We start from the raw sequence: 229,308 nt of genomic DNA, 5'->3' as shown, positions 1-229,308 counted from the left end.
GGGTATCCCTCACTCACTTTCATGCAATCGGAGGCCGCGGTGCGCGATCTTTATCCTCATCGTCGTCTGGTGATCACCATCACCGTGCTGTACCTATCGCAGGGCATTCCCATCGGCATCGCAATGGATGCGATGCCAACCCTGCTGCGGCACGACGGGGCGCCGCTCCATGCGCTCGCGTTCCTGCCGCTCGTCGGCTTGCCGTGGGTCGTCAAGTTTCTGTGGGCGCCGTTCGTCGACAATCACTGGTCGGCGCGCATCGGACCGCGCCGCAGCTGGATGCTGCCGATGCAGGCCATCGTCGTGCTGTGCCTGCTCGGCCTCGCCTGGGTGCGGATGTCGGTCGCGACGGCGGGGCTCGCGGTGGGGCTGCTGGCGCTCGCCTCGCTCGCCAGCGCGACGCAGGACATCGCGAACGACGGCATGGCGGCCGAGCATTTCCGTGGTGCCGCGCTGGCCAGGATCAACGCGATCCAGGTGGGGGGCGTGATGATCGGCTTTTTCGCCGGGGGCGCCGGTACGCTGATCCTGAGCGGGCTGGCGGGGCAGCGCATCGCGTTCCTGTTGCTGGCCTGCGTGCCGCTCGCGAGCCTCGCATGCGTGATCGGCCTGCTGCCGGGCGGCACCGCCAGACTGCCCGATGGGATGGCGGAGAAATCCCATGCGAGCCTGCTGCGTTTCGCGAAGCGTCCGTTTTCGTTGTCGTTGCTGCTGCTCGCGCTGCTGTCGGCCATGACCGCGGTGTCCGGCTTCGGGCTCTCGAAACTGTTTCTCAACGACGCGGGCTGGTCGCTCGATGCGATCGGCCGGCTCGGCATGGCGGGTGGCGTGGTGACGGTCGTGCTTGGCTGCGGTGGCGGCGCGTGGCTGGTCCGAGGTGTGGGGCAATGGCGCGCGTTCATGGTCGGCGTCAGTCTGGCCGGCGTGGGCGCGCTGCTGTGGGGCATGCAGGCCGGCGGCTGGCTGCCGGCCACGGTGCCGCTGGCCTGGGCCTGCACCTTGCTCGGTTCGCTCGCCACGGGCATCACGTCGGTGGCGATCATGACCGCCGGCATGAGCTTTGCCGGCCATGGTGATCAGGCCGGGACCGACGTCACGGCGGTGCAGAGCACGCGCGATCTCGGCGAGATGATGGCTTCGTCGATGATGCTGACGCTGACGGCGAACCTCGGTTATGGCGGGGGATTTCTCGCGGGAGCCATCCTGGCGGCGGTGTCGTGCGGGGTGGCGGCGCGCTTGCGGTGCCGCGAGTCGGCAATGCGTGCGCGGGAGAGCGAAGCGGCGGCCTGACGTTTGGCGGGCGGGGGGCGGCAAGTGGCAGGCATCAAGCAGCCGATTCCGCCCGGTGGCGCCGCTCGCTCAGGTCCACAGAAACACGGTGCATCCAGCCGTCACCGCCCCGGTCGTGATCGCATAAAGCCTCCAGCGCAGCGGCGTCGACAGGAAGCCGCGCAGGCTGCGCCCCGCAAGCGCCCAAGGGCCGTTGGCGAGCAGGCACAGCGGCGGCACCAGCAGCAGCACGGCCGCGGGCAGCCACGGGTGGCTGCGCGCCGGCACCAGCACCAGCGAGGCGAGCGCGATGGTGGCCGTCACGGCTTTCGGGTTCGCGAACTGGAACAGCACGGCGGCCATGAAGCGCATCGGCCGCGTGTCGTCCGATGGGCCGGTGCCGAGGCTCGCGCGGGCCATCCGCCAGCCGATTCGCAGCAGCCACACCGAACCGGCCAGCTTCAGCAGCAGCACGCCGCGCGGCCATGCGTCGATGACGGGCGCGAGCGCCAGGATGCCGATCGCGCTCAGCAGCAGCGTGCCGGTCAGGATGCCGAGCAGTTGCGGCAGGGTCCGCGCGAGGCCGAAACGGGCGCCCGAGTACATCAGCATCATGTTGTTCGGCCCAGGCGTCGCCCACATGGTCAGCGCGACGACGACGAACGGAAGCAGCGGGGCGAGGCGGGTCGACATCATCGGAGGTTCCTTCAGGACGGCAGTGGCTATTGAATGGTTTTGCAGTCTACGGAGCAGACAGCCTTTTCAATAGCGAGGATTTCTCGCAGAATGCCGTTAGAAAAATTCACACCCTTGACGTCCGTTCCCCGCCCCGTCCCCGATCATGCGCCGCCTGCCTCCGCTCAATGCCCTGCGTGTCTTCGATGCGGCCGCCCGCCGGTCGAGCTTTTCCGCGGCGGCCGACGAACTGTGCGTGACGCACGGCGCCGTCAGCCACCAGATCCGCGTGCTCGAGGACTGGTTCGGCAAGCCGCTGTTCGTGCGCCACGCGGCCGGCGTGCGGCTGACCGCGGCGGGCGAGAGCCTGCATGACGCGGCCGGCCATGCGCTCGGCACGCTCGAGAGCCGCTGCGCCGAGATCGCCGGGCGCGCCGCGTTCGCCGAAATCGTGCTCGGCGCGCCGGGCAGCTTTCTGGCGAACTGGCTGATTCCGCGTTTCGAGCGCTTCGAGGCCGCGTATCCGGAGATCCGCGTGCGGCTGCAGACCAGCGCGGCGCTCGCGGACCTGCAATCGCAGGCGGTGGACGCGCTGATCGTCAGCGGCCGCGACTGGCCGCGCCAGTTCGAGGTGACGGAGCTGTTCGAGGAGCGGATCGGTCCGGTATGCGCGCCGGACTGGCCGCATCGTCTCGACGCGCCGCGCCGGCTGGTGGGGCAGGCGCTGCTGCACACACGCTCGCATCCGCAGGCGTGGCGCGAGTGGGCCGCGGCGCAGGGGCTCGACGCGGCCGGCTTCGACGGCGGCCGCCAGTTCGATCATCTGTCGCTGATGCTGGAGGCGGCCGCCGCGAGGCTCGGCGTGGCCGTGGCGCCGGCGCTGCTGGTGGAACGCGAGCTCGCGGGCGGCCGGCTCGTCGCGCCGCTCGGCTTCGTGGCCTGCGGCGGCGCGTTCGCGTTTTGCACGCTGCGCGGCCGGCAGGCGGGGGGCCTGGCCACGCTGCGCGACTGGCTGAAACAGGAAGCGCAGGACGCGCAAGCGGCGCGAGCCGCCGAAGCGAAACCACGGCGATCGCGAGCGCCCCGGGCGCGGGCACCGCAACGCTAACGCGGCGATCGCGTCGCGAGGTTCGTCGCCTCACCCGGCATGCGGGCGAGGCTACCGCGAGGCCGCTGTCGAACGTGTCGAGGCGGCCGTTGCATTCGCAGGCGCCGAACACCGTGCGGGGGCGCCGGGCGGTTCGTGTTCATCGTCCGGCATCCGGCGGTCTCGCGCTCCGCATGAGGGACTCGACGTCGCGCATGACGCGTCACGGGTTCGCCGCGACCCGGCCCGAGCCGAATCAGCCCGCTATCGCGCCGACCCGTCGTCGCAACGGGGCCGCCATCGCAACCATGCGGCCATGCGGCTCCCGACCAACGTCGCCCCCGGGCCAGACCATCATCCCAGCAACCGATACAAACCCTCCGCCGCGGCCCGCGCAACCGCACCCAGCCGCGCCTCATCCATCCCTTCCCGAGCGCAGCCTGACAACCCCGACATCACGACCGAAACATAGTCGGTAGCGACGCCCGCCAGCTCCGGATGCGTCGCCGCGACGAACGCGCGAACCTGCGCGCGCCGCGATTCCGCCACCTCGCGCGCGAGCGCCGCGCTCTCGCTCGTCTCGCCGCCGCGCGCGGCTTCCAGCACGAGGCAGCCGATGCGCTCGGGATCGCGCGCGTAAGTCCGTGCCGCGCGCTCGATCAGGTCCACCAGCGCCTCGGCGGCCGGCCGGCCGGGCCTCAGGATCTCGGCCAGCGTCAGCTCGGTGCGCGCGTAGCGCTCCAGCACCCGCCGGAAGAACGCGGCCTTGCTGCCGAACGCCGTGTAGAAGCTCGGCGGCTTGATGCCGAGCGCATCGGTCAGCGCGCTGAGGCCCACCGCCTCGTAGCCGGCCGCATGGAACATGCGCTGGCCGACCACCAGCGCCGCTTCGGGGTCGAATCCTCTCGGCCGTCCACGCCCGGACCGGGCCTTCTCATTTAAATTAGTGACCATTACAAAAATTCCTTGCCATGTCGTAGCCATGAAATTTATAGTGGCCACTAATTTAATTCAAGGAGTTCGACGTGACATCGAAAGACGAATCGAAAGACCAGGCCGCCTGGCGCGGCAAGACGGTGATGGTGGTGGGCGGCAGCCGCGGCATCGGCGCGGCGATCGTGGCCTGGTTCGCGGCGGCGGGCGCGGCCGTGTCGTTCAGCTACGCGGGCTCGCGGGAGGCGGCCGAGGCGCTGGCCGCGAGCACCGGCGCGCGGGCGCTGCGCGCCGACGCGGCCGATCGCGGCGCGCTGCTCGCGGCGGTGCGCGAGGCCGGCCCGCTCGACGTGTTCGTCTACAACGCGGGGCTGCTGCTGAGCGGCGATCCGCTCACGCTCGACGCCGACGCGGTGGACCGCCTGATCGACGTGAACCTGCGCGGCGCTTACCACGCCTGCGTGGAGGCGGCGCGGCGCATGCCCGACGGCGGCCGCATCATCGCGATCGGCTCGGTCCATGGCGACTCCATGCCGTTCGAGGGGATCACCGCCTACGGCATGAGCAAGTCGGCGCTGCAGGGCATGGCGCGCGGGCTCGCGCGCGATTTCGGCGCGCGCGGCATCACCGTCAACGTGGTGCAGCCCGGTCCGACCGATACCGACATGAATCCGGCCGACGGGCCGCTCGCCGGGCAGATGCACGGCCAGATGGCGATCCGCCGCCACGGCACGGCGCACGAGGTGGCGAGCCTGGTCGGCTATCTGGCCTCGCCGCCGGCGCGCGGCATCACGGGCGCGATGCATACCATCGACGGCGGCTTCGGCGCGTGATGGAGACAGCCCCCGCCATGGCCCACGACGCCGCCGTCACGATCCACGTGACCTATCACGGCGAGGCCGGCGCGCGTTTCGACCGCGCCTACTACGTCGATCATCATCTGCCGCTCGTGATGCGGCACTGGCAGCCCCACGGCCTGCTCGGCATCGCGGCGTTCTTCCCGGCGCAGGCGCAGGACGGCACGCTCGCGATCTGCGAATGCCGTTTCCGCGACGAGGCGGCGCTGCGGGCCGCGTTGGCCTCGCCGGGCACGCCGGCGGTGATGGCCGATCTGCCGAATTTCACCGATCTCGCGCCGCGCCGCTCGCGCGCGGCGCCGCTTGCGGAGGACCTGGAATGAACGATCGATTCACGCCCTGGGCGGCGGTGCCGCCCCGTACCGTTCGGCGCGGCCATTTCTGGGTGCCGGGCGAGCGCGTCGAGGCCGCCGGACGCACCGTGCAACGCGGGCCGATGTATGTGGAGTGGGAGGCGCCGCCGACGGTCACACGCCGCTGGCCGGTCGTGCTGATGCATGGCGGCGGCTTCCAGGGCACCGAATGGTTCGACACGCCGGACGGCCGGCCCGGCTGGGCGCAGCGCCTCGTGGAGGCCGGCTACGCGGTGTTCGTGGTGGACCGGCCCGGGCACGGGCGCTCGCCGTACCACGTCGATACGCTGGGGGCCATGGGGCCGCCGTTCTCGTATGAGGGCGGCCGCGGGATCTATTTCCCCGGCGACGACGCGCGCCACACGCAATGGCCGTTCGCGGCCGACGACGCGGCCGCGATGGACGCGTTCATCGCCGGCTACGGGCCGCTGCCGGCCGATCTCGAGGCATCGCAGACGATGGACGCCGATCGCACCGCGGCGCTGCTCGCGCGCATCGGCCCCGCGATCCTGATCACGCATTCGGCGTCGGGGCCGGACGGCTGGCTGGTGGCGGACCGCTGCCCCGGCCTCGTCGAGGCGATCGCGGCGATCGAGCCGATGGGGCCGCCGTTCGCGACGATCCCGAACATCGGCCCGATGCGCTGGGGGCCGGCCGCCGCGCCGCTGCGCTTCGCGCCGCCGGTGAGCGATCCGGAGCAATTGCGCGCGGCGCGGCCGGGCGACTTCCGGCTGCCGTCGCTGGTGGGGCTGCCGATCCTGATCGTCACCGCCGAGGCGTCGGCGTTCGCCGCCGCGAGCCCGCCCACCGCCGCGTTTCTCGACGGCTGCGGGGCGTCCACCGAACTGCTGCGTCTGCCCGATCACGGCGTGCGCGGCAACGGGCACGGGCTGATCTACGAGCAGAACTCGGACGATGCGCTCGCGGTGGTGCTGGCGTGGCTGGTGCGGCGCACGGAAGGCGCCGGCGCCACCGAGGAGGCGGACGAGACGGCAGCGGCCGATGCCGGGACCGCCAATGCAAAAGGAGGGGTGCGATGAGGATCGGCGTGATCGGCCTGGGCGCGATGGGGCGCGCGATGGCGCGCAATCTGGCTCGAGCGGGCCATGAGGTGACGGCCTGGAACCGCTCGGGCGGCGAGGTGGAGGGGGTGACGCGCGTGGCGACGCCGGCCGGGGCGTTCGGCAGCGACGTCGTGCTGACCATGCTCTCCGACGACGAGGCGATCCGCCGGAACGTACTTGTGCCCGAGGTGCTGGCCGCCGCGCGGCCGGGGCTCGTCCATGTGGTCAGTTCGACGATCTCGGTGGCATTCGCGCGCGAGCTGGCCGGATGGCACGAGACGGCCGGCCTCGGCTACGTGTCGGCGCCGGTGCTCGGGCGGCCCGACGTGGCGGCCCGCGGCGAGCTGAACGTGCTGGTGGGCGGCCGGCCCGAGGCGGTCGAGGTGGTGCGGCCGCTGCTGGAGGTGATCGGCGGACGCCTCTGGGACATGGGCGCCGATGCACCCACCGCGAACGCGGCCAAGATCGCCTGCAACATGATGATCACGATGGCGATCGAGGCGATGGCCGAGGCCGTGGTGCTGACCGACGCGAACGGCCTGCCGCGCGAGCGCTTCTTCGAGTTGATCCTCGGCACGCTGTTCGGCAGCCGCTCCTACCAGGTCTATTCGGCCAACATCGCGGCACGGCGCTACGCGCCCGGTTTCAAGGCCTCGCTCGGGCTGAAGGACCTGCGGCTCGCCTCGGAAGCGGCCGACGCGGCCGGCCGCGCGCTGCCGATGCTGGCGGCCGTGCATGCCCGGATGGCCGAGACGGTGGCGGCGGGCCTCGGCGACCGCGACTGGTCGGTGATGGCGGAAGTGACGGCGGGCAGCCCCGGCACGCTGCCGATCGATTGAGGGCGCGGCGGCGAGCCCGCCTTGGCGGACCGGGCGTCCGCCGTCCGCCAAGGCGGGCCGTCCCGGCCGCCGGCACCGGGACGCCGGATTTGCCTGATTGATGTCGCGCTCCGTGCCGCGCCCGACGGCGCGGTCCCATGACCCGCACGACCGCGCTCCCGAGGCGGCCGGCGGCATGAGTCACTGCCGCGCGTTCGTCCCCACGCTCATGGCCTCCCTCGGGCCGCCGAGGCGCCCGTCATCAGTAGGCCGAACGAACCGCGCCGGACCGATGCGCCTTCCCGGGCAACCTTGCCCGACGCCCGAAACCCTCCCTTTCCGCTTATGAAGCCGCCTTCCAGGCGGCATTCCGCCTGCCTTGTCAATTCAGCAAACGTTGAGTTTTTTTCACAACACTGCGGCGATTTGTTGCGGCGTAACAGAATGAATTGCTACAATTGATAACTATTCGCATTCTCATTCGTAAATATTCAACAACCACAGGGGTAGGTAGTGATGAAGGGTTACGGGGCAGGTAAGGGCGGCGTCACGGTGGATCGCGGTACGCAAGCGAAGCGGTTCCGGCTGACGGCCACGTCGTGGTCAGTTCGGCGGCTGATGATGGGAGCGGTAACATTCTCGGCCGCACCGGCGCTCGGCTGGGCCCAGACGGCGACGGCACCGGCGGTCGCGGTTGCCGCGTCGGCCGGCCAGGATCAAACCCGGGCTGCCGATGCCGGCAAGACGAACAGCGCAAACAAGGCGAACGACACGGCCAGCACCAGCCGCGCGCCGGCGCGCTCGGCCGCCTTGCCGACCATCGCGGTGCAGGCGAAGGCGCTGCCCGGCGACAAGCCGGCCGCCTACGCCGGCGGCCAGCTGGCGAAGGCCGGCAGCCTCGGCGTGCTCGGCACGGCGAACGTGATGGATACCCCGTTCACCACCACGAACTACACCGAACAGTTCATGGAGGACACGCAGGCGCGCACGCTGTCCGACGTGGTGATCAACAACGCCTCGGTGCGCACGCTGAGCACGGCCGGCGGCTTCCAGGACACGTTCCAGATCCGCGGCTTCCCGGTGGCGGCGGCCGACGTCGCGCTGAACGGCCTGTACGGCATGGTGTCGTCGAGCCACATGCCGGTGAACCTGCTCGAATCGGTCGACGTGCTGCAAGGCCCGGGCGCGCTGATGTACGGCGTGGGGCCGTCCGGCAGCATCGGCGGCGCGATCAACATCGTGCCGAAGCATGCCGACGACAAGCCGCTCACGCGCCTGACGGCCACCTACCAGTCGCGCGCGCAGTTCGGCGTGGAGGCCGACGTCGGCCGGCGCTTCGGCGACGAGGACCAGTGGGGGATTCGCGTCAACGGCCTGTTCAAGGACGGCCAGGCCTCGATCGCGCACGGCAACCAGCTGCAGGGCAACGGCTCGGTCGGCATCGACTATCGCGGCCGCAAGCTGCGCTGGTCGTTCGACTCCTACGACATCGCCGAGAACACCGACGAGTTTCGCTCGCAGATCGGCGCGGGCAGCGTGAGCGCGATCCCGGCGCTGCCGTCCGCGTATGCGAGCTTCTATCCGGGCGCCAAGTACAAGATCCGCGACGCGGCCACCACCACGCGCGCCGAATACGACATCAACCAGTACGTGACGGTGTACGGCGCGGCCGGCATCCACTACGGCACCTCGATCGAGTCGTTCCCGACGCTGGCCTCGCCGCTGACGGCGGCCGGTACGTTCTCGGTGCGCAACGGCTACTACGACGCCTACAACCGGACCAAGACGGTCGATACCGGCGCGCGTTTCCACTTCGACACGTTCGGCGTCAAGCACACGCTGGTGGCCGGCGTGACGACGCTCAACGAGGAGATCGGCTACGACTACGCGCTGTCGCCGGCCGCCACCGCAGCGGTCTCGAGCCTCTACAATCCGGCGCCGCTGCCGCCGATGCCGGCGCGCACGCCCTGGGGCCGCTCCAGCGAGGTGCGCCTGAACAGCGAGCAGGTGATCGACACCATGTCGCTGTTCCACGACCGGCTGCTGCTGACGGGCGGCTTCCGCCACCAGACCATCGCCGTCGACGCCTATTCGCCCACCACCGGCGCGCAGACCAGCTCCTACGACAAGCAGGGCATCTCGCCGCTGGCAGGCATCGTGGTCAAGCCGCTCTCGAACGTGTCGGTGTACGGCAACTTCACCTCGGGCCTGGCGCAAGGGCCGACCGCGCCGATGACGGCCGTCAACGGCGGCCAGGTGTTCGAGCCGTACAAGTCGAACCAGTACGAAGCGGGCGTGAAGGTGGACTGGGGCCGCGTGATGACCTCGGCCGCGGTGTTCCAGATCTCGCAGCCGAACGGCGTGACCGGCGCCGACAACGTCTATCGCCTGAGCGGCACCACGCGCGTGCGCGGGCTCGAGCTGAACGCCTACGGCGAGGTGGTGCGCGGGCTGCGCCTGATGGCGAGCGCGACGTTCTACGACGCGAAGCTGCAGGGCACCGCGGGCGGCACGACCGACGGCAACCAGCCGGCCGGGATTCCGAAATACGCGTTCAACCTCGGCGCCGACTGGGACCTGCCGTGGGTGCCGGGCCTCGGTGTGAACGGGCGCATGATCGTGACCGGCGCCGAGAACTACAACGCGGCCAACACGCTGCACCTGCCGTCGTGGACCCGCTACGACGCGGGGCTGCGCTATCGCACGCGGATCGCCGGCAAGAGCGTGGTGTTCCGCGCCAACCTCGAGAACGTGTTCGGCAAGCGCTACTGGGTCATGCAGAACACCTACCTGATGGACGCGGCGCCGCGCACGGTGCTGCTCTCCGCGCAGATCGACTTCTGACGCGCGGGCGAGCCGCGGCCGTGAGGCAGCGGGTGCCTCACGCCGGCTGCGGCGCCACCACGACCGGGACGGATCGGCAACGACGTCCCGGTTTTTTGCGTTGACGGCGCGCGAACGGCGCGCCGCCGCCAGGCAGCGACCGCGGCTTCACCTGAACGCCCGGGCTGGCCCGGGCATCACGCTCACGGCGCGTTGCGCTTCGCGTCCAGTCCTTGCAGCAGCGCCGCGTGGAAGCGCTCCGGGTCCTGCATCTGCGGAGCATGGCCGGCATCGGGAAACTCGACGAGCGTCACGTCCGGGATCGCCGCGGCCGTGGCGCGCGCGAGCTGGCGGTAGTTGCCGAGCGTCGGGCGGATCGCGGCGGGCGCGTATTCCTTGCCGATCGCCGTGGTGTCCTTGTCGCCGATCATCAGCAGCGTCGGCACCTTCAGCTGCGGCAGCTCGTAGACCACCGGCTGCGTCAGGATCATGTCGTAGAGCAGCGCGGAATCCCACGCCACCTGCTCGCGGCCCGGGCCGCGATACATGCCGGCCAGCATCTGCACGGCCGGCTCGTAGTCGGCGCGCCACTGGCCCGCGAAATACGTGCTGCGCTCGTAGTTGCGGATCCGCTCGGCAGTGGTGCCGAGCTCGCGCTCGTACCACTGGTCGACCGACACGGGCGGCACGCCCTTGGCGCGCCAGTCCTCCAGGCCGATCGGATCGACCAGCACCAGCCGGTCGGTCTCGTGCGGATATTGCAGCGCGTAGCGGATGCCGAGCATGCCGCCCGTGGAGTGGCCGATGATGGTGGCGTGCTCGATGCCGAGCGAATGCAGCAGGTCGTTGGTGTTGCGCGCGAGCTGCTGGAACGTGAACTGGTAGCGCTCGGGCTTGCTCGACTTGCAGAAGCCGATCTGGTCCACCGCGATCACGCGGTAGCCGGCCTTCGACAGCACGCGCGCGGTGGGCGCCCAGGTGGCCGAGCAATAGTTCTTGCCGTGCAGCAGCACGGCCGTCCTGCCGTTCGCGGCGGCCGGGTCGGGGGCGATGTCGAGGTAGGCCATCTGCAGCTCCTGCCGCTGCGAATGGAAGGTGAAGCGCGACACCGGCCACGGATAGTCGAAGCCTTGCAGCTCGGGGCCGTAGGCCGGGCCGTCCGCGGTGGCGGCGGCGGACGCGCCTTGCGCGCCGGCGGCGCCGGGCAGCGCCAGCGAGGCCGTCAGGAGGCAGGCAGCGGCGGCGGACACGAATCGTGAATAGCGTTTCATCGGGGAATCGGAGTCGGGAAAAGGTGGCAATCGGTCGACGGCAGTCGGCCGGATCGCGATCGCACGGGCATGACGCGATGCCGGCGCGGCCGCGACTTCCCCGGCATTGTGCCCAGATTCCGTCGATCCCGACGCGTCGCGCGCGGCCGGCACGAGCGCCGCCGGCGGCAAGATGAGGGCGCGAGCCCGGCGCGGCCGGGCTTCCGGCCGGTTGGCCGCGCTTGCCCGGCATAGCTGCTATGCGCACCGCGCCGCGAGGGGGGCGCGGCCATCGCGGCGCACAGGGCGCGGGCCGGCTGTCGACGAGGCACCAGGCGAGCGGCGCGGCGCCGAAGGCAGCGCGCGCGACCCCGCCGATCGGCCGGCGATCGGCCGGCGATCGCGAGGCGGCCGGCGCGGCCCGCCGGCCACTCGCCCGATCCGGCCCGAGCGCGTCCGCCGCGACGCGGTATTCGTCAATCGATAAATAAGATCATTACAAATAATGGAAAATGGATTGAATATTATTCGTGATTGAATGGGCGGAAAATGCAATGCGAATCGGCATGGTTGGTTGTACGCGCGACCAACTCCACAGTGCGGCCTGCCTATATTGAAGCGATTATGTGGTGCACCCGCCCGGCACTCGCGCCTGTATGCCGGATATCACATTCCCGGTTATTGACCCGGGCGAATACGACACTGTACGATCTGCGTGGAAGTTTGGAACCCGCCATTTATGGTAGGTATGGCACGCGGGCACTCGACCTATAATCATTCAGGCAAACGACATGAGTGCCCTGGCGTTACCGGAGCCCGGCCCGGCATCAATTGAAAAACCGCGCGGCCGGCACGATCCGGAAATGGCACAACCCACCCGTCACATGATACCCGGCATCGGCAAAACCGAAGCGTGGTAGCGGTTTTTGTCGTTTGCGGCGCCATCGTTTGCGTTGCATTCCTGAACATCCGGATGTATGAGTATTTACCCTGAAACCGATACCACGGGAGTTTCCTGCATGGATGAACGGCCGTTCAATTACCAGGACCGCCTATCAGTGCCGCTGAGGTCCGCCGGAATTGCCGCCCCGGCCGGCGGCGCCGATTCGGCGGGACCGCGATCGGAGCGTGCCGGCCCCCTGGGAAAGCACAAAGAAATGCTGAGAAAATTGCGTTGTTATTTTCGGAAAACTGTTATGTGATGACTGTAAAACATCTGTATGCTGGCTGTTCATGTGAACGCTGCGAAAAAGTAATTTGAAGCAATCAGTGCGCTCGCGTTCAATGTGACGGCGCTGATGCGAGTTCCGCTAAATCAGCAATTCAATCGCTTGGAAATTCCTCCGCTGTACAACCCACAATATACCTTCCGATATTCGAAGAGGGCAGGAGTCACCATGACGCTCATGAGAGAGGGCGTCGTCAATATCACGCAATTGCGCTTGCGCGCCGGAGATCGGCATCGATCGGCGGCGCACTCTTCCGTATCAAAATAGCCGGACTGACGCGGCACGCGGAATCATCCAACCCGGTTGACCGACGCCTCGGGCATTGTCCGCGGTGCGTGGCGGCCGGCACGGAAATTCCACGAGGAGGCGAAATGTACGATTGGGCTGGGGAACTCTTGTCCGGACTCGAGGGCGCGAGTTCGGAACGAGAGATTTCGATATTGATCGAGGACGCGGCGAATCACCTCGGTTACGAATTCTGCGCATACGGCTTGCGGATTCCATGGCCGGTTTCGCGGCCGAAAATCTACTTGCTCAGCAACTATCCCGAGGCCTGGAAGCAGCGCTACATGGAAGCGGGCTACATCGACATCGATCCGACCATGAAGCACATGCGCCGCTTCCAGACGCCGGTGGTCTGGACCGACGCGTTCTTTTCCCGCACGCCCGAGCTGTGGCGCGACGCGCAGGCACACGGCCTGCGCCACGGCTGGTCGCAGTCCACGTTCGACAGCTGCGGGGTGTCGGGCATGCTGACGCTGGCGCGTTCGGAGGGCCCGGTCACGCCGGTCGAACTCGAGCACAACGAATTCCGGATGCGCTGGCTGGTCAGCACCACGCATCTGGCGATGACGCGCGTGCTGATGCCCAAGCTGATGCCCGACACCGAGCGCGGCCTGACCGACCGCGAGGTCGAGGTGCTGAAGTGGGCGGCCGACGGCAAGACCTCGGGCGAGATCTCGACGATCCTGCGCATCTCGGTCGATACCGTCAATTTCCACGTGAAGAACGCCGTCGCGAAGCTCAAGACGGTCAACAAGACCTCCGCGGTGGTGCGTGCCGCGATGCTCGGCCTGCTGAGCTGAACCCGCGTGCCTCGCGGCATCGCCGCCGGGCCGAAACATCACGTCCACGCGGGGCTTTCCGCCATAACAATGAATCGGACTCCGAAGTTTGGTAGTTGTCACGCAACGTAGCAAACGCTGAAATCAGATATCGGCGATCGCGTGACGGCTACCGGCGGAAAGCCCGCTACTCCCCGCGTCGAGCGCCGCGTTTCATCCAGTCGATACGAACCCAGCACCTGGCGGGTACCCGTCGCGAGCCGCGACGCGCCCGCCATCCGATCACGTTTCTTTGGCCGAAGAGAGGTAGGGACGATGGACCCCAGAGCACACACGCCGACGCAAGACCACGCATCGCACAGCCTGTACGGTTTCGACATGACCGAGTACCTGCGTGGCGAGTCGTATGCGGGCCGCACCGCCTACGACGTCGCGGTGTCCGCCGCGACGCACGGCGGCATCTATCCGCTCGACCAGGCGCGCCTCGCGCTCGGCGTCCAGGAGCGCGCGGCGCTGGCGGTGCTCGAACGGCACCCCGAGCTGCGCGTCCAGGCGAGCGCGCCGACGCCGGCCGACACCACGCTGCTGCTCTACGCCAACTCGCTGGGCCGCCTGCACATCCGCCCCGCGGTCGAGCCGAAGATCGCCTACGACGAGGCGGACAGCTGGGTCGAGCTCGGCTTCGTCGACGCGGGCGCGGCCGTGCTGGCCGCGATCGAGGCCGAGGCCGAGGCCTGGCGCGCCACCGAGCGCGAAAGCATGAAGGAGGTGCGCGCCGCGCTCGATCGCGTCCACGCCGAGGGGCAGCTGCCGCGCGTGCTCGACGAGGTGATCGACCACGTCGAGCACGTCGAATCGGTCTGCTTCTACGTGGGCGACCGCTTCTTCGCGCTGATCGACCGCTACGTCAACCTGATCGACAGCAAGAGTGGCGGCGGCTTCCTGAGCGCGCTGCGCAAGCGCGACTACGCCGACTGGAGCGACGACGAACGGCTGGTGGTGGCGGCGCTCCACGCGCTGTTCCTGTCGGGCCGCTCGGTGCGCTTCGAGGAATTCAACGGCGCGATGCTGAGCGCGCGCGACGTGGTGGGCCGCCTGAACCAGCTGTCGGACAGCTACACGAAGGCGGGCTGCGAAGTGACGGTGCCGGCCGAACTCGACCTGTTCGAGCGCGCCGCGCTGATCCGCGAGCAGACGCTCTGCGCGATCGGCAAGCCGTGGCTGCGCTATCGCTGGATCTACGGCCTGAACTTCCAGAAGACCGAGCGGATTCTCGATTCGACGGTCTCGACCGAGGCGGCCGACCAGTGGTATCGCGAGTTCGGCGACGACTTCCGCGGCCTGGTCTCGCCGCACGGCGAATTCCAGCCGCCCGAGTACGTGGCGATGGCGCTGCTCGCCAACGCGGCGATCGCGCGCGACGTGGCCGGCATCGGCTGCGACGCGGGCAGCGCGGCCGTCACCAGCTGGACCGAGTACCTGATCGAGAAGACGGTGGCCTCGGCGGTGCTGGCCACGCGTTCTGACTACGGCATGTCGAGCTCGCTGCGCGACATCGGCCAGCTGGTCAGCTACGACGAGCCCACGCTGATCGACACGATCCACGCGCTGACGCCGGCCAGCTTCTTCACGGCCTACGTCTCGCACCGCACGATCGAGCGCTACGGCGACGCCGAGAGCACGGCGATCGCGAGCTCGGTGCAAAAGCGCATGCAGTTCAACCGCTGGCACTTCATCCCCGGCAACCTCGACCGGCCGCTGGTGCGCCAGTCGCGCCACTGGTACTACCCGCCGCTCGTGCCCGACATCTCGGCGCACTCGGACATGCACCGCGCCGCGCACAACCGCGCGCGCGTGAAGTTCTCGATCCGCGTGCCGGGGCCGGACATGTCGCGCCCGCCGCTGAACATCGCCGGGCGCCGCTATCGCGGCTTCTACGACGTGCGCGTGGTGCGCGCCGACGGCGCCGAATACGGCACCGAGGACATGCTGCGCATCCGGCGCCGCACGCTCTGGCTCGAGGCGCTCTACACGGCGCTCGCGAACTACCTGATGACGCCCGACGCGAAGCGGCTGACGATCCAGGGCTTCGTGGCCGGCACCTACCGCAACCTCGCCGCCGACCGCCTGCCCGAGCCGGCGGTGGCGCGCGCGGCCACGCTCACGGAGGGCTCGGTCTGATGACTCGCCCGCCATCGGTGATCAACGCGGTGGCCGCGAACGGCGGCAAGCACGACACGCGGCGCGTGACGTTCTTCCAGCAGGGCGGCCGCATCGCGCTCACGCACGCGCAGCTCGACGCGCTGGCCGCGCGGCTCGCGCTGCGCCTGCGCGAGGCGGGCCTCAAGCGCGGCGCGCGGATCGGCATCGTCGCGCGCAACGGGCTGGCCTGGGTGCTGCTCGACCTGGCCGCGCTGAAGGCCGGCTACGTGACGGCCGGCTTCGAGTTCGGCAAGTTCGAGGCCAACCGCGAGCTGGTCGAGCGCTATGCGCTCGACGCGATCCTGGCCGACGGCGTCGCGCCGTTCGCCGCGCGCGGCGTCCACGACCTGCGCGAGCTGGTCGAGGCCGTGGTGGCGGAGGCCGGCGACGGCAGCGCGGTCGATCCGGTCGCGCCGGCGTTCGACACGGCCGTCTATGCCGACGACGACGTCACCACCATCAAGTTCACCTCGGGCAGCTCGGGCGAGCCGAAGGGGCTGGCCGCGCGCGCCGGCAGCATCGACGCCTCGCTCGCGGCGGTCCAGCAGATCTACGCGCACGGCCCCGACGACGACGTGCTGGTGTTCCTGCCGCTGTCGCTGCTGCAGCAGCGCTACTGGATCTATTCGGCGCTGGTGTTCGGCCACGACACCACCGTCACGCGCTTCGAGTACGCGCTCGAGATCGCGCGCCAGCAGCCGCCCACCGTGGTGATGGGCGTGCCGGGCTTCTACGACGGCGTGAAGAAGCGCATCGAGCGGCTCACGCCGGCCGGCGACACCGATCTGGCCGCGCGGCGCCTGCGCATCGACGCGCTGCTCGGCGGCCGGATCCGCTACCTGTGGACCGGCTCGGCGCCCGCGAACCCGGAGACGCTGCGCTTCTTCGAGGAAGCCGGCGTGCCGATCTTCGAGGGCTACGGCATGAACGAGACCTGCATCGTCAGCAAGAACCATCCGGGCCACGCGCGCACCGGCAGCGTCGGGCGTCTCTTGCCCGGCAAGCGCGCGCGCATCGACGAGCACGGCGTGCTGGTGGTGGGCGCCGAGCAGCCGGTGAACACGCGCTACCTCTACAGCGCGCCGGGCGCGAGCGAAAAGATCTTCCTGCCGACGGGCGAGGTGAGGACCGGCGACCTCGCGCGCATCGACGAGGACGGCTTCCTCTACATCCTCGGCCGCGCCGACGACCTGATCGTGCTGGCCAACGGCAAGAACGTCCACGTGCGCAGCCTGGAGGAGCGCGTGAAGGCGCACCAGGGCGTGGAGGAGTGCGTGCTGTTCGGCTCGGGCAAGCCGTTCCTGGTGGCGGTGGTGTCGCCGCAGGACGCGCGCGCCGACCACGCCGCGATTCGCGCCCACCTGAGCGAGCTGAACGCGAGCCTCGCGCCCGACGAGCGGATCGTGCGCGCGTTCATCACGCCCGAGCCGTTTCGCGGCGAGACGCGCTTCGTCACCTCGCAGTTCAAGCCGAAGCGCAACGAGATCTTCAACGCGTTCCGGCAGGAAATCGACCAACTCTATGGAGCTTCAGCGTGAGCGAAATTGAAACGATCGTCCGGCGCCACCTCGCCGAAACGGCGGGCAAGGATGCCGCCGCCGCCGCGGCGCTGCCGCTCGACGCGGACCTCGTCTACGACCTCGGCCTGACCTCGCTGGACCTGATCGTGCTGATGAGCACGGTCTGCGAAAGCGCGGGCGTGCCGCTGACCGAATTCACCGAGGACGACCTGGCCGCGCTGCGCAGCGCGCGCGACATCGTCAGCCTGCTGTCCTCGAAAGCCGTGACCTGAGCCCGACGGAGACGCTATGACCTGGAACATCCCCGCGATATTGAACACGACGCTCGAAAACGAATTCGTCACGCTGCGCCGCATCGGGCTCGACGACAAGGACGGCTTCGCGCGCATCGCCTACGACCCGGAGAGCTGGACCTACATGGTGTCGGTGGTCCACGACGAGCCGAGCCTGGTGGCGTTCCTCGAACGCGCGATCGCCGATTCGCTGGCCGGCACGCGCGTGGTGTTCGCGATCATCGACCGCAAGAGCGGCCAGTTCGCCGGCACCAGCGCGTTCGGCAACCTGGCCGCCGCCGACCGGCGCCTCGAGATCGGCTGGTCGTGGCTCGGCAAGCCGTATCGCGGCACCGCCGTGAACCGCGCGGCCAAGGGCCTGCTGCTCGACTATGCGTTCGGCGAACTCGGCTGCGAGCGCGTCGAGTTCAAGACCGACGTGCTCAACGAGCGCGCGCGGGCCGGCCTGCGCGGCATCGGCGCGACCGAGGAAGGCGTGCTGCGCAGCTTCAACTTCATGCCGAGCGGCCGGCGCCGCGACGCGATCTATTACTCGATCCTCAAATCGGAGTGGCCCGATGTCCGCGCAACCCGCTTTCGCTGATCCGGCGGCGACGTCGCCCTCGCTGCCCGCCTCGCCGTTCCTGATCGACGCGGACGTCGACGCCTCGCGCCGCCTGCGCCTCGCCGGCTCGCGCCGCGAGATCGGCCGCCAGCACGGCGCGGCGCTGCGCGAGCCGATCGCGCGCTTTCTCGGCGATCGCGTCACGCGGCTCGAACCGCTCGTCTCGGCGCGCCGCCTGCACGAGTTCGCGCCGCTGATCGCGGGCCACACGCGCGAGATCGAGCGCGTGCTGCCCGAACTGGCCGAGGAGATCCACGGTCTCGCCGAGGGTGCCGACATCGCCACCGAGGACGCGTTCCTGCTGCAGCTGCGCCGCGAGCTGTCCGGCTTCCAGCGGATCCCGGCGCGCGGCGACTGCACCACGTTCGGCCGGCATGCCGGCGGCGAATCGATCGTCGCGCAGACCATCGACCTGAACGGCGACATGGCCGGCGAGCTGAGCGTGCTCGAGATCGACGGCGGGCCGGCCGGCGACGGGCAGCGCGCGGCGCGGCCGGCCAGCGTGGCGCTGCTCAGCTTCACGGGCCTGACCGGCTATCTCGGCATCAACGACCGCGGCCTCGCGATCGGCCTGAGCCTCGTGCTGGGCGGCCTCTGGCGGCCCGGCATCCCCGGCTACCTGGCGATCCGCCATCTGCTCGACCGCTGCGCGAGCGTGGACGAATGCCTCGACACGCTGCGCGCGCTGCCGCTCGCGAGTTCGCGCGCGCTGACGATCGCCGACGCGGCGCGCGTGGTGACGGTGGAGTACACGCCCGACGCGCTGGTGGTGATGGAAGGCGCGCAGCACGCGCACACGAACCACTTCCAGCACCCCGAGCTGGCCGCCGACGACGCGCTCAATCCGTTCGCGCGCACCTCGTCGCTGCGCCGGCTCGAAGCCTGCCGCGAACTGCTGGCGGACCTGCCGGCCGGGGCCGATGCACGCGCCTGCCTGGACGGCCTCGGGCGCGCGCCGATCGAGGTGCTGCCCAGCGGCGACGTGCGCCGCGAATGCACGGTGGCCTCGGTGGCGATGTTCCCGGGCCGCCGCGCGCTGCACGTGCGCGGGCGGCCCGCCGCGGCGGACGCGGCGCGGGCCTGAGCCCGCGCAGAGCCGCAACGGCCCCCACGAGCCACAACGGATCCAGCAACGCACCGAACGCCTCACCCAACGAAACCCTATCGTCCCCAGGAGAAATTCGATGACCTATGTCGTGACCGAAAACTGTATCGAGTGCAAGCACACCGATTGCGTCGACGTCTGTCCCGTCGACTGCTTTCACGAAGGCGAGAACTTCCTCGCGATCGATCCCGACGAATGCATCGACTGCGGTGTCTGCGAGCCCGAATGCCCGGTGGACGCGATCCGCCAGGACAGCGCGCTCGCGCCCGAGCAGCGCATCTTCCTCGACCTGAACCGCGAGCTGGCCCAGAGCTGGCCCAGCATCACCAGCACGCGCGCCGCGCTGCCGGACGCCGCGCGCTGGAAGGACGTCGAGGGCAAGCTCGAGCACCTGAAGCGCGACGTGATCGCGTAAGGCGAGGGAGCCGGTCATGTCGAATTCCTCCACCCTCGCGCCGGGCGCCGCCGCCAGCGCCGCCCCGGTCCGGCCGCATCGCCGCATGCTGCCGCTGCTGTTGATCGGGCAGGGCATGGCGGCGATGGATACCTCGATCGTCAACGTCGCGGCGCCCGCGCTGCGCAGTGATCTCGGCATCTCCGGCGCGCTGCTGCAGCTCGTGGTGGCCGGCTACATCCTCGCCTACGCGGTGTTCCTGATCACCGGCGCGCGCCTCGGCGACGATCACGGCTACCGGCGCCTGTTCATGCACGGCCTCGCGATCTTCACGATCTCGTCGCTGGCCTGCGGCCTCGCGCCCGACACCTGGCTGCTGATCGTCGGGCGGCTCGCGCAGGGCGTGGGCGCGGCGATGCTGGTGCCGCAGGTGATGTCGCTGATCCAGCGCAGCTACGAGGGCCGCGAGCGGGCGCGCGCGATCGGCTACTACTCGATGATCCTCGGGCTCGGCTCCACGGCGGGCCAGGCGCTCGGCGGCCTGATCATCACCGCGAACCTGGGCGGCCTGTCGTGGCGCCCGGCGTTCCTGCTCAACGTGCCGATCGGCATCGCGCTGCTGGTGTACGCGCCCTCGGTGCTGCCGAACCTGGCCGGCGCGCAGCGGCGCCGGCTCGACCTGCCCGGCGTGGCGCTGCTGACGGTGGCGATGCTGCTGGTGGTGGTGCCGCTCACGTTCGGCCATGACGCCGGCTGGGCCGCCTGGGTGTGGGTTGCGCTGGCGGCCGGGGTGGCCGGGCTGGCCGCGTTCCTGCGCTTCGAACACGGCCTCGCGCGGCGCGGCGCGGCCCCGCTGCTGGACCTCGACGCGCTGCTCGCGCCCGGCATCCGCCCGGGCCTCGCGGTGGTGTCGATCGGCTTCATCGGCTACGGCGGCTGGCTGTTCGCCTGCGCGCTCTACCTGCAGACCGGGCTCGGCTACTCGCCGATGATTTCCGGCTTCGTGTTCGCCGCCTACGCGTTCGGCTTCGGCATCTCGAACGTGAGCTGGTCGAAGCTGCCGGCGCGGCTGCTGCGCTTCACGCCCGCCGCGGCGCTGGCGGTGATGGTGCTGGCCAACGCCGCGTTCGGCAGCGGCGCGCGCGAGTTCGGCTGGCTCGCCGCGCTGATGGTGCCGCTGCTGTTCCTGGCCGGCGCGAGCCACGGCCTCACGTTCGGCACCACCGTCAGCCAGATGACGCAGCGCACCGCGGCGCGCCATGCGCCCGCGCTGAGCGGCCTCGTCTCCACCTCGGTGCAGCTGTCGATCGTGATCGGCGTGGCCGCGCTCGGCTCGGTCTACCTGGCGCTCGCGCGGCCCGGCGACGTGCCGCGTTCGGCGCAGGCGATCTCGAGCGTCACGTTCACGATCGCGGTGCTGGCGCTGGTGGCGATCGCCTGTTCGCTGCGGCTCGCGACGATGCGCTCCCCCGCGCCCGCCGCGCGGCCGGCCGGCGACGCGCCGCGGCCGAACTGAGCGCGAGGCCCGTCGCGCGATGCGCTTGCCGATGCAACCCGACATGCCGATGGTCATGAGGACCATCACGACCACTCCGATCATCACGAGGATTCCGACTTGAACGCCCATTCGTCCACCACGCACCCGGCGTCGCCCGAGCGGTTCGCCGAGGCGCGCGCCGAGGCCCTCGCCACGTTGCGCGCGATGCTCGCCGCGATGCTGCAGGTCGAGCCCGACGCGCTCGGGCTGGAACAGCCGATCGTCGAGACCGGCCTGACCTCGGTCGAGCTGATCGACCTGATCGTGCGCTGCCAGGCGCGCTATGCGATCGACCTGCCGGCCGGCTCGCTGGCGCGGCTGACGCTGGCCTCGCTGGCCGATGCCGTGGTCGCCGCCGCGCAGCGGGAGGCCGCCGCATGAGCCAGCCGATCGCGATTACCGGCATCGGCCTGATGTCGCCGGCCGGCTCGACGCCCGCCGCACTGTGGGACGCGCTGGTCGGGCGCGCCGAGCTGCGCGGCCCTTGGCCGAAGCGCTCGCTCGCGGCCTATCCGGCCGACAACTGCGTGGCGATTCCCGAGGCCCAGTGGCGCGCGCTCGATGCGTCGAGCGGCGGCGTCGAGAACCGCGCCGTGGCGCTGGCGCGCTTCGCCGTCGAACGCTGCCTGGAGGATGCGGGGCTGGCCCATCACGGGCTGGCCCATCAGGGGCAGGCCGGCATGCGGATCGGCTGCGTGCTCGGCACCACCACGGCCGGCGTCGAGGTGGCCGAGAACGCGCTGCTGGGCCGCCACGGCGGCGAGGCGGCCGGCGTGGCCGAGTTCGACGCCAGCCGGCTGCTGCCCGGCGACGCCGCGTGCTGGCAGGGGCCGCTCGCGGTGCTGTCCACGGCCTGCTCGTCGGGGCTGCTCGCGCCGTCGCTCGCGATCGACACGCTGCTGGCCGGCGAGGCCGACGCGATGGTGGCGGGCGGCGTGGACGTGCTGCTCGAATACACGGTCTGCGGCTTCAACGGCCTGCGCGTGGCCACCCAGGAGCCGTGCCGGCCGTTCGACGCGAGCCGGCAGGGCGTGGTGCTCTCCGAAGGCGTGGCCTGTGTCTGCCTGGAGCGGCTCGACGCGGCGCTGGCGCGGCGCGCCACGATCCACGCGGTGGTGACGGCGCGCGCGGCCGGCTGCGACGCGGCCCATGCCACCGCGCCCGACATCGAGGGCGTGGCGCGCACGCTGATCGCGGCGCTGGCCGCGCCGACCGAGCCCGGTGCGCCCGGCGCTCGCCCGACGCGGCCGGCCGGCGTGTTCGCGCACGGCACCGGCACGCCGACCAATGACATCGCCGAGATCACCGCGCTGCGCGCCGCCTTCGCGGCCGCGTTCGGCAGCGACGCGCTGCCGCCCGTCACCTCGATCAAGTCCACGCTCGGCCATCCGCAGGCGGCGGCCGGCGCGTTCTCGCTGGTGGCCGCGTGCCTCGCGCTGCGGCACCGGCAGCTGCCGCCCACCGCGAACCTGCAGACGCGCGACGCCGCGCTCGGCGACACGCCGATCGTCGACGGCGCGGGCTGGCCGCTCGACGGCGCGAGCGTGCTGGTGGACGCGTTCGGCTTCGGCGGCAACAACTGCGTGATGGTGCTGACCGATCCGGCCGCGCTGCGCGACATCGAGGAGGTGCCGGCATGACGCCCCCTTCGATTGCCGCGCTGCGCATCGTGGCCGCCGCCGGTGCCGCGCCCGACGCGCCCGGCACGCCGGCCGACCCCTGGCTGCACGCCGAGCGCCGCTCGCGCAAGGTCGGCCCGCTGCCGGTGAAGGCGCGCCTCGCGCTGGCCGCCTTCGAACGGCTGCGCGCCGCGCTCGGCGACGACGATCGCCGGTTCGCCGCGCCGCGCGCGGGCGTGAGCCTCGGCACGCTGTTCGGCTCGATCGAGGTGGCCGAGCAGTGCCTGACCGCCGTTCACGAGCATGGCTTCGAGCGCGTCACGCCGTCGTGGTACGCCACCGGCCTGCCGAACGCCACGGCCGCGATCGTCGCCTCGCTCGGCGAGCTGCAGGGCCCGAACCTCAGTTTCCTCGGCTATCAGGCCGGGCTCGACGCGATCGTCGGCGCGGGCCGCCAGATCGTGGCGGGCCATGCCGACGCGATGTGCGCGGGCGGCTTCGACCTGCCGAGCGAGCGCTACGTGGCGCGCGCCCTGGCGCAGGCGCCGTTCGCGCAAGCCGCCGCGATCCATGCCGGTGCGGGCCTCGTCTGGCTCGCGGCCGGCGCGCCGCGAGCGGGCGACGCGGGGCAGTTGCTCGGCTGGTCGCAGCGGCTGTTCGACGCCGCCGCCTTCGAGGCCGCGCGCGGCGATGGCTTCCGGCCGCTGGTGGCCGCCGCGCGCGCGATGGCCGGGCACGCCGCCGCCGGCCTCGAACCTGAACTGCATCTGGTCGCCCCGGGGCTGCCCGGTGCGATCGACCGGCTCGCGGCCGGCGCGCCGCTGGCGCTGGCCGAGGGCCTGGCCGACGGGCTCGCCGGCAGCTGGCGGCCCGGGCTGCACGCGCTCGTCGTCAAGGGGCTCGGCCCGGTGGCGACCTGCGTGCTGGTCGGCAAGCCGGGCGGCGCCGGCCATTCATCCCACCATCCGGAGGCCGCGTGACGAACGTGACCCGCAACGAGAACCTGAACAAAGAACGTGCGAATGAGCACAACAACGCGCACCTCAACGGCAGCGAGATTGGCGACGAGGTGATCGACCTCATCGAGGCGACCCATCGGCGGGCGGCGCCGAACCCGTTCGCGAGCCGGCTGCCGGCCGCCGTGCGCGGCTTCGCGGTGCTGGCCGCGCTCGACAAGTTGCGCGCGCACGCGGTCACGGCCAGCGACGGCACGCCGCTCGCGGCCTACGAGGCCGGCGAACGCGGCCGGCCCACCGTACTCGTCTTCAACGCGCTCGGCGTGTCGGTGGCGTTCGTCGCGCCGCTCGTCGCGCGGCTCGCCGTGGATTACCACGTGGTCGGCTGGGAGGCGCGCGGGCTGCCGGCGGCGCCCGGCGACGAGGCCGCGGTCGCGGATCTCTCGCTCGCCCGTCATGCGCGCGACGCGGCCGAGGTGCTGGCCGCGCTCGGCGCAAGCCACGGCACGCAGGAAGACAAAGCAGACAGACATGAAGGAGACGACGCGGCCGCGCCGCACGCATTCGCGCTGGTGGCCTACTGCGCCGGCTCGAACGTCGCCGCGCAGGCGCTTTCCGAGGGCCTCGTCACGACCGGCCGGCTGGTGCTGCTGAGCCCGTCGATCGAGCTGCCCGGCGTGGCCGAGAAGACGCCGTACCAGGCCAGCGTGCTGCCGCTCTGGGACCGCATCGCGGGCGGCGCGCACGGCCAGGCCGCGCTGGTGCGCGTGCTGCTCGGGCAGGCGCGCCGCGACGACGACGGCACGCCCGACGCCCAGCTCGCGATCCTCAACGCGCTGCCGTTCGTGGACGACGCCTCGATCGTGCGCTACGCGCGCCTGCAGCACGGCTGCCGGCGCGACGACTGGGCCGCGCGGCTGGCCGGCTTCGCGCTGCCCGCGCTGGTGCTGCACGGCGAGAGCGACGAGGTGATCCACACGGCCACCTCGCGCGCGGTGGCGCAGGCGCTCGGCGCGGCGCTGCAGACCGTCGAGGCGACGGGGCATTTCGGTGTGCATACGAGCCGTGATCTGCATGAGCGGATCGCGGCGTTTCTGAAGGACGCTGGCGAGGCCGGCGGAAAACGCCACTTGGGCAAGGAGTGATGGGCGATGGAGATGCATCTGGACGTACTGGAGGAGGCGAAGGCCGGGCTGGTGGCCCGCATTCGCGACCATTCGTTTCTCGCGCGCTGCCGCTCGGGCGACGTGCCGCTCGACGAGCTGAAGCTGTTCCTGGTGCAGCAGGGGCTCTACAGCAGCTATTTCACGCGCTATCTGTGCGCGCTGATGGCGAACCTGCCGGACAACGCCGACGTGCAGAAGCTGGCCGGCAACCTCTGCGAGGAACTGGGCCTGACCGATGACAGCGAGACGCCGCACAGTCTCGTCTATCGCGCCATGCTCGAACACTTCGGCCTGTCGCTGAACGGCGCGCGGCCGCTGATCGGCACGCGCCGGCTGATCGACACGATGTTCGACCACTGCCGCCATCCCGACCCGGCGCGCGGCCTGGCCGCGCTGTGCCTCGGCGCCGAGGCGCTGGTGCCGGTGGTCTACGCCGACATCATCAAGGGCTTCGAGGCGCACGGCGTGGCGGCCGGCGCGCTGGCATTCTTCCACATCCACGTGGAATGCGACGACGGCCACGCCGAGACCATGCGCGACATCCTGGTGGAGATCGCGCAGCGCGACGACGAGCGGATCCAGACCATGCTGAGCGCGGGCGAGGCGCTGGTGGACGCGCGCCTCGCGTTCTTCGACGCGATCGAGGCCGGCGCCGGGCGGCAGCGCGGCGCGCACGCGCGACCGCTCGAAACGGTGCAGTGATGCGTGCGATCCGGCCGCGGCGCGCCTCCGGTTCGCGCCGCGGCCGGCCCCCCACCGAGCAACGGCCGGCCGCATCGCAGCCGCCGGGAGACTGACAGCAACATGTACACGACACTCGATCAAGACGCGAGCTTCACCGCCAAGGTGGTGGAACGGCTCGCCGCGAGCTGGGACCACCGCGTGGCGGTCCGGCAACCGCGGCTGGACCTGACGCAATACTGCGACGACTCGATCCCCGAGTTCCCGATCTCGATGGTGCCGTTCTGGGACGACGAGGATTTCGCGCCGCTGCCGCACGCCGACAAGCTGCGCTTCCTCGGCGCGGCCTGGGTCGCCTACAACGAGAAGGCGATGTACCTGGAGGACGAGATCGTGCAGCCGCTCTGCAGCCTGCTGCTCAAGCGGCGCCTGCCCGGCACCGGCGACGCGCGGCTCAAGCAGGCGCTCGCGCAGATCCAGGTGGACGAGCAGTTCCACATCCTGATGTGCCTGGAAGTCTGCCACTGCGCGCGCGAGCGGCACCGGCTCGGCGACCTGGAGGTGCCCGAGCCGATGGTGGGCACCGCGCAGCGCGCGCGCCTCGCCGCCGCGCGCGACGAGCGCGAGGCCGCGATCGTGCGGCTCGCCTATGCCTCGGTCGCGGAGATGTCGATCAACGCCTACCTGACGCAGGTCTCCACCGACCTGTCGATCCAGCCGCTGAACCGCATCAACACCGACCTGCACCGGCGCGACGAGGCCGCCCACGGCACCGGCTTCCACGAGATCGTCGGCTCGGTCTATCGCGCGCTCGACGCGCCGGGGCAGGCCGCGTTCGCCGCCGAGATCGCCGCCGCGCTCGACGTGTTCACGACGCCGGACACCACCGCCTGGCACGCGATCCTCGCGCACCTGGCGGTGCCGCATCGCGAGCGGATCCTGGCGCGCCTCGACGCGCGCAACGAGGGCGTGCGGCTGTCGCGCGATTACGCGACGCTGCGCAGCCTGTTCGACGAACTCGGCATCGCGGGCCTCGCCTGAACGCCACCCACCATTCCTGTACGGGAGCAGCATGAAGATTTTCGATCCGGCGATCCTGAACCTGCCGTTCTACGACGACGCCCACCGCCGGCTGGCCGCCGACCTCGAAGCCTGGGTCGAGGCCCACGAGTGGCTGCCGCGCGAATACGAGCGGCTCGAGGCCGCCGAGCGCGGCCGGCTCTACACGCGCCTGCTCGGCCAGGACGGCTGGCTGCGCCATGCCGTCGATCCGGCGCCGGGCCGCGAGCGGCCCGACGTGCGCGCGCTGTGCCTCGTGCGCGAGGCGTTCGCCTATCTCGACGACCTGGTCGACTTCGCGTTCTCGATCCAGGGGCTCGCGGCCGCGCCGATCGCCTGGTACGGCTCCGAGGCGCAGCGCGCGGCCTGGCTGCCGGGGCTGCGCGACGGCACCACGATCGGCTCGCTCGCGCTGTCCGAACCCGAGGCCGGCTCGAACCTCGCGGCGGTGGCGGTGGAGGCCGGGCGCACCGCGCAAGGTTATGCGGTGGACGGCCTGAAGACCTGGGTGTCGAACGGCAACATCGCCGATCACCACTCGGTGCTGCTGCGCACCGGCGAAGGCCCGGGCGGCCTCGGCCTGAGCTTCCTGTCGGTGCCGGCCGCCACCGCCGGCGTGGCGCCCGCCGGCATTGAGCTGCTCGCGCCGCGCGCGTTCGCCTCGCTCGCGTTCGAGCAGGCCGCGCTGCCCGCCGACGCGCTGATCGGCAAGGCCGGGATGGGCTTCCGCTACGCGATGGAGATCCTCAACATCTATCGCGCCAGCGTCGGCGCCGCCGCGCTCGGCTTCGCGCGGCGCGCGCTGGCCGCGTCGCTGGACTGGTCGCGCGAGCGCCCGGTGGCGGGCGGCAAGCTGCTGCAGCAGCAGTTCACGATCGACAAGATCGCCAGCATGGTGGCGTTCGCCGACAGCACCGCGCTGCTGGTCGCACGCACCGCCTGGGAGTTCGACACCGGCGCGGTGGCCGAGGTGGCCGCGCACGCCAGCATCACCAAGCTGCTCGCCACCGACGGCCTCGCGCGCGTGGCCGACGACGCGGTGCAGCTGTTCGGCGCGGCCGGGCTGGTGGCCGGCTCGCTGCCCGAGGGGCTGTTCCGGCAGGCGCGCGCGCTGCGCATCTACGAGGGCACCTCGGAGATCCAGAAGATCGTGATCGCGGGCAGCGTCTCGCGCCGTCGCGCATGAGCGCGCCGGCGGGGCGCGCGGTGCTGGTGACGGGCGGCACGCGCGGCATCGGTCTCGCGATCGTGCGGCGCCTCGCGGCGGCCGGCTGGCGCGTGGCGGCCTCGTACCGCCACGATGCGGCCGCCGCCGATGCGCTCGGACGCGAGCTGGGCGAGGCCGGCGTGACGGCCGCCGTGCTGCGCGCCGACGTGACCGACCCGCACGCGGCGCGCGCGCTGGCCGAGGAGGCCGCGCGGCGCCTCGGCGGGCTCGACGCGCTCGTCAACAACGCCGGCATCGTCGACGACGGCGCGTTCGTCACGCTCGAGGCCGAGCGCTACCTGAACGTGCTGCGCACCAACCTGCTCGGCGCGATCCGCGTGACCGGCGCGGCGCTGCCGCACCTGCTGCGCGGCCGCGCGCCGGCGGTGGTCAATCTCGCCTCGCTCGGCGGCGTGGCGGGCAAGGAAGGGCAGGTGGCCTACGCGGCCAGCAAGGGCGGGCTGATCGGCTTCACGCACTGGCTCGCGCGACGCTACGCGGCCGAGGGGCTCACCGCCAACGCGGTGGCGCCCGGCTTCATCGACACCGAGATGATCGCCGGGCTCACGCCGGCGATGACGGCGCACATCGTCGGCGGCAGCGCGGCGCGCCGCGTCGGGCAGGCCGACGAGGTGGCGCGCGCAGTGGCGTTCCTGCTCGAACCGGGCTACCTGCACGGCACCACGCTGCGGCTCGACGGCGGCTTCAACCGCTGAGGGCGCCGGCGGCGCGGACCCGGCCGTCGTTGCCGACGCGCGGCCGGCTCGCCACCAATACGCAATCGACAAGTCACATCCGATATGCAACTTCTTCACGGAGCCCAAGGATGCAACCCGATCCCGACGACGACACCACGCTGCTCTACGACGTCGGCTACGCCGACACCGACGCGGGCGGCATCGTCTATCACGCGCGCTACATCGAGATGGCCGAGCGCGCGCGCAACCGGCTGATGTATGCGGCCGGCTATTCGTTCGCGCGGCTCGCCGCCGACGGCCTGCTGTTCATCGTGCGCCGCGTCGAGGCCGTCTATCACGCGCCGGCCTGGCTCGAGGACCGCCTCGCGCTGCGCTCGCGGATCGGCGGCATGACAGCCTCGCGCTCGGTGTGGGTGACCGAAGTCACGCGCGGCGCCGACGCGATCGCGCGCATCAGCATCGAGATGGTGGCCGTGGAGCGCGCCACGCGCCGCGCGGTGCGGCACCCGCAGGCACTGGTCGACGCGCTCGCGCCGCATCTGCCGGCCGGCGAGACGGCGGGGGTGTTCGCATGACGCCCGCCCGCTCCCCGGCGGCGGCCGCCGCCGATGCGTTCGCGGCGCGTGACGCCGGCGGCACGCTGGACGCCGGCACCGCGCTCGGCCCCGACGCGGTGACGCGGCTGCTCGCGCACCGCGCGCCGTTCCTGTTCGTGCGCCACGCGCAGGTGGCCGCCGACGGCCTCGCGATTCGCGGCTTCCAGCATTTCGCGCCCGACGAGCCGTGGTTCGCCGGCCATTTCCCCGATGCGCCGATCGTGCCCGGCGTGCTGCTGGTGGAGTTCGTCGCGCAGACCGCGAACCTGCTGGTCGGCCACCGCCGCGACGGCGAGGCGCGCTGCCACCTGGTGGGCGTGCGCAACGCGCGCTTCCTGCAGCCGGTGCTGCCCGGACAGGCGCTCGAAGCCTGCGTGACGCTGCCGGCCGGCAGCGCCGCGCCGCGCGCCGGCGCGGTGGCCAATTTCGAGGCGGTGGTGTTGCGCGGCACCGAGCGCTGCATGAGCGCGACCGTCACGCTGTACCTCACGCAGTAGCCGCGCGGCGCGCCGCCGGATCCTCAACCCAGACGGAGACAAGCATGAGCGACGTAACGACGAAGCACGAGATCATCGACGTGATCAGGACCGAACTGCTGCCCGCGCTCGAATCGGTGGCCGGCGTGGACCCGGCCGAGATCGGCGCCGACACGCGCCTGCTCGGCGAGGGGCTGGCGCTCGATTCGCTCGACGTGCTGGACCTGCAGGTGGCGCTCGAAGGCCGCTTCCGGGTCAGCCTGCCGGTGCTGAACCGCGCGCTGATCGAGGCCTCGGGCAACAGCGTGGGCGGGCTCGCCGCGCTGGTGATCGAGCATCGGTCGCAGGCCACCGCATGAGCGCGCGCGCGCTCGTGATCGACGCGCACGGCGCCATCGAGCAGGCGCTGTGCTCGCGGCTCGCGGCGGCCGGCACGCGGGTGCTCGCGCATCGGCGTGAGGCCGTGGACGCGGTCGCGGTCGCGGCGGCCGGCGCCGATGACGCGGTGACGTTCCAGGACGGCGGCCCCGGCGTGACGAACGTCTCGGCCGCGCATCCCGCCGAGCACCTGGCCGCGTGGGACGCGAGTCACGGGCCGTTCGACACGATCGTGTTCGGCCGGCCGCGCGACGCGTCGGCCGGCCCCGGCGCGGCCGGTCCGGTCGAGGCGGCCGAGGCTGCCTCCGAGTTCGACAGCTTCGAAGCCTTCGACGCGTTCGCCGGGCGGCTCGAAACGCGCCTCGGCGATTTCCTCGCCACGCTGCAGGCGGCCGCGACGCTGCTGCGCCGCGGCGGCAACGCGCAGATCTGGGCGCTCACGCAGGAAGACAGCATGGGCTATTACCTCGCCACCACGCCCGGCGCGCTGCCGGTGGACGTGCGTGCGCGCCACGCGGCCGTCAAGAGCCTCGGCAAGGAGATGCTGCGGCTCGGCGTGAAGGTCAACGCCGCGCATCTGCAGCCGGCCGCCGAGGAGGCCGCCGACGCCTCGGCGTGGAGCGACGCGCGCGACGGCCTGAAGGCGTTCGCGCTGCGCTTCAAGCCCAACGGCGCCGGCGCGGTGGCGAACGCGCTCGCGGCCTGGATCGCCCGCGACGACCTGCCGGTCGCGGGCATGGTGGTACCGATCGGCATCGGCTTTCCGGAGAACAACCTGTGACCCTCAACGAAACCCTGATCGATTCCTCGCGCGCGCGCCGCCATGACGACGCCGCGCAGGTGCTGGCCCGCCTGCGCGGCGGCCAGGCCCATCCGGCCGCCGGCCGCGAGTTCGTGCTGCGGCTGTCGTGCCCCGACAGCCGCGGCGTGGTGTATGCCGTCTCGCGCGCGCTCTACGAGGCCGGCTGCAACATCGTCGACACGCAGCAGTTCAGCGACTTCGATGCACGCGCCGCATCTTCCGCGTCGGCCGCGCCCGCCCCGGCGACGGCCGACGGCGCCGCCGCGCAGGGCCGTTTCTTCATGCGCGTCCACCTCGACGCGCCCGGCACGGCGACCGGCCCCGACGCGATCGCGCGGCTGCTCGACCCGCTGCGCCGCGACTACGACATGCAGATCGAGGTCCACGACGCCGGCTGGCGGCCGCGCGCCGCGATCCTGGTGAGCCGCGAGGGCCATTGCCTGAACGACCTGATCTTCCGCCAGAGCGTGGGGCAACTGCCGGTGGAGATCGCCGCCGTGGTGTCGAACCACGAGGACCTGCGCGAGATGGCCGAGCGCTCGGGCCTCGCGTTCCATCACCTGCCGCTCGACGCGGCCGCGGGCGGCAAGCCGGCCCAGGAAGCGCGCGTGCTCGCGCTGCTGGAGCGCGAGCGCGTGGAGCTGGTGGTGCTCGCGCGCTACATGCAGATCCTCTCGCCCGAGCTGTGCGCGAGCCTGCGCGGGCGCGCGATCAACATCCACCACAGCTTCCTGCCCAGCTTCAAGGGCGCCCAGCCTTACCGCCAGGCGCACGCGCGCGGCGTCAAGCTGATCGGCGCGACGGCCCACTACGTGACCTCCGATCTCGACGAAGGGCCGATCATCGAGCAGGACGTCGAGCGCGTCGACCATGCGGCCGGCCCGCGCGAGCTGGCCGCGATCGGCCGCGACATCGAATGCGTGGTGCTCGCGCGCGCGCTCAAGTGGCACTGCGAGCACCGCGTGCTGATGAACGGCGCGCGCACCGTCGTGTTCCGCTGAACGCCGCCCCCTTTTCCCGGATCTCCCGCAACCCGCCTTCGAACCCACCATGTCCGCCTATACCGAACAGACCGTCCTCAGCGTCCATCACTGGAACGACACCTTGTTCAGCTTCCGCGCCGAGCGGCCCGCCGGGCTGCGCTTCTCCAGCGGCCACTTCGTCATGATCGGCTGCGAGATCGACGGCAAGCCGCTCACGCGCGCCTACAGCATCGCCAGCGCCGCGCATGCCGACCATCTCGAGTTCTTCAGCATCAAGGTGCCGAACGGCCCGCTCACCTCGCACCTGCAGTACCTGAAGCCCGGCGACAAGCTGCTGGTGTCGCGCAAGCCGGTCGGCACGCTGGTGCTCGACGACCTGCTGCCGGGCCGGCGGCTCTACCTGTTCGGCTCCGGCACCGGGCTCGCGCCGTTCATGAGCGTGATCCAGGACCCCGAGGTGTACGAGCGCTTCGAGCAGGTGGTGCTGGTGCATGGCGTGCGCTACGTGAGCGAGCTGGCCTATGCCGACTTCATCCGCGAGGAGCTGCCCGGCAGCGAGTTCCTCGGCGAGATGCTGCGCGACAAGCTGGTCTATTACCCGACCGTCACGCGCGAGCCGTTCCACCATCGCGGCCGCATCACCGACCTGATCGAGAGCGGCAAGCTGTTCGAGGATCTCGGCGTGCCGCCGCTGTCGCGCGAGCACGACCGCGCGATGCTGTGCGGCAGCCCCTCGCTGTTGAACGATCTGTGCGCGCTGCTCGATGCGCGCGGCCTGCGCGTCTCGCCGCATCAGGGCGAGCCGGGCGACTATGTGATCGAGCGCGCGTTCGTCGAGAAATAACGGTGCAGGGCCGGCGCAATCGTGCGCGCGAGCGGCACGACGCGCAGGCCGGCCGGCATCAGCACGCCGGGCGGCACGTCGCCGGCGCCCGGCGCCGTGGCGGAGCCGGAAGCACCGGCCGAGGCGGCCGGCATGAAGCGATGGCGCGCGAACGTCTCGCGATGCTCGATCGCGTCGGGCAGCGGCGTGTGCCGGATCGTCTGGCAGCCGAGCGAGGCCGCGAACGCGACGCTGCGCGCGAGCAGCGCGTCGAGCGCCGAGGCGGCATGCGCGGCGCTCACGTGCAGGCGCCGGATCTCGGCGGGGCGCGCCGGCGTGTCGTGCGCGACCAGCGCCGCGCAGCCCACCGGCCGGCCGTCCAGCTCGGCCAGGAACACGGCCCCGTGCGGCGCCGCGTAAGGCCCCGGCAGCGAGGTCAGCTCGGCGCCGAGCCGCAGCATCTTCACGCCCAGCCGCATCAACACCTTCTCGTAGTCGAGCAGCAGGTCCTGCACGCATTCCTCGTCGTCGGGAAAGCTGGCCGCGCGCGCGACGCAGATGGTCGGCGCGCGCAGCGGGCGCGCCGCCTGCCGGGGGGCGCGCGTGAGCGGTGCGTCGGCGCCGGCCGCGAAACCGGCCAGGCGTTCGCTGGCAAGAGGCAAGGTACCCATGATGGAATCCCTCATCCGCACATCGAGAATCCGGACAGCAGCGCGAGCATGGTGGACGGCGTCAGCCAGGCGGCGAACGTGACGGCCAGCAGCGCGAGTCCGGCCAGCCCCAGCAGCACGCGGCGCCAGCCCGGCCACGCGAGGCGGCCGGCGCGGCGCGCGGCCGGCGGTACCGGCCACCCGGCGCGCCGTCGCTGCGCGCCGGGTGGCGCGTGCGTGCCGTGGCGCGGGTTCATGCCGGCTGCGCGGCCGGCGCCGCCGAGAGGCGCGGCACGCTGCTGTCGTTGATCGGCAGATGCACGAGGCCCGCCACCACGCCGAGCGCCATCGAGCCGTACCAGAGCGGCAGGTACGAATGCACGGCGTCGTAGACGAGGCTGCCGATCCAGACGCCGAAGAAGCTGCCGAGCTGGTGGCCGAAGAACACGAAGCCGAACAGCGTCGCGATGTAGCGCACGCCGAACACCTGCGAGACCACGCCGCTCGTGAGCGGCACCGTGCCGAGCCAGATCAGGCCGGTGACGAACGAGAACACGTAGAGGCTCACCGGCGTGAGCGGCAGCAGCACGAACAGCGCCATCGCGATCACGCGCGTGAAGTAGATGCCGGCCAGCAGGTACTTGCGGCGCCAGAAGCCGCCCGCATAGCCGCACAGGAAGGTGCCGACCGTGTTGGCTAGCGCGATGATGGCCAGCGAGATGCTGGCCTGGCGCGCGCTCATGCCATGGTCGAGCAGGTAGGCCGGCATGTGCGCGGCCACGAACGCGAGCTGGAAGCCGCAGGCGAAGAAGCCGATGTTGAGCAGCCAGAAGCCGCGATGCGTGAGCGCTTCGTGGACCGCGGCGCGGATCGTCTGGTGCTGGCCGCCCTCGGCGCCGCGTTCGAGCGGCCGGTCGCGCAGCCAGGCCGCGAGCGGCGCGGTGGTCAGCATCACCGCGGCCAGCACGAAGATCGCGCGCACCCAGCCGAACGAATCGATCACGCCCTGCGCGAGCGGTACCATCACGAACTGGCCGAGCCCGCCGATCGTGCCCGAGATGCCGAGCGCCCAGCTGCGGTGCTCGGGCGGGAACAGCCGCGAGAGCGCGCCGTACACGGCGCCGAACGCGGTGCCCGACAGCGCGATGCCGACCATCACGCCGGTGCCGAGCGTGTAGACGCCGGTGGAGCCCGCCAGCGCCATCACCACGAGGCCCAGCGCGTAGAGCACGCTGCCCGCGAAGATCACGCGCGCCGAGCCGTAGCGGTCGGCGATCATGCCCGTGAACGGTTGCGAGATGCCCCAGATCAGGTTCTGCAGCGCGAACGCGAGGCCGAACGCCTCGCGGGACCAGCCGTGATCGAGCGTGACCGGCACCAGGAACAGGCCCTGCACGCTGCGCACGCCGAGCGCGCCGCCCATCACCACGCCGCCCGCGATCACCAGCAGCCAGCGATAGCGCCAGGCATCCTCCGAACGAATCTGCATTACGTCTCCCTGATGTCTTGCCGATGAGGTCGCGCGCGTGCCTCGTGAGCGCGGCGCGTGGTGCGGCCCGCGCCGGTGGCGGGCGGGCGAACGCACAGTCATTTAAGCGTAGTGCATGGCGTCGCATCAAGTGAGATCGCGGTGCGCTTCGCATTCGCCGGATGCATGAAAGAGGGCCGGGACGGGGGGCTCCGGCGCGTGGCTTGCGCAGCATGCATGGTGGACGATGAGGGGCGGGTGCAATCGTGGCTCAATGCGCCCCGGCGTCGTCGAAGCTGAGCTTGCGCGCGATCGTGAGCCCGGCCGGCGTGCTGAAATCGAGCCGCACCAGCCACACACCCGGCATTTCGAGCGCGAGGCGGGCGCGGTAGACGCCCGGCGCCGCGTCGGGCACGGCCGCCACCGGCGTCACGTTGTGCGCCATCGGCATCGACGGCATGTCGGCGCTCACAGTGAAATGCGCGTCACGCAGCGGCGCGCCGCCGGGCGTGGCGAGGCGGATCGTGCAGTCGTAGGCGCCGTCGCCGCCGGCACGCGCGCAGCCGATGCGCGCCGCGGGCGGCGCCGTGGCCGCGTTCGCGAACAGCGGTGCGATCACGAGTGCAATCGCCATGATTGATTCGAACAGCGTAACGAGCAGACGGCGCGCACGCGCGCGGCGGGACGATTTCATGCCTTCTCCGTATCGATGGGGGTGGGGGTCGAAGCCGCCTGCGTGGCGGAATGTGAAGCGGGATGTGAAATCGGATGTGAAGCCGGACACGGGATCGAACCTGCAACGGGTCGGATCGAAGCGGGCGGCACCGGCGCGGCCGGCACGCGCCGCGGCCTCGGCCAGCGCGCGCCGAGCCGCGCCACCAGCGCCTCGTCGATGAGCCCGCGCGGGCGCACCACCAGCACGCCGGCCACGAGAGCGCCGAACGCGATCATCCGGTAGCCGTGGAAGAAGCGCGTGCCCTCCAGCAGGCCGAGGTCGAGCGCGACCCCGAGCAGTGGCCCGAACGGCGAGCCGAGGCCGCCGATCAGCGCATACGACAGGCCGTGGATGCCGATCATCACGTCGAAGTTGTCGGGTTCGATGTAGGTGCTGCAATGCGCGTAGAGCGCGCCGCCGAGCGCGGCGACGGCGCCCGCCAGCGTGGCGGCGGCGAGCTTGGCGCGCCGCGCGTCGATGCCGAGCGCGGCGGCCAGCGCCGGATCCTCGCCCACCATGCGCCAGGCGCGGCCGCGGCGCGTGCGTTCGAACCCGGCCAGCGCGACCAGTACCAGCGCGAGCGTGACCCAGACGATCAGTGCCACCTGCGCCGGCGTCATGCCGTGCTCGAACACGTAGCGGATGCCGGCAAAGCCCTCGTCGCCGCCCGGGCCGATCGGCTCGCCGTCCGGCCCCGGCCGTTGCACGCGGATCAGCAGCAGCACCTGGCGGATCGTCTCGGCGGCGGCCAGCATCGCCAGCGAGAAGCGCAGCCCCGACAGCCGCAGCGTGGCCGCGCGCAGCAGCCAGCCGGCCAGCGCGCCGGCCGCCGCGGCCACCGCGAGCGCCGCGCCGAGCGGCCAGTCGCCCAGCACCGTGGCCGACGCGCCCACGTAGGCGCCGATCGCGAACAGCGCCTGCTGGCCGAACGAGAAATCGCCGGCGATCGCCAGCACGTAGGCCGATAGCGCGAGGAACGACAGCAGGCCGAGATTGGTGATCAGTGTCATGGGCGGGCCGCTCCGTCGGCCGGCCCGGCGCGGTCCGAGCGGTCCGAGCGGCCTGCGCGCTGGCCGCGACCGCGCACCCGCGCGAGCGGCAGCAGCGAGGCGAGGCCGCCCGGCCATGCGCATAGCGCCACGAACAGCAGCAGGTCGCCGCCGAGGTCGCGCGCCTGCGCGCCGAACAGTGCCTGCAAGGCCGCCTCGATCAGCCCCAGCGCGAGGCCGCCCGCCACCGCGCCCGGCAGCGAGCCGAAGCCGCCCAGCACGGCCGCCGCGAGCCCCTTGAGCGTGGCCCACATCGCGAACATCGCGCTGACCTGGCCATGGATGCCGGCGATCAGGCAGCCGGCCAGCGCGCCGAGCGCGGCTGACAGCACCACCACGCGCGCCGAGACGCGCCGCACGTCCACGCCTGAGAGCGTCGCGGCGGTGCGGTCGTCGACGATCGCGCGCACCGCGAGCCCGAAGCGCGTGTGGCCGATCAGGCGCCGGCAGCCGAACGTGACGAGCGCCGCGCAGCCAAGCGCCACCACGTGCTCGGCGCGCAGCGGCAGCGCCTGCCAGCTGGCAGGCAGGCTCGCGAACGGCGAGGGCCACGGGTTGGCGTGCGCGCTGAGCAGGTGCGCGCCGGCTTCCTCGATCTGCATCCAGACCGCGAAGCTCGCCGCCATCGCGGTGACGCCCGAGCCGTCGCGATGCGGCGCGAAGCAGAGCAGGTCGACATAGCGGTTCGCGAGGATCGTCACGGCCGCGGCGACCAGCGGCGCGACCAGGAACGCCGCCACCGGCGGCAGCGCGGCGGTGGCGCGGATCGCCACGTAGAGGCCGAACATCACCGTCGCGCCGTAGGCGAGGTTGACGCGCCCGAGCACCCCGAACACCAGCGTGAAGCCGCTGGCCAGCAGGGCGTAGGCGGCGCCGAGCGCGAGCGCGTCGAACAGCAGCGCGAGCATCTCAGGCCCGCGCGCCCGGGCGGATGCCCGGGGCGTTCGTTTCGTTCGGGGGAACCGAAGGCACTGATGGCACCGACGGCGCGGAGCCACCGAGCCAGGCACGCTGCACGGCCGGGTCGGCCAGCACGCGCGAGGGCGTGCCTTCGGTCAGCACGCGGCCGTTCTCGAGCACCACGATGCGCTCGGCCAGCGCCGCGACGAAGCCGATCCGGTGCTCGACCACCACGATCGCCACGCCGCGCGCGCGCAGTTCGGCGAGCCGCGTGCGCAGCTCGGCGATCTCGGCCTCGTCGAGGCCCGAGGCCGGCTCGTCGACCAGCAGCACGCGCGGCCGGGTGGTCAGCGCGCGCGCCAGTTCGAGGCGGCGCCGCTCCGAGAACGTCAGCGTGGCGGCCAGCGCGCGGCGCCGGTGCGCGAGCCCGGCGAACGCGAGCGCGGCGTCGGCGGCCTCGCGGCCCTCGGCGGCGAGGTTGGCCTCGACCGTGAGGCGCGTGAACACGCGCGGCTGCTGCCAGGTCCAGGCGATGCCGTGCGCCACGCGCCGCCAGGCCGGCTCGCGCGTGACGTCGGCGCCGTCGACGCGGATCGACCCGGCGCTCGGCCGCAGCGTGCCCGCCACGATGCCGAGCGTGGTGCTCTTGCCCGAACCGTTCGGCCCGATCAGGCCGAGCGTCTCGCCGGCATGGATCGTCAGGTCGAGGCCGGCGAGCGCGTCGAGCGCGCCGTAGCGCCGGCCCACGCCGCGCAGTTCCACCAGCGGCTGCGTCACGGCTGGCGCGCGGCCGGGCCATTGCTGGCCACTTCGTTGTGCGCGGCGGGCCGCTCGATCACCTTCCAGACGTTGTTGTGCGCCTGCACCAGCACGAACGGCTTGACTGATTCGCGCTCGGCGGTGCGGCCCACCGGGCCGAGCAGGCCGTCGGCGGTGTGGATGTCGGTCAGGCCCTCGCGCAGCTTCTCGCGATCGGCCTGCACGCTGTCCGGCTTGGCCAGCACGCCCTGCGTCTCGATCGCCGTCTTGATCATGTAGAGGATCTCGTAGGCCGCCATGCTGTGCAGGTCCGCGTAGCCGCCGTAGCCGGCCGTCTCCTTCGCGGCGCGTTCGGCGCGCGCATTGATCGGCGCGAAGCTGGTCGGGATCACCAGGCCCTCGGCGGCCGGGCCGCAGATCTTCAGCAGTTCCGGCGTCGAGCTGCTGGTCAGGCCCACCAGCACCTTCGGGTGGACGTCCTGGCGCGCCAGTTCCTTCAGCACGCCGCAGGCCGAGTACGGGTGCGCCGAGATCACCACCACGTCGGCGTTCTTCTGCTTGATGTCGCGCACCTGATCGGCGAAGTTGGTGTCGTCGAGCAGCCAGCGCGTCTCGCCGAGCACCTCGAAGCCGGCCGCCTGCGCGCGCGGCTTCATCACCTGATACCAGGTCTGGTTCGAATGCACGAAGTTCTGCTCGACGCCGCCGTAGAGCGTGTGGACGTCCGGATGCTCGCGGCGCACCCAGTTGAACACGTCGGTGTACATCGCGTTCTCGTCGGGGATGTTGCGGAACGACCAGTCCGAGGTCTTGGCCAGGCCGATCTTCATCGCCACGTCGGTGAACACCGGTAACTGCAGGCCCGAGTCGGTCGCGTCGCCGGCCTTCTTCTGCAGCGAGCCGAACACCGCCTGCACCACCGGCGAGCAGGTGGTGCCCACCGCGATCAGCGCGTCGGTCTGCGCGAGCCGGCGCACCACGTCCACGCCTTCGGTGGGCGTGCAGTTGTCGTCGTGATAGCTGATTTCGATCTTGCCGCGCGTGCCGTCGCCGAGCTTCACGCCGCCCGCGTCGTTGATCTCCTTGGCCGCCGCGCGCAGCGCCGCCTCGCTGTTGGCGCCGAACGGGCGCAGCACGCCCGACTCCGCGCCGAAGCCGTCGATCCTCACCACCCGCTGCGCGTCCGCGGCACCGGCCGCCGTGCTCGCGGCGCCGGCGAGCGCCGAGAAGACGAGTGCCAGGGCAAGCGCTACCTTCGTATTCTTCATCGTGACATTCCTCCAGGGAGCGGCCCCGGCGCGCGCGGCACGATGCCGGCACCGTGCGGGACCGTCGTTGAGATGTTCACGATTTCACTAGCTGGTCGGCGTGGCGACAACTACCAGCTTTGGTAGAGCGGGGATGGGGGGCAAGCTGGACCTTGGGCTTGCGCGGGGTGCTGGACGTGCCCCCCCGATCTGTTGAAGCAGTGACCGGGGCGGGTTGGAGGGATGGATCTATGCAGGGCAGCGAATTCGACGGATTGCGCGGCGTGATCCGGTGCCATCACTCCCTTCGTTTCATCTCGCTGGGCGTATAGCCGAAGTAGCGCTTGAACGCGCTCGCGAACTGGCTGTGGTGGCTGTATCCGCATTCGAGCGCGACTGCCGATACTTTCGCGACGTCGGTGCGCAGTAGCTCGTGTGCCCGCTCCATGCGCACGCCGGTGAGATAGGCGTGCGGCGGGCGCCCGAATGTATTCTTGAACTTTCTCAGGAAGTGGTAGCGGCTCAGATGAAAACGCCTGGCCAGCTCTTCAAGCCGGATCGCGCTGGTGGCATTGGCTCGGAGATAGTCGACGATGCGCCGTGACTGATCCGTCGAGAAGCAGCCCCGACTATCCCGTGTTTCGAAGCCTGTCGTCGCGTAGAGGCGCACGGCGTTCAGCAATATCCAGCCCAACAGCGCGTCGATGCCAGGCAACAGCACCGGATCGGACCAGTCGGCATGCGCGATGCTTTGCGCAGCGGAGCTGATGATTGGGCAGTAATCCTGAAGAACTTCGCGGAATGTGCGATTGCTCGCGATACTTCCAGGCGAATCCTGCGTGTTGGCAGGCAGACTCGATTGGCCGAAATCGATGTGCAGCAGGTGAAGCGGCGCCGAAATCGACCATCGCGAAATTGCGCGTCCCGCGGGAAACAGGCAGATGGCACCGTCGAACCCGTGGCGGGCAGGTTTGCCGTCCTGTACATGGCAGCATTGACGGCCGCCGCTCAGGCTGATGCTCAATACATTTTCGGAGAACGTCTGATATTCGAGTAACGCATCGCCGCTGCGCCACTCCGAGATCGAGATACCACAAGCCATGTTTGCGGCCCGGATCAATTCCGCACCGGCTAAACGCAGGCAGTCGTCGGCCGTGCGTATGTGTCTGGATGGCATCTATTTGATTATCCGTGTCGAATTGACCGGATGCTCCAGGAGGTCGTCCACGCAAGTCATTGGCTACGCAAGCTCCAGCCGGCACGATCTGGCTATTCATTCACGCGGATCGGGTGGACTGTACGGCCGCGCCGCCCGCGATCTTATGCCTGTGGGTATGGCCATGCAAGGCGGTTGCGATAAAACGAAGCAGCGTCATGCCAATGCCTATCCTGCCATGCCAGGGGCAAAAATTTGACAGAAGTACGCAATTCTTGAGAAGAGGGATGGCTGGGTGGTCGGTATTATTTTGATTGTAGAAAATTTTCAATGGAGTGCTGAGATTGATTCGATAAAAAATAACGCTTCAGCAACAGATTTCTGAAAAATAAAAAATATCACGCATTTGAGTCCGGCATGTCCGCATGCCGAAATCGAAGCATTAAAAAACGAAGGGATCAGTCATGTACGCCGCGACCGCCGAAGGCAAAGTTGAATCGTTGAAGAGCAGCGGGCAATATCGAGAGTTCCAGACGGTCGACCGAATCAGGGGGCGCTATCCACTGGCCCACGTGGGAAATAACCTCCGGAAAGAGGATGTCGTGTGGTGTTCCAATGATTACTTGGGCATGTCCCAGCATCCGGCGCTCACGCAGGCAATGCACGATGCCATCGACAGCCATGGTTGCGGTTCCGGCGGGTCGCGCAATATCGGCGGCAGCCACTCCTATTATTTACGGCTTGAGGCATCGATCGCGCAGTGGCACGGCAAGCAATCTGCGCTCGTGTTCCCAACCGGCTACAGCTCTAACGACGCGACCTTGCAATGTTTGCTGCGGCTTTTCGAGAACTGCGTGGTGTTCTCGGATGAGCGGAATCATGCGTCAATTATTAACGGCATTCGCAACGCGACAGCCAGGCGCAAGATCTTCCGCCACAGCGACACTGAACACCTCGAATCGCTTCTGGCTGCCGAGTCGGCAAGCTGTCCCAAGATCATCGTGTTCGAATCGGTGTACTCGATGGACGGCGATATCGCACCGGTTGAATCGATCGTGGCGCTCGCAAAGCGATACAACGCACTGACGTTTCTCGATGAAGTCCATGCGATTGGTATGTACGGGCCGCGGGGCGCGGGGATCGCCGCGTCGCTCGGAATCGCGGATCAGATCGACATCGTGCAGGGGACGATGGCGAAAGCCGTCGGCGTGATTGGTGGCTACGTCGCTGGGTCGTCCTGTCTCGTCGATGCCGTCCGGTCATTCGCTTCCGGTTTCATCTTTACGACATCGCTGCCACCCGCCATCGTGGCTGCTTGCCTGGCGAGTATCGAGCATCTCAAAGTCTCCGACTTCGAGCGCGGCCAACTTCACCTGAAAACAACAGAATTGCGGAGAGCGTTGCAGAGCCGCGATATTCCGGTCATGGCGTGTAGCGACACTCATATCCTGCCAGTCCTCGTGGGGGATGCCGTGAAGTGTCGGGCTGCGGCGCATCGCCTGCTCGACCGGCATGACATCTATCTGCAGGCTATCAATTCCCCCACTGTTCCTGTCGCAACCGAACGCTTTAGAGTCAATGTCACGCCGAACCACTCAAGGCAGCAGATTCTTCATCTGGCCGATGCTTTACACGAAGTGTTCGAGTCGTTCGCGATTCCATTTGCGTCCGAGATCGTTCCGGGCGAGGTGGCGTCATGAGTACCCAAAGCTTTCCTGTCGCCAGTTCGTTCAACACCACATCGGCTGAGCTAGCCGATATCGACGCCTTGGTGAGCCTCCGTAAAGTCTTGCTGAGCCAAGGCAGCACTCACTATGCCGCAACCTCAATCGATGCGGATCAGGCTTGGCAGACAAGCTATCGCGCGTGGCTGGAACATCATCTTCAATTGCGTTCTCCCCACATACGCGTGGCCGTGACGCGTGATCCGGGGCGCCGGGTCGTGGCATGCGCAACCGGAATCATCGATGACCGTGCTCCCGTGATCGGAAGCCTGAATGGCCGCTTCGGCTGGGTGCAGTCGGTGGTGGTGGCGCGCGAATTGCGGCAGCGTGGGTTGGCACGGCAAACCATGGAATATCTGCTTTGCTGGTTTGCCAGACGACACGTCCATCGAGTCGCATTGCAGACAACACCGGCGGCGCTTGGCCTGTATCGACAGCTTGGGTTCGAGCCGTCCGGCGAAGATTTGCTGATTCGATCATCGAACTAGGGCGCTGCGTCATCCATGAACCTACTCATCATTGGACTCGGCTACGCAGGCACGCGCTTTCTCAATGCATTTCTCTCCGTCGACAGTCTGACTATCGAGGGAGGGTTGCGTCCGGCATACGTCGGACGACGCGCGGGAAAACGCGATATTCCTTATTTTTCCGACGTGCCGTCGGCGTTGGCGCAATGGCGTCCTGAAATCGTAGTCGTCGCCGTGACGGATGGCGAGCATGCGGGTGTGCTGGCGCAACTGGCCGGCTACCCTGGCTTTGTCATATGCGAGAAGCCACTGGCGAATTCGGGCGACGATCTCTCGAGCACCACTCGCGCGCTCGATCGTGTATCGGGCTTTTGCCTGAATCTGGTGGAACGCTATTCCGAGGCAGCGCAATTTCTGAAGCAGTACGTCCACGATCATCGTCTCTCGCTGATCCGTAGTCATTTCATCTGGGGCAAGGACCGAATTCACGATCATCGGCCGACGTGCGGTGTGCCGAGCGAAATCATCCACGCACTGGACCTGGTGAACTGGATTGCGGCGCCGGAAAAACAGCTCGTTCTTGAAGATGCGATAGGCACGACGTCGAATTTTTCGGTGTCAGGTGACGCGGTGCTCGATAGCGTTGCCATTGTCGCGAGGCTGGGCACTTCGGTCGTCAGCGGTTACAGCAGCTTCGTCAACATCACGCGACAGCGCACGCTCGATTTTGCCCTGGGTTCGCCGGACGGAAAGTTGATATATGCGCAACTGATCTTCGATACGCCGAGTTGGGATATCGATCATCTTCGAATCTGGGAACGCACGCACGCGGAGGATCGCGTCCTCGCGGCGTTCACGACGTCGTTTCCCGATTCGCCACCAAGTTTGCTGACCATCCAGAAGCTGCGGAGGTTGGTGCTCGACGTGCTCGGTTTTGCGGGACATGGCATCTGCCCGCGGCAAGCTTTTGCCGATCTGTCGTCTGCCGTGGCAATTCAAGTGCTGTTGAACCAGATCGAGCACACCGCGCGCACCACCGGACCAGTGAAATACGTCCTCACGGCGGCTCGTCCGATAGTCGCCAGCGATGGGGATCTGGAGCGCCTCGGCTAGGCGCATGGCACAACAACGAAGCCACAGCCCGGAGCGTATCGACCAATGAGCGCCATCTTCATCCTCGCCGCCGGCATGTTCGCGCTGGGCCTCGACGCCTATGTCGTCGCCGGGTTGCTGCCCGGCATCACCAGCGCCTTTGGCATCGACGCCGCCGAAGCGGGACAGGCCGTCAGCGTCTTCACGTTCTGTTACGCCGCCGCCGCGCCGATGTTCGCGACGCTGCTGGCGGGCAAGCCGGTGCGCCGCGTGCTGGTGACGGCGCTGGCCATCTTCGCGGCCGCCAATGCCGCGAGCGCGTTATCAAGCAGCTTCGCGATGCTGCTCGCGGCACGCGCGGTGGCCGGGCTCGGCGCGGGGCTTTTTTCGCCCGTGGCGGTGGCCGCGGCCGCCGCGCTGGTGCCGCCGGAGCGCAAGGGCCGCGCGCTCGGTCTGACGCTGGGCGGGATGAGTACCGGCACCGTGGTGGGCGTTCCGATCGGCTTGTGGATCAGCGCGCAGGCGGGATGGCGCGCCACGCTCTGGCTGGTGACCGGGGTCGGCCTGATCGCGCTGCTGGGCGTGTTGCGCAAGCTGCCGAACCTGCCGGTGGCACCGCCGCCGTCGCTTGCCGAGCGGCTCGCCATGCTCACGCATCGACGGGTCGCCGCCATCGCGGGCATTTCGTTCCTGACCGCCGTCGCGAGCCTCGGCCTCTACACCTATGTCTCGCCGATGCTCGCGGCGCTGACAGGGACGACCCACATCACGCCGTTTCTCTGGTTCTGGGGCCTGGGCGGACTCGTCGGCAGCTTCTGCATCGGCCCGCTCATCGATGGAACGCGCCGCCCGGCATGCCTGCTCGCGATCATCCTCGCGCTGCTGACGCTGGCCTTGGCCAGCATCCCGACGCTGGCAGCTTGGGGCGCGCTGGCCTTCGTGCCGTTCCTGATCTGGGGCGCGGCGGGCTGGTCGTCACTTGCACCGCAGCAGCACATGTTGCTTGAACTGCAACCGCAACACGGCGCCGTGGCGGTGGCGGTCAACAGTTCCTGCAACTATCTCGGCAGCGCGGCCGGAACCGTGCTCGGCGGCGTGCTGATCACGCTCGGCGCCAATCCGGCCGCCTTGCCTTATGACGCGGCGGCCGTGTCCGGTGTGGCGCTGCTCGCGCATCTGTTCAAGCAGATGGCCATGCGGCGGCGCCGCACGGCGTCGTAGCCTCGATGCGCGAGCCCGCGATTCGCCGGGTTTGCCGTCGTGGATCTGCCACGCGGTTGCGGCTTTGCCCGTTGATCCATCATCCAGCTGCGGGGCACGACTTCCGCTCGGGTTTCAACCGCCCAAATCCATCTCCCCACCCGGACGCGTCGCCGCGAGAATCCAGTCGATCACCGCGCGCACGTCCTCGCGCGGCGCCAGCTCGGCCTGATGGAGCCAGTAGGCGTGACCGCTCGCGCGCGGCGCGGCGGCGTCGCCGATCGCCACCAGCCGGCCGTCGGCGAGCAGCGGCTCGACCAGCGCGATACGGCCGAGCGCGATGCCGCGCCCGGACAGCGCGGCCTGGATCACCTGGTCGTACTGGTTGAAGCGCAGCATGCCGCGCGCATGCGCGGTGTCGAGGCCGAGCGCGCCGAGGTGGTCGGCCCATTGCAGCAGCGGGCGGCGCGCGCCGTCGAATTCGAGCAGCACGTGGCGCGCCAGCGTGTCGGCGTCGAGCGTCGTGACGCCGAGCGAGGGCGGCGCGACCGGCACGATGGTCTCGTCGAACAGCCGCACCGAGGTGGCCGGCGCATGATCGGCCGCCGCGTAGCGGATCGCCAGGTCGATGCCCTCGGCGCGCAGGTCGAGCAGCTTGTCGGTGGCCGCCACGCGCAGATCGACGCCGGGGTGGATGCGCTGCAGCTCGCCGAGCCGCGGCAGCAGCCACAGGCTCGCCACGCCGATGCTGGCCGTGATCGTCACGGGCTGGCGCACCTTCGGATGGGTCAGCGCCTCGATGGTGTCCTGCAGCTGGCGCACCGCGCCGTCGGCTGCGCGAAACAGCCGCTCGCCCTCGGGCGTAAACGAGATCGAACGATAGCCGCGATGGAACAGGCGGATCCCGAGCGCTTCCTCCAGCGCGTTGACCTGCCGGCTCACGGCCGATTGCGTGAGACACAGATCCTGGGCGGCGAGCGTGATGCTCATGCGGCGGCCGACGGCCACGTAGCCGCGCATCAAATCGAGCGAAGGGAGTTTGATGAGCTGGGCTGTCATGCGTGTGCCTCATCCGAGTGATGCGAGAAGATTGATTGAGTTATCCGGGGTGGTCAAGTGCAATAACGGTCAGGAAGCCTGCCCCGATTGATCGGAATAGGCTCGACATGCACCAGGTGCATGTGATGGAAACAACCGCCCCGATTGGACATATGCACGACATGGATACCTCCCCTGCAGGCCCCGAAGCGGTCACCATCACCGCCGCCGACGGTTATCCGATCCACGGTTTCGTCTGGCGCCATGCGGCGGCGCCGGACCCGATCGCGCCGCGCCCGGTGGTGATCGTCAACGCGGCCACCTCGGTGCGCTGCCGCTACTACTTTCGTTTCGCGGCCTGGCTGTTCAGCCACGATTGCGACGCCGTGGTGTACGACTATCGCGGCATCGGCGAATCGCGCCCGCGCGCGCTGCACCAGCTCGACGCGAGCTGGCTCGACTGGGGCGAGCGCGATACCGAGGCGGTGCTCGGCTACGTGGCGGCCGCGTTTCCGGACCAGCCGATCGACGTGGTGGCGCACAGCATCGGCGGCTTCGCGCTCGGGCTCGCGCCGTCGAACCATCTGGTGCGCCGCGTCTTCACGATGGGCGCGCAGTATGCGCACTGGCGCGATTACGCGCCGCGCAGCATGGTGTCGATGCTCTGGAAATGGCATGTGGTGATGCCGCTGCTGACCGCGCTGTGCGGCTATTTCCCGGCGCGCCGGCTCGGCTGGATGGAGGACACGCCGCGCGGCGTGGCGCTGTCGTGGAGCCGCAGTCGCGGCGCGTTCGAGGAAACCTACCGGCACGCGCCGATCCGGCGCAGCGACGCCGAGCGCGGCGCGCTGGTGCGGCGCTTCGCGGCGCTGCGCGCGCCGATTCTGGCGGTCAGCGTCAGCGACGACCCGTTCGGCACGATCGCGGCGATCGAGCGGCTGCTGCGGTATTTCACGCATAGCCGCGTTACGCATCTGCGGCTGACGCCGGCGCTGGCCGGTGAGACCGCGATCGGCCATTTCGCGTTCTTTCACAGCCGCTTCGAGGCGAAGCTCTGGCCGCTCGTGCTCGAATGGCTCAAGTGCGGCCGGCTCGCGGCCGAGGTGCCGGGGCGCATCGTGTCCGAGCGCGAGGCGGCCGGGGTGGGCGACGAGGACGGGCCGGCCACGGCCAAGCATGAGGTGGTGTTGTTGTAGGGGGGCGTTGGTGTTCGGGGTGGTGTGGTTGTGCCGGGCGGTTCGATGTGAGAGGCGGGATCGTGCCGATGGCGGCGGTCCGGCTTCGCGTTTCCTTCAATTCGTGCGAGCGGTGGCGCCGTGATACCTCCGCCCCGTCCGGGCATCCCGTCCGCCCACTTGCGCTGCCTCGCGGCAACGGAAATAATCGCGAGGCGCCGCGCCCTGGGGCGTTGTCGAACCAGCCCCTGGCGAAGCCCGCGCACCGCGGAGCCGATGAATCGAAGACTACGAATCGATGCGCCCGCGTTGCCGGGCCGCGATCCATCAAGCTCGTCTGAATGCCACGGCCTTCAACTCCAGTGGTACCGGTGCATCAGGTAGTGGCTGATATCCCGGCGCGTTTCCTGTACCGACATGTACCCCATTGACGGCAGCCATTCCGTCTTGAAGCTGCGGAACAGCCTTTTCATCGGGGAGTCGACGCTCCCAACAATTTCCTCGACGGCTCATGCTCTGCCGTATCCGATAGCGCCAGAGACGCTGACGGAATTTCCGACTTGGCATATTGGCCGCCTTGATACGAGTGAAACAGCGAGCCTTGCGGTCGACCTCGCTGCTCATAGACGCGGTAGCCTTTTCCCTGACGTTGCTACTGGAACGCCAAACCTGCTCGCTGCTTCGTGCTGCCCAACGGATTCAGCAAGCCTGACAACCTCGATCTTGAACGCTTCCGTGTATTGCCGTTTCGGTACTGACTTTTCTGACATGCAACCCTCAGTACATACAGGAAATTAACGAACTTTCTGCTGTACGCGAAATCTAGGCGGGGGTCAGTGATGTGCAGTCTCGGACGATTGGTCGAGTGTGCGCATTAACGTGACGAACGCGAGCGCATAAAGCATGGCCGCGATGAAGAACGGCAGCCCGAGATAGTGAGCCGGCGCGGTGCTGCTCTGCACGTAATGCAGCATCGCCGCCCCGAACAAAGGCGCGATGGTGGCCGCGAGCTCCATCAGGCACACCATCGCACCAAGATACTCGCCCTGCCGGCTCGGTCCCGCCTCGATCGACACCAGCGCCCGCATCGCCGGATCGTTGATCAGGGCCAGGGAGTGCATCACGATCGCGATCGCCATCATCGTGACCGAGGCGGCGAAGCCGTATGCGATGTAGGCAGCGATGAACAGCAGGTACCCGAGCAGCGCCGTTCGCCGCTCGCCGCAGCGGGCCACCACGTGACGCATCACGAAGGTCTGGGTGAGCGTGATGCCGAGCCCGAGCGCGCCGAGCGCGATGCCGTTCTCGCGAGAGCCCCAGCCGAAGCGCAACTCGTTGCTGAGCACGAAGCAGGCAAGGAAGATCCCGTAGGCCGTCATGCCGAAGCAGGCGGCGATCACGATGCGTCTGAGCGTTGCGTTGTTCCGCAGCAAGCGCATGCTGCCGAGCGGGTTGGCCCGGGATACCGAGAACGGCACACGCAGCTCGGGCGGATGGCTTTCGGGCAACCACAGCAAGGCGCTCAGCACGTTGACGGCCGCCAACACGCTGGTGACGACGAAGGGCACGCTAGCGCCGAAGGTGCCGAGCAGGCCGCCGCAAGCGGGGCCGGCCACCAGCCCGAGCCCGACCATGCCGCCCATCAGCCCGAAACGGGCCGCGCGTCGCTCGGGCGTGGTGATGTCGGCCAGGTAGGCGGTGGCCACCGACGCGCTGGCGGCGGTCGCGCCGGCGCACAGGCGGCCGGCCAGCAGCCAGCCGAAGCCCGCTGCGAACGCCAGCATCAGGTTGCTCGCGAGCGCGCCGCCCAGCGCAATCATCATGACGGGGCGCCTGCCCCATGCATCGCTGGCAGCACCGAGCAGGGGCGCGAACACGAACTGCATCAGCGAATAGCAGGCCACCAGCACGCCGAGAAACAGCGTGCCGGCCTCGCGCCCGCCCATCACGGCCGATACCTGGTCGGGCAGCACGGGGATCGCGATCCCGAAACCGAGTGCATCGAGCGCCAGCGTGATCATGATCACCGAGACCCGGGCCGTCTCGCGCGCGCCTTGCGCCGGCTTGCCGGCGAGTCGGCCCGGCCCGGCCGGGATGGTGCAATCCTCGACCGTCATCGCGCACCTCCCGCGTCGAGCGCCGCGCGCAGCGGCGAGGCGACGGCGCCGACCCATTGCTCCATCAGGCAGGAGAAATGGTCGCCCGGCACCGTGACGGCACGCACCGGCTGCGTCGTGAAGTGCTCCCAGCCCCAGCCTTCGGTGTCGCGTATCTCGGGCAGGTTCATGCCTTCCGGCATCGGCTCGGCCGCCTTGAACAGCAGCACCGGCAGCGACAGCGGCAGCTTCGGCGGGTCGTACTTCGGCCCGAGGTCGGCGGCCGCGCGATACACGTTGAAGAGGCCGCGGATCGCCCCGCCGTCCGTCTGCGCGTGGATGACACCATGCTGCTCGAGGCGCGCCTCGATCTCGGCGAGCTGCTGTTCGAGCGTGAGCTCGCGCAACTGCTCGGCGCTCGCGCCGGCCAGGATTTCCGGCTTGCCGGTGTAGTACGCGAAGATGCTGAGGATCACCTCGGTCACCACGCAATCGTCGATGCGCGTGGTGGTGGTGTAGGGCGGCGCGGCGGAATCGAACAGCGCGAGCAAGCCGACCTGGTCGCCGGCGGCCAGCAACTGGCATGCCATTTCGTAGGCGACCTTGCCGCCGAGCGAGTGGCCGCCGATGTGATACGGCCCGTTCGCCTGGATCGACTTCATGCAGGCAATGTAGTGCGCCGCCATCTGTTCGACCGAGCCGTGAGGCTCGGCGACGCCATCGAGTCCCAGGCATTGCAGCCCGATGAACGGCCGATCCTTGCCGAGTGCCTCGCTGAGCGGCAGCAGCTGGGTGACGTTGCCGCCCATGCCGGGCACGCAGAAGAACGGCAGCTTCGAGCCGGCGCGATTCAGCGGCACGATGCAGTAGCGGATCGCCGGATCATCCGAGCGGGCCGGTCCCCCCGCGTTGCGCGGCTTGTCTTGCCCGGTCTCGATCGACGCGGCAATTCGAGCGACGGTCGGCATGTCGAGGAACTCGGCGAGCGTCAGGCAGTGATCGTAGCGTTCGCGGACTCGCGAGATCAACTGGGTGGCGAGCAAGGAGTGGCCGCCGAGCTCGAAGAAATCGTCGTCGGCCGTGAGCGCGTCGACGCCGAGCATGTCGCGCCAGAGCCGCGAGACAAACGCCTCGACCGTCTCGACACCGTCGTCCTGGCGGCTTTCGCCCGCGCGCGCGCCGCTGTCCGCATGGCGCTGGCCCAACTCGCGCTCGAACAGGCGCTCGATCGACCCATACTTGCTGACCGTGACCTGCGCCTCGCCGCTGGCGGCGGCCAGCGCGAAGAGCGCACGCCCCTCCTGGTTGGACAGCCCGCGGATCGGGGCCGCCGTGCCCTTGCCGGTCTTCGCGGCCCGCGCGGCGTAGGCGAGCGCCATGCCGGTCTCGGCCCAGGCATCCCAGTTCACCGACACGGCCCGGAAGCCGCGCCGGCGCAGGTGGCGAGCGCTGGCGTCGAGGCTGGCATTGGCCGCGCTGTAATCGGCCTGGCCCAGGCCACCGAGCACCGAGGCCAGCGAGGAGCACAACAGCACGAAATCAGGCGTGCTATCGCCGAGTTGCGCGACCAGGTGCCGGGTGCCGTCGACCTTGGGGCCGAGCACGCGGCGCCATGCTTGCGGCGTGCCGCTTCCGAGCAGGCCGCTGGCTTCCAGGCCGGCTGCATGGGCAATCCCGTTGATCTCGCCGAAACGGGCCCGCGCCGCGGAGAATGCCTGCGCGCTCTGCTGCGCGTCGCCGATGTCGGCCTGCAGCACCAGCACCTCGGCGCCGGCCTGTTCGAGCGCGGCCACGCGCTGGCGCCGCGCATCCGCTCGGGTGTCGGTGGCGTGGCGGCCATCGAGGCCCGAGCGGCTGACGAGGGCGAGCTTCACCTCCCGTGCCGCGGTGGCGAGATGGCAGGCAATCTCGTAGCCGATGCCGTCGAGGCCGCCGGTGACCAGATAGGTGCCGCCGTCGCGCACCGCCAGGCTTTCGCCGTCGCTCTCGATCGGCACGTAGCGCACCGTCTGACGCTGGCCGGCCGCGAATGCGAGGGTGGTCGCCGCGGCCTGCTCGCGCGGCGCGGTGGCATGCGCGAGTTCGTCGGCCAGGGCCGTCAGCGTGGCGTCGCTGTCGTCGTCCCGATCCAGATGGCGCACCAGCAGCTTTGGGAATTCCCAGTTGACCGCCTGCAACAGCCCGGCCATGGTGGCGGCGCCGTCGTCGGCTAGCTCCGCCGTGCGCCAGCCGCGCGTGACGAGCGTCAGCGTCGCCGCGAGGTGGTGCGCACCGAGTGCCTGGACCAGCAGCGCCAGCCGTTCGAAGGCGTCGAGCGGATCGGCGGCCGACCAGCCGTAGACGATCTGCGACGGCGCGATCGACGCTGCGCCGAGCCACTCGACCAGACGCCGGTAGTCGTCGGCCGCGTCGGCGCGCAAGGTAAGGCAGGCGGCATCGACGTGCTCGAAGCGCTCGGCCGGCACGATCGTGACACTGCCTGCCGGCGCGCGGGCCGCGAGCCGCCCGGCCGCGGCCGTATCGTCGGCGAACACCAGCCACGGTGCATCGAGCCGCGCGCGCCCGGCGGGCGCCGCCTCGTCGCGCCAGCGCGGTACGCGGCACCAGTCCGCGAGATCGCGGCCGCGGCGCGCGTCGGGGCCGCCGCGCAGCCGGCGCAGGCTGTAGCCGCGGACTTCGGCCAGCACGACGGGGGCGCCTTGATCGCCGTCGGCCGAGAAGATCGTCACGTCGTAGCGGCCCGGCTCGGTTTCGACCACGAAGCTGTAGCACTCGGCGGTGAGCGGCGCGTAGCACTTCAGTTCGCCATAGTGGAACGGGATCGCGCCGGCATCGGGTCGCGTGCAGACGTTCAGGAACGCGGTGGCGAGGTCGAGCAGCGCCGGATGCAGGGCATGCTCGTGCAGGTCGCCGGCAAACGCCGGGTCCAGCTGCAGCCGCGCCAGGCCGTGCTTCAGGCCCTGCCGCTCGCCGAGCCAGACCGCCTGCGCCGAGTGCCAGCGCGGGCCGTATTCGGCGAAGGCGGTTGCGAAGTGCTCGCGGGCCGCGTCGAGCGCGCTCATCGCATGGCGCTCACGCAGGCCGGCGGGGCTCTCGAGCGCGGCGGCAGGCGCCGCCGAGGCGGCCACCGTGCCGGTGGCGTGCGGCAGCCATTCGTCGCCGTCGCCGCCCTCGTCGGGCTGGCGGCTTTCGAGCGTGAACTCGAGCATCGCGCCGCGCGTGGCAAAGCGCACGCGCGCCTCGCGGCACCCGCCGCGAGGCAGCACCAGGGCGGCAGGGAAATAAATGTCCGACAGCGTGAGTTCGGCCGCGCCGCGCCAGGCGGCGAACGCGCGCCGGACCAGTTCGAGGCAGCCGGTTCCCGGCAGCACCGCGTCGCCCTCGAAGATCCGGTGTTCGTCGAGGAACCAGAGCCGCTCGTGCAGCTCGCAGGTCATCACGCTGCCGCCGTTCGGCCCGTCGCCGCGCGTGAAGACCAGCGCGCCGTCGCGCGCCGCGGCATACATCGAGCCGCCCGTCGGACGGTCGAGCCAGTGCCGCGTGCGTTCGAAGGGGTAGGTGGGCAACGCGGTGCGCTTCGGCTGGTGGCCGTCATGCAGGCGTGCCCAGTCGATCGACACGCCCTGGGTCCAGAGCGTGCCGAGACTCTTCAGGAGGACTTCGTGGTCCGTCCTGCGTTCCTGGGGGTGAGGCAAGCTGGTGAGCAGACGCGCCGGCTCGAGGTCGGTGCGCCGCCGCAGCAGCGAGGTCAGCGCGCGTCCGGGGCCGACCTCGATGAGGATCGGCTCGCGCAGGGTCGACAGCAGGGTCTCGACGCCGCGGTGGAACTGCACTGGCTGGCGCGCGTGGTCGCCCCAGTAGCCGGCGTCGGCGCGGTCCGTCTCGTCGAACCAGCGGCCGCTGCGGTTCGAGATCAAGCGGATGCCGTTGCCCTTGGCGAGTGACGGGCTGGCCAGGTTGATCGGCGTGATCGCCTGCTCCATCGACGCGCTGTGGAACGCGTGCGAGGTGGCGAGGCGGCGGCAGGCCAGGCCGGTGCGCGCGCAACTGGCCTCGGCGGCCGCGATCGCGGCCTCGGGACCGGCCAGCACGTAGTATTCGACGCCGTTGACCGCGGCGATCTCGCAACCCGTCGCGAGCAGGTCGCCCAGCGCGGACTCGGGCGCTTCGACGGCCAGCATGGCGCCGGCCGGCTGGCGCTGCATCACGGCCGCGCGGCGCGCGACCAGGGCCAGCGCGTCGTCGAGATCGAGCATTTCCGCCACGCAGGCGCCCACCAGTTCGCCCAGGCTGTGGCCGATCACGGCCTTCGGCACCACGCCGTATTCGCGCAGTTGGCAGGCCATCGCGTAACTGAGCGCGAACAGGGCGGGCTGGGTGTAGCGCGTTTCGTTCAATTCGCGGCGCAGCACGGCGTCGTCGGCCGGGCCGAGCACGAAATCGCGGAGGTCGCGTTCGAGATGGCGCGCCAAGCCGTCCGCGCAGCGATCGAACGCATCGCGGAACGCGCCGCCGGCGCGATAGAGATCGGCGCCCATGCCGAGGTACTGGCTGCCCTGTCCGGGAAACAGGAACACCACCGGCGGATTGGCGCGACTCTGCGCTGCCGTGTTGCGCACCGCGAGCCGCAACGGCTCGACCAACCGGCCGTTGCCGTCGCTCAAGGCGAAGGCGCGATGTCGGTGGGCACTGCGCCCGGTCTGCATCGTATAGGCGACATCGCGCGCCGTCGCGCGGTGGCCGCTCGCCTCGGACGTGCTCGCCAGGAACTCGGCGAGCTGCTCGGCTTGCCGCGCGAGCGCCGCCGGGGTTCGGGCCGACAGCGGCACCAGTTGCGGGCCGCCGGCGTCGGGATGCCGGCGCGTGTCGCCGACCAGCGGCGCTTCCTCGACGATCAGATGCGCGTTGGTGCCGCCCACGCCGAACGCGCTGATCCCGGCGCGTCGCGGGCGATCCGCGCGGCGAGGCCAGGCGCGGGTTTGCGTCACCACCGAGAAGGGCGTGCGCTCGAAGCGGATTTCAGGGTTAGGCGTGCTGCAATTGATGCTCGGCGGCAGCGTGCCGTTCTCGAGCGACAGCACGATCTTGATCAGGCCGGCCATGCCCGCGGCGGCGTCCAGATGGCCGATATTGCCCTTCACCGAGCCGAGCGCGCATGAACCCGCAGGCAGCGGCCCGTCGACGGCCAGCTCGGTGTAGGCGTCGGTCAGCGCGCGCACCTCGATCGGATCGCCGAGCCGCGTGCCGGTGCCGTGCGCCTCGACATAGTCGATCGCGTCCGGCGCGACGCGCGCGGCACGCAGCGCGTCGCGAATCGCGGCGGCCTGGCCGGCCACGCTCGGTGCCGTGTAGCTGACCTTGTCGGCACCGTCGTTGTTGATCGCCGAGCCGCGGATCACCGCGTGGATCGTGTCGCCGTCGCGCCGCGCGGCAGTCAGCGATTTCAGCAGGACCAGGCCGCCGCCGCTGCCGTTGGTGGTGCCGCCGGCGCTGGCGTCGAACGGACGGCAGTGGCCGTCCGACGACATGATGCCGCCTTCGGCATGCAGGTAGCCGATCGCATCGGGATCGAGCGAGACCGCGCCGGCCAGCGCCATTTCGGTCTCGCCGTTGCGGATGCTCGCGCAGGCCTGGTGAATGGCGACCAGCGACGAGGAGCAGGCGGTGCTGATGCTCAGGGCCGGCCCGCGCAGATTCAGCTTGTAGGCGGTGCGGGTGGCCAGGAAATCCTTGTCGTTGCCGAACTGCAGGTGGCTCGAATCGAGGTCGAGCCGGCCGAGGTTGGGCACCACGTTCTGCATCAGGTAGTGGCTGAAGCTGCAGCTCGCGAATACGCCGACCGGACGCGAGGTGGCGTTATTGCCGTAGCCGGAGCGTTCGAGCACCTCGTGCGCCATTTCGAGGAACAGCCGCTGCTGCGGGTCCATCATCTGCGCCTCGCGCGGCGACAGGCCGAAATAGGCGGCGTCGAAATCGGGCGCCCCTTCGAGCGGCGAGACATGCCGCACGAAATTTGGATTGCGCAGCAGCACCGGGTCGACGCCCAGGGCGAGACATTCCGCCTCGCTCAGAAAGCGCCCGCCCTCGTAACCGTCCAGCAGACCGCGCCAGAACGACGGCAGGTCCGGCGCACCGGGGAAGCGGCCGGCCATGCCGATGATCGCGATGGCGCCGTGATCGACCTCGGGCGCGGCTGCGGATGTCGCCGTGAGTTCGTCCGGCAGGTCGTCGAGCAGCGCCTCGGGCGGCAGCAGCGTGTCGATCTGCGCGGCGAGCGTCGCGATGGTCGGATAGGCGAAGATGTCGGTCAGCGTGACGGCAGAGCCGAACGTCTGGACCAGTTGGCCGTGCAGGGCCACCGCGCGCAAGGAGTGGCCGCCGGCGTCGAAGAAGTTCTCGTCGTGCTCGATCGCGTCGCGCTCGAGCAGTTCGCACCACAGCGCGGCAATGCGTTCGGCGGTCGGCACGCGCGGCTCGCGCCGCGCGCCAGCGGCGCGAGCCGACGAGGCGGCAGGCGCGGCCAAGACAGAGGTGTCGGCATCATGCGACGGCCGCAGCGCGGCCAGCGCCTTCATGTCGATCTTGCCGGTGCGGCCGAGCGGCATGGCGTCGAGGAAGGTGAGGCTGGACGGCACCATCGCGGGCGGCACCTTGGCGCGCAGCGCCGCCAGCAGTTCGGCCTTGGTGCAGCTTGCGACCACGTAGGCCACCAGTTCCTTCTGGCCGTGCTGGTCGACGCGGGCCAGTGCCGCGGCCTGGCGAACGCGGGGGATCGCACTCAGCGCGTCGGCCACGGCGTCGAGTTCGATCCGGTTGCCGCGAATCTTGACCTGCCGGTCGGCGCGCCCCACGAATTCGACTCGCCCGTTGGCGATGCGGCGCACGGTGTCGCCGGTGCGGTAGAGGCGCGCGCCGGGCGCGCCGAACGGATCGGCGACGAAGGTCTGCGCGGTGCGGCCCGGCAGTCCGAGGTAGCCGAGGCCGATGCTGTCGCCGCCAAGGTACAGTTCACCGGCGTCGCCGGGCGCGACCTCGGTCAGCGTTTCATCGAGCACGTGGAAACGCAGCCCGTCGAGCGGCGCGAGCACCATGGCTGCGTTTTCCTCCCAATATTCGCACATCGACACGCAGATCGCGCATTCGGTCGGCCCATAACAATTCACCATCCGGCGCCCCGGCGCCCAGCGCCGCGCGGTCTCGGCCGGTGTCGCCTCGCCGGCCATCACGATGACTTCCAGTTCGGGCAGCGGTGCCTGGGGCATCAGGCCGAGCGCCGAAGGCACGATCGCGAGATGCGTGATGCGTTCGCGCGTGAGCCACTCGACCATCGCCGGCCCGGGCAGCAGTTGCATGCGCGAGCCGAACACCACCGTGCCGCCGGCCATCAGCGCGGGCAGCACCTCGGCCAGCACGCCATCGAAGCTCGGCGCGAAGAACTGCGCGACGCGCGACGCCGGCGTGGTGCGCATGGCCTTGCGGATGCCCACCGAGGTCGCGACGAGGTTGCGGTGCGAAAGCACGGCGCCCTTCGGCACGCCGGTCGAGCCGGAGGTGTAGATCACGCAGGCGCAGTCGTCGGGGCGCGGCGCACGCAGGCGCGGCACGCCCGCTTGCACGGTGGTGTCGAGCCGGTCCAGGTCGATCACCGGCAGCCCGAGGGTGGCCGCCATGTCGGCGAGTTCGCCGCGGCTGACGACGGCCGCCAGCGAGGCGTCGGTCACGACATGCTGGTTCCAGCCGCGATCGAGCTGGGCCGGGTCCATCGGCACGAAGGCGGCGCCGGCGCGCAGGATGCCGAGCATCGCGGTGACCATGTGCGGGTGGCTGCCTGTGAAGATGCCGACCCGCGCGCCGGCCGCGATGCCGAGCCCGTCGAGCCGCTGCGCCAGCGCGGCGGCCAGCGCGTCCATGCCGCGATAGCGGATCGCCGTGCCGTCGCGTTCGAGCGCGACGCGCTCGCCATGCTCGGCGATGGCGGGTTCGAGCAGGCTCAGCAGGGTGAGCGCGTGGTCGACCGGGCGCAGCGGGGCGGGCAGCGTGTCGGTGTCGATCGCGAGCCTGTCCCAGTGCATGTCGGGATCGCCGACCACGGCCTGCGCGAGTGCCGCGAAGTGCGCGCCGATGCGAGCCAGCTCGTCGGCATCGCATCCCGGATGGCGCGACAGCAGGCGGCACTGCACCGTGCCGCCGAGTTTCTCGACCGACATGTCGAGGTCGAGCTTGGCGTTGTCGGTGTCGATCGCGACACGGCTGACCCGCAAGGCGGTCAGCCTCGGCGCGGGTGCATCGTCCAGGTCGCAGGTGAAGCTGGTCTGGAAGATCGGGTTGCGGCCCGGGGTGCGCGGCGGGTTCAAAACCTGCACCAGCGTCTCGAACGGCAGCTCGGCATGAGCCAGCACGTCGAGGCTGAGCTGGCGAACACGCTGCAGCAGCACGCGGAAGTTGGGCACCTCATCGAAGCGCACACGCAGCGGCAAGGTGTTGACGAAGAAGCCCATCACGTGTTCGAGCGCCTCGTCATGGCGCGTCGAGACCGGAATGCCTGTCACCACGTCGGCCTGCCCGCTTTCGCGGCGCAGCAGCAGCACGTACAGCGCCGTGTAGACCACGAACGGCGTGCAGCCGGCCTCGCGCGCCAGGGCTTCGATCGCCGCGACCAGGTCGCGGCCGAGCGAGAATCGCGCCGTGCTCGACGCGGCGCGGCCCGCCTGCGCGGCCGCCGTGACGGCGGGCGTCGTCCGGCCGAGCGTGAGCGGCGCGGGCAAGGCCGCCAGCCGTTCGCGCCAGAACGCGATCTGCCGGGCATGGGCGCTGCCGCCGACGAAGGCGCGCTCGCGCGCCACGTGGGCCGCGTGGCTGGCGCTCAAGGGGGCGAGCGCCGGCGCGCGGCCGGCCGCATGCGCGTTGTAGCAGGATTCGAGATCCCGCCAGAACACGGCGAGCGACTGGCCATCGACGGCGATGTGATGGAAATTCACGCATAGCACGTGACGGCGCGCCCCCAGCTCGAACAGCGTGGCGCGAAACACCGGCCCGGCCGCGAGATCGAACGGGCGCGCGGCCTCGGCGTGAAGCAGGCCGGTCAGTGCGTCGGGATCGATGCCGAACGCCTCGATCGTGTCGATCGTGGCCGGCATCTGCGCGTGCAGCACCAGCGACGGTTCGTAGTCGACGCCGCCGTTGGCGTTCGGCAGGTTGCGCACCGACGACGAATAAGTGCTGCGCAGGATCGGATGGCGCGCCACCACGTCCCGCAGCGCGGCGCTCAGTGCCGCTCGGTTCAGCTCGCCTTCGAGCTGCAGGGCGTCCGGCAGGTTGTAGTCGCTGGCGCCCTGGCGGCTCATCGCCACGAACCACAGGCTGCGCTGGGCGAACGACAGCAGGCTGGGATCGGCGTTCGCCGCGAGATCCGCGGCGGGAGCGGCGCCCTGGGCGACGTCCGGCGCGGCTTCGAACTTCGCCGCCAGCATCTCGTCGATCGCGAGCGACGCCAGCTCGGCGATGGTCGACCGCTCGAACACCACGCTCATGTTCCAGCCGGTGCCGAACGCGCGGTTGATCTGCGAGACGAGCTTGGCGGCCGCCAGCGAGTGGCCGCCGCAATGAAAGAAGTTGTCATGCACGCCGAGCGGCACGTCGCCGAGCACCGCCTGCCAGAGCGCCAGCATGCGCGTCTCGCCCGCATTGCGCGGGGCGGCCCGTTCGGCCTGGGCGATCGAGAAATCGGGAATCGGCAGGCGCTTACGGTCGATCTTGCCGCTCGGCGTGAGCGGCAGTTCGGGCAGCCGTTCGAGCGCCACCGGCACCATGTGCGCCGGCAGGCGAGCGCGCAGATAGTCCAGCAGGGCGACGGCCGATGTCGACGACACCGCGTAGGCGATCAAGACCCGATCGTCGGAATTGGTGCCGTGCGCGATCACGGCGCTTTGCTCGACGTCGGGATGCTCGGCCAGTACGCCCTCGATCTCGCCGAGCTCGACCCGCAAACCGCGGATCTTGACCTGATTGTCGCGACGGCCCAGGAACTCGATGGTGCCGTCGGCCAGCAGGCGGCAGACGTCGCCGCTCCGGTAGATCCGCATGCTGCCCGGGCCGCTGCCCGGCACGAAGCGGCCCGCCTCGTCGAAGCCGCCCTCGATGAATTTTTCGGCGTTCAACTCCGGGCGATTCAGATAACCGTTGGCCACCGGCGTGCCGGCGATCAGCAACTCGCCCGGCAGACCGACCGGCACCAGCTGCAGCAGCGAATCGGCGACATACAGCTCGCAGCTGGACAGGGGACGGCCGATCGGCACCACGCTCGATGGCGCGAGCGCGTGCTCGGCCGGGTCGAACACCGAGCTGTCGATCGCGGCTTCGGTCACGCCATAGGAGCCGAGCACGCGCGCGTGCGGAGCGCACAAGGCCTGGGCTGCCTGCAGTTCGTGGCCGAACCAGACATCGGCGCCGCACACCAGGGTGTCGAAGCTGTCGAGCCGCTTGCCGGCCTCGTTGCAATGACGGATCAGCTGGCGCAGCACGACCGGCGGGAAATCGGCGAAGGTCACGCCTTCGGCCTCGATCAGGCGGTGCAGGGTAGCGGCTTCGAGCAGCCACTCGCGCGGGCACATGACGAGGCGCCCGCCGACGGCGAGCGCGCGGGCCACGTCGCCGACATACAGGTCGAAGGTCGGCCCCGGCAATTGCAGCGATACCAGCTGGCCGCGCTCGCCGAAGCGATAGGCGTCGCACCAGCCGAAAAACGAGGCGTGCAGGCTGCCGTGGCTGACTTCCACGCCCTTGGGCTTGCCGGTCGAGCCGGAGGTATAGATTACGTAGGCCGGGTCGTGCGGCTCGATCCGCACCGGCTCGAACACCGGCAGCGGGCCGGCATCGTCTTCGTCGATCAGCAGCACGGGCGGGACCGGCTGGCCGGCCAGTGCCGGCGCGTCGGCGCGTCGGCTGACGATCAGGGCCGGCTGGCTGTCCGCGAGCTTGTCGGCCGCGCGCTGGTCCGACGGCGCGAGCGGCAGGAATACCGCGCCCGCGCGCTCGACCGCGAGGTAGGCGATCACGTTGTCGGGCGAGTAGGACACGAAGGTCGCGACCCGCTGGCCGGGCGTGACGCCTGCCGCGCAGATGCGCGTGGCGAGCCGTTCGATGCGCGCGTCGAGTTCCCGGTAGCTGAGCCGCTCGTCGACATGCACCAGCGCCACCACCTCGGGCGTGGCGCGCGCCTGGTCGCGAATGCGCTGCGGCAGCGAGACGAAGGGCACGTCGCCGAGCGGGCGCGCCGGCCTGGCGTGGCGGCGAACCTCGGCAAGCTCGTCGGCCGACAACAGCGAGGATTGCGCGATCGGCGCCTCGGGCGCATGCAGCACGCTCGCCAGCAGTCGTTCGAAATGGCCGACGAAGCGTTCGGCGGTGCCCGCGTCGAACAAATCGGTATCGTATTCGAGCACGCCCGCGAAGCCGGTCGCGCGCTCCTCCAGCTCGAGATTGAGGTCGTATTTCGAGGTGCCGGTATCGAGCAGGCTTGCCTCGACCTCGAGGTCGTCGAGCGCGAACGCGTGCAGCGAGCCGCCGACCATGTCGAACATCACCTGGAACAGCGGCGCATGAGCGAGCGAGCGCGTCGGCCGGGCGCCATCGACGATTTCGTCGAACGACAGGTTGGCATGGTCGAAGGCGTCGAGCACGGTGTCGCGCGTCTGGGCCAGCAGCGCGCTGAAGGTGGTCGCCGGTTCGAAGTTCAGGCGCAGCGGCAACAGGTTGGAGTAGAACCCGATGCGCTCCTGGCCGAGTTTGCTGAAGCGGTTCGCGAACGGGCTGCCGATCACGATGTCGCCGGCTGACGAGTAACGGTGGAGCAGGGCGCCGAACGCCGCGAGGCCTGCCATATAGGGCGTGACGCCGGCCTTGCGGGCCAGCTTGCGAAACGGCTCGGTGAGGGCGGGATCGAGCGTGAAGCTCAGGCGCGCGCCCAGGTTGCGCGCCACGCGCGGGCGTGGCCGGTCGGTCGGAATCGCGTGCAGGGCGGGCGCATCGTCCAGGCGGGTCCGCCAGTATTCGCGTTGGAAGGCGATCTCCTCCTCGTCGGGGGTCTCGTCTTCGAGCTGGTAGTCGAGCTGCGCGAGTGCCGGCGGCTGGCCGCGACGGTAGGCGTTGTAGGCGCCGGCCAGGTCGTCGAGAAAGATCTTCAGCGACCAGCTGTCGAACACGACATGATGCACGTTCATCAGCAGCACGTGATGGGCCTCGTCGACCCGTATCAGCAGCGAGCGCATCGGCGCCTCGGTGCGCAGATCGAAGGCATGCTTGGATTCGCGCTCGATCTGCTGGTCGAGCGCCTGCGCGACGCCCTCCGGCGGCAAGGCGGCGAGATCCAGCCGGCGCAGGGCAGAGGGGGCGTGGCCGGTCTCGATCACGAGCTGGTCGCCCTCGCCGCGAAAGCGGGCACGAAGCGGGGGATGGCGCTGCGCCAGCGTCATCAAGGCGCGTTCCAGCGCGTCGGCATCGAGCCGGCCGTTCAGGCGGATGACGAACGGCACGTTGTAGGTGGCGGAAGCGATGTCGTTGCCGGCCACCAGCCACAGACGCCGTTGCGCGTCGGTCGGCTCCAGGCGGTTGGCATGGGCTGCGTCATCAAGGGCGGTGGCGAAATGATGCTCTTCGAGGTTCATGAGAGTCTGGCGTGTCGGTCGACGAAAAACGGAGCCGTTTGCTGGCAGGCACCTGGCGCGGAATGGAAATCTTGCAGAACTACGAAATAGGCGTGAAATCGACGAGCAGGATGGTGCGCATGCCCGGCAGCGCAGGGTCTTTGCATGAAACCGGGGTGACGTGGTGGCTGACCGCCTCGTCGTCGATCACGTAGCTGTCCAGTGCCTCGTGCAGCGTGAAGACCTGCAGCTGGTCGTCCGGCACGGCTTCGACGCGCCAACCCGAGAATTTGGGCGGTGCGATGTAGTTGACGCCGCCCTTGGCATTGTGGCGGCGGATCAGATGCGCGGCCGTGTAGGGCTGGCCGTCGCGATGCAAGCAGTCGGGGGTGATGCGCGCGGGTTCGGCGCCGACCGCCGTCATGCAGATCATGTGCAGGCCGCACAGCAGCGTTTCGTGCCGTTCCGGCAGCGGCGTCAGGTCGAGGTCATGCCAGATCAGCCGGTTGATCAGGCCGGTCGCGAGCACCTCCGCGCCCAGGCGGCGGAAACGGCGTACCACGCCACCGTATTCGGGCTGGTAGATCTCATCCTGCTGGTATTCGATCTCGATGCCGCCGTCCTCGGTGCGATGTCCGGGCCGCCAGGCGATCCGACGGCTCGCCAGATCGACGATGCCCTCGCAGTAGGCGCGGCGACGCCCGTCGCCGCCGAAGCGGTCGAGCGGCAATGATTCGGCATAGCGCGCAAGAAAATCGAGTTCGCCGCGCTCATCCGCCGTCAATGCGAAATCGCCGGCATCGAAACGCGCCCAGCCAAGTTCGCGCAATCGATTCCGAATTTCAATTCTCCCGAGATTCTCAATATTGAGATTTTTATGTGAAGTGATAATTGCTTGAGAAACATTTTCCATAAAATTTTAACTTCCAAAATAACAATAAGAGATTCGGCAGATTTCCGTTGGAGGCGCATTGAATCATGGTGTCAAAGTGAAGTCTGTAACTGATTTTCGGGACATTAATGAAAAATGGATTTTGTAATTTATATGTATGCGAATCATAAAAACAACATTGCCCCAGAAATGCGGGGCAGACAATTCGAGTCGATATGAAGTCAAATTCGAACCAATTCGATTTACGTCTTTTTTAAAAAAAGGAAATGCGCGATGCCGAATCCGTTTGATGATGACACTGCCGAATTCACGGTTCTGCGCAATGCCGAAGGCCAGCATTCGCTCTGGCCTGCGTTCGCCGCGCAACCGGCTGGCTGGGACCGGCGGCACGGGCCGGCTTCGCGCGCCGACTGCTTGCGTTTCGTCGAGACGCATTGGACCGATATCCTGCCCTTGAGTGGGCAACGTGATGCCGCCGCCATGACCGCGCGTGGTGACAACCCGCGGAGCCGCTGACCGTGCGCGACGATCTCTCCGTGTTCCCGGGCGTCGCGACGCCGGCGCTCGCCGTTGCCGATCCGCTTGGGTTCTGGCGCGATACGCTGGCCGGCCTGCCGCCCTGTCTGGCGCTGCCGATGGACCGCTCGCGCAGCGCGGCGAGCACGGTGTCCGGGCAGCTACGGTTTCATGTGGACGAAGTGCGCCATGCGAAGCTTTCGAGCTTGGCGCGAAGCTGCGACGTGACACGGTTCGACGTGATGCATGTCGTCATGGCGATCGTGCTGGGCGGGCTCGCCGCCGAGGCCGATCTGGCGATCGGCACGTGCGCGAGCGGTTCGCGCGGCCTCGTCGAGCCGAACCTCGTCGCGCTGCGCGTGGACCTGGCCGGCAATCCGACCGCCATCGATCTGATCCAGCGCACCGCTGCCGCCAATCACCGGGCGCTCGCGCATGCCGATATCCGCTTCGAGCAAGTAGTGGAAGCCTCGGGCGTTGAACCTGCCGGCCACCATCCGTTATTCCAGGTCATGCTGGTCATGTCGGACGATCCGACGTCGGAGCAGACGGCCTGGATCGAGCAGGGCGGCGACATCGCATTCGCACTTCACGACACACACGGCTCCCTGGCCGGCACCATCGCGTATGCGGCCCAACTCTACGATCGCGCCACGATCGAGACGCTCGGCGAACGCTTGATTGGCGTGCTCGACGCGATCACGGCGAATCCCGTGGTTCGACTTTCCGATTTACCGCTGCTCACGCCCGCGGAACACGAACGCCTGCGCGTCTGGGCGAACCCGGTGCTCGATCTCGAGGCCGCGACGCTGCCCGGGCTGTTCGAGGCACGGGTCGCGCTCATGCCCGCGGCGCCGGCCGTCAGCTTCGAAGACGAAACGATCGACTATGCGCAATTGAACGCGCGCGCTAACCGGCTCGCCCATTACTTGATCGCGCAGGGCATCGGCCCGGGCGACATCGCCGCGCTCGCCTTGCCGCGCTCGATCGCGATGATCGTCGCGATCCTTGCCGTCACCAAGACGGGCGCGGCATACCTGCCGCTCGATCCGGACTATCCCGCCGAGCGCCTGCAATACATGGTGGACGATGCGCGGCCCAGGGCCGTGGTCACGCTGTCCGGGGTCGCCGTCGCGGAGGCGGCACGCGCCATCCGGATCGCACTCGACGACCCGGCCACGGCAGCCGAGCTCGCGAGCATGTCGGCCGACAATCCTGGCGCCTCCCGGCCCGACATCGGCCCGGTACCGAACCACACCGCCTATGTGATCTACACCTCGGGATCCACCGGCAAGCCCAAGGGCGTGATGGTCTCGCATCGCAACGTCACGAGACTGTTCGCGGCGACGAGCGCCGAGTTCGGCTTCGGCGCCGATGATGTCTGGACGATGTTCCACTCCTACGCGTTCGACTTTTCCGTCTGGGAGATCTGGGGAGCGCTGCTGCACGGCGGGCGCCTCGTGGTCGTGCCTTATCTGCTTAGCCGTTCGCCCTCGGCCTTCCTGCAGTTGCTCGCGCAGGAGCGCGTCAGCGTGCTGAACCAGACGCCGTCCGCGTTTTACCAACTGGCCGAGGAAATGCGTGCGCAGGGCGTCGCTGCACCGCCCGCGCTGCGCTACGTGGTGTTCGGCGGCGAGGCGCTCGAGACGGCCTTGCTGCGCGACTGGTACGAACGCCATGCCGACGGTGGCCCGCGGCTCGTCAACATGTACGGCATCACGGAAACGACCGTGCATGTGACCTACGTCGCGCTCGACGCCGGCCAACTCGACGCGGCCGGCAACAGCCCGGTGGGGCGGCCGATCGCCGACCTCAATGTGCATCTGCTCGACGCATACCTGAATCCGGTGCCACCCGGCACGATCGGCGAGCTGTATGTGTCCGGCGCCGGGCTCGCGCATGGTTACCTGAATCGCCCGGGCATGAGCGCCAGACGCTTCATTGCCTGCCCGTTCGGGCCGCCTGGCAGCCGCATGTATCGCAGCGGCGATCTTGCGCGCTGGCGCGCCGACGGCACGCTCGACTACCTCGGGCGCGCTGACGACCAGGTCAAGATTCGCGGTTTCCGCATCGAACTGGGTGAAATCGAGGCGGCGCTGGCCGGTGCGCCGGGTGTCGCCCATGCTCGCGTCACGGTGCATCAGAGCAGCGATGGCGACCGGCGCCTGGTCGCTTACGTGGTGCCGAAGGACGCAGCGGTGCTCGACACGGCTTCAGTCGCTCGCCATGCTGCCGACGTGTTGCCGGTGTTCATGCTGCCGGCGGCGGTGATCGGACTCGAGCGCCTGCCTTTGACCGCCAATGGCAAGCTCGACCGCGCTCGTCTTCCGAAGCCCGAGTTCGACGCCGGCGGCAACCCGACGCGCGAGCCGAGCGGTGAAGCGGAACTGGCGATCGCCGCGCTGTTCTGCAAGGTGCTGGAGCTGCCGCGGGTCGGTGCCGACGTGAGTTTCTTCGAAATCGGCGGCCACTCCTTGCTCGCGATGAAACTCGTCAGCCAGGTCCGAACGACCTTGCGCAAGCGGATTTCGATGCGCGACGTATTCGACAAGCCGACGGTTGCGCTGCTCGCGCCGCTGATCTTTTCGTCCGGTGAGCCGGGACGGGACAAGGCGGTGGGGCGCTGATGCAGACTGCTTATGATGTTCGCCATCCGGACGTCGGCGTTACCGGGCTCTGCCTCGATGATCTGTTCGATATCGAAGATGCGCTCGGGGGGGATGCGACCACTGCGGTGGAGACCCCGAATGGTCTGCTCGCAGCCTTGCGCGCGATCGCGCCGAGCGTCGAGTCGGTCACGCCGCTTGCGCCTTCGCAACGCGACTTGTATCTGCATGCCTGTCGCGATCCGGATAACCTGACCTACATACTGGCTTATGCCCTTGCCTTGCGTGCCGATGTCGATGTCGATGTCGGCGCCTGGCGCGCGGCACTGCGCGCGGCGGAACGGCGTGCCCCGACTTTCCGCAGTCGGTATGTCGAAGTCCGGCAGGCGCTGCTCCAGATCGTCGATACCAAGGCAGTCGCGCCGCTCGAGGTGATTCGCGTGGCCGATGCGGCCGAGGCGGCAACGGCGATCGAAGCCGCGCGCAGCCGGCCGTTCGAGTTGTTCGACGGGGCGGTTCGACATCTACTGCTGCTCGGCGACGGGTTCGCGACGGCCGTGTTGGTGGCGCACCATATTGCGATCGACACCATGTCGGCGGCGCTGTTCTTCGGCGAGGTGTTCGCGGCCTCGGGCGCCGCCGAGGCCAGCGGGGCAGGGAGCACCGGCGCCGGTATCGACGAACGCTTCACCGAGTGGGCCGGGCGGGCGGCGGCGACGGTCGACAGCGCAGCCGCGATAGCCGCGTGTCGCGGTGCCTTTGCCGGCGCGCGCGCGCTGCTGCCGGTTGCGCTTGCGGGAGACGAAACGCGCAACCATGTGCGGCTCGATACCGGAAGCGTCCGCGTCCTGGCGCGCTGGTGCGCGCAAAACAAGCTGCAGTTGGCGGCGGCCCTGAAATATGCGGCAGCCCGGGTGCTGGCGGAGCAGTTCTCGCCGGGCGCGGATTTTGTGGTGTACGACGTGATCAGCGATCGCTCATTGCGGCATATGACCAGCATTGGCTGCCATTACCGCATGTTGCCCCTGGTCTTGACCCGCGAGATGCTGGCCGGCACCGATCCACGCTCGGACGCCGCCTCGTTTCAACGGTATCTGCGTGACGAAACGGCTCGATTGCCGGTCTCGATGCTGGCCGTGTCGACCTTGTCCGGCGAGCGCGGCGCGCCGGTATTTTTCAACTATTTCGACTACGCCGCCATGGCGCCGCTGCTCGAGTTGCCGGATACCGCGCATCCCGGCATGCGGCCTGCCCGCTTCGATGTGTACGACCGCATCGATGACGGCGAAACACATCTGTTGTTCTATCGCGAACACGACGGCTTCGGAATCACCGTGCGCAGCCGGCATCCCGCGATGGCCGGCCGGGCGATGGCCGAGGCGATCGCGGCACGAGTCATGAGCTGGGCCGGCGGCGCACCCGCCTGAGACGGCCCGTTCGATCGAACTTCATAGGAATGCTATCGATGAAAGAAGCACTGAAACAGTACCTGCAGACGAACTTTCTTTTCGAGTTCGATGAGCAGATCACCGAAGACAGCGATCTGTTCGAGGCCGGAATTCTCGATTCGTTCGGCTACATCCATCTGATCAGCCACCTCGAACGCGAGTACGGCGTGCGCTTCGACGAGGGCGAGAGCGGGATTCGCCATGCGGTATCGCTGGCCCAACTGGTGACGCGCGTCGAGTCGAAACGCAGCGAGCCGGTGCAAAGGGAGTCGTGACATGTGTGGAATCGTCGGGTTTTATCGCAGCGAGCTGTCTCCCGCCCACTATCCCCGGATCGTGCGCGACATGCTCGGGCAGATCCAGCATCGCGGCCCGGATGAGGCCGGTTACTTCGTCGACGATCTGCTGACGATGGGCACCACACGGCTGAGCATCATCGACCTGAAGTCGGGCACACAGCCTATCGGTAGTCCGGACCATCGTTACTGGCTCTGCTACAACGGCGAGCTGTACAACTACCGCGAGCTCCGCGACGAGCTGCACGCCGACGGCTTTTCGTTTCACACCGATTCGGATACCGAGGTCGTGCTCAACGCCTGGATCGCCTGGGGGCCGCGCTGCTTGCAGCGGTTCAATGGTGCATTCGCGTTCTCGATCTACGACAGCGCGAGCGGGCGCCTTCATCTGGTGCGCGACCGTTATGGCAAGCGCCCGCTGTTCGTTGCCCGGCACGGTAGCGCCGTGTTGTTCGCATCGGAGATGAAGGCGTTTCTCGCTTATCCCGAGTTTCGTTTTCAGTTCGATCGCGAGCAGCTCGCGTCGATCTTTGCCACCTGGACACCGTTGCCGGGGCAGAGCGCTTATGCCGGCATCGAGCAGCTGCCGATGGGCGAGTATCTGGTGCTCGACGGCCACAAGATGGAGTCGGTGCGCTGGGCCGAGCTCGACCTCGATGGCAGGTCGCCGCCCGCCACGCAGGACGAGGCCATCGAGCGGATCCGCGCGGAACTCGACCGCGCGGTGGACCTGCGGCTACGCAGCGATGTCGAGGTCGGTGTATATGCCAGCGGCGGTCTCGATTCGTCGATCATCGCCCATATCGCGGCCGGCAAGACCACGCGCAAGCTGCGCACGTTCTCGGTGCAGTTCGAGGATGCGCAATTCGACGAATCGGCGGAGCAGCAGGCCCTGAGCGCTCATCTCGGCACGGAGCATACGGCCGTGCATATCCGGGATATCGACCTGGTCGACGCGTTCGGCGACGCGCTGCGCCACGCCGAGGTGCCGGCATTCCGCACCGCGTTCGTGCCGATGTATCTGCTGTCGCGCCGGGTGCGCGAAGCCGGCATCAAGGTGGTGCTCAGCGGCGAGGGCGCCGACGAAGCCTTCCTGGGTTACGGAATCTTCAAGGACACGCAGCTGCTTTCCAGATGGCACGAACTTGACGATGCCACCCGCATGCGCCGCATGGCCCAGCTTTATCCGTACCTCAGCCATTTCAGCGGAGACGACGGGCATCGCCGCATGATCGGGCTCTACCAGCAGTTTACGGAGGAAAGGCTGCCGGGGCTGTTCTCGCACCAGATGCGCTACCAGAATGGCCGCTTTGCCGCGCGCCTGCTCAAGGGGCCAAGCGAGCCGTTCGCGGCGCTGACATCGCTGGTGGCCGGCGAGCCGCGTTATGCGCGGCTGTCGCCGGTGCAGAAGGCCCAGTGGCTCGAATTCCGCACCTTGTTATCGGGCTATCTGCTGTCCACCCAGGGCGATCGCATGGCGCTCGCACATGGAGTGGAAAATCGCTGCCCGTTCCTCGATCCGGCCGTGGTGGAACTGGCGGCTTCGATCAACCTTCGCTTCGATGACGGCTTCGACGAGAAACGGCTGCTCAAGCTCGCCTACGCCAAGGTGCTGCCGCCCAGCATCGTCAACAAGGGCAAATTTCCCTACCGCGCGCCGGACAGCGCCGCCTTCGTGCGTTCGAGGCCGGATTATCGAGACCTGTTCTCCGACCACGACGCGATCCAGGAAATCGGTGTGCTGGATCCGCGCTTCGTTGATGGTCTGGTCGGAAGGATCTTCGACAGCGCGCCCGAGCAGATCGGCACCAAGGAGAATCAGGCCTTTGTGTTGCTTGCCTCGACGCTCTGGTTGCATCGGTGGTTCGTGCGCGGCGAGGCACGAGTCAAGCAATGGCGCGAAATTCCGGTGCATGAGGTCGACAGGCGCAGCATGATGGTGGATTGAGAATACTGTCGGCGTCGGCCGGATGACAGCGCCGACGCCGCCTGGAAAGAGGAAGGTGTTGCTTGATCTGCTGCCGTTCTAATTTGACATAATATGAATTATCGATAATCTAAATGCCTGAAACGCCACTTGGGTTGACCGAGCGACACGTGTCGCGCTTCGAGGCGACTGGCGCAGCCGGACTGGTTTCGGCCAAGCGTAGCAGGCCGAGCAACTCAGATGAGAGTTTGCCTACGCCGCGTTGATGAACATTTCAATCTTGCATACATAACCGCTCTTGAGGCAAAGCCTTGCCGCTTTCCCGAACGATAATCCACAGTCGCTTTACGTCAGGATGGCTCGCCTGCTCCAAAGTTGACTGGGCGCCGGGTAACTGCTGACTGTACCGAGCGTGCAAACGAGAGGTCCCGAGGAGTTCGCGGAGCACATCGTCGGGCGGAGCCAGAATTCCGGCCAGATGCGGTAACCGCGCTGCAATGGCCAAACCCTCCGGATCATAGTCGGGAGCCGACCAGACGGGTCGCGCGAAGTCTTCAATAAACCGCATCGCAGCGCCTACCGAGGTACTCGCTGTTCCGCCGCGCCACAGAATCAACGGGTTCGCAGAGACACGTGTCATGTCTAACTGCAAATCGTCAACCCGCTCGAACACCTCCCAGTTCTCCACGACGATAACGGCATCATGTCGAAGTGTCCGAACCGCTTCGGCGCACCGCCACTCCAGGTTCGAACACAATGGTAGATAGATTGGCGCGTCGCCTATGAGCAGCGGTTTTCCGCTCAGCGCCTTGAAGGCTATCCGTTGGGCACGAACCGCTTCGCCTGCCCACTTCTCATCTGGGCCAATCGCAAGAGACTCAGCTCGTCCGAGGTCCGACCAGGCGTCGATCGGCGTCTCAGGGTCAATGTTGTCGGTTTTCAACCAGGCTCGTATCCGGTCCTTATGTTTTTCATTGAATAGAATACGGCTGCCCTTGGGTACGCCAATACCGCTGGCGGTGACGAACTGGAGCAGCGCCGTCGACTTCGTAAAATAGGTTTCCCCGGAGGGGCTTTGCACTATCCGTAGCAGAATCCGGGCGAGCCTCTTGTTAATCATGCTGACACGGTCCTCGATACGACTATATCTTTGAGAGAAATCACGCCAGAAAGGCGTTCTACCTGTCTTGTGATGTGCTCAAAACGGAGTGCGGTATGCCGCTCCAGCCCCTTCTCTTCTTCGTGCAACAAGCAGAGCAACCAGATGTCATCGTCGAGCGTTGCCACGTCAACGTATCGCCCCTTCCATTCAAGCGCTGACAACGGCGCTGCGCTCACGTGTTCAAGCATCGACGCCACCGCTTCCTCCCAAGGCTGCGGCGCGGTCCCGTTGCCATCCGAATCCACAGGCGAATCTGGCAACAGGCTTCCCGCGCGCGCTACATTCGCGCTCGGCGACTTCAGAGCCGGAATCGACCGGGCAATATCCAGCAGAGTTTCTTCATGCACAGCGTTGTCCACGCTCGCGTGAGCGGTCATGGAAAAACCGGCTGCCTTTCTTGTCCATGCTGGCCCGTCCGACGTGTCGTAAATATCAACAGGCACATAAGACGGTGTCCGCCTGAGAAACAACTCGAACGAACGCATGCGCTGCGCAACCAGTTCGATCTGCCGCGTCCGGAACAGGTAATCACGCAAAATCGCCGTAATATCCAGTAACTGCGCTCTCCACTCCGCAAGATGATCCCCAATCTGCGAGTGATACGATTCCAATAGTCGTTCGCCTTCGGGCGTGGACTCGAGTGACTGGATCATGTCGCCGGATTGGATCGCGCTCAGCGCCTGGCTGATGCGCTCGACACGGTCTAGATAAAACTCGTTCTGTCGGCGCTTTTCCGCGTAGCTGCTAACGTTTGCAAACTTGTTGTCAGCCTGTATGCGTAACGATTGAAGTGCGCCTGTAACACTGTCCGCGAGTTCAAACACCGCCCGGTCGAATTCGTCGATGTACCGGTCGGCATCATCGATTCGCCCATCAAACATGGCGTTCGCCACCAGATTCGCGATATCGGGCAAGCGTTGCGCAAGCTCTGAAACGTTCGCCCCCGCAACCGAGTAGAGTCGTTCGACTTGCAACACCTCATCGAGGTGCTTCGAGAGAGACGATGCGAGGCGATACGTGCCTTCCTTGTACGGTACGAGCACTCGAGCCTGATTAAGCTCAAAAATGCCACGACCGCCATCCCGGGCGTCGGACGCGTCGATCGACCCATGATGATAGGCCAATGCAATCAGTTCTTTATGCTTGGACAGCTTGGTGAGGTATGCGGCGACGAGGTCGGATTTTTCGGCCATATGTATTTAGAAGAGTGGTGCCGTCGTTTCTGGTTCGTCCTCGATGTCCTCCGGGATATTGTCCGTGGCCATCAGGAACTGTACGATTTCCGTGAGGTATTCAATCTTGCCCGTTACCTGATAAATCTCGCGCTCCGCGTTAGAAACAATCAGATACCCAAGGTCCACGAGCAGTGTGAGCTGCCGGTCCAGACTGCTCTTCATCTTGCCGTCAGTAGCGCCTCCACGCCCGACCATCCCCAACGCCTGAAACTCCGCACGCAGCCCTGGATTGCCGTCGATCGCAGCCATCAGAGCGTGTGCTTCAATCTTGTCTCCGCGCGAATAGAAGACTTCCTGGCCAGTGGCACGCATCGATTTCACAAAAAATTCGACAAGAAACCGGATTTTTTGTTTAATCTGCGTGAACTCTTCCTTGATCGCACGCTTTTCGTCCTGATTGATTCGGTCGTAGACCGTATACCATGCTCCTCCCTGTTCGGTCGTCGCAAGTGTGCGCCCGATGCGCGCGAGATAAGCGTTAACATCCTTCTGATGGGCCTCGACACTCAGGAAACGGTACGCGTCCGTATACCGAACTTCGCAAACGAATTCGCCCTTGAGCAGCAGAGTCATCGCGACATCAAACATTGCTGACCTCCTCGTTCTCGTCAGCGACCACGCGGGGCGCGGCCGGCATAATTGTCGACGGGTCGTAGATGCGCCTGTCGCTACTAATTGACCGGCGATTACGGAACAGAGCGAGAACATCCGGTTTTGGATCTGGGCACGCGGTCACCAGCGTGATGTTGTTCTTGGTCAAGATTTCGACGAGAAGTATCACGTTACCAGTGTCGAGCGCACCGATTTCGTCGAGCGCCCAAACAACATTGACAGGCGTATTGCCTCGAACGCGATTGATAAACGCGATGAAGATAAGGACCATCGCGATATAGGACAAACCGTTAGAAGAAATCCTTTCCAGGTCTTCAGCTTTCTTGAACGGACGACGATTGCCGTTTTCGATAACTTCGCCCTGAATACGGACGAGGTTCGTCAATTCCGCCTGAATGCTCTCTCGGATTTGCCAATGATTCAGAAGCTCACGGAGTGCAAACCCGAACTCGGCAGGAGGCAAATCGGTGAGGTCACCCTCCATCCATTCGCGACGCGACTCGGCGACTTTCTCGATCGTGCCCCAGTATTCCAGCTCTCGAATCGAGGAAACGATTTCAACGGTCAACCCACCGATAGCGCGGAAACCCTGATTGGCGTTCAAATTCTCTTGCAGTTCACGATTGAACTGCTGTACCTTTCGATGGAACGTATTCATACGGTCACGGAAGTCACCCACCGCTTCGGCAATGGTGCGCGCGTCAACACGGAGCAGGTTCCGGTAATGCTCGTGCTCGCTCGAATACCAGGCCTTGAAGGCCGGCACCCATTCGCGCGCCTGGTCTGCCCTGTCCGGGCCGATAATCTGTCTCTGAGTCTCATAGTACTGGTCGGCCGGCGAATGCCTGCTCGCCGTGAACACGCGCTTGATCGCGCCGATTTCCTGCTGCAGACGGTTATCCTCGGATTTGCGAGCACGCTCCTGCATTAACACTTGGCCAACGAGCGTGATGACCTGCCAGGCGGGGTCGTATGACGGAATTGCGTTCGTCTCAACAGTGTATTGAGAGAGTGACGCACGCTGTCGACCTACCTGAGCGCGCTTTTCCGCGAGGCCGCTCAGCTGCTTTCCGAGTTCATTGATAAGACCTTTCCGCTTGTTCGTGTCTTCCTGCCACGCCTTTTCGCAAGCTTGCAATTCGCCGCTGCGGACGGATTTCTTCTGTTGCTCCCGTATAAGATTGCCCTCATGGACGGGCTTTCGGCTCCAATCTGCGTCGAGCCAGCGACGCCAGTCGACGACCAGATTGCGTGAATCAGCGATCGTCTTGAGTTGAGCCGTCACTCCGTCAATCTGTTGCTCAAGGCTTGTCAATGCAACTGTATCCACGCCGCTCGCCTTGAGCTTGGCCTTACGTTCTTCGTCAATCTGTGAATTCGCGGTCTCATACCGCTTTTTCTCGTCGCTTTCGGCGCTGTCGATTTCTTTAAGCCGGTCGCTCAGCCCCTGCCGAAGTTCGTTGGCTCGCTGCTGATGCTGCACTACGAGCGCTGCAATGTCCCGTACAAGCCGCTCACGATGCTCCGCCAGTCGCTGTTCCGCCGCTTTCAGATTTGCCCGCGCGTCAACGAGCGCCTGTTGAGCCAGATTCCTCTCCGAGTCACGGCAGCGTTGAACCTCGAGACGTGCACCTTTCAACTGCTGTTCAGCCGATGATTTGGCCGTATTCGCCATTGCCGTGTCAGCGGACCTGCGGGCGACCGCGTCCTCCGCCGATTTCCGCTCAGCACCTGTCTGCGCTAGCAGTGCGTCCTGTTCCTCGATTCTAAGCGCTAGACGTTTCAACTCTTCGCGCGTTGCCTCGATTTCCCGTTGAATCGCGAGCTCATCAGCAATGAGCGGGGTATTCAGCAAATCCAGGTCGACCTGGAGTCCGTAGACGCTATCCTGAAGGGCGCCGATAACAGGTGACAGGTCGGTGCGCGTCAAAATGTCTTCACGCAGCACCCTTGCGATGTCCTGAGTCCAGTCGGGCCGCTTGTTGCGTAACATGTAGAGCACACTGTTTTCATCAGGAGACGCTTGCGTCAGCAAATCATCGAGCGCCTCATTCTCGCTTGCAGTTTGGGCATGAAGTTGCCGCAAGCTGCTTTCCGTCTGTGAGAATGCTGCGCGCTTACTCTCATAGATCTTTTTAGCATCGATTTCGCGCTCCATCGCCTCAAGGAGCCGCGCATGCGCCTCGTCGACCTTCGCCTGCTGCTGTTCGGCGATTTCAACGAGTTCAGGCGCGGGCTGAGGATTGCTTACGCGAACGGTTGCTTCGCCGACCAGTTTGCTGGCAAGACCGATAGCAGCCTGGATTTCCTTTTCACCCTCAAGTGAATTCTGGCGCACACCGTCTTCCTGCTCCTTACTTTCGCCGTGCAGCGCTTCAAATCGTGACTGGTTTGTCGCTCTTGCTGCCGATCTCTGACGTTCAAACGCAAACTGGCGGTCCTTGTGCTGCAAGGTCAAGTCATCGATCATCTTCCGATAGGCGTCTTCGATGTTCGACAACTCGCTCAGCAATACGGCTTTGCGGGAGACGAGCTGAGTCTTCGTCTGCTCAATCTCGGTCTCGCGATCAAGCAAGGCAGCTTTGGCCTGGACGTCCTGATCGTGATAACTTTTGCGTTGTGTTTCGAGGAACGCCAGCGTTGTGGTGATGTCCTTAATCGCGCGTTCGGCCTTCTCTATCTGCTCCACAATGCCGCGACGGCAGTCCAGATAATTCTGCTCGGCTTCGTCAAGCCCCGTCTTGACCAGGTCTTGCTCGCGCTGCCTTTCCCGCTGTTCTTGCTCGAACTGGCGGTCGATCGAAAGAAATCGGCCATGAATGTTCCGAAGTTCCTGCTCCGCTGCAAGAACCGCATCATAGGAATGTTGGACCGGGTCCATCCGAGGCGCCTCAGCCATCACAGCAGCATAGCTATCGAATGCATCAGGCCACGCTTCAATCTTCTTGCGTTCGGCACCAAGCGCAATCTTGCCAGTGGCATCAGTGACCGTGGCAACAATCATGCGTTGAAGGTCAACGAAGTTCGACTTCCGCATAAACATACCGAACACGATACGCTCGATGTGCAGTAGCGGATGTGTACCGGGGCCGTAGGCGTATTCCAAGATGTCTCGGCGATGTTGCTTCAAATCCGAGCCGTGGGCTCGCTTCGCCTGGATGATTGCACGATACTGGTCGAGCGGCATCTTCCGCGTGCAGGTCGCTCCGAGCAGCTTCAAACGTTCGAATAGGTTAGCGCTTGCGACAAGCGTCGTTTCATCATCGTGTACGAACCACTCGCGCCGAAAGGCGCCTCGCACAAATCGATATTCCACACCTTCGCCGGAAGCGTCCGCACACAGGACGGAACAGCATGCGACGCCGTCCCGTCGATATTCAAAGATGATGTACGACGTCGAACGCGGCAGGTAGTAGCGTGCGAAGTTCCCTTGGTTGCTCACCGGCTTCACGATTCTATCGGGGCGCTCGCCGTAGAATGCTGGAATCAGTTGCAGAAGCGACGTCTTGCCCCGGCCGTTCGGGCTTACGATTGCCGTCCCCCCTTCAACAGGTAACTCTGCAATCCGGCCAGCAGAGTATGAGTCGATCAGAAGGACCCGCTGCAGCGCGTAACGCGGCCTGACATCGTTTTCTTGTGAAACCAGTGCGTCTCTCACGTGTAGCTCTCCCCTGAACACCCGCTAATGTGCTTAACCATAACATTGCTTTACGCTATATGTAGCTTAAAGCAACATGTAGCGCAGAGTAATGCTCAGTGTTAGCATTGTCAATACTGGACATAATCACAGGGGTCATCTTTGACTAGACCCGCCACTCAACTCGCACCTCGGAAAATCCCGGGTTAGGACCTGTCACGTGCCACAGATCGAAGATCGAGCGCTCTCAATAACCGACGTAGACTACTTGCCACCGACAGTCTTGCAGCGTCTAATGCATCTGGAGCGATGCCTGTTCTGGCGAGGGGAGCTGCAACGGGCGGACCTGATTGAGGCGTTTGGAATTAACCCTATTCAGGCCGCCAAGGATTTCCGCATCTACATGGAGCGGTTTCCGGACAATATGGAATACAACAAGTCGCGCAGACGCTACCTGCCGCTGCCTGACTTTGCCCCGAAGTTGATTGAACCCAAGACGCTGGACGAATTCATAAATATGGATTCCCCCCTCGTCCCGGTCGCAACCTGGCCTCTCCCTAACCGTCGCGCAACTCCACTGGTACTGCAGACAATGGTGGCAGCTGTCCGGGAGCGGCAAAGGATTGAGGTGCAATATCAGTCTATGAGCGGAGAGAAGCCAACGTGGAGGTGGCTGTCACCTCACGCTTTCGCCTCGGACGGAGAGCGGTGGCATGTTCGCGCTTACTGCCACACCCGTAATGAATTTCTGGACTTCGTGCTGGGCCGAATATTGGCAACACGACACATCAAGAGCTCCGATATTGACCCGTCCGAGGATGAGGACTGGACAACTATCGTGAATGTCCGAGTATCACCCAATCCCGACCTCACTACTGAGAAACGCCAGGCAATCGCGCTGGAATATGATTTACCAGCGAAGAGTCTCGAAGCTACGCTGGAGCTGCGAAAGGCTATGCTGTTTTATGTAAAGGCAAAGTTTGACTCCGATGCCAAAGACGTGCCCGCTGCGCGCCAACTCTCCGTTGACCCGATTAATTAGGTTGATTCTGTCCTTTGATGGCGTGCCCGAAATCAGCTTCCTCGACGCAACGTGGTATCTAGGATGCCAACTTCCCATACCCGGCCAAGCCTCTCATCTACGGTCCTACGAATTTCGAGGCTCGCGCTGCAGCAACAGCGGATTTCGGCAGTCGAACAATGTGCCAATGCGCTGTCACCCAGCTACGCTGGCGACTTTGCATGAGATCCGAGGTGGACTGCCCAGAGGACACTAGACACCCCTGCCCCTCACGCCACGGCTTGTTCAAAGGCCTCGGGACTCAGGCCGCCGAGATGGCTATGGCGGCGGGTTCGATTGTAGAAGACCTTGATGTAGTCGAAGACGTCGGCACGCGCTATATCGCGAGTTTTATAGATGCGTTTGCGGATCCGCTCTTTCTTCAGTCTGCTAAAAAAGGATTCCGCCACGGCGTTGTCCCAGCAATTGCCGCGTCGACTCATAGAGGGCTCGAACTGGTGTGCCTGACAGAAACGACGCCATTCATCACTGCCGCGCGGAGATCGCGGCGGCCGGCGTGACGGAGCGCACGTTCTTCCGGCACTTCCCGGACAAGCGCGAGGTGTTGTTCGGCGGCGAGGCAGCGCTGATCGAGCTGCTGGTCGGCGCGGTCAGGGATGCGCCGCGCGAACTCGGGCCGTGGGATACGCTGTTTGCCGCGTTTTCATCGGCCGAGCCGCTGTTCATCGAGAATCGCGACATGTTCGAGCCGCTGCGCCGCATCGTGGCCGGCAGTCCGGCGCTGCAGGAGCGGCATCTGGCCAAGACCCGCGCGATGACGCTGGCGCTGGCCGCGGCGCTCGTCGAGCGCGGCGTACCCGAGCGGCGGGCGAGCCTGGCCGCGCAAATGGGGATCACCGCCGTGGGGCACGCGGTGGAAGCGTGGCACGACGCGCATGCCGGCACGCCGAACGAGCATCTCGTGCAGGCGTTTCGCGATATCCGCGAGTTGTCGGGCGGCTGACGCCGCCCTTCCCTTGCCGCCGGCTTCAGCGATCCGCCGCGGCCGCCCCGACGCCGGCCCCGCCCGAAAGCCCCTCAAACGACCGGCGTAATCAGCGGCGCGCCGGCAAAATGCGCGGCGAGATTGTCACGCACCAGCGAGCCCATCGCCTGGCGCGTCTCGACGGTGCCGCTCGCGTGGTGCGGCTGCAGCAGCACGTTCGGCAGCACGAGGAAGCGCGCGTCGATGTGCGGCTCGTTCCAGAACACGTCGAGCGCGGCGCCGGCGATCGCGCCGCGTTCCAGCGCGTCGAGCAGCGCCGGTTCGTCGACGGTGCTGCCGCGCGAGACGTTGACGAGGTAGCCGCGCGGGCCGAGCGCGTCGAGCACGGCCGCATCGACCAGATGGCGCGTGGCCGGCCCGCCCGCCAGCGTCACGATCAGCAGATCGCACCATCCGGCCAGCTCGGTCAGGCTGCCGAAGAAGCGATGCGGGCTGTCGGCGCGCGGCGCGACGTCGAAGTAGCCGAGTTCGACGTCGAAGCCGGACAGCCGCCGCGCCAGCGTCGAGCCGATCCGGCCGAAGCCGACCACGCCCACGCGCTTGCCGTACAGGCGCGTGACGAGCGGCATCTCGCCGTTGCGCCAGGCGCCCGAGCGGACGTGGGTCTCGCCGGTGCCGATCCGGCGCAGCATCGCCAGCGCGAGCCCGACGCCGAGATCGGCAACATCGCCGGTCAGCACGTCGGGAGTATTGGTCACGCGAATCCCGCGCTCGCGCGCGGCGCCAAGATCGATCGCGTCGGTGCCGACGCCATAGCACGCGATGATCTCGAGCTTCGGCAGCGCGCCGATCAGCGCGGCATCGGCGCCGAGATCGCCGCGCGTCGCGATCGCGCGCACCTCGGTGCCTGGCCCGGCCAGGAATGCCGCGCGGTCGGCGGCCTCCCAGAGCCGATGGACCTCATAGCCGTCCGCCAGCCAGGCGTCGTCCCACGGCTGGTAGGGGCCGGTCATCAGCAGTGCGGGTGGTCGGGTCGAATCGTGCGCCATCGGTGCGGGCTCCTTGCTGTGAAAGTCAATGAACTGAATAAAGTACGAAAGCGTGCGGCCCCGTCATGCATGCCGCGCGAGCCGTTCGGCGGCCGGCTCGGACGCCGCCTGGGTGGCGTCGAGCGGATCGTCGAGATCGCGATTCAGCGTTTCAGGCATCCGGAACGTGGTACGCAAGGTGATCAGCGTGAGCACCGCCAGATAGGCCGCGATCGGCACCCAGGCCTGCACGCCGGCCGCGCGGTCGCCGCCGTGCAGCACGATCACGGCCGCGATGATCATCGCGCCGACCAGCGGCGCGATGCCGCCCGCCAGCACGGCCGACACCTCGCGCGAGAACGACACGCCCATGTAGCGATGGCGCGCGCCGAACAGCTCGGGCAGCAGCGCGGCCTGCGCGCCGAGCATCCCCCAGTTCGCGAAGCCCTGCGCCACCGAGATCGCGATCACGCTGGCGACCACGTTGCCCTGGCTGAAGATCCACCACACCGGAAAGGCGAGCGCGAGCTGCAGCCACGCGAACAGGCGATACACGCGCACGCGGCCGTAGCGGTCGCTCAGCCATCCCGCCAGCGGCACGGTGCAGGAGCCCACGGTCGCCGCGCACACCAGCGCGAACGCGCCGATCGGCCCTTTCATCCCGATCACGCCGGCCAGATAGCTGACGGCGAGCGCCTGATAGATCGACGAGCCGCCGTTCTCGGCCATCCGCAGGCCGATGCCGATCCGCAGCGCGGGCCGCGAATGCTGCCAGGCGCTCTTGAGCGGGTTGGCCGCCAGTTGCGCGCGCTTTTCGAGCCGCACGAAGGTCGGCGACTCGTGCAGGCGAATCCGCATGTACAGCCCCACCGCGACGATCACGGCGCTGAACAGGAACGGCACGCGCCAGCTCCAGCCGTCCGTGACGTGGTCGAGATTCGCGAGCAGTCCGAAATAGACGGCCGCGGCCAGCACCGTGCCGAGCTGGATGCCGAGGAACGGCAGCGACGCATAGAGGCCGCGCTTGCCGGGCGGCGCGTATTCGGTCATCAGCACCGCCGCGCCGGCCTGCTCGGCCCCGGCGCCGAGCCCCTGCAGGATGCGCAGCAGCACCAGCAGCGCGGGCGCCCAGTAGCCGGCCGTCTCGAAGGTCGGCAGCACGCCGATCAGCGTGCTCGCGACACCCATCAGCAACACCGTCGCGGTCAGCACGAACTTGCGGCCGAGCCGGTCGCCGAGCACACCGAACACGCATCCACCGAGCGGGCGCACCGCGAAGCCGACGAAGTAGGTGCCGAAACTCGCGATCAGCCGCATCTGCGTGGTTTGCGAGGGGAAGAACAGCGGGCCGAACACGAGGGCCGAGGCGAGCGTGTACAAGGCGAAATCGTAGTATTCGAGCGCGCTGCCGAGCGAGCAGGTCCAGGCCGCGCGGTTCAGCTGCCGGGTGTCGACGCCGCGGCGTGCGCCGGCCTCTGCATCGTGCCGCGCGGGCGGCGGGGGAATGCGATCCATCGTGACTGTCTCCTGTCTCCTGCTTCCGTTCCTCAACCCGTTCGCGCGGCGCGCGGCGGGACGTCGGCCCGCTCATGCGGCGGGTGCTTTCGGGAATGCGAGGGCCGGGCACGGATCACGCCGCGGAGCTTGTCGCGGCGGGTCTGGTGGCGTCGGCTGTCGGTATGTTGGGGCGCCTGTCACGGGCCGCGCCAATAGTCTTTTTTGATTCGGTGATCACGACGGCTGATTACCGTGCGTGTCGGTGGCGATTGCGTGCGGATCGCGATGCAGTGGGAACGGGGGCGAGTCGATCCGCACCCGGCCGCGCGGCAATGGAGGGGATGACGGGGGATTGAACGGGAACGGCCGGCTTACCGGCCATCGCGCTATTGCAGCGAATCGCAGGCGCCGGCGGTTTGTTCGACGTAGTGCTGCACGTTCTGAAGCATCGCGTCGCACACCGGGATCAGTTGCGCCTGCTGCTTGCGAATCGGATTGAATTCCCCTTTCGAGCCGCCGTTCTTGCGCAAAACGACCGCCGCATACTCGGTGGCGAAGGCGGGACAGGATTTGGTCAGACGTTGCCAGTCCGCGCCGGGTCCCGTACCCACCACGTCACTGGTGGCGTCCGGGCATTTCGCGTTCTGGCTCTTATGGATCGAGCAGGACAGATTGCCTTTGAACTGATCCAGCATGCAGCCGTCCGCACTCGCCTGGTATTTCTGAAACAGCGCCTCGAGCGAGGGATCGGCTCGCCGCGCGCCGTAGGAGGTTTGAAACAGCCCGGCTTCGGCGCTGTCGGGATCGTTGAAGCACTGGCTCACGTCCCGCCCTTCGCAATACTTTCCCGAACTCTCGCGCATGCCCAGGCCGAGCAGCAGCAGATAGGTGTGCCGCAAGGTGTTCACGCCCGACTGGTCGTTGCGCATGCCGAGTTGCTTGAAGACGGCGTCGTAGGCGGTCAGTCCGTCGATTTTCTTTTGCTGGGGCGAAGCGGCACTGGACGCGACCACGACATCGGGGTTCGCCGGATGACAGACTGAACGCGCGAAGACCAGCGACAGGCCGACGACATAGGACTTCGGAGCGAGCCCGCGATTACGCCAGTCGATGCTTCGGCAGGACGACGCGGAGACGATTTTCGTGATCGCTGCGATGGAATCCGCCGACGCGGCCGGCGCGCTGGCCTGGGCGCTCGCGGCGGCCGAATGGATCTGAAGAAAAGCGGCGCCAAGCGCGGTGACGGCGAGGCCATTGACTCGTTTCACGTTCCACCCCCTGTTCGCTCGTTTCTTTTTTCGACGGCCTGGATGCGTTTGCTGGATGAAATCTAGCAGAAATGATCGGGAAAGCAACGCCGTTCACGCACCGCGATACGATTCCGGCGCCCATCCCTCCTCATCGGTGAATCCGCGCCACACTGACGAGGCTCGACAGCAGCGCCACCGCCGCCGCCAGCCCGAACGCCAGCCGCGTAAACGCGGCGCCTGGCACGCCGGCCCCCGCTCCCGCAGTTGCCACCAGCGCCAGCACGACCGCCACCAGTGCCGCGCCGAGCGACTGCCCCATGGTCTTCGCGGTCGACAGCACGCCCGACGCGATCGACGAGCGCGTCTTCGGGACATTGCCGAGCATCTCGCTGTTGTTCGGCGGCAGGAACAGGCCATAGCCGATCCCGCACAGGCAGACGCGCCACAGGATCGTGCCGATCGAGGCCGGCGACGGCATGCAGGCGATCAGCGCGAGCCCGGTGGCCATCACGATCACGCCCGCCGACGACAGCAGCGTGCCGTTCACGCGCCCCGCTAGCTTGCCGGCCAGCGGCGCGACCACCACCACCGCGAGCGGCCACGGCGTGAAGATGAACGCCGACTCCAGCACGCCGTAGCCATAGCCGTGCTGCAGCAGGAACGGCAGCGCCACCATCGCGAGCCCTTGCGCGGTGAACATGCAGACCGAGGCCAGCACCGCCATCGAGAAGCGCCGCGAGCGGAAGATGTCGAGCGGCACCAGCGGAACCACCGCCCGCGTCTGCCAGTAGACGAAGCCGGCCGCCAGCACGCCGCTCGCGACGAACACGGCGGCAAGCATGCCGGCCGGCCAGCGGCCGATCTGGTCGACGCCCGTCACCAGGGCGCACATCGCGAGGCCCGACAGGAGCGCGCCGAACAGGTCGAAGCCCGGCGTCATGCCGGTATCGCGCGGCAGCGATCGATACGCGTGGAAAAACGCCAGCAGCCCGAGCGGCAGGTTGATCAGGAACAGCCACGGCCAGGAGAGGAACGACACCAGCACGCCACCCACCACCGGGCCGACCGCCATGCCGAACGACACCACCAGCGCGTTCCAGCCGAGCACCGTGCTGAGCGAACGCGGCGGGAAGATGGTGCGATACAGGCCGAGCCCGATCGTCACCATCGCGGCGTAGCCGATGCCCTGCAGCACGCGCATCGCGACCAGCAGGCCGAGCGAACCGGAGACGGCGCAGCCGAGCGAGGCCAGCGTGAACAGCGCGAGCCCGGCGCCGTAGATGAAGCGCTGCCCCAGCACGCGCCCGAGCGCCGCGAAGATCAGCATGAACACGGCGCTCGCCACCTGGTAGCCGTTGGCGACCCAGATCACCGAAACGGATTCCACGTGCAGCGCGTTCGCGACGGTGGGCAGCGCGACGTTGACGATCGAGCTGTCGAGCGATCCCATCAGGATGCCCAGCATGATGGCGGCCGCCGCGAAATAACGGCGCGCGGGCGCGATGCCGCCCTCTTCCGCGCCCTCGCGGGCGTCTTGCAGATCCACTGAACTCATGGCGTCTCTCTTTCCTTTTTTCTGTTCGATGCGCGTCCTGCGTGTCGCTCAGGCATCTTCCTGCTCGGCCTGCGCCGCTTGGCTGGCCAGCATCGCGTCCGCGATCTTCCTGACGGCGTTCGAGGCGTCCTTGTGGCCGCCCGCATAGGCCGACGAGGTTGCGCCGAGCAGCAGTATCAGTTGCGGCGCCGTTTCCCGGCCGAGGTCGGGTTCGGCAAACAGCGATTTCCATACGATTCGGTCGCGCGCAGATGATCGCGCACGATGCGGCGAACCTGGGTGTCGCGATTGTGAAACTCCGAGGTTGCGTTGAGAAACGGCGAACCGCTGAAATCCTGGCCGCGGATCCAGTCGTCATGTCACTGGAACACCTCCTGGATGCGGCTGCGAAAGGTGCGGTGCCACTCGGCGAACGCAACCAGCGAACGCATCACTCGACGGTCGTGCTCGCGCAGCGCCTCGGCGATCAGTTCGTCCTTCGACTCGAAATATGTCCGGGCTGCCTGGAATCAGATGAAGACGGGGAATGGCGCCACCGCACCATTTGGAAATGGCCCCGAAGCCCGGGTCGCGGGGAAATTCGTCGTGATGGCGGCCGGTGCTTGCGGCGGCACCGGAACCGCGCCACCGTCGGCAGGCCGGCACGCTTGCGAGCGGCGATCGCGGGCTTGTCACCGGCCGGGCTTTCGATCGATCCCGGCCGGCCACGTCGATGGCGCGCAGCGCGCCGTCGTGATGCGCGCCTCGCGGCGCGCGTCCAGCCTAAGGCCGGTGATACCCGCCCACCACCCCGCGCGGCGACAGCACCCACTGCCACAGCTGGATCTCGCGCGCGCGGAAGCCGCCCGCGCACGACAGCAGGTAGTAGCGCCACATCCGGCGGAACGTCTCGCCCTTCTCGGCGGCGAAGCGCGGCCAGGCTGCGTCGAAGTTCCGGTACCAGGCCATCAGCGTCCGGTCGTAGTCGGCGCCGAAATTGTGGAGATCCTCGACCACGAACAGCCCTTCGAGCGCTTCCGTCACGTGCGCGAGCGCCGGGATTTCACCGTTCGGGAAGATGTAGCGGTCGATCCACGGGTCGGGCGTGGTCTCGCGGCGGTTCTTGCCGATCGTGTGCAGCAGGAACAGCCCGTCGTCGGCGAGGCAGCGCTGCGCAACTTCCATGTAGGTTCGATAGTTGCGCGCGCCGACGTGCTCGAACATGCCGACGCTGGCGATCCGGTCGAAGCGCTCGTCCACGTCGCGGTAGTCGGTCAGGCGGAACTCGATCGGCAGGTGCGCATATCGCTTCGCGCCCCAGGCCGCCTGCTCCTTCGAAATCGTCACGCCGACGCACGACACGCCATAGCGCTCGGCCGCGTAGCCCATCAGGCTGCCCCAGCCGCAGCCGATGTCGAGCAGCCGCATGCCGGGCTTGAGTCCGAGCTTCCGGCAGATCAGGTCGAGCTTGTGCTCCTGGGCCTGATCCAGCGTCGTCGCGCCGTCACCCCAGTAGCCGCAGGTGTAGGTCATGCGTCGATCGAGCATGGCCTCGTAGAACGCGTTGCCGATGTCGTAGTGCTGCTCGCCCACCTGCCACGCGCGGCGCGCGGTCTGGCGGTTGGTCCAGCGTGCCCGCAGCGCCTGCCAGATCAGCCGCGTGCCATGCACCTGCTCGTCCAGCCGCGCCATCAGGATGCGGCGGAACAGTTCGTCGAGCTGGTCGCATTCCCACTGCCCCTGCATGTAGGCTTCGCCGAACCCGAGGTTGCCGTAGGCGAGCACGCGCTCGGGTACCTTGGGGTCGAGGAGCCGGATGTCCCACGGGCGCGAACCGTCGAGACGGACGTCGGCGCGCGACAGCAGTTCCTCGACAAGCCGATAGGCGGACGTATGCACTTCCGCCTGCACGGGTTCGACGCGATCTTCCGGTTGTGTGGCCACGGTCGCTGCCTCCATTCTCAGGTTGGCCGAATTCGAACGTCCATCGCTGCGCCCGATGCCGCGCTGCTCCGCATTCGTGCCGTCAGAACGGAAACGATACCACCGCGGAAAGCCGTTCATGGGCAGTCGCAACTTCCGGGGATCGACCCGGAACGCGAAAATGAAAATACTACGTTCCGTTGCGGGCTGCATTGATTCGTGCGTGCGCAAAGACTTCTACGCCTGACGCAATAATCCTGCCGTCCGCATCAAATGGCTTACGTAAGGCTGTCGTTTTTGAAAACCGGGAAGTGTTCGTGCGTCTTCGTGTATCGGTTTCTATCGATTTCTTTTCGATCGGCATTCAGCAGCAACGCGGCGGCCCTGTCATGAAGATGCCGCATTCCGGCGGGATCGTGAATGCCGGCTTCAGGCCACGGCGAAAGTCATTATTTTTACATTCGGCCGACAGCGATATCGCGCGCCGTGGCATCCGGTTGTCAGATCCGCATACAGATCGCGTCACGCGCCGCCGGCGTGGGCATGCCGGCGATCCTTCACCTCCCGGCGTCCCCCACCCTCGAGCGAGCCGCCACGCATGGCCAACCAACTCGGCAACATCATGCACGTCGTCCAGCTGATGCTGGAAAACCGCTCGTTCGGCTTTCTCTACGACGGCCGGCGCCGGGCGCCGTGCCCGACAATCGCGGCTTCGTGCTGAACTTCAAGATTCGGTCGGCGAATTCGGCAACTTCGATTTCAAGCGTTTCGGCGTGCGGATTCCCGCCGTGCTGATCTCGCCGCGCATCGCGGCCGGCACCGTGTTCCGCGTCCAGGACGGCACGATCGATCACACCTCGGTGCTGAAGACCATCGAGATGCGCTGGAACCTGCCGTCGCTGACGCGGCGCGACGCGGCCGCGCCGGGCCTCGGCGACGTGCTCACGCTCGCCGAGCCGCGCCAGGACGATCCGCTCGCCGGCATCCTGCCGCCGCAGTCGCAGACCAGCCAGCCGAATCGGGCCACGCCGAGCAGCATCGAGCGCCTGCATGCCTGGCGCGTGTCGAAGCTGCCGATCCCCGACGAGAACGGCCGCGTCGATCTTGTCGAGCCGCAGCTCGATACCAGCGCCGAGATGGGCGAATACATCCGCGACCGCATGGCGGCCTGGGATCAGCACCTGAGCCGCATCAAGCGCTGAACGCGCGGGCCGGTTGCGGTGGATTCAGCCCGGTCCGGCCTTGTTCAGCGTCGCGGCAGCGACAGGAAGAACGCGGCGATCGTGCTGCTCGCGTCCATCTGGCGGCTCGCCCAGCCGATCACGCGTGGCCGCGCGTATTGCGGGCCGCCCGGCCACGCATGGCCGCCGCCTTCCACCGTGAACACGACGACCTGGCCGGCCGGGCGGCAGGCCGAATATGCCATGCGCGCGATGCGGGTGCGATCGAGCGGCGCGACCGGCGCGAGCGGCTGCGCCGCGCCGGGCCGGCCGCAGCCGTCGGCCCGCGCCCAGATCGCGGCGGTCTCGGCCACCGACAGCACCTGGCCACCCTCGCCCTTGCCACCGAAATCGGCGACCGCGCCGCCGCCGTAAGGCATGATCGGATCGGCCGTGCCGTCGATCTGCATCACGGCCAGCTCGCGCGCCGGGCGGCACGCGGGCGCGATGTCCGCCGGCAGCGTGCCGGCCACCGGCGCGATCGCGGCGATGCGCTGTGACAGGTCGCAGCCGAGCCGCTCGGCGAACAGCGCGCCGTTGGAGATGCCAGTCGCATAGACGCGTCCGGCGTCGACGGGATAGCGCTGCTCCAGCTGGTCGATCAGGGCCGACACGAAGCCGACGTCGTCCTGCGGGTTCTTGATGGTCGTGCGGCCGTCGTTCCAGTGCCGGTCGATGCCGTCGGGATAGACGGCGATGAACCGGTCGCGCTCGGCCACCTCGTCGAGATGCGTGAGCCGCTGCATGCCGGCGCCCTGCATGCCGCCGCCATGGAACGCGAGGATCACCGGGAAGCCGCCGCGCGGCGGCGGGCCGTCCGGCACGTGGATCGAGTCGGTGCGCGTCTGGTTGCCGAACGGCAGGCTGCCGGTGCGGTCGGCGGCCAGCGCCGGCACGGCGAGCGTCAGGCCGAGCCAGGCGGCGGCGATTGCGAGCAGCTTGCGGCCCGCGGCGCGCGTTGGAAACAGAACGGACATTCCGGTACCCCCCAGGTTTGATGCGGCGTGGCCGGGCGCGCGCCGGCCGTGCCGTCGTGGTGACATGAGCAGGCGGACGCGCCGAAACGGTGTCGACGGCTCCTGCCCGCGAAGACACCGAGCGTATCCGGGACCAGTGGCAATATCTGTTGGGAAACTGTGTCATCCGGTGTCAGCGCGCGAAGCGACACGCCGGGCGCTCGCGGATCGACGCGATGCTCCGGAAGGCGCTATGAAGAGAAGAAACGGGACAGGCGGCGGACATGCCCGTCGCGAACCGACAGGCACGGGACCGGGAATCCGGTAGGCAGGAATCGGGATGCAGGACGCGCCGGCTCACTCGCCGGCGCCATCGTCAAGCCGAACGCACCGCGCGCCTCACACCGCCGGCGGGCTGCCCGAAGCCACCAGCGCCGTCAGCCGCGCGCGGTCGGCCGCGTAGTCGGCCGTATGGAACGCGGCCAGATCGGTGGCCAGCGCATCCCACAGCGAGAGCGCGCCGAGCGCAGCGCCGCGCGAGAGCGCCTGATCGACGGTGTCGTCGCCGGCATGATCGACGGCCGCGCGCTGGAGATAGTAGTGAATCTCCAGTTCGGCGCGCGCCGTGATATCGGCATAGGTCAAATGTTTGGGCACGGCAAAAACCTTCTGCTGCCGCCGCGCTTCCTGGAGCAACGCGCGGCGTGACGTTCGGTTGTCCCGGGCGCTGCCGGCAGGCCGTCGAACGGTTCCCTGAATCCTCTCTGGCGGCGCCCGCTCAGTTTGCCTGCAGCAGCGATAGCAGGTCGCGTACCGCCGCTTCCTCGTCCTGCCCGTCCACCAGCAGCTGCACCAGCGAACCCGCGCGCAGGCGCGATGCCGCCGCGGCCTTCGCATCGATCTCGTGGCCGTCCGCGATCAGCCGGATGTCGCTGCCGAAGCGCCGCGCGCATTCGGCGAGCGCCGCGCCGCAGGCGCCGGTTGCCGAGAAGTCCCGCGCCGTCGCGAGCCTCACCTCCACCCAAATTGCCATGACATCTCCGAGGGGCGCGAGCGGCACGAACGCCTGCCGCGCGCCTGCTGGTGCCTCCCCCGCCAAGCCCGGCGGGACACGCAACCAGCGGGAAAAACCGGCAATGCCGACGTTATCTCGATATCATCATAGCATGTGCCGTGCATTATAATGAAACGCACATTCAAGTCGTGCCGCCCTCGCGGCCGCCCCGCCACCCCCCGACCGGACCCCTCATGTTAGCCCTGCCCGCATGCCCGCAATGCGCGATGAACAACACCTATCCCGACGGCGAACTCGTCGTCTGCGCGGACTGCGGCCACGAGTGGTCGCCCGGCGCGGGCGCCGACGAGCCGGCGGCGCCCGCCGAGGCGGTGGTGAAGGACGCGCACGGCAGCGTGCTCGCGAACGGCGACTCGGTGGTGCTGATCAAGGACCTGCGGGTCAAGGGCTCGTCGATCACGCTGAAGGTCGGCACGCGGATCAAGGGCATTCGCCTCGCCAGCGGCGATCACGAAGTGGACTGCCGCACCGACGCCGGCAATTTCATGTTGAAGGCGTGCTACCTGCGCAAGGCCTGACGCGGATCCTTTTTGGGGAGGGCGATGACGGATCGGAACCGGACGGCGTGGGATGCGTTCGCGGCGGTGTTCGCCGCGTCGCTGGGCGGCAGCAAGCCGATCGTGCTGGAGACGCGGCGCACGGTGTCGCTGCATTTCGATCTGTCGGCGGCGCAGAGCTTCATGTCGCTGACCGAACCCGAGCGGCTGGTGCTCGAGTACACGCGCACCATGATGGGTTTCGTGCTGCTGGCGCCCGCGCCGGCCCACATCCTGATGATCGGGCTCGGCGGCGGTTCGCTGGCGAAGTACTGCCATCGGCACCTGCCCGCCGCCACGATCACGGCGGTCGAGATCAATCCCGACGTGATCGCGCTGCGCGAGCGCTTCCACCTGCCCGCCGACGGCGACCGCTTCGAGGTGGTCTGCGCGGACGGCGCCCACTACATGCGCCGTCCCGAGGTTTCGGCGGACGTGATCCTGCTCGACGCCTTCGAGGCGCAAGGCATGTCGGCCCAATGCGCGAGCCAGGCGTTTCTCGAGGCATGCCGCGAACGGCTGAATGAGCGCGGCGTATTGGTGGCGAATTTCGTCGATGACGATCCGGGCTTGCCGGTTTATCTGGCGCGCGTGGAAGCCGTGTTCGGCATGGCGCGCTCGATATTGATGTCGAATAACGGCGGCAATTGCATCGTGTTCGCGTGGAACGGCGCCAGCGCACTGCCGCATGCCGCCGTGCTGTTCGAACGGGCCGGCGGTTTCGATTTCTCGGCGGCGCTCGGCCTGCACGAACTGGCGGTCCGGCTCAAGCGCGGTCAGCGTGTCGAGATCGGGCAGCTGAAGTGGAGCGAGCGCGGCCGGCCCCACTGGAAAATCAAAAAAACAACCGCGGAATGACGCGGCGCCCGATTATTTGTCGCGTCGCGCGGCGCGCTCGGCGGCCATGCTCGCGGTTTCGTATTTCACGTTGTGCTGCGCCAGATATTCGCGAATCAATTGCCGGACGACTTGCGACGGCGTGATGTCCTGCTCTGCACAGAGCCTCTCGAGTGCCGCCTTTTTCGCGGGGTCGATCAGGATGGTCAATCGTGCAGTTTTTGTTTCCATTTGCAGGCAGGGGCCGGGTTGATATGTTAATCAGATTGTAATCGATTCATCGACCGGCACAGCCTAACCGAATGTCGGGCGATAGTCTCGCGGCGCCCGGTAGCGGCCCGCTCGCGGTCAGCGACCGGTATCTCGCGGCGGCGCCGTCGAGGCCCGCACCACGAGCCGCGGTTCGCCGGCCACGCGCATGAGCGGTGCGGCGCGCGGGTCGCTTTCGGTGCCCTGACCACCGGAACCGTTCAAGCCCACCAGCTCCGCGAGCAGCGCGACGGCCAGCGCGGCGGCCCCGGCGGTCGGCACCGCGACGGTAGATAGCGCCGGCCGCGACTGCGCGGCCAGCTGGATGTCGGTGATGCCGACCACCGACAGATCGTGCGGCACGCGCAGGCCGGCGTCGGCCGCCGCATGCATCGCGCCGAGCGCGGGCAGATCGTTGGTGGCGAACAGCGCCGTGAGATCCGGATGCGCGGCGAGCAGCTCGCGCGCGGCCGCGTAGCCGCCCTCGATGGTGTCGGGCGCATGGCGTACCGGCGCGCTCGCGCCGGCCAGGCCCGCGGCGTCGAGCGCGGCGACGAAGCCGTCGTAGCGCGCCGCATGGATGCCCGACACCTTGCTGCCGACCAGCGCGCCGATCCGGCAATGGCCGAGCGCGAGCAGATGCGCGGCGGCCAGTTCGCCGGCGAGGCGGAAGTCCACCGCGACGCAAGGCAGCCCCGGCGGCAGCTCGGGCCGCTCCCACATGCAGAGCACCACCGGCGTGCCGCGCGCCACGGTGGCGTGCAGGTCGTCGAGGTCGAGATTCGCGTTCATCACCAGCACGCCCTCCGACAGCGTGCCGGCGATCTGCTCCAGGTAGCCGCGGCCGATGGCGGGATCGTTCTCGGTGTTGCAGACGATCAGGTAGCGGCCGCTGCGGCGCAGCGCGTTCTCCACCGCTAGTGCGAACTCCGGATAGAACGGGTTGGCGATGCTCGATACCATCAGCGCGATGGTCGGCGCCCGCCCTTCCGCGAGCGCGCGCGCGGCCAGATGCGGCCGGTAGCCGAGCGCCTCGACGGCGGCCAGCACGCGTTCGCGCGTGAGCGCTCCGACCCGGCCGCGGTTGCGCAGCACGTTCGAGACGGTGGCGGGCGTCACGCCCGCGGCCTGGGCGACTTCGGCGAGCGTCGGCATTGTCTCAATAAATGAAATCTTGTCTCAATATTTGTCGGCGGCACCGGCCCGTTGCATGATGGGCCGATATCAGAAGGAAAGACGGAGACGACCTGCCCCGATCGCCACGGCGATCGTTTTTCGTGGCTCGCAGGTTAAGCGCTTAATCTCCGTAATTCCGCGATTAAAACATGGAGACGCAGCGATGGCGAGCATTTCGTTGAAGGGCGTGCAGAAGGCGTATGGCGACGCCGCGCCGGTGATCCGCGACGTCGATCTGGAGATCGGCGCGCACGAGTTCTGCGTGTTCCTCGGGCCGTCCGGCTGCGGGAAATCCACGCTGCTGCGGATGATCGCGGGCCTGGAGGACGTCAGCGACGGCGAGATCGCGATCGGCGGACGGCGCGTCAACGACCTGTCGGCCGCGCAGCGCGGCGTGGCGATGGTGTTCCAGAGCTACGCGCTGTTCCCGCACATGACGGTCTACGAGAACATCGCGTTCGGCCTGCGGCTCGCGAAGACGCCGAAGCCCGAGATCGACCGCAAGGTGCGCGAGGCGGCCCGCATCCTGCAGCTGGAGACGCTGCTCGAGCGCCATCCGAAGGCGCTCTCGGGCGGCCAGCGGCAGCGCGTTGCGATCGGCCGCGCGATCGTGCGCGAGCCCGGCGTGTTCCTGTTCGACGAACCGCTCTCGAACCTCGACGCGACGCTGCGCGGCCAGACCCGCATCGAGATCGGCCGCCTGCACCGGCAGTTCGCCGAGGCAAGCGTGGTCTACGTGACGCATGATCAGGTGGAGGCGATGACGCTCGCCGACAAGATCGTGCTGCTGCACAGCGGTGAGGATACCGAACGATACGGCAGCATCGCGCAGGTCGGTGCGCCGCTCGATCTCTACTATCGACCCGCGAGCCGCTTCGTGGCCGGCTTCATCGGCTCGCCGCGCATGAACTTCCTGGCCGCGCGCGTGATCGCGGCCGAGGCCGGCGGCCTGAGCGTGCGGCTCGACGGCGGCGGCGAGACCGCGGTGCTGCCGCTCGCGCCTGACGGCGCGGCGCCCGGCGCCGCCGTCACGTTCGGCATCCGCCCCGAGCATCTGGAGTTCGTGGCGGCCGGCGCCGATGCGGGCGGCCAGGCGCACGACGGCGCGCTGCTGCTGACGCGCCGCGTCACGCTGGTCGAGGCGCTCGGCGAACACAGCTACGTCCATCTCGAGCAGCCCGACGGCACGCTGATCGCGAAGGCGCCCGGCGAGCTGCGCGTCGCGCCCGGCGACACGGTCCGGCTGCGTGCGCCCGCCGCGTCGTGCCATCTGTTCGCCGAGGACGGCTTCGCGATCGCCGCGCCGGCGCCGGCCGCGCTCTCCCCCGCCTGAGGCGGGCGCCCGATCCGTTCATCGATATTCACCGAAGCGCGCCCGCCGCCCGGGCCGCCAGCCATCCACGAACCACACACACCCAACGATCGAGGATCGACCGATGCGCCTTGGAGTCTGTTACTACCCCGAGCACTGGCCCGAAGCCATGTGGAACGACGACGCCGCGCGCATGAAGGCGCTCGGCATCGAGCAGGTGCGGATCGCCGAATTCGCCTGGAGCCGGATCGAGCCGCAGCCGGGCGAATACGACTGGGGCTGGCTCGACCGCGCGATCGAGGTGCTCGGCGCGGCCGGCCTGCAGGTCGTGATGTGTACGCCCACCGCCACGCCGCCGAAGTGGCTGATCGACCGGCATCCCGACATCCTGCCGGTGGGCGCGGACGGCCGGCCGCGCGCGTTCGGCTCGCGCCGCCACTACGATTTCTCGTCGCCGAGCTACTTCGAGGCCTCGCGGCGCATCTGCGAGGCGGTGGCGCAACGCTACGGCGCCCACCCGGCCGTCGCCTACTGGCAGACCGACAACGAATACGGCTGCCACCAGACCGTGGTCAGCTATTCGCCGGCCGCGCAGGCGCGCTTTCGCGACTGGCTGCGCGCGCGCTACGGCACCATCGCGGCACTCAACACGGCCTGGGGCACGGTGTTCTGGAGCATGGAATACCGCGGCTTCGACGAGATCGACGCGCCGGTCGGCACGGTCACCGAGGCGCACCCGTCGCATCGGCTCGACTATCGCCGCTTCGCCTCGGACGAAGTGCGCCGCTACAACCGGATGCAGGTCGAGATCCTTCGCGCGCATTCGCCGGGCCGGCCGATCGCGCACAACTTCATGCAGCTGTTCACGGAGTTCGACCACTATCCGGTGGCGGCCGACCTCGACGTGGCGAGCTGGGACAGCTACCCGCTCGGCGCGCTCGAGGAGCAGTGGTACGCGCCCGACGTGAAGGCGCGCTACCTGCGCACCGGCCACCCCGATTTCGCCTCGTTCAACCACGACCTCTACCGCGGCATGTCGCGACTGCCGTTCTGGGTGATGGAGCAGCAGCCGGGGCCGGTGAACTGGGCGCACTGGAATCCGGCGCCGCTGCCGGGCATGGTGCGGCTCTGGAGCTGGGAGGCGTTCGCCCACGGCGCCGGCTGCGTGTCGTACTTCCGCTGGCGCCAGGCGCCGTTCGCGCAGGAGCAGATGCACGCGGGCCTGAACACGCCCGACAACCGGCTCGATATCGGCGGCAGCGAGGCCGCCGCGGTGGCCGGCGAGCTGCGCGCGCTGCTCGCCGATGCCGAGGCCGACGCCACCGCGCCGGTCCGCTCGCGCGTGGCGCTGCTGTTCGACTACACGGCGAAGTGGCTGTTCGAGGTGCACCCGCAGGGCGCCGATTTCCACTATCCGCGCTTCGTGGTGGAGTATTACTCGGCGCTGCGCTCGCTCGGCTTCGACGTGGACGTGTTGCCCACCGACGCGCCGCTCGACGGCTACCAGCTGGTGGTGGTGCCGCCGCTGCCGATCGTCTCCGAGGCGCTGTCGCAGCGGCTCGCCAGCTGCGGCGCGCAGGTCGTGCTCGGCCCGCGCACGGGCTCGAAGACGCCCGACCTGCAGATTCCCGCGAACCTGCCGCCCGGCCCGCTCGCGGCGCATCTGCCGATCCGCGTCTGGCGCGTGGAGTCGCTGCGGCCGACGCTGGCCGAGACCGTGCAGGTCGACGCCGGCGACGGCGCCGAGGCCTTCGAGACGCAGGCGCGCCACTGGCGCGACCTGATCGAGATCGACGCGGCCCGGGCGGACTCGGTCGAGATCCGCGCGCGCTTTCACGACGGTCATCCGGCCTATCTGCGGCACGGCGCGTTCCACTACTTCGCGAGCCTGTTCGACGAGGCCGGCACGACGATGCTGCTGGCGCGCGTCGCGCACGAGGCGGGCCTCACGCCCGTCGTGCTCGGCGACGCGGTGCGCGTGAGCCGGCGCGGCGGGCTGACCTGGGTGTTCAACTACGGCCCGCAGCCATACCGGATCGACGCGGCGATTCCCGACGCGGCGATCGTGGTCGGTGCGCGCTGCATCGAGGCGGCCGGCGTCGCCGCGTATCGCACGGCGGCGGCCGGTTGAGTTTTCGCGGCGCGCCGGTAATCCGGTCGCGCCGTTCACTTTCGTTGTTTCGCAGTTCCGCAGTTCCGACAAAAACCGAAACCAGGAGACAGCAGATGAATACTCAACCCCGCTTCCGGCGCGGCGTCGCCGCGCTTGCCGTGGCCGCGCTGGCCGGGCTGTCGGCGACGGCCGCGCTGGCCGGCACGCTGAGCGTCAACATCGCGTTCAAGGGCGCAAGCCAGCGCGCGGTGTGGACCCAGGTGGTCGATCAGTTCAAGCAATCGCACCCCGGCACCGACGTCAAGCTCGCGTTCGTCGACGAGGAAGCCTACAAGGTGCAGTTGCCGAACTGGCTGACCACGGCGCCGCCCGACATCATCAACTGGCACGACGGCGAGCGCATGGCCTACTACGCCAAGCGCGGGCTGTTCGAGGATCTGTCCGCCAACTGGCAGAAGAACCACTGGGACACGATGTACGCCTCGACGAAGGAGGCTTCGTCGTACCAGGGCAAGCCCTACGCGGCGCCCACCGTCTACTACGCGTGGGGGATGTTCTATCGCAAGAACCTGTTCAGGAAGGTCGGCATCGCGGCCGAGCCGACCACCTGGGCCGAGTTCCTCGACGACTGCAAGAAGCTGAAGGCGGCCGGCATCACGCCGATCGCGGTGGGCGGCCGCGATGCGTGGACGCTGGCCGGCTGGTTCGACTACCTCGACCTGCGCCTGAACGGCAACGCGTTCCACCAGCAGCTGATGGCCGGCCAGGTCGCCTACACCGACGCGCGCGTGAAGAAGGTCTACACCACCTGGAAGCAGCTGATCGACGCCGGCTACTTCATCGACAACGCGTTGTCCTACGATCTCGACGCGGCCCAGCCGTTCCTGTTCCAGGACAAGGCGGCGATGATGCTGATGGGCACCTTCATCACCGGCGGCTTCACGCCGGCGGTGCGGCAGGACATGGGCTTCTTCCGCTTCCCGGTGATCGACGCGAACGTGCCGACCGCCGAGGACGGCCCGGTGGAATCGCTGCACATCCCCGCCAAGGCGAAGAACAAGGCCGATGCGCGCGCGTTCCTCGCGTTCGTCGAGACGCCGGCGATCGGCGCGCAGCTGGCCAAGGGACTCGGCTCGCTGTCGGCCAACAGCCAGTCGCCGGAGCCCGACGACGCGATCTCGAAGGTCGCCTTCCACATCCTCGCCGATACGAAGGGCGGCATCGCACAGTTCTACGATCGCGACATGACCAAGGAAATGGCCGACGAGGGGATGAAGGGCATGCAGCAGTTCCTCGCCGATCCGGGCAAGCTCGACGCGGTGCTCGCGCAGCTCGAGGCCGCGCGCCAGCGCATCTACCGGAAGTGACGCGGGCAGTGAACCCGCAGTGAATCCGCAGTGAGCGGGACCGGCGGCAGCGGCGCCGGGCGGGCTGGACGCCGCCCGTGCCGCCGCTGCCGGCGCCCGCGACGATCAAGGAGATCCGCCGTGCCACCTATCGTGCTTTCCTCGCCGCCGGCACCGGCCGCCGCGCAGCGCATCGACCCGGGCGGCGAGCCCGCCGCCGACGCGGGCCGCGAGGCGCCGCCGGCCCGGCCCCGGGCGTCGGCGCCGCGGCCGAAGCCGCGCCGGCGCGCCTCGCCGACCGAGCGCCGCCAGCGGCTCGCCGCGGCGCTGTTCCTCGCGCCGGCCTGCCTGATGTTCGCGCTCTACGTGGTGTGGCCGGTGGTGTCCACCATCCGGCTGTCGTTCTACCATTGGGACGGCATGAGCGAGCCCGACTTCATCGGCCTCGCGAACTACGCCGAGCTGATCCACAGCGACACGTTCTATACCGCGCTGAAGAACAATCTGATCTGGCTGCTGCTGTTCCTGCTCGCGCCGCCGCTGGGCCTCGCGATCGCGCTGTACCTGAACCAGGCGGTGGCCGGCATGCGCGTGGTGAAGTCGCTGTTCTTCGCGCCGTTCGTGCTGTCGGGCGTGGTGGTCGGGCTGATCTATTCGTGGTTCTACGATCCGACTTTCGGCCTGCTCAAGCTGCTGATCGGGCACGGCATCCCGGTGCTCGGCGATCCGCGCTACGCCACGCCCGGCATCATCTTCGCCGCGCTGTGGCCGCAGACGGCCTACTGCATGATCCTCTACCTGACCGGCCTGACCACGCTGAACGCCGAGCAGATCGAGGCCGCCCGCATGGAGGGCGCGCGCGGCTGGACGCTGCTGTGGCACGTGATCCTGCCGCAGCTGCGGCCCACCACGTTCATGGCGATCGTGGTGACCGTGATCGGCGCGCTGCGCAGCTTCGACCTGATCTCGGTGATGACCTCGGGCGGGCCGTTCGACAGCTCCACCGTGCTCGCGTACTACATGTACGACCAGGCCATCAAGTACTTCCGCTTCGGCTATTCGTCGGCCATCGCGGTGGTGCTGTTCGCGATCATGATGCTCTACATCGTCTACCACCTGCGCCATCTGCTGCGCAGCGAACACTGACCGTCCGACAGGAGACGCCCGCATGTTTCCGATGCCGATCGACCGCTGGAAACCGGCCTCGCGCCGGCTCTACAAGCTCACGCTGCCGCTCGCGCTGCTGCTGTGGCTGCTGCCGCTCGTCGCCGTGCTGATCACCTCGGTGCGCTCCACCGAGGAGCTGAACGCCGGCCATTACTGGGGCTGGCCGCAGCACTTCGCGCTGGTCGAGAACTATCGCGAGGCGCTGAGCGCGTCGCCGATGCTGCATTACCTCTGGAACAGCGTGCTGATCACGCTGCCGTCGGTGGCCGGCGCGATCGCGCTGGCGGCGATGGCGGGCTTCGCGCTGGCCGTCTACCGGTTCCCCGGCAACGCGGCGCTGTTCGGCATCTTCGTGGCCGGAAACTTCGTGCCGATCCAGGTGCTGATGATCCCGGTGCGCGACCTCACGCTGAAGGTCGGCCTCTACAACAGCGTGGACGGGCTGATCCTGTTCCACCTGTCGTTCCAGACCGGCTTCTGCGCGCTGTTCCTGCGCAACTTCATCAAGCAGCTGCCGTTCGAGCTGATCGAGGCCGCGCGCATCGAGGGCGCGGGCGAATGGACGGTGTTCTGGCGCATCGTCGTGCCGCTGATCCGCCCCGCCCTCGCCGCGCTCGCGATCCTCGTGTTCACGTTCGTCTGGAACGACTATTTCTGGGCGCTGTGCCTGACCCAGGGCGACGACGCCGCGCCGATCACGGTCGGCGTGGCCGCGCTCAAGGGGCAGTGGACGACGTCGTGGAATCTCGTCTCGGCGGGCTCGATCCTCGCGGCGCTGCCGTCGGTGGCGATGTTCTTCCTGATGCAGAAGCACTTCGTGGCGGGCTTGACGTTCGGGGCGACGAAGGGGTGAGAAGCGGTGATGACGCGCCGCGCAGCCGCGCGGCGGCCATGCCGCCGGCGCCGGTAACCGATCGCTTATCGCGCCGGGCCGCCGCCGCGAGTCGGCAGCGTGGCCGTCAGGCCTCGGCCGAAGTGGTGATGCCGGTCAGGACCGAGTCGACCAGCGCCAGCTGATCGGCGGACACGCCGTGCAGCAGCTTCGCCTTGATGTCCTTGACCATCGCGTCGACCTGCTCGCCGACCTGTCGGCCGGCGTCGGTCAGGTACAGCGTCTTGGCACGGCGGTCCGAGGCGTCGTCGCGGCGCACCACGAGGCCGGCGCTCTCGAGCTGGTCGAGCAGGCGCACGAGCGAGTGGCCCTCGATGCCGAGATGCTCGGAGATGGTGCGCTGGCGCAGGCCCTCGCCGAGCTTGTAGATCAGCCACAGCGGCGTGGAGGTTGCCTCGGAAAGGTTCAGCTTGCTGAGTTCGACGTCGGCCACCTTGCGCCACATACGCGCCGCGCGCTGCAAACGCAGGCAGAACGTATCTTCGGCAAGGGCCAGCAGTGTGGAAGACATTCGCGATGATGACCTGAAAATGACGGGAAACCGGTGCATGCCGGCTCGGTTCATCGGTGAGGCCATGCGTTCCGGCGTGCTGACGTGGCGACAGCCTGCAACCGGACTGTCTCCGTTTTTTGACGGCAGCACAACGATCGCCGTCTTTATTTCGCCGTCCAATATAGCATAGGTAATCGCGCCCGCGCCGCCCCCCCAGCCGGCCGCCGCAGGCCTCGAAAACCCGCCTCGGGCGGCCGTGAGCAGCGGCCCCTTCAGGCCCGCGCGGGCACGTCTGCGGCCAGCGCGCGGGCGGCCTCGATGGTGGGCAGGAGCCGTTCTAGGACGGTGTGCGGCGCATGCGCGAGCACCGCGCGCCAGTCCGCCAGCCGGTGCTGGAGCGCCTCGAGCTGGGTGAGCAGTTCGGGGGCGTTGGCCTCGAGGATGTGCGCCCACACGATCGGGTCCGACGACGCGAGCCGGATCTGCTCGGCGAAGCTGCGGCCGACGAAGGGCGCGATGCCGTCCCGCTGCGCGGCGGCGCCGGCGGTATCGTCGGCAAGGCCGGCGGCGAGCCCCTCGACGAGCGCGAACGCCAGCAGGTGCGGCAGGTGCGATGTCAGCGCCACCATCCGGTCGTGGGTGGCCGGATCGGTGCGCCGCGTGACGGCGCCGAGCGCGCGCCAGAACGCTTCCACCTGCGCGCAGGCGGCGGCCGGTGTGTCGGGCAACGGCGTGATGAGGCAGCTTCTCGCTTCGAACAGGTCGGCGCGCGCGGCGCCGAAGCCGCCCTGCTCGCCGCCCGCCATCGGATGCGCCGGCACGAAACCGAAGTCGGGCGGCAAGCGGCCGTCGAGCGCGTCGATCACGGCCTGCTTCGACGACGCGACGTCGGTGACGATCGCCGCGGGGTTGCGGCGCGCGAGCTGCTCGACGATGCCGGCCACCGCATGCACCGGCACGCCGACCACGATGAAACCCGCATCCCGCAGGCCGTCGAGCGAATCGGGCGCCGCATCGACGAGCCCGGCGGCCACCGCGCGTGCCCGGACGCCGGCGTCGTGGTCCCAGCCGGTCAGCGCGATCTCCGGCCACCGCGCCCGCGCCGCGCGCGCCACCGAGCCACCCAGCAACCCCAGGCCGACGATGCCGAGGCGCTGCCCGTTTTCGTTCTCCATTTCACTCTCTCCCTCGCATGGACAGATGGTTCATTTGCGTCTCCGAAACGATCACGTCCATATAGATCACTGACGATTCATTTCACGACGCGATGCACGGCCTGTTTCGCTTCCTGTTGCTGTTGATGATGCATGCCGCCATCGACATGACGGCATCGGGAACGGCATGCCGAGACGCCATGGAAGGCGCTGCTCCGCGCCGCACAACTCATTGTGTTGCAAAGCAATTCCCGGCCTTTCCCGATTTCCGGATGGGGGTGTCCAATCCGCATGATCGCAGGCTCGGCGCCGCCCCGGCCATCATATTGCGTCGCAAAAACATTAAGGCTTTTAGGTTGCATGCGATTTACGGTCATGCGATTATTTGCACACGCGTTAACCAGAACCTGAGAGCCAGGCACGCCGTGTGTGCCGATCGATAAATGACGCCGGACGTTCCGATGCGTGCGTGCCGGACAGCCGCCCACCATTCCGAATCGCAGGAGCCAGCCGTGTCCCATGTTTCCGTCGAGCAGCGGTTCCGTCCTCCCTACCTGAATGCCTATCGGGCCTATGACGCACCGCTGACCGTCATCTGCTCGCTGCTGTCGCGCGCGGACGATGCTTCGCTCGACGAGCGGCGCCGTGACCCGACACTGCTGCTCAACGCGAACGGCGAACTGATCAAGGACCCGGTCAACGAACCGGGCGCCTTCGAGCGCAATCCGAACCTCGCGTTCGAGAAATGGACGGCGTACTGGCGCAAGGTGCATGGGCCGCGCTTCATCCAGGCGCAACCGCCCGAGGCGGGCGGCATCCGGCACCTGCTGCGCTACGACCAGATCCACCGGCTGCCGGCCGGCCCGTCGAGCGCCGCGCCGCTGCCCTACCTGCCGCCGCTCGATGCGAACGGCCAGCTGTTCGACACGGTGATCGGCCATATCCCCGACTATCACCGCCCGCAGTGGGACGGCATCGCCTATCTCGGCTTCGAGAACCTGGCGGGCCTGCAGGCCGTGTTCGGCCAGCCGGAAATCGCCACCAAGATCCTGCCCGAGGATCAGGCGATCTTCCGCGAACTCTGTCCGATCCTGGCGCGCCAGCACATCCTCGTGCCGAGCCCGACGCAGCGCGACTCGTTCCTGCTGGTCAAGGTGGCACGGCGCCGGGCGTCGCTCTCGCGCGAGGCATTCCACGACGCGTGGCTGAACCAGTACGCGCCGCGCGTGCTCGCGCAGCCCGCCACGAGCCATTACGTGCGGCGCTTCGTGCAACTGCACAACATCGGCCCGGTCCGCGAGGGCGAGCCGTTCTTCCATCGTGTCGGTCACACGATCGACGGCGTGGCGCTGTTCGCGTTCGCGTCGATCAACGATCTCGAGGATTACCTGCTCGATCCCGGCGTCATCGCGCTGGCCGAGGAGGAAGCGCGGTTCGTCGATCCAGAGGCGAGCGAGTACTGGACCGCGCTCGCCTACCAGGTGGTCAACCAGATCCACCCCGAAACGCCCACGCGCTGACGCGGCGCGGCCCCGGCGGCGCGTGACGCGCCTGCCGCGAAATCGATTGACGTGAAGCGATACGTTCCCGCCGCGCGGCGGGTGGTGATCTGCCTTGTCGGAGTCCGACCATGAATCCATTCGATTACGATGTGCTGATCGGGGCACCCGATCGCGACGGCGCCGCGCCGGCCGAACCGATGCCGCATGCGGTTCTCACGCCGCCGCGCGACGAGCCGGCACGCACCGCGGCGGCCGCCGCGAGCGAGGAACACCATGGCGCCCGCTGACTGGTCCCCCGTGTCCTGGCGCGGACGCGAGATCCGCCAGGTGCCGAGCTATCCCGATCCCGCGCGGCTGGCCGCGATGGAGGAGCAGCTCGCGAGGTTGCCGCCGCTGGTGCTCGCGGCCGAGGTCCGCAGCCTGAAGGCGCAGCTCGCCGAGGTCGCGCACGGCAAGGCGTTCCTGCTGCAGGGCGGCGACTGCGCCGAATCGTTCGCGGAGTTCCATCCGAACGCGGTGCGCGACCTGCTGCGCGTGTTCCTGCAGATGTCGACGGTGCTGGCCTTCAGCACCGGCCTGCCGGTGGTCAAGGTGGGCCGCATCGCCGGGCAGTTCGCCAAGCCCCGCAGCGCACCCGACGAGACCATCGACGGCGTCACGCTGCCGAGCTATCGCGGCGACATCATCAACGGCATCGAATTCACCGAGGCGGCGCGGCGCGCCGACCCCGAGCGCCTGCTGAAGGCGTATTCGCAGGCCGCGGCCACCCTGAACCTGCTGCGTGCGCTGAGCCATGGCGGATTCGCCGACATGCGCCACGTCCAGCAATGGAACGCCGGCTTCGTCGCGTCGGCCCCGCAGGGGCAGCGCTACCGGCAGATCGCGTGCCGTATCGAGCAGGCGCTGCGGTTCATGCAGGCCTGCCGCGTGTCGCCCGACTCGGTGCGCTCGCTGCGCGAGACCGATCTCTACACCAGCCACGACGCGCTGCTGCTCCACTACGAGCAGGCGCTGACGCGCCAGGACGCGCTGACCGAGTCGTGGTACGACTGCTCGGCGCACATGCTCTGGATCGGCGAGCGCACGCGCGGCCTCGACGACGCCCACCTCGAATTCCTGCGCGGCGTGGAGAATCCGATCGGCCTCAAGTGCGGCCCCACGCTCGAACCCGACGAACTGCTGCGCCTGATCGACGTGCTCAATCCCGACAACGAGCCGGGCCGCCTGACGCTGATCGCGCGAATGGGCGCGGAGCAGCTGCCGCGGTTGCTGCCGCGTCTCGTGCGTACCACCAAGAGCGAGGGCCGCGAAGTGATCTGGTCGATCGATCCGATGCACGGCAACACCATCAAGTCGGCCTCGGGCTACAAGACGCGCCGCTTCGAGCAGATCCTGCTGGAGGTCGAGCATTTCTTCGACGTCCACGAGGCCGAGCGGACTCACGCGGGCGGCCTGCACCTGGAGATGACCGGCACCGAGGTCACGGAATGCACGGGCGGCGGGCAGCAGATCCGCGACGACCAGCTCGGCGAGCGCTATCACACGCATTGCGATCCGCGCCTGAACGGTTCGCAGGCGCTCGAGCTCGCGTTCCTGGTGTCGGAGAAGCTGTCGGCGCGCCGCGATCCGCACCAAGGCCCGCCGCGCGAGCCGGCCGCCGCCCGGCCCGGCGAAGAGGCGGCCGCCCCGCTGTCCGTCTGATCCGTTCCGGAGCCGGCGGCCCAATGGCGGCCGGCTCGTTTCGTTTTCCGCGTGTCCCGCCACCCGACGAGGGCTCCATGTCAACCCAACCCGTTTCCCGGTTCGACGCCGTGTTCGATCCGACCACCCTTGGCGGCCTGCGCCTGCCGAACCGCATCGTGATGGCGCCGATGACGCGGCGCCAGTCGCCCGGCGGCGTGCCGGACCGCGAGGTCGCGCGCTACTACGCGCGCCGCGCCGAGGGCGGCGCCGGGCTCATCATCACCGAGGGCACCTACGTCGACCATCCGGTGGCCGGCGGCTTCGTCAACGTGCCGCACTGCTTCGGGCGCGAAGCGCTCGACGGCTGGCGGCGCGTGGTCGACGGCGTCCACGACGCGGGCAGCCTGATCGCCGCGCAGCTCTGGCATCTCGGCAACGTCAGGCAGCGCGCCGTCGCCCCGCATCCGGAGCTGCCGAGCATCGGCCCCGCCCGCATCGTGACCGACGGCGTGGTCGAGACCGAGGCCATGACGCCGGCCGAGGCGGGCGAGCTCGCCGCCTCGTTCGCACGGGCTGCGCACGACGCGCTCGAAGCCGGCTTCGACGCGGTCGAGGTGCATGGCGCGCACGGCTACCTGCTCGACCAGTTCCTGTGGGCGCGGATGAACACGCGCGACGACGCGTATGGCGGCTCGTTCGAGCGACGCCTGCGCCTGTCGCTCGACGTGGTCGAGGCGGTGCGGCGCGCCGTCGGACCGCGGGTGCCGGTGATCTTCCGCTTCTCGCAGTGGAAGGTGCAGGACTACGACGCGCGCATCGTCGAATCGTCGGCCGAGCTGCGGATCCTGCTCGACGCGCTCGGCGCCGCCGGGGTCGACATCTTCGACGTCAGCACGCGCCGCTTCTGGGAGCCGGCGTTTGCCGACGAGGGCGATGCCGACCTGGCCACGCTGGTTCGCGAGATCTCCGGCAAGCCGGTCATCATGGTCGGCAGCATCGGCGTCGACAACGCGTTTTCGGCGGCCCAGGTGCGCGGCTCGGAGGATCTGACGGTCGGCATCGTGAACCTCGAGCGCGCGGTCTCGCACCTCGAGACGGGCCGCGCGGACTGCCTCGCACTCGGGCGCGCGCTGCTCGCCGATCCGGACTGGCCGTCCAAGGTGCGCGCCGGCGAATTCGAGCGGATCGTGCCGTATCGCAAGGACATGTTCTCGAGCCTGGCATGACGCCGACATCCGCATGGTCCGTTCAACCCGCGAGGAGCCTGACTTGACGACCCCCGCCACGTTGCAGGTGGATCGCGCGCCGTCCAGGAGCCTGGTGCTGCTGATGGCGTTCGGCACCGGAATCGGCGTCGCGAACGTGTACTACATCCAGCCGATCCTGAACCTGGTGCAGCGCCGGTTCGACGTCGCGCCGTCGCTGATCGGCTGGGCGCCCACCCTCACGCAGATCGGCTACGCGCTCGGCATCCTGCTGCTCGCGCCGCTCGGCGACATGCTGAACCGCCGCTCGCTGATCGTCACCAAGGGGCTGTTGCTGGTCGCGGCGCTGCTCGCCGTCATGCTCGCGCCGAGCTATGCGGCGCTGCTCGCGGCGAGCGTCGCGATCGGCCTGTTCGGCAGTGTCGGCCAGGACTTCATCCCGTTCGCCGCCCAGCTCGCCCCCGATGCACGCCGCGGCCGCACGGTCGGCATGGTCACCACCGGGCTGCTGGCCGGCGTGTTGCTGTCGCGCACGCTCGGCGGCCTGGTCGCGCAGCAGTTCGGGTGGCGCGCGATCTACGCGGTCGCCGCGGTGCTGGAGAGTGCCGTGGTGGTGGCGGTGTGGCGTTTCCTGCCGTCGCTGCCGGCCGGCGCCGCCGGGCGCTACGGCGCGCTGATGGCGAGCCTGCTCGCGCTCTGGCGCCGCCACGCGGCGCTGCGGCGCGCCGTCTACACGCAGGGCCTGCTCGCCATGTCGCTCGGCGCGTTCTGGTCGACCCTCGCGCTGGTGCTCGCCGCGCCGCCGTTCCATCAGGGGCCGGGCGTGGCCGGCGCCTACGGCATCGCGGGCGCGGCCGGCGCGCTCGCCGCGCCGCTGTTCGGCCGCGTCGCGGACCGCGCCGGCCCGCTGCATGCGATTCGCTTCGGCTGCGTGCTGATGATCGTCGCGTTCGCCGCGATGTGGCTGGTACCCGGCTCGCTGCTGGTGCTCGCGATCGGTGCCGTGCTGTTCGATCTCGGCGTGATGGCCGCGCTGGTTTCGCACCAGACCATCGTCAACACGATCGACGCGGCCGCGCGCAGCCGCCTGAACGGCCTGTTGATCACCGGCGCGATGCTCGGCGTCGCGGCGGGCGCGCAGGCCGGCTCGATCGCGCTGAACGCGGCGGGCGCGACCGGCATCCACGCGCTCGGCGTCGGCGTCGGCGTGCTGGCCCTGCTGCTGCGCCTGCGCAACCGATGAGGCGCCGCGCCCAAGCGGCCGCGCGTCGCTTCTCCCCAACCGTCGGCGACCGCGAGGGACGCGCCATGATGATGCGATTCGTGATTCGACTGCTGCCCGATTCCCGCCGCGTGCTTGTCGCGCTCGCGCTCAGCGCGCTGGGCGGCGCGGGCCATGCGCAGACGCCCGCCGGCCAGCGGCCGGGCGCCGCGGCCGATGTGGTCGAGATCCAGAACGTGGTGGCGCAGTATGTCGCCACGCTCGACGCCGACACCGTCGGCGAGCCGGTGGCGAGCCGCGTGGAGCGGTTCACGCGGCTGTTCACGCCGGACGGCGTCTGGACCGAACACCTCTGGAACGCCGGCAGGCCGGCCGACGACGGGCCGGGCTGCCTGGTGCGCGGCGCCGCGCAACTGACGCGCTTCGCGCAGGTGCTGTTCGGCTCGGCGAGCGCGCCCGCGGCCACCACGCGGCACAACCTGGTGAGCCCGCTCGTCGAGATCGCGGGCGAGCGCGCCACAGCGGCGGCCAACTGGCTCCAGACGCGCGACGCGGCGCAGTCGAGCGGCACCGTCGAGCTGCTCGCCACCGGCCGCTATTACCTGAACCTGCGCCGCCAGGGCTCGGGCTGGGCCATCGAGAAGCTCGACCTGATGAGCGATCACCCGCTCTACGGCACGCCGCTCGGGCCGCCCTGCACCGCGACCGGGCCGCGCTGACGCGCGCCGCGCGGCGACCGTGCCGCAGGCAACGGATTGTGAAACCCGCAACGACACAGGGCCAATCGATGAGCGATTTCACCAAGCTGGAAGCCCGTCCGGAACTGCCGCGCCCGGCCGGGCAGGCCGCCGCGCCGGCCGTCCATCTCGACCGGATTCACGCGCTGCTGGATCCCGGCTCGTTTCAGGAACTCGATGCGCTTGCCGAACACGACTGCACGTGGTTCGACGCGGATCGCCGGGTCCGGCCCGGCGACGGCATCGCCACCGGGCACGGCACCATCGACCAGCGTCCAGTGCTGGTCTACGCGCACGATGGCAATTTCCTCGGCGGCAGTTCGAGCCGCGTCCACGCGCTGAAGATCGGCAAGGTGCTCGATCTCGCGCTGCGCATCGGCGTGCCGGTGATCGGGCTGAACCACTCCTCCGGCCTGCGCATCCACGAAGGCGTGGACGCCGATTCGCAGTTCAGCCACGTGTTCCACAAGACCGTGCGCGCCTCGGGCGTGGTGCCGCAGATTTCGCTGATTCTCGGTGACTGCGTGGGTGGCGCGGCCTACACGCCGGCGCTGACCGACTTCATCGTCATGGTCGAGCAGGAATCCGCGCTGTTCCTGACCGGGCCGGCGGTGATCCGGCGCGCGACCGGCGAGGAGGTGACCCGCGAGGAAATCGGCGGCGGCCTGCTGCATGCCACCGAAACCGGGCTCGCGCACTTCCTCGCCGAATCGGCCGACGAGGCGCTCGCGATCGCGCGCGAACTGCTGTCCTACCTGCCGCGCAACAACGCCAGCCCGGTGCCGCCCACTCACGGCCCGGCCACGCTGCCGCGCACGCTCGACGAACTCGACGCGATCGTGCCGGCCAGCAAGACCGAGCCGTTCGACGTGCGCCAGCTGATCGAGCGCCTCGTCGACGAGGACTCGTTTCTCGAGGTGCATCGGCTCCATGCGCGCAACATCGTGGTCGGCTTCGCACGCCTCGGCGGCCACAGCGTGGGCATCGTCGCGAACCAGTCCGCGTGGCTCGCGGGTTGCCTCGACATCGATGCCTCCGAGAAGGCCGCGCGCTTCGTGCGCACCTGCGACGCGTTCGGCATTCCGCTGCTCACGCTGCTCGACGTGCCCGGCTACCTGCCCGGCAAGCAGCAGGAGCGCTCCAACGTGATCGGCGCCGGCGCCAAGCTGATGCACGCGTACTGCGAGGCAGTGGTGCCAAAGCTGGCCGTGGTGGTGCGCAAGGCCTACGGCGGCGCCTATCCGACGCTCGCGAACCGCTCCGCCACCGACGTGATCTACGCGTTTCCCGATGCGGAAATCTCCGTGATGGGACCAGAGGCAGCGGTGGACGTGATCTTCCGCAAGGAGCTGGCCGGCACGGCCGACGCCCCCGAGGCGGCCGGGCGGCGCGAGCGCCTGATCGACGATTACCGCGACGCCCACGCGAGCGCGCGCTACTCGGCCAGGCGCACCTACATCGAGGGGCTCGTCGAGCCGGCGCAACTGCGCAACACCGTGATCTCCACCTTCGCGCTGCTGCGCGAGAAGATCGCGCACGCGCCCGGCCGGCGTCATTCGAACATCCAGCTCTGAACGCGAGGCGACCCATGGCAATTCCGAGAGATCCACGCAACGACTACGACGCCGCCCAGATCGAGGCCCGCCTGCGCTGGGTTGAGGCCGCCACCGGCGAGCGCTTTCCGCATCTGGGCGGCGCGAGCGTGCCGCCCGAGGCGGTGCGCGGCACCTGCGAGAACTTCACCGGCTTCGTGGGCATCCCGCTCGGCATCGCCGGGCCGCTGCGGATCAACGGCAGCCGCGCCCGCGGCGACTTCGTGGTGCCGCTCGCGACGACCGAGGGCGCGCTGGTCGCGTCGTTCTCGCGCGGCATGAACCTGATCACGGAGAGCGGCGGCTGCACTACCACGCTGCTCGACAACGCGCAGCCCGCCGAGGCGCGGCCCGTCTATCGCTTCCTCGGCGACGCGCTCACCAAGGTCTCGGCGATCGTGCTGCGTTCGGCGGACCAGGCCGGCGCCTTCGATGCCTGGCTGCGCGAGCATGCCGCCGAGGTGGTCGCGGCGGCGAATGCCACCAGCAGCCACGCGCGGCTGCTCGAACTCACGCCGCTGCTGCAGGGCGATCTGGTCGGCCTCGCGTTTACCTACGAGACCGGCAACGCGATGGGGCTCAACATGGCGACCAAGGCGAACGAGGCCGCCTGCCGCTACATCGCCGAGCACTGCGCCGCGCTGGTGGAGGGCTACCTGAACACGCTCGGCGGCGACAAGCGCTTCGTTGCCGATCAGGCGAAGGGGCGCTACGTGTCGGCCAGCGTGCGGATTCCGGCCACGCTGATCGAGGCGCGCCTGCGCACCACCCCGGCCCGCATGCGCCGCTTCCTGCAGGCCTGCAACACGTTGCTGGCGCAGCGCGGCGCAACCGCGCCCAACATCCACGTGGCCAACGCGCTGAGCGCGCTGTTCATCGCCTGCGGGCAGGATCCGGCGTTCGTGACCGTGTCGTTCAAGAACGCCTGCACGTCGTTCGACGTACACGAGAACGGCGATCTGCTGGCCGCCGTCACGCTGCCGAACCTGATCGTCGGCGTGGTGGGCGGCGGCACGCGGCTGCCCGCGCAACGCGAATGCCTGCGCATGCTCGGCTGTGACGACGACGCGCGCAAGCTCGCCGAGATCGCCGCGGCCGTGGCGCTGGCGGGCGAGGTGTCGGTCGCGGGCGCGGTCAGCGCCGGCGAATTCACGCGCGCGCACACGGTGCTCGGGCGCGGGCTGGAACCGGCCCCGACCGCTCAGCCGGGCCACACTCTCCCGGAGCTGACCCCATGAGCCTGCGGCGTGTCCTGCTCTGCTGTCGCGGCGAGATCGCGCTGCGCCTGATTCGCTCCTGCCGCCTGCTCGGCATCGAGACGGTCGCGATCCATACCGACGAGGATCGCCACGCGGGCTTCGTCCACGCCGCCGATCTGGCGTTCCCGATCGAGGCCTGGCATCCCGCCACGCTGATCGAGGACGTGATCGCGATCGCGCGCGCGGTCGGTGCCGACGCGGTCGCGCCGGGCTATGGCCCGCTCGCCGAGAACGCGACGTTCGCGGCCGCCTGCTCGGCGCAGGCACTGGTGTTCGTCGGCCCCCACGCCGAGGCGATCCGGCTGACCGGCGACAAGGTCGAGGCGCGCGCCGTTGCCGAACGTGCCGGCGTGCCGGTGGTGCCGGGCGCGACCGTGGCCGACGACGCGCAGGCCGCGGCCGCGGCGGCCACGATCGGCTTTCCGGTCCTGATCAAGGCCGCGCTCGGCGGCGGCGGGCGCGGCATCCGCGTGGTCGAGCGCAGCGAGCAGCTCGGCGCCGCGCTGGCCGAAGTGCGCCAGGAAGCGCGGCTCGCGTTCGGCAGCGACGAGATCTACCTGGAGCGGTTCCTCGGCGAACGAATCCGCCACATCGAGGTGCAGGTGCTCGGCGACCGCCACGGCAACCTGCTGCATCTGGGCACGCGCGAGTGCAGCGTCCAGCGGCGGCGTCAGAAGATCGTCGAGGAGGCGCCGGCGCCCGCGCTGGCCGACGCGCTGCGCGAGCGGCTGCACGGCTGGGCGCTCGCCGTGGCGCGCGAGGTCGGCTACGACAGCGCCGGTACCGTCGAATTCCTGGTCGACGGCGACGACTGTTACTTCATCGAAATGAACGCGCGCATCCAGGTCGAGCATCCGGTCAGCGAAAGCCTCTGCGGCGTCGACATCGTCGAGCAGATGCTGCGCGCCGCGGCGGGCGAGACGCTGCAGCTCAGGCAGGCCGACCTGCGTCCACGCGGTTGCGCACTCGAGTTCCGCGTCTGCGCCGAGGATGCGCACGCGGGCTTCCTGCCCACCGGCGGCCGGGTCGAGCATTATCGCGTGCCCGAGGGGCCGGGTATCCGCGTCGATTCGGGCGTGCATGCCGGCGCGCTGCAGTCGACGCGCTTCGACAGCCTCTGCCTGAAGCTGATCGTCGAGGGCGCCACGCGCGAGCTCGCGCTGGCCCGTGCGCGCGACGCGCTGCGCGAACTCGTGATCGCGGGCTTCAGCACCAACCTGCCGTTCCATCGCTGGCTGCTCGACCATCCGCCGTTCCGCGACGGCCGCTACGACCTGTCGGTCACGCGCGATTTCCCCTCCGCGCACGGGCTGCCGGCCGATGCCGCCGAGCGGCTGCAGCTGTTCGCGGCGCTGGCCCTGCATCTGGGCGCCGCGTCGCCCGCGGCGGGCGAGCCGGCCGTCGCGAGCCAGGCGGCGCCCTCGCCATGGGTCATGCGCAACGACCGGCGCGCCTGGACCTCGTGAACGCGCCGCCGCGTTCGCCCATCGACTATCGACCATCGGCCCGAGGAGCGCCGCCCATGACCGCGTCCCCATCATCGCCCCGATCGCAGACCCACCACACCTGCGCGTTCGGCGACGCGCCCGACGATACGCCGGGTGCGCGCATCGAGATCCGCGCGCTCGAGGCCGATTCGTTCCGGGCCAGCTTCGACGACGGCCGCGCCGTGCTGCTGCGGCTCGTCGAACGGCAGCCGCTGCCGGGCGGCGGCGTGCGGCTGGTGGCCGAAATCGGCGGCACGCGCCACGAGGCGTTCGTCACGCCGGCCGCGAACGGCACGCTGACGCTCGACAGCGCCGGCATCCGCCGCAGCATCGAGACGCGCGGCCGGCGCCGCCGTGCCGGCGGCTCGACAGGCGGCCCCGCGCTCACGGCGATCCTCGCGCCGATGCCGGCCCGCGTCGCCGAGATCCTGGTCGGCGAGGCGCAGATCGTCGACGAAGGCGCGCCCGTGCTGCGCATCGAAGCCATGAAGATGCTGATGACGCTGACCGCGCCGCGACGCTGCCGGATCGACGCCGTGCATGTCGCGCTCGCGCAGAACGTCGAGGCGGGCGCGCGGCTCGTCAGCCTCGGCGAGGCGCCGCTCGAGCCGGAATGAACCGGCACGGCCGATGCCGTGCCGTGCGCCGCGTTTGCCTCACTTCTTCCCTACTCCATGGAGCTGCCGTGAGCCTCGAATCCCGCATCACCGAGTACTGCGATACCCTCGCCTACGCGGCCATCGATCCCGCCGCGATCGAGATGGCGACCCATTCGCTGATCGACATCCTCGGCGTGACGATCGCCGGCTCGCGCGATCCCGAGGCGGCCCTGCTCGCCGGCGTGATCGAACACTGGGGCGGCACGCCCGAGGCGCGCGTGATCGGTCGCGCGAGCCGCCTGCCGGCGCCGTCGGCGGCGCTGCTCAACGGCGCCTCGGCGCGCACGCTCGATTTCGACGACGTGGCCGATCCGCTCGGCACCCATCCGAGCGTCGCGATCCTGCCGCCGCTGCTGGCCGTCGCCGAGCTGCGCGGCGACGCCGTCGATCGCCAGGCGTTCCTGAGCGCCTACATCGCCGGGCTCGACCTGTCGCTGCGCCTGTCGCGGGCGCGCCGCGAGACCCTGCTCGAAAGCGGCCGCTACGATCTGTGCAAGGTGATCGCCGCCACCGCCGCGGCCGGCATCCTGTACGGGCTCAAGGGCGAGCGCTTGCACGCGGCGATGGGAATCGCCTACACCTCCGCGCTCGGCGAGACCCAGTGCATGGTGGACGGCGCGCCGACGGTGTTCTACCAGCAGGGGCTGGTGGCCGCCAACGCCGTGCGCGCGGTGGTGCTCGCGTCGCACGGCTTCACCGGCGCCCGCGATTTCCTCAGCGGCCGCTGGGGCTATTATTCGGCGTTCGAACCGGGCTCGGCGCTGGAGACGATCGATGCCGGCCTCGGCACCGAATTCGCCAACATCGACGGGCTGGCGTTCAAGCCGTTCCCCACTTGCCGGCCCAACACCTCGGCGGCGGCGCTCGCGCTCGAACTCACCGGCGGCCGGCGGCTCGACGCGGCCGCGATCGAATTCGTCGAAATCCGCACCAACCAGCAGATCTTCGATCTGGTCAGCGCGCCGGTGGAGCGCAAGCAGGCGCCCACCAGCGTCGTCGAGGCGCGCTTCAGCATCGCCTACAACGTCGCGACGGTGCTCGCGACCGGCGACCTGTTCATCGGCGACTTCACCGAACAGGCGATCCGGCGCCCCGAGGTGATCGCGCTGAGCCGCAAGATCCGCCCGAGCGTGGACCCCGACTGCGAACGGCCCGAACTCGGCACGCACGGCAAGATCAAGATCGCGATCCATCTGGTCGACGGTGCGCGGCTGTCGGGCGAGGTGTCGTATGCCAAGGGCAACCCGCGCAACCCGATGAGCCTGACCGAGCTGATCGCGAAGTTCGACAAATGCGTCGCCTACGCGGGCCTGCCGCATGTCGAGGCGAACCGCACGGCGATCGTCGACTGGGTGCTCGACCGGCCGGCGCGCAACCCGGCCTTCGCGCAACTCGCCGCGCTGCTGTACGCGCCGGCCTGACACGCGGCGTCCGGTGGCCGGGCCAGGCGGGCCGGCTGCCGGGCGGCGGTTCCTGCTGGCCGTGCTTCGTCCCGCTGCTTCGCCAGGTTCTCGTCCCGCTTTCCGGCGTGCTTTTCGGCCTCTCTCTCAGGCCTCTCTCTCGGGCCGTGCCGCCCGGCGTCTCCCGCGCTCCCCGTCATCCCGGGCCGATATTGCCCTGCCCGCCTTGCCGTCCGGTTTTCCGCTCGTGCGCAACTGCCGCGCCGGCACCGGGCGGCATCGGCCGCCCGGCGGCTTCCCTCATCGGCCGGGCGCCGTCAGCCGACCGTCTCGGTGCGCCGCTCGCCGGACGCCGGCGCCGGGGCGCCCGCCACGCGCGCGTCGCCGGCCGCCGACGCATTCAGAATCCGCTCGACGAGCTGATGCTGCCGCGCCTGGACGCGATCGATGGTGGCGGCCTTCACGTGCCCGTATCCGCGAATCGTCTCGGGTGCCTGCGCCCAGGCGCGCATCTCGGCGAGCGTGTCGGGACCGAGCTTCGGCAGCAGCTGCTCGAGCGTGCGCACGTAGTCCCTCGCGAGACGCCGTTCGCCGCGCCGCTCGGCGCTCCAGCCGAACGGATCGAACGGTGTGTGCCGCAGCACGCGCCCGGCCGCCAGCAGCCGCAGGCCCGGCAGGATCCAGCCGGGGAACGCGCGCTTGCGCGGCGGCTGCCCGCGGCGCGCCGACAGCGCGTCGAGCACCGGCGGCGCGAGGTGGAACGTCAGCGACACGCGGCCCGCGAACGGCTCGCGCAGCGACGCCAGGAACGCCTTCGAGGTATGCAGGCGCGCGACCTCGTATTCGTCCTTGACCGCCATCAGCCGGAACAGCGTGCGCGCGACCGCGGCGGCCAGCGACTCGTCATCGAGCGCGGCCGACGCGGCGCGCACGCGCTCCACCGTATGCCGGTAGCGCGCCGCGTAACGCGCGTCCTGGTACTGCTCGAGATAGGTCGCATACCGGTCGATCACGGCATCGAGCGGCTCGCCGCGGCGCGACACGAAGCTCACCGGCTGCCACTGCGGCACGGCCACGGCGGCGCTCGTGCCGAGCTGCTGGCCGACGAACGCGGAATCGGCCGCCCACAGGCGCCCCCACGAGAACGCCAGATACTTGGCCGCCGCGCCGCCCTGCAACTGCAGCGCGTGCTGCAGCGAGGCGAACGACACCGGCACCAGGCCGCGCTGCCACGCATAGCCGAACAGCATCATGTTCGCCTGCAGTGGATCCATCAGCGCGGTGGCAAGCGCCTGGGCATCGATCGCGTCGTAGCGCGCGGCGCCCACGGCGGCCTCGATCCGCTGCCGGATCGCCTCGCTGTCGATGTGCGCGTCGGGATCGCGCAGCATCGCGCCGGTCTGGGTCTGCGCGGTGTTCGCGACGACGCGGGTCCTGCCGTGCGCGAGCGAGGCGAGCGCGTCGTCCTCGGTGGCCACCAGCAGGTCGGCCGCGATCAGCGCGTCGGCACCGCCCCGGTCGATCCGGTGCTGGAACAGCAATTCAGCCTCGCGCGCGATGCGGATGTGACTCAGCACCGAACCGCCCTTCTGCGCGAAGCCGGTAAAGTCGAGCACGCTCACGGCGCGCCGGTCCAGGTGCGCCGCGAGGCCGATGGTCTCCGCCACCGTCACCACGCCGGTGCCGCCCACGCCCACCAGCATGATTTCATACGGCGCGTCGAAGCGTGGCGGCACCGGCGCGGCGAGCGCCTCGGCGCGCGCGATCACGCTCGCGTGCAGCGCGTCGTCGCGACGGCGCGGGCGCGGTGCCCCGGTGACCGTCACGAAGCTCGGGCAGAAACCCTTCACGCAGGACTGGTCGGTATTGCACGAATGGACGTCGATCTTGCGCTTGGTCCCGAACGGCGTGTCGGACGGCACCACCGACAGGCAGTTCGACTGCATCTGGCAATCGCCGCAGCCCTCGCACACCGCCTCGTTGATCACCACGCGCGTCTGGATCGCGGCCGGCGGCGCACGCTTGCGGCGCCGGCGCGCCTCGGTCGCGCAGACCTGGTCGAAGATCAGCACGGTCACGCCCGGCGTCTCGCGCAGCTGCCGCTGGATCTCGTCGAGCCGGTCGCGATGGTGAAGCTCGACGCCGCGCGGCAGGCTGCCCTCGTCGCGATAGCGGGCGGGATCGTCGGCCAGTACCACCACGCGCCGCGCGCCCTCGCTCTGCACGAGTTCGGCGGCCTTGCGCACGGTCAGCTGGCCGTCCACGGGCTGCCCCCCGGTCATCGCGACGGCGTCGTTGTAGAGCAGCTTGTAGGTCAGCGACGCGCCGGCCGCGATCGCCTGGCGAATCGCCAGATAGCCGGAATGGAAGAAGGTGCCGTCGCCGAGGTTCTGGAACACGTGGGGCCGCGAGACGAACGGCGCCTGGCCGATCCAGTCCACGCCTTCGCCGCCCATCTGCACGCTGCCCGAAGTCGCGCGCTCGGGCATGCGCGCGGCCATCGCATGGCAGCCGATGCCGAGGCGCGCCTCGCTGCCTTCCGGCAGTCGCGTCGAGCTGTTGTGAGGACAGCCGGAGCAGAGATACGGTGTGCGGCGCAGCCAGTCCGGCGAGCGCGGCGCCGGCGTGCCGTGCCACTCGGGCGGCACCGTCAACGTGACGCCGAACGGCTTGAGCTGGCGCGCCAGCAGCGCCGCGAGCCGCGACGGCCGCAGTTCGTCGACTTCCGCCACGAGCGGCGCGCCCTTCTCGTCGAGCTTGCCGACGATGGTCGCGCGGTGGTCATGGCGCGCGTTGTAGAGGCTCTGCTTGAGCTGCTTCTCGACGACGCCCTGCTTTTCCTCGACCACCAGCACGCGCGCTGCGCGCTGCGCCCAGATCTCCAGCAGCGGCGACAGCGGATGAACCACGTTGACCTTGATCAGCGCAACGCCGGCATGCTCGAGCTGGTCGAGCGAGACCGCGCCGCGCCGCAGCGCCTCGCGCACGTCGTGATAGGCCTTGCCGACCGCCGCGATCACGAGCGCCGGGCGCGCCGGCGTGGTCACCGCCTCGTCGAGCGGATTGGCGCGCATGAACGCGCGCGCGGCCCGCAGCTTGTGCGGATGGCGCCGCTCGATCTGCATGCCCGGCAGGTCGGGCCAGCGCCAGTGCAGGCCATCCGGGCCGGTGTCGATGCCGGGCATGATGAAGCGCGGCGGCGCGAAGGTCGGCATCGAGGCGGATGCCTCGACGGTCTCGGTCACCGCCTTGAAGCCGACCCACAGCCCGCTCGCGCGCGACAGCGCCCAGCCCCACAGCCCGCAGCGCTCGTAGTCGGCGAGCCCGGACGGATGAATCACCGGCAGGCCCCACGCCATCAGCGCGTTGTCCGACTGATGCGACATCGACGACGACACGCAGCCGTGATCGTCGCCCGTCACCACCAGCACGCCGCCGTGCGGCGACGACCCGTACGCATTGCCGTGCCGCAGCGCGTCGCCGGACCGGTCGACGCCTGGACCCTTGCCGTACCACATGCCGAATACGCCGTCGTAGCGGCGCGTCTCGTCCGATTCGACGCGCTGGGTACCGATCAGCGCGGTGGCCGCGAGGTCCTCGTTGATCGCCGGCTGGAAGCGGATGTGGGCCGCTTCCAGGCGCTCGCGCGCGTGCCAGAGTTCGTGATCGACGCCGCCGAGCGGCGAGCCGCGATAGCCGCTCACGAAGCCCGCGGTATGAAAACCGGCCGCGCGATCGGCGGCGGCCTGCGCGAGCAGCATGCGCACCAGCGCCTGCTGGCCGCTCAGGAAGATGCGCCCCGGCGGTTCGTCGATGCCGCGCCGGTAGATGGCGTCGCTGTGTTCGGTACTCGTCGACATGGCTTCTCGCCCTCGTACAGGTGATGTCCGTACTGCATCGGATGAAGCATGAAGAGACCGTCGCGGCGGCCGGGCGGCGCGCCGCGGGGGCACCGTGCGCGGCGCCGGACGGTCGGCGGTGGCGCCTCAGTCGAGGCCCGCGCGGGCGATCTCGATCGCCTCGCGCAGCACGCCCGGATCGGCGATGTAGTGCATCAGCACCAGCACCAGCTGGGCATGGAACAGGTGGCCCTGCTGCGCGTCGAGATCGCGGCAGGCCTGGGCGAGCATCGAAAAGCAGGCGTCCGGATCGGCCAGTTCCGGCACGCGGGCGCCGGGCAGGCCGCTGGCGAGGCCGTCGATCGTGGTCATGGCTGGCTCTCCGTGGTCGAAACCGGCATCGGCGTGCCCACGGCACGATGCAGCTCGGCGTACAGGCGCGGCGCGTCGAGCCGCTCGAACGCACCGAGCACGTGCTGGTCGGGCCGCAGCAGCAGGACGTAGCCCTCCGCGAGGCCGTAGCGCAGCGCCACGAAGCCCTCGTGGTCCCACAGCACCGTGTGCACGCCGTGGCCGTCGGCAGGCCGCGCGGCGGTGACCACCACCACCGTGAACGGGTGGCTGCGCGGCAGCGCGTCGAGGGCCGCCAGCGCGTCGGGCTCGGGCAGGCCGTAGACGAGCAGCGTGTAGCCGATGCCACCGAGATGCGCGAGCAGCCAGTCGGGCCTGCCGTTGCGGCGCACCGGCGCGTCGACGGCGGGCGAGCCGGGCGGCAGCACGCCGGACAGCGCGGCGGTGTCCGCGAACTGGCCCACCCCGCTCAGCACCGACGGCCGCGACAGGCGCCCCGAATTGACCAATGCGCGCCCGAACGGCGTGGTGCGCGCGAGCGCCAGTGCCGCCTGACGCAGCACGTCGACGGACGGACTCTCGGGGGAAATGAAGCGCGCGCTGCGCGTGGAATTGAGGATGTTCTCATCGGCGGCGAACACGCGCTCCTCGCTATAGGACTCGACCAGCGACGCGCTCGCGCCGTGCCGGACGATCGCCGCGATGCGCCAGCCGAGATTGTCGACGTCCTGCAGCCCGCCGTTGCCGCCGCGCCCGCCGAACGGGCTCAGCTCGTGCGCGCTGTCGCCGGCGAACACCACGCGCGAATGGACGAACCGTTCGAGCCGGCGGCAGCGGAACGTGTAGATGCTGAGCCAGTCGATCCGGAACGACGCCTGCTCGCCGAACATGGCCCGCAGCCGGCGTTCCACCCGTTCGGGCTCGCGCTCGGCGGCCACGTCCGCGTCGGCGCCGAGCTGGAAGTCGACCCGCCACAGATTGTCGGGCTGCTTGTGCAGCAACACGGAGCGGTTCGGGTGGAACGGCGGATCGAACCAGAAACGCCGCTCGGCGCGCAGCGTCGTGTTCGGCATCTCGATGTCGACGATCAGAAACCGGTCCGGGAACATCTCGCCGACGAACGGCAGGTCGAGCACCCTGCGCACCGAGGAGCGCGCGCCGTCGCAAGCGATCAGCCAGTCGCAGTCGAGGCGGTACTCGCCGTCGGGTGTTTCGATCGTCACGGCGGCGCCGTCGGCGCGGCTATCGACGCCGCTCACGCGATGCCGGCTGCGCAGCTCGACCAGGCCGCTGTCCGCGCAGGCGCGCGCGAGCCATTCCTCGAGGTAGGACTGCTGGATGTTGACGAAGGCCGGCCACGCGAATCCCGGCTCGGGCTGGAAGTCGAAGCTGAACACCTCGCGGGTCCGATGAAACAGCCGGCCGACCTTCCAGTTCACGCCCTTGTCGAGTATCCGGGCGCCGATGTCCAGCCGACCGAGGATTTCCAGGCTGCGCTGCGCAAAAACGATCGCTCGCGATCCATCTATCGGTGCGTCGCGCGCCTCGAGTACGATGGAGGCGACGCCGCGCTGCGCTAGATCGCAGGCCATCGCCAGACCGATCAGGCCGGCACCGACGATGATGACTGGCACCCGCCTCGTTTCGGCCTGATCCAGCTCCGCTGGGCGTGTATAGGAAAAATGCGGGGGATTGTGCATCGGTAAGCACTCCAAAAGACCGCTTCATGAAAAACGGCTTGAAAAGCTTGTCGCGTGGCGCAATGCAGCACGATATTAGATCGCAAGAATATAAATCGCAACCTACATTAATTTTTTTCCGAAGAACAAAATGATTGGCCAATTCGGCGTGCTTTGACCCGTAATGGCGCGCCACCGGCGCGGCCGCCACCACTGCCGCGATGGCGTCGATTCACGGGCTCAAGGACGCGTGGCAGCAAGAAAATCGCGGAGATGACAACGGCGTGAAATGCGCAGGCCGACTCGCATGGCTCGATTCGAAACCATCGGTGGCTGTCGTTTCATTTTTGGGTCCGTCGAATCATGACGGCGGGGCCACGCATTCGTGATTGACAGGGGACGATTGACTGACGGAACTGGATACTGAAGCGGATAAATCCGGATCGCCGCATTGGTTATTATCCGGCGGCTATCCGGCTTCGGCCTGCCCGCTGCGCGTTTTCCTTTCTGATGCGAACGGTCCGGCAATATCTTGCCGACACCGTCTGCCCCTCACCACCTCACGCCGCCCCCATCCAGCGCAGCACCTGCTGCCAGCGCGGCGCCGTCATCGCGTCGAACCAGTTGTCGTGGTTCGCCTCCGGCAGCAGCATCAGGCGGCTTCCGGGATGCGCGCTGGCCAGACGCTCGGCGTGCACCACCGGGATCAGCGTGTCGCGCTGCGAGCCGATGATCACGAGCGGGCCGCGGTAGGCGGCGGTCGCCGCGATCGAATCGAACGGGTCGTGCAGCAGCCAGCGCACCGGGAACGCCGGGTACTGCTCGCGCGCCACCGAGGCGAGCGTGTCCCACGGCGTGATCAGCGCGACGCCGGCCAGCGCCTGCTCGTTGCCCTGCACCACCCGCGCGGCCATGCCGGCGCCCAGCGATTCGCCCACCAGCCAGACCTCGCCGGGCCAGCTCGCCAGCGTCTGCGCGAGCGCGTCGCGCGAGGCGGCCAGCGCGGCGCGCAGGGTGCGCGGGCCGGGCCGCCGGCCGTGGCCCGGGTATTCGGCGATCACCACGCGGTAGCCGGCGTGCGCGAACACGTCCGCGAGCGGCAGCTTGGTCTCCGACGATTCCTCGTTGCCGTGATAGACGATCACGGTGCCGCGCGGTGCCGGGCCGTCCGGCGTGACGACATAGCCGGCATAGTCGCCGCGAATCCGCCAGCGCTCGATGCGCTCGCCCGGATGCGGCAGGTCGCGCGGGTCGGCGACGCGCGGCGTCGACGGCAGCAGCATGCGGTCCTGCAACAGGTACAGCGCGGCGGCCGCGGCCAGGTAGACGCCGGCGGCGATCATGAAGCCGGCCATGACAATCCGTTTGACAGACATTGCGGGTCGGCGCTTCGGAATGGGGACGCGCCAGTATACGAAGCCGGCCGGCGGCGTGCGCGGCCGACGCGCATCGCGGCGGGCCGGGACGAAGCGCGCGCGGCGTTCGTGCCGGCACCGTGGACCAGCCCCTGACCTGACGGCGGCGGCCCGGCGGCCGGCAAGCAGCAACCGACAACCGGACCGGACGTCTACTGCGCCGTCATCCGCAGCAGCGAGGTGTCGTAGCCGAGTTCCGCCGCACGCGCGACGAGCTGCTGGCGCAGCAGCGTGGACGGATGTGCCTCGCGCGTCAGCAGCCAGAGAAAGCGCCCCGACGGCTCGCCGACGATCGACCAGCTGTAGTCGTCGGCGTGGTCGAGCACCCAGTAGTCGCCGATATAGAACGGGCCGAAGAACGACACCTTCAGCTTCGCGCCGTCGCTGTCGGCCACCGGCTTCGCGCGGCCCTTCGAGACGCGCGGCGCGCCGTTGGCATCGCGCGCGCAGGCGTTGACGACATCGATCAGGCCATCCGCGCGCCGCGTGTAATCGGCGGTCACGCCGTCGCAATCGCGCTCGAAACGGTTCTCGTAGCGCGCGAACTCGTACCAGCGGCCGAGATAGCGATCGAGATCGACGGGCCTGGCCGGTTGCGGCACGGCCGCGTTGCCGCGCTTGCCGCCGATCAGGCCGCAGCCGTTGAGCAGCAGCGCGGCGCCCGACACGGCGACGGCCAGCGCGGCGAGGCGCACCAGGGAGCGATTCATGAGGGTTTCCTTGTCATGGGACGAATCCGGACACCGCAAGCAGGTTCGATACCACCCGCGCGCAGGCACCGTCGTCACGCGGCACCCGCCGCGTCATGTCCCGCGGACGCGGCCAATCTTGCAAGCCGGTCGTGCCCGGTTTGTAGTATTTACCGGCTGCCTTCCCGGTGGCAGGTCACGGCGCGGACGAACCGCCGCGACGCGCAAGCCCGCCGGCGCGGGCGCGCGGCGCGAATCACGAGAACTGGCGCGGCAATTGCATGGTGAACGGACCGCCGATACGGTTCGCCGTACACGGCGTCGAGCTTCGACATGTCAAGCATCCACTACCACTCAACTCTCGGGAGCCAATCGCCATGCTCAAATGGGCCTTGATTTTCGCGGTGATCGCCATCGTCGCAGGACTGTTCGGATTCACCGGCATCGCCGCCGGCTCGGCCGCGATCGCCAAGTTCCTGTTCGGCCTGTTCCTCGTGCTCTGCATCATCTTCCTGGTGATCGGCGTGGTGGTGGCCAAGCGCGTCGTCAAATAGCGGCGCGCTGCGCGGCAGCCCGGCCCTGCCGGGCGCGTCGCGCGCATCACCGCCGGCAGCCTCGCGCTGCCGGCCTCATCTCGGCCACCATGGCGCCGATCTATTCTGGTCGATGCGGGTCTCGCCGATCCGGCCGGCGCGGTTCGACATGCACGCGCCTGCTTCGGCCGCAGCGAAAACCAGCCTTGCGGCACCACCGGTTCCAGCACCGTCAGCTCCCAATGTTCGACCGAGTAGGCCAGCGAGGCGGCCAGATCCATCATCGCCATTCCGGTGCCGGGACAGGCCCGGTCGCCCAGGCCGAACGGGAAATACGCGCCTTGCGGCCAGCTCGGCGCGCTCAGGAAGCGCTCGGGTCGGAACGCCTCGGGCTCGGGAAACCAGCGGGCGTCGCGGTGCGTGATCCAGCTGGATATCATCACGATGTCGCCGCGCGCGAGCGGCGTGTCGGCCACGGTCATGGCGCGGGCGAGCTGGCGCGGCACCAGCGCATAGGCCGGCGGATAGAGGCGCAGCGTCTCCTGGATCACGGCGCGCAGCAGCGGCGCGCGGCGAAGATCCTGCAGCTGGGTTATCTCGGCCCAGTCCAGCGTGGCGAGTTCGGCACGCAGCGCGGCCAGCACTTCGGGATGTTGGGCCAGCAGCAGCTGCGCCCAGGTGAGCGTGGCGCCGGTGGCCTGGTGCGCGGCCATCAGCAGCGTGGCCAGATCGTCGCGATGCACGGCCAGCGGGTGCCGTGAATCGCGCGCCACCTGTTCGATCTGCGCGCGCATCACGTGCAGCGCCCAGCGCTTGCGCGGACACAGCCGGCCCGGGAACCAGTGTCCGAGCGGCAGGCCGGTGCTGGTTTCGAGCAGCGCCACGCGCGACAGGATGCGCACCGCCTTGGCGATGGTCCGCGCGTTCGGGCCGAGATCGAGATCGAACAGCGCATGGCCGGCCAGCGTGACGCTGTAGGCGGCCATCTCCAGGTCCAGATCCAGCGCCTGTCCGGCCGTGAACTGGGCGGCGTGCCGCCCGGCGAGCCGGCGGATCTCGCTGGCCGCGGGCGGCCGGATATGCGGACGCACCGTCTGGCGCTGGCGGCGGGCCGCCTCGCCCTCCTGCATCATGAAGCTGCGGCCGTTCCACTGGCGCATGATGCAGAGGCTCGGCTCCCAGCGCCGCAGATCGGCGCGATGGTTCACCATCAGGTCGTGGACCGCATCGGGATGGAACACGCACCAGAGCCGCTTCGGCCCCATCCGCAGTGCCGCAAGATCGGGCGAGCGCCGGTGCATGTCGGCCAGCCACGCCAGCGGGTCGCGCTGGATCTCGAGCCAGTGATCGAGGCCGGCGGCGGGTGGCTGCCAAAACGGGCGGCGGGGGCGGCGCAGCGCGAGCCGCTGGCGGATCGGACAGCTTGCTGCGCTGGACGGGGGATGGCTCATTCGACAGGTCCGTTCTGCCCGGTGGGCGCGCGTTCCGATGCGGTGCGGAGGCGGCTGACCCCGGTGGATGAGGTGGCGCAGGCGTCGTTCGCTCGCGCACAGGCGTCGCGCGGCTGCGTCATTCTATTTCAGTCGCGCCCGGGCGGCCTGCCGACGATGCGGCGGCGCCAGTGAATCTCAGTGCGAGGACAGCGCGATCGCCAGCACGGCGGCCAGCAGCGCATCGAGCGCGAGCCCGATGCGCGCGTCAGCGGCGCGCCGGTCCGGATGCTTCGAGAACGTCAGGGCGAGCGCCAGCCCGGCGCCATGCAGCAGCACCACGCCCAGCACCACGGCGGCCAGCACCAGATACGCGCCCGCCTCGCTGAATCGGCCGGCACGCGCCGCGCTCGTATCGAGGCAGAAAAACGCGATCAGCCAGCCGGCCGAGCCCAGCAGGCAGAGCGCCTGACTCACGCGATGATAGGTTTTCATATTCGAGGGTCCGGAAACGAGCATCAAGGTGCGCCGTGGCGCGTGTATGGGCGGATGCGCGTGCCGAGTGTGCCATCATGCCCCGCGAACGCCTACAATCGGCCGATCGCCAACGGCCGAAGCCGCGAGCGGGCGCCGCGGCCCGCCCGCCATCGCGCCGCCGGGGCCGCGCGGGCCGCCGCACCGGCCGGCCCGCCCTCCACCATGCCGCGGTTGAACCGGATCCCCCGCATGCACGACACCCCGCGCGCCAAGCCGCGCCGCACCGACCGACGCCGCAGCCAGCCAGGCCCGGCCGCCGGCCGCCGGCCGCATGCCGGCCCGGCCGCAGCAGTGGTCGGCCCCCGCCCCGTGGCCGACGCCGCGCCGTACACCGTCATCGCGCTGCCCACCGGCGCCGGGCCGGCCGCGGCGCTCTATGGCGTGCCCGATCGCGTGCTGACCCGCTGCCTGTGCTGGGGCCTCGCGCTGCTGCTGATGCTCGGGGTGGCCGCCCTGGCCGCCGCGTTTCTCGGCGTCGGCACCCAGCGTCATGCGCTCGGCACGCGGCTGGCCCTGCTGGGCCTGACCGGTGCGCCGCTGGCCGGGCTCGCGCTCTACCTGGTACATGCGGCACGGCAAGCGCCGGCCTGGGTCCGCATCGACGCGGCCGGCATCCATTACGGCGCGGGGCCGGCCGACGACGGCAACCACCTCGAATGGCAGCAGCTGGCCGCCAATCCCGTGCTGGCCTACGACGTCGGCATCCGCATCCCGTCCGCCTACGGCACGTATGTCGAGCCGCGTCTGAGCTACTGGTACCGGCTGCCCGACGGCGAGCTGGTGCCGCGCTCGATGCCGCTGCGATTGCGCGAGAGTGCGCTGCGCTGCCTGCGCTTTCGCAATGCGGCGGCGCTGCGCGTCGCGCTGCTGCGCGGCATGGCGGCTCGCGAGGACTTGCGGTTCGACGCACAGGTGTTCGTCGAAGCCGGCGTCGATCCGTGGCACTGGCGCGCGCTGCGGGAACGCGGCGGGTTCGACTCGGGTGTGGTCCTCGCCGTGCTGGCGGTCTGGTTCGGCGGCTGCGCGTTCGCACTCGCGCGCTGGCCGATCGAATCGATGGCGACGATCGTGTCGATGGTGGCGGCCCTCGTCGTGCTGTTCTGGGGCGCCCGCCTCGCGATCACCGCGCGTCGCCGCGCGCGCTATCCCGGCTACCTCGGCGTGTTCCGTTTCCGGCGGCAAGGCTGACGGGCCGCGCTTAAGGCGTGAGATTCACGCGCAGCGTGATCGCTCCGCCGGCATAGACCGGCGCCGTCGCGATCAGGCCCGGCGTGCTGTGCCAACCGGCGAAGACCTGGGCCAGCGCGGTGCTCGCCGCGCGCACCTCGCTGGCGGCCGCGATGATCAGGATATTGCTTGCCACCGGTGCCGCATCGACTGCATCGACTGCATCGTGGGCTTCGTGCGCCGCCGCCACTGTCCCGCTGCCGATGATCAGATTGAGCGTCGCGCCCACGATTTTCAGGCTGCCCGGCAAGCCCTGCTTGCGCAGCGCCTGCACCAGCTGCTCGCCGATGACGCGCATTTGTTCGTTGATAACCATCACGAACTTGGTCACCTGTACCTGATTCGCCGAGCCGGCCTGGAACTTCAGCGGGATCTGCGCGGTGGCGGCCGTCTGCGTGTGACTGGATTGCATGGCGAGGCTCCGAGGCGGTGAATCGATAAGGATAGGTGGAAGGTCCGACTGCGCCGACGGCAACGGGCGGGCCGTGGCCGCCGCCGGCCGGTCGCGCCGCCAGCATACTGGATCGGCGGCGGTGCAGCCAGCGCGCGGCCCGGCGCGGCGCGCGCCGTACCCGGAGCGTCCCGCGCCGGCCGGCGGCCACGCTCACTGCTGGCGGATCTCCGCCGGCCCCTTGCCGGTCCAGCGCTTCAGCGCGCGACGGAAGTTGGCGGTGTCGCTGAAGCCGACCAGCATCGCCACGTCCTCGGTACTCATCTTCGTGGTCCGCAGGTATTCGGTGGCGAGCGAGCAGCGCACGTCGTCGACGATCGCCACGAACGACGTCCCCTCCGCCTCGAGCCGGCGCCGCAGCGTGCGGCTCGTCATCTTCAGCGCGTCGGCCACGGCCTCCATGCTCGGGAACTCGCCGGGCTTGCGCATCAGCTCCTGATACACCTCGCCGGACGCGCCGAACGAGGTCTTGTCCTGGCCGATCAGGCGATCGCAGGTCTCCTGCAGCAGCGCCGCCGAATGCCGGTGCGCGAGCTGCGGCCGGCACTCGAGGATCGCGCTGTCGTAGCTCAGCTCGCAGCGCGCGGCGTCGAACTCGCAGGGGCAGCCGAGATAGTCGCTGTAGACGGCTGCGTGCGGCGGCGCCGGATAGGCAAAGCGCGCGACGAGCGGCGGGCAGCTGCGCCCGGCCACGTCCTGCAGATGCGTGACGTGCTGCGTGTACTGCTGCTCCAGCAGGAAGCGCTGCACCTCGTGGGGCAGGTTCGAGGCGAACGCGTCGGGAAAGGTCCAGACGGCCCGGTCCGGATACTCGTGCCATTCGATCGTCAGCGTCGGCGTGGCGAGCCGGTGATATTTGACGCCGAGCCGGAAGTAGTCGCGCAGCGACAGGCACGACATCAGCGCGTAGCCGTACATGCCGTAGGCGGCCAGATGCAGCCGCGCGCCGGTGCGAAACGGCGTGGCCGGGTCCGCCGAGAGCCGCACCGCGTTCGCGCAGACGGCCGCGTACTGGCGCACCGAGGTCAGCACCGACGCGTCGTCGATCTGCCCGGGCTCGACGCCGCTGCCCTTCAGGCTGTCCGCCACGGCGATGCCCTGCTCCGCGAGCACCTCGACCAGCGCCGCGATCTTGTACGGCGCGTAGACGCGCTCGTTGAGCAACGGATATTTCGACGGCATCGCGTCCCCTCCCGGATGTCCGCCGGGGACACCACTCTGTCCGAAATTGACCTTACGCGGCGGATCGTATCTCACTATTATCGGATCAACAAGACGCGGGACGGACGCTCGACGGCCGCCCCGGACCGATACCGGAGACACGCATGCATTCCTTCTTCCCACGCCTCCCTCGCATGGCGCGGCGGCCCGCGCGCGCCGCCCGCATGGCGATCGCGTCGCCAGTCCTGGCCCGGGTGCCGGCACGCTGAATCAGCGGCATCGGCCCGCCCGTGCCCGACGCCACCCACATCCACTCCGCACCGCCCGCGCGCCTGCCCACGGATACCCGCCGGCCCGCGCGCCCGGTTTTCCAAGGACCGCTCCATGAACACCCCGAACCGCAAGGTCATCATTACCTGTGCCGTGACCGGCTCCGCGCACGTTCCGTCGATGTCGGACCATCTGCCGATCACGCCCGCGCAGATCGAGGCGCAGGCCGTGGAGGCGGCCGAGGCCGGCGCGGCGATCCTGCACCTGCATGCGCGCGACCCGGCCGACGGCCGCCCCACGCCGTCGCCCGAGGTGTTCCGGCAGTTCGTGCCGGCCATCGCGGCGCGCACCGATGCCGTCATCAACATCTCGACGGGCGGCAGCACGCGCATGACGCTCGACGAGCGGCTCGCCTACGCGCGCGTGGCCAAGCCCGAGATGTGCTCGCTCAACATGGGCTCGATGAACTTCTCGCTGCACCCGGTGGCGGCGCGCATCGCATCGTGGCGCTTCGACTGGGAAAAGGACTATCTGGAAGGCATGGAGGACATGATCTTCCGGAACACGTTCCGCGACATCCGCAACATCCTCACCGAGTTCCGCGACGACGGCACACGCTTCGAGTTCGAGTGCTACGACGTCGGGCACCTCTACAGCCTCGCGCATTTCGTCGACGCGGGGCTCGTCGAGCCGCCGTTCTTCATCCAGTCGGTGGTCGGCATCCTCGGCGGGATCGGCGCCGATCCCGAGAACCTCAACGTGATGCGCGCCACCGCCGACCGCCTGTTCGGCCGCGATCACTACGCCTTCTCGGTGCTCGGCGCGGGACGCCACCAGATGTCGCTCGTCACGCTCGGCGCGATCCTCGGCGGCAACGTGCGGGTCGGGCTCGAGGACAGCGTCTACCTCGCGCGCGGCGTGAAGGCGAAGTCCAACGCCGAGCAGGTGCGCAAGATCCGCCGCATCCTCGAGGAGCTGTCGTTCGAGATCGCGACGCCGGACGAGGCGCGCGCGATGCTCGGGCTCAAGGGCCGCGAGCGCGTGTCGCTGTAGCGGTCATGGCCGGGCCGCGCGCATTTCCGTCAGCGATCCACACCACGACACCACGACACCACGGCCCGCGGCCGCCGCGTTCGCCCTGCTTGCGCGCCGGACATACAACCCTTGCGGGCCTTTTACCGGAGACACCATGAGCACCCCGACCGTCGACGCCGTACCCGGCGAGCTGCATCGCCGCGCCACCCGCCGCGCCATGGCGCGGCTGCTGCCGCTGATGTGCCTGATCTATTTCCTGTCGTTCATCGACCGCACCAACGTCGCGCTCGCCAAGGCCGCGCTGGCCAGCGATCTCGGCATCGGCGCGGCGGCCTACGGGCTCGGCGCGGGCATCTTCTTCATCGGCTACGCGCTGCTGGAAGTGCCGAGCAACCTGGCCGCGCATCGCGTCGGGCCGCGCCGCTGGATCGCGCGGATCGCCGTGAGCTGGGGCGTGCTGTCCACGGCGATGATGTTCGTGCAGGGGCCGGCCTCGTTCTACCTGCTGCGCGTGCTGCTCGGCGTCGCCGAGGCCGGGCTGTTCCCGGCGCTGATGTACATGGTCACGCTCTGGTTCGCGCCGCGCGATCGCGCGGTGGCGGTGGGCTGGATCTACACGGCGCCGTCGCTGGCGCTGATCGTCGGCAGCCCGCTCGGCGCGGCGCTGATGCAGCTGGGCGGCACGGCCGGCCTGCGCGGCTGGCAGTGGATGTTCCTGCTCGAAGGCCTGCCGACCATCGTGGCCGGCGTGGTGCTCTACTTCGTGCTGCCGGACCGGCCCAGCGCCGTCGCGTGGCTCGCACCCGACGAGGCGCGCGCGCTCGAAACGCATGCCGTGATCACCACCCAGGGCCACGCGCGCCATGCGCCCGCCGACTGGTTCGCCGCGATCCGGCGGCCCACCACGGTGCTGATCGCGCTGATCTATTTCCTCAACCAGGTGGCGTTCGTCGGGCTCTACTTCTTCACGCCGGCGATCGTCGCGCAGATGCACGTGAGTTCGCCGCTGCTGGTGGGCCTGCTGTCGAGCAGCGTCGGCTTCGGCTTCCTGGTGGGCGTGCTGGTGCTGCCGCGCCTGCATCGGCGCGTGAGCAGCGATTGCGCGTTCCTCGGCGCGCTGACGGCCGGGCTGGTGGCGAGCGGCGGCGCGTTCATCGCCACCCACGACCAGAGCGTGCAGATCGTGCTGCTCGGCGTGACCGGCCTGTTCGCGGGCGGCATCCTGCCGTCGTACTGGGCGGTGGCGATGAAGCGGCTGCAGGGCATCCAGGCCGCCGCCGGGCTCGCGTTCATCAACACGGTCGGCCTGCTCGGCGGTTTCGCCGGCCCCTACCTGTTCGGCCTCGTGGAAGCGTGGACCCATCGCAGCGACGCCGGTTTCAAGGTGATCGTGGCGGCCTCGGTGGCCGGGCTCTGCCTGGTGCCGCTGCTGGCGCGCGCGATCCGCGCCGAGGACCATCCGGCCCGCGCGCTGCCGGGCGCGGCGCCGCGTTTTCACTGACCTTGCCGCCAGGCGCACCCGCATCGAGCGGCGCGGAATTCATGACTCAACTCACCCACTCATCATCGACGGAACCCCGGATGCGATTGAACGACAAGCTGGCCCTCATCACCGGCGCGGGCCAGGGCATCGGCGCGGCCACCGCGCTGAGATTCGCGCGCGAGGGCGCACTGGTGGCGGTCTGCGACCGCAACGAGGCTGCCATGCTGACGGTAGTGCGCGCCTGCCGCGAGGCCGGCGCACAGGCGCTCGGCTTCGTCCTCGACGTCTGCGACCGCGCCGCGGTGGACGCGGTGGTCGGCGCGCTGCTCGCGCGCTTCGGGCGCATCGACGTGCTCGTCAACAACGCCGGCATCACGCGCGACGCGCGCCTGCAGAAGATGACCACGCAGCAGTTCGACGAGGTGATCGACGTGAACCTGCGCGGCGTGTTCCATGCCACGCAGGCGGTGGTCGATTCGATGATCGAGCGGCGCGCCGGCGTGATCCTGAACGCGAGTTCGGTGGTCGGCATCCACGGCAACTACGGCCAGACCAACTACGCGGCGTCCAAGTTCGGCGTGATCGGCTTCACCAAGACCTGGAGCCGTGAACTCGGGCCGAAGGGGATTCGCGTCAACGCGGTGGCGCCGGGCTTCATCGAGACGCCGATCCTCGCCGGCATGCCCGGCGAGGTGCTCGACAGGATGCAGGCGCAGGTGCCGCTCGGCCGGCTCGGCAAGCCCGAGGAGATCGCCAGCGTGTATGCGTTCCTCGCCAGCGACGAGGCGAGCTACATCAACGGCGCCGTGATCGAGGTGTCGGGCGGCATGACGCTGTGAACACGCGGCCCGCCTCCGATCGGGCGGGCCATCGACGCAAGCGGTATCGACCGCATCTCAGGAGGACACGATGAATCCGATTCACGGTTTCAAGGTGGAGCGGGCCGCCGTCACACGGGTCGGCCAGGACTTGCGGCGGCCCGAATGCATCCTCGCCGAGCGCGACGGCTCGCTGTGGACGGCCGACGCGCGCGGCGGCGTGATGCATCTGGACGCCGCGGGCGGCCAGCGGCTGATCGTGCCGAACCACGCCGGCGCGCCGCTTGACGATGTCGTGGCCGGCGACGGCCTGACCCGCGGCTCGCTGCCGAACGGTCTCGCGTTCGACGCCCACGGCAACCTGATCATCGCGAACATCGGCACCGATCGCGTCGAGCTGCTCACGCGCGACGGCGGCTCGCGCGTGCTGCTCGACCGGATCGACGGCCGGCCGCTCGGCAAGGTCAACTTCGTGCTGCGCGACCGCCGCGAGCGGCTGTGGGTCACCGTCTCGACGCGCGTCGATCCGTGGCCGGACGCGGTGCGCTCGAACCTGGCCGACGGCTACATCGTGCTGATCGACGAGCGCGGCGCGCGGATCGTCGCCGACGGCCTCGCGTTCGCCAACGAGATCCGCTTCGACGCGAATGAAGCGTTCCTCTACGTGGCGGAAACCACCGCGAAGCGCGTCAGCCGGTTCGCGGTGCGGGCCGACGGCACGCTCGGCGCGCGCGAGACCTACGGGCCGGATCAACTCGGGCCGGGGCTGATCGACGGCATCGCGTTCGATGCGCACGGCAACCTCTGGTGCGCGATGATCTTCGCCGACCGGCTGGTGGCGATCGACCCGGACGGCGAGCCGCATCTGCTGCTCGACGACGGCGACGCGGCCGCGACCGCGCGCTTCGACGCCGCGTTCGCGACCGGCGAGATCGTGCCGATGCCGGTGATCGAGGCGACCGGCGGCACGCTCGCGCCCTGGCTGACCAGCATCACGTTCGGCGGCCCCGATCTGCGCACCGCCTACCTCGGCAGCCTCAAGGGCAGCGCGCTGGCCGCGTTCGCCTCGCCCGTCGCGGGCTTACCGATGATCCATTGGTGAAGCCGCGCTTCTCTTCTCAGCCCATTCAATCAGGACCACCATGAATACCCTCGACCTCCTGAAGCCGCGCCCCGGCCTGCGCGTGCTCGTCACCGGCGCGGCCGGCGGGATCGGCGCGGCAATCGCCGACGCCTTCCTGCAGGCCGACGCCCACGTCTACGTCTGCGACGTCGATGCCGCCGCCGTCGAGCGCGCGCGCAGCCGTCACCCGCGCCTGCATGCGGGCGTGGCCGACGTCGCCGACGCTCGCCAGGTGGACGCGGTGGTCGACGACGCGCATGCGAAGCTCGGCGGCCTCGACATCCTCGTCAACAACGCCGGCATCGCCGGGCCGACCGGCGCGGTGGAGGCGATCGAGCCGCACGACTGGGAGCGCACCGTCGCCACCAACCTGAACAGCCAGCACGCCTTCCTGCATCGCGTCGTGCCGATCCTGAAGGCCGGCTCGGACTGCCCCGGCATCATCGCCATCTCGTCGGTGGCGGGCCGGCTCGGCTATGCGTACCGCACGCCGTATGCGTCGACCAAGTGGGCCATCGTCGGGCTCGTGAAGTCGCTGGCCGTCGAACTCGGGCCGAGCGACATTCGCGTCAACGCGATCCTGCCCGGCGTGGTGCAGGGCGAACGGATGGACCGCGTGATCGCCGCGCGCGCCGAAGCGACCGGCGTGACGTTCGAGGCGATGCGCGACGACTATCTGCGCAAGATCTCGCTGCGCCGGATGGTGAGCGTGGAGGACATCGCGGCGATGGCGCTGTTCCTCGCCTCGCCGGCCGCGCGCAACATCACCGGGCAGGCGATCAGCGTGGACGGCAACGTGGAATATCTGTGAGATCTCGCGGAGGTGCCGATGCGATACCGCTGAACTGCCGGTGAACGGCGCGCGGCCGGTCAGGCGCTCTGCTGCCCCGCCGCGAGCCGGTGGCCGCCCGCGCCGGTGCCGCCGGACGGCGCCACGCGCGGCCAGCCCGCCGCGGGCCGTGCACCCTTGCGCGAGCCGTGCCGCCGCGCGCCGAACGGCTCGATGCCGGCCGAAGGCGGCAGGCGGTGCGCGGTGTCGAGCGTGTACGGCGCCGGCGCGATCGTCGACGGCCCCTCGCTGAAGAAGCGGCCGCAGCCGTTGCCGTCGCTGCCGCCGTCGTCGTCGCCATCGGCCGGCACGCACGAGCGCACCGCGCCGAGCCCGCCGTCGGCCGGCCGGGCTGGCGCGTGGGTGGTGCCGCCCGCCTCCAGCGCGGCGATGCCGGCCACCACCACCAGCACGTTCAGCGCGTGGCGCAGCGCGGACTGGTGGCAGTAACGCTGCCGGTCGGCGTCGTAGCGTTCGAGCGCCTCCTCCCCGCGCGCGCTGACCTCGAAGCCGCCGGCGGCCGTCTTGCGCACGTAGCCGGCCGCGACCAGCGTGGCCATGGTGCGGTCGAGGAACCGGCGCCGCTCGTCCACGGCGGCGTCGCGCGGCACCTGCGGCCAGTCGGCCAGCGCCAGCAGCGCGGCCGGCGCCACCTGCGACGACAGCTCGGCCGACAGCGCCGCGATCCGCCCGAGCACTTCCATGCGCGCGGCGCGCGGCGCGTTGGCGTGCCAGAAGCCGCGCATGCGCAGGTCGCCGAGCCAGGCCGCGAGCCGGTAGCCGTGCAGCCGCACGCCGAGCACCACGCGCCACGCCTCGCGCTCGTGGAACATGTAGCGGCGCAGGTAGACCACGTAGGTCACCCGCTGCCGGTCGAGTTCGCCGATCGTCGTCGACACCGGTGCCGCCTCGCTCGCGGCCGCCTCGCCGCCGAGCCCGCTGACGCGGTCGCCGTCGATCCCCGTCACGAGCAGGCGACGGGCGTGGCCGGCGCGCGCGGCCAGATGGGCGATCACCTGCGGACGGCCGGTCGGGTCCGCGCTGCCGATCGGTCGCGCGCAGGCCATGGCCAGCGCGCGCCGCAAGAACCACTCATTCATGAACATGGCTGACTCCGTTAGCTGGGTGCGCGTCCGACGGGAACGAGCGGCGGCAGGCCGGGCACGGTCTCGCGGCGCGCCCGGCCGCCGCGTGAAGTCCAATTGCCTGGAAAAACTACAATGCCGCCGTCGCGAAAGACATGCATGCGGATCGCCCCGGCGGGCGGCACCGGCCACCATCGGGCGAACGAGCGAGACACGCCGGATTCGCGCGTCGGTAACAGCAAGAAGCGCGCCATGCGGAGCGGCAGGCGCGGCGCGGGCGGGACGATGCGTGGTTCGGTGGGGAGGGACGCGCGACGCGTGATGGTGTGACGGGATCGAACGATGGATGGTCCCGACAGCGGCCCGGTGCAGCGAGGCGAGCCGATGGACCGCGCTCGCTGAGGCCGGCCCGCCGCACCGGGGCGCATGACGCGGCCTGCACGACCGGCATGCTTTCGGCACGAGGGCAAGACCGGCCGCGCGACGGCATGACGAGGCGGCGGGGCCGGGCGCGACAGCCGCTGGCCCTGGCATGGGGCGGCCCCAGCGGACCGCCTCGCTACGGCCGCCCCGCCCCGCCCGATCGCGTGACGGACATCACACGGCCGGCACGCAGTCGAGCGGCATGGCCGGCACTTCGGCGGCCGCCGCCTTGACCGGATCGAGCCGGTAGCCGACCGTGTAGATCGACGTCAGCCGCAGGCCGTTCTCGGGCCGCAGCTTCAGCTTCTGGCGAATCCGGTAGATATGCGTGTCGAGCGAGCGCGACTCGCGGCCGAGATCGCGGCCCCAGGCCGTGGTGGCGAGCAGGTCGCGCGGCATGATCGCGCCGAGATTGCCGAACAGCGCCGAAACCAGCTGGAACTCCTTGGTGGTCAGTTCGATCGGCTCGTCGCGCAAGGAAATCGTGCGCGCCTGCGGATCGAGTACGTAGTCGCCGGCCCGCACGCAGCCGTCCGGCATCGACAGCCGCTTGACGCGCCGCAGCAGCGCGTTGACGCGCGCGGCCAGTTCGTCGGCGCGGAACGGCTTGACGAGGTAGTCGTCGGCGCCGGCCTCGAGCGCGCGCACGATGTCGACCTCGTGCGCGCGGCTGGTCAGGAACAGCACGCCGTAGCGCGCGCCGAGCCGGTCGCGGATCCAGCCGAGCACCTCGATCCCGCTCATCCTCGGCAGATGCCAGTCCAGCACGACCGCGTCGACGGGCTCGGTGCGCAGCACGCGCACGGCCTTCTCGCCGTCCGCCACCACGTTGACCGTATGACAGTGGCGTGACAGCACGTTCGACACGGCCTCGGCCTGCACCGGGTCGTCCTCGACAATCAAGATCCTCATTTTGCTCGGCCCCGTAGAGTGTTCAAACTGCATGTTTTAGCTCCCCGGCGGCCGCGTCCCGTCGGGCGCAATCGTTTGCCGGAGCAGTTCAATCCTTCCGACGAAAGATCGTATGCCAGCCGTCCTGCGCCTTTGTGAACAATTGTCACGCTTCGCTGACGGCCGCCGCGCGGCGTTTCCGATCCCGCTTTCGACCCCGCCCGCGGGCGCTACGGCCCCGTGCCGGCCAGCCTCGGCAGGCGCATCGAGAAGATCGTGCCGCGCCCGAGCGCCGAGCGCACCAGCAGCCGCCCGCCGAGCGAATCGACCACCGATTTCACGAACGCGAGCCCGAGGCCGTGCCCTTCGCGCGCGAGCCGCGCGTCGAACTGGCCGTACTCGCGAAACAGGTTGCGCCGGTCCTGCGCCGACATGCCGATGCCCGGGTCGATCACCGAGATGATCAGGTGCCGGCCCTTCATGGCGAGCCGGACCCGGATCGTCGAGTCGCGCGGGCTGAACTTGATCGCGTTGCCGATCAGGTTGCCGAACGCGCGGCGCAGCAGCTGCACGTCGGCCAGCGTGGTGGCGCCCGGCTCGGCGATCAGCTCCACGGTGGTCGCGCGCGCGCTGGCCTGCGGCCACAGATCGTCCACCGCGTCGCCGAGCACCAGCGCGGGATCGACGCTGGCCAGCCTGGGCGGCGCGCTCTCGGCGCGCGCGAGGAAGATGAAGTCGTCGGACAGGGTCAGCGCCGTGGTGGCGTAGTGTGCGACGAGTTCGACGAAGCGCTCGGCCGTGAAGCGCGGCGGCGTCTCGCGCATCTGCTCGACCAGCGCCAGCATCGCCGCCTGCGGCGAGCGCATGTCGTGCGAGAGGAAGCGCAGCGCCATGTCGCGCTGCCGCTCGGCCATCCGCACCGACGACACGTCGGCGACGTGGAAGATCAGCCCCGCGGGCCGCGCCGCGCCGGGCCGCAAAGGCGCGCACTTGATCAGCAGCGAGCGCGCGCCGCGCGCATGGGTGATCTCGATGCCCTGCGCGAGCCGCGTGAGCGCCTGAGCCGGCGCCGCCGTGCCGTCCGCGCGCGGCGCCAGCAGCGCGAGCGCCTGGCTCGCGAATTCCACGGCGCGATGCGAGGCGGTGATCTCGAACAGCACGTCGGCCACGCGGCGCCCCAGCGGCGAGCGCTGGCCGTCGCCGGCCAGCTCCGCGCGCCGCGCCAGCGCCAGCACCTGCGCGTTGGCCAGCAGCACGGTGCCCTGCGCCGAGCCGACCAGGGTCGCCTCGGGCAGGCTGTCCACCCACTCGGCCACGAGTTCGCGGTGGTCGTGGACGTCGCGCACCAGCGAGGCCATCAGTCCGCGGCGCCGCTGGAGCGGGCCGGTGGCATGGCGCCCGCCGCGGGGCCGCTCGCGCGAATCCCGAGCATCGCGAGCATCGTGCTCGGCCGGCGGCATCGCGCGCGCGGCCTCGCGCGACAGGTAGGCCAGCAGCGCCTCCTGCGAGCGCCACGCCCACAGCGGATACGCGAGCGCGCAGGTCAGCACGCCGGCCGCGGCCGGCACGAACACGTGCCCGAGCCGCAGCAGCGCCCAGGCCGCGCCGGTCAGGCCGCAGGCGAGACCCACCACCGCCAGCAGGCTCGCGCGCGGGCCGAGCAGCGACAGCGCGAAGCACAGCAGCGGCACCACGCTGAGATTGAACAGCAAGGCGAGCCGCCGGCCCGCGGGCCGGATCGGCGTCGCGCTGGCAAGCGCATTGGTCGCTTCCGCGAGGAAGCCGATGCAGTTCAGCGGCGGACCGTAGACGGCCGGCGTGGCGAGCCGCGCGGCCAGGCCGGCCGCCGTCGCGCCGATCAGCACGATGTGGCCGCGCAGCAGGTCGGCCGGCACCCGCCCCTGCAGCACGTCGAGGTAGGACACCGTCTGGTAGCCGCGCGCGGCACCGAACGGCAGGTAGCGCAGGCAGCCGCGGCCGTGGCGCGCGGCGGCGGCGATCTCGGCCTCGTCGCAGAACACCGCACGGCTGCCGCTGGCCCGCAGCAGCAGCGCCGCGACGTGCGGTTCGAGGCCCGTCGTGCCGGCCAGCAGCGGCACGCCGCGGTAGATGCCGTCCGCGTCGCGCAGCAGCTCGGCCTGCCCGGCCGCGTAGCTCGCATTCGCCAGCGCGTCGATCAGCGCCTCGTCGTCGGCGCCGTCGGCCCCGTCGAGGCCGTCGGCGGCCGTCACGGGGTGCCGCAGCACGACGTGGCCGTTGCGGCGGATCGCGGCCACCAGCGCGGCCAGTCCGTCGGGCGCGGCGCGGCCCTGCGCGCCGGCTGCGTCGCTCTCGGCAGAGCCGGTCAGGTTGAGCCCGACGGCGGCCACGCCGGCCTCGGTCAGCCGGTCGATCAGGCGCGCCTGCACGTCGAGCCGCAGCGGCCAGCCGCCTAGCCGCTCGAGCGTGCGCGCGTCGATGGCCGCCACGATCACGCGCGGCACCGCGCTGCGATGCATCGAACGCGATGCCAGGTCCAGGAACGCCAGGTCCGCGCGCTGCAGGATGCCGGTGTATGCGAGCACGAGGCAGACCAGCAGCAGCACCACCGCCAGCCCCGGCCACTCCCGCGCGAGGTCCGGATACGGCCGGGCCGGCGCCGCCGCGTCCGGGCCGGCCCGGCGCCCGAAGGCAGGGAATTTACGTTTCATCATGACTGGTCTGATAGCGGCCGCACGCCGTCAATCGCTCGATGACACCTGCCCAAACTGTCCGTCCCCGACGAACGAAAACATTGACGCAAGACAATGAACTCAAGATGAATTTCGTTTACGAGTGCGATCGCACGGATAGTACGCCGATCTCCCGCATCTGAAATGTCACGAATAAATTACGTGGTAAATTCGGCCGGCTATTGCCAATCGCTTATCAAAATTGTCGAATCCGGACAACTGTCAAAAATTTCAGCTCGTTCAGGCTGACGGCGGGCTTGACGGATTGACGGCGTGGGTTCGTGGCGACTCGACGGGTGGAGTGAATTCGCGGGAAAAATGACATCGCTTTTATTTAAAGAATATGGCGAACCGGGAATTCATCGATCGCATGCCGTTTCAATTGAGGCGGTCATCGAATTGCGTGTTTTTAATCCCCCTGCCGATATGCTAGGCTTGAGCCCCATCCCGTCCCCCGCCGCCATCGTCAGGAATGCTTGCGATCGGCTCGCGCGCGGCGCGCCAATGAGCCAACGTCCCGCGACCGACCGATGCCCCCTGCCCCGACCGATCATTTCGAATCCATCGTCAGCGACGCCGAACGCGGCCTCGACCAGGGCGAATTCTTCTTCATGCTGCAGCCGAAAGTGCGGCTGCCCGAGCACCGTCTGTGCGGCTTCGAATCTCTGATCCGGTGGCGCCATCCGGAGGGCGCGGTGCTGCATCCCGCGTATTTCATCAGCGTGGTGGAGGATTCCGAACTCGCCGGCCAGTTCACGGCGCTGCTGCTCGACCGCGCGGCGCGGCGGCTGGCGCACTGGAAGGCGATCGGGCACGGCGACCTCAGCATCGCGATCAACCTTTCGGCCGACCAGCTGGGTCGCGCGGAGCTGCCGCGCCGGCTGGCGGAAGCCTGCCGCGCGCACGCGGTGGCGCCGCAAGGCATCGAGATCGAACTGACCTGCACGGTGGAGCCGGAGCGGCTGGACTGGCTGGTGGAGGCGATTCACGCCGCGCAGGCGGCGGGCGCGCGCGTGGCGCTCGACGATCTCGGCGCCGGCTTCAATTCGCTGACGCTGCTGCAGCAACTGCCGGCCGACATCGTGAAGTTCGACCGCTCGCTGCTCGCGCGCGTGCCGGCCAGCGCCGAGGCGGCGGCCCGGCTCGCGAAGCTGGCCGCGATCGCGCGCGAGCGCGGCCAGCGCATCGTGCTGGCCGGCATCGAGAACGCGGCGCAGCTTGCCTGGGCCTGCCTGCTCGGCGATCTGGACGGCCAGGGCTTTTTCATCGGCAAGCCGTGCGACGAGTCGCGCGCCGACGCGGTGATCGGGCAATATCGGCCGGCGGCGGGTGGGTGAAGGATCGGTGAGGCGGCTGGCAGTCGGAAGTCCCGGCAGCCATTGGCACGATCGAACGCCGGCCGCCCGCTCAACCCGCCGAATACCCGCCGTCGATCGGCATCGAGGCGGCCGTGATGAAGCTCGACGCGTCCGAGGCGAGGAACAGCACCGCCTCCTCGATTTCCGCGACCGACGCGAAGCGCCCGAGCGGATGCAGCGCCTTCAGCTGCGCGCCCACGTCGGTCTCGGCCAGCCAGCGCTCGGCCATCTCGGTCAGCACGAGGCCCGGGCACAGCGCGTTGATGCGGATGTTGTGCGGCGCATATTCGAGCGCGGCGGCCTTGCTGAGCCCGATCAGGCCATGCTTCGACGCGTGGTACGGCGAGGCGCCGAACGCCGAGCCGACCAGCCCGTACACCGAGGCGATGTTGACGATCGCGCCGCCGCCCTGCTTCAGCAGCTCGGGAATCTCGTACTTCATCGACAGGAACGCGCCCTTCAGGTTGACGTCGAGCACGGTGTCCCAGGCCGCTTCGTCGGTCTCGGCGAGCGGCTTGCCGTAGGTTTCCGTGCCGGCGTTGTTGATCGCGATGTCGAGCTTGCCGAACGTCTCGACGGTGGCCGCCACGGCGCGCGCGCAATCGCCGGCGCAGGCCACGTCGGTGCGCGTGAAGATCGCCTCGCCGCCCGCCGCGCGGATCAGCTCGACCACCTGCCGGCCCTCCTCCTCGCGCCGCGCGGCGATGCCCACTTTCGCGCCCTCGCGCGCGAAGCGCAGCGCGACGCCCTTGCCGATGCCCGACGTGCCGCCCGTGACCAGTGCCACTTTGCCATTCAGTTTCATGAGGATTCCTGTCAGTTTGAGATGCCGGATCGTCCCGCGTGCGGCCCGGACCGATCGATTCAGACCGCGAGCGGCGGCGCGCGCCGGGCCGCCCCGGCCGCTGCCCGTGCCTGCGAGGTGGGCATCACCACGGCCTCGCCCTCCACCACCACGCGCCCGTCCACCTCGCAGACCGTGGCGAGCACGGCACGCTGCCGCTGCGGCAGCAGCTCGCGGATCGTCACGATCGCGCTGAGCGTCTCGCCCGGCTTGACCGGCCGCCGGAAATGCAGGTTCTGCGACAGGTAGATCGTGCCCGGCCCCGGCAGGCGCGAGGCGAGCGCCGCCGAGATCACCGACGCCGACAGCATGCCGTGGACGATGCGCCCGCCGAAGCGCGTGCCGCGCGCGTAGTCGTCGTCGAGATGGACCGGGTTGTGGTCGCCGGTGGCGGTGGCGAACAGCACGACGTCGTGCTCGGTCAGGGTCTTGACGAAGCGTTCGCTCATGCCGACCACCAGGTCCTCGATGTCGTATCCGCCCGATTCGTTCATGCGTTTTCCTCCATGGCCAGCCCTACGTGAAGTCGTGAAGTGGGGTTGCGCGGCCGCGCCGTCAGGCGTCGGCCACGATTTCGCCGCGATCGGCGTGGCTCTCGCCAAGGAACGCGGTGACGGCCTGCGCCGCCGCCTCGGCCACGATCGAGTCGTGGTCCTGGTCGAACTCGCCGAAGCTGACCGCGCCGCGCGTCATGCCGTGCAGATGGGCGATCGCCTGCGCGCCGTCGCGGCCGTTCGCGCCGCGCGTGGCGAGCGCGTAGACGATCGGGGCGTCGACCACGCGCGGTGCGTGGCCGCCGAGCGCGACGGCGTTCGAGGTGACGACCGCGAGCAGCCGCGCGAACGCGTCGGCCGTCATCCTCGCCCGCAGCGCCGCCAGCCCGAGTTCATGCTCGATCAGCGCGCGCAGTTGCGCGTCGTCGCGTAGCGCCTCGATGCCCGGCGCCGCCGCCACGATCGCCTGCAGGCGGGCCACGAACGCGCCGCGCGGGAACGGGCTGTCGATGATCAGCAAGGGCGGCGCATCAAGCCCCTGCGCCTCCCATTGCGCCGCCATCTCGTGCGCGACGAGGCCGCCGAACGACCAGCCGCCGAGGCGGTCCGGCAGGCGGCCGAGCGCCGTGACGAGCGCGTCGCGATAGTCGTGCGCGAGGCCCGCCACCGTGCGCGCCGCGAACGGCGGCGGCGCGTCGAGATCGGGGTGCCGCAGGCCGACGATGGTCGGGTCGCCGGGCCAGGCCGCGGCGAGCGCCTGATAGCAGAGCACGTCGCCGCCCACCGGATGCACCAGCGCGATCGTGACGCCACGGCCCTCGCGCAGCGTCTCGACGATCGGCGCGCCGGCGCGTGCGTGGCGCGGGGCCGGCGCCGCCGTGGCGACTTGTCCGTCTCGCGGCGCCGTGCCGAAGAACGCGGCCAGCGAGGCGATCGACGCGCCGCGCGCGAGCAGCGAGACCGGCACCGGCCGGCCGAACGCCTGCTGCAGCCGCGTGCGCAGTTCGGTGAGCGCGAGCGAATCGAAGCCGCCGCGCGCGAGCGGTGTGGCGTCGTCGAGCGAGCCCGGCACGGTGCGCACCGCGGCGGCAAGCTCGCGGATCACGGCGAGCGCGCCGGCCAGGTTCGTCTCGTCCGCAGCCGGGGGCGCGGCGGCGATGCCGGCCGGTTCGACCATCGGCTCATGACCCTGGCCCACGTCGGCCGCCCGCATCGTCACGCGCGGCAACTCCAGATGCACGCGCTCGAACGGATAGCCCGGCAGTTCGGCCGGCGCCGGCGGCTGCCGGTAGAGCGCGGCCCAGTTGTTCAGACGCCCGACGCAGTAGAGCCGCGCGCAGGCATGCGCGAAGCCGGCCGGCTCGGTGTGTGCGTCGCCGTCCGGGCCGTCGGCGAGCGAGCTGATCGAGCGGTCCCAGCGCTGGGTGGCCGCGCGCGCGAGGTTCGACAGCGCGCTGCCCGGCCCGACCTCGAGATGGACGCAGTCCTCGCCGGCCAGTTGCTCGAGCGCCTCGGCGAAGCGCACCGGCTGCTCGACCAGATCGAGCCAGTGCTCGACGCGCGCGATTTCCGCGCCGGCAGCGCGGCCCGTCAGCGTCGAGATCAGGCGGATGCGCGGCGGTGCGAAGCGCAGCGGCGCCAGCGCGCGCGCGAAACTCTCGCGCAGCGTCGCGAGCAGCGGCGAATGCCCGGGCGTGTCGTAGGTACCGAGCAGCGAGACGCGGCGCCCCTTGCCCACCACCACCGCCTGCGCCGCCGCGATCGCCTCGGCGGTGCCGCTCAGCACCGTCTGCCCGGGGCCGTTGATGCCGGCCACGAACAGCACCGTGCCGAACTCGAACCAGGCGTGCAGCTCGTCCACGCTGGCCGCCACCGCGAGCATCGCGCCGCGCGGGGTCTCGGTGTCGAACAGTCGCCCGCGCGCCTCGACCGCCTTCAGGCCGTCCTCGACCGACATCACGCCGGCGATCACGGCCGCCACGTGCTCGCCGAGCGAGTGGCCGATCACCACGTCAGGCGTGCAGCCGAGCTCGATCCAGGTCTGCGCGAGCGCATGCAGGAACACGAAGTGCGCGAGCTGGCCGACGCGGTGGCGCACCGCCTCCGGCTGCTCGCCGTGCAGCGCGCCCAGCACCTCGCGCGCGAGCGCCGGATCGAGCAGCGCGAGCGCGCGATCGACGTGGCGATGGAAAAACGGATTGTCGCGATAGAGGCCGCCGCCGACGCCGGGCTTCCAGGCGCCCTGGCCCGGGAACAGGAACACCAGCTGGCCGCGCTGTCCGTTGCCGGCTTCGGCGTCAACCTCGGCCTCGCCCGCATGCCAGCGCCCGCTCGGATCGTCGGCGATGAAGTCGTCGAGCGCCTGCATGAAGTCGCGCCGCGTGGTGCCGACCAGCGCGACGCGCGCGGGCCAGTGCTCGCGCCGCACGCTGGCCGTGTAGCAAGCGTCGCGCAGGGCGGTGCCCGGGTTCGCGAGCTGCTCGCGCAGCGCCAGCGCGAGCCGGCGGCAGCCGTCGCGCGAGCGCGCCGACAGCGGCAGCACGCGGTCGCGCGCCGGTAGCGGCGGCGCCTCGACCATCGGCGCGCGCGCGAGCACCAGATGCACGTTGGTGCCGCTGATGCCGAAGCTGCTCACGCCGACATGCGCGTCGGCCGCCAGCGCCACGCGCTCGCGCGGCACCGCCAGCCGGCTGCCGTCCCAGCGAAAGCGCGGGTTCGGCTCGGCGAAGTTCGCCTGCGCCGGCACCTCGCCATGGCGCAGCACCAGCAGCGCCTTGATCAGCCCGGCGATGCCGGCCGCCGATTCCAGATGCCCGAGCTGTGCCTTCACCGAGCCCACCAGCAGCGGCTTCGCGCGCGGCACCTGGTGGGTGTAGACGTTGCGCAGCGCGCCGAGCTCGATCGGATCGCCGAGCGGCGTGCCGGTGCCGTGCGCCTCGACATAGGCCACCGCCTCGGCGCCGACGCCGGCCCGTTCCAGCGCGCGGCGGATCACGCGCTCCTGCGCGGCGCCGTTCGGCGCGGTCAGGCCGTTGCTCGCGCCGTCGCTGTTGATCGCGGAGCCGGCCAGCACGGCGTCGATGCGGTCGCGGTCGCGCAGCGCGTCGGCCAGCCGCTTCATCACGATCATGCCGCCGCCCTCGCCGCGCATGTAGCCGTCGGCGGCCGCGTCGAACGGCCGGCAGGCCTCCGAGCGCGACATCGCCTGCAGCCGCGCCATCGCGATGGTTTCCTCGGGGCCGAGGATCAGGTTGATGCCGCCGGCCAGCGCGATGTCGCAATCGCCGCTCGCGAGGCTCTGCGCGGCCAGATGCACGGCCGCCAGCGACGACGAGCAGGCGGTATCGACGAACACGGCCGGGCCATGCACGCCGAGGCAATAGGCGATGCGCCCGGCCAGCACCGCCTTGTTGGTGCCGAGCCGCGCGTACGTGGTGATGCGGTGCGGGTCGCCCGACCAGACGCTGCGCCGCCCGTAGTCCACCTCGCCGCTGCCGGCGAACACGCCGAGGTTGTGCCCGCGCACCGTGGACGGCACGATCCCGGCATGCTCGAGCGCGTGCCAGCTCAGCTCCAGCATCCAGCGCTGCTGCGGATCCATCGCCAGCGCCTCGGCGCGCGAGATGCCGAAGAACGCCGGATCGAACGCGAACACGCCGTCCACGTAGCCGGCACGGCGCGCATAGGTGGTGCCGGACGCGCCGGGGTCCGCGTCGAAGTACGGCTCGATGTCGAAGCGCTCGGCGGGCGTGTCGCGCAGCGCCGTGCGCCCCGCCTGCAGCAGCGCCCAGTAGGCGGCGTGCGAACTGGCCTCGCCCGGAAACCGGAAGGCCGAACCGATGATGGCGATGCGCGAGTCGGGCGGCGTCTGCATACGCTCCTCGAGTCAGATGGATGAAGGACAGCCGGGCGCCCGGCGGGCGGGCGCCGGCATCGTCAGCGCGTGATCAGCGACAGATTCGATGGAAGGTTCGGCGGCGCAATGCGGCGGCCGTCGTCGTGATGCCGCGCGTTGACGAGCACGGCCATGTTGCCGGGCGCGTGCTCGTTGCGGCGCATCTTCTGGTGCGCCTCGGGCAGCTGGTCCCAGCCGAACACCTCGGACAGGCACGGATCGATCCGCCCCGCCATCACGAGCCGGTTCGCCTCCGCGGCCTGCTTCAGGTTCGCGAAGTGGCTGCCCTGGATCCGCTTCTGGCGCATCCAGACGTAGCGCGCGTCGCAGGTCAGGTCGTAGCCGCTCGTCGCCGCGCAGAACACCACCATGCCGCCGCGCTTGACCACGAAGCACGACACCGGAAACGTGTTGCGCCCCGGATGCTCGAACACCATATCGACGTCGCGCTTCTCGCCGGCGGCCTGCCAGATCGCCTTGCCGAACGCGCGCACGCCGTCCATGTAGGCGGCATAGCCGGGCGCCGTCATCGCGGGCGGCACGCCCCAGCAGTCGAACTTCGCGCGGTTGATCACGCCGGCCGCGCCGAGCCGCTGCACGAAGGCCGTCTTGGCGTCGTCGGAAATCACGGCGATCGGCTTCGCGCCGACCAGCGCCGCGAGCTGGATCGCCATCGTGCCGAGCCCGCCCGCCGCGCCCCAGATCAGCACCGACTGGCCCGGGCCGAGCGCGTGCGGGCGATGGCCGAACAGCATCCGGTAGGCGGTGGCGAGCGTGAGCGTGTAGCAGGCGCTGGCGGCCCAGCTCAGGTGCTGCGGGCGCGGCAGCAGCTGGGTGGCCTGCACGCGCGAGAACTGCGCGAACGAGCCGTGCGAGGTCTCGTAGCCCCAGATGCGCTGCGTGGCCGAGAGCATCGGGTCGCCGCCGTTGCATTCCTCGTCGTCGCCGTCCACCTGCGAGCAATGCGCGATCACCTCGTCGCCCACCTTCCAGCGCCGCACGTTGCGGCCCACCTTCCAGACGATGCCGGACGCATCGGAGCCGGCGATGTGATACGGCTGCGAATGCAGGTCGAGCACCGAGAACGGCTCGCCGAGCGCGGCCCACACGCCGTTGTAGTTGACCCCGGCGGCCATCACCAGCATCAGCACGTCGTCGTCGCCGATCTCGGGCACCTCGACCACTTCATGCGTGAACGCCTGCTGCGGCTCGCCGTGCCGCTCGCGGCGGATCGTCCACGCATGCATGCGCCGCGGCACGACGCCGAACGGGATCGTCGCGCCGACGTCGAATACGTCCGGCACTAGCGTGGGGACGTCGATCACCTCGTCTATCACCTGATCAGTCATGGGTTCTCCTGGGAGGCACGGTACAGGGGCCGCCGCCGGCATCGGCCGCGGACGCTCGTGATGCGGATGGCGGCCAGCATAAGTCGCATCGACCGGGGGCAAAGTGAACATTTGTCACGTTTTCCAGCGCCGGCGCGCCGTTCAGAAAAGTTCAGATTGCGCGGCTGGCGACATGCCAACATGACGGGCATCGAGGCGGGCGGTGGTCGCTTGCGGAATGGGCGGCAGGCGATTCGGCGTTGGCCTCCTGATCGATCGATGAGGATTCCAGATCGATCTGGCCGTGACGAATGCCGCTCCGTTTCACCCAGCTTCCCGATGTTTCCGACGTACCGACGCCAGCCGGCCACGCAACCCGATACCTGGAGAGTTCCCGTGTCGATCGATCCCCTGTCCGACCACGACCGCAGCTTTTTCGACCTGCTCGAACAGCGCGCCGCGCTCCATCCCGAGCGCACCGCCTACATCGCCGTGGGCGCCGACGGCGCCGAGACCGAGCGGCTCGGCTACGGCGAGCTGCACCGCCGCGTGGAAGCCTATGCGGGCGCGCTGACCGCGCACGGCGTGGGCGGCGAGCGCGCGCTGATGCTGTTCGAGCCGGGGCTCGCGTTCGTCGTGACCTTCCTCGGCTGCCTGCGCGCCGGCGTGGTGGCGATCCCGGCCAACATCGCGAAGCCGGGCCGCACCAGCTGGGACCGGCTGGTGGCGATCGTGCGCGACTCGGGCGCCACCTGCATCCTGACCGAGCAGGCCTCCACCACCAAGCTGGCCGGCTGGTTCGCCACCAACCCGGAGCTGTCGGCACTCGACCTCCTCTGCCTGGAAGACGCGCCGTCGCGCGCCGCCGTCGCGCGCGCGCGGCCGCCCGCGGACACGCCGGCGTTCCTGCAATACACCTCGGGCTCGACCGGCAACCCGAAGGGCACCGTGATCAGTTTCGGCAACCTCGCCGCGAACGCCGCCATCACCGGGCCGGCCACCGGCATCGATCACGACGCGCGCGTGGTGACCTGGCTGCCGCCGTATCACGACCTCGGCCTGATCGGCAACATCCTGCAGACGCTGTGGGCCGGCGCCGAATGCGTGCTGATGCCGCCCGTCTCGTTCGTGCAGAACCCGGCGCGCTGGCTCGAGACCATCGACCGCTATCGCGCCACCGTCAGCATGGCGCCGAACTTCGCCTACGAACTCTGCGTGCGCCGGATCCCGGAGGCGCGCCGCCGCGACTTCGACCTGTCGAGCTGGCGCGTGGCGTTCAACGCGGCCGAGCCGATCCGCGCCAGCGCCATCGCGCGGTTCCGCGACGCCTATCGCGACAGCGGCTTTCGCGCCGCCAGCATGCAGACCGCCTACGGCCTCGCCGAGGCCACGCTGGTGGTGTCGGCCGGCGATCCGGAAGCCGAGCCGGTGACGCTGTCGGTCGATTCGCAGGCGCTCGACCAGGGGCGCATCGCGTATACGGAACTGGCCGAGCGGCAGCGCGAGATCGTCGGCTCGGGCCGCGTGCGCGCGCCGCAGCGCGTGCGCATCGTCGACCCCGAGACCGGCGTGCCGTGCGCGGCCGACACGGTCGGCGAGATCTGGGTGGGCGGCCCGTGCGTCGCGCACGGCTACTGGGCGCGCGAGGAGGAAACGCAGCGCGGCTTCCGCGCCACCACCCACGACGGCGACGGCCCGTTCCTGCGCACCGGCGACCTCGGCGTGATCCTCGACGGCGAGCTGTACGTGACCGGCCGCATCAAGGAAGTGATCATCGTGCGCGGCCGCAAGATCTATCCGCAGGACATCGAGGCGACGGTGCAGCGCGCCAACGACGCGCTGCGGCCGGCCGGCGGCGCCGCGTTCGCGGTCGAGGGCGGCGACGGCGAAGCATTGGTGGTGGTGCAGGAAGTCGAGCGTTCGATGCTGGCCACGGTCGATCGCGAGGCGCTCGTGTCGCTGATCTCGGAGGCGGTGTTCCGCGAGCACGATCTCGCGGTGGCCGAGGTGGTGCTCGTCAAGCCCGAGGTGGTGCCGAAGACCTCGAGCGGCAAGATCCAGCGCGTGCTGTGCCGCCAGCTGCATGCGCGCGGCGAACTCGACCGGATCGTGCAGGGGCGTTCGCCGCGCGCGAATCCGCTCGGCGCCGGCGAAGCCGCCGCGCCGACGGTCGCCACCCCGCGCCGGCCCGACTCGCCCGGCGAACGCTCAGCCGCCGCCGCGCCGCTCACGGCCGAGGCGATCGTCGCGCTCGCCACCGCCTGGCTCGTCGAGCAGGGGCTGAAGGCGCCCACCCACGCGCGGCAGACCTTCGCCGAACTCGGCTGCGATTCGGTGCGCGCCGTCGAACTCGCGCTGCATCTGGAGACGCGGCTCGGCATGCCCGTCGACCAGACCGTGGTCTACGAACACCCGACGCTCGCCGCGCTGGCCGACGCGCTGCACCGGCAACTGGCCGGCGCCGCCACGCAGCCCGCCGCCGCCGAGGCCGTGACCGACAGCGCCGAGCTGCCGGGCTGGTAACGCCGCGTCCCGCTCCCCGGAACCCAATCCAGCCTCCCCTTCATCGAGGATTCGACATGTTACGCACGCTGATTCACGGTCATGCCAAGGGCGTCCACGCCGAGCTGACCGCCCTGCTGAGCCAGCCCGCCTTCCAGCCGCATCACGACGACGCCGACCGCGTCGCCCAGCATCGCCGCACCTACGCGCAGCTCGCCGCGATCAACGACTGGGCCGGCTCGGGCTCTGCCCTGCTGGTCGATCGAGATCGCTTCTTCAGCATGCTGTCGTTCGCGGCCACCATCAATCCGGCGCTGTTCAGCGCGGCGCAATCGCACTATGGCGTCTGCCTCAGTTCGGTGATGATGCTCGGCCGCCCTTCGCCAGCGCTCGACGCGCTGATCGGCGAACTCGACCGGCTCGATTCGGCCGCCACCATCCTGATCACCGAGGTCGGCGTGGCGTGCAGCCATATGAGCGTGGAAACGCACGCCGACTACGATCCGCAGGCCGACGAGTTCGTGCTCAGCACGCCGCACGCGGGCGCCTGCAAGTTCATGGGCAACATCGCGCTGGACGGCGTGGCGAAGACGGCGGTCGTCTACGCGCGGCTGCGCGCGGGCGGCCAGCAGCACGGGCTGTTTCCGTTCGTGGTGCCGGTGCGTGACCGCGAGCGCGTGCATGACGGCATCCACATTCGCGCGCTGCCGGGACCGACTTCGCTCGATCTCGACTACAGCGTCGCCTCGTTCGACCGCGTGCGGGTGCCGCGCACGCACTGGCTGCAGGACAGCGCCACGCTCGATCGCGACGGCAACTTCAGCGATCCGCTCGCGGGCTCGGACCAGCGCCTGGTGCGCTCGCTCGCGATCAGCACCAACGCCTCGACGGCCACCTCGGTGGCGGCGGCGGCCGCCGCGCGCGCCTGCGTCTGGACCGCGCTGCGCTATGCCTCGCAGCGCAAGACCCACGCGCGGCTCGGCACCGGCCGCACGCTGCTGGAATTCCGCAACCAGCAGAGCCTGCTGCTCACGGCGCTGGCCGAGGCCTACGTCGTCAGCGGCTTCGCGCGGCGGCTGGTGGACCAGCAGAGCGCGCAGCGCAAGATGGACGACATCGCCACCGTGCCGTGGGCGGCCGTGAACCGGCTGGCCGCGCTGACCAAGGCGGTGGCCGTGTCGGGCGCGGCCGAGGTGATGCGCCGCTGCCGCAACGCGAGCGGCAGCCACGGTTGCGTCGGCGTCAATCGCTATCACGCCTACGAGGATCTGACCGACGCCTACACCTGGGCCGGTGGCGACAACCAGCTGATCCTGATCGAGATCGGGCGCCAGCTCGCCTCGGCGCCGTGCGAGCTGCCCGACGAACCGAATCCGCCCGAGGCGCTCGACAGCGCCGACGCGATCCGCCGCCTCGCGCGCTTCGAGGAGCGCCGCCAGTACGCGCGCGCCACCGCCGGCCTCACGCCGGCCCAGCTCGGCGACGCGGATTTCTCGTCGACCTGGGAGCCGCGCCTGCCCGCCCTGCTCGATCTGGCGCGCACGCACGGCGCGCGCCTCGCGCTCGAGGCGATGCTCGACCATCCGGCCGACGGCGCCGATCGCGACGCGCTGCTCGCGCTCGCGGCGATCCATGCGCTCGAGCATTTCGGTGGCGCGCTGAATTACGTGACGCGCGACCGGATCGCGTTCGCGGCCTACGACGTGGCGCTGGCGCAGCTCGACCGGCTGCTCGATGCCTTCGAGTTGAACACGGAGATGGTGGCGGCGCCGATCGCGCAGGACGATTACGTGCGTGCGTATGTGGGGGATCTGCCGGTGGGCGGTTGAGGAACGGGACCGGCGACGGCAGGCCGGCGCGCCCGTGCTTGCCGTTCGCCGGGCCGGCAACGGCGATTCGTGCAGCGGCGGGCGCGGCGTGTCCGGTTCGTCGCCATGCCGGATCGCGTCGTGAACGCGGTGCCCGAGACCGGAACGGGCGGTAGCTCGATCGCGGCGCGCGCCCGATCTCGCGCAGTGATTTTCGTTCGATATCCGCGCGACGGTCGTGCTAACATCGGCCATCACGCCGCGCCGTCGCGCGGCTCACGTTGCAGCGCTCGCAAGGCGCCCCCACTCGCGCCGATCCACCATGTACGCAGCCGCCTGGCCTCCCTCGAAAACGCACTGAAACAGCCCGTCACGGCATTGCCATGTCGCGACCCGGCTTTTCGTCCCGGCTCCGCCTCGCGCGCGAGCCGGTGATGCCACACGTCCCCGGCTTTACCACTTTCCGTGTCCGGGCGCGCGTGGCGGCTTTTTCACGAGACCCACATGCGTATCTTCAATACGATGGCGGCACGCGCCATCCCGCTCGTCCCCCGTTCGCTGATCCGTCAAATCTCGCGCCGCTATATCGCCGGCGCCACGCTCGCCGAGCTGATCGACCGCGTGCGGCCGCTGCACGCCGCCGGCTATCGCACCACCATCGACGTGCTCGGCGAAGCGGCTGCCTCGCCGGCCGAGGTCACCGCCACCGCCGCCGAGTATCTGGCGCTGATCGACGCGCTGCACGCGGGCGGCCTGCGCGCCGAGCTGTCGATCAAGCCGTCCGCGTTCGGCCTGCGCTTCGATGCAACGGGCTGCGCGACGCAGGTGCGGACGATCCTCGACGTCGCGGCCGCGCACGGCGTCACGGCCTGCATCGACATGGAGGACACGAGTTGCACGCAGCCCACGCTCGACCTGTTCGCGCAACTGGAGGCGGACGGTTGCGACGTGGGCATCGCGCTGCAGGCCTACCTGAAGCGCAGCGACAGCGACGCCGCGGCGCTCGGGCAGCGCCGCAGCCGCGTGCGGATCTGCAAGGGCATCTATGCCGAGGCGGACGCGCATCTGGTGGCCGGTGCCTCACGCGATCGTGGCGCGATCAACGGGCCGTTCATGCGGCAGGTGACGAACCTGCTGCGGGCCGGATCGTTCGTCGGCATCGCCACGCACGACGAAGCGCTGATCGACGCGCTGGTGGCCTGGATCGATCGCGAGCGAGTCGACGCGAGCCGCTTCGAGTTCCAGATGCTGCTCGGCGTGTGCGAGCCGCTGCGAGAACGGCTGCGAGCGAGCGGCTTCCCGGTGCGCGTGTATGTGCCTTACGGGCAGGACTGGTACGGATACAGCACGCGACGCATCAAGGAGAACCCGCGCATCGCCGGGTATGTGCTGCGCGCCTGGTTGCGCGGCGGGTAAGTAGCGGATGAGCGATCCTCCCCGCCGCACGGCGTCGTGCGGCGGGGAGAATGTTGCCTTCCGTGGCGGATTCACCGGAGGAGATCACGCCCATGCCGGCCGCTCCCGGGCATACGCATCACGGTGATGTCGTCGCCCAGGCGCGCGCGGTCAGCGCGATTGCGCATCCGCCTTGCAACGACCAGGCAAGCGCAGGCGCAACCACGCGATCATGGCGGTCATGGCGGTCATGGCGATCACTGCCGGACCGGCAATCATCGCCCCGCCGCGTTCGCGTAGGTCAGCCGGCTCGGCCGGATTCCCATGCGCACCAGCGACACCAGCAGGCCGAACCCGGCATGGTTCGGATCGATCACCGGCACGTAGGCGCCCAGCGCTTCCGTGAGCATCCGGCTGACGCGGCTCGCGACGTCGACGAAGCCGGTGCAGCCGAGCAGGATCGACTGCGCGCCGTCCTCGCGCACGCAGGCAAGCGCCAGCTCGAACGTGCGCCGCACCAGATCGTCGTCGTCCTCCAGCTTCGCGACCGGGCAGTCCACCACGCGGATCGACGCGAACGCGTCGTGCAGCCCGTAGGTGTGCGTGTGCTCGCGCTGCATCGCCACCGTGCTGGGCAGGATCGTCAGGATCGAGAACCGCTGGCTGACCGCCAGCGCCGAGAACGCCGAGGTCGGGAAGCCGCCGATGATCGGAATGTCGATCACCTCGCGCGCGGCCTCCACGCCGCACATGTCGAAGTCGGTCAGCCAGATGCCGTCGAAGCCGTCCTGTTCGATCTGCCGGGCCAGCCGGACGACGGGCATGCCGTTTTCGAGCCAGTCGGTGCGGTTCTGGATCGACGGCTGGCCTTCGGTGATGTTGCGCACCTCGACTTCCACGTCGGCGGGAATCACCGGCGCCACGGAGCGCAGGATCATTTCGTTATACTGAGTGGTGGCCACCGGCACCAGAACGCAGATACGGAGCTTGTGGGTCATGGCTTCAGCCCTCCGAGGTTTCGAGCAAACGGTTCAACGGCACATACGGGCCGTAATAGCCCATCGATTTCAGCAGATCGAGAAAGCTGTCCAGGATGACGCCGCCCGGCTCGACCAGCGGCTCGGCCGCCTCCCACGCGAGCAGCGTGACGGTGCAGCCACCGAGTGCCGGATTCAGCTTGCCTTCGGCGTCGATCAGATCGCCGTTCGTGTATACGGCTTGTTCGGCTTCGGCTCCCTCCACGAAATACGCGACGCTGTCAGGCGCGATCATGATCGGGCGGCTGCGCGCGCTGTCCCACACCAGCAGCGATTCGTTCTGGTACAGCACCGTGTACTCGCGCGCTCCGGCGCCGATCCGGACCACGCCGACGTCGAAGCCGCCGGCCGTGCGGATCGATGCTGAGACGAAGCGGCCCGGCTCCGTGATTGCCCGCATCGCGAGGCCGTGCCGGCCGGCCGCGAAACGGATCGCGTCGGCGGGCGTGGCCACCTCGCCGTTACCGAGCGCGCGGCCGAACGACAGCGCGAGCGACAGCGTCCCGCGAATCGGGATCGCGCGATCGAACCGCGAGGCGTCCATGGCCCACATCGCCAGTCCGCCGAACTGGCCGAAATTGCGTTCGGTCACGACCGGCCGCATCATCTTTTCGGCGATCGCGGCGATGTCTTCCATCCCGGCGCCGTTCGCGTCCTCCGGCAGCGCGACGTTCAGTTCGACCGACAGGCCGTTTTGCGCGACCAGGTAGGCCGGGCGCGGATTCACACCGGCCGCCGCGAACGTCAGCATCGGCAGCGACGGCACGGCGCGTGCGGCGCCGTCGGCATCGAGCACGCTCAGGCCGAGCATGGCGGCCACGAGGCAGGCCACCACGAAGCCGAGCGCGCCCATTTCAGGCGGCACAATATAGGCGAGCTTGCGGCCCTGCTCCGCGAGGCGGGCCTGGATGCCGCGCACGGCCTCGACCGGGCCGACCGGATATTCGGCGCGGTTGATCGGCTCCGGCGCGCCGAGATAGGCGACCATCACTGCTTCCCCGGCAGCTTCGGCGATCGCTTCCTCGACGCTGATCACGCGCACCGTGTCGACGGGGTAATAGCCGCCCTTGACGAAACGCGACGCGAGGTTGCGCGCCGACTGCACGGTGCCGCCCCCTCCGCACCCGAACAAGGCTCCGCCCAGGGCCAGGGCTTCCAGGTCCTGCTTATGCAATTCGAACGACATGGTTGATATTCCTGAAGATTGCGCGGCCAGTGCGCCACGCGATGAAGATGGATCGAATGGTGAGAGCGCGGCGCTCACGCGTTCGACAGCGCCGGCCGGGCCAGCACCACGAGTTCCGTGTGCTTGAGCCTGTCGAAGTCCTGCCGCAGCGCCTTGAAGTCCATGTTCTGCGCGACCAGCGAGGCCGAGGCGTCGAACACCTGCGCGCTGTAGATGGAGACGTCGCCCTTCGCGATGCGCCAGTCGATCTGGTATTCACTGGCGAGTTCGGGTGCCACGAGATCCTCGACCACGCCGTCCTTGCGCGGGAAATACGTCCAGAACACATGGCCGCCGCGATCGACCGGAGTCTCGAACGGCAGGCCCGCCTGGATCAGGAAGTCGTAGTCGACGTAGTTCACGCCGCGCGCGAGTTCGTGCGAGCGGCAGATCAGGCCGCCCGGCGGCCGGGCCGCCACTTCGAGGAACACGGCCTCGTTGCGCGACCAGAAGATCTCCATGTGCGCGCAGAGATTGGTCGCGCCGAGCGCCTTCAGTGCCGACACCGCCATCTCGATCATCGGCGCGTGGACCGGCTCCGAATCGGGCAGCGTGATGCTGCCCATCATCTTGCCGTCGGCATAGGTGTCGATCGGGAACGCGTATTCGTTCACCGCGTTGAAGACGGGCTCGCCGTCCAGCACCAGCGAATCGACGTGATAGAGATCGCCGGCGATGAACTCCTCGACCTCGAGTTCGCAGTCGAAGGTTCTGCCCGCGCAATAGGCTTGCAGGTCCGCCTCGCCCTCGATGATCCTGAAGCCGATGCTGCCGGCCGCGTCGACGGGCTTGACGACGAACGGCAGCCCGAGCCGCTCGGCCAGCGTCGCAAACGGCAGCGCCCCGGCCATGAACGCGTCGGCGTCGAAATGCAGGAACTTCGGCACGCGAATCCCGTGTCGCGCGAGCACGTCCTTCATCACGCGCTTGTCGCGAAAGCGCAGCAGCTCGCGATCGTCCGGCCCGGGGATGCCGAGTTCACGCCGGATGCGCCCGGTCGCGTCGATGTTCAGCTCGTCGCAACAGACCAGCGCGATGGCGCGGTCCGGATGCGCAGCGAGTTCACGATCGATCACCTCGCGAATTTCGGCATCGCTGAACACCGGCCAGAACGCCAGGCGCTGTTCGGAACGGGTTTCGTACTGCTGATCGAGATGCGGGCGGATGCCCGGCGGGATCCGCTCGACCAGCGTGGCATCGACGATCGCGACGAGCCGCAGGTCGTGTTCGCGCTTGATCGTTTCGAGGAAGGCCGGTGAGAAGTGCTCGGCGAATCGCAGGGCCACGAAAATGACAGTTTTCTTTTCCATACATCGGGTTCCACTTTGGAAGTTGACAAAGTGGCCGATGCGCCCGGGCTTCGACGCCCCGGTGCCGGCATTTCACCGGCCGGCCCGCGTGTGCCGGGCGCCGGGCGCGTTCAGCCGCGGCGATGGTAATCGAACGATATGGCGTGGCATGACGGGAAAACCGCGTGATTCGCGGCTCGTATCGGGCGATGGGGGGATGCACTGACCGGTCTTTATCGGCTTGATTCGGGGTGCGCTCGACGGGGTTGGGCGGTATGGGTCGGTTGGCTCCGTCGAGCGTTTTGCACTGATGCACTGGTGCCGCTCGTGCATCGAGGCGCGCGATGCCGCCGCCCTGCAGCGCACTGTTCGTTTTCATTCAGCCGTTGAGACGAAACAGTGGCTTTGCCGACGCCGCACGCGGCCTCAGTATTCGTCACGCCGTCCGCGCCGCGCGACACCGCTCTGGCCGCCTGCTGTTTGCGCTCAACGAACCCGGCATGCTCGCGGTGAAAACAGCCGACGAGCGGTATGATCTCTGGCGCCTGAACCGGATGTGACGGCGTGAGGGCGTTCGACATGGCGGCAGCGCGTCGTCCGGCGCACGCCCTGCCGTCGGCTACTCGAAAGGAACACCGTGCCGGACCGAAAACCCGTTGCCAGCGCCGGCGCGAACGCCGCCGGCGCCCTGCCCGCCGCCGTCCCCACCGCGATGTCCGCCTCGTCGCGGCGGGCCATGTTCGCGATCCTGATGGCGGTCGGCCTGTCGATCCTCGACACCGCGCTGGCCAACGTCGCGCTGCCCGTGATCGCGGCCGACCTGCATACCTCGCCGGCCGCCTCGGTCTGGATCGTCAACGCCTACCAGCTCGCGATGGTGGCCACGCTGATGCCGTTCGCGGCGCTCGGCGCGATCATCGGCCACCGGCGCGTCTACCTGCTGGGCCTCGCCACCTTCGTGCTCGCCTCGCTGGCCTGCGCGCTGTCCGATTCGCTCGCCACGCTCACGGCCGCGCGCGTGCTGCAGGGGCTGGGCGGCAGCGCGGTGATGAGCGTCAACACCGCGCTGATCCGCATCATCTATCCGCCCAACCGGCTCGGCCGCGGCATGGGGATCAACACGCTGATCGTGGGCGTGGCCTACGCGGTCGGCCCCACGGTGGCCTCGCTGATCCTGTCGATGGCGTCGTGGCCCTGGCTGTTCGCGATCAACGTGCCGCTCGGCGGGCTCGCGCTGCTGGTGGCGTGGCCGGCGCTGCCCGACTCGATCCGCACCGGCCACCGCTTCGATCCGCTCGCGGCCGGCCTGAACGTGGTGACCTTCGCGGCGCTGATCTACGCGCTGGGCGAGGCCACGCAGCGCGGCCCGGCCGCCTGGACGATCGCCACCGCGCTCGTCGCGCTGCTCGCGGGCTGGCTGCTGGTGCGCCGCGAGGCCGGGCATCCGGCGCCGATGCTGCCCGTCGACCTGTTCCGCAACCGCTCGTTCGCGCTGGCCGCCACGGTGTCGTCGTCGGCCTACGCGGCGCAGGGGCTCGCGTTCGTCTCGCTGCCGTTCTATCTGGAGGCCGTGCAGCATCTGAGCCAGGTGCAGACGGGTTTCATCCTCACGCCGTGGCCCGTGTTCGTGGCGCTGGCCGCGCCGATCGCCGGACGCCTGTCGGACCGCTATCAGCCCGGCATGCTGAGCGGCCTCGGGCTCGCGGCGCTGGCGCTCGGGCTAGCCTCGTCGGCGCTGCTGCCGGCCAACCCGGGCGCGTTCGACATCGGCATCCGCATGGCGCTGTGCGGCGCGGGCTTCGGCTTCTTCCAGTCGCCGAACCTGAAATCGATGATCTCGAGCGCGCCGCCCGAACGCAGCGGCGGCGCCAGCGCGATCATCGCCACCTCGCGGCTGATCGGCCAGGCCACCGGCGCGGCGCTGGTGGCGCTCTGCTTCGGCCTGTTCTCGCATCACGGCTCGACCGTCGCGCTGACGCTCGGCGCGAGCTTCGCGGCCCTCGCCTCGCTGCTCAGCTGGCTGCGGCTGGCGGTCTGAGGCGGTCTGGGTTCGGGCCTGCCTGATGGTCTGCCTCGGGGGCCGCTGCGTGGCCTGATTCCCGGTCCGATCCTGAGCGCGCCGGCCCGTGGCCGGCGCGCGGCCGATCCTGGAATCCTACGCGGTTCGCCAGTCCCCGCCGTCCGCGCTGCCGGTCAGGACGATCACATCGTCATCCGAATGCCGCAGGATGTGCCGGATGCTGGCGATCCAGGTATGCGACTCGCTCACCGGATAGGACGCGCGCACGGTCAGTTGCGAGTCGACCGGCACGGTATCGATGGCGAATCGCTTCGTCTCGTCCGCCTCGACCGGGCCCTCGGCCAGCGGGCCAAACGGACTGTAGATCGCAATCAGTACAGCCTTGTCGGTTCTGTTTTCAATCAGGATGCTGGACATGTTCGCTCCGCATTCATGCCTGGGTTCCGATTCGACGCGCGCCTGTCGCGCGCGGCCAATGGCGGGCCGGGCGGCGCCTTCGATCGAGACAAAGGCGCCGCCCGCCGCATCGCGCGAGCCCGTGTGGGTCTCAGGGCGTTTGCCAGTAGCCGCCTTCCGGTCCGCCGATCAGGTTGATCGAGTCGAAATCGAGGTGGCGCAGCGTCTGCCGGGTCGTGGTGGCCCAGGTGTGGGGCTCCAGCACCGGATATTCGGCGAGCAGCTTGTAAGTGGAGCCGACTGCCCAGGCTCCCTTGTTGAACGTATAGGTCTCGCCCGACTTGACCGGACCATAGCTGATGATGCTGCCGAACGGTTCGTAGATCGTGATCCACACTTCCTTGTCGGTTTTATTGGTAACTGCATAGCCAGCCATCTTTGCTCTCCTGGTTAAACCAACTCTTTCGCTATCAACCCCGTGCGCCACATTGACGGTGTATGGCGCGTGTTATCTACTTGTCAACTTGCCTGGCGGCGCGAACCTGCACGGGAGGATTGCAATGGCTCGGAACCGCTCAGGCAGATGACGCGGTCGAGTATAGGCAGCCGACTTTGGCCGGATTGATCGAGCGTCTCAGTTTTAAAAAAATAACGGCCTTTGTTTGCGGGGTGACCAGCTTGACCATCAATCTTCCGGCCGGAGAGCCGATTTCACCGGGATGCCTGCATGCCCATTTCAGCACGCAGGCGCAGACGCGTCCGCAACAGCTGCTCGCGTGGCGAAGCCGGCTCGACCATCTGCTCGACGTCCCGGTCTCACGCGCCCAACTGGCCAACGGCTTTCGCGGCACCATCGACCTGTATCAGGCGGCGGACCTGAGACTCACGGACAGCCACACCGATCCGGTATCGCAGACGCGGTCGCCGGCGCGGATCTCCACCGATGCGGTGCGCGACCATGTTTTCCATATCGTCCTGGAAGGCTGCGTGGAGACGACCACCGGGCTCCATCCGAAGCGCACCTCGCGGCAGTCCGAGCCCGGCATCCTGGCGCTGGACCTGAACCAGCCGATGCGGATGGAGCGCACCGCCTGCCGCGTGCTGGCGCTGTTCGTGCCGCGCGCGCTGCTGCATTCGGTGATGCCGGAGCCCGAGTCGATGCATGGGAAGGTGATCGAATACCGATCGCCGCGCGCGCGCCTGATATCGTCGACGCTCGCCAACCTGCGTCGCGACCTGCCCCGGATGGGCGCGGGCGAGGCCCGTGAGGCGATGCGCGTTTGCGCGCTGCTGATCGCCGCGGCCTTCGGCCGGGAGGCCGGCCTGACGGGTACGGCGCGCATGGCGGCGCGCGCCGCCGTGTTCAGCGCGATACGCCGTCATATCGCGGCCAACCTGCACGAAACGGATCTCTCTCCCGATAGCGTGCAGCAGGCGTCGCAACTGTCTCGCGCCACGCTGTATCGCCTGTTCGAGAACGAAGGGGGACTGGCGACCTACATTCGCAATTGCAGGCTGCGCGAAGCGGCCGATCAGTTGCGCCAGTCACCGCACAAGGCGGTTGTCGACATTGCGTTTGAATTGGGCTTTGGCAGCGCGTCGGACTTCAACCATGCGTTTCGCCGCGCTTATGACATGGCACCGCGGGATTTCCGGTGGTTTGCGCCGCCGCCCGACAGGCCGGCGGGAGCCGGGGAGGCACAGGCGGAATAGGTTCGAAGCGGCGGTTCGAAGCGGCGCCTGGCCTCGCCAGGCGCGCGGATCATGGAGCCGGTTTCGTGATGCGGATTGCGGAGTTCAAGCGCGAATATTCCAGAACGGATCCCCGCGAGATGCCGTTGTCGAATCACGCGGGACGGACCTGACCGATCGGCGCGCCGAACAACCGACCGCTCACACCGCCCGCTTGCTGCGCCGGAACTGGTCGAACAGCACGGCCAGCAGCAGGATGCCGCCGCGGATCAGGTACTGGTAGAAGGTCGGCACGTTCACGAGGCTCATGGCGTCCTGCACGGCGCCCATGATCAGCACGCCCACCAGCACGCCGGCGATGGTGGCCACGCCGCCCGTCAGCGACACGCCGCCGAGCACGCAGGCGGAGATCACGCCCAGTTCGAGCCCGACCGAGGTCTTCGGGTCGCCCAGGCTCATGCGCGAGGCCAGCATCACGCCGGCGAAGCCGGTCACGAGCCCCTGCAGCACGAACACGATGATCTTGATGCGCGTGACCGACAGCCCCGCGAGCAGCGCCGCCTCGCTGTTGCCGCCCACGGCCAGCACGTTCTTGCCGAACACGGTCTTCTTGAGCAGGAAGCCGAACACCACGAAGCCGACGATGTTGCTCCAGATCGGGAACGAGATGCCGAGGAACGAGCCGCTGCCGAGATCGAAGAAGCGTTCCTCGGAGATCATCACCGCGTCGCCGTTCGAGGTCAGGAAAGCGAGCCCGCGCACCGCCTCCATCATGGCCAGCGTGGCGATCAGCGAGTTGATGCGGAACCGCGCGATCAGCACGCCGTTCACGAGGCCCACGGCGCCGCCGGCCAGCACCCCGGCCGCCACGCCGAGCAGCACGCTGTGCGAGGCGGTGATCACGGTGGAGGCCACCACGCCCGAGAACGCGACGATCGAGGCCACCGACAGGTCCACCTCGCCGAGCGCGAGCACGAACATCATGGTCACGGCGATCGAGCCGATCAGCGTGACCGACAGCAGCAGGCCCTGGATGTTGCGGGTCGTGAGGAAGTCGGGCACGGTCGCCGAGAGCACGGCGAACAGCACCACGAACACCACCACGATGCCCGACTTGTTGATCATCTCCCACGCCCGCGCACGCGAGGGCGTGATCGGCGCGGCGGCTTCGTTGGCGGTGGGCGTACCCTTTGGCTGCATGGCTTGGTTCATGTCCGGTCCATCGTTTCGAAACGGCGCGCCGCAAGCATCGCGGGTGCGCCGCAGTGGTTGGCTCAGCGCGGCAGCGCGAGCTTGATCAGTTCGTCGGGCGAGGCCTCGGCCTTCGGCACGTTGCCGACGATGCGCCCCTCGCGCATCACCACGATGCGGTCGGCCACGCCGATCACCTCGGCGAGATCGCTCGACACCATCACCACCGCACGCCCGGCCTCGGCCAGGTCGTACAGCAGGTGGTAGATCTCGGCGCGCGCCCCCACGTCGATGCCGCGCGTGGGCTCGTCCATCAGGAACACCTCGATGCGCTCGGCCAGCCAGCGCGACAGGATCACCTTCTGCTGGTTGCCGCCCGAGAGCGTGCCGATCGCGGTGTCGCCGTTGCGCGTCTTGATCGCGAGCTTGCGGATGTACTCCTGCGCGAGTTCGCGCTCGCGCTTCTCGTCGAGCAGGAAACGCGCGGGGCTGAAATGGCGCCGCGCGCTGATGTTGAGGTTGTCGGCCACCGACGCGATCGCGACGATGCCCTCCTGCTTGCGGTCCTCGGGGCACAGCGCGATGCCGGCGCGCACCGCGTCGCGCGGGCTCGCGAAGTTCACGCGCCGCCCGCCCAGCTCGACGTGCCCCGCGCTCGCGCGCACCGCGCCGTAGATCAGCTTCATCAGCTCGGAGCGGCCCGCGCCCACCAGCCCGAAGAAGCCGACGATCTCGCCGCGCCGCGCCGTGAACGACACCGGCTCGGCAAGGCCCGGCCCCATCAGTTCCTTCGCCTCGAGCAGCACCTCGCCCGCCGCGCGCGGCCGGTAGCCGTACACGTCGGCGATCGAGCGCCCCACCATCGCCGCGATCAGGCGGTTGCGGTCGAGGTCGGCCACCGACTCGAAGGTCTCGATGCGGCGGCCGTCGCGGAACACGGTGACGCGGTCGCACAGCGCATCGACTTCGTCCATGCGGTGCGTGACGTAGATAATCGCGCGCCCGTCGGCACGCAGCGCGTCGATGATGCGAAACAGGTTCTTGGTCTCGCGCGCCGACAGCGAACTGGTGGGCTCGTCGAACGCGATCACGCGTGCGTCGCGCATCAGCGCCTTGCCGATCTCGATCATCTGGCGCTGGCCGATCGAGAGATCCTTCACCGGCGTGCGCGGATCGATGCGCTCGCCGAGCCGCTCCAGCTCGTCGGTGGCGCGCTTGACGAGCCCGCGCTCGTCGAGCACGCCGAGGCGGTTCGGCAGCTGCCCGAGCATCAGGTTTTCCGCCACCGTCAGCTCGGGCACGAGATGCAGCTCCTGGTAGATGATCGCGATGCCGGCATCGATCGCCGCGCGCGTGGTGGCGAAGCGGCGCTCGACACCGGCCAGCCGCAGCGTGCCTTCCTGCGGCTGGTTCAGGCCCGACAGCACCTTCAGCAGCGTCGACTTGCCGGCGCCGTTCTCGCCCATCAGGCCGTGTACCTCGCCCGCGCGCACCGCGAGCGAGACCTGATCGAGCGCGCGCACGCCCGGAAAGCTGACGGTGATGCCGTCGAGTTCCAGGTAGGCGCGCGCGGCGTCGCCGCCTGCCGGCGCCGCGCCCGCATCCATCATGAGTTGATCAGTCATTGCATCCCGCCCTGTCGGTCGCCTCGTTGCGTCATCCTCAGATCCCGAGTTCGGCGCGCACCGCCTGCCAGTTCTCGCGCGTCATCAGCTTGCCGGTGGTCTGCGTGTCGGCCGGCGGCTGCTTGCCGGTGCGGATCCAGTCGATCAGGTTCTGCGCGCTGTCCTTGCCGTGGTTGGTCGAGCTGACGGCGATCGTGCCGTAGAAGCCGGTCGGCTGCTTCTTCTGGAACTCGGCGAACGCCTCGCCGGCACCGTTGATGCCCACCCCGATCACGTCGGCGCTCGCCACGTGCAGCTGCTCGGTGGCGCGCACGGCGCCCAGCACCGATTCCTCGTTCAACGCGAAGATCACCCACTTGTGGATATTCGGATGCTGCGCGAGCACCGGCGAGGCCGCGTTGAAGCCGCCTTCGTCGTCGGTGGTCTTCTGCGGCGCGTCGAAGATGTTTTGCTTGAGGAAGCCGCCGGCCAGCAGCGACTGGGTCGCGCCGTCGGTACGCAGCTTGGCGGTGGGCAGCTCGTAGTCGGTGATGCGCAGCGCGCCGACTTCTTCCGGCTTCCAGCCGCGCTTCTTGATCTCGTCGCTGATCGCCTGGCCGACCTGGTTGCCGATCTTGAAGGCGGACATGCCGAGGTGCGGGACGTTCGGCAGCGGCTTGCCGGCCGAGTCGACGAGCTGGTCGTCCACCGTCACGAACTTCATGTTGTACTGCTTGGCGCGGCGCTCGATGGCCGGCCCGAGGCGCACGTCGGGCGCGCAGATCACGAAGCCCTTGGCGCCTTGCGCGCCGAGGTTGTCGATCGCGGCCAGCACCTTCTCGCCGTCGGGCGTGCCGATGTTGACGACCGAGAAGTTCTCCTTCTGGCCGAGCGCGGTGGCCGCCTTCTGCTCGTTGATGAACCAGGCCTGCTCGGGCATCTTGACCAGGAAGCCGATCTTCACGGGGGCGTCGGCGCTGGCCGTGGCGGCGAAGCCGAGCGGCGCGGCGCACAGGGCCGCGAGCAGGACGCGCAGGGTCAGACGGCGGGTGTTGCGAATCATGTTTCTGTCTCCTCGGTTATGGTGATGGTCGGGGCGCGGCCGTTCAGTGACCGAACGGCTCGACCTCGACGTGCTTGCCCAACATGAATGCGTCGGCCACGAGCCGCAGCGGGCTCACGTCGACGTCGTCGGTGCCATGGCCGATCAGCCAGTGGAACCGCTCGTAGAGCGACGCGTATTCGCGCTCGGCATCGAGCGCGATCGCCTCGCCCGCGATCGTCAGGCGCTTGCCGCCCTCGGCGATCGACAGCCGCCCGTCGGCGGTGTCGACGTCGATCTCCCATTGCTCGACCGGGCCGTGGCGCCAGTCGAATTCGGCGCGCACCGGCGCGCCGGCCGCGTCCACGCAGTCGAGTTCGGCCGCGATCGGCGTCGCGCAGTCGGCCGGCACGTGCAGCGTGGCCGCGCGCAGCAGCACCGGGTTCGGCAGGATCCGCGTGACGATCGACAGCGCGTTGATGCCCGGATCGAACACGCCGAGGCCGCCCGCTTCCCAGATCCATTGCTGGCCCGGATGCCAGCGCCGCACGTCTTCCTTCCAGCGCACCCGCACCTCGCGTACCTCGCGCTCGGCGAGCCACGCGCGCGCCGGCTCCACCGCGCTCGCATGACGCGAGTGCCAGGTGGCGAACAGCGTGCGGTTGTGCTGGCGCGCCAGCGCGCGCAGCGCCTCGACTTCGCTCACGCCGGCGCCGGGCGGCTTTTCGAGCATCACGTGCTTGCCGGCCAGCAGCGCGGCGCGCGCCTGCTCGTAGCGGACCTGCGGCGGAGTGCAGAGCGAGACGGCGTCGAGGCCCGGCTCGGCGGCCAGCAGCGCCGCGATGTCGGGATAGTTGCGCACCGCATCGACCTGCGCGTTGCGGCTCGCGGCGGCCACGAGTTCGAAGCCGCGGTTGGCGGCGATGGCAGGCAGATGCTGGTCGCGCGCGATCTTGCCGACGCCGGCGATGCCGAGGGTATAGGTGGTCGTATTGATGGTCATGGTCCTGTGGATGTCACTTGCCCCAGCGCAGCACGAGCGGATCGAGCCGGCGCGCGATCGCGATCAGCTCGGCGCGCGTGTCCGGATGCATGGCCGGCAGCGGATGGCGCGGCAGCTCGCAGTCGATCACGCCGCCCTCCTTCATCAGCGCCTTGCAGGCCAGCAGGCCGGCCTGGCGGTTCTCGTGGTTGATCAGCGGCAGCCATTGCTGGTACAGCGCGTAGGCATCGTCGGCGCGGCCCTCGCGATGCGCCTCGAGGATCGGACGGATGCCGTCCGGATAGCCGCCGCCCGTCATCGCGCCGGTGGCGCCCGCGTTCAGGTCGGCCAGCAGCGTGATCGCCTCCTCGCCGTCCCACGGCCCTTCCACGGCGTCGCCGGCCAGCCGGATCAGCTCGCGCAGCTTGTTGGCTGCGCCCGGCGTCTCGATCTTGAAGTAGGCCACCTGCTCGACCTCGCGCGCCAGCTTCGCGAGGAACGGCGCGGACAGCACCGTGCCGCTCGCCGGCGCATCCTGGATCATGATCGGAATGTCGATCGCGTCCGACACGCGCGCGTAGAACGCGTGGATCGCCGGCTCCGGCACGCGGAACGTCGCGCCGTGATACGGCGGCATGATCATCACCATCGCCGCACCCTGCTCCTGCGCGCGCCGGCTGCGCGCCGCGCAGATGCCGGTGCCGTAGTGGGTGGTGGTGACGATCACCGGCACGCGGCCCGCCACGTGTTCGAGCACGGTGCGCGTGATCAGCTCGCGCTCGTCGTCGGCGAGCGAGAACTGCTCCGAGAAGTTCGCGAGGATGCAGAGGCCGTCCGAGCCCGCGTCGATCATGAAATCGACGGCGCGCTTCTGGCTCGCCAGATCCAGTTCGCCGGTCTCGGTGAAGGTGGTCGGCACGACGGGGAAAACGCCGCGATAACGCGGGGAGCGACTCGTATTCATGGTGTCCTTCGGTCCTGCTTCGATAAACGGATCATGCGGGCGGCGTCACGGCTGGTCACGATGGGTCACGACTGGCGCGCCAGCGTGCCGTCGCGTTCGTCGCGCGGCCGGGCCAGCGCGGCGCGCACGACGAACGTCATCAGCACCGCGAACAGCAGCGTCGCCGCGAGGAAATAGAGGCCGGCCGCGAGGCTGCCGGTGGCGTCCTTGATCACGCCGACGCCGTAGGGGCCGAAATAGCCGCCCAGGTTCGCCAGCGAGTTGATCGTCGCGATCCCCACGGCCGCGCTCGGCCCGCTCAGGAATTCACCGGGCAGCGCCCACACCACGGTCTGGATCGAGTAGAGCGAGAACGCGGTCAGGCTCAGCAGCAGCAATTGCAGCGCCGGCGCATGGACCCACGCGCTCGCGGCCAGCGTCAGGCCGCCCGCGGTGGTCACCACCACGATGTGGCCGTAGCGCTCGCGGCGGCGGTCCGAATGGCGCGGCACGATCAGCAGGCCCGCCACCGCGAACAGGTACGGAATGGCCGACAGCCAGCCCGCCGTCGCGTCGCCCACGCCGAAGCCCTTGATGATGGTGGGCAGCCACAGCGACAGCCCGTAGATGCTGATCGGGAACGGCAGGTACAGCGCCGCAAGCAGCAGCACGCGGCGGTCCTTCAGCGCGCTCAGTGCGCTGCGATGCGGGTCCAGCGCGTGGCTGCGCTGGTCGGCGGCCAGCTCGCGCTCGATCCAGCGGCGCTCGTGATCGCCGAGCCAGCGCGCCTGGGCCGGCGACTCCGGCAGCACGCGCAGCGTCGGCACGCTCAGCAGCACCGCCGGCAGCCCGGTGGCGATGAACAGCAGCTGCCAGTTGGCGAGGCCGAACAGGCCGTGCGTCTCCAGCAGCGCGCCGGCCAGCGGCCCCGTGACGATCCCGGCCACCGGCTGCGCGAGCACCAGCAGGCCGATCACGCCGGCGCGATGGCGCATCGGAAACCACTGCGTGAGGAAATAGAGGATGCCGGGGAACAGGCCCGCCTCGGCCGCGCCGAGCAGGAAGCGCAGCGCGTAGAAGCTGTGCGGGCCGCTGACCCAGGCCATCGCCATCGTGATCAAGCCCCACGTGAACAGGATGCGCGCGAACCAGACGCGCGCGCCGTAGCGCGACAGCGCCAGGTTGCTCGGCACCTCGCAGAGGAAGTAGCCGACGAAGAACAGCCCCGCGCCGAGCCCGTAGGCGGCATCGCTCAAGCCCACGGCCGCGTTCATGTGCAGCTTCGCGAAGCCCACCACGGTGCGATCGACGTAGGCCACCACGTAGATCAGCGCGAGGAACGGCACCAGCCGCCGCGAGATGTGGCCGACGATCTGCCGCTCCTGCGCGCTGTCGGTGGCGCCGGCGCGCCCGTCCTGCGAATTCGTCATCGTGTCTCCTTGAACCTTGTCGGCGGTCCGCGTCGCGCGCGGCGCTCGTTGGACACCGTTGGCGGGGCCCGCTCCGGCGATCGGCGGCACTTGCCGATCGGTCCCGGCGTGCGGCCGGTGTCGCGGCGCCGCCGTCATGCATCCCGGCAGCGGCATCGGCCGCGGCGTGCGTCCGTCAGTGCGAGTGACGCGGCACCTCCGCGCCGCGCATGCCGACCAGGAAGTCGAGGTCGCAACCCTCGTCGGCTTGCAGCACGTGATCGACGTAGAGCCGGGCGTAACCGCCGCGGCCCGCCTGCTCGGCCACGCCCGGCGCGGCGGCCGGGTCGATGTCGCCGAGGCGTCGCGCCAGTTCCTCGTCGCTGATGTCCAGGTGCAGCCGCCCCGCCGCGCAATCGAGTTCGATCCAGTCGCCGTTGCGCACCGCCGCGAGCGGGCCGCCCGCCGCCGCTTCCGGCGCGACGTGCAGCACCACCGTGCCGTAGGCCGTGCCGCTCATGCGCGCATCCGAGATCCGCACCATGTCCTTCACGCCCTGGCGCAGCAGCTTCGGCGGCAGGCCCATGTTGCCGACCTCGGCCATGCCGGGGTAGCCGCGCGGGCCGCAGTTCTTCATCACCAGGATCGAATCCTTGTCGACGTCCAGCGACTCGTCGCCGATGGTCGCCTTGTAGTGATCGAAGTTCTCGAACACCACCGCGCGGCCGCGATGCTTGAGCAGCTCCGGCGTGGCGGCCGACGGCTTCAGCACCGCGCCGCGCGGCGCGAGGTTGCCGCGCAGGATGCAGATGCCGCCGTCGGCGATCAGCGGCCGGTCGAGCGGACGGATCACTTCCTCGTCGTAGTTCGGCGCCTCGCGAACGTTGTCCCAGATCGATTTGCCGTTCACCGTCAGCGCGTCCGGATGCGGCAGCAGGTTCGCCTCGCCGAGCCGGCGCAGCACCGCTGGCAGGCCGCCCGCGTAGTAGAACTCTTCCATCAGGAAGCGGCCCGACGGCTGCAGGTCCACCAGCGTCGGCGTATCGCGGCCGATGCGCATCCAGTCTTCCAGCTCCAGCGGCACGCCGATGCGGCCCGCGATCGCCTTCAGGTGGATCACCGCGTTGGTCGAACCGCCGATCGCCGCGTTGGTGCGGATTGCGTTTTCGAACGCGGCGCGCGTGAGGATCTTCGAGAGCTTCAGGTCTTCCAGCGCCATCTGCACGATGCGGCTGCCCGACAGATGCGCAAGCACGTAGCGGCGCGCGTCCACGGCCGGAATCGCCGCGTTGTGCGGCAGCGCCACGCCGAGCGATTCGGCCATGCAGGCCATCGTCGAGGCCGTGCCCATCGTATTGCAGGTGCCGGCCGAGCGCGACATGCCCGCTTCCGCCGACAGGAAATGATGCAGGTCGATCTCGCCGGCCTTCAGCGATTCGTGCAGGCGCCAGACCGCCGTGCCCGAGCCGATGTCCTTGCCCTCGAGCTTGCCGTTCAGCATCGGGCCGCCGCTCACCAGGATCGCAGGCACGTCGCAGCTGGCCGCGCCCATCAGCAGCGCCGGCGTGGTCTTGTCGCAACCGGCCAGCAGCACTACCGCGTCCACCGGGTTGCCGCGGATCGCCTCTTCCACGTCCATGCTCGCCAGGTTGCGCGTGAGCATCGCCGTCGGGCGCAGGTTCGATTCGCCGTTCGAGAACACCGGGAACTCGACCGGGAAGCCGCCCGCCTCGTACACGCCGCGCTTGACGTGCTCGGCGAGCTTGCGGAAATGCGCGTTGCAGGGCGTCAGTTCCGACCACGTATTGCAGATGCCGATGATCGGCCTGCCGTCGAATTCATGATCGGGAATACCCTGATTCTTCATCCAGCTTCGATACATGAAGCCGTTTTTGTCCGTGGTGCCGAACCATTGTTGGGACCGCAGCTTCGGTTTGCTTGCCGACATCGTTCGCCTTGGGGTGGCCAGATTTGCGTGCAGTCTATTAACAAAGTTGATAACGTACTAATGAAAAGTTGGACGTCTCACATATCGATCTCCGTATCGGTGCAAACACCTAATTCCATGCTTGATTCGAACCCCTGGTACATCCGCACGCGCCTGAAGACACGGCAGCTGCTGCTCGTGGTGGCGCTTGCCGAGGAAGGCAACATCCACCGCGCGGCGGCGGCGCTGAACATGACGCAGCCGGCCGCCTCGAAACTGTTGCGCGAACTGGAGGAGATGCTCGGGACCGTGTTGTTCGAGCGCATGCCGCGCGGCGTGAAGCCGACGCTGTACGGCGACGCGCTGATCCGCCATGCGCGCGCCGCGCTCGGCAGCCTGGAGCAGGCGCAGGAGGAGCTGAGCGCGCTGAAGGCGGGACGGCTCGGGCACGTGGCGGTGGGCGCGATCACCTCGCCCGGCGTGCGCCTGCTGCCGTCCGCGGTGGCGGCCGTGAAGCGGCAGCACACCGATATCCGCATCTCCGTGGAGATCGATACGAGCAACGTGCTGCTCGAGCGATTGGCCCAGGACAAACTCGACATCGTGATCGGCCGGCTCTCGCCCGAGCATGACAAACGCCAGTTGCGCTACGAGACGCTGGCTGGGGAACTGGTGCGTGCCGTGGTGCGGCGCGGGCATCCGCTGCTGGCTGGGGCGCCGAGTGCGCTGGAGGAACTGCAGCGCCACGCCTGGATCGTGCCGCCGGCCGGCAGCGTGCTGCGCCATCGTTTCGAGCTGATGTTCCAGCGCGCGAGCCTCGCGCCGCCTTCGAACGTGGTCGAGACGGCGGCGCTGCTGTTCATCACGCGTGTCCTGGAAAAGAGCGACATGATCGCGGTGCTGGCCAAGGACGTGGCGGATTATTACGCCGGACACGGCATGGTGGAGATTCTGCCGCTGCCGATGGAATGCTGGATGGATGACTTCGGGCTGATTACGCCGGCCGAGAAGCTGCTCTCGCCGGCTGCCGCGTTGATGATCGAGGCGTTGCGTAGTGCCGGGCGGGAGAGTTATGAGGTGGCTGCGGGGGCTTGAGGTAGACAGGCCACGCCGCGCTCAGAGCAGGTTCCGGATCATCACCGCCACCCACCGCCAGGCGCCGCCGCAGCCGGCGGCCCGGCAGCGCGCATCGGGATCCGCCAGAAGGCGGCCATCGGCGCCGCTCACCGAACTCGCGTGCTGCAGGAAGTACGCCGCGCTGTCGTGCAAGGGATCGAGCCCATCATCTTCAGGAACGTCTATCCACAAGCCGTTTTCGGTATTCAAGCGGGCCGACAGCGAATCAAAATTGAAACTGCCGAGATAGTATCGATGCCCGTCGATGACGACGAGCTTGGCGTGCATCATGCGGTTCTCCCGGTCGGCATATTCGCGCACGTCGATCCCGGCCTTCACCAGGCCGGGCAGATCGTCGGCATAGGCGCGCCCGACCGCGGGGAATTCCTGCGTGACGCTCGCCAGCGAGGCGCTCACCAGAATCACGTGGACACCTTCGCGCTGCTTGCGTTCCAGCGCCTCGCGCAATTCCGGCACCAGGATCAGGTAAGGGTTGATGATCAGGATCTCGTGCTGCGCCGCGGCGAACGCTTGCAGCATGTCCTGCAACGTGCCCGGTGAGCGCTTGTCGGGCCAGTCGTGGACATAGCGCAAGCGATCGCAGGCGACCGGCAACGAGACGGGATCGACATAGGCCTGGTGGTCGTCGGGCGTATCGGTGGCAGCGTCGGGCGGAGCCTGCAGCCACGCTCGCCAGTAATGAATGCGCGCCGGATCCAGCGTCAGGTAACCGCGCGAAGTCCGATAAGGGCTGTCGACCTCGAGGAATTTTTCCGGCTCGGGGCGAACCACCTGCGGGCTATTCCAGAACAAGTCGAAATGCTGGTGCATGGCGTGCAGGGAGGACGCGTCCTGGCTGGCGTCGCCCGCCACCAGCAGATCGCGCTCGCTGAGCCAGTTGCGGAAGCTTTCGTCCCAGATCGAAGTGCTGCCGATCACGGCCGTGTTGCCCACCAGGAACAGCTTGTCGTGCATGCGATGCGGAAGCGCCACGAGATCCGATCGTGGATGGAAGATCCGGAGTTCGATACCGGGCGCCACCTCGTGCAGGGCGACGATGAGTTCGTCCTCGAACGGGAAGTGCGGCTCGGGGCCGATGCCGTCGATCAGCAGCTTGACCGGCACGCCCCGGCGCGCGGCCTCGACCAGATGGCGCAGCAGTATGCCGCCGGTCTGATCGACTTCGAAGATGTAGGCAAGGATGCGGATCGGCTCGGCGGGCGTGGCACGATTGATCAGCGCAATCCGCGACTGCATCAGCTGCCCGTCATCGAGACTGGCGACCAGATCGACGCATTGCGCGTGGCTGTGCCGGGAAAACGCAAACACGCAGGCCAGGATGAGCGCCAGTTTTTTCGTTGTGGTCATGATGCGGCGAACTGGTTCGATGTGTCTCGGGGCCTGCGTCCTTGAAGGTTGGGCCGGGTTTGTTGCGTTGGTGCGGTCAGTCAAGTGGTTCGCCGTGACTTCGAAAAGGTGAATGGAACAGCGAGCCCGAGATGGTTACCGTGGACAAGGCATCGGTGCAATCGAACGTATCGCTTTCCGGAATTAGCGATTGTCGCCGATCTGTGAGTGGCGCCTCAACGATCGCTTATGGCCGGCTACGGTTTGAAAGGTTTTGCGTCGGCGGATCAGGCGGCGTCGCGCCGCAAAGGGCCGAGTGCGGCGCGACGCTCGCACTCATCGAGGCGCTTCCGATCCGCAGGGCGAACCACCTGATGCCCCAAAGTCGATTGATCTGCTCGCGCAGCGGTAAGCCAAAGAAATCTCTCCGCCACTGGCGTCTTCGCATCAACCCGCACCTCGCCCGGATATAGAAGATTCGCATATTAATATTCCGGCCTCTCGCAAATCCAGCAACACCGTTTCGCACTCGCCCACTTTCCGTAGAGATTTCGCGGGATTGTTCAGAGATGACCATCCAAAAAGATAATCAAGTGTTTTTGTTTTTCAGCACTGTCAAACCTGACAGGGTGTATCCACGGCATCCGACGTATATATTGCCCTGGCAGATGCGCGACCAACGCGTTGAACTGCATCCTTCAAATTCATGAAAAAATGGAGATCATCATGGCAAATGTACCTCTCACCGGTACTTATACTTCGGTGGACAAAAATTTCACGTTCAAAATCACGTCCGCCAATGCATCCAATGGCGTCATCGCCGGCACCTATGCCACCAAGTACAGCCCGATCGGCGCGTTCACTGCGGAAGGCGACGTCGGACACTATGGCTGGGTGTTCAGCAAGGCCCAGGGCAAGGACGGCGTCGCGCCGTTCAACATCAGCTTCGGCGGCAGCCAGCGCCCCGACCAGCGTCCGTACAACATCGTCGACAGCTGGAACGGCGCCTATTTGACCGACAACACGATCATTGCCGAAGGCACGCGCGCCTTCGTCAATAGCGATGGCGTGGTCGAAGTCGGCAGCCTGGGCACGCTGAAATTCACGCTCGGCTAAACGGCTTTGTCATAATGCTGGCGGCGGCAAAGCATCGCCGCCGCATCGATGGGCCGAAACATTAACCTTCACTGCTTACTTAATTTCTTCACATTTGGATAGCTGGCTCTGAAAAATTCGTTTTTCGCCGTGATGAAGCCATACTTCCAATCACGTCATTTGAAATATGAGGCGACGGCGCGATTGCGTTTCGGTTATTGCAAATACGTGACATCGTTCAGCATATTGGAGACAGTCTCATTCGCCCCTCCCTCGATAAAATTAATATCGAAACAGGGGTGCTGCAAGCCTCCAAACGGCAAATTCCCCAGTTCGACGGGCAGCAGATGCCACACGAGCGCGCAACCGCCCGCAGCACCCGCCAACCTCACGCCCGCAACGCATCAGAACTTGTGACGAATCCCTCCCACCGCCACGATCTGGTGATTGTTGCTTGACGGCTGCGTCGAGCCATCGATCCAGGCGTTCGCGCCGTTCGCACGCTGATACGCCGCGTTCAGATAGAGATCGGTAGTCTTCGACAGGAAATACTCGGCGCCAACCGTCCCCTGGTGATAGTGCGCGTTGGCGGCCGTCGCCGAGCTGCTCTGCTGCTCCGTATAGAAGTACGCCGCCGCAAGCAAGAGCGACGGCGTCAGCTTCCAGGTGAGATCGGCCTCGTAGTTCGCGAAGCGCAGCGAGCCGCCCGTGAGCAGGTCGAAACGCGAGTTCGTGTAGAGCACCGCCGCGGTGGTCGCGCCGAACGTGTAAGCACCGCCCGCGCCCCACACCTGGTTGCGCGCGACGTTGCTGATGATCGAGGTGGCGAGGCTGTAGTAGTTGTCGGACGGCGCCGCGCCGGCCGTGTTCGCGCCGGGGCTGTTGTTCAATGCATAGGCGGCGTCGAGATGCAGCGGGCCGGCCACATAGTCGAGGCCGGCGCTCCACTCGCGGTTGTCGGCGAACGCGCCGGCCGTGTTCGCGAACGCGTACATCACGGTGCCGGTCAGCCCGGCAATGGTCGGCGAGGTGTACTTGACCGCATTGTTGGTGCGATACGAATTGTTGAGGTCGTAGGTGTCGTAGACCACGTTCGCGTATTGCGTCAGCGCGCCGGTGCCGTTGGCCTGTTCGTTCCACAGGGTGTCCTGCACGCTATTGTACTGGCGCCCGAGCGTAACCGTGCCGTAGCGGTTGTTGCTCAGTCCCACGTAGGCGCTGCGGCCGAACAGGCGGCCGCCCTGCCCGAGCGCGCCGTTGTCGGGATTGAAGCCGTTCTCGAGCTTGAATACCGCGCGGTTGCCGCCGCCCAGATCCTCGCTGCCCATCAGCCCCCAGCGTGAGCCTTGCACGTTGCCGGTGGTCGCCTGATAGCCGCTGCCGCCCTTCAGGTTGTTGGTGTAGGTGATGCCCGCATCGATGATGCCGTACAGCGTGACGCTGCTCTGCGCCGACGCGGCCTGCGCGCCGATCGATGCCAGTGCCGCGAAGCCGAATGCCACTCTCCTGTTCATTGCCGTCTCCATGCTGCTTTTATTGAGGATGTCAAATCAATGGACGTGCGTCGTCCCGGACCTGTCACGATCGTGATGATCCTTACTGGTTGTTATGTATGACTAATCAAATCGATCGAACTGCTGCTTGCGATTGCATGACAATGCCGGCACGTTCGCGGCCGGAAGCTTGCCGCGGGGACGGCTTCGTTCGAGTTTGCCGTCGATTGGTTACCGGTAACCGATGAAAGCGTGCCGACTCTATCACGGGGTTTCGGGCCGCACAAGACGGGTTTGCCGCCAGCGTGCCCGGTGAGCGGGCACCTCGCGACGGGGTGCTTGATAGGAAGGAAAAACGCGGATGTCGGCGACGCCGAAATGAGCGCCGCCGCTCAATGCGGTGATTGGCCACCGGCATCGATGGCGCAAAAACCTTCAATGCGTTCGGTTTCGATGTTTTTGACAGCAATTTCCCCGCAGCGGGATAAATCAATAGAAGCGCGGCGAACGCCATTGCCCGAAATCGCATTGCGTAAAAGGATTTTACGAGCCGGATCTGTCTCAAAAAATCAGGAGATTCGGCAAGTTGTGCCCGCGATCGACGCCGACAAGAATGCGGCCTGCGTGGCGGACATGCCGTCCGCCACGTGCTCCGACTGATGACGAGGATGACCACTCAATGTACAAGCGTTTTTCGATCGCGATTCTGATTTTCGTTTGCACCCAATTCGCCGGCTGCATCGCCGCTTATTACCGTTGAAGGCCATGATGCGTATTTATTGGGCCTTTGTGTTGTTGCTGACGGCCGGGCTTTCCGGTTGCGTCAGCCTTTATTACCGTTGATCAAACGGGGTTTGCAATGAAATATCCGTTACTCGCCCTGCTCGCCTGCTCGGCATTGGCGGGATGCATCAACCTGTATGGACCGGGCGCGCGCGGAGGCGGCTTCGCCAGCAGCGACAGCCAGCGCGCCGATCAGCAAAACAGCGGCAAGGGCGCCTCGGCGAAGGGCGCCGGTGGTCAGTCGAATCAGCCGGTCGTGATCGGCAATCGCAAATACGAGGAAGTGCTGGAAAAGGTCGGCCAGTTTTACGCCGACCAGAAGTTCGCCGTGCGCGTCAACGACCGCGAGACCGGCCTGGTCGCCTCGGCCTATTCGACCTATCCGAACGCGGGCGACTTCCTCGATTGCTCCGCGCTGAAGCAGACCTCGAACGTCACCAACACGCTGAAGGTGATCACGCGCGTCGATCAGGCCGACCAAGGCGTGACCGTGTCCATCGACGTGAGCGGCACCGCGAGCGTGGTCGCCGACGGCAAGGCCAAGGTCGCGCGCGTGGCCTGCCGCTCGAAGGGTGTGCTGGAAGCGGCGCTGGCGGCGGCGTTGCGGAAGTAGCGGCGCTTCGCCGGGGGATGTCCGGACGTCTCGCTCAGGCTGCCCGATCCCACACGTCCGGATGGATCAGCCTCGCGCCCCCGCCGCTCCAGGATTCGCCGCCCCCGGCGCCTCATGCAAGCGCTGCAGAAACACCTTCAGCCCTTCCAGCAGCGGCGTCACCGCCTGCCACAGCGCCTCGTCATGCAGCAGCCGATACGCGCCCGTCACACCGGGCGCCGCATCGCGATGCTCGGTCGGCTGCCAGTTCGCGACATGGTTCACGGCATCGGTCGCCGCGAACGCAAAGCGGCCGAGCTGGTCGGCCGGGATGCGCGACAGCGCCGTCAGCAGCACCGCGAGGTTCTGCATGCCGGCCTGGACTTCGGGTTGACTCAGGCCGCCGAGCATCTCCGCGACCTGGCTGTTGGCATCGACAAAGTCGTGCGCGACGCGCAGGAAACCGCGCTGGTGAAGGCTGTCGAGCAGCTTGCCGAGGGCGTCGTGCGCCTCGGGCGCCGAGCGCTGCGCGGCGGCTGGGATATCGGGACGTTCGATCATCGGCCTCTCCGGGCGCTCGTGAATGGGCTCCCATTCCAGCAGCGATCCGGCGTCGATGCCCGCCCCGCCTGCACGGCCGACAGCCCGCTCGCCCCGTCGCTCGCGACGAACCCAACGCGCCCCGCCCTCGCCGGCCGGCCCCAATCCGCCGGCCCGCGCGCTCGATGCGCGCGCACCCGCATGGCGGCTCGGGGGCCTCACACACGATGCCGGCAACACGCGAGGGAGCACACCCCATGCCCGCCGCCACAGCAGCGTAACCGGGGTCCCGGCGCCTTCAGCGGCTCAATCGATCAGCACGCCGTCCCGCGCCACCACCCGTCCGGCAGCCACCACCCGCTGCCGTACCGGCCGCGCCGCCACCGCCTCGGCCGGCGTGGCCGCCGCCACCAGCACGAGATCGGCACGCGCGCCCGGCGTAAGCCCATAGTCGACAAACCCGCAGCCGCGTGCGCCCGAATCGGTCACGCAGTCGAGCGCGACGGCCAGCTCGTCGTCGCGGCGCAGGTTGTAGCGCATGCCGATCAGCATCGCGCGTTCGAGCATGTCGGGGCGGCCGTAGGGCGTCCACGTATCGCGAATCCCGTCGTTGCCGCCGGCCACGGTCACGCCGGCCGCGCGGCAGGCCATCAGCGGCGGCACCTCGATGTCGGGCGGCGCGCTCGTGACGAGCGCCACCTCGAGGGCGGCCATCCGCGCGAGCAGTGCGTCGCGCACGGGCACGTCGACGCCGCCGAGGCAAAAGCCATGGCTCACGGCCACGCGCCCGCGCATGCCGAGCGCGGCGGTGCGATCGAGGATCGCGTCGAGCGACGCGGCGCCCATCGCCGCGCGCTCGTGCAGGTGCAGGTCGAGGCCCTTGCCGTGGCGCTCCGCGAGCCCGAACAGCAAGTCGAGCGCCGCCGCCCGATCGCCCTCGATCGCGCACGGATCGAGCCCGCCGAGGCAATCGGCGCCCGCGCGCAGCGCCGCGTCGAGCAGCGCCGCCGTGCCGGGGCGCGCCAGCACGCCCGACTGCGGAAACGCCACGATCTGGATCTCCATCGTGCCGCGCAGCGCCTCGCGCGTGGCCAGCACGCCCTCCAGGTGCTTCAGCCCGGCCTCGGTGTCGATGTCCACATGCGTGCGCAGCCGCGTGGTGCCGGCCGCGAGGAACGCGCGCGCCAGCGCGAGCGACTGGCGGCCCGCGTCGTGGCCGCTCGCCGCGCGCCAGCGGCGCTCGAATTCGATCCGGTCGACGAGCCGCGGCCCCACCTCGTTGCGAAACCACGGCATGCCCCAGTGCGTCTTGTCGAGATGCGTGTGCGCCTCGACCAGGCCCGGCAGCGCGAGCGCGCCGCCGCCGTCCTCCACGACGCAGCCGGGCGGCGCGTCGAGCGCGGGACCGAACGCGGCGAAACGATCGCCGTCGATGCGAAGGTCGGTACTCGCGCCGCTCGCGAGCCGGACGTTGCGGATCAGCAGTGAAGTCATCGTGTCATCGGGATCGGATCGAGGAAAAAACGGCGAGACGCGGACCACCGGCAACGGGCCGCCGGACCGAAGCCGCTCACAGCATCGTCACCGGCAACTCCGGCTCGAGCCGCTGCCAGACGAAGCCGATGTGCTCGAGCATCAGCCGCCGCGCATCATCGGGCCGGCGCGCGCGGATCGCCTCCCACAGCGCCAGATGCTGCCCGAGCAACTGCCCCGACGCCTGCTCGCGCAGCGCCACGAGCCCCGTGTTGTTGAGCGAGATGTGGGTATGCAGCATCTTCGCGAGGCTGCCCTGCAGGTGCCGCAGCATCGCGTTGTGCGAGGCGCTCGCGAGCGCCGCGTGGAAATCGCCGTCGAGCCGCGAGCCGCGTTCGTGGTCGCCGTCGCGATGCGCGTCGGCCATCGCGTCGATCACGGCCTGGATGCGCGCGAGATCGTCGTCGGTGGCTCGCATCGCGGCCAGATAGGCGGTGGTGCCTTCCAGCATCAGCCGGAATTCGAGCATGTCGGGGCGCAGCTCGGGATGTTCGCTGACGAGCTGCCGCCATGGCGAGATGAGCCCGGTCTGGAGCCGGTCCGATACGTAGAAGCCCGACATCGGCCGGCTCGTCAGCAGCCCGCGCGCCACCAGCCGCTGCAACGCGGTGCGCACGGTCGAGCGCGCGGCGCCCATCGCCTCGGCCAGCTTGCGCTCGCCCGGAATCCGCTGGCCGGGCGCCCAGACGCCCTCGATCAGCTGGGTCTCGATCTCGCGCATGATCCGGTCGGTCTGGTTGAGCGTCTTCATCAGGGTGTTTTCACGGGGAGCGGCGCCGGCCGGCGCCGCGTAAACTGGTCGTACCAGTTTGCCGGAACACGGCACGGCTGTCGATCATGGCGGCCACCGGTTGACGGCGCCCGAGCAAGGCGGCGGCAGCCCCCGCCCGCGGCGGCGTCCGCGCGGCGGCACGACCCCACGATGGCACCCGCTCCCCCACGGCGGTGCTCGCTTCCCCCGGCAGGAGATTCAAGTGAAGGTGGCCCTGTTCGTCCCGTGCTTCATCGATGCGCTGTATCCGGAAGTCGCCGTCGCGACGCTGGAACTGCTGGAAAAACTCGGCCTCGAGGTCGATTACCCGCGCCGCCAGACCTGCTGCGGCCAGCCGCTCGCCAACAACGGCTGCGAGGCCGACGCGGCCGGCACCGAGGCGCTGTTCGTCGAGAACTTCGCCGGCTACGACTACGTGGTCGGGCCGTCGTCGAGCTGCATCCATCACGTGCGTCGCCACCTGACGGCGGCCGGCGAATCACCGAAGGTGGCCGCGGTGCGCGCCGGCGCCTACGAGCTGACCGAGTTCCTGCATGACGTGCTCGGCGTGCGCGAATTCCCGTGGGCCACGTTCCCGCACGTGGTCGGGCTGCACAACAGCTGCAGCGCGATCCGCCACCTGCACGCGGCCTCGGCCAGCGAGATTCCCGGCGAGCCGTGGTCGAAGGCGCGCACGCTGCTCGAAGGCGTACGCGAGATCCGCTTCGCCGCGCCGCGCCGGCCCGACGAATGCTGCGGCTTCGGCGGCACGTTCTCGGTGACCGAGCAGGCGGTGTCGGTGCGCATGGGCCAGGACAAGGTGCGCGACCATCACGAGGCCGGCGCCGAATTCATCGTCTCGGCCGACATGTCCTGCCTGATGCACCAGCAGGGCTGTGCCGCGCGCGAGCAGCGGCCGGTGCGCTTCCTGCACATCGCGCAGGTGTTCAACGGCCTCGACGCGGCGCAGCTGGCCGCGCTCGCGCCGGCCCCGCGCGGCCGGGCCGCCCCGGGCACCGGCCACGCGGAGGCACGCGCATGAGCAAGACGATCCGGGTCGATCACGCGAAGGCCGCCGAGGCGTTTCTCGCCAAGACCGAACACGTCGCGTTCCACGACCGCCGCCTCTGGGACCTGCGCATGAAACGCGACGCGCAGGCCGCTTCGATCGACGAATGGGAAACGCTGCGCTCGCTCGCCTCGCAGATCAAGGAGCACACGCTCTCGCGCCTGGCCGACTATCTCGCGCAGTTCGCCTCGAACGCCGAGGCCAACGGCGTGACGGTCCACTGGGCGCTCGACGCGGCCGAGCACAACCAGGTCGTGCATGGCATCCTGGCCTCGCATGGCGTGACGACGCTGGTCAAGAGCAAGTCGATGCTGACCGACGAATGCGAGCTGCGCGAATACCTCGGCCCGCGCGGCATCGACGTGATGGAGACCGACCTCGGCGAGCGCATCCAGCAGCTCGACCACCAGCCGCCCTCGCACGTGGTGGTGCCGGCCGTCCACAAGCTGCGCGGCGACGTGGCCGAACTGTTCGGCCGCACGCTCGGCACCGATCCCGCCAACGACGACATCCACTACCTCGCCGAGAGCCAGCGCGTCACCACGCGCCCGGCCTTCCTTGCGGCCGGCGCGGGCATGACGGGCTGCAACTTCGCGGTGGCCGAGACCGGCACCGTGGTGGTCTGCACCAACGAAGGCAACGCCGACCTCTCGGCCAACGTGCCGCCCGTGCATATCGTCTCGATCGGCATCGAGAAGCTGATCCCGCGCATCGCCGATCTCGGCGTGTTCGTGCGGCTGCTCTCGCGCAGCGCGCTCGGCTCGCCGATCACGCAATACACCTCGCATTTCCGCCGCCCGCGGCCGGGCACCGAGCTGCACTACGTGATCGTCGACAACGGCCGCTCGGCGCGCCTCGCGATGGACGATTTCTGGTACTCGCTCAAGTGCATCCGCTGCGGCGCCTGCATGAACACCTGCCCGGTGTACCGGCGCAGCAGCGGGCTGTCATACGGCAGCACCTACGCGGGGCCGATCGGCGCGATCCTGAACCCCGCCTACGACCTGAAGCGCTTCAGCACGCTGCCGTTCGCCTCGACCATGAACGGCAGCTGCAGCAACGTCTGCCCGGTGAAGATCAACATCCACGAGCAGCTCTACAAGTGGCGGCAGGTGGTGGCCGAGGAAGGCGAGCTGCCGCGTGTGAAGCGCGGGCTGATCAAGGTGGCGGGCAAGCTGCTCGCGAACCCGTCGCTGTATCGCGCCTCGGTGCGCTCGCTGCAGGGCGCCCTGCACCGCCTGCCGAACCTGGTGCTCTACAACCCGCTCAACACCTGGGGCAAGGGCCGCGAGCTGCCCGACGCGCCGCGCGAGACGTTCCGCGACTGGTACGAGACGCATCGCGGCAAGGGCGCACCGCCTGCCGCTTCAGCCGCGTCGAACGCCTCCCTTGCCTCAACCACCTCGGCCGCGCCCGCCGTATCGCACGACACCTCGAACGCCGAAGACGCCGACCGCCACGCCTCCGCGAACCACGACAAGGAATCGACATGAGTACCTCCCGCGAGGAATTCCTGATGCGCGTGCGCGCGGCGCAGCGCGTGGCCGTGCGCGACGATGACGGCGGCTCTCACCCCGGCCGCGTCGCCGCCGACGATCCGCATCCGCTGCCCGGGCTGCCGCGTTTCGCGACGCCCGCCGGCGGGCGCCTCGAACGCTTCTGCGCGAATCTCGCCACGATGGGCGGCCGCCACGCGGCGCCCGCTTCGCACGCCGAGCTGCCCGGCTGGTTCGCCGAGCGCTTCCCGGGCCACACGCCGCTCACCGCCACGCCCGAGCTGGCGGATGCCGAGCCGCTCGACCCGGCCCGCCTGCCGGCCTCGCTGCACGAGGTGGAAGTAGGCGTGGTGCGGGCGCGCTACGGCGTGGCCGAAACCGGCTCGGTCTGGCTGTCGGACGAGGAATATCGCGTCAACGCGCTCGGCTATCTGGTCCAGCATCTGGTGGTGCTGCTCGATCCGGCCGACATCGTCGACGGCCTGCAGGACATCTACCGCCTCGGCGACTTCCACACCGCGAACTACGCGGCGCTCGTGACCGGGCCGTCGGCGACGGCCGACATCGAGGGCGTGCTGATCCAGGGCGCGCAGGGCGTGCGTTCGCTGACGGTGCTGCTGCTGGCGCGACCCGGCGCCTGAGGCAGGCTGGAAGATGGCGGGAGGCAGCGGAAGGTGGTGGGAATCGAGCCCGCCGCCCCGCCCTAAGCCGATTGCCGCGAGAAAATCCGGATCACCGAATTCAGGTGCGTGAGCATCGCGCGGCGCGCGCCCTTCGCGTCGCGCGCCTCCAGCGCGTCGAGGATCGCGCGGTGCTCGACCTCGGAGCGATGCGGCATGTCACGCGGCGTATAGAGCCGCTGCAGCCGCTGGAACAGCGGATCGTAGCGATGCGCGAGCATCTGCTTGATCATCATCGCGTAGGCGTCGTTGCCGCTCGCCTCGGCGATACGGATATGGAACAGGCGGTCGCCCGGATGCGTGGTCGAGCCGCTGCGATTGTCCTGCTGGTTGTGCAGGAACGCGTCGTGGATCGCGGCGAGCTGCGCGTCGGAGGCATGGACGGCCGCGAGTTCGGCCGCCTCCGGCTCGATCAGCTTGCGCGCCTGCAACAGCGAGAACGGCGGGATTTCCGCGTCGAGATCGAACTCGATGCCGAGTTCGGGATCGACTTCGAGCAGCGTCGAACGCGGCGTGGCCACCGTCTCGGCCGCGGCCGGCCGAGGCTCGCGCGGCCGCACCGACACGCCGTCGCCGACCCGCACCGACACCAGCCCGACCACCTCCAGGGCGATCAGCGCCTCGCGCACCGAGGTCCGCGAGACGCCGAACTGCACGGCCAGCTCGCGCTCGGGCGGCAGGTAGCTGCCCGGCGGGAAGCTGCCCGATTCGATCATCGCGCGCAGCTGGTCGGCGATTTGCTGGTAGAGACGGCGGTTCTGGATGGGCTGGATCGGCATACTTGCGGAGCGTCGAGGTCGAAAGCGTTCGCCGCCCGCCGCCGGCAAGACGGCGAACGTGAACCAGACGGCGATTCTAATACGTCCGCGCCAGCCGCCCGTTCCGTCCCCTTCCCGTCACCCTCCGCATGCGGCTCAGGCGCCGGCCACGCGGCTGCCGCGCCAGCCGTACCACGCCACGATCGCGAAGCACGCGAGCGGCAGCGCATAGGCCATGCTCACGCCCGAACCGTCGGCCACGCGCCCCATCGCATACGGCATGATCGCGCCGCCGACGATCGACATCACCTGGTACGACGCGCCGCGCTTGGTCTGCGGCCCGAGGTCCTTCACGCCGAGCGCGAAGATGGTCGGGAACATGATCGACATGAAGAAGAACACGGCGATCAGCGCCAGCACCGACACTACCGGAATCCCGGCCAGCACCACCACGCTCAGCGCCACGTTGGCGAGCGCGTAGACGGCGAGCAGCGCGGCCGGCGAGATCCGGCCCATCAGCGCGGTGCTGACGAAGCGCCCGGCCATGAACAGCAGCAGCGCCACCGACAGCAGGAACGAGGCGCGCTGGGCGGTCAGCGCCGGCCAGTGGACGATCGCGTAGTTGATGAAGAACGCGCCCACGCCCACCTGCGCGGCCACGTAGAAGAACTGCGCGACGATCCCGCCGACGAAGTGCGGGCGCGACCACAGCGAGGCGCCGGCCGCGCGCTGCGCGGGCGAGGCGGCACGGCGGATGTCGGGCATCGGCGTGCGCGCGATCAGCAGCGCGAGCAGCACCACGATCACCGCGATCGCCACGTAGGTCACGCGCACCGAATCGAGCCCGCCATCAACGGTCGAAGCGGTGCTCGCCTGCGGTGCCGCCGCCTGGAAGAAGAACGTGCCGCCGATCAGCGGCCCGAGGAAGCTGCCCAGCCCATTGAATGACTGCGAGAGGTTGAGCCGCCGCTCGGCCGTCTCGGGCGCGCCGAGTTCGGTCACGTAGGGATTCGCGGCGGTCTCGAGGCAGCCGAGCCCGGCGGCGATCACGAACAGCGCGAACAGGAAGAACGGAAAGCTCGCCGCCGACGAGGCCGGAATGAACAGCAGCGCGCCGATCGCGTAGAGCGTGAGGCCGAGCAGGATGCCGCGCTTGTAGCCGAAGCGCTCCATCAGCAGCGCGGCCGGCATCGCCATCACGAAGTAGGCGCCGAAATAGGCGCCCTGCAGCAGGCCCGACTGCGCCTTGCTCACATGCAGCACGTCCTGGAAATGCTTGTTGAGCACGTCGAGCAGCCCATACGACAGCCCCCACATGAAAAAGAGGCTCGTCACCAGAATGAACGCGGTGCGCCAGCCGTGCCTGCGTTCGGTCGTGCCCGTGCCGGCCGGCGCCACGCCGGCCCTCGATGTCTGTTGCATGATGCTTGTCTCCTTCCTTTGATGTCCCGGTCGATTGCCGTGCCTGCCGTGTTCTTGATGCGCCGCGTTACTGCCGGGCGAGATCGAAGATGCGCGCCATCGGCGTCCACTTCGTGCCGGGCTCGCTCCATGGCGTCGGCTGCTGGAACGTATCCATCAGCGCCTCCCATTCCACGACCTTCGGATCGGCCAGGCTCGCCGCCTGCATCCGCGCCGCGTCGAACACGGCGTCGTCGGTCTCCATCACCATCGTGAGCCGGTTGCCGATCCGGTAGATCTCCATCGCCGTCACGCCCTGCCCGCGCAGATGGGCGGCGATCTGCGGCCAGATCCGCTCGTGATGCGCTTCGTAGCGCGCGATCGATTCCGGGTCGTCCTTCAGGTCCAGCGCCAGGCATTGCCGCATCGGGGTGTCTCCGAGGTTGGCCGCGCGCCGCGAAGCGAGGCGCCGCGTCGGGTGGGTTCAGGTTGCACGCCTCAGTTCAGCGCGCGGTCGAGATGCGTGTAGCCGCCGTCCACGAACAGCCACTGGCCGGTGGTGTGCGCCGCGCGCGCCGACAGCAGGAACACGGCGGTGGCCGCGATCTCGTCGGCACTCGTCATGCGCTGGCCGAGCGGAATGCGCTGCGTGATCGCGGCGAGCCTGGCGGCCGGATCGTCGAAGCTCGCGAGCCACGACTCGTAGAGCGGCGTCATCACCTCGGCCGGCACCACGGCGTTCACGCGCACGCCGTGGGCGGCCAGCGAGGCGGCCCACTCGCGCGTGAGCGAGAGCACCGCGCCCTTGGCCGCGCAATAGCCGCTGGTGCCGCCCTGCCCGGTGAGCGCCGTCTTGGACGAGACGTTGACGATCGCGCCGCGGCTCGCCTTCAGGTGCGGCTCGCAATGATGCGCCATCGCGTAGTAATGGATCAGGTTGCGTTCGAGCGAGGCGACGAACGCGGCGCGCCCGGCGCCAAGGCCGACGTTGTCGTTCACGCCGGCGTTGTTGACGAGCGCGTCGATGCGGCCGAATTCGGCCAGCGCGCCGGCCACGGCAGCCTCGCATTGCGCGTCGTCGAGCAGGTCGGTGCGCACGAAGCGCGCACGCGGCTGCAGCGCGCGCAACCCGGCCGCGAACGCGTCGTCGGGCGCGTTGCGGTCGAGTACGACCGGGATCGCGCGCTCGGCGGCCAGCGCGCGCGTGATCGCGCCGCCGATGCCGGCCGCGCCGCCCGTGACCAGCACGACCTTGTCTTCGAGATCGAGATTCAACTGGGTGCCTCCGTGGATGCGCCGCGGGTTCAGGCCGCGGCGGCGGCGGGCGCTTCGGACGCGCCGCGGAACCGGTACTGTTCGAGCGACTCGGGTTTCATCTCGATCGAGAAGCCGGGCGCCGTCGGCGGGAAATAGGCCGCGTCGCGCACCACGCACGGCTCGATGAAATGCTCGTGCAGGTGATCGACGTATTCGATCACGCGGCCCTCGCGCGTGCCGGCGATGCAGACGTAATCGATCATCGACAGATGCTGCACGTACTCGCACAGCCCCACGCCGCCCGCATGCGGACACACCGGCAGGCCGTACTTCGCCGCCAGCAGCATCACCGCCAGGATCTCATTGACGCCCCCCAGCCGGCACGCGTCGATCTGCACCACGTCGATCGCCCCGCGCATGATGAACTGCTTGAACAGCACGCGGTTCTGGCACATCTCGCCGGTGGCCACCTGCACCGGGCCGATCGCCTCGCGGATCTTGCGATGGCCTTCCACGTCGTCGGGGCTGGTCGGCTCCTCGATGAACCACGGTTTGGCGAACGCCAGCTCGCGCACCCAGTCGATCGCCTCGTTCACTTCCCACACCTGGTTAGCGTCGATCATCAGCTGGCGATCGGGGCCGAGCACCTCGCGCGCGATCGTCACGCGGCGGATGTCGTCCTCGAGGTTCGCGCCCACCTTCAGCTTCACGTGGTTGAAGCCGGCGTCCACCGCTTCCTGGCAGAGCCGGCGCAGCTTGTCGTCGCCGTAGCCGAGCCAGCCGGCCGAGGTCGTGTAGCACGGGTAGCCTTCGCGTTCGAGCGTGGCGATCCGCTCGGCCTTGCCGGGCGCCTGGCGCTGCAGCAGCGCGAGCGCCTCGTCGCGCGTGAGGCCGTCGCTGAGGTAGCGGAAATCGATGCAGCGGACCAGCTGCTCGGGCGTCATGTCGGCCACGAGGCGCCAGAGCGGCTTGCCTTCGGCCTTGGCCCAGAGATCCCAGGCGGCGTTGACCACGGCGCCGGTGGCGAGGTGGATGGCGCCCTTGTCGGGGCCGATCCAGCGCAGCTGGCTGTCGGAGGTGAGGTGGCGCCAGAAGCGGCCCATGTCCTCGCGGATCCAGTCGAGGTCGAGGCCGACCACGAGATGGCGCATCGCCTCGATGGCGGCGCAGCAGATCTCGTTGCCGCGGCCGATCGTGAAGGTCAGGCCGTGGCCGGCGAGGCCGTCGTGATCGGTGTCGAGGATCACGTAGGCGGCCGAGTAGTCGGGATCGGGGTTCATCGCGTCGGAGCCGTCGAGCCGTTGCGAGGTCGGGAAGCGCACGTCGAGGACGCGCATCGAGCGGATGATCGGCATGGTGATCGGTCGTGAATCCAGGTGTGTGCTGCGTCGTTCGGAATGGCAATCGAAGCCGTCGGGCGAACCGTCGTATCCGGTGCGTCCGCTTCGATTGGTTTAATGGTCCAGCCAATTGAGGCCAATCATACGACGTTCGATGTAGCGATGGACTCCGGGTTTTCCCGGGCGGGGTGTGGGACTGCGGGTTTCGGAAGTGTTCGATCAGCTCGGGCCGGCGGGCGGGACGCAAGCCCCGCCCCTTTCCGGCTCGCGGCGCTCAGTCGATCCGGTAGAACCGGCGCGCGTTGCCGCCGAACAGATCCGCCATCGCGCCGGCGCCGAACCAGCGTTCGCCGTCGCGCTCGCAGGCGGCGACCCAATCCTCGTAGCCGCCGTGATGCGCGGCGAGCCGCAGCACCGGCCAGTCGCTGCCCCACATCACGCGGCGCGGGCCGAACAGCTCGGCCACCGCCTGCACGTAAGGCGCGCTCGGGTTGCCCTCGGTCACGTCGCCGGCCTCGGTCCAGAGGCCCGACAGCTTGCAGTGCAGGTTCGGCAGCGCCGCGAGCCGCGCCATCGCGCTGCGCCACGGCTCGATCGCGCCGCTCGCGATCGGCGGCTTGGCGGCGTGATCGATCACGATCGGCAGATCCGGATACCGCTGCGCGAAGGTTGCGAGCGCATCGAGTTGCGCGGGCAGCACGAGTGCGTCGAAACGCAGGTCGTGCGCGAGCAGCGCGGCCACGGCCGGCGCCAGCGCCGCGTCGTCGATCCAGCGGTCGTCGAGCGATTGCAGCATCGGCCGCACGCCGCGAAACTTCGGCGCCGCCGCGAAGCGGGCGATCTGCACCGGCGCGTCGGCCGCCTTCAGGTCGACCCAGCCGACCACCGCCTTCACGCTCGGCGTCACGCTCGCGAGATCGAGCAGGTAGCGCGTGTCGTCGAGCGACGGCAGCGACTGCACGAGCACGGTGCCGTCGATGCCCGTCGCGCGCAGATGCGGCGCGAGATCGGCCGGGCCGAAATCACGATGAATCGCCGCGAGTTCGGGCGGCGGCCAGTCGCCCTCGCGGGCGGCGATTTGCCAGTAATGCTGATGCGCATCGATGCGTAAGGTCATCGGGCGTGTTCCTCGTTCGGGTTGGCAAGGCGCAGCGGCTGCCCGCGCGCGCTGGACAGCAAGGGAATATCGCTTCGGAATCCGGATCAATGGGGCAGACGCCGGCGGCGGCACCGTCGGCGCCACCGCCTTGGGTCGTGCCGGCATCGGACCAAAGGTCCAGCCAATCCGCTCGAAGATCGTTCAGAACGGCGCCGCCGGCCATCCGGGCTAACCCGCAACGCCCGATCCGCGGCCCATATCGCGGCCTACATGACGGCCTGGTTTCGTTTCGCTTGCCGCCGTCCGGCGCGCGTGCATTCCGAATTGCGGTGAAATGAAAATATCGCCGCCATCTTCTCATTTCACGGCACGATCACCATTCGAATTCAAACGATCATTTCAATCATCAGGCACATTCTTCTTTATCTATTTTTAAATCGGCAAAAACTTCGGATCACCCCATTTCGACAATCCTTTTGTTCCATTACAAAAAATTACGATGTATATTCGCTCACGGATTTGGCGGCAGCCAGCGTTCAGCAAAGCGTCGGCTCACTGTCAGGCTGATGCCGCGCAGCGGCTGCGCCACCGCCGTTCCGAAGTAAGAGAGCCATCGGCCCCCACGCCTCGCGACAGGCGCCGCCCGTGTCGCGCGGGCGATGGCCGAGATCCGTGTCGTCGAGCCGGCACGCGCCCGAGAGCGCGCCCCGTTTGCCAACCATTCTTGAACAACAGGGCCATCGATCATGCATTTCATTACCTGATTTTCGCTTAATTCCCGCCTTCGTTTCATCCGGAAAGCCAGCCATTTCATTTCGCCGACATCAACCGGCGAGGGAGCGGTATTGCCTGCCGGTTTCAACCTGACATCAACCGTTCATTCCAACAGCAGAGGCATCGGTATGTGGAAGCGTATCCGCAACATCCGTCATCTCTCCCTGATCGGGCTGCTGGCGCTCGCCGCCTGCGGCGGTGACGACGGCGGCGCCGGCTCGGCCGTCTCGCTCGGCGCGGCGAACAATCCAGCCGGCACCGCCGCGCCGACCAGGGCCACCAGCACCCCCGGCACGCCGCCGGTGGAAATGCCCGACACCGTCGTGCCCGTCAACTACAAGCTCTGGTTCCGGCCGAGCGACGACCTGAGCCAGTTCCAGGGGCGCGCCGACGTCGAGATCAACGTCAAGCAGGCCGTCAACGCGATCGTGGTGGCGGGCCATCGGATCCAGTTCACCAACGGCAAGATCACGCTGCAACCCGGCAACATCGAGCTGATCGCCACGCCGCAGGGCCAGGGCGACTACTACCAGCTGCGCCCGGCCAGCGGCACGATCCCGCGCGGCAGCTACTCGCTGCACATGGAATGGCAGGGCATCATCAACTTCGATTCGCACGGCGACCCGGCGCAGGGCACGGTCGGCAGTTGCGACAACGATCCGTATCCGGGCTGCTCGGCGGCCGAGGGCATGTTCCGCGTCGACCTGGTCGGCACCGACGGCACTTCCAGCGGCGCGGTGCTCACGCAGGGCGAGTCCGATCTCGCGCGCCAGTGGTTCCCGGGCTGGGACGAACCCGCGTTCCGCCCCACCTATGAAGTGTCGGCCGAGGTGCCGCAGGCGTGGCGCGTGGTGTCGAACGCGGCCGAGAAGCCGGCCGCCAGCATCGGCGGCGGCTACAAGCTGGTGTCGTTCGAGAAGACGCCGCCGATGCCGTCGTACCTGCTGTTCTTCGGCGGCGGCAAGTTCGACACGCTCGAAGACGACTTCACGAGCCCGCTGCCCGACGGCAAGGGGCTGCACCTGCGCATCTTCACGCCGCCCGGCATGAGCGAGTGGGCGAAGCCGGCGATGCAGGAAACCAAGCAGGCGCTCGACTACTACTACCGCTACACCGGCATCGCGCTGCCGCTGACGAAGTTCGACACGATCGCCGCGAACGACAAGTTCAAGGCGCAGAAGGACCTGAACTTCGGCGGCATGGAGAACTGGGGGTCGATCCTGGAGTTCGCCGACGACATCCTGCCGAAGCCCGGCACGCCGATGTCGCGCTACGGGCTCACGGTGCTGACGCACGAGGCCGCGCACCAGTGGTTCGGCGATCTCGTCACGCTCGACTGGTGGGACGACGTCTGGCTCAACGAGTCGTTCGCGACGTACTTCGAAACGCGCACCACGATCCAGTTCCATCCTGACGTGTTCAACTGGGTGCAGGACGCCGGCAACAAGGCGGCCGTGATCAAGGCCGACATCGGCCCCGATGCGTTCCCGGTGCAGCCGAACTTCAACGCGTTCGGGTCGAACGACTTCGTGATCAATGCGGGCACCTTCGTCTACGACAAGGGCGGCCACGTGCTGAAGATGCTGGAGGGTTATCTCGGCGACGAGGTGATGCGCAAGGGGCTGCAGCAGTATCTGGCCGACTATTCGTTCGGCAACGGCACGCCGCAGCGGCTGTGGGATGCGCTGTCGAACGCGAGCGGCCAGAAGGTCGGCCCGATCGGCGACAGCTTCGTGCGCCAGACCGGCGTGCCGCTGCTGTCGCTCGACACGCAGTGCGACCTGACGAAGAACCAGAACGTCGTCACGCTGAAACAGGCACCGTTCCCGAACCGGAACGCCTACCCCGGCACGCAGTGGACGATTCCGGTGACGCTCGCGTATGGCGACGGCCTCATCAACCGCAAGACGCTCGCGCTCTCCGACACGCAGACGCAGGTGCGTCTCGACGGCTGCTCGGCGGTGCTCGCGAACCCGACCGGCTTCGACTACTACGTGACGAACTACAGTGACACGGCCTGGAGCGCGCTGCTGCCGCAACTGTCTCGCGTGAACGATCCGGTGCTGCTGACGAACCTGCGTAACGACGCGGCACTGCTCGTCAGCAACCAGCTCGCGCCGGCGTCGCGCTCGGCCGCGCTGACCTCGGTGAGCGGCCCGGCGGCGGTCTCGCTGCGGCAGCTGGCGACGGCGCCGTCGGTGGTGCGCCAGGTCCGGCCGGTGGTGCGGTATCACGGCAAGTTCGTGGCACGGCAGCGGCAGGTGCAATAAGGTGCAATGAGCCCGGTCCGACGGGCGCGCGGCGACGGTCGTCCGTCGCCGCGCCCGACACGCCCTCGCATCGCTTCGGTGCGGGGGCGTTTTCATGTCGTGAGCCCCGCGATGGAATAAACCGGCGCGCCGAACCGTTCTCCCCACGAATCGACCGACAAGGTCCGAGGGCCGCGACGTCCGCGGCGCTCATTCAACCCGGACGCTCGACACCGAGCGGCCCCGAGCGGAGGTGGCGATGGCCAACACATTTGCAGAGAACTGGGACGCGAAGCGCGGCGACATCATCTACGGCGTGGACGAGGATCGCACCAGGTACCGGGGCCGGATGCCCGCCAGCTCGAACGGCAGCTGGTTCCTGATGGATCAGTTCAACAACAACCTGCTGCCGGGCGCGAAACAGTTTGGCAAGACGGGGCATCCGAAGAACCCCGACATCGAGAGCGTCGCGCAGGGCAAGGTCAAGAGCAGCAAGAACCCCGCCGCCGCGGACTACCTGAAGTATCAGAAGGCGGCGGCCCACAGCGCGCTCGATCTCTCGCAGCTCGACCAGCGCTACGAAGGCAAGGAACCGGTGGAGGCCGACCCGCGCTATTCGCTGATGATCCGGCGCGCCTGCAAGCACGGCATCGAGTTCGTGCTGCGCGAGGAAGCCCAGTCGCATCTGCACTTCGTGCTCGACTCGCTGGCCGCCGACAATTTCCAGAAGGTGCAGCTCAAGGTGATCGAGTACGGCTACACCTCCTACACCTACTCGGAACTGCGCTACGTGTACCGCAACTGGGACAAGTTCGGCGCAACCGGGCGGATCCACTTCTATCAAAACTACGAGGAAGTGCCGGCGCCGTGGACCGTCAATGCCTGGCATCTGCAGAATCAGGCGAATCCGGCCAAGCGCACCGCCTGACGTGCTAAGGCATGCCGAAGGCGGTGCCTGACGCGACAGCACGACCACACCACGGCGCTTCGTCTCCACTGCCTGCCGGCGCGCCGCCGATATCGTCAGGGGTATGGTTATCCCCGACTGGCGCCGCCGATATTACGAAGTACGATGTTTGCCAACGAATCAGCAAGCCAAGAGTCAGTCCTCCGTAACCGTGCCGGTGTGGGGTGGTCATCGCCAGTCGCGCAATCGTCGCGACAGCGTGCTGGGTGGAACCAGAAGTATTAGAAGCAAGCCGCCGCGAATTCGAGAGGGAGAGGGGCCGCAGCGCCAGGCCAACGAGGCCTGACGGCCATCGCCGCTCCAGGATGTCCCACCGATGATGTCAATCGCAAGCCAGTTTGCGCGTCCGTGCACGCCCGGTCGCGCGTCGCGGCACGTTCGTCGCGAACGCGCCACCGTTCGTGGCCGGCTGCGTCCCTGCCGCGCCTCGCCCTGCCCGGGCAGCGTGCGGACACGCTCGCCTGCGCCGTCCGTTCGCGCCACGAGACGCCTCGCTGCACCGACGCCTCGCCCCATCGACGTAGTGCTCGCTGTCCGGCTTATTGCCCATCTGGAGACACGATGTTCCCGACCATCACGTCACGATTCGCGCTCGCCGCTGCCGCCGTCCTCGTCCTCACGCTCGCCGCCTGCGGCGGTGGCGGCAACGATGCCCCCGGCAGTACCGGCGCACCCGGCGGCGGCTCCGGCACGTCGGGCGGCTCGCCCTCGCCGCTCGCCACCACGCTGCAGGGCATCGTCTACGGCACGGACACCACGGCCGTACCGTCCGGCGCGAAGATCCCCATCACGATGATGGGCCAGATGCGCGCGCTGTTCGACCTGATCAAGGCCCAGCCCGATTTCACGCAGGTCAAGATGGACATGGGCAGCGCGCTCTGGATCCACCCGCTCGCGACCAACACCGGCGACCAGTTCATACCCGGCAAGCTCGCGCTCGGCCTGTCGTGGATCCTGATCGACATGAAGGCGAAGAACGATCCGCAGTACGCCGACTATCTCGCGACCTACCAGAAGGTCACGACCGCGCTGATGACAAGCCTGAGCGGCAGCAACTATCAGTATGCGAACGCGTCGTGGGGCGAATACTATTTCCTCGTCGCGCTGAACAACCTGCAGGCCCACGGCATGCTCAACGAGGTGTTCAGCGATGCGATGCTGGCCACGCTGCAGCAGCGCCTGCAGTTCTGCGACCTGTTCGGCGCCGATGCGAGCGGCACGACCGACACCTGCCCCGCCGCCGGCACGCCGATCGACATCGCCTCGCTGAACACGTCGCAGAACGGCTACGCGGTGGCCTACGGCATCGCCGGCCTGCGCCAGAAGCTCGGCTGGAGCAACCCGACGTTCTCGTCGACGACGGACCCGGCGGTGGCCAGCATGAACGCGCGCGACGCGCTGCTCTACACGATCACGAACCACCTGCGCAACGATGCTTCGGGCGGCTTCTCGGACGAAGCGTCGAACACCCACACCACCTATTACGATCAGGCGCGCTTCGATCGCTACAGCGTGCTGTTGATCGCCGAGGTGTTCGAACGTAGCTTCGAGATGGGCAACGAGGCGAACCTTACGCCCGAACTGAAGGGCTATCTGCGCAGGTCGGTGGACCTGATCCTGCCGCAGCTGAACACCGACGGCGAGGGCTTCAACTACGGCCGCTCGATCGGCCCTTCCGGCGACACCGCGTTCGTGGAAGTGCTGACCGCCGCCGCCAACGCGGGTGTGCTGACTGATCAGGAGAAGCAGGCCGCCTACGCCTTCATCTATCACGCCGCGCTGCGCTTCGAGAACTTCTGGTACGACCCGACGCTGGTCACACCGTCCGTCAACATGTGGGTCAAGGGCCGCGGCACCGACGTCGATCGCGACATCACCCACGTGATGGGCGAGAACTTCAGCCTGCTGCACCAGTACCTGTACGTGAACGCGTGGTGGAACCAGCTCGGCTTCGGCAGCACCGCGCCACTGACCGACACGGCCTTTCAGGCCTGGCTCGACAGCACCCAGCCGCACTACAAGCTGACCTGGTACAACCTGCCGACCGATACCGCGCATCCGTACGCGGCCGCGCTCGTCACGGTGCGCGACGGCAAGCGCGTGTTCAACCTGAACCTGAGCCAGGCACCCGACTACAACCCGTTCTCGCCGTACTATCCGGTGCCGTTCTCGGACAAGCTGATCTACGGTACCGCCAACGTCAACTACTCGCTGCTGATCCCGCAGGTCACCTACAACGGCAAGACCTATCAGCCCGTCACCTACTACCAGAACCTGAACGTGCAGGAAACGAATGGCCAGGTGGTGGTGTCGTTCGACACGACGAAGTTCCGGCTCGCCACGACGAATCCGCTTGCCTCGACCGACCTCGATCTGCAGACGCACACGGTGCTCACGTTCAGCCACGGCCAGGTCTCGCGCACCGACACGCTCAGTTCGGCCACGCTGACTGGCAATCTCCAGGTCGCGACCGACTACACCAGTTTCGCGTTCAACACGGATTCGACAGTCAATTCCGACGGCGCTTCGGTGTCATATACCGGCAGCGTGGCCACCAGCTACGCGACGACCGGTTTCGACAGTTGCGGGCTGTCGATCCTGGTCCCGTTTCCCGGCACGCTCTACCCGATTTCAGCGACGCCGATCGGCTCGCTGTATTTGAACTACGCCTGCACCACCGGGGCCTTCCCGCTCATCTCGGGTGCCACGCGCACGCTGGGCTGGACGCTGAAGTACACGGATCCGGCATGACGCGCTGACGTGGGATGACGAGGTACGCCGACACGCCGCCGGGCGCGCTGCGAGCCGCAAAAAAACGGCCGGCGCGATCGCATGACACGATCGCGCCGGCCGTCATCGTTTGCCGTCAGCGACGGTAGCGCATCAACGCCCCAGCATCGGCAGTTTGAGCCCGACCTCGCGCGCGGTCTGCTGCGCGAGTTCATAACCGGCATCGGCATGGCGCATCACGCCCGTGGCCGGATCGTTGAACAGCACGCGGCCCAGTCGCTCGCGCGCCGCCTCGCTGCCGTCGGCCACGATCACCACGCCCGCGTGCTGCGAGAAGCCCATCCCCACCCCGCCGCCATGGTGCAGCGACACCCAGGTCGCGCCGCCCGCCGTATTCAGCAGCGCGTTCAACAGCGGCCAGTCGCTGACCGCGTCCGAGCCGTCCTTCATCGCTTCGGTCTCGCGGTTCGGGCTTGCCACCGAGCCCGTGTCGAGGTGGTCGCGGCCGATCACGACCGGCGCCTTCAGCTCGCCGTTCTTGACCATCTCGTTGAACGCCTGGCCCAGCCGATAGCGATCCTTCACGCCCACCCAGCAGATCCGCGCCGGCAGCCCCTGGAACGCGATCCGCTCGCGCGCCATGTCGAGCCAGTTGTGCAGGTGCGGATCGTCGGGGATCAGCTCCTTGACCTTTGCGTCGGTCTTGTAGATGTCCTCCGGGTCGCCCGACAGCGCCACCCAGCGGAACGGCCCCTTGCCCTCGCAGAACAGCGGCCGGATGTAGGCCGGCACGAAGCCCGGGAAATCGAACGCGTTCTGCACGCCCATTTCCAGCGCCATCTGGCGGATGTTGTTGCCGTAGTCGAGCGTGGCCGCGCCGCGCTGCTGCAGCGTCAGCATCGCCTGCACCTGCCTGGCCATCGACTGCTTGGCCGGCGCGACGATGCCTTGCGGATCGACCTTGCGCGCCTCCTGCCACTGCGCCACGCTCCAGCCTTGCGGCAGGTAGCCGTTCACCGGATCGTGCGCGCTGGTCTGGTCCGTCACGCAGTCCGGCGTGATGCCGCGCGCGACCACTTCGGCGAACACGTCGGCCGCGTTGCCGAGCAGGCCGATCGACACCGGCCGGCCGTCGCGCTTCGCTTCGTCGAGCATCGCGAGCGCCTCGTCGAGGCTGGTCGCTTTCTTGTCGACGTAGCGCGTCTTCAGGCGGAAATCGATGCGTGACTCGTCGCATTCCACCGCGATCATCGAGAAGCCGGCCATGGTGGCCGCGAGCGGCTGCGCGCCGCCCATCCCGCCCAGGCCGCCGGTCAGGATCCAGCGGCCCGACGGATCGCCGTTGAAGTGCTGGTTCGCCACCGAGAAGAAGGTTTCGTAGGTGCCCTGCACGATGCCCTGGCTGCCGATGTAGATCCAGCTGCCGGCCGTCATCTGGCCGTACATCATCAGGCCCTGGCGGTCGAGCGCGTTGAAGTGGTCCCAGTTGGCCCAGTGCGGCACGAGGTTCGAGTTCGCGAGCAGCACGCGCGGCGCGTCGGCGTGCGTGCGGAACACGCCGACCGGCTTGCCCGACTGGATCAGCAGCGTTTCGTTGTCCTCGAGATCCTTCAGCGAGGCGAGGATCTGGTCGAAGCATTCCCAGTTGCGCGCGGCACGGCCGATGCCGCCGTACACCACCAGCGCATGCGGATGCTCGGCCACCTCGGCGTCGAGGTTGTTCTGCAGCATCCGGTACGCCGCCTCGGCGAGCCAGGTCTTGCAGGTCTTCTCGGCGCCGCGCGGCGCGCGGATCACGCGTGTCGGGTCCAGACGCGGATCGATGTGGTTCGGATGGTTCATGACAGCCCTCGGGAGTTAAAAGCCGGATCGGCACGATCGGCTGCAGCGCAACCGGACAGCCCCGAGTCTAGCCGGCCAATGTTGTCTAGACAACTCGTTTTATCTCGAAAACGAAAATATTTCATGGCCTCGGTATTGACATCGAGATCATCAAATTCAACGGTATTTTTTGGTAGACGAACGCATGCCGCCACCGGCGACCTGATGCCGGGATGGCGGTCAGCTTGTCTAGTCAAACAGGAAGAAAAAATAGACGACGAGGTCGGCGCGGCGCGCGCCGCGAACGGGCACGCGGAAACCGCGAAGGCGCATCAACACATCAAGGAAGGCGGCATGGCCCGCGGACAGTTCGCGCGCCACGCCCCGGGCCTCACATGCTGCCGGCCAGATGGAAGCGCGAGGCCGGATGCCAGAGCTGCACGGCGGTGGCCACCGCCTCGCCCACCCAGGTGCGCCGCCACATCATCAGGCACGGCTCGCCGATCTCCATGGCCAGATGGCGCCGGATCGGCGCCTCGGGCTTCTGCGCATAGATGCGGAAATCGGCGCGCTGGATCGGCGCGAGCCGCACCATGTAGCGGTTCGGCGTCTCGGCCGTGAAGTCCTGCTCCAGGTACTGCGGAAACACGCTCGGGTTCACGTAGCGATCCTCGTACTGGATCGGCTCGCCTTCCTCGTAGTGGACGATCAGCGAGTGGAACACCGGGCCGGCCGCCAGGTCGAGCGCGGCGCAGGCCTGCGGATCGACGCTCGATTCCAGCAGCAGCACCTTCGCGCTGTGATGGTGCCCGCGCGCCACGATCTCGTCGGCGATGTTGCGGATGTCGAGCACGGTGGATTCGACGTCGCGCGGCGCGACGAAGGTGCCCGAGCCCTGCACGCGCGTGAGCACGCGTTCGGCGGTCAGCTCGCGCAGCGCGCGCGAGACGGTCATGCGCGCCACGCCGAACTCCTTCACGAGCTCGGTCTCGGACGGGATCATCTCGCCGGGCTTCCAGGTGCCGCTGGCGATGTGGCCGATCACGTAGCGCTTGATCTGCTCATAGGCGGGAGCCGGCTTGCGTGCCCCCGCCGGCTGCACCGCATCGTCCACAGTATTCGTAATCATCGTTATTCTCGACTTCGTCGGTGATGGGCGACCGGCCGGCCGCGATCGCAAGGTGTCGCCATTCAGCCGCCGATCGCCGCGGGCAGCACGTCGTTGGCCGACGCCATCGGGCCGCCCGCCGAGGGCGGCGCCGCGTCCGCCAGCAGCGTGCCGTCCACCGGCCGCACCTTCACCGGGTCCGGCAGCGGCGGCGGCGTGTCGTCGGCGATCAGCCGGAACGCGAACGCGATGTCGTCGGCCAGCGGCCGGTCATCGCGATAGGTCGCGACCTCGCCGCGAATGCGCGCATGCAGCGCCTCCGTATAGGCCGCGCGCGACGCCTCGACCGGCTGCAGGTCGTAGGCCTGCGCGGCGGCGAGCAATTCTATCCCAAGTATCCGGCAGCTATTTTCGATCACCACGAGCGCCTTCAGCGCGGCCGGCGTGGCATGGCACAGATGGTCCTCCTGCAGGCCCGAGGTCACGCCGCCGTCGAGGCTCGCGGGGGCCGCCTCGCGGCGGTTCTGCGCGACCAGCGAGGCCGCCGTGTACTGCGCGATCATGAAGCCCGAGCGCGTGCCGCCCGGATGCGCGAGGAACGCGGGCAGCCCGCTCACGAGCGGATTGACGAGCCGGTCGATGCGCCGCTCGGCCATCGCCGCGACCTGCGCCACGGCCACCGCGAGGCTGTCCATTGCCAGCGCGATCGAGGCGCCCACCGCATGCGCCTGCGAATAGACGCGCGGCGTGTCGGGCGTGCCGGTCACGATCGGGTTGTCGGTGGTCGAGGCCAGTTCGCGGTTGACCACCTCGGCGGTGGCCGCCAGCACGTCGCGCGCGGCGCCGTGGACGTGCGGGATGGTGCGCATGCTGAGCGGGTCCTGCGTATGACGGCCGAGCGCGGCCGCGAGCAGCCCGCTGCCGTCGAGTGCCGCGCGCATCCGCGCGCCCACCTCGGCGAGCCCCGGCGAGACGCGGAACGCGAGCGATTCGGCGTCGAACGCGGCCATCTGCCCGCCGAGATTCTCGAAGCTCATCGCCGACACCGCGTCGGCCCAGTCGAGCAGCCGCGCGGCACGCTGCAGCGCGAGCGCGGCCAGGCCCGTCACGCACGGCGTGCCGTTCACGAGGCTCAGGCCTTCCTTGGCGCCGAGCGAGAGCGGCGCGAGCCCGAGCCGCGCGAGCGCATCGGCGCCCGCGAGCCGCTCGCCGCGCCACTGCACGTGGCCCGCGCCGACGCACACCAATGCGATGTGCGCCATGTGGCTCAGGTAGCCGACCGAGCCGAGCGCCGGCACTTCGGGCAGGCAGTCGGCATCGAGCAGCACCGCGAGCCGTTCCACCACTTCCACGCGCACGCCCGAGTGGCCGTGCGCGAAGTTGTTGATCGCGGCGGCCATGATCGCGCGCGTCTCCTCGCGGCCGAGCGGCGCGCCCACGCCCACCGCGTGGCTCATCAGGATGTTGTGCGAGAGATCGTGCTGGTCGGCCGGCGACACCACCACGTCGCAGAGCGCACCCACGCCGGTGTTCACGCCGTAGGCGCGGATCGCGCGCGAGACGATCTGCTCGACCAGCTCGCGCGCGGCGGTGATGTTCGCGCGCGCCGTGTCGGAAAGGTGCAGCGGCTCCCCGGCGGCGACGGCGGCGATGTCGCGCCAGTCGAGCGGGCAATCGGAACGGAGAATGGCCATGGCGGTACCTGCGGATCGGACGAGGGTGGCGTGGACGGACCTTCGTTGCACCCGCAACGTTGGTCCGAACGGTGAATCGAACGGTCAATCAGTTGGCATTGCGGTCCTCGTGGCCCGACACGAAACGGCGGAACCGCTCGGACTTCTGCTCGCCGAACACCTCGTCGGGCGTGCCGTCCGAATCCACCTGTCCCTGGTGCAGGAACATCACGCGGTTCGACACGTGTCGCGCGAAGCCCATCTCGTGCGTGACCACCAGCATCGTGCGGCCCTCCTCGGCGAGCGAGCGCATCACCCGCAGCACCTCGCCCACCAGTTCCGGATCGAGCGCCGAGGTCGGCTCGTCGAACAGCATCACCTTCGGATGCATGGCGAGCGCGCGCGCGATCGCCACGCGCTGCTGCTGGCCACCCGACAGATGCGCCGGATAGTGGCCGCGCCGCTCGGCCAGGCCCACCCGCGCGAGCAGCGCCTCGGCCTCCTCCACCGCCTCGGCGCGGCTGCGCTTGAGCACGCGCATCGGCCCCTCGATCACGTTCTCGAGCACCGTCATGTGCGACCAGAGGTTGAAGTTCTGGAACACCATGCCGAGCCGCGAACGCACGCGGTCCACCTGGCGCCGGTCGGCCGGCTGCAGCGTGCCGTCGCGGCGGCGCGTCATCTTCAGTTCCTCGCCGGCCAGCGTCACGGCGCCGTCGTCGGGGATCTCGAGCAGGTTCAGGCAGCGCAGGAACGTGCTCTTGCCCGAGCCGCTCGCGCCGAGGATCGAGATCACGTCGCCCTCGTGTGCGTCGAGCGAGATGCCCTTCAGCACGTGGTGATCGCCGAACGACTTGTGGATGTTCCGCGCGGACAGCGCGACGGGATTGGCGGAATGCATGCGTGTCTCCAGCAAGGAATGAGGCGATCGTTCAGGGCGCGGCGCGCCGCGTTTCGAGCGTGGCGACGGCTTGCGGCGCCACCGCCGGCGCGCCGCGCAGGTGCCACGAGAGCCGCGTCTCGGCGAAGCCGAGCACGCGCACCACGAGGAAGTTCAGGAACAGGTAGATCAGCGCCGCGCAGACGAACACCTCGGTGGTGCGATAGGTCTGCTGGATGATCTGCTGCGCGACACCCGTGACCTCCCACACCGTCACGAGGCTCGCGAGCGCGGTGGACTTGACCAGCAGCACCGCCTCGGTCGAGTACGCCGGCAGGCACTGACGCAGCGCGATCGGGCCGATCACGCGGCGCAGCAGCGCGAAGCCCGACAGGCCGATCGCCTGGCCCGCCTCGATCTGCCCGACCGGCACCGCCATCAGGCCGCCGCGGATGATCTCGGCCGTGTAGCCGGCGGTGCAGAGCGCGAGCGAGAGCACGGCGCACACATAGGGCTCGCGCAGCACCGGCCACAGGAAGCTCTCGCGGATCACCCCGAACTCGCCGAGCCCGTAGTAGACGAGGAACATCTGGATCAAGAGCGGCGAGCCGCGGAACACCAGGATGTAGGCGCGCGCGAAGCGGTTCGGCAGCCAGTGCGGCGACACGCGCAGCGTGACGATCACGAGCGAGAGCAGCCCGCCCAGCACCAGCGACAGGAAGAACAGCCCCAGCGTGGTCGGCACGGCGGCAATCAGCTGCCGCAGGGTGTCGAGCAGGAACGGGAAATCGATATGCATGATGATGGCCGCCGTGACGTCAGTTGCGTGCGAAGTTGCGCTTGAACGAGCGGCCCACGCGCGCCTCGGCCTTGCCGAACACGCGGTTCGAGAGGCCCGTCATCAGCAGGTACAGCACGCCGCCCGCGACGAAGAACAGGAAATATTCGTGGGTGGAGCCGGCCGCCACCTGGGTGGCGCGCAGCAGCTCGGCCAGGCCCGTCACCGAGATCAGCGCGGAATCCTTCAGGCTCAGTTGCCAGACGTTGCCGAGCCCCGGCAGCGCGAAGCGCAGCACCTGCGGGATCAGCACGCGGCGCGCGGCCGTCAGGCGCGGCATGCCGATCGCGCGCGCGGCCTCGAGTTCGCCGCGCGAGACGGCCAGCACCGCGGCGCGGTAGACCTCGGCCTGGTAGGCGCCCGAGATCATGCCCACCGCCACCGCGCCGATCGCGAACGGCGGCACGCCGACGAAGCCGTCGGCGCCGAACCACTGGCCGACCGTGGTGACGAGCGAGGAGCCGCCGAAGTAGAACAGGTAGATCACGAGCAGCTCCGGCACGCCGCGGAACACGGTCGTGTAGCAATCGCCGAGCACGCGCAGCGCCCGGAAGCGCGACAGCTTCGCGGCGGCCACCAGGCCGCCGAACACCGAACCGATCGCGAGCGCGGACAAGGTGAGCACGATCGTCATCAGCGCGCCGAGCAGCAGCACGCTGCCCCAGCCCTCCGATCCGAAACCGAGCATGGTGATGAGAGACGACATGGCGACTACCCCAGGCAAACCAGACGATGCAGCACTACCGGACTGACGCCGCGCGCCCCGCCGGGCGCGGCACGCGGCGCCGCGAGAGCCCGCGCGACGCTTACGGCGTCACGTCGGTCTTGAACCACTTCATCGACAGCTTCTTGATCGTGCCGTCGGCCTTCGCGGCCGTGATCGCGGCATCGAACTTCGCCTTCAGGTCAGTGGCGGTCTTGCGGAACGCGAGGCCCTCGCCCGGTCCCCACACCGGTCCGGCGATCACCGGGCCGGCCGGCACGACGTGCGACTTGTCGGCGTTCGCGGTGTAGTAGGTGATGTCGTCGAACGACGCGTCGATGCGGCCGTTGGCCAGATCGAGGTCGCGCTCGGGCGCGCTCTTGTAGACGCGCACCGAGGCCACGTCCTTGAAGTTGTTGTTGACGAAGGCCGTGTAGATCGTGCCCGACTGCAGGCCGATGGTCTTGCCCTTGAGCGCCTTGCGCAGCATCTCGATGGCGGGCGAGGCGCTGCGCGCGTCGTTGTCGAGCCGCACCGCGCCCACCGCCGGCGACGACTTCGGCAGGATCTTGGTGTCGGCCACCGCGAAGGTGGCCGGCGTGGCCGCGTAGGGCTGCGAGAGCGCGAGGATCTTCTCGCGGTCCGGCGTGATCGAGATCGCGTCCATCAGCACGTCGAACTTGCCGGCCTGCAGGCCCGGGATCATGCCGTCCCAGTCCTGCGTGACGAGATTGCACTTCAACTGCGCGTGCGCGCAGAGGTTCGCGACCAGCTCCGGCTCGAAGCCACCGAGCTTGCCGCCCGGCAAGGTCAGGTTCCACGGCGCGTAGCTGCCGTCGAGCGCGATCGTGACGGTCTTCCAGTCCTTCGCCTGCACGGACCCGGCCATCATCGCGGATCCAAGGACCGCTCCGATCACGAGCGTGGCGAGACGGCTGTGCTTACTCTTCATGTCGACATTCCCCATAGGTTCGGAAATTACCTGCAACACCACGACCAACGTTGATCTTGTATAGACAAGAATGAGTCAACAAAATCACCTTGGCAAGCGATTTCGAGAAAACGAACGGCGACCTAGGGGATACCCTTGGAACGTTGTCCCGTATGGGTTTGACGCGGATTCGGCGGTGCTTTCGCGAAGCCTGCGAAGCACCCGGCCCCGGGACTTCGCCCGCACGCGCGAAGTCATCTAGTCAACTGAACAATCGGTTGCACCGTTGCCGCCGGCGCCCTTCGATCCCGCCCGGCGCGCGCCTTGCGCACGCGCCGCCGTCAGCGTACATCAGGGCTCCGGCGGTTGCACCGCGCCTTGCAACCCGCGCGCGATCAGCGCCGCCGCGAACGCCTCCGCAATGCGCGGCAGCGTGCGGCCGCGCCGCTTCACGAGCGCGACGGGCCGCGCGAACGCCGCGTCGGCGATCGGCCGCGCCACCAGTTCGGGTTCGGCGAGCACTTCGCGTGCCGAAGCCGGCAGGATCGTCACGCCAAGCCCGCCGCGCACCATCGCCACCGCCGTCATCATGTAGGTGGGCTCGCAGGCCACCTCGGGCAGGTGGCCCGCCTCGGCCAGCGCCGCGAGTGCCGTGTCCACTACCGCGCGCACGCTGGTGCCGCGCGCGGTCAGCACCAGCGGCTGCGCCGCCAGGTCGGCGGCCGTCACGCGGCGGCGCCGCGCGAGCGGATGCCCGCGCGGGCACACCACCACCAGCCGGTCCGCGCCCGCGTGCAGCACCTCGAGCGCGGCGTCGACGCGCTCGCCGCCGGTCAGCCCGAGATCGACTTCCTCGTTGCGCACCAGCGCGTCCACCGCGCTCGCCACCCCGTCGCGAATCTCGAAGCGCGCCAGCGGCACCTGCCGCCGGAACTCGCGGATCAGGTCGGGCAACACGCTGGCCGCGAAGGTCGGCAGGCAGGCCAGCCGCACCGTGCCGGCGGTGCCGTCGCCGAGCGCGCGCGCATCGCGCAGCACGCGTTCCATGTCCTCGAGCGAGCGCTGCAGCAGCGGCAGCAGCTCGCGCCCGGTCTGGGTGAGCGCCACGCTGCGACTGTTGCGGTCGAACAGGCGCGCGCCGACGGTCTGCTCGAGGCGCCGGATCTGCACCGTCAGCGCCGGCTGCGAGAGATGCAGACGCGCCGCCGCGCGCGTGAAGTTGCCGGCCTGCGCGATGGTGACGAACGCGCGAAGCTCGCGCAGGTTCAGGTCCATGTTCGATCCATAACGAGGTGTGATTGCTGCGATCAAATCATTTCAATTGCGTTATCGTGGTGGCGAAATTACGCTCGCCCTCATCAAAAGACAAGACCGGAGACACCATGATGCTGCCGTTGCTGGGGCTCGCCACCATCGTCGTGCTGCTTGGCACGATCCTCACGCGGCGGCTCTCGCCGCTCGTGGCGCTGATCGTCGTGCCGGTGGCCGCCGCGCTCGCCGGCGGCTTCGGGCTGCAGGTGGGCGGCTTCGTGGTGGGCGGGCTGAAAAGCCTCGCACCGGTGGTGGGCATGTTCGTGTTCGCGATCCTCTATTTCGGCACCATCACCGACGCCGGCACGCTCGATCCGATCATCGACCGGATCCTGCGCGCGGTGGGCACGCGCCCCACGCGCATCGTGGTCGGCACCACGCTGCTCGCGCTGCTGATCCACCTGGACGGCTCGGGCGCCGTCTGCTTCCTCGTCACGATCCCGGCCATGCTGCCGCTCTACGACCGCCTGAAGATGGACCGGCGCGTGCTCGCGGCGGCCGTGTCGATGGCGGCCGGCATCAACTTCCTGCCCTGGACCGGGCCGATGATCCGCGCCTCGGCCTCGCTGCACCTGCCGATCTCCGCGCTGTTCAATCCGCTGATCCCGGTGCAGGCGGTGGGCCTCGTGTTCGTGTTCGGTGCTGCTTACTGGCTCGGCCGCCGCGAGGAAAAGCGGCTCGGCGGCGCGGCGCACGGCGCGATTCCGATGCCCGAGCGCATACTCACGCCCGAGCAACAGGCGCTGCGCCGCCCGCGCCTGTTCGGCTTCAACCTGGTGCTGACGGTGCTGGTGCTCGGCAGCATGGTGGTGCTGGGCGAGCGCGTGCCGCCCGCGCTCACGTTCATGGTGGGCTTCTGCATCGCGCTGGTGGTCAACTATCCCGACGTCGAGATGCAGCGCAAGCGCATCGACGCCCATGCGCGCGCCGCGCTGATGATGGCCGGCATCCTGCTCGCCGCCGGCGTGTTCACCGGCGTGATGCAGGGCAGCGGCATGCTCAAGGCGATGGCGGGCGCGGCGGTGGGCTTCGTGCCGCCATCGATGGCCGGCCACATCCCGGTCGTGCTCGGGCTGCTGGCGATGCCGCTGAGCCTGCTGTTCGATCCCGATTCGTTCTACTTCGGCGTGCTGCCCGTGATCGCCGAGGTGTCGGGGCAGCTCGGCGTGCCGGCCGTGCATGTCGGCCAGGCCGCGCTGCTCGGCCAGATGACCACCGGCTTTCCCGTCAGCCCGCTCACGCCGGCCACGTTCCTGGTGGTCGGGCTGTGCGGCATCGAGCTGGCCGAGCACCAGAAATTCACGTTCCCGCTGCTGTTCGGCGCGTCCGTCGTGATGACGATGGCCTGCGTCGTGCTCGGCGTGTTCCCGCTCTGACGCGATGACGACACCCGCCATGTCGTTGCGCGCGCAACCGGATCCTTCACCATGACCACCCTTCCCCCCGATCGTCCGATCCGGCTCGGTGCCGGCGCCGGCTACTCCGGCGACCGCATCGAGCCCGCCGTCGAGCTGGCCGAGCACGGCGCGCTCGATTACCTGATCTTCGAATGCCTGGCCGAGCGCACCATCGCGATCGCGCAGCAGGCACGCCGCGCCGATCCCGCGCTCGGCTACGACCCGCTGCTCGGCGCGCGAATGCGTGCGGTGCTGCCGGCCGCCGCCGCGAACGGCGTGCGGATCATCTCGAACATGGGCGCCGCGAACCCGCTCGCGGCCGCGCGCGAGACCGCGCGGATCGCGGCCGCGCTCGGCGTGGGCCGACTGCGCGTGGCCGCCGTGAGCGGCGACGACGTGCTCGCGCCGATACTGGCCGGCGCGTTCCGCTTCCTCGAATCGGGCGACGCGGTGGCCGACTATCGCGAGCGCATCGTGTCGGCCAATGCCTACCTCGGCGCCGAGCCGATCGTCGCGGCGCTGGCCGCCGGCGCCGACGTGGTGCTGACCGGCCGCGTGGCCGATCCGGCGCTGTTCGCCGCGCCGCTGATCCACGCGTTCGGCTGGCCGATGGACGACTGGGCCCGCCTCGGCCAGGCCACCGTGGTGGGCCACCTGCTCGAATGCGCAGGCCAGGTCACGGGCGGCTATTTCGCCGATCCCGGCTGGCTCGACGTGCCGGATCTGGCGCGGCTCGGCTTTCCGATCGGCGAGGTGTCGGCCGACGGCGCCGTGACCCTCACCAAGCTCGCGCGCGCGGGCGGCCGCGTGAGCGTGGACACCTGCAAGCAGCAGCTGCTCTACGAGATCCACGATCCGGCCTGCTACCTGCAGCCCGACGTGACCGCCGATTTCAGCGCCGTGAGCGTCGTGCCCGACGGCCCCGACCGCGTGCGCGTGACGGGCGGTGCCGGCCGCGCGCGGCCCGACACGCTGAAGGTGACGGTGGCCTACACCGACGGCCATATCGGCGAAGGGCAGATCTCGTATGGCGGCCCCAGCGCGACCGCGCGCGCGCGGCTGGCCGGCGAGATCGTGCGCGAGCGGCTGGCGCTGACCGGCGTGGCAGTGAGCGAGCTGCGCATCGATTTGATCGGCGTGGACGCGCTGTACGGCGACACGCTGGCCGGCACGCGCGGCGAGCCCGCCGAAGTGCGGCTGCGCGTGGCGGGCCGCACCGCCACGGCGGCCGACGCGGCGCGGATCGGCAACGAGGTGGAAACGCTCTATACCAACGGGCCGGCCGGCGGCGGCGGCGTGACGAAGGCCGCGCGCGAGGTGCTGGCCGTGCAGTCGGTGCTGCTGCCGCGCGAGCAGGTGCGGCCCGTGTTCACGATGGTGGAGGCTGACGATGCAACTGCGTGAACTCGCGCATTCGCGCACCGGCGACAAGGGCAATACGCTGAACGTCTCGGTGATCTGCCGCGATCCGCAACACTATGCGCACCTGCGCGAGCAGCTGAGCGCCGCGCGCGTGAAGGCCTGGCTCGGCGCGTTCGTGCAGGGCGAGGTGGTGCGCCACGAGCTGCCGGCGCTGGCCGCCTTCAACTTCGTGCTCGGCGAGGCGCTGGGCGGCGGCGTCACGCGTTCGCTCGCGCTCGACGCGCACGGCAAGTCGGTCAGCTCGGCGCTGCTCGCGCTCGAGGTGCCGGCGCCGCCGGGTTGAGGCGGAGCATTCGAGGCGACGCGTGGGTGCTGCCCCGCGACGGCCGTCGGGCCGCCCGCCCGGCCTCAGCCGCCCCGCGCCTCGCGCCGCACCGCTTGCGGCGGCACGCCGAAGCCGCGCACGAACGCCTCGCGCAGATGGCGGCGGTCGCGAAAGCCGGTCTCGCGCGCGATCACCTCGAGCGGATGCGTGCCGCGCTCGACCATCAGGCGCGCCGCTTCCAGGCGCAGCCCCTCGATCGCCCGGGCCGGCGACTGTCCCGTCTCCATCGTGAACACGCGGCTGAACTGGCGCGGGCTCAGATGCGCCGCCGTGGCCAGCTCCTCCACCGACAGCGGACGATGCAGGTTCTGCCGCGCGTAGTTCAGCGCGTTCTGGATGCGGTCCGACTTCGGCGCGAGTTCGAGCATCTCCGAATGCTGCGACTGGCCGCCCGAGCGCCGCTGATGCATCACCAGCTTGTGCGCCACCGAGCGCGCCACGTCCGCGCCCAGATCCTGCTCGACCATCGCCAGCGCCAGATCGAGCCCGGCCGTCATGCCCGCCGAGGTCCAGACCGGTCCGTCCACGATGTAGATGCGGTCGTCCTCGACCTGGATCGCCGGATGCGCCTGCCGCAGCGCACGTGCGAAGGCCCAGTGCGTGGTGGCGCGGCGCCCGTCCAGCAGCCCCGCCTCGGCCAGCATGAAGCCGCCGGTGCAGATGCCCGCCACGCGGCGCGCGCGGCCGCTGGAGCGGCGCAGGAACGCCACCAGATCGTCCGGCGGCGGCACCACCAGCGGGTCGATCACGCCCACCACCAGCCAGGTATCGACACCGCCGCGCGGCGCCACCGCCCGCGTCTCCACCCGCATGCCGAGCGACGAGCGCTGCGGGCCACCCGAGATCGAATGGTTCTCGACCGTGTAGAACGGCGTGCCGGCCACCAGGTTCGCGACCTCGAAGATGGTCTGGGACGCCAGCGCCATGATCTGAAACCCGTCGCTGAGCAGATATCCGATTCGATGCATGGCCGGCCCCGATATGTCGATGTGTCGATGTCCTGAAGCGGTACGTTATACCTCATGCGGGACGCCGCCATGACAGCGGTGGTGCAACGCGTGGCCGACGCGCGGAATATCGATAGCTCGAAAACTTGGTTGGTGGCGGCCGGCGATCTCGCGACCATAGCGGGCTGCTCAGTCTCACCAAGGAACTCCGATGGCCGCCTCCCTTCCCCGCTTCGGCGTGTGGGCGCTCGTTCACGGCAGCCGTGCCGCACTGCAGGATCCCGACGAACCCTACGACGCCTCGTGGGCGCGCAACAAGGCGCTGGTGCTGGCGGCCGAACGGCTCGGCTACGATTCCGTGCTGGTCGCGCAGCACACCATCAATCCGCACGATCCCGCGCTCGACCAGCTCGAGGCCTGGACCGCCTCGGCCGCGCTCGCCGCGCTGACCGAGCGCATCGAGATCATCGCGGCCATCAAGCCCTACCTCTATCACCCCGTCGTGCTCGCCAAGATGGCGCAGCAGATCGAGCACATCAGCGGCGGGCGCTTCGCGATCAACCTCGTCAACGCCTGGAACCGGCCCGAACTCGAACGCGCCGGCATCGGCTTCGCCGAGCACGACGCGCGCTACGCCTACGGGCGCGAATGGATCGCCGTGGTCGAGGCGCTGCTGGCCGGCGAGACGGTGCGCTTCGCCGGCGAACATTTCCGCATCGACGATTACGCGCTGCGGCCCACCGACCCGTTCCGGGCACGGCCGCGCATCTACGTGGGTGGCGAATCGGAGCCGGCGCGCCAGCTGGTGGCCGACCATGGCGACGTCTGGTTCATCAACGGCCAGCCGCACGAAGACGTGGCGCGCCTGATCGCCGACGTCGGCACGCGGCCGCGCGCGGCCGGCGCCGCGCCGCTGCGCTTCGGGCTGTCGGCGTTCGTGATCGCGCGCGAGACGGCCGGCGAGGCCGAGGCGCATCTCGCGCACCTGTTCGCGCTGGCCGAACTCGACAAGCCGTTGCGCGAGCAACAAAAGCAGAACATCGATCCGAACGTGGTGATGATCCAGACCTTCGCGCGCTCGGCGCGGGTCGGCTCGAACGGCGGCACGGCGGCCGGGCTGGTGGGCAGCTACGACGAGGTGGCCGAGCGCGTGGCCGCGTTCCATCGCGCGGGCATCGAGCTGTTCATGCTGCAGTTCCAGCCGTTCGAGGCCGACATGCAGGGCTTCGCCGAACACGTGATTCCGCGCGTGAAGCGGATCCTGGGAACCTGAGCGCATTCGGCCGCGCCGCGCCGATGCGAATCACCGGACGGCGGCACGCAGGCAGGCTCCCGCAGGTATGGAGCGCCGCGCGGACACGCGTTATGATCGTGCGCCGTATTCCCACCTACACGCGGAGCCGACCGACACGATGGACACGTCCGACCGACTGATCTCGCACGAGGCGCAATCCGGCGCCACGCTCGACGCCACGATCGAAGCAACCAAGGCCCGCCTGCGCGCCGCGGAGCCGTTCCCGGGCGCCACGCTCGACCAGCAGCTGGCGCTGGTCGACCAGCTCGCGCAATTCGAACTCGGTCGCTTCCTGCTTGTGAATCGCGGGCTCGACGCGATCTGGACGCACCGCCTCGTCACGCACGAGCCGGGCAGCCTGCAGCTGGGCCAGGTACCCGAACTCGAATACCTGAGCTTCGAGCGCCTGCCCGCCACCTGCGCCACGCGCGAGCGCTTCGGCATCTTCCGCCGCGAACTGCAGGCGCTGCTGAAGCCGGGCGCCGTGTTCGCCTCGGTGCCCGGCGGCGTGATGGGCGACCTGCTGCTGCTCGACTACGCGCAGGCGCCGGACGTGCGGCTGATCGGCGTCGATCTCGACCAGAACGCGCTCGATGCGGCGCGCGCGCTGGCCGAGGAACGCGGCCTGGCCGAACGCTTGTCGCTGCGCCGGGCCGATGCCTGGGAAATGGACCTGCACGCCGAAGCCGACGTGCTGACCAGCAACGGCATCAACCTCTACGAACCCGACGACGAGCGCGTCGTGCAGCTGTATCGCAAGTTCTTCGACGCGTTGAAGCCGGGCGGGCGGCTCGTGACCAGCTTCCTCACGCCGCCGCCCTCGCTCTCGCCCGATTCGCCGTGGGAGATGAGCACTACCACGCCGGCGTTGCTCGGCCTGCAGTTCCTGCTGTTCGCGCGCGTGATCGAGGCGAAGTGGAGCAGCTTCCGCACCCATGCCCAGACGCGCGAGCAGCTCGAACGCGCCGGCTTCGCCGACGTCACGTTCATCGACGACAGCGCGCGGATGTTCCCGACCGTGGTGGCGCGCAAGCCCGAGTAGGCGCATCGCGCGCGGGGCGGCGCCATCGGGCCACCGCGCCGCGCGCGGCCAGAATCGTTCAGAACGGATTCGCAATCGTGCCGGTGGGCGCCGGCGGCTCGTCGGCGAGCTTCGCGGGCAGGTCGGGCGCCGCCTTCAGCGCCTCGACGATGCTGGTGAGCACGGCCAGCAGCGCCTGCGCGCGTTTCAGCCCTTCCTGGTCGCGGGCGATCTCGAGGTCGCCGCTCACGCGGATGCGCGCCGGGTCGTTGCTGATCGTCAGCGCGTCGCCGGCGAGGTTGACGACGGTGCTGTCGTCGGCAAACGCGGGGAAATTCGTCTTAGACACCGGACAGCCCTCCTGCCTTCATATCCTTCAGTCGTTCCGGCACGCCGGGAAAACGCAGCCCGCTGGCGGCCTCCAGTTGATGCACGGTTTCGATATCGTAGCGCTTCGCGTCGGCGTTCTTCACGACGATCGCGAACGCCATGCCCCGCGACGGCAGGTAGACCAGCTTGAAGATCTCGGTCGGCACGATCACGCGGTCCGCGCCGATCGTCTGCAGTTCGCTGCCATGGAACATCGGGCCGGTCACCACGTAGGCCTCGCCGTCGCGCATTGCCATCGCGCGCACCGCCTCCTCCACATGCGCCCAGAGCCGCCGGTTGTTCCGCGGATTCTGCGGAATCATGTTCGCCAACGAGAACGATTCGGCCATCGCCGTATCGTTCCAGCGGTCGCCCGCCGGGCTCATGTGGCCGCGATCGAAGCCACTGCGCCGGTAGTCGGCCAGCGTCGCACCCTCGCCCGCCGGCAGGCGCGCTTCCGCGAAGAAGCGATTGGTGCGCACCTCGTCCTTCGCGTCGGCCAGATGCTCGGCGGTCAGATGCTCGGCCGACCAGAGCGGCGTATGCGTGATGCCCGAGTGCAGCACCTCGAAGTCGGAATAACAGAGCAGGCGCGCTTGCCTGACCATCTTCGGATTCGTCAGCTCGGGCTCGAGGCCCGACGGAGAAAACTGCGAACACGACGCGGCGTGGACGCCCGCCGCGACCGACAGCAGGCCTAGCGCGGCTAGCCATTTCATAGTCATGCGTCTTTTTCGAGAAAAAAGCGCGCATTGTAGCGGGGCGAATCGCTGGTGTGGGCGCTGGAGGGCGTGTCTCGTTGATCTTTTTCGGGACTGGTGGCGGTGGGGATTGCGATCGCTTCGCCGGGCTGAGCGGCCTTACTTCAAGCGCAGTGTCGTAACCAGGTTGCGTAGGCCCGACTTCGAGCGATCCCCGGCGGTCACGTCTTGCGACGCGCTCGCTTCGCACGCGGCGCGGCCTCGCTTCGCACCGGCTCCGCCTCGTGCTGCGCCGCCGCCACGATCCACTGCCGGAAGGCCATGACCGCGTCGTCGCCGGTGCGATCGGTGTTCACCACCAGCGTGTAGTCGGGGCCGCGCCATGCCGGCTCCGAGATCGGACAGACCAGCCGCCCCGCCGCGATCTCGCGCTCGATCAGCGGCAGCGAGGCCAGCGCCACGCCGAGCCCTTCGGTGGCCGCGCCCAGTTGCAGGAACACGTGATCGAAGGCCAGATGCCGGGCGCCCTGCAGGCCCGGCGAGCCGGCCTGCCGCAACCAGTCGGACCAGGCCGTGCGCGTGCTCGTGGAGTGCAGCAGCGTATGGTGGCGCAGGTCGTCGACGCTGCGGATCGGATGGCTCAGCAGCACTGCCGGGTTGCAGGCCGGCAGGCGCAGATCGGGCATCAGCGTGGTCGATACGAGGCCCGCCGCGTGCTCGGGACCCGAGCGCACGCCCACGTCGAACGCATCGCCGACATAGCGCAGCTTGCGCGAGGTGGTGGAGAGCCGTACTTCGATATCGGGGTAGCGCGCCTGGAAATCCGCGAGCCGCGGTATCAGCCAGCACAAGGCGAAGCTCGCCAGCGCGTTCACGCGCACCACGCCCGTGATGCGCCGCGTGGCGGACTCGTGGCGCAGCCGCGTGACCGAGCTGCTCAGGCGCGCGAACGCGCCGTTCACGTCGTTGAGCAGCGCCACGCCTTCGTCGGTCGGCACCACGCCGCGCGCGCGGCGCTCGAACAGCGGCACGCCGAACCAGTCCTCCAGCAGGCGGATCTGCTTGCCGACCGCCCAGTGCGTGACGTGCAGGTCGCTGGCCGCGGCCGCGAAGCTGCCGAGCCGCGCCACCGCCTCGAAGTGCCGCAACGCATTCAATGGCGGCAGCCGGTCCGCTTCCTTGATGACGCGCTTGGTGGTGTTCATCCGTGACTCATCCGTGACTTTTTCTCCCGTCTGACTCAATTTTACGTCAGTTGTGGCGGGTAACCGGCATCCCTAGACTAGCCCTGTCCACTCACCCGATACACGTGCGGGCGCCCATGCGGCGCCGCGCTTCGACTGTCCGATGACACGTTCTTCCCTCTCTTCCCTGGCCGCGCAACCAGCCACCGCCTCGCGTTCGCGCGTGTTGTGGCTCTCCTGCACGGCGCATGCGCTGCACGACGGCTATACCGACATGATCTATGCGCTGCTGCCGGTCTGGCAGGCCGATTTCGGGCTCGGCTACGGCGCGCTGGCCGCCCTGCGCGCGATCTACGCCGGCACCATGGCCACGCTGCAGCTGCCCGCCGGCTGGCTCGCGCGGCGCCTCGGCACGCGCGCCACGCTCGCGCTCGGCACGCTGCTGGCCGCGCTCGGCTACGCCGTGGCCGGCATGTCGGGCACGCTGTTCGGCCTGTGCGCGGCGCTCGCGCTCTCCGGGAGCGGCTCGAGCACGCAGCATCCGCTTGCCTCGGGCGCCGTCTCGCGCGTGTACGGGCGCGACGCCCGCGGGCCGCTCAGCCTCTACAACTTCTCGGGCGACCTTGGAAAATCCGCGCTGCCGGCCGCCATCTCGCTGATGGTCACCGTCATGCCGTGGCGCCACGCGCTGTGGGGCGTGTCGGTGATCGGCGTGGCGGTGGCGGCATTGATTGCACTTTTTCTCCCCACGATACCGAGAGGCCAGGCGGCCGTCGAAGGCACCGCGAGCCGTCGCGACGGCGGCGCGCGCAGCGGCTTCTCGCTGCTGTTCACGATCGGCGTGCTCGACACGGCCGTGCGGATGGGGCTGCTCACGTTCCTGCCGTTCCTGATGAAGGGCAAAGGCATCTCGCCGTCGATGATGGGCACCGCGCTCGCGCTCGTGTTCATCGGCGGGGCCGCCGGCAAGTTCGCCTGCGGCTGGCTCGGCGCGCGGATGGGCGTGATCGGCACCGTGCTCGCGACCGAAGGCGGCACGGCCGCGCTGATCCTCGCCGTGATCTGGCTGCCGCTGGCGCCGGCCATGGTGCTGCTGCCGCTGCTCGGCATGATGCTCAACGGTACGTCGTCCGTGCTCTACGGCACCGTGCCCGAGCTGACGCCGGTCGAACACACCGAGCGTGCGTTCGCGCTGTTCTACACCGGCACGATCGCGTCGGGCGCGCTCTCCCCGATTGCCTACGCGTTCCTCGGCGACCGGGTCGGCGTCCACGGTGCCACGTTCGCGACCGCGGCCACCGCGCTGGCCGTGCTGCCGCTGGCGTTGATGCTGCGCCGGCATTTGCGCGCGGCTTGAATTGTGGCGTGGGTAGCGCGTGTGGGTCGGAGAGTTCGCCGAGCGGGTCGTGAAATCGCCGGGCGGCGCGGCGCTGGCTCGGCATCGATTCATCGGGCACCGTTCGTCATGGCCGGCCCGCATCGTCATCGCATCATCAACAGGAGGTTCACCCAATGAGTTCCGTTTCGCAGGCGCCGTTGATCCTGATCACGGGAGGCAGCCGCGGCGTGGGCGCGGCCACCGCACGGCTGGCCGCCGCGCGCGGTTACGACGTGGCGATCAGTTTCGTCTCCGATGAAGCGGCCGCCCTCGGTGTGGCCGCCGACGTGACAGCACACGGGCGACGGGCCTTGCCCGTGCGGGCCGACAGCGCGGACCCGGAGCAGGTCGCCGGGCTGTTTACCGCGATCGACCGCGAATTCGGCCGGATCGACGTGCTCGTGAACAACGCCGCGATCATCGCGCGGCAGTCACGCCTGGAAGATCTCGGCTTCGAGCGCATGCAGCGCGTATTCGCCGTGAATGCGATCGGCCCCATGCTCTGCGCGCAGCAGGCGGTGAAGCGGATGGCCTATCGTTATAACGGGCGCGGCGGCGCCGTGATCAACGTCTCGTCGGCATCGGCCCGGCTCGGTAGTCCCAATGAATACGTCGATTACGCAGCCTCGAAAGGAGCCATTGAAACGTTCACGACCGGCTTCGCCAAGGAGGTGGCGCGCGACGGAATACGTGTGAACTGCGTGCGGCCCGGGCACATCTACACCGACATGCACGCCAGCGGCGGCGAGCCGGGACGCGTGGACCGCGTGAAGGATTCGATCCCGATGGGACGCGGCGGGCAACCGGAGGAAGTGGCGCGGGCAATTCTGTGGCTGGCGAGCGCGGAGGCGTCGTTCGTGACGGGGACGTTTCTCGATGCGACGGGGGGGAAGTGAGAGGAGGCTCTGATAGCGAGCACGACGGCGCCACTATCGAGACGGCCCACCTCCAAGGCGCTTGCACGGCAGCAAATGCACGCCGCGCCCTCCCTCAATCTGCCGGATCAAGCAACGACAGTTCATCGACAAACGCCACGGCGAACGAGCCGGTGCCGCGTGCCGATGCCGCGCGTTCCGCCGCAACCTTGTAAATCGCGTGCGCCGCGGCCGTGGCCTCGAGCGGCGAGCGTGCATTCGCGAGCAGGCCCGCGATCAGCGCGCCAAGCGCGCAGCCGGCGCCGGTGACACGGGTGAGGCGCGCGTCGCCGCCGCTGATGGCAACCAGCGCCTCCCCGTTGGTCACGTAATCCACCTCCCCGCTGACAGCGATCACCGCACCGCTCTCTTTCGCGAAGCCCTTGATCACCGCGATCGCCTCGTCGGAGCGCGCGGTGCTTTCCACGCCTTTGGCACCGGCCTTGCCGCCCGCGAGTGCGATCAGTTCGCTGGCATTGCCGCGAATCGCCGTCGGCTTGTAGCGCAGCAGCCCGTGGATGGCCGCGTCGTACTCGGGGCTGCCCGCCCCGAACGCCACCGGATCGAGCACCCACGGCGTACCCGCTTCGTGTGCCGACCGGGCGGCCGCCTTGAGCGTGTCCGGCGCGCTGCTGATCAGCGCGGCGCCGTTGATCCACATCCCGGCTGCTGCGGCGGCGAAGCGGGTCGGCCAGTCGAGCGCGGGGCCAATCGCGGGTGCAGCTCCCACGGCCAGCAGCACGTTTGCACTGAGGTTGGCCGCAATGTAGTTGGTCAGTCCGTAGACGAACGGTTGTGCCCGTTGCAGTGCCGCCAGTTCGGTACGCACCGCTGCGTCGGCCCATGAAAGTTGCGGAGTCATGTGGATCCCCTGAAAAGCGTCGAAAGGTTCGGACAGGCTCCGCTCAACGTCATCGCCAAGCTGGCCGGCTCCCGACACGATTGGAAAGTGCGATGACGCAGTTTGCGCTGCTTTACCCGGAGCGATTCCACATCTAGGTCGGAGTCTTAACCTGCCTCACATACGGAATCCCGGATCCGCGGAACCAGGATTCACCACTCCCCCGCCCATCCCCCGCGTCACCCCGCCCCATTCCCGCCCATCGAAACGTTTACAATACCCGCCCACCCCAGCCCCCGACCTCAAGCCCGAAGCCTCATGACCGACCATCTCACCGACACCGACGACGCAGCCCAGGACGACAACCCGATCCACGAGGACGGCCTCTGGCACGACAACGGCTGGACGGCGCGCGTGATCAAGAACGAGGACGACGACGGCTGGGCCGTCGCGATGATCAAGGACGGCGAGGCCGAGCCGGCGCTGGTCGGCCCCTGGACGATGGGGCGCGACAAGAAGAATCCGAAGCCGCTCGACTCGGCGGCGTTCCGCACGCTGGTGAAAACCGTGTCGGAAGTGCTGCGCCGCCACGAGCAGCAACGCGAGGCGATGCTGCACAAGGAAGTGACGGTGCATGTGGAGGCGCGCGCGGTGTCGGTGACGCTCGACATCGTGCCCGACGACGACGAACCCTACGCCGTGCTGAAAGCGTTCGACGAAGCCGGCGAGCAGCTCGGGCAGGCCACCGTGCAGGCCGGCTTCCGCCTCGACAAGGCAAGCGCGACGCGCTGGATCAACCGCGATTTCGAGCGTCCCGACTAAGCGCCGACCAAGCCGGCGGCATCGCCTCAAACCACCCTCGCCGCGCTTCGCCTCATTGCCCTTGCAGCGCCTTCTCCAGCGTCTTCTTCTGCGCGCGGCGCTGCGGCGTCGCATTGTTGCGCGCGGCGCGTGCCGCGTCGAACGCGTCCTCGTCGTAGACGCAGCCGGCCGCGTAGTGCCCGGCGTCGATGTTGAACGCGCGCTTGGCACGCTGGTCCAGATCCTTGCGCACGATCGCGTAGCCGTCCATCTTCATCTCCACGTCCAGGCCCTCGCGCTTGCCGAGCGCGAGCACGTCGTCGGCGGCGTGCGGCGAGGCCACCACCACGAACACGCTGCTGCGGCTGTTCAACAGCACGGTGTCGGAACTGACGCCGAGCGCGCTCACGGCCGGCTTGACGGTCCACACCGGGCCGGACGTGCCGGGGATGTCCTTCGCCTCGGGAAAGCCCACGGCATGCGCGTCGACACTGTCGTTGAAGCCGGCCAGATCGTCGAGCGACGCGCGGCATTGCACCAGCTGCTCGATCAGCGCATGCGGGCCGGCCTTCGCGGCCGCATGGGCGGCCGGCGCCGCGCAGGCCAGCACCACGCCGCCCAGCGCGGCGGCCACACGGAACCTCAGCGGCGCGCTCATCGCTTCACCACGCAATCCTGCAGGGCCAGGAAGTCGGTGCCCGAGGTGAGCGCGATCGCGCAAATCGCGCTGAACTTCGCGCCCACCGGCAGCGCCGCCATCTTCCGCGTTTCCTTGTCGTCGTAGCCGGTCAGGCGCGCGAGCGGTTCATCGGGCCGCGACGGATCGCCGGCCACCAGCAGCGTGTTGCCGGTGAACCCTTGCGACTGCTCGACCACCACGGCCGTGAACAGGATGCGCTTGTCGTCGCCGTACTCGGGCAGGCCGGTGACCGACTGGTTGTCGTGTGCGTAGCGCGAATAGAGTTCGACGAGCTTGACCTTCTTGACTGCCGGACCGGCCGCGTGCGCGACGGGCGACAGCAACGCCACCGATGCGGCCAGCACCGCGCCGGCCGATGCGAGCCGGACTGCCTGTTGGATCATGGTTGTTCTCTCAGCGGATGAATGTCGTTCTGATCGGACGCCACGCGCCGGCGGCGGCAGCGCGGCCCGTGCGCCGTCGTTGCAATCGGCGCGAGGCGTAATGTAGCAGAAAGCCACCGGCCGTGAACCGGCGCCCGGCGCGGATGATGGGCCGCCCCGCCCATCGGCTGGACCGAAAGCATCCCGCGGCGCGCCAATGAAAAACGCGCGACCTCCATTGCCGGAGCATCGCGCGTGGCGGGTGAATCGCGCGCCGTCAGGCAGCCGCGTCCGGCAAATTCAGCAGCCGGTGTTCTTCACGCGCTCCACCTCGAGGCCGAACCACGGGCGCAGCCGGGTGCCGAGCACGTTGCCGGCGAATGCGCAGACGAGCCACAGCCAGCCATGCAGGCTGCCTGACACGATCCCGCTGAAATACGCGCCGATGTTGCAGCCATAGGCGAGCCGCGCGCCGTAGCCGAGCAGCAGCCCGCCCGCCACGGCGGCGATCAGCGAGCGCAGCGGCACGCGCCAGACGGGCGCGTAGCGGCCGGCCAGCGAGGCGGCGGCCATCGCGCCGAGGATGATGCCGACGTCCATCACGGTGGTCACGTCGTGGCTGGCCGGCGCGGCGAGCGCGGCGGCGTTGGGGCCGGCCAGCCAGTACTTCCAGCTCGCGACGTCGATGCCGAGCGCGGCGAAGCCCTTCGCGCCCCACAGCGCGAACGCGGAGGTCACGCCCCACGGCCGCCCCGACAGCGCGAGCGTGGCGAAGTTGAGCACGGCGAGCGCGACGGCGCCGGCCAGCAGCGGCCACGGGCCATGCAGCCACGGCGACGTATGCGGCGCGCGCGTCTCGCGCACCAGCGCGCCGTGGCGGCGCTTCTCGAACGTGACGGTCAGCGCGGCGATCACGGCGAACACCGCGAGATTCAACACGAGCGCGGGCAGCACGCCGAGCGCGTGGACCAGCGAGACGGGCTTCAGTTGCGGCATCGAGGTCCAGAACGGCATGTGCGCGGTGGCCACCACCGAGCCCACCACGAACGCGAGCAGCGTGACGATCATGCGCGTGCTGCCGCCGCCCACCGTGTAGAGCGTGCCCGAGGCGCAGCCGCCGCCGAGCTGCATGCCGACGCCGAACAGGAACGCGCCGACGATCACCGAGGTGCCGGCCGGCGAGACGAGCCCGGTCACCGGCTGGCCGAACAGCGTGCCGGCCGACAGCGCGGGAAAGAACAGCAGCACGCCGATCGCGAGCATCAGCATCTGCGCGCGCAGGCCGGCGCCGCGGCGGTCGGCGATGAACACGCGCCACGCGGACGTGAAGCCGAACGCGGCGTGATAGAGCGTCATTCCGAGCAGCGCGCCGACCAGATACAGCGCGGCCTGCCGGAGGCTGACGGCCTGCGCGAGATAGACGGCGCCGAGCGCGACGAGCAGCAGCGCGAAGCCGAGCGATTTCGGATTGATGGAGTCGAGCACACGCGGAGCGCGTACCGGCGACGAAGGCAGAGTCGACATGAGCGGAGAAACGAAACGTGACGGAAGGAAAAACCGGGCTGACGCGGTCGGAAGACGTGGCGCGAGGGGATGAATCGCGGGATCCGCGCGCTTGTTCAGGACACCGATCGGATAAATCGGCATGCTGAACCGGCGGACATCGCGCCGGGCGCGATCACGGGCCACCCGGTCAGGCGTGAGCCGGACGCAAGCGTAGCACGAAACGAAATCCGCACTGTGACGAGGGGATCGGCACCGCCGCGCCGGCCGGGCGACCGGTCGCGGTGCGCTCATGCGAGCCGGCCCGCAAGCCGGCCGCCAGATTCAGTGCGACGAACGCTCGAAGCTGAACACCCGCTCGGCGCGCTCGCCGTTGGTACGTTCGACGGTCACGGTGCCGCGATTTTTCACGTGCCAGCCGGGCCGCGCGGTCACTTCCGCGGGCGGCTGGCTGTCGATGCCGCCGAGCCCCTCGGCGGGCGGGCTGGTGGCGTCGTCGAGCGAGGCGTTCGAATGGATCACGTTGTCCTGCAGCGGCGACGCTTCGCGGCGCGCCTCCAGGCCCTTGCCGTCCACGTCCACCGAGTTGTCGGTGGTCGCCATGTTGGCGTTGTCGAGCGAGGTGATGCGCTCGGCGGCGCGGCGCACCGGGTCGTCGTGCTGCTCGCCGCGATGACCGCGTTCGATCGGCGGCAGCCCGGTGGGCGTCTTGCCCGCGATCGACTCCGGCGTCTGCTTGTTCGCGAAGCCGGCCGCCTGCGTGCCGGCATCGGGCTGGTCCTTGCCGGCCGCCGGCGTCTTCACCGGGCTCTGGCCGGCCTTTTCGTGCTGTTGCTGCGGATAGGTGTTCGATTTGACGGGTTGTTCAGGCATAAGGGCTCCTTGCCGCGCCGCCGGTCGGGCCCGACGACGTTTTCTGGCATTGGGTGGGCTGGGCCGTCGACGACGGCGAAGGACCGCTGACGGCACGCACAAGCAAGTAACCGGCGCATCGACAAGCCGTCCCTCCCCGGCGTTCGTCACGGGCGAGTCCCCGGATTCATGCAACATGCGTGCCGGCCTTCGGGCCCCTGATGCGGGCGTGTGGGCGGCCGCGCACGACGACGCGGCGCCATGCCGGCAATCGCTACATCGCGATTGCAAATCTTTCTCGTCCGCCACGTTCATTCGACCCCGCGTCCCGGGCGCATGCCGAGGCACGGCAACGCCGGACCGCTGAGGTCAAACCACCGCCAGCACGCATCAGGCCGCCTCGTCGGGCCTGCGGATCGGGTCGAAGTCCTGCCAGCGGCCATCGCGCCATTCGCCGTCCACGCGCTCGACCGACATCGCCCCGGTCGAGCGCAGGATTTCCTCGGCCGCGGTGGCATTGCTCTCGTTCACGTGCGCGGCCAGCACCACGCCGTGTTCGGTGCGTTCGAGCGTGCCCTTGCCCTCCTCGGCGCGCCCGCGCATGCCTGCCAGCGCGCCGCTGAACGCGCCCAGATAGGCGCCGAGCAGCGTCGTCGCCGCGGGCACCCACCACGGCGTGTGCCAGATCGCATAGACCAGCAGCCCGAGCAGCAGGCCGACCGCCACGCCCCGCACCGTGCCGGCGATCGCGCCGCGCCCGCCCGGCTTGGCGGCCGTATCGGCGTACACGTCGCCGCCGATCGGAAAGCGGCCGTGCTGGCCGTGCGGATTCAGGAAGAAGATCGACACGTCGTCGCGTTGGAACTGTCGATCCATCAAGCGGCGCCGGGACGTTTCCGCATCGGCGAAAGTCTGGAAGTTGCCTGTCACGATCATCGTCATGATGTTCTCCTCTCGGGATCGGGCGCATGCGCCGTCGCTCGTGAAGCACGCAAGCGCCGTGCCGCGCGGCAGCCGAAGCCGAACATCGGAGAAAGCGGCGTGCGCCGCGCCCGCCTGACGGCCGGCACGTGAATTGCGCACTACCGCCGCAGACAACGTCAAACGGAGGACAACGAATGATTCGAGTAGCGGATGTGATGTCGCGCGACGTGGTATCGATCGCGCCGAACGACACGGTACGGCACGCGGCGCAGCGGATGGCGCATTACGACGTGGGTGCGCTGCCGGTGTGCGATCGCGGGCGCATCGTCGGCATCGTGACCGATCGCGATCTGACGGTGCGCGTGCTCGCCGACGACGTCGGCCCCGACACGGCGATCGGCGAGATCGCGACGAAGCGGCCGGTCTGCTGCCGCGAACATGACGATCTCGACGCGGTCCAGCAGCGCATGGCCGAGGCGCGAATCCGCCGGACGCCGGTGGTCACGGCCGGCGGCCAGCTGGTGGGGATGCTGTCGCTCGGCGATATCGCCACGCGCGCCCAGGGCGCCTCGCAGGACGAACTGGCGAACACGCTCGAACGCGTCTCGCAGCCGGGTCAATGACGCGCGGCTGATACGTGACGCGGGATGACGCGAACGGGGGAGCGACGGATCCCGGCGTGGCCGCCGCGATGATGGCGGCAACCGCGGCGGCGGCAACCGTTTGCGGTCGGCGAGGCGGTAGCCGTTGCGGCGCAATCGAAGCCGGCTACGGCGCCGGCGTGGCGCGGGATCAGTACGTGGGCAGGCCGATGCAGGCGTTCGGATCGGCCGACGCGCAGGCGATCGAATAACCGGCCGCGCTCATGGCCAGCACGTCCTTGCCCGCGTCGAGCGCGTCGCGCACGTCGTCGGGGCAGCGTTCGTAGGTAATGAAGGCGGTACAGGCGACAGCGGACATCACGACCAGCGAGAAAGCAATCTTTTCAAGTACGACAAAACGGTGAGGCATCATCCCTCAATCCTCCTTTGAGGGCGTCATTCTATCGCAGCCTAGGGTTTTTACCTAGGGATTACACCTAGTCCGAGGGACACGACCCGACCGGAGCCGACGCAAAACCGGCCCAACACGACGCGAGCCCGCTGCCACGGGCCGGGAAGGCCGGCGGGAGCGGGCTCGGGTGTGGGATTCCTGCAACGCCGCCTGCCGTCGCGCGACGCGGCGCGGGCGAAATTGCATCGAAGGGTCGAATCCGCACGACCAATCGGCGCACTGCCCGGTCGGTCGTGCGGCATTCGGCGACGTTGCGCGTCAGGCGCTCAGATCGCCGTCGTGACGGGCGTGGTGGCCGCCGGGTCGGTGGTGGTCACCTTGCCGTTCTCGACGCGCCCGGCGATGCGGCGCAGCCATGACGGGTTGTCGGGGATCGTGAACTGCAGGTCGTACCACTGGCCGTTGCACGACAGATCCCAATGCGCTTCCACGCTCTGCCCGGCCGGCACCGTCAGCGTGCGCGGCGCCTGGCCGTAGGCGAGATCGGTGGCGGTTACCGTCATCGGCTGCGTGCCGGCGTTGGCGAGCGTCACGTAGACGTTGCCGTTGGCCACGTCGTAGCAGGTCGTCAGGTCCGGATGCGCAACGATCTCGCCCGAGGCCGAGCCGAGGAAACGGCGGAAATAGCCGTTCGGGCCGTAGACGTGGATCGCGTAGCCGCTGCCCGCGTCGAGCGTCCAGGTGTCGGACAGCTGCTTGCCGGCTTCCACCGTGTACGAACGCGGCAAGGCGCTCGAATCGTTGGTATAAACCCAGAAGTGCGCGCCCTGCGTGCCGCCGCTCGCGAACGTGAGCGTATAGCCGGCGTTCGTCAATTGGCCGTTCACGTGCAGCTCGTAGGGCGTCGGACGCGCGAGACGCGTGCCCGGCTCCTGCGCGGCGATGCCCGGCGCGGCGCTGGCGGCCGGCGCGGCCTGCGTGGTGGCGCGCGCGCACTGCAGGTCGGCCTGCGCGACGTAGTTCGTGGTGCTCGGCAGGTTCGGGAAGGTGGCGTCCGACTTCGTGAAGTCGAGCGTCGACGTGAGGTCGCCGCACACGGCGCGACGCCACGGCGAGATGTTCGGCTCCTGCACGCCGAAGCGCTGCTCGATGAATTGCAGCACGGAGGTGTGATCGAACACCTGCGAGCTGACGAAGCCGCCCTTCGACCACGGCGACACCACGAACATCGGCACGCGCGGCCCGAGGCCATACGGCAGCGTGTCGGCGGTATAGGTGCCCACTTCCTGCGCCGGCACCACGGTGTGGCGCTCGAGCGAGATGTCCACGGTGCTCGCGCCGACGTTTGCGGGCGGCGTCGAGACGAAGGTCGGCGCCTGCGGCGGCACGACGTGGTCGAAGAAGCCGTCGTTCTCGTCGTACATGATGAACAGGACGGTCTTGCTCCAGACGTCCGGGTTCGAGGTCAGCGCGTCGAGGATCGTCGAGATGTAGTACGCGCCGTAGAGCGGCGTGTACTTCGGATGCTCCGAATACGCGGCCGGCGGCAGCAGCCACGAGACCTGCGGCAGCGCGCCGGCCTGCACGTCGGCCTTCAGCTGCGCGATGTTGCGCGTGCTCATGCCGCGCTGCTGCAGCGACGAGCCGGCCGGGGCGTTCACGAAGTTCTGGAACGCCGCGAGCATGTTGGTGCCGTAGTTGCCCGTGTAGTTGTCGAAGTCGGTGCCCTGCTGGTACACCTGCCACGACACGCCGGCCGCCTCGAGGCGTTCCGGATAGGTGGTCCAGGTCAGCGGATCGCGCAGCTGGGTCGGCTCGAACTGGTTGTCGATGTAGTCGATGTTGTCGAGCAGCGGACCGCCGCCGGTGGCGAGCGGATCGACCATGCCCGTCATCAGGTACATGCGGTTCGGGTGGGTGTTGCCGGGAATCGAGCAGAAGTACTGGTCGCAGACGGTGAACGCATCGGCGAGCGCGTAGTGGAACGGCACGTCGTCGCGCTGATGGTAGCCCATCGTCATGTTGGTCTTCTGCGCGGCCCACTGGCCGGCGCGGCCGTGGTCGATCGCGCTGTGCGTGGTGACCCACGTATGCGGCAGGCCGCCGATGCACTGCGCGTTCCAGTCCGGATTGGTGGTGTCGTAGCGGAACGGCGCGATCACCTTGGTCGCGTCCTCCTGGCGCGGCTGGAACCACACCGGCTTGCCGTTCGGCAGCGTGACGGGGAAGCGGTCGTTATAGCCGCGCACGCCGCTCAGGTGGCCGAGGTAGTGATCGAACGAGCGGTTCTCCTGCATGAACACGACGATGTGCTGCACGTCCTGGATCGTGCCGGTCACGGTGGCCGGTTCGATCGCGAGCGCACGGCGGATCGATTCGGGCACCAGCGTGGTGGCCGCGGTGGCGCCGGCCAGGCCGGCGGAGAACTTCAGAAAATCGCGTCGGGATTGGGTGACCATGTCGGGTCCTGATGGATGGATCGTCGGACGTCAGGATTTCGGCGCCGTGAAGCCGGGCGGGCAATGCAGGTTCGCGGTGGCGACCGCGGCGTTGCCGCAGGCCGCCTTCGGCGGCGTGGTCACGGGCGCGGCCGGCTGCGAATCGTCGCCGTTGCAGGCGGCGAGCGAGGCCGCGGCGGCAAGCGTACCGATCAGTATCAAGTGCCGTAGTGCCGGCGTCTGCATGGGGATTTCTCCGTCGTGGGATATCCGGCGGACGCGGGCTCGCGTCCGGGGCGGGCGTCTCACTCCTTGCGCCCGCGGCCCCGACGATAGTTCGCGATTGTTACATCGCGGTGTTGGGAAACCCAGCGATTCTCTCCGCGCGCCTTGCCCGGCGCGGCTTTTGGTCGATTCGACCGAAAGCGGAAAGAAAGTATCGGTAACAATTCGCCGGCCGCCCGGGTGCAGCCGCACGCGCCGTTGCGGCACCGACCGTCGCGTCGCTTCGCATTCCGGACCATTCCCGGCCATTCCGGGATTGCCGCGAATGCTCTACGATGGCGGCATCGATCCGCCACGCGCGTTCCCCGGCCAGGACAGCCATGCGCACAGGCGGACACGCCATCCGACATCGTGAGACCCGATCGCATGCAAATCGCCCCCCTTCCCGCCAACGAGGCTTCGCGGCTTGCCCGGCTGCACAGCCTGAATCTGCTCGACACGCCGGACGAGGAGCGCTTCGACCGCATCGTCCGGCTGGCGCGGCGCATCTTCGACGTGCCGATCGCGCTGGTCTCGCTGATCGACGCGAACCGCCAGTGGTTCAAGAGCTGCTTCGGCCTCGCGGAGCGCGAGACGCCGCGCGACGTCTCGTTCTGCGCCCACGCGATCCTCTCGCACGACGCGCTGGTGATCCCCGACGCCACGCTCGACCCGCGCTTCGCCGACAACCCGCTCGTCACCGGCGCGCCCGGCATCCGCTTCTATGCGGGCCACCCGCTCGCGCTGCCCGACGGCACGAATCTCGGTACGCTGTGCCTGATCGATACGCGCCCGCGCGAGATCGACGCGGCCGACCTGGCCCACCTGCGGGATCTGGCGAGCCTGGCCGAGCGCGAGGTGGCTGCCGTGCAGCTGGCCACGCTCGATTCGCTGACCTCGCTGTCGAACCGCCGCGGCTTCGAGATGCTCGCCCAGCAGGCGCTGAACGCGTGCCGGCGCCGCGGCCTGCGCGCCTCGCTGCTGTTCTTCGATCTCGACGGGTTCAAGCAGATCAACGACCGTTTCGGCCATGCCGAGGGCGACCATGCGCTGGTGCTGTTCGCGCAGTCGCTCACCACCGTGCTGCGCGAGATGGACGTGATCGGGCGGCTCGGCGGCGACGAGTTCGTCGCGCTGGTGATGTCGGAACAGCTCGACGCGCGGGATCTGGTCGAGCGGCTGCGCGAGGATCTCGGCGCGCGCAGCGAACAGGCCGGGCTCGCTTACGAGATCCGCTTCAGCGTCGGCCACGTCGATTACGCGCCGTGCGACGAGCCGTCGGTCGCCCGGCTGCTCGCCGAATCGGACCTGCGCATGTACGCCGACAAGAGCCGCGTGAAATCGGGAGCCGCGCCGCATTGAGGGGGCACCAGGGCTGTATCGAGCCGGCACCAACCTGCACCGAATCGCACCGAATCACGCGCGGGAACCCGCACCGGTTCCCGCGCCGAACCCCGTATCAGGCCGTCCCGTGCCGAGCCCCGCGCTTCGGCGTCCCGCCGTCTTCCCCACCTGGAGAGATTTCGATGCATGTCGCCGCTTCACTCGTCGCCATCCTGTCCGCGCTGATGCTGGGCGCGATGATTCCCGGCCCCAGCTTCGTGCTGGTGGCGCGCAACGCGATCGGGCTGTCGCGTCGCGACGGGCTTGCCACCGCGCTCGGCATGGGCGTGGGCGCGATCGTGTTCGCCTGCGTGGCGCTCGCGGGGCTCTACACGCTGCTCAGTTCGGTGGCGTGGCTCTATCTGGCGCTGAAGGTGGCGGGCGGGCTGTACCTGCTGTATCTGGCCGTGCAGTTCTGGCGCGGCGCGCGGCAGCGTTTCACGTTCGACGCCGATATCGCGCGCCACGGCGGCCGGCCGCTGCGCTCGTTCCGCGTCGGCCTGACCACGCAGCTGAGCAACCCGAAGACGGCGATCTGGTACGGCAGCATCTTCGCGGCGCTGCTGCCCGCGCATCCGCCGACGGTGGCGTACCTGGTGCTGCCGCCCGCGGTGTTCGTGATGGAGGCCGGCTGGTACACGGTGGTGGCGCTCGGCTTCTCCACGCGCCGGCCGCGCGAGCTGTACCTGCGTGCGCGCGGCGTGATCGACCGCCTCGCGGCGGGCGCGATCGCGGCGCTGGGCCTGCGGCTGATCTGGAACGCGCGCGGCGCGGGAATCTGAGCGCCGGCAGCGAACGCGCGCGGTCACGGACCGTGCCGCGCGTGTCCGTCTGCTCGTATGAGGTGTGCTCTATCTGGCACCGGCCCGCGCGAACGCCGCGGGCGAGCCGCGGTGAGCGAGATCAAGGCAGCGGGAAACAGCGGAATTCAGTGGCGCCGCTGGCGGCGCAGGTCGTCGCGCACGCGCTTGGCCGCGAGCAGCGCGACGTAGTCGAGGATGCGCGCGCCGTCGCGATATTCGGCGAGCGTCTTCTCGTAGAGGGCGGAAACGGTTTCCTTCGGCGTGTGGGTATCAGAGGCGATCGACTGGACGATTTCGTCGATGTTGATCTGTGTGGCCATGTGTTGCGCTCCTGGTGGGGGGACGGAGGGACCAACGCGAACGGCACGGTGCGGAACGTCATTGAACGACGCGGAACGCCGTTTCGCAAATAGAATCGAACTATGACTCTCGCATGATCATCACGAGGCGTTCGGTCACGATAAGCGAAGTAGCCGGCATGTTCCCGCCTCGCCCGGCCCCTGCCTTCGTGACCGGATCCGTGCCGGCGGCGCGAAGCGGCGCCCCTGCCGGGATTCCGGCCGGGCGCCGCGCGCAGGGGCCGCTTCCGTCGCACGACGCGTGCCGCCGCCTCCGCGTTGGCAGCGAAACCGCTGATCCTGCCCCTTGCGTTTGCCAAACGCGCGCCACTCGCGTAACTTTGAACGCCGTTTGGCGGATTGCGCGCCACGTCCCCCGACCGCCCCTCCAGGAGGCCGCTTCACGATGGATATCGCCAATCGCCGCCGCATCTGCGCGGCGCTTTCGCTCGTCGCCGCGTTCGGCGGCACGCTCGCCGCCGGCACGGCACACGCCGACACGGTCACCGTCGCCTCGAAGATCGACACCGAAGGCAGCCTGCTCGGCAACCTGATCGCGCAGGTGCTCAAGTCGCACGGCCTGGGCGTGACCGACAAGATCAGCCTCGGCGCCACGCCGATCGTGCGCCGTGCGCTGGTGGCCGGCGAGATCGACGTCTACCCCGAGTACACCGGCAACGCCGCGTTCTTCTTCAACAAGACCGGCGACCCGGTCTGGAAGGATGCCGCGCGCGGCTACGCCGAAGCCAAACAGCTCGACTATTCGGCCAACCACCTGGTCTGGCTCACGCCGGCGCCCGCCAATAACACCTGGGGCGTGGCCATGCTCGGGCCGCTCGCCGGCCAGCAGCACCTGAAGACCTTCAGCGACTTCGGCCGCTGGGTGGCCGCGGGCGGCAAGGTCAAGCTCGCGGCGTCGGCCGAGTTCGTCAACAGCGCCTCGGCGCTGCCATCGTTCGAGAAGGCCTATGGCTTCAAGCTGAAGCCGGACCAGATGCTGGTGCTGTCGGGCGGCGACACGGCCGCCACGATCCGCGCGGCCGCCGCGCAGACCGACGGCGTCAACGCGGCGATGGTGTACGGCACCGACGGCGCGATCGCCGCCTCGGGGCTCGTGCTGCTCGACGACGACAAGAAAGTGCAGCCCGTCTACGCCCCCGCGCCGGTGATCCGCGAGGCGGTGCTGAAGGCGCATCCGCAGATCGCCGACTGGCTCAAGCCGGTGTTCGCGAGCCTCGACCTCAAGACGCTGCAGACCCTCAACAGCCGCATCCAGATCAACGGCGAACCGGCCGCGCACGTTGCGGCCGACTACCTGAAGGCGAAGGGCTTCGTCAAATGACGGACCCCGCCGCGCCTGCGGCGCCTTCCGGCCATGCCGGCCCGCGGCGGCACGGCGGGTATCTCGACCGGGTCGGCGTGCTGGTCGCGCTCGCCGCGTGCGGCGCGCTCGCGCTGCCGTTCGTCACGTTCCGCGCGAACCGGATCGTGCCGGGCCACGGCCTGGCGCTGACCGACATCTTCCCCACCCCGCTCGCCCTGCTCGCGCTGGCCGGCTGGCTCGCGGCCGCCGCGTTCGCGCTCGCGCGCACGCGCCCCGGCTGGCGCGCCGTGGCCGGCACGGCGGCGCTGGTCTGGCTCGGCTACTGGCTCGGCGCGGCCCCCGCGCGGCTCGTCAGCGGCGAGATGCCGATCGCGCGCGTCTCGCCGGCGGCCGGCGCGTGGCTGCTGCTGTTCGCGTTCGCGGTGCTGATCGCCGACGCGCTGGCGCGGCTCAAGCTCGCCCCGCTCAAGCGCCTCGGCGCGCTGGCGGTGGCGCTCGCGGCGCTCGCCGCCGCGCTCGCGAGCGGTGGGTGGGACGGCCTGTCGGTCATGCAGGAATACGCGGTGCGCGCCGACACGTTCTGGAACGAGGCGGCCCGCCATCTCGCGCTGGTGGCCGGCTCGACGTTCACCGCGTTCGCCGTGGCGCTGCCGGTGGGCATCGGCTGCGCGCACCGCCCGGCCTGGCGCGCGACGCTGCTGCCGACGCTGAACGTGGTGCAGACCATTCCGAGCATCGCGCTGTTCGGCATCCTGATGGTGCCGCTCGGCCTGCTGGCCGCGCACCTGCCGCTGGCCGCCGCGCTCGGCATCGGCGGGATCGGCCCGGCGCCGGCCGTCGTCGCGCTGTTCCTGTACGCGCTGCTGCCGATCGTGTCGAGCGTGGTGGTGGGGATCGACGGCGTCGACGCGCGCGTGGTCGAGGCCGCCGCCGCGATGGGCATGACGCCGCGCCAGCGCGTGCTCGGCGTGGAACTCGCGCTGGCGCTGCCGGTGATCCTCGCCGGGCTGCGCATCGTGCTGGTGCAGAACGTCGGGCTGACCGCGGTGGCCGCGCTGATCGGCGGCGGCGGCTTCGGCACCTTCATCTTCCAGGGGCTCGGCCAGGCCGCCACCGACCTCGTGCTGCTCGGCGCGCTGCCGACCATCGCGCTCGCGTTCGTGCTGTCGGTGGTGTTCGACGCGGCCATCCAGTCCACCCAACGGAGTGCTTCCCGATGATCGAGATCGAACGCGTGACGCGTCGCTTCGGGCCGCTCGTCGCCGTCGACGACGTCTCGCTCGCCATCGCGCCCGGCACCGTCACGGCGCTGGTCGGCGCCTCGGGCAGCGGCAAGTCCACGCTGATGCGGATGATCAACCGGCTGATCGAACCGACCCGCGGCACGATCCGCATCGACGGCGTCGATACCGCCACGGTGCGCGGCGAGACGCTGCGGCTCGGCATCGGCTACGTGATCCAGGGCCACGGCCTGTTTCCGCACTGGACGGTGGCGCGCAACATCGCCACCGTGCCGACCCTGGCCGGCTGGCCGAAGGCGCGCATCGAGGCGCGCGTCCATGAACTGCTGGAGCTGTTCGAACTCGATCCGTCGATCTACGCGCACAAGCTGCCGCATCAGCTCTCGGGCGGCCAGCAGCAGCGCGTGGGCGTGGCGCGGGCGCTGGCCGCCGAGCCGGCGATCCTGCTGATGGACGAGCCGTTCGGCGCGCTCGATCCGATCATCCGCGGCAAGGCGCAGGACGACCTCGCGGCGCTGCAGCGCCGCACCGGCATCACCATCGTGCTGGTCACGCACGACATGGACGAGGCGCTGCGGCTCGGCGACCAGATCGCGGTGATGGACGGCGGCCGCGTGCTGCAGGCCGCCCCGCCCGCGCAGCTGCTCGCGCGGCCCGCGCCGGGCTTCGTCGAGAAGCTGGTGGCCGGCGCCGAGCGGCCGCTGCGGCTGCTGGCGCTGACGCCCGTCTCGCGGCTGGCCGAGCCCGGCCACGCGAGCGGCGCGCCGATCGAGGCCGACCGCTCGCTGCGCGATGCGCTGTCCGAACTGCTGTGGCGCGGCGCCGATGCGCTGCCGGTGGCGCCGCCCGCGGGCGGGCAAGCCGACTTGCCGGCCGGTTCGCAAGCTGCCCCCACCCGCATCACGCTCGCCGCGCTGGTCGCGCATGCGAGGCACGGCGCATGAGCTTCGCGAACGGCCCGCATGGCGGCAAGCACAGCGACAAGACTGGCAACGAGGCAGCCGGCGCCGGCCTGCGCGCCGTGTCCGCCGCGGCGCGGCTCGTGGCGCTGGCCGCGCTGCTCGTGCTGATCGCGCGGCCCGGCTGGCTGCAGCCGCTGTTCGCGCCGCTCGCCGAGCATGGCGCGCCCGCCATCTACGACCGCGCGAGCCTGATCGACCTGACGCTCGCGCACCTCGCGCTGGTGGCGGCGTCGAGCCTGATCGGCTCGGTGCTCGCGATCGCGGCCGGGATCGCCGTCACGCGCCCGGCCGGCGCCGATTTCCTGCCGGTGGCGCGCAGCATCGCCAACCTCGGCCAGACCTTCCCGCCGGTGGCCGTGCTTGCGCTCGCGGTGCCGGCCGTGGGCTTCGGCGCCACGCCGGTGCTGCTCGCGCTGACGCTGTACGGCCTGCTGCCGGTGTTCGAAAGCACGCTGGCGGGCCTCGGCTCGATCCCGGCCGCCACGCTCGACGCGGCGCGCGGCATGGGCATGAGCGCGCGCCAGCGACTCGTCTCGATCGAGCTGCCGCTGGCCATGCCGGTGATCGTCAATGGCGTGCGGCTCGCGGTGGTGATCAACCTCGGCACCGCCACGATCGGCTCGACGGTGGCCGCCAGGGGCCTCGGCGACGTGATCATCGCCGGGCTCCAGACCTCCAACACCGCGTTCGTGCTGCAGGGCGGCGTGATCGTCGCGCTGCTCGCCGTGCTGCTCTACGATGCGCTCGGCCTGGCCGGCCGCCTGCTCGCGCCGGCCGACACGGCCGCGCGCCGCGCCGGGCGCGACTGAGCCGCCCGCGCTCCCAGCGTTTCCTTCCGTTCCCTTCCGCCGCCGTTTCCGTTCGCCAATATCGCCGGACGCGCCGCGGCATTTGCGATGCGTCCTATGGTGATTCGCGCTCGGTGTAAAACGATTCCGGCCCGACGAGCGTTTCAAATAAACTTTCCATAACGCCCTATTGTTTTATCGCTTGCATCAGCGCATCGATCGTTCACCGGCGAATAAACCAATCCCGGCGAAGCGGCACCGATATGAGGTGCTGCGATCGCACATCGTTCACATTTAAACAGACCAAAAAGATCCGGAACATTTCATTGATGAAATTTCGCTGAAAGCATCCACCAAACCCTTTCTGGGAGAGGATTTCGTCCCAGCCAATTAAGCGATTCATG

The 229,308-nt window shown here is 69.0% G+C and carries 196 protein-coding genes and 4 pseudogenes (1 of these 200 only partly in view); 101 read left to right on the top strand and 99 right to left on the bottom strand.

Annotation, left to right across the window (positions count from 1 at the left end; genetic code table 11):
* Positions 1-39 precede the first annotated feature (39 nt).
* Complete coding sequence (locus BpN12_RS24770; RefSeq protein WP_246797984.1) at positions 40-1,290, top strand: RhtX/FptX family siderophore transporter; 1,251 nt, start codon at positions 40-42, stop codon at positions 1,288-1,290.
* Between the two features lie 69 nt (positions 1,291-1,359).
* Here the strand turns inward: BpN12_RS24770 and BpN12_RS24765 are convergent, their stop codons facing one another.
* Positions 1,360-1,965 carry a LysE family translocator gene (locus BpN12_RS24765; protein WP_246794899.1) on the bottom strand — a complete coding sequence of 202 codons (606 nt, stop codon included), beginning with the start codon at positions 1,963-1,965 and terminating at the stop codon, positions 1,360-1,362.
* A 145-nt stretch (positions 1,966-2,110) separates the two neighbouring features.
* On the opposite strand from BpN12_RS24765, the gene BpN12_RS24760 reads away from it, so the two are divergent.
* Positions 2,111-3,052, top strand: coding sequence for a LysR substrate-binding domain-containing protein (locus tag BpN12_RS24760; RefSeq protein ID WP_246794898.1), 942 nt, complete (start codon positions 2,111-2,113; stop codon positions 3,050-3,052).
* Between the two features lie 333 nt (positions 3,053-3,385).
* On the opposite strand, the gene BpN12_RS24755 is transcribed toward BpN12_RS24760, so the two are convergent.
* The gene (locus BpN12_RS24755) at positions 3,386-3,985 is read right to left on the bottom strand and encodes a TetR/AcrR family transcriptional regulator (RefSeq protein WP_246794897.1); all 600 of its coding nucleotides are present in this window, start codon (positions 3,983-3,985) and stop codon (positions 3,386-3,388) included.
* A 71-nt stretch (positions 3,986-4,056) separates the two neighbouring features.
* On the opposite strand from BpN12_RS24755, the gene bdcA reads away from it, so the two are divergent.
* From bdcA to BpN12_RS24730, 5 genes are all read left to right on the top strand, one after another.
* Positions 4,057-4,797: an SDR family oxidoreductase gene (gene bdcA / locus BpN12_RS24750; protein WP_246794896.1), complete on the top strand. Its 741-nt coding sequence runs from the start codon at positions 4,057-4,059 to the stop codon at positions 4,795-4,797.
* A 17-nt stretch (positions 4,798-4,814) separates the two neighbouring features.
* On the top strand, positions 4,815-5,144 hold the full coding sequence (locus tag BpN12_RS24745; protein ID WP_246794895.1) for an EthD family reductase: 330 nt from the start codon (positions 4,815-4,817) through the stop codon (positions 5,142-5,144).
* A complete protein-coding gene (locus tag BpN12_RS24740) occupies positions 5,141-6,214 on the top strand; it encodes an alpha/beta hydrolase family protein (protein WP_246794894.1) in 1,074 nt (357 codons plus the stop codon). Before BpN12_RS24745 ends, BpN12_RS24740 begins: the two co-directional genes overlap by 4 nt.
* Positions 6,211-7,077, top strand: a complete 867-nt coding sequence (locus BpN12_RS24735) for an NAD(P)-dependent oxidoreductase (protein WP_246794893.1) — start codon at positions 6,211-6,213, stop codon at positions 7,075-7,077. The genes BpN12_RS24740 and BpN12_RS24735 overlap by 4 nt, the downstream gene beginning before the upstream one ends.
* A gap of 600 nt (positions 7,078-7,677) precedes the next feature.
* Positions 7,678-9,900, top strand: a complete 2,223-nt coding sequence (locus BpN12_RS24730) for a TonB-dependent receptor (RefSeq protein WP_246794892.1) — start codon at positions 7,678-7,680, stop codon at positions 9,898-9,900.
* A 182-nt stretch (positions 9,901-10,082) separates the two neighbouring features.
* Here the strand turns inward: BpN12_RS24730 and BpN12_RS24725 are convergent, their stop codons facing one another.
* The gene (locus BpN12_RS24725) at positions 10,083-11,150 is read right to left on the bottom strand and encodes an alpha/beta fold hydrolase (RefSeq protein ID WP_246794891.1); all 1,068 of its coding nucleotides are present in this window, start codon (positions 11,148-11,150) and stop codon (positions 10,083-10,085) included.
* A gap of 1,579 nt (positions 11,151-12,729) precedes the next feature.
* Here BpN12_RS24725 and BpN12_RS24720 point away from each other — a divergent pair.
* From BpN12_RS24720 to BpN12_RS24615, 22 genes are all read left to right on the top strand, one after another.
* Complete coding sequence (locus tag BpN12_RS24720; protein ID WP_042625025.1) at positions 12,730-13,443, top strand: autoinducer binding domain-containing protein; 714 nt, start codon at positions 12,730-12,732, stop codon at positions 13,441-13,443.
* Positions 13,444-13,737: 294 nt separating this feature from the next.
* Positions 13,738-15,603, top strand: a complete 1,866-nt coding sequence (locus BpN12_RS24715) for a hypothetical protein (protein WP_246794890.1) — start codon at positions 13,738-13,740, stop codon at positions 15,601-15,603.
* Entirely contained in the window at positions 15,603-17,162 is a 1,560-nt protein-coding gene (locus BpN12_RS24710) for an AMP-binding protein (protein WP_246794889.1), read from the top strand. Before BpN12_RS24715 ends, BpN12_RS24710 begins: the two co-directional genes overlap by 1 nt.
* Positions 17,159-17,416, top strand: coding sequence for a phosphopantetheine-binding protein (locus tag BpN12_RS24705; protein ID WP_246794888.1), 258 nt, complete (start codon positions 17,159-17,161; stop codon positions 17,414-17,416). Before BpN12_RS24710 ends, BpN12_RS24705 begins: the two co-directional genes overlap by 4 nt.
* Positions 17,417-17,432: 16 nt before the next feature.
* The gene (locus BpN12_RS24700) at positions 17,433-18,020 is read left to right on the top strand and encodes a GNAT family N-acetyltransferase (protein WP_246794887.1); all 588 of its coding nucleotides are present in this window, start codon (positions 17,433-17,435) and stop codon (positions 18,018-18,020) included.
* A complete protein-coding gene (locus tag BpN12_RS24695; protein WP_246794886.1) occupies positions 17,995-19,125 on the top strand; it encodes a C45 family autoproteolytic acyltransferase/hydrolase in 1,131 nt (376 codons plus the stop codon). Before BpN12_RS24700 ends, BpN12_RS24695 begins: the two co-directional genes overlap by 26 nt.
* 100 nt (positions 19,126-19,225) lie before the next feature.
* The gene (fdxA, locus tag BpN12_RS24690; protein ID WP_246794885.1) at positions 19,226-19,561 is read left to right on the top strand and encodes a ferredoxin FdxA; all 336 of its coding nucleotides are present in this window, start codon (positions 19,226-19,228) and stop codon (positions 19,559-19,561) included.
* Positions 19,562-19,577: 16 nt separating this feature from the next.
* On the top strand, positions 19,578-21,056 hold the full coding sequence (locus BpN12_RS24685; protein WP_246794884.1) for an MFS transporter: 1,479 nt from the start codon (positions 19,578-19,580) through the stop codon (positions 21,054-21,056).
* A gap of 99 nt (positions 21,057-21,155) precedes the next feature.
* Positions 21,156-21,458: an acyl carrier protein gene (locus BpN12_RS24680; protein ID WP_246794883.1), complete on the top strand. Its 303-nt coding sequence runs from the start codon at positions 21,156-21,158 to the stop codon at positions 21,456-21,458.
* Positions 21,455-22,717: a beta-ketoacyl synthase N-terminal-like domain-containing protein gene (locus tag BpN12_RS24675; protein ID WP_246794882.1), complete on the top strand. Its 1,263-nt coding sequence runs from the start codon at positions 21,455-21,457 to the stop codon at positions 22,715-22,717. The genes BpN12_RS24680 and BpN12_RS24675 overlap by 4 nt, the downstream gene beginning before the upstream one ends.
* The gene (locus BpN12_RS24670) at positions 22,714-23,676 is read left to right on the top strand and encodes a beta-ketoacyl synthase N-terminal-like domain-containing protein (protein WP_246794880.1); all 963 of its coding nucleotides are present in this window, start codon (positions 22,714-22,716) and stop codon (positions 23,674-23,676) included. Before BpN12_RS24675 ends, BpN12_RS24670 begins: the two co-directional genes overlap by 4 nt.
* Positions 23,673-24,797, top strand: coding sequence for an alpha/beta fold hydrolase (locus BpN12_RS24665; protein ID WP_246794879.1), 1,125 nt, complete (start codon positions 23,673-23,675; stop codon positions 24,795-24,797). Before BpN12_RS24670 ends, BpN12_RS24665 begins: the two co-directional genes overlap by 4 nt.
* A gap of 6 nt (positions 24,798-24,803) precedes the next feature.
* On the top strand, positions 24,804-25,520 hold the full coding sequence (locus BpN12_RS24660) for an iron-containing redox enzyme family protein (protein WP_246794878.1): 717 nt from the start codon (positions 24,804-24,806) through the stop codon (positions 25,518-25,520).
* A gap of 102 nt (positions 25,521-25,622) precedes the next feature.
* On the top strand, positions 25,623-26,540 hold the full coding sequence (locus BpN12_RS24655) for a diiron oxygenase (protein WP_246794877.1): 918 nt from the start codon (positions 25,623-25,625) through the stop codon (positions 26,538-26,540).
* Positions 26,541-26,571: 31 nt separating this feature from the next.
* Positions 26,572-27,744, top strand: coding sequence for an acyl-CoA dehydrogenase family protein (locus BpN12_RS24650; protein ID WP_246794876.1), 1,173 nt, complete (start codon positions 26,572-26,574; stop codon positions 27,742-27,744).
* Positions 27,741-28,481, top strand: coding sequence for an SDR family NAD(P)-dependent oxidoreductase (locus BpN12_RS24645; protein WP_246794875.1), 741 nt, complete (start codon positions 27,741-27,743; stop codon positions 28,479-28,481). Before BpN12_RS24650 ends, BpN12_RS24645 begins: the two co-directional genes overlap by 4 nt.
* A gap of 110 nt (positions 28,482-28,591) precedes the next feature.
* Positions 28,592-29,038 carry an acyl-CoA thioesterase gene (locus BpN12_RS24640; RefSeq protein WP_246794874.1) on the top strand — a complete coding sequence of 149 codons (447 nt, stop codon included), beginning with the start codon at positions 28,592-28,594 and terminating at the stop codon, positions 29,036-29,038.
* Positions 29,035-29,556, top strand: coding sequence for a 3-hydroxyacyl-ACP dehydratase FabZ family protein (locus BpN12_RS24635; protein ID WP_246794873.1), 522 nt, complete (start codon positions 29,035-29,037; stop codon positions 29,554-29,556). The genes BpN12_RS24640 and BpN12_RS24635 overlap by 4 nt, the downstream gene beginning before the upstream one ends.
* Before the next feature lie 44 nt (positions 29,557-29,600).
* Positions 29,601-29,894, top strand: coding sequence for an acyl carrier protein (locus BpN12_RS24630; RefSeq protein WP_246794872.1), 294 nt, complete (start codon positions 29,601-29,603; stop codon positions 29,892-29,894).
* On the top strand, positions 29,891-30,694 hold the full coding sequence (locus BpN12_RS24625; protein ID WP_246794871.1) for a Rossmann-fold NAD(P)-binding domain-containing protein: 804 nt from the start codon (positions 29,891-29,893) through the stop codon (positions 30,692-30,694). Before BpN12_RS24630 ends, BpN12_RS24625 begins: the two co-directional genes overlap by 4 nt.
* A gap of 71 nt (positions 30,695-30,765) precedes the next feature.
* Entirely contained in the window at positions 30,766-31,716 is a 951-nt protein-coding gene (locus tag BpN12_RS24620) for a formyltetrahydrofolate deformylase (RefSeq protein ID WP_246797983.1), read from the top strand.
* 49 nt (positions 31,717-31,765) lie between these two features.
* Positions 31,766-32,542: a ferredoxin--NADP reductase gene (locus BpN12_RS24615; protein WP_246794870.1), complete on the top strand. Its 777-nt coding sequence runs from the start codon at positions 31,766-31,768 to the stop codon at positions 32,540-32,542.
* Here the strand turns inward: BpN12_RS24615 and BpN12_RS24610 are convergent.
* From BpN12_RS24610 to BpN12_RS24570, 9 genes are all read right to left on the bottom strand, one after another.
* Positions 32,509-33,192 carry a GNAT family N-acetyltransferase gene (locus BpN12_RS24610; RefSeq protein ID WP_246794869.1) on the bottom strand — a complete coding sequence of 228 codons (684 nt, stop codon included), beginning with the start codon at positions 33,190-33,192 and terminating at the stop codon, positions 32,509-32,511. The genes BpN12_RS24615 and BpN12_RS24610 overlap by 34 nt on opposite strands.
* Positions 33,193-33,203: 11 nt before the next feature.
* Positions 33,204-33,428, bottom strand: coding sequence for a hypothetical protein (locus tag BpN12_RS24605; protein WP_246794868.1), 225 nt, complete (start codon positions 33,426-33,428; stop codon positions 33,204-33,206).
* Positions 33,425-34,660 carry an MFS transporter gene (locus BpN12_RS24600; RefSeq protein ID WP_246794867.1) on the bottom strand — a complete coding sequence of 412 codons (1,236 nt, stop codon included), beginning with the start codon at positions 34,658-34,660 and terminating at the stop codon, positions 33,425-33,427. The genes BpN12_RS24605 and BpN12_RS24600 overlap by 4 nt, the downstream gene beginning before the upstream one ends.
* Positions 34,661-34,910: 250 nt before the next feature.
* Positions 34,911-35,273 carry a FixH family protein gene (locus BpN12_RS24595; RefSeq protein ID WP_246794866.1) on the bottom strand — a complete coding sequence of 121 codons (363 nt, stop codon included), beginning with the start codon at positions 35,271-35,273 and terminating at the stop codon, positions 34,911-34,913.
* A gap of 56 nt (positions 35,274-35,329) precedes the next feature.
* On the bottom strand, positions 35,330-36,364 hold the full coding sequence (locus BpN12_RS24590; protein WP_246794865.1) for a branched-chain amino acid ABC transporter permease: 1,035 nt from the start codon (positions 36,362-36,364) through the stop codon (positions 35,330-35,332).
* Positions 36,361-37,311, bottom strand: coding sequence for a branched-chain amino acid ABC transporter permease (locus BpN12_RS24585; protein WP_246794864.1), 951 nt, complete (start codon positions 37,309-37,311; stop codon positions 36,361-36,363). The genes BpN12_RS24590 and BpN12_RS24585 overlap by 4 nt, the downstream gene beginning before the upstream one ends.
* A gap of 1 nt (position 37,312) precedes the next feature.
* The gene (locus tag BpN12_RS24580) at positions 37,313-38,080 is read right to left on the bottom strand and encodes an ABC transporter ATP-binding protein (RefSeq protein WP_246794863.1); all 768 of its coding nucleotides are present in this window, start codon (positions 38,078-38,080) and stop codon (positions 37,313-37,315) included.
* A complete protein-coding gene (locus tag BpN12_RS24575; protein WP_246794862.1) occupies positions 38,077-39,330 on the bottom strand; it encodes an ABC transporter substrate-binding protein in 1,254 nt (417 codons plus the stop codon). Before BpN12_RS24575 ends, BpN12_RS24580 begins: the two co-directional genes overlap by 4 nt.
* Positions 39,331-39,607: 277 nt before the next feature.
* A complete protein-coding gene (locus BpN12_RS24570; protein ID WP_246794861.1) occupies positions 39,608-40,486 on the bottom strand; it encodes a helix-turn-helix transcriptional regulator in 879 nt (292 codons plus the stop codon).
* 443 nt (positions 40,487-40,929) lie between these two features.
* Here BpN12_RS24570 and hemA point away from each other — a divergent pair, with 443 nt between their 5' ends.
* Genes hemA through BpN12_RS24550 form a run of 4 tightly spaced genes read left to right on the top strand, consistent with a single transcriptional unit; the run spans position 40,930 to position 44,969 of the window.
* On the top strand, positions 40,930-42,165 hold the full coding sequence (hemA, locus tag BpN12_RS24565; RefSeq protein WP_246794860.1) for a 5-aminolevulinate synthase: 1,236 nt from the start codon (positions 40,930-40,932) through the stop codon (positions 42,163-42,165).
* On the top strand, positions 42,162-42,677 hold the full coding sequence (locus BpN12_RS24560; protein WP_246794859.1) for a GNAT family N-acetyltransferase: 516 nt from the start codon (positions 42,162-42,164) through the stop codon (positions 42,675-42,677). The genes hemA and BpN12_RS24560 overlap by 4 nt, the downstream gene beginning before the upstream one ends.
* Before the next feature lie 15 nt (positions 42,678-42,692).
* Positions 42,693-43,769 (top strand): Gfo/Idh/MocA family oxidoreductase, encoded by a 1,077-nt coding sequence (locus BpN12_RS24555; protein ID WP_246794858.1) that lies wholly within the window; start codon positions 42,693-42,695, stop codon positions 43,767-43,769.
* Between the two features lie 45 nt (positions 43,770-43,814).
* Positions 43,815-44,969 carry an MFS transporter gene (locus BpN12_RS24550; protein WP_246794857.1) on the top strand — a complete coding sequence of 385 codons (1,155 nt, stop codon included), beginning with the start codon at positions 43,815-43,817 and terminating at the stop codon, positions 44,967-44,969.
* Between the two features lie 114 nt (positions 44,970-45,083).
* On the opposite strand, the gene BpN12_RS24545 is transcribed toward BpN12_RS24550, so the two are convergent.
* Entirely contained in the window at positions 45,084-46,007 is a 924-nt protein-coding gene (locus tag BpN12_RS24545) for a LysR substrate-binding domain-containing protein (RefSeq protein ID WP_246794856.1), read from the bottom strand.
* A 107-nt stretch (positions 46,008-46,114) separates the two neighbouring features.
* On the opposite strand from BpN12_RS24545, the gene BpN12_RS24540 reads away from it, so the two are divergent.
* Positions 46,115-47,182, top strand: coding sequence for an alpha/beta hydrolase family protein (locus BpN12_RS24540; RefSeq protein WP_425306321.1), 1,068 nt, complete (start codon positions 46,115-46,117; stop codon positions 47,180-47,182).
* Between the two features lie 338 nt (positions 47,183-47,520).
* On the opposite strand, the pseudogene BpN12_RS24535 reads toward BpN12_RS24540, so the two are convergent.
* From BpN12_RS24535 to BpN12_RS24515, 5 genes and pseudogenes are all read right to left on the bottom strand, one after another.
* Positions 47,521-47,786 (bottom strand): annotated as a pseudogene (locus BpN12_RS24535) (IS3 family transposase); the annotation flags it as partial.
* Between the two features lie 16 nt (positions 47,787-47,802).
* A pseudogene (locus BpN12_RS24530) lies at positions 47,803-47,931 on the bottom strand (transposase); the annotation flags it as partial.
* Between the two features lie 63 nt (positions 47,932-47,994).
* Positions 47,995-49,278, bottom strand: coding sequence for an MFS transporter (locus tag BpN12_RS24525; protein ID WP_246794854.1), 1,284 nt, complete (start codon positions 49,276-49,278; stop codon positions 47,995-47,997).
* Positions 49,275-61,919 carry a non-ribosomal peptide synthetase/type I polyketide synthase gene (locus tag BpN12_RS24520; RefSeq protein ID WP_246794853.1) on the bottom strand — a complete coding sequence of 4,215 codons (12,645 nt, stop codon included), beginning with the start codon at positions 61,917-61,919 and terminating at the stop codon, positions 49,275-49,277. The genes BpN12_RS24525 and BpN12_RS24520 overlap by 4 nt, the downstream gene beginning before the upstream one ends.
* A gap of 79 nt (positions 61,920-61,998) precedes the next feature.
* Positions 61,999-62,811: a 2OG-Fe dioxygenase family protein gene (locus BpN12_RS24515; protein ID WP_246794852.1), complete on the bottom strand. Its 813-nt coding sequence runs from the start codon at positions 62,809-62,811 to the stop codon at positions 61,999-62,001.
* A 252-nt stretch (positions 62,812-63,063) separates the two neighbouring features.
* Here BpN12_RS24515 and BpN12_RS24510 point away from each other — a divergent pair, with 252 nt between their 5' ends.
* The 5 genes from BpN12_RS24510 to asnB are packed head-to-tail and all read left to right on the top strand — an operon-like array spanning position 63,064 to position 69,604.
* Positions 63,064-63,306, top strand: a complete 243-nt coding sequence (locus BpN12_RS24510) for an MbtH family protein (RefSeq protein WP_246794851.1) — start codon at positions 63,064-63,066, stop codon at positions 63,304-63,306.
* A gap of 2 nt (positions 63,307-63,308) precedes the next feature.
* The gene (locus BpN12_RS24505; protein WP_246794850.1) at positions 63,309-65,933 is read left to right on the top strand and encodes a non-ribosomal peptide synthetase; all 2,625 of its coding nucleotides are present in this window, start codon (positions 63,309-63,311) and stop codon (positions 65,931-65,933) included.
* Complete coding sequence (locus BpN12_RS24500; RefSeq protein WP_246794849.1) at positions 65,933-67,339, top strand: condensation domain-containing protein; 1,407 nt, start codon at positions 65,933-65,935, stop codon at positions 67,337-67,339. Before BpN12_RS24505 ends, BpN12_RS24500 begins: the two co-directional genes overlap by 1 nt.
* Before the next feature lie 38 nt (positions 67,340-67,377).
* On the top strand, positions 67,378-67,635 hold the full coding sequence (locus tag BpN12_RS24495) for an acyl carrier protein (protein WP_246794848.1): 258 nt from the start codon (positions 67,378-67,380) through the stop codon (positions 67,633-67,635).
* A 1-nt stretch (position 67,636) separates the two neighbouring features.
* Positions 67,637-69,604, top strand: a complete 1,968-nt coding sequence (gene asnB / locus BpN12_RS24490) for an asparagine synthase (glutamine-hydrolyzing) (RefSeq protein WP_246794847.1) — start codon at positions 67,637-67,639, stop codon at positions 69,602-69,604.
* Positions 69,605-69,857: 253 nt separating this feature from the next.
* Here asnB and BpN12_RS24485 read toward each other — a convergent pair whose 3' ends face one another.
* Genes BpN12_RS24485 through BpN12_RS24470 form a run of 4 tightly spaced genes read right to left on the bottom strand, consistent with a single transcriptional unit; the run spans position 69,858 to position 76,250 of the window.
* The gene (locus BpN12_RS24485) at positions 69,858-70,703 is read right to left on the bottom strand and encodes a DUF7281 domain-containing protein (protein WP_246794846.1); all 846 of its coding nucleotides are present in this window, start codon (positions 70,701-70,703) and stop codon (positions 69,858-69,860) included.
* On the bottom strand, positions 70,700-71,938 hold the full coding sequence (locus BpN12_RS24480; protein WP_246794845.1) for a hypothetical protein: 1,239 nt from the start codon (positions 71,936-71,938) through the stop codon (positions 70,700-70,702). The genes BpN12_RS24485 and BpN12_RS24480 overlap by 4 nt, the downstream gene beginning before the upstream one ends.
* Before the next feature lie 6 nt (positions 71,939-71,944).
* Complete coding sequence (locus BpN12_RS24475; protein ID WP_246794844.1) at positions 71,945-72,553, bottom strand: condensin complex protein MksE; 609 nt, start codon at positions 72,551-72,553, stop codon at positions 71,945-71,947.
* A gap of 7 nt (positions 72,554-72,560) precedes the next feature.
* Complete coding sequence (locus BpN12_RS24470; RefSeq protein WP_246794843.1) at positions 72,561-76,250, bottom strand: ATP-binding protein; 3,690 nt, start codon at positions 76,248-76,250, stop codon at positions 72,561-72,563.
* Positions 76,251-76,449: 199 nt separating this feature from the next.
* On the opposite strand from BpN12_RS24470, the gene BpN12_RS24465 reads away from it, so the two are divergent.
* Positions 76,450-77,271 carry a helix-turn-helix transcriptional regulator gene (locus BpN12_RS24465; protein WP_246794842.1) on the top strand — a complete coding sequence of 274 codons (822 nt, stop codon included), beginning with the start codon at positions 76,450-76,452 and terminating at the stop codon, positions 77,269-77,271.
* A 248-nt stretch (positions 77,272-77,519) separates the two neighbouring features.
* On the opposite strand, the pseudogene BpN12_RS24460 reads toward BpN12_RS24465, so the two are convergent.
* Positions 77,520-77,792, bottom strand: a pseudogene (locus tag BpN12_RS24460) (IS3 family transposase); the annotation flags it as partial.
* Here BpN12_RS24460 and BpN12_RS24455 point away from each other — a divergent pair.
* Positions 77,750-78,253, top strand: coding sequence for a TetR/AcrR family transcriptional regulator (locus BpN12_RS24455; RefSeq protein ID WP_246794841.1), 504 nt, complete (start codon positions 77,750-77,752; stop codon positions 78,251-78,253). The pseudogene BpN12_RS24460 and the gene BpN12_RS24455 sit on opposite strands and share 43 nt — an antisense overlap.
* A gap of 74 nt (positions 78,254-78,327) precedes the next feature.
* On the opposite strand, the gene BpN12_RS24450 is transcribed toward BpN12_RS24455, so the two are convergent.
* The 5 genes from BpN12_RS24450 to cfa all read right to left on the bottom strand — a co-directional run bounded on the left by BpN12_RS24450 (position 78,328) and on the right by cfa (position 85,503).
* Positions 78,328-79,284 carry a 2-hydroxyacid dehydrogenase gene (locus BpN12_RS24450; RefSeq protein WP_246794839.1) on the bottom strand — a complete coding sequence of 319 codons (957 nt, stop codon included), beginning with the start codon at positions 79,282-79,284 and terminating at the stop codon, positions 78,328-78,330.
* A gap of 63 nt (positions 79,285-79,347) precedes the next feature.
* Positions 79,348-80,778, bottom strand: coding sequence for an MFS transporter (locus BpN12_RS24445; RefSeq protein WP_246794838.1), 1,431 nt, complete (start codon positions 80,776-80,778; stop codon positions 79,348-79,350).
* A gap of 368 nt (positions 80,779-81,146) precedes the next feature.
* Complete coding sequence (locus BpN12_RS24440; protein WP_246794837.1) at positions 81,147-82,028, bottom strand: hypothetical protein; 882 nt, start codon at positions 82,026-82,028, stop codon at positions 81,147-81,149.
* 130 nt (positions 82,029-82,158) lie between these two features.
* Entirely contained in the window at positions 82,159-83,565 is a 1,407-nt protein-coding gene (locus BpN12_RS24435) for an MFS transporter (RefSeq protein ID WP_246794836.1), read from the bottom strand.
* A 762-nt stretch (positions 83,566-84,327) separates the two neighbouring features.
* Positions 84,328-85,503: a cyclopropane fatty acyl phospholipid synthase gene (gene cfa / locus BpN12_RS24430; protein WP_246794835.1), complete on the bottom strand. Its 1,176-nt coding sequence runs from the start codon at positions 85,501-85,503 to the stop codon at positions 84,328-84,330.
* 562 nt (positions 85,504-86,065) lie between these two features.
* On the opposite strand from cfa, the gene BpN12_RS33335 reads away from it, so the two are divergent.
* Together BpN12_RS33335 and BpN12_RS24425 are read left to right on the top strand one after the other, a co-directional pair.
* Positions 86,066-86,188 (top strand): hypothetical protein, encoded by a 123-nt coding sequence (locus BpN12_RS33335; protein WP_280529138.1) that lies wholly within the window; start codon positions 86,066-86,068, stop codon positions 86,186-86,188.
* 67 nt (positions 86,189-86,255) lie between these two features.
* Positions 86,256-86,669, top strand: a complete 414-nt coding sequence (locus BpN12_RS24425) for a hypothetical protein (RefSeq protein WP_246794834.1) — start codon at positions 86,256-86,258, stop codon at positions 86,667-86,669.
* Positions 86,670-86,713: 44 nt separating this feature from the next.
* Here BpN12_RS24425 and BpN12_RS24420 read toward each other — a convergent pair whose 3' ends face one another.
* The 3 genes from BpN12_RS24420 to BpN12_RS24410 form a co-directional block, all read right to left on the bottom strand.
* Positions 86,714-87,664, bottom strand: coding sequence for a CE1 family esterase (locus tag BpN12_RS24420; RefSeq protein ID WP_246794833.1), 951 nt, complete (start codon positions 87,662-87,664; stop codon positions 86,714-86,716).
* A 378-nt stretch (positions 87,665-88,042) separates the two neighbouring features.
* A complete protein-coding gene (locus tag BpN12_RS24415; protein ID WP_246794832.1) occupies positions 88,043-88,300 on the bottom strand; it encodes a hypothetical protein in 258 nt (85 codons plus the stop codon).
* 121 nt (positions 88,301-88,421) lie between these two features.
* Positions 88,422-88,676, bottom strand: coding sequence for an HPr family phosphocarrier protein (locus tag BpN12_RS24410; protein WP_246794831.1), 255 nt, complete (start codon positions 88,674-88,676; stop codon positions 88,422-88,424).
* 215 nt (positions 88,677-88,891) lie between these two features.
* Between BpN12_RS24410 and BpN12_RS24405 the strand changes: the two genes are divergently transcribed.
* On the top strand, positions 88,892-89,236 hold the full coding sequence (locus tag BpN12_RS24405; RefSeq protein ID WP_246794830.1) for a zinc ribbon domain-containing protein YjdM: 345 nt from the start codon (positions 88,892-88,894) through the stop codon (positions 89,234-89,236).
* A gap of 24 nt (positions 89,237-89,260) precedes the next feature.
* A complete protein-coding gene (locus BpN12_RS24400; protein WP_246794829.1) occupies positions 89,261-90,112 on the top strand; it encodes a fused MFS/spermidine synthase in 852 nt (283 codons plus the stop codon).
* Between the two features lie 12 nt (positions 90,113-90,124).
* On the opposite strand, the gene BpN12_RS24395 is transcribed toward BpN12_RS24400, so the two are convergent.
* Together BpN12_RS24395 and BpN12_RS24390 are read right to left on the bottom strand one after the other, a co-directional pair.
* Positions 90,125-90,322, bottom strand: coding sequence for a ribbon-helix-helix protein, CopG family (locus BpN12_RS24395; RefSeq protein WP_246794828.1), 198 nt, complete (start codon positions 90,320-90,322; stop codon positions 90,125-90,127).
* Between the two features lie 117 nt (positions 90,323-90,439).
* Positions 90,440-91,495 carry a LacI family DNA-binding transcriptional regulator gene (locus BpN12_RS24390; protein WP_246794827.1) on the bottom strand — a complete coding sequence of 352 codons (1,056 nt, stop codon included), beginning with the start codon at positions 91,493-91,495 and terminating at the stop codon, positions 90,440-90,442.
* A 184-nt stretch (positions 91,496-91,679) separates the two neighbouring features.
* Here BpN12_RS24390 and BpN12_RS24385 point away from each other — a divergent pair, with 184 nt between their 5' ends.
* The 5 genes from BpN12_RS24385 to BpN12_RS24365 all read left to right on the top strand — a co-directional run bounded on the left by BpN12_RS24385 (position 91,680) and on the right by BpN12_RS24365 (position 98,307).
* Positions 91,680-92,849 carry an ABC transporter ATP-binding protein gene (locus BpN12_RS24385; RefSeq protein WP_246794826.1) on the top strand — a complete coding sequence of 390 codons (1,170 nt, stop codon included), beginning with the start codon at positions 91,680-91,682 and terminating at the stop codon, positions 92,847-92,849.
* Positions 92,850-92,952: 103 nt separating this feature from the next.
* Positions 92,953-94,959: a beta-galactosidase gene (locus tag BpN12_RS24380; RefSeq protein WP_246794825.1), complete on the top strand. Its 2,007-nt coding sequence runs from the start codon at positions 92,953-92,955 to the stop codon at positions 94,957-94,959.
* A 95-nt stretch (positions 94,960-95,054) separates the two neighbouring features.
* Positions 95,055-96,308: an ABC transporter substrate-binding protein gene (locus BpN12_RS24375; RefSeq protein ID WP_246794824.1), complete on the top strand. Its 1,254-nt coding sequence runs from the start codon at positions 95,055-95,057 to the stop codon at positions 96,306-96,308.
* Between the two features lie 171 nt (positions 96,309-96,479).
* Entirely contained in the window at positions 96,480-97,433 is a 954-nt protein-coding gene (locus BpN12_RS24370; protein ID WP_425306373.1) for a carbohydrate ABC transporter permease, read from the top strand.
* Between the two features lie 22 nt (positions 97,434-97,455).
* Positions 97,456-98,307, top strand: a complete 852-nt coding sequence (locus BpN12_RS24365; RefSeq protein ID WP_246794822.1) for a carbohydrate ABC transporter permease — start codon at positions 97,456-97,458, stop codon at positions 98,305-98,307.
* 106 nt (positions 98,308-98,413) lie between these two features.
* Here the strand turns inward: BpN12_RS24365 and BpN12_RS24360 are convergent, their stop codons facing one another.
* From BpN12_RS24360 to BpN12_RS24350, 3 genes are all read right to left on the bottom strand, one after another.
* Complete coding sequence (locus tag BpN12_RS24360; protein WP_246794821.1) at positions 98,414-98,857, bottom strand: MarR family winged helix-turn-helix transcriptional regulator; 444 nt, start codon at positions 98,855-98,857, stop codon at positions 98,414-98,416.
* Positions 98,858-99,111: 254 nt separating this feature from the next.
* The gene (locus BpN12_RS24355; RefSeq protein WP_246794820.1) at positions 99,112-100,014 is read right to left on the bottom strand and encodes a prephenate dehydrogenase; all 903 of its coding nucleotides are present in this window, start codon (positions 100,012-100,014) and stop codon (positions 99,112-99,114) included.
* Between the two features lie 77 nt (positions 100,015-100,091).
* Positions 100,092-100,370 carry a hypothetical protein gene (locus BpN12_RS24350; RefSeq protein WP_246794819.1) on the bottom strand — a complete coding sequence of 93 codons (279 nt, stop codon included), beginning with the start codon at positions 100,368-100,370 and terminating at the stop codon, positions 100,092-100,094.
* Positions 100,371-100,505: 135 nt separating this feature from the next.
* Here BpN12_RS24350 and BpN12_RS24345 point away from each other — a divergent pair, with 135 nt between their 5' ends.
* The 11 genes from BpN12_RS24345 (at position 100,506) to BpN12_RS24295 (ending at position 112,760) form a co-directional block, all read left to right on the top strand.
* Positions 100,506-101,513, top strand: a complete 1,008-nt coding sequence (locus BpN12_RS24345) for an EthD domain-containing protein (protein WP_246794818.1) — start codon at positions 100,506-100,508, stop codon at positions 101,511-101,513.
* 110 nt (positions 101,514-101,623) lie between these two features.
* Entirely contained in the window at positions 101,624-101,782 is a 159-nt protein-coding gene (locus BpN12_RS24340) for a hypothetical protein (protein ID WP_246794817.1), read from the top strand.
* A complete protein-coding gene (locus BpN12_RS24335; RefSeq protein WP_246794816.1) occupies positions 101,769-103,196 on the top strand; it encodes a class II 3-deoxy-7-phosphoheptulonate synthase in 1,428 nt (475 codons plus the stop codon). The genes BpN12_RS24340 and BpN12_RS24335 overlap by 14 nt, the downstream gene beginning before the upstream one ends.
* A gap of 77 nt (positions 103,197-103,273) precedes the next feature.
* The gene (locus BpN12_RS24330; RefSeq protein WP_246794815.1) at positions 103,274-104,404 is read left to right on the top strand and encodes an oxidoreductase; all 1,131 of its coding nucleotides are present in this window, start codon (positions 103,274-103,276) and stop codon (positions 104,402-104,404) included.
* Positions 104,405-104,447: 43 nt separating this feature from the next.
* Positions 104,448-105,626 (top strand): MFS transporter, encoded by a 1,179-nt coding sequence (locus BpN12_RS24325; protein ID WP_246794814.1) that lies wholly within the window; start codon positions 104,448-104,450, stop codon positions 105,624-105,626.
* 80 nt (positions 105,627-105,706) lie between these two features.
* Positions 105,707-106,324, top strand: a complete 618-nt coding sequence (locus BpN12_RS24320) for a nuclear transport factor 2 family protein (protein WP_246794813.1) — start codon at positions 105,707-105,709, stop codon at positions 106,322-106,324.
* Positions 106,325-106,392: 68 nt separating this feature from the next.
* Positions 106,393-107,916, top strand: coding sequence for an acyl-CoA carboxylase subunit beta (locus tag BpN12_RS24315; RefSeq protein ID WP_246794812.1), 1,524 nt, complete (start codon positions 106,393-106,395; stop codon positions 107,914-107,916).
* A gap of 14 nt (positions 107,917-107,930) precedes the next feature.
* Entirely contained in the window at positions 107,931-109,172 is a 1,242-nt protein-coding gene (locus BpN12_RS24310; RefSeq protein ID WP_246794811.1) for a hydroxymethylglutaryl-CoA reductase, read from the top strand.
* Positions 109,169-110,659, top strand: a complete 1,491-nt coding sequence (locus BpN12_RS24305) for an acetyl-CoA carboxylase biotin carboxylase subunit (RefSeq protein ID WP_246794810.1) — start codon at positions 109,169-109,171, stop codon at positions 110,657-110,659. Before BpN12_RS24310 ends, BpN12_RS24305 begins: the two co-directional genes overlap by 4 nt.
* Positions 110,660-110,715: 56 nt before the next feature.
* Positions 110,716-111,297, top strand: a complete 582-nt coding sequence (locus BpN12_RS24300) for an acyl-CoA carboxylase biotin carboxyl carrier protein subunit (RefSeq protein WP_246794809.1) — start codon at positions 110,716-110,718, stop codon at positions 111,295-111,297.
* 68 nt (positions 111,298-111,365) lie between these two features.
* Entirely contained in the window at positions 111,366-112,760 is a 1,395-nt protein-coding gene (locus BpN12_RS24295) for an MmgE/PrpD family protein (RefSeq protein ID WP_246794808.1), read from the top strand.
* Positions 112,761-113,056: 296 nt separating this feature from the next.
* On the opposite strand, the gene BpN12_RS24290 is transcribed toward BpN12_RS24295, so the two are convergent.
* The 5 genes from BpN12_RS24290 to BpN12_RS24270 form a co-directional block, all read right to left on the bottom strand.
* Positions 113,057-116,599, bottom strand: a complete 3,543-nt coding sequence (locus BpN12_RS24290) for an indolepyruvate ferredoxin oxidoreductase family protein (RefSeq protein WP_246794807.1) — start codon at positions 116,597-116,599, stop codon at positions 113,057-113,059.
* A gap of 126 nt (positions 116,600-116,725) precedes the next feature.
* Positions 116,726-116,950: a DUF2783 domain-containing protein gene (locus tag BpN12_RS24285; RefSeq protein WP_246794806.1), complete on the bottom strand. Its 225-nt coding sequence runs from the start codon at positions 116,948-116,950 to the stop codon at positions 116,726-116,728.
* Positions 116,947-118,563: an FAD-dependent monooxygenase gene (locus BpN12_RS24280; protein ID WP_246794805.1), complete on the bottom strand. Its 1,617-nt coding sequence runs from the start codon at positions 118,561-118,563 to the stop codon at positions 116,947-116,949. The genes BpN12_RS24285 and BpN12_RS24280 overlap by 4 nt, the downstream gene beginning before the upstream one ends.
* A gap of 605 nt (positions 118,564-119,168) precedes the next feature.
* Positions 119,169-119,984 (bottom strand): alpha/beta hydrolase, encoded by an 816-nt coding sequence (locus BpN12_RS24275; protein WP_246794804.1) that lies wholly within the window; start codon positions 119,982-119,984, stop codon positions 119,169-119,171.
* 191 nt (positions 119,985-120,175) lie between these two features.
* Complete coding sequence (locus BpN12_RS24270; RefSeq protein WP_246794803.1) at positions 120,176-120,733, bottom strand: lipocalin family protein; 558 nt, start codon at positions 120,731-120,733, stop codon at positions 120,176-120,178.
* Positions 120,734-121,089: 356 nt separating this feature from the next.
* Here BpN12_RS24270 and BpN12_RS24265 point away from each other — a divergent pair, with 356 nt between their 5' ends.
* Positions 121,090-121,266 (top strand): DUF1328 domain-containing protein, encoded by a 177-nt coding sequence (locus BpN12_RS24265; RefSeq protein WP_042624946.1) that lies wholly within the window; start codon positions 121,090-121,092, stop codon positions 121,264-121,266.
* 260 nt (positions 121,267-121,526) lie between these two features.
* Here the strand turns inward: BpN12_RS24265 and BpN12_RS24260 are convergent.
* Positions 121,527-121,958 (bottom strand): annotated as a pseudogene (locus BpN12_RS24260) (cytochrome P450); the annotation flags it as partial.
* 915 nt (positions 121,959-122,873) lie between these two features.
* Positions 122,874-123,170, bottom strand: coding sequence for a hypothetical protein (locus tag BpN12_RS24255; protein WP_246794802.1), 297 nt, complete (start codon positions 123,168-123,170; stop codon positions 122,874-122,876).
* A 231-nt stretch (positions 123,171-123,401) separates the two neighbouring features.
* Between BpN12_RS24255 and BpN12_RS24250 the strand changes: the two genes are divergently transcribed.
* Entirely contained in the window at positions 123,402-124,400 is a 999-nt protein-coding gene (locus BpN12_RS24250; RefSeq protein ID WP_246794801.1) for a hypothetical protein, read from the top strand.
* A gap of 10 nt (positions 124,401-124,410) precedes the next feature.
* Here BpN12_RS24250 and BpN12_RS24245 read toward each other — a convergent pair whose 3' ends face one another.
* Positions 124,411-124,851, bottom strand: coding sequence for a hypothetical protein (locus BpN12_RS24245; protein ID WP_246794800.1), 441 nt, complete (start codon positions 124,849-124,851; stop codon positions 124,411-124,413).
* A gap of 192 nt (positions 124,852-125,043) precedes the next feature.
* A complete protein-coding gene (locus BpN12_RS24240; RefSeq protein WP_246794799.1) occupies positions 125,044-126,072 on the bottom strand; it encodes an AraC family transcriptional regulator in 1,029 nt (342 codons plus the stop codon).
* Between the two features lie 363 nt (positions 126,073-126,435).
* Here BpN12_RS24240 and kce point away from each other — a divergent pair, with 363 nt between their 5' ends.
* From kce to BpN12_RS24215, 5 genes are all read left to right on the top strand, one after another.
* Positions 126,436-127,374 (top strand): 3,5-dioxohexanoate:acetyl-CoA acetone transferase, encoded by a 939-nt coding sequence (kce, locus tag BpN12_RS24235; RefSeq protein WP_246794798.1) that lies wholly within the window; start codon positions 126,436-126,438, stop codon positions 127,372-127,374.
* 136 nt (positions 127,375-127,510) lie between these two features.
* Positions 127,511-128,857 carry an MFS transporter gene (locus BpN12_RS24230; protein ID WP_246794797.1) on the top strand — a complete coding sequence of 449 codons (1,347 nt, stop codon included), beginning with the start codon at positions 127,511-127,513 and terminating at the stop codon, positions 128,855-128,857.
* A gap of 80 nt (positions 128,858-128,937) precedes the next feature.
* Positions 128,938-129,678 (top strand): 3-oxoacyl-ACP reductase FabG, encoded by a 741-nt coding sequence (gene fabG / locus BpN12_RS24225; RefSeq protein WP_246794796.1) that lies wholly within the window; start codon positions 128,938-128,940, stop codon positions 129,676-129,678.
* Positions 129,679-129,748: 70 nt separating this feature from the next.
* Entirely contained in the window at positions 129,749-130,759 is a 1,011-nt protein-coding gene (locus tag BpN12_RS24220; protein WP_246794795.1) for an SMP-30/gluconolactonase/LRE family protein, read from the top strand.
* Positions 130,760-130,799: 40 nt separating this feature from the next.
* Positions 130,800-131,591, top strand: coding sequence for an SDR family oxidoreductase (locus BpN12_RS24215; RefSeq protein WP_246794794.1), 792 nt, complete (start codon positions 130,800-130,802; stop codon positions 131,589-131,591).
* Positions 131,592-131,650: 59 nt separating this feature from the next.
* Here BpN12_RS24215 and BpN12_RS24210 read toward each other — a convergent pair whose 3' ends face one another.
* The 3 genes from BpN12_RS24210 to BpN12_RS24200 all read right to left on the bottom strand — a co-directional run bounded on the left by BpN12_RS24210 (position 131,651) and on the right by BpN12_RS24200 (position 136,701).
* The gene (locus tag BpN12_RS24210) at positions 131,651-132,709 is read right to left on the bottom strand and encodes a hypothetical protein (protein WP_246794793.1); all 1,059 of its coding nucleotides are present in this window, start codon (positions 132,707-132,709) and stop codon (positions 131,651-131,653) included.
* A gap of 582 nt (positions 132,710-133,291) precedes the next feature.
* Positions 133,292-134,029: a response regulator transcription factor gene (locus BpN12_RS24205; RefSeq protein ID WP_246794792.1), complete on the bottom strand. Its 738-nt coding sequence runs from the start codon at positions 134,027-134,029 to the stop codon at positions 133,292-133,294.
* Between the two features lie 209 nt (positions 134,030-134,238).
* Positions 134,239-136,701 carry a CHASE2 domain-containing protein gene (locus BpN12_RS24200; protein WP_246794791.1) on the bottom strand — a complete coding sequence of 821 codons (2,463 nt, stop codon included), beginning with the start codon at positions 136,699-136,701 and terminating at the stop codon, positions 134,239-134,241.
* Between the two features lie 548 nt (positions 136,702-137,249).
* On the opposite strand from BpN12_RS24200, the gene BpN12_RS24195 reads away from it, so the two are divergent.
* The gene (locus BpN12_RS24195) at positions 137,250-138,056 is read left to right on the top strand and encodes an EAL domain-containing protein (protein WP_246794790.1); all 807 of its coding nucleotides are present in this window, start codon (positions 137,250-137,252) and stop codon (positions 138,054-138,056) included.
* Between the two features lie 70 nt (positions 138,057-138,126).
* Here the strand turns inward: BpN12_RS24195 and BpN12_RS24190 are convergent, their stop codons facing one another.
* From BpN12_RS24190 to ccrA, 4 genes are all read right to left on the bottom strand, one after another.
* Positions 138,127-138,882, bottom strand: coding sequence for a glucose 1-dehydrogenase (locus tag BpN12_RS24190; protein WP_246794789.1), 756 nt, complete (start codon positions 138,880-138,882; stop codon positions 138,127-138,129).
* A gap of 59 nt (positions 138,883-138,941) precedes the next feature.
* Positions 138,942-139,415, bottom strand: coding sequence for a MaoC family dehydratase (locus tag BpN12_RS24185; protein ID WP_246794788.1), 474 nt, complete (start codon positions 139,413-139,415; stop codon positions 138,942-138,944).
* A gap of 61 nt (positions 139,416-139,476) precedes the next feature.
* On the bottom strand, positions 139,477-143,289 hold the full coding sequence (locus tag BpN12_RS24180) for a type I polyketide synthase (protein ID WP_246794787.1): 3,813 nt from the start codon (positions 143,287-143,289) through the stop codon (positions 139,477-139,479).
* A 62-nt stretch (positions 143,290-143,351) separates the two neighbouring features.
* Positions 143,352-144,659 carry a crotonyl-CoA carboxylase/reductase gene (ccrA, locus tag BpN12_RS24175; RefSeq protein WP_246794786.1) on the bottom strand — a complete coding sequence of 436 codons (1,308 nt, stop codon included), beginning with the start codon at positions 144,657-144,659 and terminating at the stop codon, positions 143,352-143,354.
* 375 nt (positions 144,660-145,034) lie between these two features.
* Between ccrA and BpN12_RS24170 the strand changes: the two genes are divergently transcribed.
* The 3 genes from BpN12_RS24170 (at position 145,035) to BpN12_RS24160 (ending at position 150,364) form a co-directional block, all read left to right on the top strand.
* Positions 145,035-147,161, top strand: a complete 2,127-nt coding sequence (locus BpN12_RS24170; protein WP_246794785.1) for an AMP-binding protein — start codon at positions 145,035-145,037, stop codon at positions 147,159-147,161.
* Between the two features lie 56 nt (positions 147,162-147,217).
* Positions 147,218-148,969, top strand: a complete 1,752-nt coding sequence (locus BpN12_RS24165; protein WP_246794784.1) for an acyl-CoA dehydrogenase family protein — start codon at positions 147,218-147,220, stop codon at positions 148,967-148,969.
* Positions 148,970-149,452: 483 nt separating this feature from the next.
* Positions 149,453-150,364, top strand: a complete 912-nt coding sequence (locus BpN12_RS24160; protein WP_246794783.1) for a proline dehydrogenase family protein — start codon at positions 149,453-149,455, stop codon at positions 150,362-150,364.
* Between the two features lie 254 nt (positions 150,365-150,618).
* On the opposite strand, the gene BpN12_RS24155 is transcribed toward BpN12_RS24160, so the two are convergent.
* From BpN12_RS24155 to BpN12_RS24145, 3 genes are all read right to left on the bottom strand, one after another.
* Positions 150,619-151,341: an aspartate/glutamate racemase family protein gene (locus tag BpN12_RS24155; protein ID WP_246794782.1), complete on the bottom strand. Its 723-nt coding sequence runs from the start codon at positions 151,339-151,341 to the stop codon at positions 150,619-150,621.
* A 4-nt stretch (positions 151,342-151,345) separates the two neighbouring features.
* Entirely contained in the window at positions 151,346-152,566 is a 1,221-nt protein-coding gene (locus tag BpN12_RS24150) for an S-methyl thiohydantoin desulfurase domain-containing protein (RefSeq protein ID WP_246794781.1), read from the bottom strand.
* A 74-nt stretch (positions 152,567-152,640) separates the two neighbouring features.
* Positions 152,641-153,915 (bottom strand): ATP-grasp domain-containing protein, encoded by a 1,275-nt coding sequence (locus tag BpN12_RS24145; protein ID WP_246794780.1) that lies wholly within the window; start codon positions 153,913-153,915, stop codon positions 152,641-152,643.
* Positions 153,916-154,238: 323 nt separating this feature from the next.
* Here BpN12_RS24145 and BpN12_RS24140 point away from each other — a divergent pair, with 323 nt between their 5' ends.
* Together BpN12_RS24140 and BpN12_RS24135 are read left to right on the top strand one after the other, a co-directional pair.
* Entirely contained in the window at positions 154,239-154,454 is a 216-nt protein-coding gene (locus BpN12_RS24140; RefSeq protein ID WP_246794779.1) for a hypothetical protein, read from the top strand.
* 152 nt (positions 154,455-154,606) lie between these two features.
* Positions 154,607-155,932: an MFS transporter gene (locus BpN12_RS24135; RefSeq protein WP_246797982.1), complete on the top strand. Its 1,326-nt coding sequence runs from the start codon at positions 154,607-154,609 to the stop codon at positions 155,930-155,932.
* Positions 155,933-156,049: 117 nt separating this feature from the next.
* Here the strand turns inward: BpN12_RS24135 and BpN12_RS24130 are convergent, their stop codons facing one another.
* Positions 156,050-156,331 carry a hypothetical protein gene (locus BpN12_RS24130; RefSeq protein WP_246794778.1) on the bottom strand — a complete coding sequence of 94 codons (282 nt, stop codon included), beginning with the start codon at positions 156,329-156,331 and terminating at the stop codon, positions 156,050-156,052.
* Positions 156,332-156,461: 130 nt separating this feature from the next.
* Positions 156,462-156,746, bottom strand: a complete 285-nt coding sequence (locus BpN12_RS24125) for a hypothetical protein (protein WP_246794777.1) — start codon at positions 156,744-156,746, stop codon at positions 156,462-156,464.
* A 242-nt stretch (positions 156,747-156,988) separates the two neighbouring features.
* Here BpN12_RS24125 and BpN12_RS24120 point away from each other — a divergent pair, with 242 nt between their 5' ends.
* Positions 156,989-158,023, top strand: coding sequence for an AraC family transcriptional regulator (locus tag BpN12_RS24120; protein ID WP_246794776.1), 1,035 nt, complete (start codon positions 156,989-156,991; stop codon positions 158,021-158,023).
* Positions 158,024-158,203: 180 nt separating this feature from the next.
* On the opposite strand, the gene araH is transcribed toward BpN12_RS24120, so the two are convergent.
* From araH to BpN12_RS24085, 7 genes are all read right to left on the bottom strand, one after another.
* A complete protein-coding gene (gene araH, locus BpN12_RS24115) occupies positions 158,204-159,214 on the bottom strand; it encodes an L-arabinose ABC transporter permease AraH (RefSeq protein ID WP_246794775.1) in 1,011 nt (336 codons plus the stop codon).
* 62 nt (positions 159,215-159,276) lie between these two features.
* A complete protein-coding gene (araG, locus tag BpN12_RS24110) occupies positions 159,277-160,818 on the bottom strand; it encodes an L-arabinose ABC transporter ATP-binding protein AraG (RefSeq protein WP_280529137.1) in 1,542 nt (513 codons plus the stop codon).
* Positions 160,819-160,855: 37 nt separating this feature from the next.
* Positions 160,856-161,860: an arabinose ABC transporter substrate-binding protein gene (locus BpN12_RS24105; protein WP_246794774.1), complete on the bottom strand. Its 1,005-nt coding sequence runs from the start codon at positions 161,858-161,860 to the stop codon at positions 160,856-160,858.
* A 43-nt stretch (positions 161,861-161,903) separates the two neighbouring features.
* Positions 161,904-162,842, bottom strand: coding sequence for a Gfo/Idh/MocA family protein (locus BpN12_RS24100; RefSeq protein WP_246794773.1), 939 nt, complete (start codon positions 162,840-162,842; stop codon positions 161,904-161,906).
* Positions 162,843-162,855: 13 nt separating this feature from the next.
* On the bottom strand, positions 162,856-163,785 hold the full coding sequence (locus BpN12_RS24095) for a dihydrodipicolinate synthase family protein (RefSeq protein WP_246794772.1): 930 nt from the start codon (positions 163,783-163,785) through the stop codon (positions 162,856-162,858).
* Positions 163,786-163,850: 65 nt separating this feature from the next.
* The gene (locus tag BpN12_RS24090; protein WP_246794771.1) at positions 163,851-165,194 is read right to left on the bottom strand and encodes an MFS transporter; all 1,344 of its coding nucleotides are present in this window, start codon (positions 165,192-165,194) and stop codon (positions 163,851-163,853) included.
* Between the two features lie 175 nt (positions 165,195-165,369).
* A complete protein-coding gene (locus tag BpN12_RS24085) occupies positions 165,370-167,121 on the bottom strand; it encodes an IlvD/Edd family dehydratase (RefSeq protein WP_246794770.1) in 1,752 nt (583 codons plus the stop codon).
* A gap of 117 nt (positions 167,122-167,238) precedes the next feature.
* On the opposite strand from BpN12_RS24085, the gene BpN12_RS24080 reads away from it, so the two are divergent.
* Positions 167,239-168,195, top strand: a complete 957-nt coding sequence (locus BpN12_RS24080; protein WP_246794769.1) for a LysR family transcriptional regulator — start codon at positions 167,239-167,241, stop codon at positions 168,193-168,195.
* Positions 168,196-168,216: 21 nt separating this feature from the next.
* Here BpN12_RS24080 and BpN12_RS24075 read toward each other — a convergent pair whose 3' ends face one another.
* Complete coding sequence (locus tag BpN12_RS24075) at positions 168,217-169,584, bottom strand: phospholipase D-like domain-containing protein (RefSeq protein ID WP_246794768.1); 1,368 nt, start codon at positions 169,582-169,584, stop codon at positions 168,217-168,219.
* Positions 169,585-170,289: 705 nt separating this feature from the next.
* Here BpN12_RS24075 and BpN12_RS24070 point away from each other — a divergent pair.
* Positions 170,290-170,679 carry a hypothetical protein gene (locus BpN12_RS24070; RefSeq protein ID WP_246794766.1) on the top strand — a complete coding sequence of 130 codons (390 nt, stop codon included), beginning with the start codon at positions 170,290-170,292 and terminating at the stop codon, positions 170,677-170,679.
* 383 nt (positions 170,680-171,062) lie between these two features.
* Here the strand turns inward: BpN12_RS24070 and BpN12_RS24065 are convergent, their stop codons facing one another.
* Positions 171,063-172,172, bottom strand: coding sequence for a porin (locus tag BpN12_RS24065; protein WP_246794765.1), 1,110 nt, complete (start codon positions 172,170-172,172; stop codon positions 171,063-171,065).
* Between the two features lie 357 nt (positions 172,173-172,529).
* Between BpN12_RS24065 and BpN12_RS24060 the strand changes: the two genes are divergently transcribed.
* Both BpN12_RS24060 and BpN12_RS24055 read left to right on the top strand, forming a co-directional pair.
* Positions 172,530-172,811: a hypothetical protein gene (locus BpN12_RS24060; RefSeq protein WP_246794764.1), complete on the top strand. Its 282-nt coding sequence runs from the start codon at positions 172,530-172,532 to the stop codon at positions 172,809-172,811.
* A gap of 199 nt (positions 172,812-173,010) precedes the next feature.
* Positions 173,011-173,547 carry a hypothetical protein gene (locus tag BpN12_RS24055; RefSeq protein WP_246794762.1) on the top strand — a complete coding sequence of 179 codons (537 nt, stop codon included), beginning with the start codon at positions 173,011-173,013 and terminating at the stop codon, positions 173,545-173,547.
* A gap of 66 nt (positions 173,548-173,613) precedes the next feature.
* On the opposite strand, the gene BpN12_RS24050 is transcribed toward BpN12_RS24055, so the two are convergent.
* The 3 genes from BpN12_RS24050 to BpN12_RS24040 form a co-directional block, all read right to left on the bottom strand.
* Positions 173,614-174,087 carry a hypothetical protein gene (locus tag BpN12_RS24050; RefSeq protein ID WP_246794761.1) on the bottom strand — a complete coding sequence of 158 codons (474 nt, stop codon included), beginning with the start codon at positions 174,085-174,087 and terminating at the stop codon, positions 173,614-173,616.
* Positions 174,088-174,372: 285 nt separating this feature from the next.
* Entirely contained in the window at positions 174,373-175,560 is a 1,188-nt protein-coding gene (locus BpN12_RS24045; protein WP_246794759.1) for an amidohydrolase family protein, read from the bottom strand.
* A 76-nt stretch (positions 175,561-175,636) separates the two neighbouring features.
* Positions 175,637-176,350: a FadR/GntR family transcriptional regulator gene (locus BpN12_RS24040; RefSeq protein ID WP_198252294.1), complete on the bottom strand. Its 714-nt coding sequence runs from the start codon at positions 176,348-176,350 to the stop codon at positions 175,637-175,639.
* A gap of 223 nt (positions 176,351-176,573) precedes the next feature.
* Between BpN12_RS24040 and BpN12_RS24035 the strand changes: the two genes are divergently transcribed.
* From BpN12_RS24035 to BpN12_RS24025, 3 genes are read left to right on the top strand one after another with little or no spacing between them, the layout of a single operon-like run.
* The gene (locus BpN12_RS24035; RefSeq protein WP_246794758.1) at positions 176,574-177,392 is read left to right on the top strand and encodes a heterodisulfide reductase-related iron-sulfur binding cluster; all 819 of its coding nucleotides are present in this window, start codon (positions 176,574-176,576) and stop codon (positions 177,390-177,392) included.
* Positions 177,389-178,912, top strand: coding sequence for a lactate utilization protein B (locus BpN12_RS24030; protein ID WP_246794757.1), 1,524 nt, complete (start codon positions 177,389-177,391; stop codon positions 178,910-178,912). Before BpN12_RS24035 ends, BpN12_RS24030 begins: the two co-directional genes overlap by 4 nt.
* A complete protein-coding gene (locus BpN12_RS24025) occupies positions 178,909-179,556 on the top strand; it encodes a LutC/YkgG family protein (protein ID WP_246794756.1) in 648 nt (215 codons plus the stop codon). The genes BpN12_RS24030 and BpN12_RS24025 overlap by 4 nt, the downstream gene beginning before the upstream one ends.
* Positions 179,557-179,618: 62 nt before the next feature.
* Here BpN12_RS24025 and BpN12_RS24020 read toward each other — a convergent pair whose 3' ends face one another.
* The 6 genes from BpN12_RS24020 to BpN12_RS23995 form a co-directional block, all read right to left on the bottom strand.
* Positions 179,619-180,374 (bottom strand): FadR/GntR family transcriptional regulator, encoded by a 756-nt coding sequence (locus tag BpN12_RS24020; protein WP_246794755.1) that lies wholly within the window; start codon positions 180,372-180,374, stop codon positions 179,619-179,621.
* Between the two features lie 135 nt (positions 180,375-180,509).
* Positions 180,510-181,775, bottom strand: a complete 1,266-nt coding sequence (fucP, locus tag BpN12_RS24015; RefSeq protein ID WP_246794754.1) for an L-fucose:H+ symporter permease — start codon at positions 181,773-181,775, stop codon at positions 180,510-180,512.
* 67 nt (positions 181,776-181,842) lie between these two features.
* Positions 181,843-182,181, bottom strand: a complete 339-nt coding sequence (locus tag BpN12_RS24010) for an L-rhamnose mutarotase (RefSeq protein WP_246794753.1) — start codon at positions 182,179-182,181, stop codon at positions 181,843-181,845.
* Between the two features lie 71 nt (positions 182,182-182,252).
* Positions 182,253-183,029: an SDR family oxidoreductase gene (locus BpN12_RS24005; RefSeq protein WP_246794752.1), complete on the bottom strand. Its 777-nt coding sequence runs from the start codon at positions 183,027-183,029 to the stop codon at positions 182,253-182,255.
* A 29-nt stretch (positions 183,030-183,058) separates the two neighbouring features.
* The gene (locus BpN12_RS24000; protein ID WP_246794751.1) at positions 183,059-184,366 is read right to left on the bottom strand and encodes an L-fuconate dehydratase; all 1,308 of its coding nucleotides are present in this window, start codon (positions 184,364-184,366) and stop codon (positions 183,059-183,061) included.
* A gap of 259 nt (positions 184,367-184,625) precedes the next feature.
* Entirely contained in the window at positions 184,626-185,468 is an 843-nt protein-coding gene (locus tag BpN12_RS23995; RefSeq protein WP_246794750.1) for an amidohydrolase family protein, read from the bottom strand.
* Between the two features lie 884 nt (positions 185,469-186,352).
* Between BpN12_RS23995 and BpN12_RS23990 the strand changes: the two genes are divergently transcribed.
* The 3 genes from BpN12_RS23990 (at position 186,353) to BpN12_RS23980 (ending at position 192,191) form a co-directional block, all read left to right on the top strand.
* Positions 186,353-188,494: a M1 family metallopeptidase gene (locus tag BpN12_RS23990; protein WP_246797905.1), complete on the top strand. Its 2,142-nt coding sequence runs from the start codon at positions 186,353-186,355 to the stop codon at positions 188,492-188,494.
* 238 nt (positions 188,495-188,732) lie between these two features.
* Entirely contained in the window at positions 188,733-189,401 is a 669-nt protein-coding gene (locus BpN12_RS23985) for a hypothetical protein (RefSeq protein ID WP_246797904.1), read from the top strand.
* 600 nt (positions 189,402-190,001) lie between these two features.
* A complete protein-coding gene (locus BpN12_RS23980; protein ID WP_246797903.1) occupies positions 190,002-192,191 on the top strand; it encodes a hypothetical protein in 2,190 nt (729 codons plus the stop codon).
* Positions 192,192-192,323: 132 nt separating this feature from the next.
* Here BpN12_RS23980 and hutU read toward each other — a convergent pair whose 3' ends face one another.
* The 9 genes from hutU to BpN12_RS23940 form a co-directional block, all read right to left on the bottom strand.
* The gene (gene hutU, locus BpN12_RS23975) at positions 192,324-194,012 is read right to left on the bottom strand and encodes a urocanate hydratase (protein ID WP_246795447.1); all 1,689 of its coding nucleotides are present in this window, start codon (positions 194,010-194,012) and stop codon (positions 192,324-192,326) included.
* 228 nt (positions 194,013-194,240) lie between these two features.
* Positions 194,241-194,372: a hypothetical protein gene (locus BpN12_RS33330; RefSeq protein WP_280529164.1), complete on the bottom strand. Its 132-nt coding sequence runs from the start codon at positions 194,370-194,372 to the stop codon at positions 194,241-194,243.
* Positions 194,373-194,382: 10 nt separating this feature from the next.
* Entirely contained in the window at positions 194,383-195,120 is a 738-nt protein-coding gene (hutC, locus tag BpN12_RS23970; protein WP_246797902.1) for a histidine utilization transcriptional repressor HutC, read from the bottom strand.
* Positions 195,121-195,182: 62 nt separating this feature from the next.
* Positions 195,183-196,793 (bottom strand): HAL/PAL/TAL family ammonia-lyase, encoded by a 1,611-nt coding sequence (locus BpN12_RS23965; protein ID WP_246797901.1) that lies wholly within the window; start codon positions 196,791-196,793, stop codon positions 195,183-195,185.
* An 88-nt stretch (positions 196,794-196,881) separates the two neighbouring features.
* Positions 196,882-197,673 carry an ABC transporter ATP-binding protein gene (locus tag BpN12_RS23960; protein WP_246797900.1) on the bottom strand — a complete coding sequence of 264 codons (792 nt, stop codon included), beginning with the start codon at positions 197,671-197,673 and terminating at the stop codon, positions 196,882-196,884.
* A gap of 31 nt (positions 197,674-197,704) precedes the next feature.
* A complete protein-coding gene (locus BpN12_RS23955) occupies positions 197,705-198,451 on the bottom strand; it encodes an ABC transporter permease (RefSeq protein ID WP_246797899.1) in 747 nt (248 codons plus the stop codon).
* 19 nt (positions 198,452-198,470) lie between these two features.
* A complete protein-coding gene (locus tag BpN12_RS23950) occupies positions 198,471-199,196 on the bottom strand; it encodes an ABC transporter permease (protein ID WP_198252311.1) in 726 nt (241 codons plus the stop codon).
* 100 nt (positions 199,197-199,296) lie between these two features.
* Positions 199,297-200,145 carry a transporter substrate-binding domain-containing protein gene (locus BpN12_RS23945; RefSeq protein WP_246797898.1) on the bottom strand — a complete coding sequence of 283 codons (849 nt, stop codon included), beginning with the start codon at positions 200,143-200,145 and terminating at the stop codon, positions 199,297-199,299.
* A 330-nt stretch (positions 200,146-200,475) separates the two neighbouring features.
* A complete protein-coding gene (locus tag BpN12_RS23940) occupies positions 200,476-201,399 on the bottom strand; it encodes a LysR family transcriptional regulator (RefSeq protein WP_246797897.1) in 924 nt (307 codons plus the stop codon).
* A 110-nt stretch (positions 201,400-201,509) separates the two neighbouring features.
* On the opposite strand from BpN12_RS23940, the gene BpN12_RS23935 reads away from it, so the two are divergent.
* The 3 genes from BpN12_RS23935 to BpN12_RS23925 are packed head-to-tail and all read left to right on the top strand — an operon-like array spanning position 201,510 to position 204,537.
* Entirely contained in the window at positions 201,510-202,811 is a 1,302-nt protein-coding gene (locus BpN12_RS23935) for a CitMHS family transporter (RefSeq protein WP_246797980.1), read from the top strand.
* A gap of 51 nt (positions 202,812-202,862) precedes the next feature.
* Positions 202,863-204,236, top strand: a complete 1,374-nt coding sequence (locus BpN12_RS23930) for an acyclic terpene utilization AtuA family protein (RefSeq protein ID WP_246797896.1) — start codon at positions 202,863-202,865, stop codon at positions 204,234-204,236.
* Positions 204,223-204,537: an AtuA-related protein gene (locus BpN12_RS23925; RefSeq protein ID WP_246797895.1), complete on the top strand. Its 315-nt coding sequence runs from the start codon at positions 204,223-204,225 to the stop codon at positions 204,535-204,537. Before BpN12_RS23930 ends, BpN12_RS23925 begins: the two co-directional genes overlap by 14 nt.
* Before the next feature lie 65 nt (positions 204,538-204,602).
* Here the strand turns inward: BpN12_RS23925 and BpN12_RS23920 are convergent, their stop codons facing one another.
* Positions 204,603-205,547 (bottom strand): GlxA family transcriptional regulator, encoded by a 945-nt coding sequence (locus BpN12_RS23920; protein WP_246797894.1) that lies wholly within the window; start codon positions 205,545-205,547, stop codon positions 204,603-204,605.
* A 190-nt stretch (positions 205,548-205,737) separates the two neighbouring features.
* Between BpN12_RS23920 and BpN12_RS23915 the strand changes: the two genes are divergently transcribed.
* Positions 205,738-206,799, top strand: coding sequence for an LLM class flavin-dependent oxidoreductase (locus BpN12_RS23915; protein WP_246797893.1), 1,062 nt, complete (start codon positions 205,738-205,740; stop codon positions 206,797-206,799).
* 139 nt (positions 206,800-206,938) lie between these two features.
* Positions 206,939-207,862, top strand: coding sequence for an SAM-dependent methyltransferase (locus BpN12_RS23910; protein ID WP_246797892.1), 924 nt, complete (start codon positions 206,939-206,941; stop codon positions 207,860-207,862).
* A gap of 58 nt (positions 207,863-207,920) precedes the next feature.
* Here the strand turns inward: BpN12_RS23910 and BpN12_RS23905 are convergent, their stop codons facing one another.
* The 3 genes from BpN12_RS23905 to BpN12_RS23895 form a co-directional block, all read right to left on the bottom strand.
* The gene (locus tag BpN12_RS23905; protein WP_246797891.1) at positions 207,921-208,190 is read right to left on the bottom strand and encodes a hypothetical protein; all 270 of its coding nucleotides are present in this window, start codon (positions 208,188-208,190) and stop codon (positions 207,921-207,923) included.
* Complete coding sequence (locus tag BpN12_RS23900) at positions 208,183-208,935, bottom strand: DNA/RNA non-specific endonuclease (RefSeq protein ID WP_246797890.1); 753 nt, start codon at positions 208,933-208,935, stop codon at positions 208,183-208,185. The genes BpN12_RS23905 and BpN12_RS23900 overlap by 8 nt, the downstream gene beginning before the upstream one ends.
* Before the next feature lie 197 nt (positions 208,936-209,132).
* Positions 209,133-210,116 (bottom strand): LysR substrate-binding domain-containing protein, encoded by a 984-nt coding sequence (locus tag BpN12_RS23895; RefSeq protein ID WP_246797889.1) that lies wholly within the window; start codon positions 210,114-210,116, stop codon positions 209,133-209,135.
* A 142-nt stretch (positions 210,117-210,258) separates the two neighbouring features.
* Here BpN12_RS23895 and BpN12_RS23890 point away from each other — a divergent pair, with 142 nt between their 5' ends.
* Together BpN12_RS23890 and BpN12_RS23885 are read left to right on the top strand one after the other, a co-directional pair.
* Positions 210,259-211,452, top strand: coding sequence for an MFS transporter (locus BpN12_RS23890; RefSeq protein ID WP_246797888.1), 1,194 nt, complete (start codon positions 210,259-210,261; stop codon positions 211,450-211,452).
* 155 nt (positions 211,453-211,607) lie between these two features.
* Positions 211,608-212,369 carry an SDR family oxidoreductase gene (locus BpN12_RS23885; protein ID WP_246797887.1) on the top strand — a complete coding sequence of 254 codons (762 nt, stop codon included), beginning with the start codon at positions 211,608-211,610 and terminating at the stop codon, positions 212,367-212,369.
* A 94-nt stretch (positions 212,370-212,463) separates the two neighbouring features.
* Here BpN12_RS23885 and thiM read toward each other — a convergent pair whose 3' ends face one another.
* Entirely contained in the window at positions 212,464-213,249 is a 786-nt protein-coding gene (thiM, locus tag BpN12_RS23880) for a hydroxyethylthiazole kinase (protein ID WP_246797886.1), read from the bottom strand.
* Between the two features lie 297 nt (positions 213,250-213,546).
* On the opposite strand from thiM, the gene BpN12_RS23875 reads away from it, so the two are divergent.
* Positions 213,547-214,050, top strand: coding sequence for a hypothetical protein (locus tag BpN12_RS23875; protein WP_246797884.1), 504 nt, complete (start codon positions 213,547-213,549; stop codon positions 214,048-214,050).
* A gap of 52 nt (positions 214,051-214,102) precedes the next feature.
* On the opposite strand, the gene BpN12_RS23870 is transcribed toward BpN12_RS23875, so the two are convergent.
* The 5 genes from BpN12_RS23870 to BpN12_RS23850 all read right to left on the bottom strand — a co-directional run bounded on the left by BpN12_RS23870 (position 214,103) and on the right by BpN12_RS23850 (position 218,388).
* A complete protein-coding gene (locus BpN12_RS23870; RefSeq protein ID WP_246797882.1) occupies positions 214,103-214,687 on the bottom strand; it encodes a hypothetical protein in 585 nt (194 codons plus the stop codon).
* Positions 214,684-215,112 carry a hypothetical protein gene (locus BpN12_RS23865; protein ID WP_246797880.1) on the bottom strand — a complete coding sequence of 143 codons (429 nt, stop codon included), beginning with the start codon at positions 215,110-215,112 and terminating at the stop codon, positions 214,684-214,686. The genes BpN12_RS23870 and BpN12_RS23865 overlap by 4 nt, the downstream gene beginning before the upstream one ends.
* A gap of 279 nt (positions 215,113-215,391) precedes the next feature.
* The gene (locus tag BpN12_RS23860; protein ID WP_246797878.1) at positions 215,392-216,615 is read right to left on the bottom strand and encodes a YeeE/YedE family protein; all 1,224 of its coding nucleotides are present in this window, start codon (positions 216,613-216,615) and stop codon (positions 215,392-215,394) included.
* Positions 216,616-216,918: 303 nt separating this feature from the next.
* Positions 216,919-217,467, bottom strand: a complete 549-nt coding sequence (locus tag BpN12_RS23855; protein ID WP_246797877.1) for a DUF3005 domain-containing protein — start codon at positions 217,465-217,467, stop codon at positions 216,919-216,921.
* A 369-nt stretch (positions 217,468-217,836) separates the two neighbouring features.
* On the bottom strand, positions 217,837-218,388 hold the full coding sequence (locus tag BpN12_RS23850) for a hypothetical protein (protein WP_246797876.1): 552 nt from the start codon (positions 218,386-218,388) through the stop codon (positions 217,837-217,839).
* Here BpN12_RS23850 and BpN12_RS23845 point away from each other — a divergent pair.
* Both BpN12_RS23845 and BpN12_RS23840 read left to right on the top strand, forming a co-directional pair.
* Positions 218,305-218,520 carry a hypothetical protein gene (locus BpN12_RS23845; RefSeq protein ID WP_246798077.1) on the top strand — a complete coding sequence of 72 codons (216 nt, stop codon included), beginning with the start codon at positions 218,305-218,307 and terminating at the stop codon, positions 218,518-218,520. The genes BpN12_RS23850 and BpN12_RS23845 overlap by 84 nt on opposite strands.
* Positions 218,521-218,564: 44 nt before the next feature.
* On the top strand, positions 218,565-218,993 hold the full coding sequence (locus BpN12_RS23840) for a CBS domain-containing protein (RefSeq protein WP_198252336.1): 429 nt from the start codon (positions 218,565-218,567) through the stop codon (positions 218,991-218,993).
* A gap of 169 nt (positions 218,994-219,162) precedes the next feature.
* Here the strand turns inward: BpN12_RS23840 and BpN12_RS23835 are convergent, their stop codons facing one another.
* From BpN12_RS23835 to BpN12_RS23825, 3 genes are all read right to left on the bottom strand, one after another.
* On the bottom strand, positions 219,163-219,384 hold the full coding sequence (locus BpN12_RS23835) for a hypothetical protein (protein WP_425306363.1): 222 nt from the start codon (positions 219,382-219,384) through the stop codon (positions 219,163-219,165).
* A 305-nt stretch (positions 219,385-219,689) separates the two neighbouring features.
* On the bottom strand, positions 219,690-221,822 hold the full coding sequence (locus BpN12_RS23830) for a phosphocholine-specific phospholipase C (RefSeq protein ID WP_246797875.1): 2,133 nt from the start codon (positions 221,820-221,822) through the stop codon (positions 219,690-219,692).
* 30 nt (positions 221,823-221,852) lie between these two features.
* Positions 221,853-222,047, bottom strand: coding sequence for a hypothetical protein (locus BpN12_RS23825; protein ID WP_246797874.1), 195 nt, complete (start codon positions 222,045-222,047; stop codon positions 221,853-221,855).
* Between the two features lie 405 nt (positions 222,048-222,452).
* Between BpN12_RS23825 and BpN12_RS23820 the strand changes: the two genes are divergently transcribed.
* Complete coding sequence (locus tag BpN12_RS23820; RefSeq protein WP_246797872.1) at positions 222,453-223,427, top strand: GGDEF domain-containing protein; 975 nt, start codon at positions 222,453-222,455, stop codon at positions 223,425-223,427.
* Between the two features lie 164 nt (positions 223,428-223,591).
* Entirely contained in the window at positions 223,592-224,230 is a 639-nt protein-coding gene (locus tag BpN12_RS23815) for a LysE family translocator (protein ID WP_246797871.1), read from the top strand.
* A gap of 146 nt (positions 224,231-224,376) precedes the next feature.
* On the opposite strand, the gene BpN12_RS23810 is transcribed toward BpN12_RS23815, so the two are convergent.
* Positions 224,377-224,571 (bottom strand): DUF3562 domain-containing protein, encoded by a 195-nt coding sequence (locus BpN12_RS23810; protein WP_246797870.1) that lies wholly within the window; start codon positions 224,569-224,571, stop codon positions 224,377-224,379.
* A gap of 424 nt (positions 224,572-224,995) precedes the next feature.
* Between BpN12_RS23810 and osmF the strand changes: the two genes are divergently transcribed.
* Genes osmF through BpN12_RS23790 form a run of 4 tightly spaced genes read left to right on the top strand, consistent with a single transcriptional unit; the run spans position 224,996 to position 228,925 of the window.
* Positions 224,996-225,931: a glycine betaine ABC transporter substrate-binding protein OsmF gene (gene osmF / locus BpN12_RS23805; protein ID WP_246797869.1), complete on the top strand. Its 936-nt coding sequence runs from the start codon at positions 224,996-224,998 to the stop codon at positions 225,929-225,931.
* Positions 225,928-227,133: an ABC transporter permease gene (locus tag BpN12_RS23800; protein WP_246797868.1), complete on the top strand. Its 1,206-nt coding sequence runs from the start codon at positions 225,928-225,930 to the stop codon at positions 227,131-227,133. The genes osmF and BpN12_RS23800 overlap by 4 nt, the downstream gene beginning before the upstream one ends.
* On the top strand, positions 227,130-228,098 hold the full coding sequence (locus BpN12_RS23795; protein WP_246797866.1) for an ABC transporter ATP-binding protein: 969 nt from the start codon (positions 227,130-227,132) through the stop codon (positions 228,096-228,098). Before BpN12_RS23800 ends, BpN12_RS23795 begins: the two co-directional genes overlap by 4 nt.
* The gene (locus BpN12_RS23790) at positions 228,095-228,925 is read left to right on the top strand and encodes an ABC transporter permease (protein ID WP_246797865.1); all 831 of its coding nucleotides are present in this window, start codon (positions 228,095-228,097) and stop codon (positions 228,923-228,925) included. The genes BpN12_RS23795 and BpN12_RS23790 overlap by 4 nt, the downstream gene beginning before the upstream one ends.
* Before the next feature lie 202 nt (positions 228,926-229,127).
* Here BpN12_RS23790 and BpN12_RS23785 read toward each other — a convergent pair whose 3' ends face one another.
* On the bottom strand, positions 229,128-229,308 hold the 3' portion of the coding sequence (locus BpN12_RS23785; RefSeq protein WP_246797864.1) for a hypothetical protein. It continues 146 nt past the right edge of the window; 181 of the gene's 327 nt are visible here — the last part of the coding sequence; its start codon lies beyond the right edge, outside the window; its stop codon occupies positions 229,128-229,130.

The sequence above is a fragment of the Burkholderia perseverans genome (genome assembly GCF_022870505.1).
In the GTDB taxonomy this organism is placed as follows: Bacteria; Pseudomonadota; Gammaproteobacteria; order Burkholderiales; family Burkholderiaceae; genus Burkholderia; species Burkholderia plantarii.
The sequence above is the reverse complement of the archived record's forward strand: the minus strand, read 5'-3'. Positions and strand labels throughout refer to the sequence as shown.

Excerpts from the sequence above, each read along its gene's own strand:
- BpN12_RS24765 (WP_246794899.1), bottom strand. The coding sequence starts at position 1,965 with ATGATGTCGACCCGCCTCGCCCCGCTGCTTCCGTTCGTCGTCGTCGCG.
- BpN12_RS24760 (WP_246794898.1), top strand. The coding sequence starts at position 2,111 with ATGCGCCGCCTGCCTCCGCTCAATGCCCTGCGTGTCTTCGATGCGGCC.
- BpN12_RS24755 (WP_246794897.1), bottom strand. The coding sequence starts at position 3,985 with ATGGTCACTAATTTAAATGAGAAGGCCCGGTCCGGGCGTGGACGGCCG.
- BpN12_RS24745 (WP_246794895.1), top strand. The coding sequence starts at position 4,815 with ATGGCCCACGACGCCGCCGTCACGATCCACGTGACCTATCACGGCGAG.
- BpN12_RS24740 (WP_246794894.1), top strand. The coding sequence starts at position 5,141 with ATGAACGATCGATTCACGCCCTGGGCGGCGGTGCCGCCCCGTACCGTT.
- BpN12_RS24735 (WP_246794893.1), top strand. The coding sequence starts at position 6,211 with ATGAGGATCGGCGTGATCGGCCTGGGCGCGATGGGGCGCGCGATGGCG.
- BpN12_RS24730 (WP_246794892.1), top strand. The coding sequence starts at position 7,678 with ATGGGAGCGGTAACATTCTCGGCCGCACCGGCGCTCGGCTGGGCCCAG.
- BpN12_RS24725 (WP_246794891.1), bottom strand. The coding sequence starts at position 11,150 with ATGAAACGCTATTCACGATTCGTGTCCGCCGCCGCTGCCTGCCTCCTG.
- BpN12_RS24720 (WP_042625025.1), top strand. The coding sequence starts at position 12,730 with ATGTACGATTGGGCTGGGGAACTCTTGTCCGGACTCGAGGGCGCGAGT.
- BpN12_RS24715 (WP_246794890.1), top strand. The coding sequence starts at position 13,738 with ATGGACCCCAGAGCACACACGCCGACGCAAGACCACGCATCGCACAGC.
- BpN12_RS24710 (WP_246794889.1), top strand. The coding sequence starts at position 15,603 with ATGACTCGCCCGCCATCGGTGATCAACGCGGTGGCCGCGAACGGCGGC.
- BpN12_RS24700 (WP_246794887.1), top strand. The coding sequence starts at position 17,433 with ATGACCTGGAACATCCCCGCGATATTGAACACGACGCTCGAAAACGAA.
- BpN12_RS24695 (WP_246794886.1), top strand. The coding sequence starts at position 17,995 with ATGTCCGCGCAACCCGCTTTCGCTGATCCGGCGGCGACGTCGCCCTCG.
- fdxA (WP_246794885.1), top strand. The coding sequence starts at position 19,226 with ATGACCTATGTCGTGACCGAAAACTGTATCGAGTGCAAGCACACCGAT.
- BpN12_RS24685 (WP_246794884.1), top strand. The coding sequence starts at position 19,578 with ATGTCGAATTCCTCCACCCTCGCGCCGGGCGCCGCCGCCAGCGCCGCC.
- BpN12_RS24675 (WP_246794882.1), top strand. The coding sequence starts at position 21,455 with ATGAGCCAGCCGATCGCGATTACCGGCATCGGCCTGATGTCGCCGGCC.
- BpN12_RS24670 (WP_246794880.1), top strand. The coding sequence starts at position 22,714 with ATGACGCCCCCTTCGATTGCCGCGCTGCGCATCGTGGCCGCCGCCGGT.
- BpN12_RS24660 (WP_246794878.1), top strand. The coding sequence starts at position 24,804 with ATGGAGATGCATCTGGACGTACTGGAGGAGGCGAAGGCCGGGCTGGTG.
- BpN12_RS24655 (WP_246794877.1), top strand. The coding sequence starts at position 25,623 with ATGTACACGACACTCGATCAAGACGCGAGCTTCACCGCCAAGGTGGTG.
- BpN12_RS24650 (WP_246794876.1), top strand. The coding sequence starts at position 26,572 with ATGAAGATTTTCGATCCGGCGATCCTGAACCTGCCGTTCTACGACGAC.
- BpN12_RS24645 (WP_246794875.1), top strand. The coding sequence starts at position 27,741 with ATGAGCGCGCCGGCGGGGCGCGCGGTGCTGGTGACGGGCGGCACGCGC.
- BpN12_RS24640 (WP_246794874.1), top strand. The coding sequence starts at position 28,592 with ATGCAACCCGATCCCGACGACGACACCACGCTGCTCTACGACGTCGGC.
- BpN12_RS24635 (WP_246794873.1), top strand. The coding sequence starts at position 29,035 with ATGACGCCCGCCCGCTCCCCGGCGGCGGCCGCCGCCGATGCGTTCGCG.
- BpN12_RS24630 (WP_246794872.1), top strand. The coding sequence starts at position 29,601 with ATGAGCGACGTAACGACGAAGCACGAGATCATCGACGTGATCAGGACC.
- BpN12_RS24625 (WP_246794871.1), top strand. The coding sequence starts at position 29,891 with ATGAGCGCGCGCGCGCTCGTGATCGACGCGCACGGCGCCATCGAGCAG.
- BpN12_RS24615 (WP_246794870.1), top strand. The coding sequence starts at position 31,766 with ATGTCCGCCTATACCGAACAGACCGTCCTCAGCGTCCATCACTGGAAC.
- BpN12_RS24610 (WP_246794869.1), bottom strand. The coding sequence starts at position 33,192 with ATGGGTACCTTGCCTCTTGCCAGCGAACGCCTGGCCGGTTTCGCGGCC.
- BpN12_RS24605 (WP_246794868.1), bottom strand. The coding sequence starts at position 33,428 with ATGAACCCGCGCCACGGCACGCACGCGCCACCCGGCGCGCAGCGACGG.
- BpN12_RS24600 (WP_246794867.1), bottom strand. The coding sequence starts at position 34,660 with ATGCAGATTCGTTCGGAGGATGCCTGGCGCTATCGCTGGCTGCTGGTG.
- BpN12_RS24595 (WP_246794866.1), bottom strand. The coding sequence starts at position 35,273 with ATGGCGATTGCACTCGTGATCGCACCGCTGTTCGCGAACGCGGCCACG.
- BpN12_RS24590 (WP_246794865.1), bottom strand. The coding sequence starts at position 36,364 with ATGACACTGATCACCAATCTCGGCCTGCTGTCGTTCCTCGCGCTATCG.
- BpN12_RS24585 (WP_246794864.1), bottom strand. The coding sequence starts at position 37,311 with ATGCTCGCGCTGCTGTTCGACGCGCTCGCGCTCGGCGCCGCCTACGCC.
- BpN12_RS24575 (WP_246794862.1), bottom strand. The coding sequence starts at position 39,330 with ATGAAGAATACGAAGGTAGCGCTTGCCCTGGCACTCGTCTTCTCGGCG.
- BpN12_RS24570 (WP_246794861.1), bottom strand. The coding sequence starts at position 40,486 with ATGCCATCCAGACACATACGCACGGCCGACGACTGCCTGCGTTTAGCC.
- hemA (WP_246794860.1), top strand. The coding sequence starts at position 40,930 with ATGTACGCCGCGACCGCCGAAGGCAAAGTTGAATCGTTGAAGAGCAGC.
- BpN12_RS24560 (WP_246794859.1), top strand. The coding sequence starts at position 42,162 with ATGAGTACCCAAAGCTTTCCTGTCGCCAGTTCGTTCAACACCACATCG.
- BpN12_RS24555 (WP_246794858.1), top strand. The coding sequence starts at position 42,693 with ATGAACCTACTCATCATTGGACTCGGCTACGCAGGCACGCGCTTTCTC.
- BpN12_RS24550 (WP_246794857.1), top strand. The coding sequence starts at position 43,815 with ATGAGCGCCATCTTCATCCTCGCCGCCGGCATGTTCGCGCTGGGCCTC.
- BpN12_RS24545 (WP_246794856.1), bottom strand. The coding sequence starts at position 46,007 with ATGACAGCCCAGCTCATCAAACTCCCTTCGCTCGATTTGATGCGCGGC.
- BpN12_RS24540 (WP_425306321.1), top strand. The coding sequence starts at position 46,115 with ATGCACCAGGTGCATGTGATGGAAACAACCGCCCCGATTGGACATATG.
- BpN12_RS24525 (WP_246794854.1), bottom strand. The coding sequence starts at position 49,278 with ATGACGGTCGAGGATTGCACCATCCCGGCCGGGCCGGGCCGACTCGCC.
- BpN12_RS24520 (WP_246794853.1), bottom strand. The coding sequence starts at position 61,919 with ATGAACCTCGAAGAGCATCATTTCGCCACCGCCCTTGATGACGCAGCC.
- BpN12_RS24515 (WP_246794852.1), bottom strand. The coding sequence starts at position 62,811 with ATGGAAAATGTTTCTCAAGCAATTATCACTTCACATAAAAATCTCAAT.
- BpN12_RS24510 (WP_246794851.1), top strand. The coding sequence starts at position 63,064 with ATGCCGAATCCGTTTGATGATGACACTGCCGAATTCACGGTTCTGCGC.
- BpN12_RS24500 (WP_246794849.1), top strand. The coding sequence starts at position 65,933 with ATGCAGACTGCTTATGATGTTCGCCATCCGGACGTCGGCGTTACCGGG.
- BpN12_RS24495 (WP_246794848.1), top strand. The coding sequence starts at position 67,378 with ATGAAAGAAGCACTGAAACAGTACCTGCAGACGAACTTTCTTTTCGAG.
- asnB (WP_246794847.1), top strand. The coding sequence starts at position 67,637 with ATGTGTGGAATCGTCGGGTTTTATCGCAGCGAGCTGTCTCCCGCCCAC.
- BpN12_RS24485 (WP_246794846.1), bottom strand. The coding sequence starts at position 70,703 with ATGATTAACAAGAGGCTCGCCCGGATTCTGCTACGGATAGTGCAAAGC.
- BpN12_RS24480 (WP_246794845.1), bottom strand. The coding sequence starts at position 71,938 with ATGGCCGAAAAATCCGACCTCGTCGCCGCATACCTCACCAAGCTGTCC.
- BpN12_RS24475 (WP_246794844.1), bottom strand. The coding sequence starts at position 72,553 with ATGACTCTGCTGCTCAAGGGCGAATTCGTTTGCGAAGTTCGGTATACG.
- BpN12_RS24450 (WP_246794839.1), bottom strand. The coding sequence starts at position 79,284 with ATGGCGCACGATTCGACCCGACCACCCGCACTGCTGATGACCGGCCCC.
- BpN12_RS24445 (WP_246794838.1), bottom strand. The coding sequence starts at position 80,778 with ATGGATCGCATTCCCCCGCCGCCCGCGCGGCACGATGCAGAGGCCGGC.
- BpN12_RS24435 (WP_246794836.1), bottom strand. The coding sequence starts at position 83,565 with ATGAGTTCAGTGGATCTGCAAGACGCCCGCGAGGGCGCGGAAGAGGGC.
- cfa (WP_246794835.1), bottom strand. The coding sequence starts at position 85,503 with ATGGAGGCAGCGACCGTGGCCACACAACCGGAAGATCGCGTCGAACCC.
- BpN12_RS33335 (WP_280529138.1), top strand. The coding sequence starts at position 86,066 with ATGGCCAACCAACTCGGCAACATCATGCACGTCGTCCAGCTGATGCTG.
- BpN12_RS24420 (WP_246794833.1), bottom strand. The coding sequence starts at position 87,664 with ATGTCCGTTCTGTTTCCAACGCGCGCCGCGGGCCGCAAGCTGCTCGCA.
- BpN12_RS24410 (WP_246794831.1), bottom strand. The coding sequence starts at position 88,676 with ATGGCAATTTGGGTGGAGGTGAGGCTCGCGACGGCGCGGGACTTCTCG.
- BpN12_RS24405 (WP_246794830.1), top strand. The coding sequence starts at position 88,892 with ATGTTAGCCCTGCCCGCATGCCCGCAATGCGCGATGAACAACACCTAT.
- BpN12_RS24400 (WP_246794829.1), top strand. The coding sequence starts at position 89,261 with ATGACGGATCGGAACCGGACGGCGTGGGATGCGTTCGCGGCGGTGTTC.
- BpN12_RS24395 (WP_246794828.1), bottom strand. The coding sequence starts at position 90,322 with ATGGAAACAAAAACTGCACGATTGACCATCCTGATCGACCCCGCGAAA.
- BpN12_RS24390 (WP_246794827.1), bottom strand. The coding sequence starts at position 91,495 with ATGCCGACGCTCGCCGAAGTCGCCCAGGCCGCGGGCGTGACGCCCGCC.
- BpN12_RS24385 (WP_246794826.1), top strand. The coding sequence starts at position 91,680 with ATGGCGAGCATTTCGTTGAAGGGCGTGCAGAAGGCGTATGGCGACGCC.
- BpN12_RS24380 (WP_246794825.1), top strand. The coding sequence starts at position 92,953 with ATGCGCCTTGGAGTCTGTTACTACCCCGAGCACTGGCCCGAAGCCATG.
- BpN12_RS24375 (WP_246794824.1), top strand. The coding sequence starts at position 95,055 with ATGAATACTCAACCCCGCTTCCGGCGCGGCGTCGCCGCGCTTGCCGTG.
- BpN12_RS24365 (WP_246794822.1), top strand. The coding sequence starts at position 97,456 with ATGTTTCCGATGCCGATCGACCGCTGGAAACCGGCCTCGCGCCGGCTC.
- BpN12_RS24360 (WP_246794821.1), bottom strand. The coding sequence starts at position 98,857 with ATGTCTTCCACACTGCTGGCCCTTGCCGAAGATACGTTCTGCCTGCGT.
- BpN12_RS24355 (WP_246794820.1), bottom strand. The coding sequence starts at position 100,014 with ATGGAGAACGAAAACGGGCAGCGCCTCGGCATCGTCGGCCTGGGGTTG.
- BpN12_RS24350 (WP_246794819.1), bottom strand. The coding sequence starts at position 100,370 with ATGACCGTAAATCGCATGCAACCTAAAAGCCTTAATGTTTTTGCGACG.
- BpN12_RS24340 (WP_246794817.1), top strand. The coding sequence starts at position 101,624 with ATGAATCCATTCGATTACGATGTGCTGATCGGGGCACCCGATCGCGAC.
- BpN12_RS24335 (WP_246794816.1), top strand. The coding sequence starts at position 101,769 with ATGGCGCCCGCTGACTGGTCCCCCGTGTCCTGGCGCGGACGCGAGATC.
- BpN12_RS24330 (WP_246794815.1), top strand. The coding sequence starts at position 103,274 with ATGTCAACCCAACCCGTTTCCCGGTTCGACGCCGTGTTCGATCCGACC.
- BpN12_RS24315 (WP_246794812.1), top strand. The coding sequence starts at position 106,393 with ATGAGCGATTTCACCAAGCTGGAAGCCCGTCCGGAACTGCCGCGCCCG.
- BpN12_RS24310 (WP_246794811.1), top strand. The coding sequence starts at position 107,931 with ATGGCAATTCCGAGAGATCCACGCAACGACTACGACGCCGCCCAGATC.
- BpN12_RS24305 (WP_246794810.1), top strand. The coding sequence starts at position 109,169 with ATGAGCCTGCGGCGTGTCCTGCTCTGCTGTCGCGGCGAGATCGCGCTG.
- BpN12_RS24300 (WP_246794809.1), top strand. The coding sequence starts at position 110,716 with ATGACCGCGTCCCCATCATCGCCCCGATCGCAGACCCACCACACCTGC.
- BpN12_RS24290 (WP_246794807.1), bottom strand. The coding sequence starts at position 116,599 with ATGTCGACGAGTACCGAACACAGCGACGCCATCTACCGGCGCGGCATC.
- BpN12_RS24285 (WP_246794806.1), bottom strand. The coding sequence starts at position 116,950 with ATGACCACGATCGACGGCCTCGCCAGCGGCCTGCCCGGCGCCCGCGTG.
- BpN12_RS24275 (WP_246794804.1), bottom strand. The coding sequence starts at position 119,984 with ATGTCTGTCAAACGGATTGTCATGGCCGGCTTCATGATCGCCGCCGGC.
- BpN12_RS24270 (WP_246794803.1), bottom strand. The coding sequence starts at position 120,733 with ATGAATCGCTCCCTGGTGCGCCTCGCCGCGCTGGCCGTCGCCGTGTCG.
- BpN12_RS24265 (WP_042624946.1), top strand. The coding sequence starts at position 121,090 with ATGCTCAAATGGGCCTTGATTTTCGCGGTGATCGCCATCGTCGCAGGA.
- BpN12_RS24255 (WP_246794802.1), bottom strand. The coding sequence starts at position 123,170 with ATGAAAACCTATCATCGCGTGAGTCAGGCGCTCTGCCTGCTGGGCTCG.
- BpN12_RS24250 (WP_246794801.1), top strand. The coding sequence starts at position 123,402 with ATGCACGACACCCCGCGCGCCAAGCCGCGCCGCACCGACCGACGCCGC.
- BpN12_RS24245 (WP_246794800.1), bottom strand. The coding sequence starts at position 124,851 with ATGCAATCCAGTCACACGCAGACGGCCGCCACCGCGCAGATCCCGCTG.
- BpN12_RS24240 (WP_246794799.1), bottom strand. The coding sequence starts at position 126,072 with ATGCCGTCGAAATATCCGTTGCTCAACGAGCGCGTCTACGCGCCGTAC.
- kce (WP_246794798.1), top strand. The coding sequence starts at position 126,436 with ATGAACACCCCGAACCGCAAGGTCATCATTACCTGTGCCGTGACCGGC.
- BpN12_RS24230 (WP_246794797.1), top strand. The coding sequence starts at position 127,511 with ATGAGCACCCCGACCGTCGACGCCGTACCCGGCGAGCTGCATCGCCGC.
- fabG (WP_246794796.1), top strand. The coding sequence starts at position 128,938 with ATGCGATTGAACGACAAGCTGGCCCTCATCACCGGCGCGGGCCAGGGC.
- BpN12_RS24220 (WP_246794795.1), top strand. The coding sequence starts at position 129,749 with ATGAATCCGATTCACGGTTTCAAGGTGGAGCGGGCCGCCGTCACACGG.
- BpN12_RS24215 (WP_246794794.1), top strand. The coding sequence starts at position 130,800 with ATGAATACCCTCGACCTCCTGAAGCCGCGCCCCGGCCTGCGCGTGCTC.
- BpN12_RS24210 (WP_246794793.1), bottom strand. The coding sequence starts at position 132,709 with ATGAATGAGTGGTTCTTGCGGCGCGCGCTGGCCATGGCCTGCGCGCGA.
- BpN12_RS24205 (WP_246794792.1), bottom strand. The coding sequence starts at position 134,029 with ATGAGGATCTTGATTGTCGAGGACGACCCGGTGCAGGCCGAGGCCGTG.
- BpN12_RS24200 (WP_246794791.1), bottom strand. The coding sequence starts at position 136,701 with ATGATGAAACGTAAATTCCCTGCCTTCGGGCGCCGGGCCGGCCCGGAC.
- BpN12_RS24195 (WP_246794790.1), top strand. The coding sequence starts at position 137,250 with ATGCCCCCTGCCCCGACCGATCATTTCGAATCCATCGTCAGCGACGCC.
- BpN12_RS24190 (WP_246794789.1), bottom strand. The coding sequence starts at position 138,882 with ATGAAACTGAATGGCAAAGTGGCACTGGTCACGGGCGGCACGTCGGGC.
- BpN12_RS24185 (WP_246794788.1), bottom strand. The coding sequence starts at position 139,415 with ATGAACGAATCGGGCGGATACGACATCGAGGACCTGGTGGTCGGCATG.
- BpN12_RS24180 (WP_246794787.1), bottom strand. The coding sequence starts at position 143,289 with ATGCAGACGCCGCCCGACTCGCGCATCGCCATCATCGGTTCGGCCTTC.
- ccrA (WP_246794786.1), bottom strand. The coding sequence starts at position 144,659 with ATGACTGATCAGGTGATAGACGAGGTGATCGACGTCCCCACGCTAGTG.
- BpN12_RS24165 (WP_246794784.1), top strand. The coding sequence starts at position 147,218 with ATGTTACGCACGCTGATTCACGGTCATGCCAAGGGCGTCCACGCCGAG.
- BpN12_RS24160 (WP_246794783.1), top strand. The coding sequence starts at position 149,453 with ATGCGTATCTTCAATACGATGGCGGCACGCGCCATCCCGCTCGTCCCC.
- BpN12_RS24155 (WP_246794782.1), bottom strand. The coding sequence starts at position 151,341 with ATGACCCACAAGCTCCGTATCTGCGTTCTGGTGCCGGTGGCCACCACT.
- BpN12_RS24150 (WP_246794781.1), bottom strand. The coding sequence starts at position 152,566 with ATGTCGTTCGAATTGCATAAGCAGGACCTGGAAGCCCTGGCCCTGGGC.
- BpN12_RS24145 (WP_246794780.1), bottom strand. The coding sequence starts at position 153,915 with ATGGAAAAGAAAACTGTCATTTTCGTGGCCCTGCGATTCGCCGAGCAC.
- BpN12_RS24140 (WP_246794779.1), top strand. The coding sequence starts at position 154,239 with ATGCCGCCGCCCTGCAGCGCACTGTTCGTTTTCATTCAGCCGTTGAGA.
- BpN12_RS24135 (WP_246797982.1), top strand. The coding sequence starts at position 154,607 with ATGTCCGCCTCGTCGCGGCGGGCCATGTTCGCGATCCTGATGGCGGTC.
- BpN12_RS24130 (WP_246794778.1), bottom strand. The coding sequence starts at position 156,331 with ATGTCCAGCATCCTGATTGAAAACAGAACCGACAAGGCTGTACTGATT.
- BpN12_RS24125 (WP_246794777.1), bottom strand. The coding sequence starts at position 156,746 with ATGGCTGGCTATGCAGTTACCAATAAAACCGACAAGGAAGTGTGGATC.
- araH (WP_246794775.1), bottom strand. The coding sequence starts at position 159,214 with ATGAACCAAGCCATGCAGCCAAAGGGTACGCCCACCGCCAACGAAGCC.
- araG (WP_280529137.1), bottom strand. The coding sequence starts at position 160,818 with ATGACTGATCAACTCATGATGGATGCGGGCGCGGCGCCGGCAGGCGGC.
- BpN12_RS24105 (WP_246794774.1), bottom strand. The coding sequence starts at position 161,860 with ATGATTCGCAACACCCGCCGTCTGACCCTGCGCGTCCTGCTCGCGGCC.
- BpN12_RS24100 (WP_246794773.1), bottom strand. The coding sequence starts at position 162,842 with ATGACCATCAATACGACCACCTATACCCTCGGCATCGCCGGCGTCGGC.
- BpN12_RS24095 (WP_246794772.1), bottom strand. The coding sequence starts at position 163,785 with ATGAATACGAGTCGCTCCCCGCGTTATCGCGGCGTTTTCCCCGTCGTG.
- BpN12_RS24090 (WP_246794771.1), bottom strand. The coding sequence starts at position 165,194 with ATGACGAATTCGCAGGACGGGCGCGCCGGCGCCACCGACAGCGCGCAG.
- BpN12_RS24085 (WP_246794770.1), bottom strand. The coding sequence starts at position 167,121 with ATGTCGGCAAGCAAACCGAAGCTGCGGTCCCAACAATGGTTCGGCACC.
- BpN12_RS24080 (WP_246794769.1), top strand. The coding sequence starts at position 167,239 with ATGCTTGATTCGAACCCCTGGTACATCCGCACGCGCCTGAAGACACGG.
- BpN12_RS24075 (WP_246794768.1), bottom strand. The coding sequence starts at position 169,584 with ATGACCACAACGAAAAAACTGGCGCTCATCCTGGCCTGCGTGTTTGCG.
- BpN12_RS24070 (WP_246794766.1), top strand. The coding sequence starts at position 170,290 with ATGGCAAATGTACCTCTCACCGGTACTTATACTTCGGTGGACAAAAAT.
- BpN12_RS24065 (WP_246794765.1), bottom strand. The coding sequence starts at position 172,172 with ATGAACAGGAGAGTGGCATTCGGCTTCGCGGCACTGGCATCGATCGGC.
- BpN12_RS24060 (WP_246794764.1), top strand. The coding sequence starts at position 172,530 with ATGAGCGCCGCCGCTCAATGCGGTGATTGGCCACCGGCATCGATGGCG.
- BpN12_RS24055 (WP_246794762.1), top strand. The coding sequence starts at position 173,011 with ATGAAATATCCGTTACTCGCCCTGCTCGCCTGCTCGGCATTGGCGGGA.
- BpN12_RS24050 (WP_246794761.1), bottom strand. The coding sequence starts at position 174,087 with ATGATCGAACGTCCCGATATCCCAGCCGCCGCGCAGCGCTCGGCGCCC.
- BpN12_RS24045 (WP_246794759.1), bottom strand. The coding sequence starts at position 175,560 with ATGACTTCACTGCTGATCCGCAACGTCCGGCTCGCGAGCGGCGCGAGT.
- BpN12_RS24040 (WP_198252294.1), bottom strand. The coding sequence starts at position 176,350 with ATGAAGACGCTCAACCAGACCGACCGGATCATGCGCGAGATCGAGACC.
- BpN12_RS24030 (WP_246794757.1), top strand. The coding sequence starts at position 177,389 with ATGAGCAAGACGATCCGGGTCGATCACGCGAAGGCCGCCGAGGCGTTT.
- BpN12_RS24025 (WP_246794756.1), top strand. The coding sequence starts at position 178,909 with ATGAGTACCTCCCGCGAGGAATTCCTGATGCGCGTGCGCGCGGCGCAG.
- BpN12_RS24020 (WP_246794755.1), bottom strand. The coding sequence starts at position 180,374 with ATGCCGATCCAGCCCATCCAGAACCGCCGTCTCTACCAGCAAATCGCC.
- fucP (WP_246794754.1), bottom strand. The coding sequence starts at position 181,775 with ATGCAACAGACATCGAGGGCCGGCGTGGCGCCGGCCGGCACGGGCACG.
- BpN12_RS24010 (WP_246794753.1), bottom strand. The coding sequence starts at position 182,181 with ATGCGGCAATGCCTGGCGCTGGACCTGAAGGACGACCCGGAATCGATC.
- BpN12_RS24000 (WP_246794751.1), bottom strand. The coding sequence starts at position 184,366 with ATGCCGATCATCCGCTCGATGCGCGTCCTCGACGTGCGCTTCCCGACC.
- BpN12_RS23995 (WP_246794750.1), bottom strand. The coding sequence starts at position 185,468 with ATGACCTTACGCATCGATGCGCATCAGCATTACTGGCAAATCGCCGCC.
- BpN12_RS23990 (WP_246797905.1), top strand. The coding sequence starts at position 186,353 with ATGTGGAAGCGTATCCGCAACATCCGTCATCTCTCCCTGATCGGGCTG.
- BpN12_RS23985 (WP_246797904.1), top strand. The coding sequence starts at position 188,733 with ATGGCCAACACATTTGCAGAGAACTGGGACGCGAAGCGCGGCGACATC.
- BpN12_RS23980 (WP_246797903.1), top strand. The coding sequence starts at position 190,002 with ATGTTCCCGACCATCACGTCACGATTCGCGCTCGCCGCTGCCGCCGTC.
- hutU (WP_246795447.1), bottom strand. The coding sequence starts at position 194,012 with ATGAACCATCCGAACCACATCGATCCGCGTCTGGACCCGACACGCGTG.
- hutC (WP_246797902.1), bottom strand. The coding sequence starts at position 195,120 with ATGATTACGAATACTGTGGACGATGCGGTGCAGCCGGCGGGGGCACGC.
- BpN12_RS23965 (WP_246797901.1), bottom strand. The coding sequence starts at position 196,793 with ATGGCCATTCTCCGTTCCGATTGCCCGCTCGACTGGCGCGACATCGCC.
- BpN12_RS23960 (WP_246797900.1), bottom strand. The coding sequence starts at position 197,673 with ATGCATTCCGCCAATCCCGTCGCGCTGTCCGCGCGGAACATCCACAAG.
- BpN12_RS23955 (WP_246797899.1), bottom strand. The coding sequence starts at position 198,451 with ATGCATATCGATTTCCCGTTCCTGCTCGACACCCTGCGGCAGCTGATT.
- BpN12_RS23950 (WP_198252311.1), bottom strand. The coding sequence starts at position 199,196 with ATGTCGTCTCTCATCACCATGCTCGGTTTCGGATCGGAGGGCTGGGGC.
- BpN12_RS23945 (WP_246797898.1), bottom strand. The coding sequence starts at position 200,145 with ATGAAGAGTAAGCACAGCCGTCTCGCCACGCTCGTGATCGGAGCGGTC.
- BpN12_RS23940 (WP_246797897.1), bottom strand. The coding sequence starts at position 201,399 with ATGGACCTGAACCTGCGCGAGCTTCGCGCGTTCGTCACCATCGCGCAG.
- BpN12_RS23935 (WP_246797980.1), top strand. The coding sequence starts at position 201,510 with ATGCTGCCGTTGCTGGGGCTCGCCACCATCGTCGTGCTGCTTGGCACG.
- BpN12_RS23930 (WP_246797896.1), top strand. The coding sequence starts at position 202,863 with ATGACCACCCTTCCCCCCGATCGTCCGATCCGGCTCGGTGCCGGCGCC.
- BpN12_RS23925 (WP_246797895.1), top strand. The coding sequence starts at position 204,223 with ATGCAACTGCGTGAACTCGCGCATTCGCGCACCGGCGACAAGGGCAAT.
- BpN12_RS23920 (WP_246797894.1), bottom strand. The coding sequence starts at position 205,547 with ATGCATCGAATCGGATATCTGCTCAGCGACGGGTTTCAGATCATGGCG.
- BpN12_RS23915 (WP_246797893.1), top strand. The coding sequence starts at position 205,738 with ATGGCCGCCTCCCTTCCCCGCTTCGGCGTGTGGGCGCTCGTTCACGGC.
- BpN12_RS23910 (WP_246797892.1), top strand. The coding sequence starts at position 206,939 with ATGGACACGTCCGACCGACTGATCTCGCACGAGGCGCAATCCGGCGCC.
- BpN12_RS23900 (WP_246797890.1), bottom strand. The coding sequence starts at position 208,935 with ATGACTATGAAATGGCTAGCCGCGCTAGGCCTGCTGTCGGTCGCGGCG.
- BpN12_RS23895 (WP_246797889.1), bottom strand. The coding sequence starts at position 210,116 with ATGAACACCACCAAGCGCGTCATCAAGGAAGCGGACCGGCTGCCGCCA.
- BpN12_RS23890 (WP_246797888.1), top strand. The coding sequence starts at position 210,259 with ATGACACGTTCTTCCCTCTCTTCCCTGGCCGCGCAACCAGCCACCGCC.
- BpN12_RS23885 (WP_246797887.1), top strand. The coding sequence starts at position 211,608 with ATGAGTTCCGTTTCGCAGGCGCCGTTGATCCTGATCACGGGAGGCAGC.
- thiM (WP_246797886.1), bottom strand. The coding sequence starts at position 213,249 with ATGACTCCGCAACTTTCATGGGCCGACGCAGCGGTGCGTACCGAACTG.
- BpN12_RS23875 (WP_246797884.1), top strand. The coding sequence starts at position 213,547 with ATGACCGACCATCTCACCGACACCGACGACGCAGCCCAGGACGACAAC.
- BpN12_RS23870 (WP_246797882.1), bottom strand. The coding sequence starts at position 214,687 with ATGAGCGCGCCGCTGAGGTTCCGTGTGGCCGCCGCGCTGGGCGGCGTG.
- BpN12_RS23865 (WP_246797880.1), bottom strand. The coding sequence starts at position 215,112 with ATGATCCAACAGGCAGTCCGGCTCGCATCGGCCGGCGCGGTGCTGGCC.
- BpN12_RS23860 (WP_246797878.1), bottom strand. The coding sequence starts at position 216,615 with ATGTCGACTCTGCCTTCGTCGCCGGTACGCGCTCCGCGTGTGCTCGAC.
- BpN12_RS23855 (WP_246797877.1), bottom strand. The coding sequence starts at position 217,467 with ATGCCTGAACAACCCGTCAAATCGAACACCTATCCGCAGCAACAGCAC.
- BpN12_RS23850 (WP_246797876.1), bottom strand. The coding sequence starts at position 218,388 with ATGACGATGATCGTGACAGGCAACTTCCAGACTTTCGCCGATGCGGAA.
- BpN12_RS23840 (WP_198252336.1), top strand. The coding sequence starts at position 218,565 with ATGATTCGAGTAGCGGATGTGATGTCGCGCGACGTGGTATCGATCGCG.
- BpN12_RS23835 (WP_425306363.1), bottom strand. The coding sequence starts at position 219,384 with ATGATGCCTCACCGTTTTGTCGTACTTGAAAAGATTGCTTTCTCGCTG.
- BpN12_RS23830 (WP_246797875.1), bottom strand. The coding sequence starts at position 221,822 with ATGGTCACCCAATCCCGACGCGATTTTCTGAAGTTCTCCGCCGGCCTG.
- BpN12_RS23825 (WP_246797874.1), bottom strand. The coding sequence starts at position 222,047 with ATGCAGACGCCGGCACTACGGCACTTGATACTGATCGGTACGCTTGCC.
- BpN12_RS23820 (WP_246797872.1), top strand. The coding sequence starts at position 222,453 with ATGCAAATCGCCCCCCTTCCCGCCAACGAGGCTTCGCGGCTTGCCCGG.
- BpN12_RS23815 (WP_246797871.1), top strand. The coding sequence starts at position 223,592 with ATGCATGTCGCCGCTTCACTCGTCGCCATCCTGTCCGCGCTGATGCTG.
- BpN12_RS23810 (WP_246797870.1), bottom strand. The coding sequence starts at position 224,571 with ATGGCCACACAGATCAACATCGACGAAATCGTCCAGTCGATCGCCTCT.
- osmF (WP_246797869.1), top strand. The coding sequence starts at position 224,996 with ATGGATATCGCCAATCGCCGCCGCATCTGCGCGGCGCTTTCGCTCGTC.
- BpN12_RS23800 (WP_246797868.1), top strand. The coding sequence starts at position 225,928 with ATGACGGACCCCGCCGCGCCTGCGGCGCCTTCCGGCCATGCCGGCCCG.
- BpN12_RS23795 (WP_246797866.1), top strand. The coding sequence starts at position 227,130 with ATGATCGAGATCGAACGCGTGACGCGTCGCTTCGGGCCGCTCGTCGCC.
- BpN12_RS23790 (WP_246797865.1), top strand. The coding sequence starts at position 228,095 with ATGAGCTTCGCGAACGGCCCGCATGGCGGCAAGCACAGCGACAAGACT.